The 230,686-nt window shown below is 47.5% G+C and carries 197 protein-coding genes and 4 pseudogenes (2 of these 201 cut by a window edge); 99 read left to right on the plus strand and 102 right to left on the minus strand.

What is annotated here, in order from left to right; translation table 11 throughout:
- A protein-coding gene (locus VP504_RS18765; protein ID WP_325894947.1) for a site-2 protease family protein crosses the window boundary here: on the plus strand, positions 1–486 show its end. The gene continues 597 nt to the left of window position 1, outside the view; the window shows 486 of its 1,083 coding nt (coding positions 598–1,083); the start codon falls outside the window, past its left edge; its stop codon occupies positions 484–486.
- A gap of 110 nt (positions 487–596) precedes the next feature.
- Positions 597–1,382 carry a class I SAM-dependent DNA methyltransferase gene (locus VP504_RS18770; RefSeq protein ID WP_325894948.1) on the plus strand — a complete coding sequence of 262 codons (786 nt, stop codon included), beginning with the start codon at positions 597–599 and terminating at the stop codon, positions 1,380–1,382.
- A gap of 96 nt (positions 1,383–1,478) precedes the next feature.
- Here the strand turns inward: VP504_RS18770 and VP504_RS18775 are convergent, their stop codons facing one another.
- The 3 genes from VP504_RS18775 to VP504_RS18785 form a co-directional block, all read right to left on the minus strand.
- Complete coding sequence (locus tag VP504_RS18775) at positions 1,479–1,859, minus strand: hypothetical protein (protein WP_325894949.1); 381 nt, start codon at positions 1,857–1,859, stop codon at positions 1,479–1,481.
- Positions 1,860–2,134: 275 nt separating this feature from the next.
- Complete coding sequence (locus VP504_RS18780) at positions 2,135–3,145, minus strand: succinylglutamate desuccinylase/aspartoacylase domain-containing protein (RefSeq protein WP_325894950.1); 1,011 nt, start codon at positions 3,143–3,145, stop codon at positions 2,135–2,137.
- 49 nt (positions 3,146–3,194) lie between these two features.
- Positions 3,195–4,664, minus strand: coding sequence for a glutamate--cysteine ligase (locus VP504_RS18785; protein WP_325894951.1), 1,470 nt, complete (start codon positions 4,662–4,664; stop codon positions 3,195–3,197).
- Positions 4,665–4,898: 234 nt separating this feature from the next.
- Here VP504_RS18785 and VP504_RS18790 point away from each other — a divergent pair, with 234 nt between their 5' ends.
- Positions 4,899–6,131: a DEAD/DEAH box helicase gene (locus VP504_RS18790; protein ID WP_325894952.1), complete on the plus strand. Its 1,233-nt coding sequence runs from the start codon at positions 4,899–4,901 to the stop codon at positions 6,129–6,131.
- A gap of 53 nt (positions 6,132–6,184) precedes the next feature.
- Here VP504_RS18790 and VP504_RS18795 read toward each other — a convergent pair.
- Positions 6,185–6,256: pseudogene (locus VP504_RS18795) on the minus strand (pentapeptide repeat-containing protein); the annotation flags it as partial.
- A 486-nt stretch (positions 6,257–6,742) separates the two neighbouring features.
- On the opposite strand from VP504_RS18795, the gene VP504_RS18800 reads away from it, so the two are divergent.
- The gene (locus VP504_RS18800) at positions 6,743–8,623 is read left to right on the plus strand and encodes a methyl-accepting chemotaxis protein (protein ID WP_325894953.1); all 1,881 of its coding nucleotides are present in this window, start codon (positions 6,743–6,745) and stop codon (positions 8,621–8,623) included.
- A 121-nt stretch (positions 8,624–8,744) separates the two neighbouring features.
- On the opposite strand, the gene arsB is transcribed toward VP504_RS18800, so the two are convergent.
- The 13 genes from arsB to VP504_RS18865 all read right to left on the minus strand — a co-directional run bounded on the left by arsB (position 8,745) and on the right by VP504_RS18865 (position 24,949).
- On the minus strand, positions 8,745–9,776 hold the full coding sequence (gene arsB, locus VP504_RS18805; RefSeq protein ID WP_325894954.1) for an ACR3 family arsenite efflux transporter: 1,032 nt from the start codon (positions 9,774–9,776) through the stop codon (positions 8,745–8,747).
- A gap of 79 nt (positions 9,777–9,855) precedes the next feature.
- Positions 9,856–10,203, minus strand: coding sequence for a metalloregulator ArsR/SmtB family transcription factor (locus VP504_RS18810; RefSeq protein WP_442788940.1), 348 nt, complete (start codon positions 10,201–10,203; stop codon positions 9,856–9,858).
- 116 nt (positions 10,204–10,319) lie between these two features.
- On the minus strand, positions 10,320–10,550 hold the full coding sequence (locus VP504_RS18815; protein WP_325894956.1) for a glutaredoxin family protein: 231 nt from the start codon (positions 10,548–10,550) through the stop codon (positions 10,320–10,322).
- A 116-nt stretch (positions 10,551–10,666) separates the two neighbouring features.
- Complete coding sequence (locus VP504_RS18820; protein WP_325894957.1) at positions 10,667–11,443, minus strand: electron transfer flavoprotein subunit beta; 777 nt, start codon at positions 11,441–11,443, stop codon at positions 10,667–10,669.
- On the minus strand, positions 11,430–12,629 hold the full coding sequence (locus tag VP504_RS18825) for an electron transfer flavoprotein subunit alpha/FixB family protein (RefSeq protein WP_325894958.1): 1,200 nt from the start codon (positions 12,627–12,629) through the stop codon (positions 11,430–11,432). Before VP504_RS18825 ends, VP504_RS18820 begins: the two co-directional genes overlap by 14 nt.
- Positions 12,630–14,546: a (Fe-S)-binding protein gene (locus VP504_RS18830; protein ID WP_325894959.1), complete on the minus strand. Its 1,917-nt coding sequence runs from the start codon at positions 14,544–14,546 to the stop codon at positions 12,630–12,632.
- 20 nt (positions 14,547–14,566) lie between these two features.
- Positions 14,567–16,627, minus strand: coding sequence for an NADH:flavin oxidoreductase (locus VP504_RS18835; RefSeq protein ID WP_325894960.1), 2,061 nt, complete (start codon positions 16,625–16,627; stop codon positions 14,567–14,569).
- A 133-nt stretch (positions 16,628–16,760) separates the two neighbouring features.
- Positions 16,761–17,294, minus strand: a complete 534-nt coding sequence (locus VP504_RS18840) for a DUF5943 domain-containing protein (protein WP_062707559.1) — start codon at positions 17,292–17,294, stop codon at positions 16,761–16,763.
- Positions 17,295–17,321: 27 nt separating this feature from the next.
- Positions 17,322–18,302 carry a dipeptidase gene (locus VP504_RS18845; protein ID WP_062707556.1) on the minus strand — a complete coding sequence of 327 codons (981 nt, stop codon included), beginning with the start codon at positions 18,300–18,302 and terminating at the stop codon, positions 17,322–17,324.
- Between the two features lie 208 nt (positions 18,303–18,510).
- Positions 18,511–20,301, minus strand: coding sequence for a methyl-accepting chemotaxis protein (locus VP504_RS18850; RefSeq protein WP_325894961.1), 1,791 nt, complete (start codon positions 20,299–20,301; stop codon positions 18,511–18,513).
- Between the two features lie 597 nt (positions 20,302–20,898).
- Positions 20,899–22,587 (minus strand): formate--tetrahydrofolate ligase, encoded by a 1,689-nt coding sequence (locus tag VP504_RS18855; RefSeq protein ID WP_442788941.1) that lies wholly within the window; start codon positions 22,585–22,587, stop codon positions 20,899–20,901.
- A gap of 88 nt (positions 22,588–22,675) precedes the next feature.
- Complete coding sequence (locus tag VP504_RS18860; protein WP_325894963.1) at positions 22,676–23,563, minus strand: methylenetetrahydrofolate reductase; 888 nt, start codon at positions 23,561–23,563, stop codon at positions 22,676–22,678.
- Between the two features lie 54 nt (positions 23,564–23,617).
- Complete coding sequence (locus VP504_RS18865; protein ID WP_325894964.1) at positions 23,618–24,949, minus strand: glycine cleavage T C-terminal barrel domain-containing protein; 1,332 nt, start codon at positions 24,947–24,949, stop codon at positions 23,618–23,620.
- Between the two features lie 240 nt (positions 24,950–25,189).
- On the opposite strand from VP504_RS18865, the gene VP504_RS18870 reads away from it, so the two are divergent.
- The 4 genes from VP504_RS18870 to VP504_RS18885 all read left to right on the plus strand — a co-directional run bounded on the left by VP504_RS18870 (position 25,190) and on the right by VP504_RS18885 (position 27,799).
- Positions 25,190–25,825: an SGNH/GDSL hydrolase family protein gene (locus VP504_RS18870; RefSeq protein WP_325894965.1), complete on the plus strand. Its 636-nt coding sequence runs from the start codon at positions 25,190–25,192 to the stop codon at positions 25,823–25,825.
- Between the two features lie 70 nt (positions 25,826–25,895).
- Positions 25,896–26,414 carry a lipocalin family protein gene (locus tag VP504_RS18875; RefSeq protein ID WP_325894966.1) on the plus strand — a complete coding sequence of 173 codons (519 nt, stop codon included), beginning with the start codon at positions 25,896–25,898 and terminating at the stop codon, positions 26,412–26,414.
- Positions 26,415–26,724: 310 nt separating this feature from the next.
- Positions 26,725–26,922 (plus strand): hypothetical protein, encoded by a 198-nt coding sequence (locus VP504_RS18880; protein WP_062707538.1) that lies wholly within the window; start codon positions 26,725–26,727, stop codon positions 26,920–26,922.
- Between the two features lie 148 nt (positions 26,923–27,070).
- On the plus strand, positions 27,071–27,799 hold the full coding sequence (locus VP504_RS18885) for a MipA/OmpV family protein (protein WP_325894967.1): 729 nt from the start codon (positions 27,071–27,073) through the stop codon (positions 27,797–27,799).
- Between the two features lie 45 nt (positions 27,800–27,844).
- Here the strand turns inward: VP504_RS18885 and VP504_RS18890 are convergent, their stop codons facing one another.
- Positions 27,845–28,231 (minus strand): DUF2306 domain-containing protein, encoded by a 387-nt coding sequence (locus VP504_RS18890; RefSeq protein WP_325894968.1) that lies wholly within the window; start codon positions 28,229–28,231, stop codon positions 27,845–27,847.
- A 133-nt stretch (positions 28,232–28,364) separates the two neighbouring features.
- Entirely contained in the window at positions 28,365–28,871 is a 507-nt protein-coding gene (locus VP504_RS18895) for a hypothetical protein (protein ID WP_325894969.1), read from the minus strand.
- 209 nt (positions 28,872–29,080) lie between these two features.
- Between VP504_RS18895 and VP504_RS18900 the strand changes: the two genes are divergently transcribed.
- The 3 genes from VP504_RS18900 (at position 29,081) to VP504_RS18910 (ending at position 32,015) form a co-directional block, all read left to right on the plus strand.
- Positions 29,081–29,716, plus strand: coding sequence for a DUF1826 domain-containing protein (locus VP504_RS18900; protein WP_325894970.1), 636 nt, complete (start codon positions 29,081–29,083; stop codon positions 29,714–29,716).
- A 177-nt stretch (positions 29,717–29,893) separates the two neighbouring features.
- Positions 29,894–30,766: a DMT family transporter gene (locus tag VP504_RS18905; protein ID WP_325894971.1), complete on the plus strand. Its 873-nt coding sequence runs from the start codon at positions 29,894–29,896 to the stop codon at positions 30,764–30,766.
- A 238-nt stretch (positions 30,767–31,004) separates the two neighbouring features.
- Complete coding sequence (locus tag VP504_RS18910) at positions 31,005–32,015, plus strand: succinylglutamate desuccinylase/aspartoacylase family protein (RefSeq protein WP_062707523.1); 1,011 nt, start codon at positions 31,005–31,007, stop codon at positions 32,013–32,015.
- A gap of 145 nt (positions 32,016–32,160) precedes the next feature.
- On the opposite strand, the gene VP504_RS18915 is transcribed toward VP504_RS18910, so the two are convergent.
- From VP504_RS18915 to VP504_RS18930, 4 genes are all read right to left on the minus strand, one after another.
- On the minus strand, positions 32,161–32,598 hold the full coding sequence (locus tag VP504_RS18915) for a DUF4399 domain-containing protein (RefSeq protein ID WP_325894972.1): 438 nt from the start codon (positions 32,596–32,598) through the stop codon (positions 32,161–32,163).
- 119 nt (positions 32,599–32,717) lie between these two features.
- On the minus strand, positions 32,718–34,838 hold the full coding sequence (locus tag VP504_RS18920) for a TRAP transporter permease (protein ID WP_325894973.1): 2,121 nt from the start codon (positions 34,836–34,838) through the stop codon (positions 32,718–32,720).
- Between the two features lie 108 nt (positions 34,839–34,946).
- On the minus strand, positions 34,947–35,951 hold the full coding sequence (locus VP504_RS18925) for a TAXI family TRAP transporter solute-binding subunit (RefSeq protein WP_062707514.1): 1,005 nt from the start codon (positions 35,949–35,951) through the stop codon (positions 34,947–34,949).
- Between the two features lie 451 nt (positions 35,952–36,402).
- Positions 36,403–37,767, minus strand: a complete 1,365-nt coding sequence (locus tag VP504_RS18930; RefSeq protein ID WP_062707508.1) for a sigma-54-dependent transcriptional regulator — start codon at positions 37,765–37,767, stop codon at positions 36,403–36,405.
- A 108-nt stretch (positions 37,768–37,875) separates the two neighbouring features.
- Here VP504_RS18930 and VP504_RS18935 point away from each other — a divergent pair, with 108 nt between their 5' ends.
- The 18 genes from VP504_RS18935 (at position 37,876) to VP504_RS19025 (ending at position 54,498) form a co-directional block, all read left to right on the plus strand.
- Positions 37,876–39,933, plus strand: coding sequence for a sensor histidine kinase (locus VP504_RS18935; protein WP_325894974.1), 2,058 nt, complete (start codon positions 37,876–37,878; stop codon positions 39,931–39,933).
- Between the two features lie 113 nt (positions 39,934–40,046).
- Positions 40,047–40,493, plus strand: coding sequence for a YeeE/YedE family protein (locus VP504_RS18945; RefSeq protein ID WP_325894975.1), 447 nt, complete (start codon positions 40,047–40,049; stop codon positions 40,491–40,493).
- Positions 40,494–41,137: 644 nt separating this feature from the next.
- Complete coding sequence (locus VP504_RS18950; protein ID WP_062707496.1) at positions 41,138–41,335, plus strand: Flp family type IVb pilin; 198 nt, start codon at positions 41,138–41,140, stop codon at positions 41,333–41,335.
- A gap of 37 nt (positions 41,336–41,372) precedes the next feature.
- Complete coding sequence (locus VP504_RS18955) at positions 41,373–41,795, plus strand: prepilin peptidase (protein WP_325894976.1); 423 nt, start codon at positions 41,373–41,375, stop codon at positions 41,793–41,795.
- Between the two features lie 3 nt (positions 41,796–41,798).
- Positions 41,799–42,572, plus strand: a complete 774-nt coding sequence (gene cpaB, locus VP504_RS18960) for a Flp pilus assembly protein CpaB (RefSeq protein ID WP_325894977.1) — start codon at positions 41,799–41,801, stop codon at positions 42,570–42,572.
- A gap of 98 nt (positions 42,573–42,670) precedes the next feature.
- Positions 42,671–43,942 carry a type II and III secretion system protein family protein gene (locus tag VP504_RS18965; RefSeq protein WP_422615195.1) on the plus strand — a complete coding sequence of 424 codons (1,272 nt, stop codon included), beginning with the start codon at positions 42,671–42,673 and terminating at the stop codon, positions 43,940–43,942.
- Positions 43,939–44,472 carry a hypothetical protein gene (locus VP504_RS18970; RefSeq protein WP_062707487.1) on the plus strand — a complete coding sequence of 178 codons (534 nt, stop codon included), beginning with the start codon at positions 43,939–43,941 and terminating at the stop codon, positions 44,470–44,472. Before VP504_RS18965 ends, VP504_RS18970 begins: the two co-directional genes overlap by 4 nt.
- Positions 44,473–44,483: 11 nt before the next feature.
- Entirely contained in the window at positions 44,484–45,746 is a 1,263-nt protein-coding gene (locus tag VP504_RS18975; RefSeq protein ID WP_062707482.1) for a type II secretion protein ATPase, read from the plus strand.
- Positions 45,747–45,752: 6 nt separating this feature from the next.
- Complete coding sequence (locus VP504_RS18980; protein WP_325894979.1) at positions 45,753–47,030, plus strand: CpaF family protein; 1,278 nt, start codon at positions 45,753–45,755, stop codon at positions 47,028–47,030.
- Complete coding sequence (locus VP504_RS18985; protein WP_062707476.1) at positions 47,027–47,953, plus strand: type II secretion system F family protein; 927 nt, start codon at positions 47,027–47,029, stop codon at positions 47,951–47,953. Before VP504_RS18980 ends, VP504_RS18985 begins: the two co-directional genes overlap by 4 nt.
- A complete protein-coding gene (locus VP504_RS18990; RefSeq protein WP_325894980.1) occupies positions 47,953–48,825 on the plus strand; it encodes a type II secretion system F family protein in 873 nt (290 codons plus the stop codon). The genes VP504_RS18985 and VP504_RS18990 overlap by 1 nt, the downstream gene beginning before the upstream one ends.
- Positions 48,825–50,168: a tetratricopeptide repeat protein gene (locus VP504_RS18995; protein WP_062707470.1), complete on the plus strand. Its 1,344-nt coding sequence runs from the start codon at positions 48,825–48,827 to the stop codon at positions 50,166–50,168. Before VP504_RS18990 ends, VP504_RS18995 begins: the two co-directional genes overlap by 1 nt.
- Before the next feature lie 28 nt (positions 50,169–50,196).
- Positions 50,197–50,655: a TadE/TadG family type IV pilus assembly protein gene (locus VP504_RS19000; RefSeq protein ID WP_232314390.1), complete on the plus strand. Its 459-nt coding sequence runs from the start codon at positions 50,197–50,199 to the stop codon at positions 50,653–50,655.
- Complete coding sequence (gene tadF, locus VP504_RS19005; RefSeq protein ID WP_325894981.1) at positions 50,636–51,190, plus strand: tight adherence pilus pseudopilin TadF; 555 nt, start codon at positions 50,636–50,638, stop codon at positions 51,188–51,190. Before VP504_RS19000 ends, tadF begins: the two co-directional genes overlap by 20 nt.
- Before the next feature lie 9 nt (positions 51,191–51,199).
- Entirely contained in the window at positions 51,200–52,552 is a 1,353-nt protein-coding gene (locus VP504_RS19010; protein WP_325894982.1) for a TadE/TadG family type IV pilus assembly protein, read from the plus strand.
- A gap of 10 nt (positions 52,553–52,562) precedes the next feature.
- Entirely contained in the window at positions 52,563–53,237 is a 675-nt protein-coding gene (locus VP504_RS19015; protein WP_325894983.1) for an OmpA family protein, read from the plus strand.
- Between the two features lie 79 nt (positions 53,238–53,316).
- Positions 53,317–53,562 (plus strand): Rho-binding antiterminator, encoded by a 246-nt coding sequence (locus VP504_RS19020; RefSeq protein WP_198159475.1) that lies wholly within the window; start codon positions 53,317–53,319, stop codon positions 53,560–53,562.
- Between the two features lie 105 nt (positions 53,563–53,667).
- Positions 53,668–54,498 (plus strand): MurR/RpiR family transcriptional regulator, encoded by an 831-nt coding sequence (locus tag VP504_RS19025; RefSeq protein ID WP_325894984.1) that lies wholly within the window; start codon positions 53,668–53,670, stop codon positions 54,496–54,498.
- 1 nt (position 54,499) lies between these two features.
- On the opposite strand, the gene VP504_RS19030 is transcribed toward VP504_RS19025, so the two are convergent.
- The 4 genes from VP504_RS19030 to VP504_RS19045 form a co-directional block, all read right to left on the minus strand.
- The gene (locus tag VP504_RS19030) at positions 54,500–55,276 is read right to left on the minus strand and encodes a sulfite exporter TauE/SafE family protein (protein WP_325894985.1); all 777 of its coding nucleotides are present in this window, start codon (positions 55,274–55,276) and stop codon (positions 54,500–54,502) included.
- Positions 55,277–55,549: 273 nt separating this feature from the next.
- Complete coding sequence (locus VP504_RS19035) at positions 55,550–59,176, minus strand: sarcosine oxidase subunit alpha family protein (RefSeq protein ID WP_325894986.1); 3,627 nt, start codon at positions 59,174–59,176, stop codon at positions 55,550–55,552.
- Entirely contained in the window at positions 59,173–59,469 is a 297-nt protein-coding gene (locus tag VP504_RS19040; protein WP_325894987.1) for a sarcosine oxidase subunit delta, read from the minus strand. The genes VP504_RS19035 and VP504_RS19040 overlap by 4 nt, the downstream gene beginning before the upstream one ends.
- 30 nt (positions 59,470–59,499) lie before the next feature.
- Positions 59,500–60,750 (minus strand): sarcosine oxidase subunit beta family protein, encoded by a 1,251-nt coding sequence (locus tag VP504_RS19045; protein WP_325894988.1) that lies wholly within the window; start codon positions 60,748–60,750, stop codon positions 59,500–59,502.
- A 266-nt stretch (positions 60,751–61,016) separates the two neighbouring features.
- On the opposite strand from VP504_RS19045, the gene fdhD reads away from it, so the two are divergent.
- The 7 genes from fdhD (at position 61,017) to VP504_RS19080 (ending at position 69,343) form a co-directional block, all read left to right on the plus strand.
- Positions 61,017–61,844, plus strand: a complete 828-nt coding sequence (gene fdhD / locus VP504_RS19050; protein WP_325894989.1) for a formate dehydrogenase accessory sulfurtransferase FdhD — start codon at positions 61,017–61,019, stop codon at positions 61,842–61,844.
- Positions 61,845–61,937: 93 nt separating this feature from the next.
- Complete coding sequence (locus VP504_RS19055; RefSeq protein ID WP_325894990.1) at positions 61,938–62,231, plus strand: hypothetical protein; 294 nt, start codon at positions 61,938–61,940, stop codon at positions 62,229–62,231.
- A 59-nt stretch (positions 62,232–62,290) separates the two neighbouring features.
- On the plus strand, positions 62,291–62,599 hold the full coding sequence (locus tag VP504_RS19060) for a VOC family protein (protein WP_325894991.1): 309 nt from the start codon (positions 62,291–62,293) through the stop codon (positions 62,597–62,599).
- Positions 62,600–62,831: 232 nt separating this feature from the next.
- Complete coding sequence (locus VP504_RS19065; protein WP_084387677.1) at positions 62,832–63,290, plus strand: GNAT family N-acetyltransferase; 459 nt, start codon at positions 62,832–62,834, stop codon at positions 63,288–63,290.
- Between the two features lie 34 nt (positions 63,291–63,324).
- On the plus strand, positions 63,325–63,951 hold the full coding sequence (locus VP504_RS19070; RefSeq protein ID WP_325894992.1) for a LysE family translocator: 627 nt from the start codon (positions 63,325–63,327) through the stop codon (positions 63,949–63,951).
- A gap of 1,331 nt (positions 63,952–65,282) precedes the next feature.
- Positions 65,283–67,637 (plus strand): FG-GAP repeat protein, encoded by a 2,355-nt coding sequence (locus VP504_RS19075; RefSeq protein WP_325894993.1) that lies wholly within the window; start codon positions 65,283–65,285, stop codon positions 67,635–67,637.
- Between the two features lie 582 nt (positions 67,638–68,219).
- A protein-coding gene (locus VP504_RS19080; protein WP_325895446.1) for an IS3 family transposase occupies positions 68,220–69,343 on the plus strand; the annotation gives its coding sequence in 2 pieces (ribosomal slippage) (positions 68,220–68,472 and positions 68,472–69,343; 1,125 coding nt in all).
- Between the two features lie 189 nt (positions 69,344–69,532).
- On the opposite strand, the gene VP504_RS19085 is transcribed toward VP504_RS19080, so the two are convergent.
- The gene (locus VP504_RS19085; protein WP_002538149.1) at positions 69,533–70,411 is read right to left on the minus strand and encodes a LysR family transcriptional regulator; all 879 of its coding nucleotides are present in this window, start codon (positions 70,409–70,411) and stop codon (positions 69,533–69,535) included.
- 62 nt (positions 70,412–70,473) lie between these two features.
- Here VP504_RS19085 and VP504_RS19090 point away from each other — a divergent pair, with 62 nt between their 5' ends.
- Positions 70,474–71,466, plus strand: a complete 993-nt coding sequence (locus VP504_RS19090) for a nitrilase family protein (RefSeq protein ID WP_129124377.1) — start codon at positions 70,474–70,476, stop codon at positions 71,464–71,466.
- Between the two features lie 287 nt (positions 71,467–71,753).
- Here the strand turns inward: VP504_RS19090 and VP504_RS19095 are convergent, their stop codons facing one another.
- The 7 genes from VP504_RS19095 to VP504_RS19125 all read right to left on the minus strand — a co-directional run bounded on the left by VP504_RS19095 (position 71,754) and on the right by VP504_RS19125 (position 76,294).
- Positions 71,754–72,167, minus strand: a complete 414-nt coding sequence (locus tag VP504_RS19095) for a GNAT family N-acetyltransferase (protein WP_002541868.1) — start codon at positions 72,165–72,167, stop codon at positions 71,754–71,756.
- Positions 72,168–72,206: 39 nt separating this feature from the next.
- Positions 72,207–72,740: a cysteine hydrolase family protein gene (locus VP504_RS19100; protein ID WP_281546258.1), complete on the minus strand. Its 534-nt coding sequence runs from the start codon at positions 72,738–72,740 to the stop codon at positions 72,207–72,209.
- Positions 72,741–72,903: 163 nt separating this feature from the next.
- Positions 72,904–73,314, minus strand: a complete 411-nt coding sequence (locus tag VP504_RS19105; RefSeq protein ID WP_325894994.1) for a VOC family protein — start codon at positions 73,312–73,314, stop codon at positions 72,904–72,906.
- 450 nt (positions 73,315–73,764) lie between these two features.
- Positions 73,765–74,529, minus strand: coding sequence for an alpha/beta fold hydrolase (locus VP504_RS19110; protein ID WP_325894995.1), 765 nt, complete (start codon positions 74,527–74,529; stop codon positions 73,765–73,767).
- Positions 74,530–74,663: 134 nt separating this feature from the next.
- The gene (locus VP504_RS19115) at positions 74,664–74,975 is read right to left on the minus strand and encodes an antibiotic biosynthesis monooxygenase family protein (protein ID WP_031850888.1); all 312 of its coding nucleotides are present in this window, start codon (positions 74,973–74,975) and stop codon (positions 74,664–74,666) included.
- Between the two features lie 124 nt (positions 74,976–75,099).
- Entirely contained in the window at positions 75,100–75,687 is a 588-nt protein-coding gene (locus VP504_RS19120) for a hypothetical protein (protein ID WP_325894996.1), read from the minus strand.
- A gap of 148 nt (positions 75,688–75,835) precedes the next feature.
- Positions 75,836–76,294 carry a GNAT family N-acetyltransferase gene (locus tag VP504_RS19125; protein ID WP_325894997.1) on the minus strand — a complete coding sequence of 153 codons (459 nt, stop codon included), beginning with the start codon at positions 76,292–76,294 and terminating at the stop codon, positions 75,836–75,838.
- A gap of 881 nt (positions 76,295–77,175) precedes the next feature.
- Here VP504_RS19125 and ltrA point away from each other — a divergent pair.
- A pseudogene (gene ltrA / locus VP504_RS19130) lies at positions 77,176–78,605 on the plus strand (group II intron reverse transcriptase/maturase).
- 221 nt (positions 78,606–78,826) lie between these two features.
- Here ltrA and VP504_RS19135 read toward each other — a convergent pair.
- Positions 78,827–79,482, minus strand: a pseudogene (locus VP504_RS19135) (QnrS family quinolone resistance pentapeptide repeat protein).
- Positions 79,483–79,511: 29 nt separating this feature from the next.
- Positions 79,512–80,318 (minus strand): sulfite exporter TauE/SafE family protein, encoded by an 807-nt coding sequence (locus VP504_RS19140; RefSeq protein ID WP_325894998.1) that lies wholly within the window; start codon positions 80,316–80,318, stop codon positions 79,512–79,514.
- 630 nt (positions 80,319–80,948) lie between these two features.
- Here VP504_RS19140 and VP504_RS19145 point away from each other — a divergent pair.
- Positions 80,949–81,248 (plus strand): helix-turn-helix domain-containing protein, encoded by a 300-nt coding sequence (locus VP504_RS19145; protein WP_325894999.1) that lies wholly within the window; start codon positions 80,949–80,951, stop codon positions 81,246–81,248.
- Positions 81,249–81,637: 389 nt separating this feature from the next.
- Positions 81,638–82,057 (plus strand): hypothetical protein, encoded by a 420-nt coding sequence (locus tag VP504_RS19150; RefSeq protein ID WP_325895000.1) that lies wholly within the window; start codon positions 81,638–81,640, stop codon positions 82,055–82,057.
- Between the two features lie 856 nt (positions 82,058–82,913).
- On the opposite strand, the gene VP504_RS19155 is transcribed toward VP504_RS19150, so the two are convergent.
- Positions 82,914–83,276, minus strand: coding sequence for a DinB/UmuC family translesion DNA polymerase (locus tag VP504_RS19155; RefSeq protein ID WP_325895001.1), 363 nt, complete (start codon positions 83,274–83,276; stop codon positions 82,914–82,916).
- A 479-nt stretch (positions 83,277–83,755) separates the two neighbouring features.
- Entirely contained in the window at positions 83,756–85,624 is a 1,869-nt protein-coding gene (locus VP504_RS19160) for a methyl-accepting chemotaxis protein (RefSeq protein ID WP_325895002.1), read from the minus strand.
- A 285-nt stretch (positions 85,625–85,909) separates the two neighbouring features.
- Here VP504_RS19160 and VP504_RS19165 point away from each other — a divergent pair, with 285 nt between their 5' ends.
- The gene (locus VP504_RS19165; protein WP_325895464.1) at positions 85,910–86,062 is read left to right on the plus strand and encodes a hypothetical protein; all 153 of its coding nucleotides are present in this window, start codon (positions 85,910–85,912) and stop codon (positions 86,060–86,062) included.
- Positions 86,013–87,053: an ISL3 family transposase gene (locus tag VP504_RS19170; protein WP_325895447.1), complete on the plus strand. Its 1,041-nt coding sequence runs from the start codon at positions 86,013–86,015 to the stop codon at positions 87,051–87,053. The genes VP504_RS19165 and VP504_RS19170 overlap by 50 nt, the downstream gene beginning before the upstream one ends.
- 24 nt (positions 87,054–87,077) lie before the next feature.
- On the opposite strand, the pseudogene VP504_RS19175 reads toward VP504_RS19170, so the two are convergent.
- Positions 87,078–87,836: pseudogene (locus tag VP504_RS19175) on the minus strand (IS5 family transposase); the annotation flags it as partial.
- A gap of 261 nt (positions 87,837–88,097) precedes the next feature.
- Between VP504_RS19175 and VP504_RS19180 the strand changes: the two are divergent.
- Both VP504_RS19180 and VP504_RS19185 read left to right on the plus strand, forming a co-directional pair.
- Positions 88,098–88,466: a winged helix-turn-helix transcriptional regulator gene (locus tag VP504_RS19180; protein ID WP_325895003.1), complete on the plus strand. Its 369-nt coding sequence runs from the start codon at positions 88,098–88,100 to the stop codon at positions 88,464–88,466.
- 298 nt (positions 88,467–88,764) lie between these two features.
- Positions 88,765–89,307 carry an outer membrane beta-barrel protein gene (locus VP504_RS19185; protein ID WP_325895004.1) on the plus strand — a complete coding sequence of 181 codons (543 nt, stop codon included), beginning with the start codon at positions 88,765–88,767 and terminating at the stop codon, positions 89,305–89,307.
- Between the two features lie 55 nt (positions 89,308–89,362).
- On the opposite strand, the gene cutA is transcribed toward VP504_RS19185, so the two are convergent.
- The gene (gene cutA, locus VP504_RS19190; RefSeq protein ID WP_325895005.1) at positions 89,363–89,692 is read right to left on the minus strand and encodes a divalent-cation tolerance protein CutA; all 330 of its coding nucleotides are present in this window, start codon (positions 89,690–89,692) and stop codon (positions 89,363–89,365) included.
- 194 nt (positions 89,693–89,886) lie between these two features.
- Between cutA and VP504_RS19195 the strand changes: the two genes are divergently transcribed.
- A complete protein-coding gene (locus VP504_RS19195; RefSeq protein ID WP_325895448.1) occupies positions 89,887–90,594 on the plus strand; it encodes a DUF1223 domain-containing protein in 708 nt (235 codons plus the stop codon).
- A 313-nt stretch (positions 90,595–90,907) separates the two neighbouring features.
- Here the strand turns inward: VP504_RS19195 and VP504_RS19200 are convergent, their stop codons facing one another.
- Both VP504_RS19200 and VP504_RS19205 read right to left on the minus strand, forming a co-directional pair.
- Positions 90,908–92,659 (minus strand): two-component system response regulator, encoded by a 1,752-nt coding sequence (locus VP504_RS19200; RefSeq protein WP_325895006.1) that lies wholly within the window; start codon positions 92,657–92,659, stop codon positions 90,908–90,910.
- Positions 92,649–95,342: a response regulator gene (locus VP504_RS19205; protein ID WP_325895007.1), complete on the minus strand. Its 2,694-nt coding sequence runs from the start codon at positions 95,340–95,342 to the stop codon at positions 92,649–92,651. Before VP504_RS19205 ends, VP504_RS19200 begins: the two co-directional genes overlap by 11 nt.
- 458 nt (positions 95,343–95,800) lie before the next feature.
- Here VP504_RS19205 and VP504_RS19210 point away from each other — a divergent pair, with 458 nt between their 5' ends.
- The 3 genes from VP504_RS19210 (at position 95,801) to VP504_RS19220 (ending at position 110,799) form a co-directional block, all read left to right on the plus strand.
- Positions 95,801–109,363 carry a VCBS domain-containing protein gene (locus tag VP504_RS19210; RefSeq protein WP_325895008.1) on the plus strand — a complete coding sequence of 4,521 codons (13,563 nt, stop codon included), beginning with the start codon at positions 95,801–95,803 and terminating at the stop codon, positions 109,361–109,363.
- 475 nt (positions 109,364–109,838) lie between these two features.
- The gene (locus VP504_RS19215) at positions 109,839–110,456 is read left to right on the plus strand and encodes a thioredoxin domain-containing protein (protein WP_325895009.1); all 618 of its coding nucleotides are present in this window, start codon (positions 109,839–109,841) and stop codon (positions 110,454–110,456) included.
- 40 nt (positions 110,457–110,496) lie between these two features.
- A complete protein-coding gene (locus VP504_RS19220) occupies positions 110,497–110,799 on the plus strand; it encodes an antibiotic biosynthesis monooxygenase family protein (RefSeq protein ID WP_325895010.1) in 303 nt (100 codons plus the stop codon).
- Between the two features lie 51 nt (positions 110,800–110,850).
- Here VP504_RS19220 and metC read toward each other — a convergent pair whose 3' ends face one another.
- Positions 110,851–112,038 (minus strand): cystathionine beta-lyase, encoded by a 1,188-nt coding sequence (metC, locus tag VP504_RS19225; protein ID WP_325895011.1) that lies wholly within the window; start codon positions 112,036–112,038, stop codon positions 110,851–110,853.
- Positions 112,039–112,123: 85 nt separating this feature from the next.
- On the opposite strand from metC, the gene VP504_RS19230 reads away from it, so the two are divergent.
- Positions 112,124–112,456 carry a response regulator gene (locus tag VP504_RS19230; RefSeq protein WP_325895012.1) on the plus strand — a complete coding sequence of 111 codons (333 nt, stop codon included), beginning with the start codon at positions 112,124–112,126 and terminating at the stop codon, positions 112,454–112,456.
- Positions 112,457–112,571: 115 nt separating this feature from the next.
- Here VP504_RS19230 and VP504_RS19235 read toward each other — a convergent pair whose 3' ends face one another.
- The 11 genes from VP504_RS19235 to mak all read right to left on the minus strand — a co-directional run bounded on the left by VP504_RS19235 (position 112,572) and on the right by mak (position 125,088).
- Positions 112,572–113,501 carry an aminoimidazole riboside kinase gene (locus tag VP504_RS19235; protein WP_325895013.1) on the minus strand — a complete coding sequence of 310 codons (930 nt, stop codon included), beginning with the start codon at positions 113,499–113,501 and terminating at the stop codon, positions 112,572–112,574.
- A gap of 165 nt (positions 113,502–113,666) precedes the next feature.
- Positions 113,667–114,167, minus strand: a complete 501-nt coding sequence (locus VP504_RS19240; RefSeq protein ID WP_325895014.1) for an NfeD family protein — start codon at positions 114,165–114,167, stop codon at positions 113,667–113,669.
- Between the two features lie 3 nt (positions 114,168–114,170).
- On the minus strand, positions 114,171–115,115 hold the full coding sequence (locus tag VP504_RS19245) for an SPFH domain-containing protein (RefSeq protein WP_325895015.1): 945 nt from the start codon (positions 115,113–115,115) through the stop codon (positions 114,171–114,173).
- A gap of 120 nt (positions 115,116–115,235) precedes the next feature.
- The gene (locus tag VP504_RS19250; RefSeq protein ID WP_325895016.1) at positions 115,236–116,189 is read right to left on the minus strand and encodes a hypothetical protein; all 954 of its coding nucleotides are present in this window, start codon (positions 116,187–116,189) and stop codon (positions 115,236–115,238) included.
- 75 nt (positions 116,190–116,264) lie between these two features.
- Positions 116,265–118,031, minus strand: a complete 1,767-nt coding sequence (locus VP504_RS19255; protein WP_325895017.1) for a chemotaxis protein CheA — start codon at positions 118,029–118,031, stop codon at positions 116,265–116,267.
- Positions 118,028–119,587: a chemotaxis protein CheB gene (locus VP504_RS19260; protein ID WP_325895018.1), complete on the minus strand. Its 1,560-nt coding sequence runs from the start codon at positions 119,585–119,587 to the stop codon at positions 118,028–118,030. The genes VP504_RS19255 and VP504_RS19260 overlap by 4 nt, the downstream gene beginning before the upstream one ends.
- Positions 119,580–120,491: a CheR family methyltransferase gene (locus VP504_RS19265; RefSeq protein WP_325895019.1), complete on the minus strand. Its 912-nt coding sequence runs from the start codon at positions 120,489–120,491 to the stop codon at positions 119,580–119,582. Before VP504_RS19265 ends, VP504_RS19260 begins: the two co-directional genes overlap by 8 nt.
- A 15-nt stretch (positions 120,492–120,506) precedes the next feature.
- On the minus strand, positions 120,507–122,624 hold the full coding sequence (locus tag VP504_RS19270) for a CHASE3 domain-containing protein (RefSeq protein WP_325895020.1): 2,118 nt from the start codon (positions 122,622–122,624) through the stop codon (positions 120,507–120,509).
- 15 nt (positions 122,625–122,639) lie between these two features.
- The gene (locus VP504_RS19275; RefSeq protein WP_084387675.1) at positions 122,640–123,221 is read right to left on the minus strand and encodes a chemotaxis protein CheW; all 582 of its coding nucleotides are present in this window, start codon (positions 123,219–123,221) and stop codon (positions 122,640–122,642) included.
- Positions 123,222–123,475: 254 nt separating this feature from the next.
- On the minus strand, positions 123,476–124,030 hold the full coding sequence (locus VP504_RS19280; protein ID WP_325895021.1) for a response regulator transcription factor: 555 nt from the start codon (positions 124,028–124,030) through the stop codon (positions 123,476–123,478).
- 158 nt (positions 124,031–124,188) lie between these two features.
- A complete protein-coding gene (gene mak / locus VP504_RS19285; protein ID WP_325895022.1) occupies positions 124,189–125,088 on the minus strand; it encodes a fructokinase in 900 nt (299 codons plus the stop codon).
- A 553-nt stretch (positions 125,089–125,641) separates the two neighbouring features.
- Here mak and cspE point away from each other — a divergent pair.
- The 7 genes from cspE to VP504_RS19320 all read left to right on the plus strand — a co-directional run bounded on the left by cspE (position 125,642) and on the right by VP504_RS19320 (position 133,597).
- Complete coding sequence (gene cspE, locus VP504_RS19290; RefSeq protein ID WP_062707344.1) at positions 125,642–125,848, plus strand: transcription antiterminator/RNA stability regulator CspE; 207 nt, start codon at positions 125,642–125,644, stop codon at positions 125,846–125,848.
- A 192-nt stretch (positions 125,849–126,040) separates the two neighbouring features.
- Positions 126,041–126,952, plus strand: coding sequence for an AraC family transcriptional regulator (locus VP504_RS19295; protein WP_325895023.1), 912 nt, complete (start codon positions 126,041–126,043; stop codon positions 126,950–126,952).
- Entirely contained in the window at positions 126,915–127,652 is a 738-nt protein-coding gene (locus tag VP504_RS19300; RefSeq protein ID WP_325895024.1) for an AzlC family ABC transporter permease, read from the plus strand. Before VP504_RS19295 ends, VP504_RS19300 begins: the two co-directional genes overlap by 38 nt.
- Positions 127,649–127,954 carry an AzlD domain-containing protein gene (locus tag VP504_RS19305; RefSeq protein ID WP_325895025.1) on the plus strand — a complete coding sequence of 102 codons (306 nt, stop codon included), beginning with the start codon at positions 127,649–127,651 and terminating at the stop codon, positions 127,952–127,954. The genes VP504_RS19300 and VP504_RS19305 overlap by 4 nt, the downstream gene beginning before the upstream one ends.
- Positions 127,955–128,070: 116 nt before the next feature.
- The gene (locus tag VP504_RS19310; RefSeq protein WP_325895026.1) at positions 128,071–129,108 is read left to right on the plus strand and encodes a response regulator; all 1,038 of its coding nucleotides are present in this window, start codon (positions 128,071–128,073) and stop codon (positions 129,106–129,108) included.
- 23 nt (positions 129,109–129,131) lie between these two features.
- On the plus strand, positions 129,132–133,031 hold the full coding sequence (locus tag VP504_RS19315) for a hybrid sensor histidine kinase/response regulator (protein ID WP_325895027.1): 3,900 nt from the start codon (positions 129,132–129,134) through the stop codon (positions 133,029–133,031).
- 224 nt (positions 133,032–133,255) lie between these two features.
- Complete coding sequence (locus tag VP504_RS19320; protein ID WP_325895028.1) at positions 133,256–133,597, plus strand: hypothetical protein; 342 nt, start codon at positions 133,256–133,258, stop codon at positions 133,595–133,597.
- A 247-nt stretch (positions 133,598–133,844) separates the two neighbouring features.
- On the opposite strand, the gene VP504_RS19325 is transcribed toward VP504_RS19320, so the two are convergent.
- Positions 133,845–134,090, minus strand: coding sequence for a DUF4156 domain-containing protein (locus tag VP504_RS19325; RefSeq protein ID WP_325895029.1), 246 nt, complete (start codon positions 134,088–134,090; stop codon positions 133,845–133,847).
- A gap of 249 nt (positions 134,091–134,339) precedes the next feature.
- On the opposite strand from VP504_RS19325, the gene imuA reads away from it, so the two are divergent.
- From imuA to VP504_RS19340, 3 genes are read left to right on the plus strand one after another with little or no spacing between them, the layout of a single operon-like run.
- Positions 134,340–135,047 carry a translesion DNA synthesis-associated protein ImuA gene (imuA, locus tag VP504_RS19330; protein ID WP_325895030.1) on the plus strand — a complete coding sequence of 236 codons (708 nt, stop codon included), beginning with the start codon at positions 134,340–134,342 and terminating at the stop codon, positions 135,045–135,047.
- Entirely contained in the window at positions 135,044–136,450 is a 1,407-nt protein-coding gene (locus VP504_RS19335) for a Y-family DNA polymerase (protein WP_325895031.1), read from the plus strand. Before imuA ends, VP504_RS19335 begins: the two co-directional genes overlap by 4 nt.
- A gap of 23 nt (positions 136,451–136,473) precedes the next feature.
- Positions 136,474–139,587, plus strand: a complete 3,114-nt coding sequence (locus VP504_RS19340; protein ID WP_325895032.1) for an error-prone DNA polymerase — start codon at positions 136,474–136,476, stop codon at positions 139,585–139,587.
- Between the two features lie 30 nt (positions 139,588–139,617).
- On the opposite strand, the gene VP504_RS19345 is transcribed toward VP504_RS19340, so the two are convergent.
- The 3 genes from VP504_RS19345 to VP504_RS19355 all read right to left on the minus strand — a co-directional run bounded on the left by VP504_RS19345 (position 139,618) and on the right by VP504_RS19355 (position 142,709).
- A complete protein-coding gene (locus VP504_RS19345) occupies positions 139,618–140,976 on the minus strand; it encodes a hypothetical protein (protein ID WP_325895033.1) in 1,359 nt (452 codons plus the stop codon).
- A 293-nt stretch (positions 140,977–141,269) separates the two neighbouring features.
- Entirely contained in the window at positions 141,270–141,761 is a 492-nt protein-coding gene (locus tag VP504_RS19350) for a SixA phosphatase family protein (RefSeq protein WP_084387673.1), read from the minus strand.
- A gap of 6 nt (positions 141,762–141,767) precedes the next feature.
- A complete protein-coding gene (locus VP504_RS19355; protein ID WP_325895034.1) occupies positions 141,768–142,709 on the minus strand; it encodes a chemotaxis protein CheV in 942 nt (313 codons plus the stop codon).
- Positions 142,710–143,105: 396 nt separating this feature from the next.
- Between VP504_RS19355 and VP504_RS19360 the strand changes: the two genes are divergently transcribed.
- Positions 143,106–144,029: a chemotaxis protein gene (locus VP504_RS19360; RefSeq protein WP_062707317.1), complete on the plus strand. Its 924-nt coding sequence runs from the start codon at positions 143,106–143,108 to the stop codon at positions 144,027–144,029.
- A 257-nt stretch (positions 144,030–144,286) separates the two neighbouring features.
- Positions 144,287–144,595: a DUF496 family protein gene (locus VP504_RS19365; RefSeq protein ID WP_002536784.1), complete on the plus strand. Its 309-nt coding sequence runs from the start codon at positions 144,287–144,289 to the stop codon at positions 144,593–144,595.
- 93 nt (positions 144,596–144,688) lie between these two features.
- Here the strand turns inward: VP504_RS19365 and VP504_RS19370 are convergent, their stop codons facing one another.
- The 6 genes from VP504_RS19370 to VP504_RS19395 all read right to left on the minus strand — a co-directional run bounded on the left by VP504_RS19370 (position 144,689) and on the right by VP504_RS19395 (position 152,132).
- Positions 144,689–145,369 (minus strand): 3-oxoacid CoA-transferase subunit B, encoded by a 681-nt coding sequence (locus VP504_RS19370; protein ID WP_325895035.1) that lies wholly within the window; start codon positions 145,367–145,369, stop codon positions 144,689–144,691.
- Positions 145,366–146,052 carry a CoA transferase subunit A gene (locus VP504_RS19375; RefSeq protein WP_325895036.1) on the minus strand — a complete coding sequence of 229 codons (687 nt, stop codon included), beginning with the start codon at positions 146,050–146,052 and terminating at the stop codon, positions 145,366–145,368. Before VP504_RS19375 ends, VP504_RS19370 begins: the two co-directional genes overlap by 4 nt.
- An 11-nt stretch (positions 146,053–146,063) precedes the next feature.
- Entirely contained in the window at positions 146,064–147,269 is a 1,206-nt protein-coding gene (locus VP504_RS19380; RefSeq protein WP_325895037.1) for an acetyl-CoA C-acetyltransferase, read from the minus strand.
- Positions 147,270–147,648: 379 nt separating this feature from the next.
- On the minus strand, positions 147,649–148,539 hold the full coding sequence (locus tag VP504_RS19385; protein WP_325895038.1) for a LysR family transcriptional regulator: 891 nt from the start codon (positions 148,537–148,539) through the stop codon (positions 147,649–147,651).
- 186 nt (positions 148,540–148,725) lie between these two features.
- The gene (locus VP504_RS19390) at positions 148,726–149,790 is read right to left on the minus strand and encodes a porin (protein WP_325895039.1); all 1,065 of its coding nucleotides are present in this window, start codon (positions 149,788–149,790) and stop codon (positions 148,726–148,728) included.
- A 458-nt stretch (positions 149,791–150,248) separates the two neighbouring features.
- Positions 150,249–152,132 (minus strand): sigma-54-dependent Fis family transcriptional regulator, encoded by a 1,884-nt coding sequence (locus VP504_RS19395; RefSeq protein WP_325895040.1) that lies wholly within the window; start codon positions 152,130–152,132, stop codon positions 150,249–150,251.
- A gap of 266 nt (positions 152,133–152,398) precedes the next feature.
- On the opposite strand from VP504_RS19395, the gene VP504_RS19400 reads away from it, so the two are divergent.
- The 6 genes from VP504_RS19400 to VP504_RS19425 are packed head-to-tail and all read left to right on the plus strand — an operon-like array spanning position 152,399 to position 158,346.
- Complete coding sequence (locus VP504_RS19400; protein WP_325895041.1) at positions 152,399–153,502, plus strand: ABC transporter ATP-binding protein; 1,104 nt, start codon at positions 152,399–152,401, stop codon at positions 153,500–153,502.
- 4 nt (positions 153,503–153,506) lie between these two features.
- A complete protein-coding gene (locus VP504_RS19405) occupies positions 153,507–154,643 on the plus strand; it encodes an ABC transporter ATP-binding protein (protein WP_325895042.1) in 1,137 nt (378 codons plus the stop codon).
- The gene (locus tag VP504_RS19410; RefSeq protein WP_062663419.1) at positions 154,633–155,502 is read left to right on the plus strand and encodes a carbohydrate ABC transporter permease; all 870 of its coding nucleotides are present in this window, start codon (positions 154,633–154,635) and stop codon (positions 155,500–155,502) included. The genes VP504_RS19405 and VP504_RS19410 overlap by 11 nt, the downstream gene beginning before the upstream one ends.
- A 3-nt stretch (positions 155,503–155,505) precedes the next feature.
- Positions 155,506–156,303, plus strand: coding sequence for a carbohydrate ABC transporter permease (locus VP504_RS19415; protein ID WP_325895043.1), 798 nt, complete (start codon positions 155,506–155,508; stop codon positions 156,301–156,303).
- 11 nt (positions 156,304–156,314) lie between these two features.
- Entirely contained in the window at positions 156,315–156,587 is a 273-nt protein-coding gene (locus VP504_RS19420; RefSeq protein ID WP_325895044.1) for a DUF2160 domain-containing protein, read from the plus strand.
- A 25-nt stretch (positions 156,588–156,612) separates the two neighbouring features.
- Positions 156,613–158,346 (plus strand): ABC transporter substrate-binding protein, encoded by a 1,734-nt coding sequence (locus VP504_RS19425; RefSeq protein ID WP_325895045.1) that lies wholly within the window; start codon positions 156,613–156,615, stop codon positions 158,344–158,346.
- 300 nt (positions 158,347–158,646) lie between these two features.
- Here the strand turns inward: VP504_RS19425 and VP504_RS19430 are convergent, their stop codons facing one another.
- Positions 158,647–160,968 carry a response regulator gene (locus tag VP504_RS19430; protein ID WP_325895046.1) on the minus strand — a complete coding sequence of 774 codons (2,322 nt, stop codon included), beginning with the start codon at positions 160,966–160,968 and terminating at the stop codon, positions 158,647–158,649.
- 82 nt (positions 160,969–161,050) lie between these two features.
- Here VP504_RS19430 and VP504_RS19435 point away from each other — a divergent pair, with 82 nt between their 5' ends.
- Both VP504_RS19435 and VP504_RS19440 read left to right on the plus strand, forming a co-directional pair.
- Positions 161,051–161,833 (plus strand): substrate-binding periplasmic protein, encoded by a 783-nt coding sequence (locus VP504_RS19435; RefSeq protein ID WP_325895047.1) that lies wholly within the window; start codon positions 161,051–161,053, stop codon positions 161,831–161,833.
- Positions 161,834–161,860: 27 nt separating this feature from the next.
- Positions 161,861–162,541, plus strand: coding sequence for a flagellar brake protein (locus VP504_RS19440; RefSeq protein WP_325895048.1), 681 nt, complete (start codon positions 161,861–161,863; stop codon positions 162,539–162,541).
- Between the two features lie 49 nt (positions 162,542–162,590).
- Here the strand turns inward: VP504_RS19440 and hppD are convergent, their stop codons facing one another.
- The 3 genes from hppD to VP504_RS19455 all read right to left on the minus strand — a co-directional run bounded on the left by hppD (position 162,591) and on the right by VP504_RS19455 (position 165,232).
- Positions 162,591–163,664, minus strand: coding sequence for a 4-hydroxyphenylpyruvate dioxygenase (gene hppD, locus VP504_RS19445; protein ID WP_325895049.1), 1,074 nt, complete (start codon positions 163,662–163,664; stop codon positions 162,591–162,593).
- A gap of 191 nt (positions 163,665–163,855) precedes the next feature.
- On the minus strand, positions 163,856–164,203 hold the full coding sequence (locus VP504_RS19450; RefSeq protein ID WP_325895050.1) for a DUF2750 domain-containing protein: 348 nt from the start codon (positions 164,201–164,203) through the stop codon (positions 163,856–163,858).
- A 129-nt stretch (positions 164,204–164,332) separates the two neighbouring features.
- A complete protein-coding gene (locus tag VP504_RS19455) occupies positions 164,333–165,232 on the minus strand; it encodes an AraC family transcriptional regulator (protein ID WP_325895051.1) in 900 nt (299 codons plus the stop codon).
- 175 nt (positions 165,233–165,407) lie between these two features.
- Between VP504_RS19455 and VP504_RS19460 the strand changes: the two genes are divergently transcribed.
- Entirely contained in the window at positions 165,408–166,307 is a 900-nt protein-coding gene (locus VP504_RS19460) for a DMT family transporter (protein WP_325895052.1), read from the plus strand.
- A 310-nt stretch (positions 166,308–166,617) separates the two neighbouring features.
- Here the strand turns inward: VP504_RS19460 and rhtB are convergent, their stop codons facing one another.
- Together rhtB and VP504_RS19470 are read right to left on the minus strand one after the other, a co-directional pair.
- The gene (gene rhtB / locus VP504_RS19465; RefSeq protein ID WP_325895053.1) at positions 166,618–167,241 is read right to left on the minus strand and encodes a homoserine/homoserine lactone efflux protein; all 624 of its coding nucleotides are present in this window, start codon (positions 167,239–167,241) and stop codon (positions 166,618–166,620) included.
- A 44-nt stretch (positions 167,242–167,285) separates the two neighbouring features.
- A complete protein-coding gene (locus VP504_RS19470; RefSeq protein ID WP_325895054.1) occupies positions 167,286–167,720 on the minus strand; it encodes a VOC family protein in 435 nt (144 codons plus the stop codon).
- A 149-nt stretch (positions 167,721–167,869) separates the two neighbouring features.
- On the opposite strand from VP504_RS19470, the gene VP504_RS19475 reads away from it, so the two are divergent.
- Positions 167,870–168,781 (plus strand): LysR substrate-binding domain-containing protein, encoded by a 912-nt coding sequence (locus tag VP504_RS19475; RefSeq protein WP_325895055.1) that lies wholly within the window; start codon positions 167,870–167,872, stop codon positions 168,779–168,781.
- Positions 168,782–169,105: 324 nt separating this feature from the next.
- Here the strand turns inward: VP504_RS19475 and VP504_RS19480 are convergent, their stop codons facing one another.
- The 4 genes from VP504_RS19480 to VP504_RS19495 form a co-directional block, all read right to left on the minus strand.
- Positions 169,106–169,468 (minus strand): hypothetical protein, encoded by a 363-nt coding sequence (locus VP504_RS19480; protein WP_325895056.1) that lies wholly within the window; start codon positions 169,466–169,468, stop codon positions 169,106–169,108.
- A gap of 172 nt (positions 169,469–169,640) precedes the next feature.
- Complete coding sequence (locus VP504_RS19485; RefSeq protein WP_442788942.1) at positions 169,641–170,846, minus strand: ABC transporter substrate-binding protein; 1,206 nt, start codon at positions 170,844–170,846, stop codon at positions 169,641–169,643.
- A 61-nt stretch (positions 170,847–170,907) separates the two neighbouring features.
- Complete coding sequence (locus VP504_RS19490) at positions 170,908–171,759, minus strand: carbohydrate ABC transporter permease (RefSeq protein ID WP_325895058.1); 852 nt, start codon at positions 171,757–171,759, stop codon at positions 170,908–170,910.
- 1 nt (position 171,760) lies between these two features.
- On the minus strand, positions 171,761–172,663 hold the full coding sequence (locus VP504_RS19495) for a carbohydrate ABC transporter permease (protein WP_325895059.1): 903 nt from the start codon (positions 172,661–172,663) through the stop codon (positions 171,761–171,763).
- Positions 172,664–172,886: 223 nt separating this feature from the next.
- Between VP504_RS19495 and VP504_RS19500 the strand changes: the two genes are divergently transcribed.
- From VP504_RS19500 to VP504_RS19530, 7 genes are all read left to right on the plus strand, one after another.
- Positions 172,887–174,020 carry an ABC transporter ATP-binding protein gene (locus tag VP504_RS19500; RefSeq protein ID WP_325895060.1) on the plus strand — a complete coding sequence of 378 codons (1,134 nt, stop codon included), beginning with the start codon at positions 172,887–172,889 and terminating at the stop codon, positions 174,018–174,020.
- A gap of 42 nt (positions 174,021–174,062) precedes the next feature.
- Entirely contained in the window at positions 174,063–175,073 is a 1,011-nt protein-coding gene (locus VP504_RS19505) for a substrate-binding domain-containing protein (protein WP_325895061.1), read from the plus strand.
- A gap of 55 nt (positions 175,074–175,128) precedes the next feature.
- Positions 175,129–177,273 carry an alpha-galactosidase gene (locus VP504_RS19510; RefSeq protein WP_325895062.1) on the plus strand — a complete coding sequence of 715 codons (2,145 nt, stop codon included), beginning with the start codon at positions 175,129–175,131 and terminating at the stop codon, positions 177,271–177,273.
- 48 nt (positions 177,274–177,321) lie between these two features.
- Entirely contained in the window at positions 177,322–180,414 is a 3,093-nt protein-coding gene (locus VP504_RS19515; protein ID WP_325895063.1) for a beta-galactosidase, read from the plus strand.
- A gap of 42 nt (positions 180,415–180,456) precedes the next feature.
- Positions 180,457–181,158, plus strand: a complete 702-nt coding sequence (locus VP504_RS19520; RefSeq protein ID WP_325895449.1) for an SDR family oxidoreductase — start codon at positions 180,457–180,459, stop codon at positions 181,156–181,158.
- A gap of 230 nt (positions 181,159–181,388) precedes the next feature.
- Complete coding sequence (locus VP504_RS19525; protein WP_062707257.1) at positions 181,389–181,652, plus strand: glutathione S-transferase N-terminal domain-containing protein; 264 nt, start codon at positions 181,389–181,391, stop codon at positions 181,650–181,652.
- A 179-nt stretch (positions 181,653–181,831) separates the two neighbouring features.
- Entirely contained in the window at positions 181,832–182,191 is a 360-nt protein-coding gene (locus VP504_RS19530) for a diacylglycerol kinase (RefSeq protein ID WP_062707255.1), read from the plus strand.
- Positions 182,192–182,334: 143 nt separating this feature from the next.
- Here the strand turns inward: VP504_RS19530 and VP504_RS19535 are convergent, their stop codons facing one another.
- Positions 182,335–182,976 carry a DUF3047 domain-containing protein gene (locus tag VP504_RS19535; RefSeq protein ID WP_062707253.1) on the minus strand — a complete coding sequence of 214 codons (642 nt, stop codon included), beginning with the start codon at positions 182,974–182,976 and terminating at the stop codon, positions 182,335–182,337.
- A 287-nt stretch (positions 182,977–183,263) separates the two neighbouring features.
- Between VP504_RS19535 and VP504_RS19540 the strand changes: the two genes are divergently transcribed.
- The 3 genes from VP504_RS19540 (at position 183,264) to VP504_RS19550 (ending at position 187,029) form a co-directional block, all read left to right on the plus strand.
- Positions 183,264–184,106, plus strand: coding sequence for a substrate-binding periplasmic protein (locus VP504_RS19540; RefSeq protein WP_325895064.1), 843 nt, complete (start codon positions 183,264–183,266; stop codon positions 184,104–184,106).
- The gene (locus tag VP504_RS19545) at positions 184,103–186,175 is read left to right on the plus strand and encodes an EAL domain-containing protein (RefSeq protein ID WP_325895065.1); all 2,073 of its coding nucleotides are present in this window, start codon (positions 184,103–184,105) and stop codon (positions 186,173–186,175) included. Before VP504_RS19540 ends, VP504_RS19545 begins: the two co-directional genes overlap by 4 nt.
- A 401-nt stretch (positions 186,176–186,576) precedes the next feature.
- Positions 186,577–187,029, plus strand: coding sequence for a hypothetical protein (locus tag VP504_RS19550; protein WP_325895066.1), 453 nt, complete (start codon positions 186,577–186,579; stop codon positions 187,027–187,029).
- Positions 187,030–187,303: 274 nt separating this feature from the next.
- Here VP504_RS19550 and VP504_RS19555 read toward each other — a convergent pair whose 3' ends face one another.
- A complete protein-coding gene (locus VP504_RS19555) occupies positions 187,304–187,993 on the minus strand; it encodes a hypothetical protein (RefSeq protein ID WP_325895067.1) in 690 nt (229 codons plus the stop codon).
- A gap of 340 nt (positions 187,994–188,333) precedes the next feature.
- Here VP504_RS19555 and VP504_RS19560 point away from each other — a divergent pair, with 340 nt between their 5' ends.
- Both VP504_RS19560 and VP504_RS19565 read left to right on the plus strand, forming a co-directional pair.
- Positions 188,334–189,041 (plus strand): DUF445 domain-containing protein, encoded by a 708-nt coding sequence (locus tag VP504_RS19560; RefSeq protein ID WP_325895068.1) that lies wholly within the window; start codon positions 188,334–188,336, stop codon positions 189,039–189,041.
- Between the two features lie 213 nt (positions 189,042–189,254).
- Positions 189,255–189,770 (plus strand): outer membrane beta-barrel protein, encoded by a 516-nt coding sequence (locus VP504_RS19565; protein WP_325895069.1) that lies wholly within the window; start codon positions 189,255–189,257, stop codon positions 189,768–189,770.
- 78 nt (positions 189,771–189,848) lie between these two features.
- Here the strand turns inward: VP504_RS19565 and VP504_RS19570 are convergent, their stop codons facing one another.
- The 6 genes from VP504_RS19570 to VP504_RS19595 form a co-directional block, all read right to left on the minus strand.
- Complete coding sequence (locus tag VP504_RS19570; protein WP_325895070.1) at positions 189,849–191,600, minus strand: lysophospholipid acyltransferase family protein; 1,752 nt, start codon at positions 191,598–191,600, stop codon at positions 189,849–189,851.
- Between the two features lie 33 nt (positions 191,601–191,633).
- Positions 191,634–192,059: a YHS domain-containing (seleno)protein gene (locus VP504_RS19575; protein WP_062707238.1), complete on the minus strand. Its 426-nt coding sequence runs from the start codon at positions 192,057–192,059 to the stop codon at positions 191,634–191,636.
- A gap of 345 nt (positions 192,060–192,404) precedes the next feature.
- Complete coding sequence (locus tag VP504_RS19580; RefSeq protein WP_325895071.1) at positions 192,405–193,160, minus strand: NRDE family protein; 756 nt, start codon at positions 193,158–193,160, stop codon at positions 192,405–192,407.
- Positions 193,161–193,700 carry a DinB family protein gene (locus VP504_RS19585; protein ID WP_325895072.1) on the minus strand — a complete coding sequence of 180 codons (540 nt, stop codon included), beginning with the start codon at positions 193,698–193,700 and terminating at the stop codon, positions 193,161–193,163.
- Positions 193,701–193,743: 43 nt separating this feature from the next.
- Positions 193,744–194,820, minus strand: a complete 1,077-nt coding sequence (locus VP504_RS19590) for a D-alanine--D-alanine ligase (RefSeq protein WP_325895450.1) — start codon at positions 194,818–194,820, stop codon at positions 193,744–193,746.
- Positions 194,821–194,867: 47 nt separating this feature from the next.
- The gene (locus VP504_RS19595) at positions 194,868–195,446 is read right to left on the minus strand and encodes a DedA family protein (protein WP_325895073.1); all 579 of its coding nucleotides are present in this window, start codon (positions 195,444–195,446) and stop codon (positions 194,868–194,870) included.
- 234 nt (positions 195,447–195,680) lie between these two features.
- Between VP504_RS19595 and VP504_RS19600 the strand changes: the two genes are divergently transcribed.
- The 4 genes from VP504_RS19600 to mltC all read left to right on the plus strand — a co-directional run bounded on the left by VP504_RS19600 (position 195,681) and on the right by mltC (position 202,194).
- Positions 195,681–196,043: a nucleotide pyrophosphohydrolase gene (locus VP504_RS19600; protein WP_062707232.1), complete on the plus strand. Its 363-nt coding sequence runs from the start codon at positions 195,681–195,683 to the stop codon at positions 196,041–196,043.
- Between the two features lie 180 nt (positions 196,044–196,223).
- The gene (locus VP504_RS19605) at positions 196,224–199,619 is read left to right on the plus strand and encodes an EAL domain-containing protein (RefSeq protein ID WP_325895074.1); all 3,396 of its coding nucleotides are present in this window, start codon (positions 196,224–196,226) and stop codon (positions 199,617–199,619) included.
- Between the two features lie 104 nt (positions 199,620–199,723).
- Entirely contained in the window at positions 199,724–200,908 is a 1,185-nt protein-coding gene (lhgO, locus tag VP504_RS19610; protein WP_325895075.1) for an L-2-hydroxyglutarate oxidase, read from the plus strand.
- A gap of 170 nt (positions 200,909–201,078) precedes the next feature.
- Positions 201,079–202,194 carry a membrane-bound lytic murein transglycosylase MltC gene (mltC, locus tag VP504_RS19615; RefSeq protein ID WP_325895076.1) on the plus strand — a complete coding sequence of 372 codons (1,116 nt, stop codon included), beginning with the start codon at positions 201,079–201,081 and terminating at the stop codon, positions 202,192–202,194.
- A 41-nt stretch (positions 202,195–202,235) separates the two neighbouring features.
- Here mltC and VP504_RS19620 read toward each other — a convergent pair whose 3' ends face one another.
- From VP504_RS19620 to VP504_RS19640, 5 genes are all read right to left on the minus strand, one after another.
- Positions 202,236–202,586, minus strand: a complete 351-nt coding sequence (locus VP504_RS19620) for a rhodanese-like domain-containing protein (protein ID WP_325895077.1) — start codon at positions 202,584–202,586, stop codon at positions 202,236–202,238.
- A gap of 21 nt (positions 202,587–202,607) precedes the next feature.
- Complete coding sequence (locus tag VP504_RS19625) at positions 202,608–203,111, minus strand: peptide-methionine (S)-S-oxide reductase (RefSeq protein ID WP_325895078.1); 504 nt, start codon at positions 203,109–203,111, stop codon at positions 202,608–202,610.
- 18 nt (positions 203,112–203,129) lie between these two features.
- On the minus strand, positions 203,130–203,444 hold the full coding sequence (locus VP504_RS19630; RefSeq protein WP_325895079.1) for an antibiotic biosynthesis monooxygenase family protein: 315 nt from the start codon (positions 203,442–203,444) through the stop codon (positions 203,130–203,132).
- A gap of 408 nt (positions 203,445–203,852) precedes the next feature.
- Positions 203,853–206,351 carry an EAL domain-containing protein gene (locus VP504_RS19635; RefSeq protein WP_325895451.1) on the minus strand — a complete coding sequence of 833 codons (2,499 nt, stop codon included), beginning with the start codon at positions 206,349–206,351 and terminating at the stop codon, positions 203,853–203,855.
- On the minus strand, positions 206,351–207,430 hold the full coding sequence (locus tag VP504_RS19640; protein ID WP_325895080.1) for a substrate-binding domain-containing protein: 1,080 nt from the start codon (positions 207,428–207,430) through the stop codon (positions 206,351–206,353). The genes VP504_RS19635 and VP504_RS19640 overlap by 1 nt, the downstream gene beginning before the upstream one ends.
- 175 nt (positions 207,431–207,605) lie before the next feature.
- On the opposite strand from VP504_RS19640, the gene VP504_RS19645 reads away from it, so the two are divergent.
- Complete coding sequence (locus VP504_RS19645) at positions 207,606–208,643, plus strand: substrate-binding domain-containing protein (RefSeq protein WP_325895452.1); 1,038 nt, start codon at positions 207,606–207,608, stop codon at positions 208,641–208,643.
- A 311-nt stretch (positions 208,644–208,954) separates the two neighbouring features.
- Here the strand turns inward: VP504_RS19645 and VP504_RS19650 are convergent, their stop codons facing one another.
- The 5 genes from VP504_RS19650 to VP504_RS19670 all read right to left on the minus strand — a co-directional run bounded on the left by VP504_RS19650 (position 208,955) and on the right by VP504_RS19670 (position 211,755).
- The gene (locus VP504_RS19650; protein ID WP_325895081.1) at positions 208,955–209,407 is read right to left on the minus strand and encodes a sensor histidine kinase; all 453 of its coding nucleotides are present in this window, start codon (positions 209,405–209,407) and stop codon (positions 208,955–208,957) included.
- The gene (locus VP504_RS19655) at positions 209,392–210,156 is read right to left on the minus strand and encodes a histidine kinase dimerization/phospho-acceptor domain-containing protein (RefSeq protein ID WP_325895082.1); all 765 of its coding nucleotides are present in this window, start codon (positions 210,154–210,156) and stop codon (positions 209,392–209,394) included. The genes VP504_RS19650 and VP504_RS19655 overlap by 16 nt, the downstream gene beginning before the upstream one ends.
- On the minus strand, positions 210,153–210,845 hold the full coding sequence (locus tag VP504_RS19660; RefSeq protein WP_325895083.1) for a response regulator transcription factor: 693 nt from the start codon (positions 210,843–210,845) through the stop codon (positions 210,153–210,155). Before VP504_RS19660 ends, VP504_RS19655 begins: the two co-directional genes overlap by 4 nt.
- A 32-nt stretch (positions 210,846–210,877) precedes the next feature.
- Positions 210,878–211,141 (minus strand): hypothetical protein, encoded by a 264-nt coding sequence (locus VP504_RS19665; RefSeq protein WP_325895084.1) that lies wholly within the window; start codon positions 211,139–211,141, stop codon positions 210,878–210,880.
- Between the two features lie 68 nt (positions 211,142–211,209).
- A complete protein-coding gene (locus tag VP504_RS19670; RefSeq protein WP_325895085.1) occupies positions 211,210–211,755 on the minus strand; it encodes a PepSY domain-containing protein in 546 nt (181 codons plus the stop codon).
- A 209-nt stretch (positions 211,756–211,964) separates the two neighbouring features.
- Here VP504_RS19670 and VP504_RS19675 point away from each other — a divergent pair, with 209 nt between their 5' ends.
- Positions 211,965–212,471 (plus strand): GNAT family N-acetyltransferase, encoded by a 507-nt coding sequence (locus VP504_RS19675; RefSeq protein ID WP_325895086.1) that lies wholly within the window; start codon positions 211,965–211,967, stop codon positions 212,469–212,471.
- Positions 212,472–212,519: 48 nt separating this feature from the next.
- Here the strand turns inward: VP504_RS19675 and VP504_RS19680 are convergent, their stop codons facing one another.
- Positions 212,520–214,727, minus strand: coding sequence for an esterase-like activity of phytase family protein (locus tag VP504_RS19680; RefSeq protein ID WP_325895087.1), 2,208 nt, complete (start codon positions 214,725–214,727; stop codon positions 212,520–212,522).
- A 251-nt stretch (positions 214,728–214,978) separates the two neighbouring features.
- Here VP504_RS19680 and VP504_RS19685 point away from each other — a divergent pair, with 251 nt between their 5' ends.
- Positions 214,979–215,455, plus strand: coding sequence for a DUF3291 domain-containing protein (locus tag VP504_RS19685; protein WP_325895088.1), 477 nt, complete (start codon positions 214,979–214,981; stop codon positions 215,453–215,455).
- Between the two features lie 167 nt (positions 215,456–215,622).
- Complete coding sequence (locus VP504_RS19690) at positions 215,623–215,976, plus strand: VOC family protein (protein ID WP_325895089.1); 354 nt, start codon at positions 215,623–215,625, stop codon at positions 215,974–215,976.
- Positions 215,977–216,060: 84 nt separating this feature from the next.
- Here the strand turns inward: VP504_RS19690 and VP504_RS19695 are convergent, their stop codons facing one another.
- The 5 genes from VP504_RS19695 to VP504_RS19715 are packed head-to-tail and all read right to left on the minus strand — an operon-like array spanning position 216,061 to position 220,438.
- A complete protein-coding gene (locus tag VP504_RS19695; RefSeq protein ID WP_325895090.1) occupies positions 216,061–216,690 on the minus strand; it encodes a bifunctional 4-hydroxy-2-oxoglutarate aldolase/2-dehydro-3-deoxy-phosphogluconate aldolase in 630 nt (209 codons plus the stop codon).
- 31 nt (positions 216,691–216,721) lie between these two features.
- Positions 216,722–217,669 carry a sugar kinase gene (locus VP504_RS19700; protein ID WP_325895091.1) on the minus strand — a complete coding sequence of 316 codons (948 nt, stop codon included), beginning with the start codon at positions 217,667–217,669 and terminating at the stop codon, positions 216,722–216,724.
- A gap of 20 nt (positions 217,670–217,689) precedes the next feature.
- Positions 217,690–218,082 carry a RidA family protein gene (locus VP504_RS19705; RefSeq protein ID WP_325895092.1) on the minus strand — a complete coding sequence of 131 codons (393 nt, stop codon included), beginning with the start codon at positions 218,080–218,082 and terminating at the stop codon, positions 217,690–217,692.
- The gene (locus VP504_RS19710; protein ID WP_325895093.1) at positions 218,079–219,554 is read right to left on the minus strand and encodes an N-acyl-D-amino-acid deacylase family protein; all 1,476 of its coding nucleotides are present in this window, start codon (positions 219,552–219,554) and stop codon (positions 218,079–218,081) included. Before VP504_RS19710 ends, VP504_RS19705 begins: the two co-directional genes overlap by 4 nt.
- A gap of 20 nt (positions 219,555–219,574) precedes the next feature.
- Positions 219,575–220,438 (minus strand): MurR/RpiR family transcriptional regulator, encoded by an 864-nt coding sequence (locus VP504_RS19715; RefSeq protein ID WP_325895094.1) that lies wholly within the window; start codon positions 220,436–220,438, stop codon positions 219,575–219,577.
- A gap of 165 nt (positions 220,439–220,603) precedes the next feature.
- On the opposite strand from VP504_RS19715, the gene VP504_RS19720 reads away from it, so the two are divergent.
- From VP504_RS19720 to VP504_RS19750, 7 genes are all read left to right on the plus strand, one after another.
- A complete protein-coding gene (locus VP504_RS19720; protein WP_325895095.1) occupies positions 220,604–221,881 on the plus strand; it encodes an alanine racemase in 1,278 nt (425 codons plus the stop codon).
- A 450-nt stretch (positions 221,882–222,331) separates the two neighbouring features.
- The gene (locus VP504_RS19725; RefSeq protein WP_325895096.1) at positions 222,332–222,874 is read left to right on the plus strand and encodes a TRAP transporter small permease; all 543 of its coding nucleotides are present in this window, start codon (positions 222,332–222,334) and stop codon (positions 222,872–222,874) included.
- Positions 222,874–224,148: a TRAP transporter large permease gene (locus tag VP504_RS19730; protein WP_325895097.1), complete on the plus strand. Its 1,275-nt coding sequence runs from the start codon at positions 222,874–222,876 to the stop codon at positions 224,146–224,148. The genes VP504_RS19725 and VP504_RS19730 overlap by 1 nt, the downstream gene beginning before the upstream one ends.
- A gap of 71 nt (positions 224,149–224,219) precedes the next feature.
- A complete protein-coding gene (locus VP504_RS19735; protein WP_325895098.1) occupies positions 224,220–225,479 on the plus strand; it encodes a TRAP transporter substrate-binding protein in 1,260 nt (419 codons plus the stop codon).
- Positions 225,427–226,665: a DEAD/DEAH box helicase gene (locus VP504_RS19740; RefSeq protein WP_325895099.1), complete on the plus strand. Its 1,239-nt coding sequence runs from the start codon at positions 225,427–225,429 to the stop codon at positions 226,663–226,665. The genes VP504_RS19735 and VP504_RS19740 overlap by 53 nt, the downstream gene beginning before the upstream one ends.
- Positions 226,666–226,869: 204 nt before the next feature.
- Positions 226,870–227,130 carry a hypothetical protein gene (locus VP504_RS19745; RefSeq protein WP_325895100.1) on the plus strand — a complete coding sequence of 87 codons (261 nt, stop codon included), beginning with the start codon at positions 226,870–226,872 and terminating at the stop codon, positions 227,128–227,130.
- 39 nt (positions 227,131–227,169) lie between these two features.
- On the plus strand, positions 227,170–227,625 hold the full coding sequence (locus tag VP504_RS19750) for a GNAT family N-acetyltransferase (protein ID WP_325895101.1): 456 nt from the start codon (positions 227,170–227,172) through the stop codon (positions 227,623–227,625).
- Between the two features lie 40 nt (positions 227,626–227,665).
- On the opposite strand, the gene VP504_RS19755 is transcribed toward VP504_RS19750, so the two are convergent.
- The 3 genes from VP504_RS19755 to pdxR all read right to left on the minus strand — a co-directional run bounded on the left by VP504_RS19755 (position 227,666) and on the right by pdxR (position 230,464).
- Positions 227,666–228,145 carry a DUF1456 family protein gene (locus VP504_RS19755; RefSeq protein ID WP_325895102.1) on the minus strand — a complete coding sequence of 160 codons (480 nt, stop codon included), beginning with the start codon at positions 228,143–228,145 and terminating at the stop codon, positions 227,666–227,668.
- 195 nt (positions 228,146–228,340) lie between these two features.
- Entirely contained in the window at positions 228,341–228,589 is a 249-nt protein-coding gene (locus VP504_RS19760) for a DUF3297 family protein (protein ID WP_002536576.1), read from the minus strand.
- A 435-nt stretch (positions 228,590–229,024) separates the two neighbouring features.
- Positions 229,025–230,464, minus strand: coding sequence for a MocR-like pyridoxine biosynthesis transcription factor PdxR (gene pdxR, locus VP504_RS19765; protein WP_325895103.1), 1,440 nt, complete (start codon positions 230,462–230,464; stop codon positions 229,025–229,027).
- Between the two features lie 148 nt (positions 230,465–230,612).
- On the opposite strand from pdxR, the gene VP504_RS19770 reads away from it, so the two are divergent.
- Positions 230,613–230,686 carry the 5' end (the start) of an aldolase gene (locus VP504_RS19770; protein WP_062707178.1) on the plus strand. Its footprint extends 703 nt past the window's final position, so 74 of the gene's 777 nt are visible here — the first part of the coding sequence; it begins with the start codon at positions 230,613–230,615; its stop codon lies off the right edge, out of view.

The raw sequence follows: 230,686 nt of genomic DNA on the forward strand, positions 1-230,686 counted from the left end.
GTGGTGATTTCCATCATGGGGCCAACCTTCGGCCTGTTTATGTCTTTGGCGGCGCTCGTGGCTTACTGGGTAACAGGGAATGTGTTCTTTGCAGGTCTCGCAACCTTTAATGCGCTATTAAACTTGTTCAATCTGCTACCGATTTTACCCCTCGATGGCGGACACATCCTCAAAAGCATCAGCTTTTCGATGAACAGCGTTGTAGGCTTGGTAGCCTGTATTGCTGGTGCAGCGGTGGGTGTATATGTCAGTTATGCATTCGGATTGGCCCTGCTTGGCTTCCTGCTGCTGATTGGTAGTGCTGAAATTATCTTCGAATGGAAATACCGTCATCACTCACATCTGTTGCCGCTGAGCCGCTATGGTCAAATCTTCAGTACCGTGTGGTATTTCTCAACGGTTGCGGCTTTGGTCGGCGTGATTATCTACTTCGCCACCAAAGGTGATGAGATGTTGGCACTGCCGCTGTTGATTCTGCAGAGCTAACTGAAAATACTTCTCTTAGAACGCCAGCCACCGCTGGCGTTTTTTCTTTCCAGCTTCAGCACAAACTCATGAAATGATTTGTATCGCACTAAAATGAAAACCGATGTACGATGCGCCACCTTTTTCATTTCGGTGTGTTTTACGTGATTACTCCATCATCAAATGCGCTGTATACAGATCTCTCGGGTTATTACGATCTGATGTGCGCAGACATTAACTATCAGTCTCAAAGTGACTGTGTGCGCAGGCTTCATCAACTGTTTGGTAACCAAGGGAAACGTCATCTGGATCTGGCGTGTGGTACAGGCCCACACATTCGCTATTTTATCGATACCGGCTTCTCAAGCGATGGCCTTGATCTGAACCAGCCTATGCTGGATCAAGCGAAACTGCGCTGTCCGGAAGCACAATTCTCGCTGCAGAATATGTGTGAGTTTGTGGTGGATGCGCCGTATGACCTCATCACCTGTTTTCTTTATTCGATCCACTACAGTGGCAATATCGAAAAACTCAGCGCTTGTATTCGCAGTGCTCACGCAGCACTTAAGCCTGGTGGTGTGTTCTGTTTTAATGCCGTTGAGAAGAACCTGATCAACAACAACTCTTTCGTGCGCCATATTGTTCAGCACGAAGGCAGTGAGTTTGCTTTCAAATCCGGATGGTTTTATTCCGGTGAAGGAGACAAACAAGCACTGAAACTGAGCATCGAAAAGACTACTGACAAGGTGACGGAGGAATGGCATGACGACCACCCGATGGTTGCCGTGAGCTTCAACGAGCTAAAAAAACTGCTTGAGCCATACTTCGAAGTCACTGTGTTTGAGCACGACTACGAAAAGCTGGAGATGTGGAATACCACTTCTGGCAACGCCATTTTCGTGTGCGTAAAACGATAAGCTGAAAAGAGAAGGTCGGATTCAGTCCGGCCATTTTTGTTTAGATAAGGTTGGCGTTGATAGTGGCGAAAGCCAACGTTTCTGAGTTGGTGGCGTTTACTGAGCCCCTTTGTAATGAGCCACTATCTCTGCATTACCGATTGTATGTTCAGACTTGGTACCAAGAAAAAACACTCCATTTGCATAATCTACATTGTATTTGTCCGAGATCAGCCGGTCGAAAAGCATTACCCAGAACATTGAAAGCTTAATTGCCTTCCCAGCCCGATGAGAACGAAAGAGTCCAGTGAAAAAACCTTCAAAGGCCCACAAAAGTTGTGTACCCGCCCACGAGCTCACGCCTGATTTAACCAAGCTAAACTGACGGAACAACAATCTGTGACCACTTTCAGTGAAGCGCGTGAAGTCGTAAGGCCCCTCATGGACATGCTGCAAAAATGGTGTTTCAGCGTATACCAACCCTTCCGGCCTCAGCATATAGAATGTGTATCCAAACAACCTGAAGGTTCAGGATTCAGCGAGATTGAATGGCGTTGTGATCGGGTCCTTTGCAGGTTTAGTCATCTTCATCAAAAAGGAACAACAAAGAGCGCGTCATCATTCCACTCGCTCGAAGGGAGGCCTTCATGTGCTCACTTCTTCGTTAAACCCCACGAAAGTGGAGCAACTTTTCCTCATGGAATTCACCTCGAGTTGGACGCATTGATGACCTCTGAGTACAAGCATATTCAGGTTGCTTGGGTATGGCTGTTTTAATCAACCACCATATAAAACAGACAGTCAGAGAGGGCAATGTGGTGTTTGGTGGTAATCATGAAAAGCTTGGAAGCATGCTTTAAGCGAAGCTCGCCATCGTGCTCATAGAAAAGCGCATAAATAGGGTGACCACCTCCTCCGTCATTGGTGATCATCGCATCCAGCCCTTTCTCTCCCAACCAGCCAATCATGCTATCCGCAGCCATCCAACCAAAGTTGTGGCGATCAATATCCAGGGGCAGTGTCAGATCAGCGTCATCAACTTTTCGGTCGTGATAGCAAAGCTCCAACCCTTTTTTCAACTGCACACGCACTGGATGGTAGAGCAAATCTAAAGGCCGGAAATCAGCGTGGTTGACGAAAATATTCTCTGCTGTCAGGAAGTGATGAAGCCCATTTTGGGCCACCTCATGTGCGGCATGATCAGCAGCCCCACCACATTCAACGGTAACAATGGGTGATTGGTCGGTGGTTTGCTCCATCAATGCCCCCAACCGCACGCTGGTACAAAGCATTCGCTCAGTAAACAACGAAGCAATTTGCTGGTGTTTTTCATCGTCAACGATAGAAACAGAAAATGAGGGGCTGGTCCCCGAGGTATTGTGGAGATCGACAACTGCCTCAGGTTTTAAGTCAGTAATCCGCGCCATAATTTCAGCGGCGACACCATAGCTGTCATCCTCACCCGTCTTGCCAAAGCAACGGTTCATATCGGGCTTATCATCAAAATGGCGCGTAGTGAATGGCTTGTCATAACGCGCCGCTTTGACATTAGCGAGGCAAAAGTGCGTGGTTACAGCACACTCCGGAGGATTCTGGACGAAATGCCAAAATGCTTTGACACCAGACGGTTCATTGCCGTGGAGCAAAGTCACCACCACACGATGTCGGTTGGAATCCTGGCCAGGTACCGTCAGCCAACTGGCACCAGGCAGCGTGTCTAACCAAGTAACCAATCCGCGCCTTAAGTCCTCATCGTTAGGCCAGCTAACATCATGCAGCATCATGACTTTTTTACACTCCTTGTGAAATTATTAGGGTCTGTTGACCTTTGCATCATAAAACCGGCCAATGTGAAACAGGCTCTCCTGATAAATATTGTCTTTGATACAAGGCGAACATCTTATTCAAGGCAACTTCCCGACCGTATTTCCTCTCAAGCTCCACCAAGGTCGACAGTTGCCAACTGGCGCCGTTCTGACGTTTCGCCAGCCGATGTTCAATCACCACCATCAACATGTCAGCTTCCAGTCTGGAAATGCCCAGTGCAACCAAGGAATCCGCAACCCGAGGCAATAGCTTGTCCAGCACGTCAACCAGCGGATACTCCTGTAAAGTGCCATTTTCTGACTCCCAAAGGATATTCGCGTTCACGCCATATTGGGCAGCCCGGTAGAAATTATACTTGGCGAACTCAAAGGGCAGCCTATCCATCAGTCTGTCTAGATCACTTTGGAGCGCATGTGCCAAACCAATGCAAAGTGCCGCATTCGCCACCATGTCAATCGTCGTAGGCCCTGCTGGCAGGCTTCTAAGCTCAACACGCAGGTGGCCACCGTCTGCGTCGTCATAGACGGCACGGTTCCAACTCCAAATAGTGCTCTGGTGAAGACGCAGAGCATCAAGCCTTGGCCCACAGCCTTCCCTGCACTTGCTCTCGGGCATATCGGGCAAAAGCACGGGCTGAAGGCTGACACCTTGTCTGAACAGTTCCAATGCACTTTTACGCACGTACCCTTTCCCGAAAGAGACACGCGCAGGTGTGTGCCAATTCATGCCACAGAGGTTACGGCTATCGATAGATTGCTTGAACAAAGGCACCCGAGTTTCATGCCAGAGCTTTTTCTGCATGAATACAGGGGAATTAGCCGACATTGCTAGAGAAAAAATCGTGGCGATTTGTATCCCGTTATACCATTGTGCAAACTCGTTGGGCTTAACCCGATAGTGCACTTGAAAGGACGTATTTGCCCCTTCTAATGTCAAATCATCCGCATCAACTTCCAAGCTTTCTGCACCATGAATCCGGATATGGAACGGCCCACCCCGGGATTGGCAGAGAATATCGGTAAGGGCGTGGTAACGAGGAGAGTCCGTCATTGACGCCAATCCGAAGTCGCCATCTTTCAGTGTGGGCAATATTCCAATAGGCGTGACATCAATACCCTCTCCCTGCGCGATGGCCTGAAGCGATTGCAGTCGTTCGTCCATTTTTTGTTTGAGGGAGGTGAAAGGCGCGCCACTGAAATCGGTATAAGGACAATTATATTCAACGTTAAACCGATTGATTTCAGCCGTCATGAGGGGGTCTGCGGTTTTGTAGAGAATATCGAGGTTGCAGTGTGCGGGTCGGTGGTGTTTGTCGGTGAGATAAAGCTCCAGTTCGGCACCCAGAGTGCATTTTCCTATTCCCCAACCCGGCGTGTTCAATAACCCCTCGAGTTGATCCAGTTCTGACTTTAGCTGCTTGGCGAATTGCTCATGATCGCTGGCGCTAAACGAGGTTTTATTGATATTCTGTCCCACTACTTTATCCTCGCTTGACTTCAATGTTTAAAATAGAACAAAAACACTGCAGTTACAGGTAAATGGCGCCTTCCAACTACCCTATTCACGCCACTTTCGCATTCATGAGCTAGTTTGGAAGTCTTGGGGCAGCCTGATTTTTACATCAGTACGCCATGGCTATGCAGAGGATTTCCTTGAAATCAGACTATCTGATAAACTCGCGCACCTCCTTTTTGGTGGAACCTCTTACACATGTCGGAAAACGTTTTTTCACTTCTTCATCTCACGCTTCAGCAAACGCTGAACGAGCTTGGTTATAGCGACCCCACAGACATCCAGCAGCAAGCCATTCCAAAAGTGTTGGAAGGAAAAGACGTGATGGGCGCTGCCCAAACAGGTACAGGCAAAACCGCCGCCTTTACGCTGCCGCTGATCCACCAGCTTCAGGAGCGCGGTGTAAAAGGTTCTGCGCGTGTGCTCATCGTCACGCCAACTCGAGAGCTGGCACTTCAGGTGTATGATAAGGTCGCAGAATATGCTCAGCACACGTCGCTGAAATGTATCGCACTGTATGGCGGTGCGAACATTAACCCGCAGAAGAATCAGTTGGCGAAGAAGCCTGAAATCATTGTGGGCACCCCGGGCCGCCTACTGGACCACCTTCATATTGGCACCCTTCAGCTGAATAACCTGGATACGCTGGTTCTGGATGAAGCAGACCGCATGCTCGATATGGGCTTTATTTCAGACATCAAACGCCTGATGAAGAAGATGCCCAAAGAACGCCAGACGCTGTTTTTCTCCGCCACCTATCCAAAACAGGTGATGGATTTGGCATACCGCCTACTGAACGACCCAGTGCGAGTGGAAGTATCGACTGCGAACAGTACTGCTGAAACCGTCAACCAGCTGGTGCACCCCGTCGACAGGAAACGGAAGCGCGAACTGCTCTCTTACCTGATTGGCAGCCGTAACCTGCAACAAGTATTAGTTTTCGCCAAAACCCGCCAAAGTACCGAAGCACTGGCAAATGAGCTTAAACTCGACGGTCTGGCAGCAGAAGCTATTCATGGCGAGAAAACCCAAGGCGCACGTAATCGAGCATTAGAAGGATTTAAAAACGGCACTGTACGTGTGTTAGTGGCAACCGATGTTGCTGCGCGCGGTCTGGATATCCCATCACTGGATACTGTGTTCAACTACGAACTACCGCATCAACCGGAAGACTATATTCACCGAATCGGCCGTACCGGTCGTGCAGGGAAATCCGGTATGGCAATATCGCTCGTCAGTCGCGAAGAAGAAGGCATGCTGAACGCAATTGAAACCCTAATTGACCAACGCCTCCCTCAAGAGTGGTTAGTGGGTTTCGAACCAGATATAAACGCAGATAAAGAGCACCATGAAAAGCGCGGGGGCCGCGGTGGAGAGAAGCGTCGCCTTAAACGCCAGTTGTTGAAAAAAGCAGGGGCTAAAAAACGTTAAGAGCGAGCTATAAGTAAAAGAGAAAACAGCGGATTTAGCGCCGTTTTTTGTGTTCAGTCCACCAGTTCAATGCCGAGGCTTTCCAACAAGTTCAGCGCTTCGTAGCGAGAGAATTTGGCACCTTTGGCTGTTTATTTTGGGATTTAGCGTTAGCCCCCTAACGCTATGATATCTCGACGTAGTCGAATATGAATATCGTTCCCTCTACCACTGCCAAAGCACTCTAAAGATAATCCTAGAGGCTGTTGACCTTTGGTCGTTAAATTTTGTTCTAGCTATAAGCGTTTTAGGCGCGGCGAGGTGTGTGCAGCCTAGTCACTCTGCGCAAATACACCTCAACAAAGCATAAAATCCCCTCAAACTACTGCAAAAACCATCGCCAACGGTCTAGGGGCATAGAGTGCCTTACTGGCATCAAGGAAGAGTGCATTGTGATGGTACTACATACATAACCCATAGTAATGATTTCGTGTACCAATCCATACTATATCATTGTTGCCAAACAACATTTCACACCTTTTCACAAAAAAGTCCTGAGAAAAAATTATCATTTTCGAGAATAATTGAGACAGACGTCTATATTGTTAGAAGTACAATAAGGAGGTGATAAAATGCGTGTAGCTCAACGAATTGCTGTTATCGCATCTTCTGTAATCGTTTTGAGTTTTGCCAGTTTTTCGTGGTTTCAATACCATACCGTAAAAACAACAATTCTTAACAACAAAGAACAAGCCACTCAGGAGGCAACTGCAGCCCTAGGACAACAAATTACAAACTGGTTAAATGCAAAGCTATCTCTCATCGATATGATGGCCCGCTCTATAGATGCAGATTTCAGCCAGAACACTATCCAAAAAACGTTTGATAATTCTTTGCTCCAAGAAGAATTCATTCTTATTTTCGGCGGCCTAAAAACGGATGGGAAACCCATAACCAATGACGAGAAATGGGCCCCTGAAGGTTGGGACGCAAGAAAACGGCCTTGGTATCCGCTAGCCAAAGCACATGACAGAGCGATTCTCACCGATCCATATGCAGATGCTGCCACAAACGAAATCCTCATCTCTGCTGTAGCCAATTTAACCAATAAAGGAAGTTTTGAGGGGGCATTTGGTGGTGATTTGAGCCTTGAAACGGTATCTCAGTCGATCAACACACTGACATTTAATAATGCCGGTTATGCGTTTTTGATGGATGTGGATGGCAATATCATCAGCCACCCTGATTCTTCTTTAAATGGTGAAAACATCGAGAAGCTCTTCGACGGCGGACTTTTAGAGTTCAACCATCGACTAACACCAGCAAAGGTTGCAGGTGAAGCTGTTTTTACTGTCTTTTACCCCCTAGACAACATTTATGGAAAAAACTGGCTAATCGGCGCGGTATTGTCGGAATCAAAAGTGTTGGCGCAAGTGACTCAACTTGGATGGACGGCAATGGTTGCGACCTTGCTCAGTGCGCTACTCTGTTCTATTGCTCTCATACTTACACTAAGCAGGCAACTTAAACCATTGGCATTGCTTCGCTCCTCGTTAAGTGAAATTAACAATGGAGAGGGCGATCTCACTAAACGCATTCATGTAAACCGAAAGGACGAGTTTGGTCACTTATCTACCGAGTTCAACACCTTCTTGAGCTACTTACAGAAACTCGTAAAACAGATTAAAGATATCTCTGTCGAGGTAAAAAACAACACTGACTATACTTCTCGCTCTGCTGTTGATTCTTCTCGCCGGGCCCAGGAGCAACTGCATGAGCTCAACAAGCTCACTTCTGCCATGGAAAATATGTTAGAAATTGCAGGGTCTGTTTCTGATAATGCCAAACAAGCTTCAGATTCTGCGGAGGTAGCAGATAAAGCAGCACAACGCGGTTCAGAAGTCGTCTCTCATACCGTTGAATCAATTTCCGCACTAATGATAAACATGGACGAGGTTGTTAATAAGATTACTGATCTCGAAGAGTACAGCAATAATATTGCCTCCATACTCACTGTGATCACTGATATTGCCGAGCAAACCAACCTTCTCGCATTGAATGCTGCTATTGAAGCAGCCAGAGCAGGTGATACTGGACGTGGGTTCGCAGTTGTGGCAGATGAAGTCAGAGCGCTTGCGTCACGTACACAGCAGTCTACAGAAGAGATAAAAAGCAAAATTAGCCAGTTACAGACTGGAGTTGCAGGCGCTGAATCAATCATAACTAAGAGTCGGGGGTCCGCACAGGATGTTCAACAAGTCGCTAAAGAGGCCTCCAATGTTCTGCTAGAAATACGGGAAAATATCGGCCTAATCAATACTGTCACAACAGATATTGCCAATGCAGCTGCAATGCAGAACGGTACTGTACATGAGATTAATCAGAACACTGCAAATATTCGCAGTATCAGCCAGAGTGTTGCAGAGAAGGCTTCAGAGCAAGAACAAAAATGTAATCAAATGGTTGACCTCAATAAGCGACAAGACGACGAGCTGAATAACTTCCGTGTCTAAAGTCGGCCAAGGCAACTACCCAACCCAATAAACGCCCGCCCCGCGGGCATTTTTCAGCGAGATATTGGTCAAACTGCTTAGTGCACCAAAAATTCCTGCATCGCAGGGCTCTCTGATTCGGTCACTGGTGAGCTTCGGCGGACTCAAACCAATGCGTTGTTCTGTTAGCAAACCATACCAATGAAAGCATGACTGGTACCTCCACCAACACACCCACGACCGTCGCCAATGCGGCGCCGGAATGCAAACCAAACAACGAGATCGCAACGGCCACTGCCAATTCAAAGAAGTTAGAGGTACCAATCATACCAGCCGGAGCTGCCACGTTATGTGGGAGCTTGAGCCACTTCGCTGTGCCGTAAGCAATCGCGAAGATGCCGTAAGTTTGAATAAGCAAAGGTATCGCAATTAGCAAAATGGTTTGAGGTTGGCTCACGATGGTCTGCGCCTGAAAGCCAAACAGCAGCACAACAGTGCCAAGCAGACCCACAATCGACCATGGCTTCACTGCTGCGAGGAAGCTTTGCAATGTCTCTTCACCTTTTACCAGTAAGTGTTTGCGTGCCCAAGTCCCCGCTACGAGCGGAAGAACAACATACAAAGCAACAGATAGAATCAAGGTTTCCCAAGGCACTTGGATGTCTGTCACACCTAACAGGAATGCAGTAATCGGTGCGAATGCAAACACCATAATGATGTCATTCACTGACACCTGAACCAGGGTATAGTTGGCATCCCCTTTAATCAGTTGGCTCCAAACAAAAACCATGGCGGTGCAGGGAGCCACACCCAGAAGAATCATGCCTGCGATGTATTCGCTCGCACTTTGTGGATCAACCCAATCTGAAAAGATACCTTTGAAGAACAACCAGCCCAAAGCTGCCATAGTGAAGGGCTTCACCAACCAGTTGATCACTAACGTCAGCGCAAGGCCTTTTGGCTTTTTGCCTACGTCTTTAATGGCGGAGAAATCAACCTGTACCATCATCGGGAAGATCATCACCCAAATCAGTACTGCAACCACCAGGTTTACGTGTGCAAATTCTAGGTTAGCGACCACTTCAAAAGCAGAAGGAATAAGATTTCCAAGCAGTACACCCGCACCAATACACACTGCTACCCATACGGAAAGGTAGCGTTCAAACATGCCCATAACTCTATCCCGAATTATTTAATATATGAAAAATCATATGTATTGAATTTTTAAAAACCATCATCCTCACTCTCAGCACTTAACAACAGGTAGAAGCGCGCTCTGGGCGATCGCCCATCTTGCATAGGCGGGACATGCTTTCTTGCAGGAAGCCCGGATTTGAGTGGGTCGTCACGGCAAGTACCTCTTTCGCCCACGTCGGCAGCACACTGGAAATGCTGTAAAACACCCACTGACCCTGACGGCGATCTGTCAGGAGTTGGCATTTACGCAATTGAGCAAGATGACGGGATACTTTTGGTTGGCTTTCCTCGAGCGCTTCCATTAACTCACACACGCAAAGCTCCCCTTCCTGTTGCAGTAGCATTAGGGTTTTCAGACGGGTTTCATCAGCCATACATTTGTAAAATTTAACGGGAGAGATCATGCACATTAACCAAGTCATACTTAACCCTTGCATACTTTATATATGTTTTTTCATATGTAAAGTGATACTTAGTTTTCAGACTCACAGATAATTGGGCTTTCGCTTTCTATGAAAGCTCAATCACCTTTCAGCGCTTTTTCAACGGCTTTGGCATTGAAGCCATGCAAAACCATGTCACCAATCTTTATCACCGGCACGCCACGCGCACCCAGCGAGGCATGTTCTTTCCTGCCTCTTGGGGTTCCTACATCGCAAAGGCGGTAGGCGATTTTCTTGCTATCGAAAAACTGCTTGGCTGACTGGCAGTGAGCACAATTTTTACTGGTATATAAAACGATCCGTTTCAAGAAATAGCCTTTGTTCAATAGTGTTTTAAGGAGAGGTTATACCCAAACCACCCGAAAATGCCACATCCAGATGGTTTGAGTAAAAAGTTGAACAAAGGCAGGGGGGATACTCTGCTTTAGACGAGTCCTTTTTCCTTCAACAAACAAAGAATCGCTTCTGCCGCTTCCTGAGGGCTTGGGTTCATCATCACCTTTCCGCCCGAAGAAGCAGGAGCTGCGGTGGCGGCTTTAAAGCGATCACGACTGGACGCTTTGGCAGCGACGGTTTTGGTGCGCTTCGGACGTTTCTTCGCTGGCTGCCATTCCCAGCCCTGCTGCTCCAAATCCATTTTCACTTCGACTTCCAAAACATTCACTAAACCATTTCTCGCTTTGGTAAACGCGCTTTGTCTCGCAGGTGGCGCTGATGCGCTGGCAACCAGTACGGCGGGCAACTCCACCCTGAGTTTCCGGCGCTGGCCACCCGCTAAAGCCTGAAGCACTTCGACGTGGGAATCTGTTTTTTCTATCACATCGACCACTTCCGGCACTACAGTCGCACCTAACCCATCGGCAACCAAATAAGGCACCATACCAGATGATTCGCCGTGCTCTGCCCGCGCACCGCAGAAAACCAGTTGAGGCTTCTGAGATGCCACGAAATCCGACAGTGCCGCGCTGGTGTCTGCACCTGCTGGCTGCTTCAACACATTGACCTTAGAGACGCCCATGCCCAAATATTCCCGAATGGCGGGCGATTGTGCATCTCCGGCAAACACAACCATTGCTGATTCCGACTGAACTAGTGCCATTTCGAGCGCTTTGGCGTCGCGCTCTGCGCGTCTTGGCCGTCCGGAAAGCGGATGGTGGCCTGCTGAAACCAGCACCAGAATGTTTTGGTTATCCGACATCATCAAGATCTCCTTTACCACCAGCGGTTGCGTCAACCAATGCCTGCATCACCTCGCTGCTGTCAGCGATAATGCTGAGATCAGCGCGTTTAATCATGTCGCAGTTTGCATCAGTATTCAGGGCGATGACGGTTTCGCAGGTCGTCATACCCTGCAAGTGCTGTATCGCGCCAGAGATACCCACGGCGATGTAGACTTTGGCATTCACATAAGTGCCCGTTGCGCCCACTTGAGTCGCTCTCGGCATGTGTCCATTATCGACGGCGACGCGGCTCGCACCTTCTGTTGCACCCAATGCTTGCGCACATTCATGAAACAAAGCCCAGTTACGAATGCCGTTTCCTCCCGAGAGAATAAAGCGGGTTTCCGCCAAGGGAATGTCAGCCGGATCAACGGCAACACCGCCAAGGTCAGTGACTTTCGGTATCACCCTCCCTGTATCAGAGACACCCAGCGAAGACGCTTCAGTGATAAAGCCAGCGATGGGGTCAGCCACTTGTTCTTCCACCAGCAAGATGCGGGAAAGCTTCCGGTTGACGCTTTTCGATGCGTCACCACCGCCACAATTCAACGTCGCATCAGTAAACAACTTGCCGCGGGTGACTGGCCGGACAGCCAAATAGACCGCCAGTCTTCTCGCTAAATCACCGCCGACTAATGTGCCATCCGCAAATATCCAATGTTTGGGGGAAAGCTCTGTATCAATGGTTTGTAATATCGCGAGCCAGCTGTCAGGGGAATAGCCGGCTGCATCGAGGGTCAGCGCCCTGTCGGCACCTGCCGAAGCAAGATCATCCTCACGGCTGTGAAGGTTAATCATCACTACTGCTGTGCCATCATCTGCCAACGAATGCGCGAGTCCCAGCATATCTTTATCCAGTATCGTCAGCTTGGCACTGTCAGAATCCGAGAACACCACAATATAGTTGGAAGGGTTAACAATGGCTCTAAGTGGCAGGCTTTGCGCCTGCTGTTTTTTCGCCATACCCGCCGCCGCTATTGCAGCACCAGAACGGTCAATCCGCTTGATGCCTTCCGCCGACAGATAGCCCACCTTGTGGGGATTTTTACGGTTGGTGCCGCCAGACATAAGGAGATCATCGCCAACTGCTATCTCACCATGTAGAGGATGTAGACGATTTCGCAATATATGTTCTTTGCGGGGATCACGTCGTTTGATGTCGTCCATTTACTCCCCCATCGCTTTTGCTTGGCCGTTGTCCGCCTTTTCCGCGACTGCGTCGAGCAGCATGACCGCAATGTCCTTCACTTCCGGCCTTGGCATCACCACACCTTCCAACATTACTGCACACTGCGGGCAGGCGACCGCCACCATGTCTGCGCCCGTCTCGCGGGCATCATCCATTCGCATGTCCGCAATGCGATGTTCGCCCGGAATATCGGTAACTGGCGCACCACCACCACCGCCGCAACAACGCGAGCGGTAACCTGAGCGTTCCATTTCACTCACCGTCAGTCCCATGCTGCTCAGAAGGTAACGGGGTGCATCATAGCCACCGTTGTAACGTCCTAGATAACAAGGATCGTGATACGTTACCGATTGGGCTTTGGCCTGATTGAGTTTGATATCACCTTGCTCAACCAGCTTTGCGAGATACTCGGTATGGTGGAAGACATCATAGCTGCCACCGAAATCCGGATACTCGTTTTTCAATACATGGAAAGCATGGGGATCCGGCGTAACAATCGACCTGAATTGGTATTTGTTCAGGGTTTTTACATTGGCAATCGCTAAGCGCTGGAAGGTCGCTTCATCACCCAGACGGCGCGCCAGATCGCCGCTATCCAATTCTTCGTTGCCCAAAATGGCGAAATCAATATTGGCGTTACGCAGCAGAGCAACCACCGCACGGAGCGTACGTTGGTAAGCCAAATCAAAGGCACCATCCCCTGCCCACAGCAGCACATCCGTGGTACCTACCTCTGACAGATGATTGAGTTTGAGATCGACGGACCAGTTCGCTCGGCTGTTTGGCGACAGACCATTCGGGTTATCGGTTGCTATCAGATTTTCCAACACTTCAGCACCTTTTCCGACCGTTTCGCCTTTTGCAAGGGTCAGGTTGCGGCGCATGTCGACGATGGCATCGACATGTTCGATCATCATCGGACATTCTTCCACACAAGCCCGACAGGTAGTGCAAGACCAGACAGTTTCAGCATCCAGCAGACCTTCAAACAGTGGCTTGTCCGGCGCGCCGCAGCGAGCCTCATCAGATTTGCCAGGGTACTGAATACCCGCATAATTCCCGGTATCACCCCCTGCCATGCCGACCACCATATCCTGGATCAGTTTCTTCGGATTCAGTGGCTGACCTGCGGCAAAGGCTGGACAGACTTTTTCACAGCGCCCGCATTGTACGCAGGCATCAAACCCCAAAAGTTGGTTCCAGTAGAAGTCCGATGGCTTTTCGACGCCTAGGATTTGCTCATCAAGATTGATCGGCTTCAGTCCGGTTGAGCGTCCACCGCCAAAGCGTTCCTGACGTCGGTGAAAACCAAGATGCAAGGCACCCGCAAAGGCGTGCTTCATTGGGCCACCCCAGGTCATGCCAAACAGAAGTTCAGTCAAGCCCAATAAAATCCCGATGATCAATAGCGTCGCAACGATGATGGGGACATTCCCTATGCCAAACAACAACAGTAACGACATGATCAAGCCAGAGAAGGAGAAAATCAGCAGACTGTTAGGTAGTCTCTGCCAAGGCCCTTTGGAAAGGTTCGTAGGCGGGTTTTCACGACGTTTTTTCACTTTCACTGCACCAAACGCCATCGCAGCAAAAGTGGCGCTCATCAACGCAAAAGTCAGGGTGTTGTCCAACCCCATAACGAAAACCAGCACCATCAAAATGCCAGAGGCCACAAAGCCTCCCGCTGTGGCTACGTGCGTGTTAGCAAACGCCTTATCGCGTGCAACAACGTCGTGCAGATCAACCAAGTAGCGTCGGGGAATGGCAGCAAGGGCTTTCCCGATGGAAAAGTTGGCTGGCTTCCCTTGCTGCCAGAGACGGATCCGTTTCACTGCGCCAAAAACCGCCAGCGCAATCAAGATGACCAACAAGGGACCGATAAGCGATGTCCACATCACAACTACCCCGCAGCCAGTCAGAGGTCTTTAAACAGACGAAGTGAGTCGTAAATTGCAGCATGAATGTTACGCTGCGCGCTGCAATCCCCGATGCGGTAAAGTAGGTACCCATCTGATTTTTCGGCGAATGCAGGTTGTGATTCGAAGGCAAACAGAGTGTCGATATCTACCTGACCCCGGTTGCGAGAACCTTCTTTGAGCGCATAGTAGAGCGCTTCGTCTGGTCTGACGCCGTTTTCAATCACTATTTGATCTACCACGCGCTCCTCACGCACACCGGTATATTCGTTCTCGAAACGGGCAATCAGTTTGTCGCCTTCTTTATAAACTTCTTCCAGCACCAGATCCGGTGTCATCACTACATCTCGCTCATAGAGGCTGCGATAATAAGTGGGGAAACTGGTCCCACCGACAGCGACACCCGGCTTAATATCATCGGTCACAATTTCCACCAATGAGCCTTTCGCGGCGAGATAGTCCGCCACAGACATACCCGCAAATTCACAAATGGTGTCATACACCACCACGTTTTTGCCCGGCTCAACCGCTCCACTCAGAATGTCCCAACTGCTCACCACCAGACCGTCATCACCGCCCCATTTGGCTTCCTGATTGATAAACGGTTTACCGCCAACAGCCAGCACCACCACATCTGGCGATTCCGCCATAATCGTGGCTTCATCTGCCGCCGTGTCGAATACAAGGTTCACACCCAAACGACGCAGTTCCAGATCGAACCAGCGGGTAATACCGGCAATTTGTTCACGTTGTGGTGCTGCAGCAGCCAGCGTAATTTGCCCACCTAGCTCACTGTTTTTCTCAAACAGGGTGACCTGATGGCCGCGCTCTGCGCAGACACGCGCCGCTTCCATTCCTCCTGGGCCACCGCCAACCACCACTACTTTACGGATTGGTCCGTCTGTCTTGCTGATGATGTGTGGCACTTTGGCTTCGCGGGACGTCGCTGCGTTTTGGATACAGAGCACATCAATACCCTGATATTGACGGTCAATGCAGTAGTTGGCACCGACACACTGACGGATTTGATCAGTCTGTCCCAGCTTCACTTTGGTGATGAGATGAGGGTCAGCAATATGGGCGCGGGTCATGCCCACAAAGTCAATCAATCCGCTTTCCAAAGCACGCGCTGCCTGCACCGGATCCTTGATGTTTTGTGCATGCATTACCGGCACATTCACCACGCTGCGAATACCTGCGGCGAGATGAATAAACGGCTCTGGCGGATAAGTCATATTCGGGATGACGTTAGCCAAGGTATTGTGGGTGTCACAACCTGAGCCGACCACGCTGAAGAAATCAATCATTCCCAGCCCGTCATAGTAGGCCGCGATTTCTTTCATGTTCTCGTGGTCAAGGCCATCAGGATGAAATTCGTCTCCCGTCATGCGAATACCGACCGCGAAATCAGGCCCTACTTCCGCACGCACCGCTTTCAGCACTTCAACACCAAAGCGCATACGGTTTTCGAAGCTACCACCCCATTCATCAGTACGTCGGTTAACACGCGGACTCCAGAACTGGTCGACAAGGTGTTGGTGAGCAAATGAGAGTTCAACACCATCCAAGCCACCTTCTTTTGCACGGCGGGTTGCCTGAGCGAAATCATCGATGATGCGCCAAATCTCTTCTGTTTCGATGGTTTTACAAGTTGCACGGTGAACCGGCTCGCGGATACCACTCGGGCTCATCAAGGTCGGCCAGTGCCCCCCATCCCAACGGGAACGGCGTCCCATGTGGGTGAGCTGAATCATGATGTGTGCGCCATGCTTGTGCATAGCATCTGCAAGGTTCTGGAAGTGCGGAATAATTTCATCTGTGCTGACATTCACAGAGCTCCACCAATGCTGGGGACTATCAATGGAGACGGGACTTGAGCCACCGCAGACACAGAGGCCAATACCACCCTTGGCTTTCTCTTCATAGTACTTGATATAGCGCTCAGTCGGCATGCCATTTTCCGTCGCATACACCTCGGCATGTGCCGTACTGATCACCCGGTTTCTGATCGTTAGCTTGTTGATCGCAAGCGGCTGAAAAATTGCGTCGAACTGAGACATTGCACTTCCTTATTTTATTTTGGGGTCCTGAGTCTTAGCGATTTCAGAAGCCTAGATTCATATTTTGCTTCAAGCTCTTTGCTCTCCCTAGGGCCTTCTTTTCCTAGGCTCCAGAACCTGCTCTTACCTGCTGTTAACCAATCGGCTTCACTTCAAATATTCCAAAATCGCAGCCTTCTTCGGACCCGCTTTGCAATTGCACTGCGTGGGTTTTAAACGGAAAGCCTACGCTCTCTGTCACCTGATCCATGGCACCGGCAAACCAGCCCGTGAACATATAATCCACCTTGCGATTGACCTTGCCGTAGTAATACACGAATGCGGAGTTTTCGAGGCGCACACGGGCAACGCCTTGGGAAACATCCAGATGCTCGATAAAAAACTGTCCCCATCCGCGCTGAGAAAGGCGCTTCATATAGTGGTCAAACACTTCTGCCCCTGAGATCCCGTGGGTTTCCCCTTCCTGTTCGCACCAGAAATATGCGGATTTGTAGCCCGCTTTGTAGAGCAATTCCGCGTATTGATCCTCGCCAATAGCGTCTTCTACTGCCGCATGGTTATTAATAAAAAAATGTCTTGGCACATAGAGCATGGGTAAGCCATCTGTGCTCCATACACCTGTTTCGTCGTCGACCTGAATTGGAATTTCTGGCGAATGATGACCCATCAATGCTTCCTCTCTATCTCTTTTAGGCTATTCGCCCCAAACGTCTTTAAGAACTTTCACCCAGTTACCGCCCATGATTTTCTGCACCTTCTCCGGCGACCAACCGCTGTCCAGCAGGGCTGCTGTGAGGTTAGGGAACTCTCCCACCGTACGGATGCCTTTCGGGTTGATGATTTCGCCAAATTTAGTCAGCCTTCTTGCATAGCCTTTGTCATGAGTGATCCACTCGAAGAATTCCTGATCGTGGCCCTGAGTGAAATCAGTGCCGATCCCAACGCAATCTTCACCGACCAGGTTAACGATGTAGTCGATCGCTTCTACGTAATCTTCAATGGTGGAATTGATGCCATTTTTCAGGAAAGGCGCAAACATAGTGACGCCTATAAAGCCGCCGTGGTCAGCAATAAACTTCAGCTCTTCATCAGATTTATTGCGTGGATGATCTTTCAAGCCAAGTGGTAAGCAGTGTGAGTAGCAAACTGGCTTTTTCGATTCCAGAATGACTTCTTCCGAGGTTTTAGGCCCAACGTGGGAAAGATCGCACATGATGCCGACACGGTTCATTTCCGCGACGACTTCGCGGCCATAACCTGACAAGCCACCATCTCGCTCATAGCAACCCGTGCCAACCAGATTCTGGGTGTTATAAGCCATCTGCGCGATGCCTACTCCTAACTTCTTGAAGATCTCTATGTAACCGAGTTGGTCTTCAAACGCGTGAACATTCTGAAAGCCCAACATGATGCCCGTTTTACCTTCACGCTTAGCGGCGAGAATGTCTTCGGTGGTCTGAACCGGGCGAATGAGGTCGCTGTTTTCACGTAGCAGTTGGTTGAACTCGACAATGTTGTCGACAGTGCTTTGAAAGTCCTCCCAAACAGAAACTGTGCAATTGGCGGCCGTCAGCCCACCTTTTGCCATATCTTCAAACAATTCCCGGTTCCATTTGGCAATAATCAGGCCATCAATAATGATGGAATCTCGATGCAGCGCTAGAGCGTCCGACATGTGCACGTCCTTTGTTGGTTTTTCCTCTTTAATCTTTAGTTCAAGTTAACCAACAACCCCATTATTCAGCGATGCGATTGCGACGGGTTATATTTGGAATGCGGCAATATATGGCAATATGTGACGGGGTTTTTGCCCTTATTTTCAGATAGAAAAAACAAAAAAAGCGCCTATTAATTTCAGGCGCTTAGGTTTTCTTTAGCCGCTTTTAGCTGGCAGATAATTGATCGTTCTCTTTACCACTCACTTTAAAAAATGCGACTTCGCTTTTGAGCTCTTCAACCAACTTGACCATCTCGTTGTTCGATTCAATGGCGTTGTTCACTCCCGACAGATTTTCCTCAACCATCATTTTAATGTCTTCAATACTCTTGGATATTTCCTGATTCACAATTGACTGCTCCTCAGAAGCTGTTGCAACCGAAGAGTTAATATCAGAGAGCTGAGTCACTTTGGTTGAGATATCACTAAATGCGCTCTCAATTTCCTTAGAAATCGATGATAGCTCACCGGCCAACTGTAAGTTGCTATTCATTGAATCGACGGCTTTCTGCGCACCACTTTGTAACGTGGTGATGATCGTCTGGATGTTCCCTGTCGATTCTTGCGTTTTTACTGCCAATGCACGGACTTCATCCGCGACAACTGCAAATCCACGACCTTGTTGACCCGCCCTAGCTGCTTCAATAGCAGCATTGAGTGCGAGCAAATTGGTTTGGTCGGAGATATTGCCAATGACATCGACCACAGAGCTGATATTGTCAGAAAGTACTTTCAACTCTTCGAAGATATTCGCCGACTCCTGAATAGACTTGGTGACTTCTTCCACGATGACTGTTGATTTGTGCAATGTCTCCAAGCTGACTGCTGACAAGGCCAGTGTTGAGGAGGTTTCAACCTCTGCGGCTTGAGCATTTGCCGCAATCTCATTCGCCGTTGCTGCCATTTCAGCAATCGCCGTCGCGACCTGATCAATATGCACAAGCTCTGTCTCAGAACGACGGGCATTATTCAGTGCGACATCTGAAATATGGGCCTGGTGCTCAGAGAGGGTATCCATAATCGTATGTGTGGTATTGATGACGTCATTTACCCGAGATTGCATATTGCCCAACGAGGTAGAAACCTGATCAATTTCATTACCGGTCTCTGCGATTTCCACGTGGGAGAAATCGCCTTCAGACATGCTCCCAATCGTCGTTACCACATTTGGGATCTGCGCTAACTCGCGACGAACAACAATATAAAGCGTCAAGGTGAGCAACAAGCCAATCGTAATCAAAAGCACCATTAAAGCGGTTCTGATCATGGAAGCATTTTCCATTGTCTGTTTTTGCTCGGTAAAGACATACCCCGTAAAACCATGTCCCAGGCTTTCTCTCGATAGGCTATAAACACCTAACGTAGGACTGGTGATGATCCTTGGCTCATCTCCGATATCACGATAGTTCGGACGAACATCGAACAGGTTTTTGTTTAGCCACTCAAGAGAGCTTCTGTCTACAGCAACCACAATTCCTTCCTCGGTGGTGATTGCGTACTCAAGGCCAAGTTTTTCTGGTAAAACAACGTTTAGGTTGACGTTTAGAGCAATGACGCCAACGCGCTCACCCTTGTAATTCAGTGGTGCGCTTACCGTTACGACATAATTACCTCGGTTCGACTTGTATGGCTCACTGATATGAGCTTTTTTGTCGTTGTGTATGATAGAGATAAAATAGTCCCGACCCGCTTGCCTCGCGTTGAATGCACGATTCCAGCCATTTGAAGAAAACGAAAAGACATCGCCCTCTAAAGTTGCAAGAATCACGTTATCGATTGCTGGGTTAACTTCGACGATTTTACCCATTTCTGCCAATACGGAACGTTCATCAAAAGGCTGATTGATATCAAGGTTAAAAGCAGTCCCTAAAGATTGAACCTGAACCAACAACCCTTTAATGGCAGAATCGAAGCTTGCCTTGAGAACAACTGTGCTCACTTCGTCTTCATGATCCATATTCTGTTTTTTAAAACCCTCCAAGAAGTGATTTGAAATGAGGAGCGTCAGGCACAGAACTGCGACGATGACGACTCCAAATATGAGGCTGATTTTCTTTACCATTGCTACTTATGCTCTTATGTGATTTTCTTCTCATATTTTCATGTAACAAAAGAAACTCAAAAGTTATAATTTTTATTCAACCGTTCGAATAATTTCATAAATTCAGTCAGCAAATAACACCGTTCGCTGAAGTACCCATCGAGTACGTATTAACACATCAGATACATTCACATCATTAATGAGTCTTAGTTTCAGACACTGATGTGTACATTGAAATGTACACTTCTCGCAGTACCTCATTCGCTCAATTTTCTTTGGCTAAAGGCTAATACGCATGCTTTCTCAGCAAAGCCGTAAGCATTACAGCGCTCCCGTTTGGGTGTAGTCATCTCCGCCAAAAAGAACAACAAAGAGCAAGGCGTCAATCCGCTGCCAGAGAGAACAAACCAATACGAGCATCTTTAGATACACGCGTCAGGGAAAGAGAAAAACCTGAAGGGGGAAGTAAAAACGCTACCCAAGGTAGCGCTTTTGAGACGATACATTGGAAAGCTAGAACAGCCCTACAATCTCGCCGTCATCATCGAGGGAAATACTGAGCGCAGCGGGTTTACGCGGCAGTCCTGGCATGGTCATCACATCACCACAAATAGCCACGACAAAACCAGCCCCTGCCATCAGGCGAAGTTCTCGTACAGGCAAGATGTGTCCTGATGGTGCACCAAGTTCAGAGGGCTCCGCGGTGAAGCTGTATGGTGTTTTCGCGATACAAACCGGCAGATGACCGTATCCCAGTTGTTTAATCTCATCAAGCTGCTTCGACGCTGCGATATTGAACTGCACATCTTCCGCCGCATACAGCGAAGTGGCAACTTTGCGGATTTTCTCGTCGATAGGGAGATCATCCTCGTAAAGGAACTGCACATCTGGCGCTTCACCATCAAGCATGGTTTTAACCGCTTCAGCGACGGCTTTGGCCCCCACACCACCTTCCGCCCAATGCTGTGCTTCTTCTACACACGCCCCCAAACTCAGGCAAACTTCTTTGATGACAGCAAGCTCTTTCGCATCATCATTCGGGAAACGGTTGATCGCTACTACAGGCGTTAGGCCAAACTTTTGCATGTTTTTGATGTGGCGTTTGAGGTTAGCCGAGCCACGCTTCACCGCTTCAACGTCTACTGCGTCAAGATTGTCTTTCGCGATACCACCCTGCATTTTCAGTGCGCGCACCGTACACACCAGTACGGCCGCATCCGGTTTTAAGCCAGAGATACGACATTTGATGTCGATGAACTTCTCTGCGCCCAAATCCGCACCAAAGCCTGCTTCCGTCACTACCACATCGGTCAGCCCCATGGCGGTGCGGGTCGCCATCACTGAGTTACAGCCATGGGCAATATTGGCGAATGGACCACCATGGATAAGCGCTGGGTTGTGTTCCAAGGTCTGGATCAGGTTCGGCTGAATAGCATCTTTCAGAAGCACTGTCATCGCGCCTTCTGCGCCTAGGTCACGCGCGGTCACTGGCTTGTTGTCACGATCACGGCCAATGATGATGTTACCCAGACGGCGTTGAAGATCTTTTCTGTCTTCCGCCAGACAAAGGATTGCCATGATTTCAGATGCCACTGTGATGTCAAAGCCTGACTCACGCGGCTGACCATGGGCAGGGCCACCCAACCCCACCAAGGTGTGGCGAAGGGCTCGGTCATTCATATCCATCACACGGCGCCAGGAAACCTTGCGAGTATCTAAATTAAGTTCATTGCCCCAGTGAATATGATTGTCAATCAATGCAGCCAACAGGTTATGGGCAGAGGTGATCGCATGGAAATCACCATTGAAGTGAAGATTCAGATCTTCCATGGGAATTGCCTGAGCACGGCCTCCACCCGCTGCACCACCTTTTACTCCAAAACAAGGACCCAGTGATGGCTCACGAAGGCAAACACTGGCACTCACACCAATCGCATTCAATGCATCGGTCAAACCAATACTGGTGGTCGTTTTTCCTTCTCCTGCCGGGGTTGGGGTAATTGCTGTGACCAGCACGAGTTTGCCCACTTTCGAGGTAGTGTCAATCTGCGCCAAATCCAGTTTTGCTTTGTAATGTCCATATGGGATAAGTGCGTGAGCAGCAACGCCAAGTTTTCGCTGAGCCACTTCAAAAATCGGCCAAGGTCTGACCGCGCGTGCAATTTCAATGTCCGGTGCGCCGGGTGGAGGTAAGGCTGTCATATTTTCAGTCACTAATACGGTATTATTTTGATTATTCATTAGATCACCCCAAATTTCACTATTTCAGGGTCATACCCAGATAATTCGATTATCTGGCCTTCTTAACTAACCATTCGCTGGATTGTTTCAGCCCGCCAAATGGAAACAAATGGATCCCCTTTAATACGGATTCCGGTCTTTCCGATTGAAACTCTGCCATCGCTTTCAGTAGCGAATCCGGTGTCCATGGCCTCAGCAATCTTGCGGCATTCAGGTTTCTTGTCAGCGCCTTTGCAGACGTAGCCACGCCACATTGCGCGGCATAAGACAGCAAATTATTCAATCGTGTAGGGCCAGCAAGCCCCAGATAAACCGGTATTCCCTCCAGTATGGTTTGATGATCTTCCAGCCACTGCTCCAAAACCGTCTGTTCAAACGAAAATTGCGTCACCACCCAAAGAGACAGCCCATGTTGGAGGGCGTAATCCCGTTTACGTGTCAGTGCGTCCACAAGTACTGCCTCACTCACAATTGGGTGCCCTTCTGGATGTCCTGCCACACCGATTCCGTCAATACCAAATTCTTGGAAAAGACCAAGTTCCATCAATTGTAAGGTGTCAGTAAAAGGACCTTTGGGATCATCAATGTCACCGGCAATCAGTAAAATTTGGGTGACACCTAGCGCTTGCAGAGCCAGCAACCAAAGCCTCAGGGTTTGCTCATTTGGCACTGCACGGGCGGGTAGGTGTGGAACAGGTTCGATCCCCCATTTTTTTAGTATTTCGCAAGCCACAAAAGCGTCTTCAAACTTCGCAGAAGGCAGAAAGGGGACATACACGCGCATTCCATCCGCCAGCCAGTCTGGCTTCTCGTCACCCAGCGAAGCAATTTGCTTGGGTGTCGCTTCCAGAGACGCATTCTTTATAAGCTCTGCTGCAGCAAAAGCAGGATCGTGGAGCACAGGCTTCCGATCTACGCTGCCTGATTCAAAATTCATTGTGATGAAAATCCTGCTGGAGGGGGCGGCACTTTCCGTGCCGCCAACAGCCGGTCAGTCTACAGAATCGCTGCCGCGCGCTTTGGCAACTTCGCGGGAGTTAGGATTTACAGATGGACGGAAAGGTATCTCAACGACCTCAGCGTCGACAATCTCACCCCCATATTCCTCCGGCAAAGCCACCTTGTATTTAGTGCCGACATCACGCCCATCCCAAGGCACATGACAAAGCGCGATATTGGTTTCCAACTCAGGGCTATACCAAGGCGACGTCACATAACCGACTGCATCACCACCGTCTTCTCCGTAGACAAGCCAGAAGTCATTGGCATAGTCGATAACAGGTTTACCACCAAACACGATACCAACCATACCGAGTGGATAAGGGGATGCGCCAGCTTCGATTTGATCACGTGCTTTTTCCAGCGCTGCTTTCCCAATGTAATCGCCCTCTTTATCGCGAGGAACCTGATAAGCAAGATTACACTGGAATGGCGACACTTCCTGATCAATGTCCTGTCCCCAGGACAAAATACCCGCCGCGATACGCCGATGGTGCGCAGGAGCAATCACCATCAAATTATGTTTTTCGCCGGCTTCCAACACGCCATACCACACTTTTTCAGCATCTACGGTCGCGTTTTTGCAGTAGATTTCGTATCCCTTCTCTCCAGTAAAGCCAGTCTGCGAGATAATGACATCAGCCCCGTTCAGCCTGCCTTCCATCAAACCATAGAAAGGAATATCACTCACTGCTGGCCCAAAGAGATCGGACATTAGCGCTTCGGATTTCGGCCCCTGAATTTGCACCGGACAGACATCAATTTCCGCAATGGTCACATCAAAACCTTTGCCGATATTCACGCCACGCATCCAAAATTCCAGATCACTGTCTGAGATAGAGAACCAGAATTCATCCTCTGCTACACGCAAAAGCACAGGATCATTCAAAATCCCGCCTTCCTCATTACACAAGATGACGTACTTACCACGCATTGGCTTAATGAGACTCGCGGAACGGGTAATGACAAAGTCGACAAACTTTTCGGCATCAGGCCCTTTCACCTGAATCTGCCTCTCAACCGCAACGTTCCACATGGTGACATGATTGACCAGTGCTTCGTATTCCACCATCGCACCGCCTTCATCCATGCGCTGATAACCTCGCGGGTGGTAGACGCGGTTATATACCGTTGCTCGCCAGCAACCGGATTCAAAGGAAAGATGCCAATAAGGGGATTTTCTCACTCGGGTAGAAATGAGCATTTCGACGGGGGTGGGTCCTGATTGCCGCAAGTTAATGGGGACGCGGCGATTGGATTGATCGACAGATGTATTGTGCCGGGCAGCAGCGGCTCTTATCTGCAGAGGCGTTTTTTCTTTCATAGTATGGCCCTCTTTGTTGTCAGGGCCTTGTTATCGGTTTCGGCATTCTTATCCCTGTTTGAGAGCGCTTGTCCTTCGCTTTACCGCAACGATAACTTACCCCTTAACGCTACCATGAGCCGTTTTAAACAATTTAAATATTCCACACGCGACGCCGGAAAAAGTAAAAGCGTCAAATTACACCAGACGAAAAACGCCTGACGGAGTAAAATATCGAGATAACAACAAAAGGACGCATCTATGCAACGGATTTTATGTTTCGGTGATTCAAACACTTGGGGTTACAACCCTTCAAATGGTTCACGTTGGGGAGAGGCTATTCGCTGGACATCGCGACTCAAGAACTTGTTGAATAATGACAGTACTACAGGTGCAATAGAGAGATTTGAGGTACTCGAGGAAGGACTGAACGGCCGCACTACAGTTTGGAACGACCCAATCAAACCTTATCGTGATGGCAGCGCTGCTCTGCCAATGATATTGCTCTCTCACCGCCCGTTGAATTGGGTTGTCATTATGCTTGGCACTAATGACTTGAAATCACAATTCCCCTCAGAACCGGCTTGGATAGCAGAAGGTATCCGCAAGCTGATTGGTCAGGTCAAAGAGTGCGATAATGCCGGGCAACCAACACCACGCATTCTTATTGTTTCACCTGCCCCAATGCATGATGCCAATAACTGGGCTTCAGGCTTTCACAATGGCCGACAGAAATCACTGGATCTTGCTACTTACTTCCGAGCAGTAGCAGAAGAAGAAGGCTGCGACTTTTTTGAAGCAGCGACAGTCTGTGAAGCTTCACCCATTGATGGCCTTCATCTCGATGAAGCAGGTCATGCGGCTTTGGCTGATGCTCTCACCAAAATTTTTCGCTAAATAAAATGACCTACAAGGCTTTTGGCACCGTACCTAAATCCAATTAACAATAAAAAGAAGACTTTTGCTTATGTTTAAAGCGCTCTTGATTGCGGCCTCCCTTCTTGGCCTTACTGCCTGCCAATCTATTCCAGAAGGCGTAAAGCCTGTAACCGGATTTGACGAACAACGCTACCTAGGAAAATGGTACGAAATCGCAAGACTTGACCACTCTTTCGAACGCGGCCTTTCTTCCGTTTCAGCGGAGTATACGCTGCGAGAAGATGGTGGCATCAACGTTATCAACCGCGGTTACAACGGGGAAGATAAAGAGTGGAGTGAAGCTTTAGGCCGCGCATACTTCGTTGGTGACCGTGATGTCGCCCACCTTAAGGTATCCTTTTTTGGCCCCTTCTATTCGTCGTATGTAGTCTTCAAGTTGGGAGAAAACTACGACTACGCTTTTGTGTCTGGTTTCAATACCAACTATCTCTGGTTGCTGGCGAGAACACCTAAAGTTTCAGAAGAAGTGATTCAACAATTTGTTGAAGCCGCCAACTCCCGAGGATTCGATACTGGCGAGCTGATTTACCCGATTCATAGTGAGTGAACAGCACGATTTATCGATATCGCTCGCAAAAGTGTGGTATGCCAAAAACCAAACCATGTACCTTTTTTGACTGGCCCTCCTATATAGGAACCTCGATAGACAGCCTCTTAAAGTAACGTTAAGCGTCTAATTTCATTACAATTGAGTGGCTAGTCTAATATTCTGGTTAATTTCCGTCACGCCCCTGCCGCTCATGAATCCAAGCACTACACTTCGACTTACTGAAACAATCCGTTTGAAAACCGGATTGTTTCCCTATTTCGCTTTCTGATTTAATAAGCCCGCTCTAATAACAAAAAAGTCAACAAACATGCCTATTACAACTGATACACCAGCGATGCGTGATGCACTCGCTAGACTTAATAACGACGTCCTTAACTCGATGGACAACGAAGGCAACTGCACAGTAAAGGTGAGCGATCTTTCTACTCTGCTGGCTGCCTATAAAATTGAACTTAACAAAGCCCGCTCGCTGAAAAAATCCCTGTCTGAAATGTCAGAGGCATAGACTTTCAGGTTAGCTTTTCAAACAAATCTAATCACATCGAAAGACTGATATAAGGCAATCGGCAAGGCTAACTTCTTTTTATACCTAAACAACCTGAAATAAATCGCCATCATTACGGTTCTTCTTTTTCATAGAAAGGAGAGCTGTAATGAGAAAATACGTCATATCTATCATGTCCCCCTTTTTGCTGTCTGTCGCTACAGCACCAGCTTTAGCGCAGGATAAATACAAGGATTTTGGTTTTGTCGGTGCCGGACTGACTGTTGGGGAATCGGTCTTTTCAAATCAAAGCACAAAGGCTGGGGCTGAACCATACCTGTTTTACAATAGTGAGCATGGCTTTATTGATGGCAGTCTTTTCACTTACAACCCTATCCCGTTTATTGGCCTTTCCGGTAACCTTCGCTTTGCTGAAGTTTCTGAGGACTTTAATGACATTCCTTCAGGGATAAACAATCGAGATAGCAATGGCGAACTCGGTATCACATTAGGTACTGTTGGCGCGCGACTCACTTATCTTCACGATGTCACCAACGAGCACAATGGCTATGAAATCCAACTTCATTTCGGCCGCGCGTTTGATACCCCTATCACTGATTTTGTTTTGTCACCTTATGTGGAAATAGATTATCGCGATAAGAAACTTTCCCGACACCTGTATTCCGTCTCAGCCCAAGAGTCTTCGGCTTCAGGCTTGGCTGAATTTAACGCTGACGAAAGCTGGGTTTACAAAGGCGGCGTGATAGCCCTTTATGATTTTTCTGAAAACTGGCTAGCCATTTCTGCAGTTGCACTTGAGCACCATGATATAGACAGCCCCCTTGTACAAAATGATTTGGGTTGGGAGTTCAGCCTTGGGGCTGTCTATAAATTCTGATAATAGAAAAGGCTGCCAAGCAGCCTTTTTTGTCACTCGACGAGACTAAGCAAACAGCCAAGTATGCAGTAATCTTCCCGGCGTAAACGCCAATGTACCCGCGACCAATAGCGCCAAAACATACAAGATCACCATGCCTTGCTGATGTTTTTTCACATTACCCTTTCTAATTGCAATGAAGGACTCAGGCACGGTGTAGAGGGTGACAATACTGAGGATATGAATATAGCCAAAGTGATAGAACACCTGAGGCCCCACCTGCGACGGAATAAACAAGGTAGAGATGGCCGTTGTCATCATCAACAGCATATATATCTTTCCGAGCCGTTTATGCAGCGGGCTACCTTTTCTGCGGGCAAGTAAATAGGTTCCGAGCAAAAATGACAGTACTGCCGTTACCAGATGAAAATAAATCAGCCCCAAACTTTCCATGTTCTCTTGCTCCCCTTCAGATCCTCTCTCCAGAAACACGCAGATAGCGAGCTACTTTCAAGCTTTCGGCGAAGGTATCAAAAGCCAGAGTTGGCTTCAGAAACAAGAGATTGCTTAGCGAGTGACCTCTCAATCAATATTCATTCAGCAACTCAGTCATTTGGGCGACACACTTTAGTGCCTCCTTCTCCGGCATTCCCTTAAACATCTGAATACTTCCATATAGAGGGCCATAATCAAACACAACCGAGCCACCAAGCATATGCAGCCTCAATTGTTCTGAAAAAGGGCCTTGAGGGTCAAAAAAAGACGGCTTTGACATGCTTGGGTACACACGCAAGTTATGTATGTGTCCAAGTGGGTACTTTCTCTTTTTGTAGGTCACACCAAGCAGATGATGAGAATGCTCCAGTGTAGACGAGTTAATTTCTACCAACTCATGGCTGAACAGATAACCAAAGAACAAAAAGAATACGATGAAAACGAATAGTGATGCTAAAAACAGCGTCAGTTCAAATTCGTGATTCATCAAGAAAATCACGAAGAATGCCAGTGGTGGCAAAAAGAACAATTTCAATGCGAGCGGCAAGCGGTTGTTAAAATCCCATGCTCGGATCTCTGTCGAAGATTCAGTCGTCATGCTTACCTATCCTTGGCATCATAGTAAATATCTTTTTAATCAATGATCTAGTTTGAACCAGAGGCCTGCCCCTAGATGCTTCATTTTCAAGAACGAATTTCAGTTCGAAGAGAATCAAAACAACTTCTATCTGCAATACTCCATGTGGTCGCATACATTGAAATGTTATGTTATAACATTTCAATTACGAGACAATTTGGAGACTGTCCATGATAGCGGAAATCGAAACAGTCACCCGGCCAGTGACGGTTCAGAATACCCACCCAGAATGCCTAACCGAAATATTTCGGGAAGACGTGAATCTTACCGTCTGGCAGCGCGAGCTTTCGCAAGATTGCAGAGAGTTTGCCGATCAATTCGCTGCTCGGGTAGGAAAATACAATCGCTTTGTCACACTCGAAAATTCGCTGTCTATCTGGGAACTTCTGCCTAAATGGGCGTTAGAACTTAAAGGCATAGAAAGCTGGTTAGCGGATGTGGAAAATGTGATCGAAATGTATCGATGCCTTTTCGAGCCAGATGCCTTAGGCGTTCGCCTGCAGGTGTTGGATACAACCATGTGCCCGCGTTTCCATATCGATCGTGTCCCAGCCAGATTGCTGGTCACATACTCAGGTCGTGGTACGGAATGGATTGATGAGAATGACGTTGAGCGCTCTAGCTCACCGGGGCAATTACTAGAGCAATCTATCGCCCCTTCTGTTGTCAAACAAATCCCTACCGGTGCCGTAGCGATTTTGAAAGGTGAAGCCTGGGTCGGCAATGAAGGCCGCGGTATTGTCCATCGCTCTCCCGCTCCCGGAAGTGCCCCAAGATTACTGCTTAGTCTGGATTGGTTGTCTTAACCTCTCGTTCCAACGCATAAAGCTCACATCTGTGGGCTTTTTCGTCGTTCATACACTGACCCACTTACTCGTATGAATTCATAGCCTTTTGGACGCAGTCATTTTCCTTGTTTTCACACATTGATTGCGTTTTAATCACTCCTAGAATTACTCTCATCGCGCAAGGATCGCCGCCTCATGCTCAAAAGCGCTATTCCCTTTATCTTCGTCCTGCTTTGGAGCACAGGCTTTATCGGTGCCAAATTTGGCCTTCCGTATGCGGATGCTGCCACTTTCCTATTTATACGCATGGTTTTGAATGTCTTGGTGTTTGTCGTGATTCTGGGCGTAATGAAACCAGTCATGCCAAAGGGCAAACTTCTATTCCACGTTTTAGTATCAGGACTTTTAATTCACGGCCTCTATCTCGGTGGAGTCTTCGCGGCCATTGGATTTGGAATGCCAGCAGGCTTGTCATCACTGCTGGTCGGCTTCCAACCTATTCTCACCGCATTGCTGGTCATAAAGTTCTCCAATGAGAAGCTAAGTTCAAGCCAATGGCTAGGTTTAGTCGCAGGAATCGCCGGGATTGCATTAGTCGTGAAAGGAAAAATGACATGGGGAGCGGATGCTGAGCCTTTCTATGCCTATCTCTTTGTTATCTCTGCGCTTGCGGGGATAACACTTGGCACTCTCTATCAAAAGCGCTATTGCAAAGGGGTTGATCTCGTCTCTTGCGCGATTTGGCAGTACATAGCAGCAGGTGCTTTCTTTCTGCCTTTCGCATCGTTATACGAAGGCTTTGATGTCACTTGGTCAATCACATTCACCTTGGCGATGGCTTGGCTTGTGCTGGCACTTTCCGTCACCGCTGTCTTGCTCTATCTCTATATGGTTCGACATGGCGAAGCGTCGAAGGTCACCTCTTTAATCTATCTTGTTCCGCCAGTCACAGCTATTCAAGGCTGGCTCTTCTTTGATGAAGCTTTTTCTACCGCCACCATTGTTGGCTTCGCTGTTTGTGCTCTCGCCGTCTTTTTGGTCATAAGAGCGCCTAAATTACTGCATTGATAGCTATATTCTATCACCAGCGCATAATGGCTATGGAACATGCAGGGGAATTGGGCGAAGTTTGTCTGGCGTTTTATGCTTTTACTTTTTGTCATCGCAAGTATCACAGTTGCGAGTACAAATCTTACTACCTTCAAGTAAGCTGAAGCATTGACGACATGAATAAAGGCGGGATGATAATCTCGCCTTTTTTGAGTTTTAACGACCCATAAAATTCTTAAAAATAAGAAATGACGTAATGACGAAGTGTATTGAAGGAAACAAAATCGACGGTTTGTCAGTGATCTCATCACTAGACGTGAGCCAGCTGGATGAAGGAGAACACAAGTTTTGGTTCCGCACGGCAACCGATGCCTTGGCACAGTGGCAACATCTTCCGGTCTGGGTTTTCAAAGGCTCTGAACCGGGCAAAAACATCGTCATCACCGCAGGTGTTCACGGTGATGAATACAATGGTGTACTGTCGGCACAGGCCATTGCGCGTGGTCTTCGTGGAAAAGTGCTGAAAGGTTGTGTGACTATTATTCCTACCATCAACCTAAGTGGTATGCTGCACCGCAGCCGAGATTTCTTATCCTCTGACCCAGATGTATCCTGTGGCAACCTGAACCGCCATTTCCCGGGGAATGCACACGGCAACGAACCACAACGTTACCTTGATCCCATTTGGCGTAACCTCCTTCATCCAAATGCTGATTTGGCGATTGACCTTCACACACAAACATCAGGGAGCTGTTATCCGCTTTATGTATTCGCTGATTTCCGCCTGGATGATTCTGTGAACATGGCGCGCCGAATGAATCCAGACGCTATTCTGGACGATCCAGGCGAGCCGGGAATTTTGGAAACCGTTTGGAATCAGAGCGGTATCCCAAGCATCACGGTTGAAGCTGGTGTAGGTCGTTACACCGATATGGAAATGGTGAAACGCACTGTTCGTGGTGTATTCAATATATTCACATTACACGGTTTGATTGATGACGAATTTGCAGAGGTTAAGCCTGCAATTGAAAGCGCCAAGGTCACCAGCATTCGCGCTGTTCAGGGTGGCTTCATTATCCCTCAAGTTGAGTTGATGCAGACAGTTGAAAAAGATCAGCTTCTGGCCATTCAATACGACAGTTTCGGTGAAGTAGAACATCGGTATCACGCGCCGGAAGGGGGTGTGGTACTCAGCCACAATGTAGAATCTATGCGTGCAGCGGGCTCGCTGGTAATTCGCCTGATTCATCCGGGTACAACACCCTAATTTCCCGATTTGACTCACAAAACAGTAACAACGCGCTGCTTAGGCGCGTTTGTTATCCTCGCCGTATTTCAGGCTTCTTGCTTTTACAACCCTAAAAATCAAATAATCACAATAGGTTAAATAAAAACGATAGCTTCAATGCTATTTATCTAACCAAAATTGTGATTTTCTGGGAGATAACAGGTTTTACATGCGGTATATGCAGGTAGTCACCAAGGAGTAACTGCAGCGTATGCTTACCCGTAGGCAGCGTTAATTGGGTCTCAGTTTGCCCACCACCAAAATGCAGGATGTTGTTCGTTGCCGGTAAGGGTAGCGAAAAATCTACCAGCGAGTCGATGTCGATCAATAAATGGTGATGCCCTGAATTAGGGGTTTTCTCACCCGCTTTCGCCAAACGCATACCTTCCAATCCGAACTTAACGGTAAACGTGTGAGGAACAACATCACCATCTTGTGGGGTGAGAAAAAAGACGCGCGCGCCCGGCAGCGAAGAGGTTGCGGCATTCGCCAATGTACCAAAAAGCGGGAGCGTAGGTAGAATCGACATAATGCATAAGACTAAAAACAGATGATTTTTCATGCTTACCCTAAATGCGAACCTAAAGTAATCATGAACAAAAGCGACTAACAAATAGTGTCAGGATTTGGGAAAGCGGATAAAAACATCTGGTCTGGGCGCTGAGCCCAGACCAGATGACATCAATGGGAAAGCTCAGCGGTTTGAATCGTGACTTTGCGACCGCTGAAGATAAAGAGCGCAAGGAATGAAACAACACCTAACAGCCTCATCCAAAGCGGTAAACCTGGCCACACCATTACACCCGCAGCAGCAACCAACACCAATCGCAATAAGGGGTTTAACACGCCTTCCAGATACCCTTCCAGCGCGCCAATCAAGGCATAAGTACCGAAAATGGCAAAGACACCCACCATCAACACTTCAGTGAAATCCCAACTTACCAGCGAGCTGTAGGCAATCAGAAGTGGTACGATATAAAGTCCCTTGGCGATCTTCCATGCAGTCAGACCCGTTCGCATCGGTGGCGTGCGCGCGATAGTCGCAGCAGCGAAAGCTGTCAGACAGACAGGCGGAGTCACGTTACTGTCTTGCGACAGCCAGAATATAATCAGATGCGCAGAGAGCAATGCCAGCCCGACCGCTTCAACGCCTAGTGCCTGCTCCATCAGCGTTTCTTTGAAATCCGGTGGCACCAGCGTCAGCAGTTCTTTGGCTTGTTCTGCGGACATCGCCGCGCTCAGCGATTCAAAGGTTTCCGGCCCCGCCAACATAAAGATGGCTTTCGCTTGTTCTGGAAGCTCGCCAGCGACAATCAGATCAATCAACTGGTTTTCAGCCAGCAAAGTATAAAGGGCCGGTGCTGACAAAGTACCGAGCACGATATAAGCCGCCGTTACTGGCAAACCCATCCCCAGAATCAGCGACGCCAACGCAATCAGCAGCAGCATCACCAGTAGGTTACCGCCCGCCCAGCCATCAATCATCAGCGAGAAAGTATTACCAATGCCTGTCGTGCTGATAACGTTAACGACCAAGCCAATACCAACCAGCAGAATGGCCGTCGGCGCCATGTTCTTGGCCCCTAACGCCAACGCTTCGATCACAGCACTGGGTCCCATCTTGTTATCTTTCGAGAGCCAACTGGCTGCAATCACTGAAAGAATGGAAATGCCCGCAGCATAAGTCGGGGTGAACCCTTGGATCAGCAAAAACACCAGCACTGCAAGCGGAATAAGGTTGTGCCAGCCTGAAATAAGCACACCCAGAACCGACTCTTCGTCTTCCGATACTTTCTGAACATTACTGCGCTTGGCTTCAATGCGAACAAAAAAGGCAACGGAAAGGAAGTAGATCAGCGCTGGCATGAAGGAAACAGCGATGATGTCCACGTAAGGGATTTGGGTATAAGACGCCATGATGAATGCGCCAGCGCCCATGACTGGTGGCATCAACTGCCCGCCTGTGGATGCGGCCGCTTCCACTCCCGCAGCAAACCGCGCTGGAAAGCCCGCTTTTTTCATTAATGGGATCGTGATGACACCCGTCGAGACAGTATTTGCTACGCTCGATCCCGATACCGAACCCATCAAGCCCGAACCCAATACCGCAATAAAACCTGGCCCGCCAATGATTTTCCCTGCCGCCGCTTTTGATAACCGAACGATAAAGTCACCCACACCGGATCGCACCAGAAACGCACCGAACAGGATGAACATGAATACATAGCTCCAGCTGATGCGAGAGATAGGACCGAACATGCCTTCGGATGAGAAGAAACTTCGGTACAACACCGTTTCCAGACTCAGCCCAGGGAAGTGAAAAACACCCGGCATCCATTGACCCCAGAGCACCACATAACTAAGGCAAACAGCGATTAGCATAGGGATAAACCACCCCATGGTGCGGCGGACCAATTCCATCGCGATTAAAATGGCAATTGTTGCGAATACCCAATCACTCGTCACAAACTTTACGCCACGCTCATACAAGGCATCTTCCGCATAAGGGATATAGAGCAGGCAAGCAACCGCCGCGACAGCAATCCATAGATCTATTACCAACGCGATCTTGTTATGTTTCAGATGATGCGCTGCAGGAAACCAAAGCGCGCAGATCACTGCAAATCCGGCAAAGTGGGTAGCCGAAACCCAAAGCTCCGACCAAGTTGATAAGGTGTTAAACCAGATGTGAACACAGGATAGTATTACCGCCAGAGCGGTAATGGTCAGGTTCACCCAGGGGATATCGATGCGATTAGGCAGCTCGAATTTTTCGAGCTCTTTGTTTACAGCATCCGTCATGATTGACTCCAGCGCTCCTTTCGAGGAGCGTTACTACTCTGTTGCTAGACAGCCCTGATACAGGGCTGTCTGTCGTTTCCAATCTCCCAGCTCAGGGAGTAAAAAGGCTTATTGCGTTTTCAACTCTGCGGGGATTTCGATACCCACTTCTTCGTAATAACGCACGGCACCTGGGTGCAGCGGCACCGGAAGGCCAGCAATCGCTTTTTCAATCGCCATGGCTTTGGTGGCTTTATGAATGCCCTGCAAGAATGGCAGGTTTTCATAGATAGCTTTGGTCAACTGATACACGTCGTCACCCGACACATCGTCGCGCACTGCAAGAAAGTTAGGCTGAGCCACAGTAGTAATTGGCTTATCCAAACCAGGGTAGGTGTTGGCGGGAATTTCGTAAGCCGTCCAGAGATTATAAGTGTTGTTGACTTGCTTGATTTGCTCGTCGGTAAAGGAAAGGATCTTCAAATCATCACCCATTGCTGCAAATGCCTGAGTGACCGCGCCCACTGGCACACCAGCAGGGGTATTCATCCCTTCAATAGTGCCGTTTTGCAACGCATTGGCACTGGCACCGTACCCCATAAACGCTAGATGGAAGTTGTCCGGAGAGATAGAAAGCTCGCTCATTATGTGGCGGCCTGAATTCTCTGTACCTGAGTTCTTTTTACCAATCGAGAACTTCTTACCGTCCAGTTTCGATAAATCCGCCACTGTGCCGGTTTCTGCCAAGTCAGAACGCACAATAAAATGCTCAACGTTTTGCCAAAGCATCGAAACGGCGCGGATATCATCTTGCTTCACGCCCTTGTATGGACCCGAACCTTGCCACGCCCACGCGCCATAAAGTCCTTGTAAAATCGCGAACTGGGCTTCGTTCTCGTTCAGCAACTTAACGTTTTCGCCAGAGCCGGCAGAGCTAATCGCGGAAAGGGAGAACTGATACTTAGGACCCAGCTTTACCTTACTCAGCGTTGCTAGCGCAACACCTACTGGATAGTAAGTGCCGCCAGTTGAAGCCGTCGCGAGAATATAGCTTCTCTCTTCGGCACCAGCATTCATGCTTGCGCCCATTGAAGCCACAACAGCCATCGCTGCCAGCATCTTTTTCAGTTTCATACTTCACTCCTGTTTACTGCGTTCCATGTTAATAACTTGTTATTTGGATTCAGTAAGAGCAAAGTGAATGCCAGATTTTATCTATATGATTTTTAATTATTTTTTGGAAAAAAGAGAGAGGAATGAGCAAAATCCTGCTGATTGGAGGGAAAAACCATCGGCAATATCTTGCTCATTGGAGAAGTCATGTACTAGCAAGGGGTTATGGAGGTTTTCAGATAGCGATAAGCAAAAATGTGCCGATGCATATCACCCGTTCGTTCAGTCCCTAGGGGCTGTTGATCTTTGGTGGTTAAATTTTGTTCTAGCCCTAAGCGTTTTAGGCGCGGCGAGGTGTGTGCAGCCTAGTTATTCTAAGCAAATACACCTCAACAAAGCATAAAACGCTTGGGGCAGAACCCTTCGGGCAGCGTTTGTGGGAAATTTCTGCTGCAAAAATCATCACCAAAGATCAACAGCCCCTAGAGTCCGTAAAATCTGCGCGGTTCAAGCCGAACTTTTGCATTTTCTGGTTCAGTGTTCGACGGGGTAAATCTAGTTCCTGCATCACATCATTGATCCGTCCTTGATGCCGGGTCAGTGCTTCTTCCAACACCTTTCTTTCAAAGTTGTGCAGTTGCACCGCCAGAGGTACGCCAGCGGCGTTGGGTTCACTGGAAGCCACAGGCCGATTGGAAAGAATCTCCAGTACTGACATGGTGTTGTCGAGCGCAAAACGCATGGCGACATTACGAAGTTCGCGCACATTTCCTGGCCAGCCATAGGACATCATGGCTTTCTTATCTGCATCACTTACTTGTCTCGCATTCGGATTGGATTCCTTGGCGAAGTGTTCAAACAGCGTGAGGATGTCTTCTCCGCGTTCACGAAGCGGCGGGATATAGATTTGCGCTACGTTCAGGCGGTAATAAAGATCTTGGCGGAACTCAGGATGATCGCGCAGATCTTCTTTGGCAGCTGCCACGACACGAAGATCGATGTTGATTTGCTTGTTGCCGCCCACCCGCTCGACAGTGTTTTCCTGCAGGCTCCGCAGCACTTTAACCTGCATGGCGGCAGGCATACTTTCTATTTCGTCGAGAAACAAGGTGCCTTTATCGGCATATTCCAGCTTACCAATGCGCTTCTTCGCAGCCCCTGTGAAAGCTCCCGCTTCATGGCCAAAAAGCTCGCTTTCAAACAGGTTTTCTGGAATGGCACCGCAATTGATGGGCACGAACTGATGGGATTTCCTGCCACTACCCTTGTGCAAACTGTTGGCGACCAACTCTTTACCACATCCGGTTTCGCCATAAATGATCACATTGGTGTCGATGAGTGCGATTCGTGCGACTTGCTCTCGCAGTCGCTTCATCACTTCGCTCTGACCGACCAGCACTTTTTCAAGCCCCGAGAGACTCGCAAGGTATTCACCACGAAGCTGGGTAGAGGTTTGCGCGCGAAATTGCTCAACCGCTTGAGAAACACGACTTGATAGCCTGTCCGGCTGGAAAGGCTTTTCAATAAAATCAAACGCGCCGAGGTGCAAGGCTTTCACGGCCATATCTACATCACCATGACCGGTAATAATAAGAACCGGCGCACTCACACCACTGTCGATAAGTTTTTCGAGTAGCGTGATCCCATCAATATCCGGTAACCTGACATCACTGATAATTGCATCAAATGCCTGATGCTGAATCGCATCGAATGCATCATCCCCCAAGCCAAACTCAACCACATCAAAACCTGCCAATTGTAGCCATTGAGATGTCGCCTGCCTGACGATTTCATCGTCTTCAATCAGGGCAATCCTTGCACTCTGCGTTGTTTCCATATCCCTCAACTCTCTGCCCGCGCCATGCTCCAACCGTAGGAAAAGCGCTTATAGTGTTAATATACTCAACGTTCTACAAGAAACGAAACCAGCAAATGGAATCTTGCTATGCGCCGTAAATGGAGTCTAATCGGTATTTCACTGATCTTGGTATCAGTGTTTTTCTTAGGTGGCAGGGAAACCGCACGCCAATGGCTAACCGTGCAGGCACAAAATTCCGCCCAACAGGATTTGCTCAACGCGATCGCTGAAATTCGCCACGCCTTGCTGCGCTTCTATCACCTACCTTACTTGCTGAACAACAACCCAGATGTGGTTGCACTGACTTTGGGCGATAGATCAATCACAGCAGAAGTAGAGGGTGTACTTAGTCAACTGGACAAAGCCGCCAACACCAAGGGTTGGTACATCCTTTCAGATCAAGGAAAAGTACTGGCTTCAAGTGTGAATGGAGACTACATCACCAATCAGGATTTGGATGCGATTGTGCACGATGTCCACGCCCTAGGTGAAGGCACCTCGATGGTACGAAAAACTAAGGGAGTGAGTCCATTTTATTATCTTTCGTCACCGATTTTCAGCGGACTGAACATCGTGGGCATCGTTGTGGTGCAACTCGATTTACGCCTGCTGACCGACCAGTGGCTGGCAAGCTCAGACATCATGTTACTGCAAAACCCGGAAGGGCAATTCTTCCTTTCCAGTAGCGATAAGTTCTCTGCCGATGCGTTAAACGATGGCGAAATCGACATCAAAACCAAGGTCTCTAGCCTCTGGCAAGGTGACATTATCCGTGTCTGGCAACTCGGCCGCACGCACTATTTTGCCCAGACCATTCAACTGGACGACCTGAAATGGAAGCTGAGTTACCTCACACCTATCAGCGCTGTAGAAACAAACGCAGCTGCAGCAGGCTGGAGCGTCGCTATGCTGCTTTTGTTATTGTTCATGCTAGGCGTGATAAGCTATCAGCGTCGACAGAAAAACCTTAGCCAGCGACGTATTCAAGCCTTGATTGAAGAATCAGAGCACAAGCTTAATCAGATGATCAACAAGACCCAGGTCGGGCTCTTGTTGCTTGATGAAAAGGGGCGGGTCGTTGATATCAATGCTATGGCCATCAGCATGTTTGGTTTTGACAGTGAGTCCACTTCAGACATCAAGATCTCACAACTCATTGAGGGCAGGCACTCCCCCATCGTGTCTCTGTTTGATCAATACAAAAATGTGATTGAGGATATCAACATCAATGCTCAGGAAAGCCTCGCAGTGAGGAAGGATGGGAGCACCTTTCCCGCTCTGGTTTCCCTTACCGCTTTCCCGTTCCATGGTCGTCATTTCTATCTTGTTACTCTACTGGATATTACTAAGCGGAAAAAGGCAGAAGAAGCCCTGTTTGAAGCCAACACACTTTTAGCGCAGCGGGTGGAGGAGAGAACGAAAGAACTCCATGAAGCGCAAGCTCAGTTGATTGAATCCAGCAAAATGGCAGCGATGGGTAGAATGTCGAGCGCCATTGCCCATGAGTTGAACCAACCACTCACCGGACTTCGCACTCTCGTTACAACCAACGGGGTGTTATTCGATCGAGGTGAAGGAGATAAAATCCTCTCGAACAACCTGCTGATTGATAAGCTCATTGAACGCATGGTCGACATGACCACGCAGCTTAAAACCTTCGCCTACAGCAAACCGGATAAACTTGATGCCATTGCGCTCCCAGCCGTGTTGGAGGAAGTCCTTCGCATCTACCAACAGCCTCTGGAGCGAGTGAACGTGAGGATTCGTTTGCCGGAAAACACGCCATGTATTCTGGCAGAAGAGCAACGCCTCAGACAGGTGTTGGGCAACCTGATTTCCAACGCCTGTGATGCCATGGCAAATACCCTCCAGCCTCACCTCATCATCTCAGTTATCCCAGAGGTGCCATCAATCACCGTCACCGTGTCAGACAATGGTATCGGTGTCGAAGAAGAAGCCATGGAAACCTTGTTTGAACCTTTCACCACCAGCAAAAAAATAGGTAAGGGCTTAGGTTTGGGTCTTTCGATTTGTGCAAACAATATGCGGGACATGGAGGGAAGTATTGCCGCCAGGAAGAACAAAGATGGTGGCATGGATTTTGACCTCATCTTCCAGCTGGGAAAAGATAAACGAGATGAATAAACCAACTTCCTAATAGGTCGCCTCTCCAGGCGTTCTATTGTGCCCACACTTACTTTCATGGCAGTTGCGTCTGTCACTGTATTTGCCCGTCTGCATCTGTAAGGAAGGTCATTATGCTAATTAAACGTGTTTCGTTGTTTTCTGGCTTTCTTTTTGGGTTAGGGATGATGATTTCCGGTATGGTCAATCCTGCTAGAGTTATCGGGTTTTTAGACGTGTTTGGGCAATGGGATTCGAGTTTGGCTTTTGTTATGGGTGGTTCGGCATTAGTGTTTACGCCTGGTTACTTCCTGTTCCTTCGCCATCAATCCAAACCAGTATTGGCAACTGAATTTTCCATCTGTAATAAACAGCAAATTGATAAAAAGCTGGTTAGAGGTTCTCTCCTTTTTGGTATTGGTTGGGGAATGGCGGGCATCTGCCCTAGGCCCGCTGTCACTGCACTTGGTTCTGGATCGGGGAAGATTCTCCTTTTTGTCGCCAGTATGGCCCTAGGCATATATCTGGTTAACATTGACTCTGACAAGAAAACCAAGTTGTCCTATCAAGTTCAGGGATAACATTAAAATCCTTTAAAATCGCTGGGTGGTATTTACTTTCAGCAGGCGTTGTTCCATTTCCACCCCCGCTCAAAAATTGATCAGAATCAATAAGCTAAGTCTTTTTATCCACTTTTCTGCTCAAAAAATATTCATAATTCATACCTAATACAATTCTAATTTAATAAAAAACATGTCTATATTAAAAGTCATTATGTATAAGCGACACTACATTTAAATATGTTTCTTCTCACATATCTATCAAACTAATTGCAATACAGAAATAATATTTAACATTTCTCTGACGAAAATATTCGTGACTAAAGTCAAACAAAGTAAAAATTTATAACTACTCTCATATGATTTAATTATTAGACAAGAAAACTTGTTTCATATTTATTTTTGAGATTTTAATCATCTTTTAACTTCATTTATATTCAACATTATAACTATTCAACAGAGATACAACCCTACCCACATGTCTCATTATTGATTTTCTGGATCATTATTGACATGATAAGTTTATGGACCTAGGTAGATTAATTTTTATATCAGATATATCTTATCTATCGGCTTTGGTTATTTTAGTGAAGTTTTTACGTTTCCATTTACCACTAAAAATAATGAAAGTTAGAATTCACATACTATATAAATGGAGTTGTCTCATGTTTCTTTCAAAGATCGCAAAACGCTTCGGGCGTGACGAACGAGGTGTAACCTCAATTGAGTATGCTGTAATCGGTGTAGCTATCTCTGCACTCGTTGTTGCTGTTTTTTCCAACAGTGGGACCTTGAAAACGACGTTAGACAAAGCTCTGACGAACATAGCAGCTAACATAGAAAGTGCCAACAAGACCAATTAATTAGCTAACAATTATAGCAACTTAATCTAGTATCGCCGTGTTGGATTTAATCTTGGTAGCCAGCTCCACCTGTATCGTGTTCACTGACGTATTGTGGAGAAAGATAAGTAACCTCACAGTTGTGTGCATACTTATAACATGTGTTTTGCTTGTCCTGACTGATAGTAATTACTCATTCAATATCTCTCAATCTTTGATGGTATTGGTAACAGGGCTGGCTTTATTTTACTTTGGCGTTCTAGCTGCTGGTGATACTAAGTTGTTGTCGACATATATGCTTATCATTGACACAGAGTATTTTATATTTTGTATTGTGATGATTAGCTTCTTGGGGTTCATTACAGCAATAATCACTTGGTCAATCTATAAATTAAGGAAGGTTACCGATCCCACTGTGCCTTATGGAGTACCCATAGTGATGTCTTCTTTACTCTGTATTTATCTAAGCAAACTGAGTTAAAGCATGAGCCAACGTCTTTTTTTCATTATCGCTATGTTGTCGATCAGTATTGGTGTGCTTGGCTTAAGTGGTGTATTTCAGACCCAACCATCTACAGCATCACCTGTCTCTCACATCTCCTATCAAGTTGCCCAACTCAAAGAGCCGCTCAAAAAGGGGCAGATACTAGAGAGTGGAAATTTTCGTTATTTTCGGATTAATGAGGAAACTGCCTTAGAAAAGGGGGTTTCTTACAACACGAATATCTCTATCAATCCCGGCATGATTGCTAAACGCAACATTTCGACAAAGGAATATTTATCCCAAAATGATTTTATCAATCCAGACGATCCCGGTTATGTCGATGCTGTGATCAAAGCTGGCATGACTCCCTATTCACTGACCATTGAAAAAAAGAAATTCATTGGTTCAGGTATCTCTGTTGGAGACAAGGTAGACGTTATGATCTTGACGTCTGATGATCAAAATATTGGTGAGTCATCAAGGAATAAGTTTATTGAATCATTCAGGACACTTTCAGTTTCGCCTCTACTACAGAATGTGCGGATCTTAGCTATCGATGAGGAAAATGATGAACTATTGCCTCTGACCATAGAGTTAGACCGCGCGCAAGTCGCCAAAATGGTTATTGCTCGTCGTATCGGCATCCTAGAAGTCATCAAATCAACTGACAATTATTTAAAACCTTCACTTGGATTAAGTGCAGATACGCACGATGTCTTACCCAATTTTAAATCGGTCACAGAAATTCGCGGTCAACAAAAGGCCTTTAATTAGAGTGCAGGGATATGCTACACCTTCAGATTCTATTTGTTACTCTTTCGATCCTGCTTATCAGCACGCTTTATGACAGTAAAGTACAAGCTGCAACCATTATGAACTTGGGTGTGGGCGACGCAAGATCGCTTCAATTTGAGCAAGTTATCGGCACCGTATTCATCGCTGACCCAGAAACCGCAGATTATCAAGTGATCGATAATCACAAATTGGTGGTGTTTGGAAGAAAAATTGGGCAGACCTCATTAATTGTTTTTGGTGAAAATAGTAACACACTTTCAAATAGCAAAGTTGTTGTGAATAAAAGCCTTACCAAAGTAGAGCAGATCCTAAATTTGCACTATCCGAATATCAATATCTCTGTACAAAATTTGGGTGATCAAGTTGTTCTCTCCGGATTTGTTCCGACACAAAAAGAGAAAAATGACATTTACGCCATGGTTGGTGAGTTGCTCAAAAAGGATTTCACTGAAAAACGCCTGGAATGGAAAACAACAGACAACGAAAGTTACGACATTGACTTTATGGCGCGCCGTACTTACGAAGGTTTGCTAAATAATCTGGAAGTTAGCGTTTCCAAACAAGTCAACGTCAAACTCACTATTGCCGAAGTCAACAGCTCTCTTGTTAACGAACTAGGTATCAAATGGGGAACGATTCTAAGCGACGGTTTTGCCGGTAACGGGCAATTCTTCAGAGGAATTTCAGGACTAGGCGGAAGTGCGACCAATGTCGCAGCGTACATTTCTGCTATCAACGACGACACCGTTGGACAGGTACTTTCAGAGCCCAACATATCAGTGATTTCAGGCGAAACAGCAAGCTTTTTGGTGGGTGGTGAAATCCCTATTACCTATCGTGTAGATGATGGATACCGGATCCAATATAAGGAGTTCGGTATCGGCTTAGATCTCGCTGCAGAAGTCTTACGAGACGACAAAATAAAGCTATCCATTGTTCCCCAAGTTAGCTCCGTGGATTCTCAGTTTGGTGATGAACTACTCGATATTCCTTCATTCAAGGTAAGGCGTGCCAGAACCACTCTGGAGTTGGGTGACGGAGATAGCTTTGTATTGGCGGGGCTTCTGAGCACCGAGGATCAAGAAGCCCTCTCCAAAATCCCCTTTATCGGTGATGTACCTATCCTAGGCGCTTTTTTTCGCAATACGACAACGCAGCGCAGGAAAACTGAGTTAGTTATTGTCGCGACTGTTTCACTCGTTGAACCTATATCTTCTGGTAGCGTTCGCATCCCTTCGATGCAAAGAACGTCTACGCTATCCCGGTTTTTCGGCGTGAACCTCAACGCTTCACCGGAAGTTGCCCAATGGCAAGAGGAAATACTATCAACCGGAGGATTCAAAAAATGATCTCTTTAAGATTGTCTCTGATCACCAGCTTCACGGTTCTGGCTTTAGCCGCTTGTTCAACGAATTCACCGACAGTTGATGGTAGCCACTTGTCAGTCGCGCCAGTGAGTTACCAATACAGTATTTCCGTAAAAAAAGATGGCATTATGCGAGCGCGTGAAGAAATCGACGCTTATCTGCTCCTTAACCGCAAAGCCCTCTTGGTGTATGGCGCCAAGATATCTTGGAAAGGTAAACAGGGGCAAAAACTAGCCCAAAAAAGCTATCTTTGGCTAATTCGCCAAGGTTTATCGCCAGAAAAAGTTTCTCTACAAACGTCTTCAGGGCTAGAAATGGATAGCATCACAATATCTAGCCTGATATACCAAGTTCAAGCGCCATCATGCGACTACGTTATTATCTCAGGTGACAACCGAGGAAATGATGGTTGCACTGTCGAGACTATGCGTTGGGAGTCAATGGTTTATCCGGAGAGAAAGATATCGGGTCAATCTCAAATTTCCGGCGTATTGCCGCAGAATCCAATGTAAAGGGGTCGTCAATGTTAGATTTCGGCGATCTATTAAAGAAAGAACCAAAAGAAGCGCGAGGCTCATCAACATCCAAGAATGCTTTGGATACGATACAGTTTTATCGTTCAAATGAGTTACGTGTCTTAATTGAGGAGACTTTCCGTTTCGACGGATATGAGCCTCCACTTGCCCAACCTTACAAGTTCAAAGATGTCGCAGTTCAAGTTGAAGAAAATAAAGCCCAACTCGCCGTCATTGACCTACTGGGCTGTCCCGACACATTAAAAGAGTGCCGCCAACTGTCGGCGCGCCTGCCAACATCACTTTCAATTATCATCATTGGTAATGTTGACTCTATTTCAGTTGTGAGAGAACTCAAGTCTCTCGGTTTCTATTACCTTCTTTGGCCAGTAGACAAAGCCGATCTGGCGGAGTTCGTTCAGTCTGTTGTCTCTAGGCACATAGAAACATCATCCCTAAAAAACCGTCGTCGTGCTAAGCGAGTGGGGATTGTGGGAACAAGAGGTGGTGTTGGCGCGTCATTACTTACCGCTGAGCTCAGTTGGGTACTAACGAACGACAAACAAACTTCCTGCATGGTGGTCGACCACAACTACCTTTCAGGAAACCTCGATCTTCTCCTTGGCTTAAAAAATCCAGACAAGCGACGACTAACAGATACCGAAATAGGTACAGAATTAGACCACACTTCGGCCAAAAGCCTCGTTACTCGGATCTCCAACCGTTTGGATTACCTAGCTTTAGGGCTGAACAATCAAAGTTCATCGCACCTCTTCGAAACGAACGGTTTAGTCGTCTCTTATCTAACATCCGAAACCAATTTCATCTTGGATGATCTCTCTTCATCCGTGAGTTTCGACGTGCAGCCACATACTCTTCATCAAATGCTTGATGTAGCCATCATTGTGATGGAACCAACCATTTCCTGTTTACGCGAAACTTCCGCCATGTTGAATAAACTCGCCAAGCAAATTCAAGAAGCAGACAGACCAAAGATTTTCCGTACTCTTATAGTGTTAAACCAACATAGAGCGCCAAGATTTACCAGCGTGACGCAGGCTGAAATAGAAAAATATCTCAACAGACCTGTTGATATTGTGTTGCCATATGAAACAAAACTTGAGGAGTTTTTGGTGAGTGGCACGAATGCTGGTAGCACTAAATCCAAGTTTGCTGGGGAAGTTCGCCGTTTGTGCTCGCTTATTATTGGCGAAGATTTGGCACCCAAGCGAAAGTCACTTTTCTCTTTTTCTCGTTTTAGAGGTAAATAACTCTATATGCAGGGAACAAGAGACTTATATCGTTCTCTCCGCGAGAGAATATTTGATGCCATTGATGCGGAAGCCATTGCCTCATTAAAGCGTGAAGAGCTGCAGCAACAGTTAATTGAAGCCATCAACCTATTGGCCGATCAAGACAACATCCCTATCAACAATGCGTTGCGAAGCGACTTCGTCCGAATGATGTACGATGAGCTTCGTGGTTTAGGGCCCATTCAGCCCTTGATCGAAGACGATACGATCTCAGACATCATGATAAATGGGCCATCTAACGTTTTCATTGAACGGAATGGCTTGGTGGAGAAATCTCCCATCACTTTCATTGACAGCCAACAACTTATCAATGTTGCTAAGCGGATCGCTGGGCGCGTGGGTCGTCGGGTAGATGAGTCCGTGCCAATGTGTGATGCGCGTTTGGAAGATGGCAGCAGGGTAAACATCGTACTCCCTCCAATCGCCATTGACGGTGCTTCCGTTTCCATCCGTAAATTTAAGAAGCAAAGCATCATGTTTGCAGATTTAGTTGAGTTTGGAGCCATGACTCCTGAACTTGCTAAATTGATGGTCATTGCTTCGCGATGCCGCGCAAACATCGTGATATCAGGAGGCACAGGCTCTGGTAAAACCACCATGATGAATGCTCTGTCTCACTATATTTCTGAAAAAGAGCGAGTCGTCACCATTGAGGACGCGGCAGAACTGAGATTGCAGCAACCCCATGTAGTCCGTCTTGAAACCCGCACAGCAGGCATAGAGGGTACCGGTGAAGTCAATCAACGCCAGCTGGTGATTAACGCTCTGCGTATGCGTCCAGACAGAATCATTATTGGTGAGTGTCGTGGTTCCGAAGCGTTTGAAATGCTCCAAGCAATGAATACCGGCCATGATGGTTCAATGACAACACTTCATGCCAACAACCCCCGCGATGCCATATCTCGTATCGAGAGTATGGTAATGATGGCAACGTCTTCACTGCCTTTGGAAGCGATTAGGCGAACAATAGTCAGTGCTATCGATGTCATCATCCAAATCAGTCGCCTTCATGATGGTAGCCGCAAGGTGCTGAGTATTAGTGAGGTCGTTGGCATGGAGGGCAACAACGTTGTCATGGAGGAGATCTTTCGTTTCGAACACCGCGGAATTAGTGAAAACGGGAAAGTACTTGGTGATTTTATCACCTCAGGCTTGCTTCAACGTTCGGTACTTTATGAAAAGGCCCGTTACTTCGGTTTAGATAAAGAACTGAGCAGTATCTTCAGCGGGAGACATTCATGATTGCTAACGCCATCTATTGTTTGCTCTTGGCATTTGGGCTTTACCTACTCCACAAACAAACCCGTCTCAAATCTCGCCGAGAAACTCTGTTAAGAGACAATAACCAGTTACCGGAAACCCAATTTTTAGAAAACCGCGCAGTCGACATGGATGCACTGACGCAGACCACCTATCCGCAAAGAGTGAAACGTGCCTTTGACAATGTGTTGGCTGATATTGGCCAGTTTGCATTTCTAAAAATCATCGTTTTCTATGCTGTTGTATCGATGCTTGGGGTATACGTATTGGGGACTTTGTTCCATTTTACGATGCTCACTAGCTTAGTCATTACTATCCCTCTCTCAACAGCACTGGGGCTAACGTACCTCAATAACCGTGCTCAAAAAGCTTTTGAGGATAGTTTTCCTGACGCTCTGAACATGATTGCCAGCTCAGTATCCGCTGGTGAGAGCCTACTACATGCCATCGTTTTTGTTGGTGGCAACCTTGACACCATTGTCGGTAAAGAATTCAAGCGTATGGGAGAGCGCTTAAACATGGGAGAGTCTACTGATGCCGTCTTCCGTAAAGCGTGTTTGCGGTTTCCCACACCATCGTTTCAATTCTTCGTTATCGCAATGCGCGTCAACGTCAATCGCGGCGGCCAATTACGAGAGGTTATATCCCGGTTGAATCGCGTTCTGTTTGACGCACGTTCTATCGAAATGAAAAAGCGGGCGATGACCGCAGAGGCGCGTATGTCAGCATATATTGTTTGCGCTATACCGTTCATTTTCCTTTTTTTCATTATGCGCATACTCAGCCCCGAAAACTATGATTTCGTGATGAATCATGAGGATGGTCGGCCACTACTCTATTACACCCTGATCAGCGAAGCGATTGGTATGGCAATTATCACTGGCCTAATGCGGAGCGTGAAGTAATGACGGGCATTCATATCGTTTTCTATACACTACTGATTTCCGTTGGTGCATCAATTATTCTGACTGGAATCTACGTTTCTTTTTACCGCCGTCATCGCCTCCGTCAAGTATTGGACATGGATGATGCCCCAGTAAAAAAATCAGCGTTGTCAGTCGCAGCTAGCCTCATTGCTAGCTACTTCGCTGGGACAAACAAGGCAATTGAAGAAAAGTTTATTGGCGCGGGATTCTATGACATTGCCCTGGCTCCCTATTACTTCCTTATAAAATATACCGTCTGCGGTGTAGGTACACTGATTATCCTTTTTTCGGGTGATACCTCTTTTAGCGAGGCAGCCACGTCAAAAGTTATTTCCTTGAGCATACTTGTTATCGCAGTCGTTATTGTGCCAGACCTTTACTTAGACATGCGCCGCAGAGCGTTATCAGCAAAGTTAACCAGAAAGCTGCCATACCTTCTTGATTTGATGGGCGTCTGTGTCCAAACGGGAATGACTATAGAGACAACGCTATTTTATCTCACTTCCGAAATGACAGCGTTTGATAGGGATATGGCATATATGCTCAAACGTCTTCGGGACAGGGCGCAAACAGTGGGTCTTGAGAAGGCGTTGAGAGAGTTATACGAAAGAGTACCCGCACCGGAAATGCGCAGCTTCGTCATGACACTCTCTCAAAGTATGCAGCACGGAACTTCGATATACGGAGTTCTTTCAACATTGGCGAAAGATATCCGTGAAATTCAACTGCTATCTCTGGAAGAGAAAGCAGGCAAGCTCGCGTCAAAAATGTCAGTCCCTCTGATTATTTTCATCATGATGCCAATTGTAATTCTTATTACCACACCTGGAATTATGAGGATGTTAGGTTAATGAAAGCCTCTGCTTATGTTTTTGCAGCCACCCTTATCGTAGGCTGTACCTCTTCTTCGCCTTCACAGTACGTGAAAGAAAATGGGGAAGATATTCTGATTAATTCTGGAAATTATTCAGCGCTTATAAAGCGGTATGAGAATCAGCTGCAAGATGACCCATCGGCCACCACCCGATTTAAGCTTGCTTCAGCACATTACAAGTTGGGAGATACAGAAGCCGCCACATTCCAGCTATCCCAAATATCACCAAGGGAGCTAGACAGCGCAGAACTTGCTCTTCTTCGTGCAAATGTTTTTCTTGATCAAGGTAAGCTGACGTTGGCCGAACAGCATGCGAATACAGCCATCCGTAAGAAAAAAGGGTTAGGCGAAGCACACAATCTCAAGGGACTAATTCTTGCAGAACAAGGAAAGTTCGCTGATGCAACCTTTGCTTTTGAAACGGCAAGAAAAAATCATTACAACGATGCGGCAATAAAAAATAACTTAGCGATGATGGCAATTTTGAAAGGTGACTACAATGAAGCCATCAGCATTCTAAGTCCGCTTGTCCAAGCCGGCCGAGCAGATGACAAAGCTAAAGCCAACCTTCTTCTTGCTTACGCAAAAGCGGGGAAGACACGTGCGTTCAGTCAATTGCTCGCAAACAGTCAAAATGACACTAATCTTGCCGAGAAGTTTACAGGGCTTCGAAACACAACCTTAAACATTAGTGCACTAACATATATTGATGAATCCACTCCCGCGTCAGTGGCATATCAAACCAAACCACCTCAGCCGATTCAAACGCAAAAATTAAAGACAGAGGCTACCGCCAATATAGGAAAAGCTACAGATAAGCTTGAGGCCCCTCTCCTAACTGCGAATACCACGGCACACACCAGTAAAACTTCAAATGACCAAATGGCTAAGCTCCGAGCAAAGCTTGAAGAAGCAAATGCCAAGAATGCTCAACGCGCGCTTAAAGAGAAAAAACGAGCAGAGTTGCTGGCAGAAACCAAGAGAAAGCGTCAACTCGCTAAATCGCGTCGTTTGGTAACTCATGTCGAATATAAATCAACCGCCGAAGGCGAAGAGTATATTGCGACGTCTGATTTCCCAATGGGAAAAATCAATACAGAGTATTTAGAGAAACGCAGAAAATGGGTGTTTGACATTGAAGGCGCAAAAGACTTCACCACAAAACGGCGCCGATACTATAAAGAAGGTCCCGCCAAAAAATTGGTCCTAGGAGAGCATGAAAACTTTGTGCGTATCGTGCTAGAGATGAGGGACGACAAACAGGGGAACCCTGAAGTTTGGGTAGAGGGAAACAAACTGTTCATTCGATGGAAAGCTTAGAGATACGGAAATGCAAAATAAAAATAGTATGAACAGGCAACGTGGCGTCGTTGCTATCGAGTTCGTTCTGGGATTCATGGCCCTATTTTTTGTTCTGATTTTTTGGGTTGAGGTATGCGTTTTGGGCTTTATGTCATCGGCAATCGACTATGCCATTGCTGAATCATCTCGCAATGCCAGAACATCGGCTAACAGTGACTATAAAGACGTATTCATGCGTACGCTGAATGACAATGATAGTGCATGGGTTAAATTCCTTGACCGCAATAAATTCAATATCTCAGTCAGATATTACGAATCGTATAACCAGGCAACTAATCCTAGCAGTGAGGGTAGTGAAGAGCGAGAGGACAATCCAATTGCGCTCTATAGAGTAAGTTACGATTACTCATCCATATTTAACTGGGAAGGTGGTATACAGAACTTTACTTTAGCCCGCGAAGTCTTTGGTATTCAGGAGTTTGAGCGTGACCAGTTTAGCCAATAAACAACGCGGGGTATTCACCATAGAACTGGTCTTGGTTTTGATTGGTTTTAGTCTGATCTTAGTATTCACCATGGATGTGGTCGCTAAGCAATCCATTAAAGGAAAACTGGATAGGCTGTCCTATTCGCTAGCAAGCCTTATCAAAGAGCGCACCCAACTCTTTGACGGTGACGAAACGATCACCTACGACGAAGCCACAAAAGGCATGGATCTGGTTTCAAAGTCTCTCAAAGATACTATCAGCGATTTCGAAGCCTCACGATTAGGACTTTATATCGAGCAGCAGCAATTCGATGACAATAAGCAGCCAATCAGCCCAGTTGTTAATGTTCACCGCTTTAGTCTCGGTCAATATGCATGTCAGCCGGACACGGCGCTATCCGACATGACAGATATGTCTCCCATCACTCAGTTCGACAACAAACTTACGCTTTACCAAGTCACCATTTGCTATCGCTCAAAGAACTGGTATGGCGACATCGTCGGTGAAAAGTTCGAACGTGTCCGTTCCAATTCAATGTCATTTGGTCGCTAGGGAATAAAAATGAAATTCAGTTCACCAAAAAAGCAAAAAGGCATAGCCACTATTATTTTTGTGATTATGTACCCTTTATTCTTTAGTATTTTTGTTTTTTCTGTTGAATCAACGCGCTACTTGCAAACCCATGCAAGGCTTGGTGATGCGGTCGAAATGGCTTCGTTAGCTGTTGCCGCAAATGCATCCAAAGTCGAGAGCGAAAACAAAGAGCTTGCACAAAAAGTCACGAACGTTTTTGTTCCTGATGGCAAAATCGAACAATCAGATATTGCTATCGTCCGGAAAAGTTGTGATGAGATTTATGGTAACGATTGCGGTAAGCCAGGTGTCTATGACGAGGAAGGGCTAATATTTACAGAATACAAAGTCGTAATTAATGCCGATTTTGACTCTTGGTTTCCGCAAGATGACTATAACCTTGGCTATGACGAAGTCCAGGAAATGGGCAGCAAGGCAGTAGCCCGAAAATATCAAGGTTATACTATCGACGTTGCTTTTGTTGCAGATTTTTCTGGCTCAATGCTAGATGACTGGAGTGGAGATGATGACAACGGCGAGTTTGCCAATATCAATACAAAATATGAAGGTGTTATCGAGGTTATTAAACGCGTAACAGAAAGGTTGGAGTCTTATAACGACTCAACCGAGCAAGAAATTAATGGTGAACTCTTGGCGAATAAAGCCGCGTTCGTTGGATACAATCAGTACCCGCACAATGGTTCTAATTTCTACAGTGACGTTAAGTATTACAATAACTCGACATCCAAGTCTTGGCGTTGGTGGCAAAATATCCCAAACATCGACTATGGTTCGACGGTTGCTAATCCATTGGGGGGCACCCAAACTCTCATCACCGGAAGGAATTCATATGACAGTTCCATCTTCAGCACGTTAGCCCTCACCGATGATTTTTCGACTTTCCGTGCAACCATAGATCAATTCTATCCCAGTTCCGGTACAGCATCATATGAAGGTATTCTTAGTGCCGCAAAAATTGTTAACAATGGTGAAAATGTACGGAAATTGATCATCGTCCTTTCAGATGGAGCGGATTGGCATCCTGACTATGCCAATGACAGGCGTTACCCAGCCTACGCAGCACTTAGACTTTATAATGCCGGCCTTTGCGACAACATTATTAGTCGACTAGAGCAAAGACAGATTAATGGCCGCAACGTTGAAGCACGTATATTTGTTATTGGTTTTGGCTATGACATCGACAGAAACCCGGGCCTTCAAACCTGTGCCGGTGCTGAGAATATTCAGTCTGCAAATTCATATCAGGATATTTATGATACGGTTCTTGAGCTTATCAGTGAAGAAGTTGGCCACCTTTACTACCGCCATTACGATAAATAACGGAGTATTTATGAAAGCCACCTTCACCCTCCCTGCGCTCATAATCGTATTGAGCACTGTGGCGATGCCAACTCTCGCATCTAACGTATCCGCAACAGCCTTTGAGGACATATGTGCTGACAAGCAGACAGAAGTACGATTCAAAATCGATGTTGGCCAATCAACCGACGTGTTCTTCCATAAGGCGCATTACCTTCAACTTGAACGCCAAGACAATTCTTTTCCAACGACTCCCATCTTCATTGGTGCTTTAATGAACGCTGGTCTTAATAAAGAATGTGCGGAACTTTTGTTACGAGAAACACCAAGTGTTGAGCAGGGGACAAGCGGCCTGATTGCTAAAGTACACTTTGGGTTTGATAAGTCTTCACTGACACCAACAGGAAAGAAGATCCTGGCAGGTATAGTGGATTCCATCAAAACCTCATCAACACCACTTTCCATCACAGGCCATACAGACAGCGTAGGTTCGCACGCATATAACCTGACTCTGGGGCTAAAACGTGCTGAGTCTGTGGAAAGATATTTGGTTGATGCTGGTAGTGACAAGAAGCTCTTGAAAACAGTCTCAGCAGGTGAAACCAAGCCAGTGAAAAGCAACAAAAATGCGGCAGGTAGAACCGAAAACCGACGTGTAGAACTGGTGGCCTTGCCCTTATCTGATACCGAGAAAGCAACAAAGTAAAATTTGCGCAATGATCGGTAGCGAGTTTTCACTCTTTGGGTAAGACTGTTAATAAAGGACTCTGCGAAAGGAAATTGAGATGATCAAATGCGACGTCCATGACTATGTTGAAATCGCCTGTATGTTTCACTACCCCGTAAGATTAGAGTTTCACACAGGTGATCATAAAGAAGGCATTGCAAAAGATACCGCCAGAAATATAGAGAAAGAAGAGTGCATCGTATTAGATGTAGAGGGGGAAGACGTATTGGTTGTGCTTGATACCGTGGCCTCTATGAAAGCACTGGTAGATAATCCACATTTTAGTGAAGTCACGTTCAGCTAGTACCTCCCTGAGTTATACCCCATTAGGAAATGGAATAAAAATTCCATTTCCTATTTATCAACGAAACATTACACTTGCCATAGATGTGCACAATCAGGAAATGCTATGGCAACTGCAACTCACCTCGCTGAATTACAACAACAAATTCGTCATCGTTACCACGACCTGAGTAAACGACTTCAACAAGTCGCGCATTATGTATTGGATAATCCAAACAGTATTGCCTTTGATACTGTCGCTGTGATTGCTACACACGCCAATGTTCCCCCTTCTACACTCATCCGCTTTGCTAATGCTTTTGAATTCAGTGGCTTTAACGAAATGAAGCAACTGTTCCGCAAAAACCTCGTTGAGGAAACCAGCAGTTATACTGAGCGTGCCCGCCTTCTGCAAAACGCCCAAGGTGAAGAAAGAGAACTGGAAACGCCGTCTGACATTCTCCAACAATTTAGTCACGCCAATACCGTCGCGCTTCAAGAGCTTTCAAACGCCATTGCACCAGAGCAGTTGAACGCAGCCGTGGAACTATTGGAAAGTGCTGAGACGATTTATATCGTGGCAATGAGGCGTGCTTTCAGTATCGCCTCATACTTAGGTTATGCACTTCGTCATCTCGAACGCCGAGTTGTGATTGTCGACGGATTCGGCGCTATGTCGTCGGAACAGTTGGCACTGGTGGGTAATAAAGATGTCGTGATAGGTGCCAGCTTCTCCCCTTACTCTCCGGAAACGGTTGAGCTATGCGAATTTGCAGCCACGAAAAAAGCCAAACAAATCATTTTTACCGACAGTCAGGTAAGCCCGTTGGCAGCAAACAGTGACGTCTGCTTTGTGATCAAAGAAGCGGAAGTGGAGTCGTTTCGTTCTCAAACTGCAACACTCTGTCTGGCACAGAGCCTGGCGGTATCACTGGCATTTACGCTCAGTCGGAAATAATTCAAAGAAGCCCGTTAATCCCATCCACAGAAAGTTTCAAACCTGATAGAAAAAGGAACAGATAGCAGAGCTGGTAAATGCGCGCTTGGCTAACACGATACAGAAGCTTCACACCTAATACGACGCCCAAAGGCGCCAATGGCATCAGGATTAGAGCCGTTGATAGATTATTGGCGTCGAATTCGCCCAAGGCCGCATAAGGGATCAATTTGACTACATTCAAAATAGCAAAAAACACCGCCATGGTTGCCACCAGCGAGACTTTCTCAAGCCGCAACGGCAGCAGGTAAATGCTAACCGGACCACCACCTGCGTGAATTGTAGTGCTGGAAAAGCCACTAACGCCACCCCACATCGTCGCTGCAAGCGCATTGTTGCTTCTTCTGGCAGGGTTCGCTATTCCTAACAAGCTCAATAAATACTGACCACAAAACCATAACGACAATATGCCAATCGTGAGCTTCAACCCTGACTGAGAAACGGCCTGCATATACAATCCCGCTAGAACAACGCCCGCTAATGCTCCGGGCAGCATTTGCTTGATCACGGAATAGTCCGCATTGCGGTAGTGATACCCAACGGCAAACACGTCCATCACAAGAAGAATAGGTAGCAAGATAGCAGCAGCTTGAGTGGGCGCTATCGTCAAGGCCATCAAAGGCACTGCAATAATGCCCAGTGCGCCACCTAACCCGCCTTTGCCAATACCATAAATCAGCACAGCAGGAATAGCCATCAGGTAAAACAAAGGGTCAGTGATAAAGTCCAAGTGCGCCATCTCGTTGTTGTTTAATACCCAAAAACCTGAAGATGCATGATTCAGCGAGTTTGACTGGCGTTGTGATCGCGGGGTTCCTTTGTAGGTGTAGTCACCTCCATCAAAAAGGAACAACAAAGAGCACGACGTCAGTCAACTCGCCCGAAGGGAGGCCCTCAATGCGAGCAACTTCAGGTTGCTTGGGTATATAGACAATATCACTAATGCAGATGGGTAATGCGTCGCGCGGCTAAGAAAAACAAAGCCCGCAAGAAGCGGGCAATGAGTATTGAGTTAGCAGTCCAGCGCCAATCCGTATTCGTCGGCAGATTGCTGTATCCAAAGCGCGATGTAGTCAGCAAAACTCCGGCGTACAATCAAGTCATAACAGTTTTCACTATGGTGACGCATAAATACCTGCCCTTTCGCGAAAGATGTGCCCACACACTTACCCATGGTGAAGTGGCTACTATTCACATCGTAAGAAACAGACTTCTTCAACACGTCTTTGGCGTGTGAGCCAGCCAGCGTCAGTAATGTCTGCCCGCCAGTCACATCGGTGATTTGGAAATGCCCTGTCAACGCTTCCCGAAGCTTCTGCTCAATGGTGCCTGCATCCTGAACAAAGCTGAGGACCAGCCACTCATCTGGCGATTGCCACCAAACCTGTAGCGAATCATTCACTGATGAGGTACAGGGCGAAACAGGTAGCGTCAGCCCCAACACACTTTCCACGGCGGCAGAGAACTCTGCAGTGGGCTCACCACGTAACACAAGGTGGCTAACACCAACTCGCTCGTGTAAATGCACGCCCGGTGAAGATGGGTTCGACTTACCAAGATGATGCACAGGTGTACGCTTAATCGGCTCATAGTTTTCTGACAGTGCCAATACGTCATCTTCATGCGCATTTAATGGCTTTTCATTCTTGGTGTCGTAAAACACTGAGCTGCAAATTTCCGCCTTGAGTGTTTTACCATTGGCCAATGGGAAGTAAACATATTCCCCCATACGGTTGAGGCCATCTTTGATTAGGCCAAATGCAATGGAACGCCCCAATACCGCACTGTAGTAGGATGAGGACACGTGCCCAACCATGGTCATAGGAACTGGTTGGTCAGGGTTATCCACTGCCTGCGCCCCTTCTGGGATTACCTTGTGCGATTCCACGCATTTAAGACCCACCAGCTGTTTTCTGTCGGTACGGGAGGTGTCCTCCCGCGACCATGAACGACGTCCCAAGAAGCTGTAGGTTTTCTGTTTACCCGTTATCCAGCCCATATTGAGATCCTGCGGTGTCACCGATCCATCGGTATCCTGCCCGACAATGATAAAGCCTTTCTCCGCACGAAGAATGTGCATGGTTTCGGTGCCGTAAGGAGTGATGTTGTAGGCTTCCCCGGCTTTCATCACCTGCTCCCACACATAGAGGCCATAGTTGGCATTCACGTTAATTTCGAACGACAGTTCACCGGTGAAACTGATGCGGAAAACACGAGCATCCACGCCTGCCACTTTCATCGGCTTCCAGCTCATAAATGGCATGGCCTCTTCTGAGACATCTTCATTCCCAACCAACTGACGCAACACGTTGCGGCAGTTAGGACCAGAAATCGTCATGGTCGCCCATTGATCAGTCACACTGGTGAAATAAACTTCCAGCTCTGGCCATTCGGTCTGGTGCCACACTTCCAGCCATTGCAGCACGCCTGCTGCGCCGCCCGATGTGGTGGTCATGATGAAGTGAGAATCAGATATACATGACGTCACACCATCATCGAACACCATGCCGTCTTCGTGACACATTAGCCCATAGCGGCAGCGTCCCGGCGCCAGCTTGTCCCAACCGTTGGTATAGATACGGTTCAGAAATTCACGCACGTCTTTACCCTGAATGTCGATTTTTCCGAGTGTTGATGCATCCAGAATGCCGACACTTTCGCGGGTAGCCTTACACTCACGCGCCAAAGCTTCATCCATGGTTTCCCCGTTTCTTGGGTAGTACCAAGGGCGTTTCCATTGACCTACGTTTTCGAACAATGCCCCTTCTTTGACATGCCACTCGTGCATCGCGGTGTAACGCGCAGGATCAAATAGCTTACCCACATGCTGTCCAGCCAGTGCGCCAAAGGTCACAGGCGTATACATAGGACGAAAAATTGTGGTTCCGGTTTCCGCAATGGATTTGCCCATCGCATTGGCGGCAATCGCCATTCCATTGATGTTGCCCGTTTTACCCTGATCGGTACCAAAACCCATCGCGGTGTAACGTTTAATGTGCTCTATGGATTCGTAACCTTCCCGAACTGCCAGCTCAATACCTGCAGCTGTGACATCGTTCTGGAAATCAACGAACTGTTTTGGTGCTCGACTGACAGGTAAGCGATGGGGGACCAAATACATCGCCATAGTTGCATCAGCTTGCAGCGTATCGACAACCGGGACTGACATATCAGCCAGTTCAACCCCCAAAGCATCCGAAATAACCTTAGCTTTGGCTGCCCCGTCCTGAATCACTTCAAGTAACGCACTCTGTCCATTGACCGACCCTGCGTAATCCATCCCTTCAACGGTATTTGAAGGCACAAAGCCAGCAATATCATCGCGCCAAGTTGGACGACCGCCCGTGTGACAACTGAGATGCAGCGCAGGGCTCCATCCGCCGCTGGTCGCCACTGTGTCGCAGCTAAGCACCTTGATTGCGCCATTGACGCTCTTTCCATCACGGTCGATTGGCGCAATTTCAGCTCCAGTAATATGGCTGCCACCTTGGAGGTTAGTGATGGCATGGCCATACAATACAGGAATACCTAAAGCTTTGGCTTCTTTCACGCGGTCGCCATCTGAAAACGAGCGCGTATCGACAATAGCCACCACTGTCTTACCGCTGTTGTGCCACTCAATCGCAGTATCATAGGCTTCGTCATTGGTGGTCATAACTACCAGCTCATCACCGGGTACAACCGCATATCGACGAAGGTAAATCTGAACGGCCGATGCCAACATACTGCCTGGCAAATCGTTGTTACCAAACACTAAAGGACGCTCAATCGCCCCTGTTGCCAGCAGGACATGTTCTGCACGGATATGATGGATGCGCTGGCGAACTCCGCTGACTCCATCGCCCAAATGATCGGTAAGCCTTTCCACAACACCCACGAAATTGTGGTCGTAGTAGCCAAACGCCGTGCTTCTTGGCAATAACATGAAGTTATGATCAGCATTGAGAAATGCCAGAGTCTCTGCGACCCAATCGGTCGCGGGATTACCGTTTAACTTCTCACGGCAATGCAGCAGGCTACCGCCAAATTCGGACTGTTCATCCACCAGAATTACACGCTGACCCAAACCCAGCAACTGTCTTGCTGCAGCCAGACCTGCAGCACCTCCGCCAACAATGAGTACTTCACAATGCTGATGCATGTGATCGTATTTGTCCGGATCGTTCGCACGTGGAATTTCTCCCAGACCCGCAGCCTTACGAATATGCTTTTCGTATGTCGGCCAAAGAGATTCGGGGTACATAAAAGTCTTGTAGTAAAAACCGGCAGGCATCATTGCACCGCCAATTTTCCCGACCACCGACAGGAAGTCCTTATCAAGACTTGGCCAGGCATTCGCCACGCGAGCAGTTAAGCCATCATACAGTTCGGTCTGTGTCGCGCGCTGATTTGGCAAAGAGGTCGCTTCATTAGAACCAAGCTGCAAAATCGCATTAGGCTCTTCCGCACCAGCGCCCAAAATGCCGCGTGGGCGGTGATATTTGAAGCTGCGTCCTACGACTTTTACACCATTGGCCAAAAGGGCAGAAGCTAACGTGTCTCCTTTATGTCCTTGATACGCCTTACCTTCAAAAGTAAAGGTGAGAGACGAGCTACGGTCGATACGTCCGCCTTCGTTTAAACGATTTACCTGACTCATTCACCTGCCTCCTCACTTTCTTCGGGAGCGGACTCACCGATTTTGTATACTGCTTCAATTTTGTAAGTCACTGTGTTGCGTTGCACGTTGAAGAACTTGCGACAGCCTGCGGCGTGATACCACATTTCACGATGGCTGCCTTTGATGTTCTTACGGTGGAACAGGTAATGTCCCCACTCTTTATCGCTTAAGGCTTCCGGCTCCAGCGGGCGCACGATATGTGCCTCACCGCCATAGCTGAATTCGTCTTCTTCTCTGTATTCGTCACAGTAGGGGCAATAAATCCGTAGCATTTGCGTTCCTTTCCCTATGGTCTGTTGACCCTAATGCGCAACACCGGCAGCGCCGTGTTCGTCAATCAAATGACCCGTTAAAAAACGGTTGAGGTTAAATGGTGCCGCGATGGGGTGCGGCGAATCATTCGCGATGGTGTGTGCAAACACGTGGCCTGAGCCCGGCGTGGCTTTAAAGCCACCGGTGCCCCAACCGCAGTTGAAGTAGAGCCCTTGAATGTCAGTTTTACTGATGATGGGACAAGCATCCGGGCAAGTATCGACAATCCCACCCCAGTGGCGGTTCATACGTACCCGGCTGAGGAATGGGAACATCTCAACGATCGCAGAAATAGTGTGTTCGATAACAGGGAAGGATCCACGTTGCCCAAACCCGTTATAGCTGTCGATACCTGCACCAATCACCAAGTCACCCTTGTCCGACTGACTAATGTATCCATGAACAGCATTAGACATGATGACGGTGTCGATACATGGCTTCACAGGCTCAGAAACCATCGCCTGCAAGGGGTGAGATTCCAGCGGCATCGTCATTCCCGCCATGCGCGCCAACTCACCAGAGTTACCCGCGACGACACAGCCAACCTTTTCTCCACCAATAAAGCCACGTGAAGTTTCGACACCTTTCACCTTACCTTCTTCAATGCGCAGACCTGTCACCTCTGTTTGCTGGATTAAATCCACGCCCAACTGGTCAGCAGCGCGGGCATATCCCCATGCAACGGCGTCATGTCGAGCAACCCCGGCACGCGGCTGCCAACTGGCGCCCAGCACCGGGTAACGCGCATTATTGGAGCAATCGAGAAGCGGGACTAGCGCTTGAACACCTCTGGTATCCAGTACTTCACTGTCGATACCATTTAATCGGTTAGCGCTGACACGACGTTCAATGTCACGCATGTCTTGGAGGTTATGACCCAAGTTCAACACACCGCGCTGACTGAACATCAAGTTGAAGTTAAGCTCCTGTGAAAGGCCTTCCCAAAGTTTGAGTGAGTGCTCGTAAAGATGAGCAGCTTCATCCCAAAGGTAATTCGAACGCACAATCGTCGTATTACGCGCCGTATTACCGCCACCGAGCCAGCCTTTTTCAATCACCGCGACATTCTTAACCCCACACTCCTTCGCGAGATAATAGGCCGTCGCAAGGCCATGGCCGCCACCACCAACAATAATCACATCGTAAAGCGGTTTTGGCGTTGGGTTTCGCCATGCGCGCTGCCAGTTTTCATGGAAAGTGAGCGCATGTTTGAACAGCCCGAATCCTGAGTAATCTGTCATTCCATTGTCCTGAATTCCGAAAAATCTAACGCCGTCACCGAATTTGTCACGGCACTGAAAAGTGTAGTCTTTTCATTGCTATCAGGCGGAAAAACGCCACCGTATTTTAGGCATGGTAAAGGGGTGATCTCGGCAAGAAATGTGCAAATGCGCCCGCCCGAAATGCGTTTGCGACAAGTAGTGATATCACCTTTTCACTCATAGGTTCTGCGCGGTAAACTGGATGGCGCTATGATTCGTGAGAAACCCACTATTCGGGGCAGAGAATGACCAATAGAAAAATAAAAGACAACGACGCGCATCCGGATGCGCCACTTCCTCCGCACTCTTTGCATCACTACATCGATGACGCAAGTCAGGTCACATCGTTTGCTACCTTACCGACAGAAACTCCGCTTGCTATTGGTTACAACGGTGTCAGTCATGCTGTGATGATGGTAACACCACAGGATATTGAGGACTTCATCTACGGTTTTTCCTTCACTGAACGGATAATACGTACCGGCAGCGAAATCCACGACATCAACATTCAGCATAGAAGTGATGCGCTGATAGCCGATGTTCAGCTTGCCAACCGTGCGCAAGCGAGGCTTTCCCTGACCAAACGGCACTTAGCTGGCCGCACTGGCTGCGGTATTTGCGGTACCGAGTCCCTCGACCATGCCATTCCCAAGCTCGAACCTTTACCTTACGTCGAAACCTTGAGTAACGACAGCGTGTTGAAATTACGGGAATCACTCCGACACTGGCAATCGCTAGGACATATCAGCGGTGCGATTCATGCGGCGATGTTGTTGGATGAAAAAGGTGACATTTTGCTGTGTCGCGAAGATATTGGCCGCCATAATGCATTGGATAAAACTCTGGGAACCGCACTTCGCAGTAAAGCACTGACACCGAATCTAGCTTTGCTGGTCACCAGCCGCTGCAGTATTGAGTTAGTTCAGAAAGCGGTTTTATCCGGTGTAGGTACACTCATCACGCTCGGCACACCAACCTCACTGGCGGTAAACACTGCGATTCAAGCCAACCTAAATCTCGTGCACCTCCCGCGACAGGATGCTCCTCGGTTTTACAACCGCGCTTCCCGCTAAGTGCCTCGCAGATTCAAACCTCGTAATGCAAAAACTTGATAGTTCGCTTTATTCTTCTGCATCAGAGCCTTAGATAAGAATGCTGGAACGAATATGGAACTCGACAGACGCTTTTATAGGTGGGGAGAAGAACGCCGATATGGAAAGTTTTCCCACATCATCCGTACGGCGCTTTTTTTTAGCATCGTTCTGCTATCAGCGCGCCTAACCACACTTTTTATCTACGAACCTGTATCCACCATTGATGTCTTCTTTATCCACTTCCCATCCCAATTGCTGATGATCATATTGGTATCAGTACTCCTTGGTACACTTGGATGGTACATAAAAGAAGCACGATACAAATCAAAAGCAAGACGCCGCGGTTTGCCCATCACATCGCTGTAATCCGCGCAAAAAGTCCACATTTCAAGGCAAGCGTCTCATCATCGCGTCCGAGAGGAAACATGCTTAACATTCTAGGCATAGTTCATCTCGTTCTCAGAACTGAAAAACGCGATACGATATTCACACTTTATACTCTCGCACTCGGCTGTTACTTGGAGCGGGAAACATTCCCTGAAACAGGATTAACCCAGTGGTTCGCAGGAAGCGCGTTGATTGACGTTGTCGACATTCATAGTCATCTGGGAAGGCAAGGATGCGGTGCTCCAACAGAGACAGAGAACAATCTGGATCACCAGTGCCTACTGATCTTTCCAATCAATGAAAACAGGATCTTTGCTCATTTCGACCAACACGTCATTGAGCAATGATGGTTTTGTGTACCGTCATGGTTCAAAAGGTCAAAAGCATTCCATCTACCTTACCGGACCTCATAGTCATACGGTCGAATTTCGTTGCACGAAGATCGGTCAACCTAATTGGCTTGACTCGGGTTTTCGTTGTGTGAACACCAAACACAGAGTCACGTTCGGCAAATAGGAAATTTATGCTTCTTTCGATGATGTTTACGAAAACCACCCACCAGCAAAGGGTGTCTAACTGATGCCTTCTAACATGACTTTTAGCGAGGTGACTCCACAGCACATTCCAGCTTCACTACTTCTAGAAGCAGACCCTTCAGCATCCAGTATTGCTTCCTACATACTCGACTCCTGGTGCGTAGTTGCTAGTTTTGGTGACAAGGTTGTGGCCGCATGTGTTGTGAAGCCCATCGGCGACAAGCGCGCTGAGTTGTTTAACATTGCCGTTTCCCCAGAATTTCAGGGTAAAGGCTGTGGAACACAACTGCTTCGTTACATGATCCAGTTTGTTCGTGCGAAAGACATGAAGAGATTAGAACTAGGTACGGGGACATTTGGCTATCAGTTAACTTTCTATCAGCGTATGGGGTTTCGGGTGTTTGATGTTGTCACAGGCCATTTTTTGGACAACTATGATGAACCCATTTGGGAGAATGGGGTGCAACATAAAGATATGCTGAGGCTTTATCTGGATCTGTAAAACCTACTCAATCAAACTTATGGGAGTGTTTTTAGTGCTGCTAGAGACTTTTTTGCTTTATCTCTTTGTCTCATTTTTCTATGTGACCAGTCCGGGTCCAGCTATTTTGTTGGCCATCCGCAATGGTCTCACCGGCAAAATGTCAGTGGTTGCTACGTCAAGCTTCGCCAACATCGTCGGATTGTTCATTCTGTCGGTGGTGTCTATGCTTGGCCTTGGCGCACTCTTGATGACATCTTCCTTCGTCTTTACAGTATTTAAAGCCATTGGTGCTATTTATCTGATTTACCTTGGCATCAAGATTTTCCGCTCAAGTCGAATAGGCAATTCAAAGGTAGAAGAGAGTGACAAACCGAACAAGCGCTATCGCCATTACTTCGGTGAAAGCTTGCTATTGGCGATAACCAACCCCAAAGCCATCGTCTTTTTTGCGTCCTTTTTTCCGCAGTTTCTGGATACCAGTGCACGTGTCGCACCGCAGTTTTTCATTATGACGCTAACCTTTATGGCGCTCTCTTTTGGTTCTTTGATCTTTTATGGCGGAGCCGCAAAGTTGATGAAGCAGACTCTGGCAAAGCTTCAGTTTATTCGCTGGTTTAACAGGGTTACAGGAACATTGTTTGTCGGACTGGGTATCAAACTGGCGTTGACCCAGCGGTAAGTTTATATCTTGAATTAATGTTCTTTGCATAAACTCTAGCAATATAAGTAGCTTGCAATTATTTCAATGGGTTGTGATAAGTATGTTGCTCTTAGTAACCCCGTACAACCCTTCGTAAACTGCCCCAATTCATGCCCCTTTTAGAAAAAGTGTCCCATTTCGTGCCCCATTTTTAGAGGTGGAGCTGGAAGGTAGTCGGAGATAATAAAAAGGCCTGCAGTTTCACAACTACAGGCCCTTAGGTCAGATTCAGCAAAGCTTGATTTCCTATCCCATGAGTTACTCTTTGATGTTCGGGCCTTCATTCACCTTCAGCATAGCCACTAACTTCAATATGGTCTGTCGAACCTATATCTTCGTGTCATCTGAAAGCTCCGTCCCTTCCACTAACATCAAGTCTAGTAACGCACTCAGTTCAATGATTAATTCGTCTACATCCGCTCTGGGTAGCTCTATTTTTTACACCAACCTTATCCCCAGCCATGACCTTCGTTCCATTTTTTGAATTTTTACGTTAACACTAGACAACGCGACAATGGCACATCAATAGCTGCTACTGCTCTTCAATTAGACTTACTCAACCTTTTAAATTATCGGACAATAGCCCCAACTTTTATTCATAGAGTTCAATAAGAAGTTCAATGTCAGTTAATGCATACAAAAGGTGATAATTAACAGTATGTTAATGTTAGACACTGATTAAAATGCCCAGTCTTTCATTCAAATCAAATAAAGGAACCGTTAATACACTTGTCAAAGTATTCTCAAATAAGATAACTCACTTATTTTTATCAATAATTTTTTGCGTATCAACACAGCCACACTTTCAATTAATTCCGATAAAACAGGATACACACTGAGCGTAAAAGCCGTGGCATAAGTCATACTCAATGCCCTTTCGTTACTCTGTGTACCTCTGGAAGTTCTCAGCAGCTGGCAGCTTCAGCACGCTTCTGCCCCAAAGCCAGTGTCACTGAGTCCGTCATGGCGCGGAAAAAAGAAAAACAAAACAAAACAAAACAAAACAAAACAAAACAAAACCAATTATGTTGAAGTGCGCCGCATTCTTTAAAGGAGTGGTGTGTCTCAACTGTGAAACTTTCTTTCTGTATTTCACCAGATTTCTCTCAGTAACTGTCTGCTTTAACAATTAATCTGATTTCCACAGTGTCTCAGTCTTATTTGTGAATCAATATTCTCATCGTTGAATTCCCCTCAATCTCTTCTAGCTTATTTTTCGATACGAAATTATACGCGCACCCGATTTGTGGGTGTGCTGATGGACTTAACACGCTTCACAACCATTAGACGTAATTTATCGAGGACATAGGATGTATTTCTTCAAGAAAGCGATATGGGTGGTGCCGGTATTCTCGCTCGGACTCACCGCTTGTGGGGGGGATGACGCAAATACGACAGCCTCCGTACCGGGGGACGCGAATAGTCTCCCTTTACCGGGCGCACCGGTTTTAGCACAACCGACGGTGGGGGCGCTCACAGGTGATGCTTATCCTGTCACCTTCAGTTGGAGTAGCGCCACGAATGCGGCGGGCTATTTCCTGTGTAGAAAAGATGCATCACAAGACGATAACTGTGCAATGGTGGGCGAAACGACGGCCCTTACATCGCTGACTCTGCCTCTGAGTTTGGACACGCCGGCTGACTATTTTGTATTGGCCAAAAACAGTTCGGGCTCAACGGCGTCTACTGAGATAGCCGTATCGCTTCCCAAACCAGAGATGCCGGTTTTAGCGAGGCCACAGGTGGGTGCGTTCAACGATAGTTCTCGTTTTTACCCTGTCACCTTTAACTGGGATAGCGCCAAGTATGCGACGCACTATACCTTGTGCAGAGAAGACGGATCAGAAGACGATAACTGTCAATTTCTATTAGAAACCGAAGCTAACAATACCTCGCTTACTGCCAATCTAAATTTGGACGAACTGGCTAATTATTTTGTATTGGCCTCTAACGGTACAGGCAAAACAGCGTCTGGTAAGCAAGCCCTCTCTCCCGCTCCTGGGCAACTGAATTTAGCGGCCCCGAATGTGGGTGCGCTCTCAAATGGCTATCATCCTGTCACCTTTACCTGGGATAGCGCCGAGCATGCAACGGGATATACCTTGTGCAGAAAAAATGATGCACTCGATGATGACTGTGAAAAGCTGGGCGAAACGATTGACACAACATCGCTTACTCTGAGTTTGGGCCCACTGAAAAATCATTTGGCTGAATTTTTTGTGCTAGCCGAAAACAGCACGGACAAAACACCGTCTGGTTACGAATCCTTAACATCATCAGACCTGACAACATTGATAACCTACATCAAGGCCTCGGATACCTCGACGAGTGACTATTTTGGCAACTCGGTATCGGTGTCAGGGGATGGCAACACCCTCGCGGTGGGGAGTATTGGAGAAGATTCCAATGCCGATCTCACTAACGCTACCGGGGAAAATAATTCCGGCGCGGTGTATGTGTACCGCTTTGCCAGTGGCCGTTGGTCGGAGGAGGCCATCATCAAGGCCTCGAATGCCGGGGCAAATGACTATTTTGGCCACTCGGTATCTTTGTCATCGAATGGCAACACCCTCGCGGTGGGGGCTTATGCGGAAGATTCCAATGCCGATCGCTCTAGCGCTACCGGGGCTGGTGATTCCGGCGCGGTGTATGTGTACCGCTTTGCCAGTGGCCGTTGGTCGGAGGAGGCCTTCATCAAGGCCTCGAATGCCGGGGCAAGTGACCAATTTGGCTACTCGGTATCGGTGTCAGGGGATGGCAACACCCTCGCGGTGGGGGCTCGCTATGAAGATTCCAATGCCGATGGCTCTAGCGCTACCGGGGCTGATAATTCCGGCGCGGTGTATGTGTACCGCTTTGACAGTAACAATTGGTCGGAGGAGGCCTTCATCAAGGCCTCGAATGCCGGGGCAACTGACTATTTTGGCGGGGCGGTATCTTTGTCATCGAATGGCAACACCCTCGCGGTGGGGGCTTATGGGGAAGATTCCAATGCCGATGGCTCTAACGATACCGGGGCTAGTGATTCCGGCGCGGTGTATGTATACCTCTCTGACGGTAGCAATTGGTCGGAGGAGGCCTTCATCAAGGCCTCGAATACCGGGGCAAGTGACCAATTTGGCTGGGCGGTATCTTTGTCATCGAATGGCAACACCCTCGCGGTGGGGGCTTATTCGGAAGATTCCAATGCCGATGGCTCTAACGATACCGGGGAAAGTAATTCCGGCGCGGTGTATGTGTACCGCTTTGCCAGTGGCCGTTGGTCGGACGAGGCCTTCATCAAGGCCTCGAATGCCGGGGCAAGTGACCAATTTGGCACGTCGGTATCACTGTCATCGAATGGCAACACCCTCGCGGTGGGGGCTACAAAGGAAAAGTCCAATGACACCGGCATTAACGGTAACGAGACCGATAATAGTGTAAGTAGTAGAGGCGCTGCGTATGTGTACCGCTTTGACTTTAACAAATGGTCGCAGGAGGCCTACATCAAGCCCAAGTATAATACCCTTACAGGTGACAATTTATTTGGCCACTCGGTATCGGTGGCAGGGAATGGCAACACCCTCGCGGTGGGGGCTATCTATGAAGATTCCGGTGCCACTGGCATTAACGGTGACGGAAAAATTGGCGGTGGAGGTGATACCGGCGCGGTGCACATCTACTAGCCCATACCAATAGTCACAATGGACGCGCCCAAACACGGTGTTGCACCAGACCGAGAGGTGAAATCCGTGAATCGGGCGCGTCCATATCTATCCCAATGGCTCGGTTTCTTTTTGTGGGCTCAGCCGCCAATGCGCTAAAACAACAAAGTGAAAAGCGAGTGTCACTTTGCGTAAATAGCGCTAAGAATTGGTCGATGGAGAGCACAAAAGCTAAGTCGGAATTGGCCAAAAACTGTTTAGAAAAGGGATTCGCGACGCTACCAACTCACCGCCTCATTCAAGTACCGCAATTTGTCGTTCACCTGAATGCCCCGCTGATTCTTACCCACATAGCGCTGGCGCGACTTCACCGACCGTCTCAGGTCTGTTTGTTTGATGGATATACAAGGATTTTTGCGATTAAACCTCCCAATATTTTTCTGGGTTTCCAACATCAAAGCGGTATCGGATTGCTGGAGTGCCAGCCAATAACTCGTCATCAAGTCCCTACAGCGATCAACGATAGAAGTGGCCCCCAAATTTCGGACACGACTTTAGGTGATTGATCTGTTCTGATAGTCCCCAGAAAGACTGGAGCAGATGATGACAAGAAAACGTAGAAACCACTCACCCGAATTTAGAGCGAAGGTAGCGCTTGCCGCCGCTAAAGGTGATAAAACGGTTGCCGAGTTAGCGCAACAGTACAACCTGCACGCTAACCAAATCTCAACATGGAAGAAAGAGCTGCTGGATAATGCGGCCATGATTTTTGCTTCTGAAAGTCAGTTGGGCCAGGATAGCTCCGAAGAGGTGGATAAACTCCACGCCAAGATCGGTCAGTTGACCATGGAAAATGATTTTTTGGCGAAAGTGCTCGGTCGTTAGACCGGGCCCAGCGAAAAAACTCGCTGGTTAAATCGACCCCATTGCCGATAAAACGCCAGTGTGAGCTTCTCAATATTGCTCGCTCTACGGCTTACTATCACCCCATCGGACTCTCTGATGAGGAAATGGAATTGCGCCGTATGATTGATGAAATTCATCTGCAATATCCGTTCATGGGCAGTCGGCGTATTCGAACTGAGCTGGCTAAAAAGGCGCGTCACGTTAATCGCAAGCGTATCGTACGTATCATGCGCGAAATGGGCATAGGGGTGATTTATCCCAAACCCAAAACAACACTGGCGAACAAAGCACACAAGGTTTATCCCTACCTGCTGCGTGATATCGATGTTGCTTATCCAAACCAAACTTGGGCGATTGACATCACCTATATCCCCATGGCGAAGGGGTTCCTGTACCTGGTGGCCATTATCGACTGGTATAGCCGCAAAGTACTGGCTTGGCACTTGTCGAATACGATGGATACAAGCTTTTGCGTTGAGGCTCTCGAAGACGCACTGCAACACTACGGGCCGCCCGATATCTTCAATTCAGATCAAGGCAGCCAGTTTACTAGCACTGAGTTTACTCAGAGATTCATTGACCATGGTGTACGGATAAGCATGGATGGGAAAGGACGCTGGGTCGACAACGTGTTCATCGAGCGATTATGGCGTAGCTTAAGATATGAGGAGGTTTACTTAAAAGCCTATACCACACCCCGAGAAGCTGAGCTTGAAATCGGCAACTACATGGTGTTCTATAACGAAGAGCGCAACCATCAGGGACTCAATGACCTCACTCCTGATGAAGCCTACTTCGGTAGGCAAAGATACGCAGCATGAGCTGGATCAAACACTTTAGAAATTAGCTTGTGTGTCCAACCAATGGGGTCCACTTCTGACGCTGTAAATTGGAATTGGACAAAAATGGCTTAGAGTTGGAACTCTAAGCCATACAGATCAGATAAACTGGGGTAGGGGAAAATCTAGGTTACTACAGCCTACGAGTTCGGTGGCCATTCACCTATAGAATCAACTACGTTCAATTTGCATCTTCTCAACAAATTGAATGAAATTATCTTTTGCAAAGCTCTCTAACTGCTTATTCCAAATTAGGCCGACATCCCATGAGCTACTTTCCCCGGGCAGTTCCCAAAAAACGACGTGCTCATTCGCAATATGCTTTACACTTGCTGGAACAATAGTGAAGCCCAAATTTGCTGATACTAGTGCCAACAATGTTTGAATATCATCGGCCTCCTGAACTACATTAAGTTTTTTCTCATGCTCCTCTAATAGCATGTTAATTTGTTGGCTTAGCCCCTTACCTCGCTCAGGGTTAAGCTGTAAATAATCGATTGAATCTAACGAAGACCATAATTTGTTTTTGTCTATGATTTGGCTTCTATGTATCGCAAGCACTAATTGATCTGTACAGAGCTTCACGCCCGTCAGCGGAGCTACAGCTGGTAGTCGACTAAAGCTAAGATGAAGATCCCCCAGAAGTAGGAACTCTGACTGCTTTTGAGATGGTATATCGTTAAGTGTAATGTGGATCTCTGGGTAGTGTTTTTTAAACTTAGCTATGTAATCTGGTGCAAGGTGGTAGGAAGATATACCAAAACCTATATTAAGAGTTCCTGCAATTCCCTTGGCGACTCGTTGAGTTAGAGATTTATAAGATTCAAAACTCGATACAATTCGTTGCGCTTCAGGTAAAAGAGCTACGCCTGCCGCAGTAAGACTGGCTCCTTGTCTTCCTCTCTCAAATAAAACTACTCCACAAAAAGCTTCAAGGCGCTGAATCTTCTTAGTTAAAGCTGACTGAGTGATGTGTAAGTGCTCTGAAGCTACTCGATAGTTACCATCTAACGCTAACTGGCAGAATGCGCGTAAATCGATAAAATCCATTCCATAAGGTCATTAAATATAGGAATTTTATTCATTATACGGAATCAAACGACCTTTTTAAAATGGTTGATATTCACCAAGTAAAGGGAACAATTATGAAAGATATCCGTGTTGCGACTGTCCAATTTAACCACCATGCGAACGATAAAAACTACAACTTATCGGTCATTCAAAGTTACGTAGAAAAGGCGGCTAAACAAGGGGTAAAAATCATCGCATTCCCTGAAATGTGTGTGACTGGTTATTGGCATGTTTCGAAACTTAAAAAATCAGAGATCAATGATTTGTCCGAGTTCATCCCACAAGGGGAAACATCTCAACGCTTGCTAAAAATGTCTGAACAATACCAACTCAGCATAGGAGCAGGTTTAATTGAAAAGGACAAGGACGGAAATTTCTATAATTCTTACATAATGGCCATGCCTGATGGCCAGATAGCCAAACACAGAAAGCTGCATACGTTTGTCAGCGAACACATGAGAAGTGGTAATGAATACACTGTATTTGATACGCCACATGGATGCCGCGTAGGGATCCTGATTTGCTGGGATAATAATTTAGTCGAGAATGTTCGAATAACAGCATTAAAAGGGGCTGATATCCTAGTCGCGCCTCATCAAACAGGCGGCACGAACTCTCGCAGCCCCAATGCGATGGGGTTGATTGATCCCGAGCTTTGGCATAATCGTAAACAGAATCCAGATTCGATTCGTTCTGAAATGCAAGGTTCTAAAGGAAGAAAATGGTTAATGCGTTGGCTACCCGCGCGTGCCCATGATAATGGCATGTTCCTGATCTTTAGTAACGGTGTTGGGGTTGATATGGATGAAGTTAGAACGGGGAATGCGATGGTGCTCAATCCCTACGGCGAAATTATCGCTGAAACTGGCTGCGTCGATAATGATATGGTTATTGCTGATCTCAATGCGAAAGATCTAAATATGTGTACAGGCAGACGCTGGATCAGAGGTCGTAGACCTAATTTATACGCTCCCTTAACGATGGAAGGGAATGAATTGACGCCTTATCAGGCAAGATTCTCGACACTAAAATAGATGACGTAACTTATTGAGTGGTCGCCAACGAATAATACGTTGGCGACCATTAATATATTGTTTCATAAAGAGCCCCTAACAAACTTTGGGGCAAAAACGTGCTAGAGCAGATCGGCCTAGCACGAACATGGACAGAAACGGGTTGGAACTAAAGCTCTATAGCGTCTACTTCGGATAACTTCAGATTAGGAAAAACAAAGTAGACTGCTTTGTTGTTCGAGAGCATTGGCTGCTGACGCAGCCAAAAGAATGCTATTGCCTATTAACCGGAGAAGGGCTCATATGTGTTATAAGCGACTTTTTCTAAGCCTCTTATACATTCCATAAGCTTCTGGCGCTGTGTAATTAAAGCCTAACTTTTCGTAGAACTCTGGTTTGTCGGCTATTAGTGATACGTAAGAGCCGTCATTTGCCGCTTTTTCGAGATAAGACTCTATTTTCTCCATAATCGTCTTACCTAAACCCAAACCCTGATGGTTTGGATTGACTGCTATATCTACTATCTGGAAAAAGCATGCCCCATCACCGATAACTCTCCCCATGCCTACCAAACCATTAGAATCTCTAACACATACTGTATAAAGCGAGTTACTTAAACCTACATGTGCCGCTTCAAGTGATTTAGCAGACAGGCCAGCATCCAATCTTAGTTGACAATATTCTTCCGAACTTGGAGTTTGCTCCAGTACTTCATAATTCAAAACTGAAATTTCCTTGTAGCTTATAACAACTTATTAGCCCTATGCCCAAAGGTTGTGTGCCTCTACCGCTTCGATTTTGACACCGAAACTCGAAATATTAGGCAACGTAGCATTATGGTGCTCTCGAATTTGAGCCCCACTGGCGTGTTCCTTATCATGAGTTGTATGAGCATCCGAAACCAAAGTTACGGGATAGCCTAAACCTGCTGCTCTGCGAATGGTGGTATCAACGCAAAACTCTGAGGCGTAGCCGCACACAATTAAGCTATCTACATCGAGTTCATTCAAAACACTTTGAAGATTAGTATTTAAGAACGAGTCTGGTGTTGTTTTGCGAACAATATAGTCACCAGTTTGTGTAATTAAGCTCGACTGCAATGCCCAACCTTCACTTTCGTATTCAATAACAGATTTAGGTTGCTCGTGCTGGATAAAGATAACTGGAACAGACTTAGCTCGCGCGAATTTCGTAACCTCATTAATTTTGGTGAGTACGATTTGTGATTCAAATGGTTGAGGTTCCGGGTCGAACAGAATCGACTGAACATCAATAACTAATACCGCAGATTTCATTATTTTCCTCTGATAGGGCTAACGCCCGGTTAAGTGGTGAGTGACGCACCACCGAACTAAAATTAAACACCGCAATCACATAAGCCAATATTGACGCCAAAAGTGCCGAGCGTTACGAATCCACTTGAACCGTTTGTTAGGCAACGCAGCTGATAAGTGCACATCACTTACAACGATACATACCACAGATTTTATGTCCGTCTAGGTCCAAGAAGTAGCACAGATGTTTTTTACCCGTAGAGTTATCACGTAAGCCCGGAGGACCTTCAATGCTAGTAGCACCGTTGGCTATGGCAACTGAATGGAACTCTTTTACTTGTTCTGGCGATTCACATGCAAACCCAATAGTTGAACCATTAGCTGAGCTTACTGGTTCACCGTTTATCGGCTCAGTGAGGCAAAACGTAGACCCATTATGGAAATAGAAAAATCGTTTCTGCCCCGTATCATTCACGTTGTCCACTGACTCTGTGACTCCAATTACGGTTAGTACGGAATCATAGAAACTTTTCGACCTTTCAATATCATCAGTCCCGATCATAATATGACTAAACATCTCAATTTCCTTATTCATGTTTAATAACAGATTACTTGTTGAGGATCAGTGAATGAAACCTACGCAAGACTTAGTAGCCTAACGCCTGCCAGCACAGGCAAAAAATGGCGAAGCGGTTTTTTGTCCTGTGGCTGCATTTGTTAGCCCTTGCTCCATGTCTCTCGCGGCTTGCCGCCAGCACCTTTTGAAAAAGTTACCGCATTTCGCTTTACCGCAAACCATGTTTAAGTCACCAAGAAACAACAACCTGAATGCGAATTCAAATGCGTAATTAGAATTTCAGACACGTAACGCAAACAAAGATTGTTCACTGATTTCGGTACAAACCTTCGGGTATGAAAAGAGGGATTTAGCGACTAAACCTTGAGACTCAAAAGTCTAAAATTGATGGTGTATAACGCTAGTTTAACCTTCGTTTATTGGAGCATAGGGAAAATAGGCGTCAGATTGTAAATTTTGTTAGCAATTTCAAGAATCTAATATTAGTTTTTCAAGCGTGCTTGCAAAAAAGATAGGGCACTCCAGCATTGGATAATGTCCTGATTCACTGCACTCAATAATTTCTAAATCGTTGTACCAATCTGAAAAAAGCTCTTGAATAGTCCGTTTTTGAAATGCCGGTATGTCGTATTTACCGACGATTACGCGAACTGGTATTTTAAGCCCTTTAACCTTGTCACTGAAATCTGTTTCTAAGAACATTTCCATGTATCCAGCACGAGCTTCTGGAGCAGAAGCGTTATTTGCTAGCTTTAATTTAGTATCTAACCAAGTGGCATTATATCTTTCACCTGTTCTTAGATTGATCGCATTACGTATTTTCCCATCGTCAAAGACACTGGCTCGTAAGATATTTGCATCTTCTAAATTAATCTGGATTCCTGATGCAGGGACGGGGGTAATTAGGAGCATTTTTTTTAATAACTCAGGATTATCAACAGCAATTTTTTGAGCTACCATCGCTGACATGGAGTGTCCAACAATATAAACGCTATGAATACCAAGCTCACTGACTAACCGTTGAACATCTTCTGACGCCTCTTGGCAAGTGTATTGACCTGACAAATCCTTTGATAGCCCATAGCCTCTTAAATCAACAAAAATCCATTTGAATTGCTTAGTATTGATATAAGGCAAAATTGGATCATAGTTGGAATGATCGCCTAACCATTCATGCAGCACAACTACATGTTTCGCACCTGTACCTATTGTTAAAAATCTGAGAGTAGTCATATTTTGTTTTTAATTGCTAACGCCCTGTTAAGGTGTGAGCAACGCAATACCGAAGCTCCCGCATACCACCTAAAACACTAAACGCAACGCATAGCAAAAATGCCAAGCGTTGCGAATCACTCTTAAACAGATTGTTATAACCACATGTTCTCACGGACTTCATAGTGGCTAACATGACGATCTGGATTCAATTTGTACTTTTCGTCCTCTGGATACAATTTGGCGACACTGATGTCTTCACCAGAAAATGCTTTGATACATTCAAGATCTTCCCAATAAGTCAACAACGTGATTTCAGCAATATTGCCTAAATCTCGATTTAGAATTTGAGCACCGAGGAAACCTTTTGTACTGGATGTATCTTTGATTCCTGTCTCATACAGGTATGCAATAAACCCTTCTTCATACTCTTTAGGGCAAGTAGCTTTCCATTCCCTTGCTATCATAAATACTCCATTTTATGCCGTGGTTATAACGCCCGGTTCACCGCGCAAATTTTGTTGGCGGCTTTTTTGGAACAAAAAAGGTGACAAAAAAATTGTCCGGTGGAGCCGTTTGTTATAGCCAATTTCAGGCTACCGCCTTATTTATTTGCTTAACGATATTATCGCGGGCATTTTGCTTTTTAAAGATTGTTGGAATATGCAACAGAAAGCTTGCCCACTTAAACTTTTCGGTTTTTCTTTCATTGGATGCAATGTAATCACGGAGGTCCACTGCGGACTCGCGATTAAAGGCCCAAAGCACTTCACCTTTGTAGCTGAATGAATAATAAGCATCCTGAGGCCATTGAAGAATATATGGTTTTCTTGTTTGGCAATGGCTACAAGAAAATGCTCCAAGATCGAGGCCATGATTTCTGGTTAAGTACTTAGAGTGAGACCAATTTTCGGGGGAATAACCGTCAGGTAAGTCAGTGATAGCGTTAATCGAGCCACCATGCAAGTTAGCGAAATAGATAGCGCCGTGCCATTTATGCCCACAACCATCTTTAAAAATTGAGTATTCAAAGATGTCACTTTGCTTGAAAAATGGGACATCTTTTTTCAGTGAAATTTTGACGACATCAGCAAACTCGAAGATACAATGACCACCACAAGCAGGGCATTTAATCTCTACTTTGTGAGGCATGGGATTCCAATCGTATGTGCCGGTCATCTCAGTTCCTTAAAGCTATAACGCCTTGCTAACAAGCGACAACGCGATGCCACTTAACTTAAATATTGTGCCATAAACACGGAGCTAAAATTGCGACTGAAGTCGCCAAGCGTTAGGAGTCTTTGTTAAGCAATTTGTTATGTGTGGGCTAGTTTAGGTACTTTTGCCAATGTAGCTGACCTTTCAAAACCACTCTGTAGTCTTCGTAGTTGCGCGAGCTGTAGAGTTTTTTAGCAGCAACATTATCATCACCGACCTCTAGGGTTATTTTGAGAAACCCATTGTCACGACAGTATTTTTCAATCCCATCAAGCAGAGTCTTGCCGACCCCTTTACCTTGAAATTTGTCCGAGATCATAAAGTCGTGAATATTCATTACTTTTTGTGCTCGATAAGTTGAGAAAGATTCGAAACAGACCCCAAAACCAGAGGGCTCTTGGTCTACAAAACTCACAAATCCATGGAAGTAAGGTAGCAAAAACAACTGGTTAATTACGTTCAAATCTAACGTTAGAGAAGATCCCGATAAATACTCTTTGAACAAAGACTCAAAAATATCTTTGTCTTCGAAACTTTCTACATCGATGCGTTTTACTATGATTTTCATATTCAGTTCCACTAAAGCACATAACAACTTATTAGCAGGCATAAAGCCCGTTTAGTCCAAAACCGAGATGCCCGATTAGTCCGCGTACACTTAAGTCACTTTACCATATAGCTTAGTAGAATCAGTGGATTAACTTATTGGCTTGTGGTCCAAAAATGAGAAATCGGGCGTCCCGAATTTAAAGCGTTCACATTTTTACTATATACATATCCCTGTATTTTTATACATAGGGAGTGCATTAGAAAAATTTGGCCATTGTACGTCGATTCAAGTGCTGGATTGTTCGAAATGCTAACTCACTTTGGGGCGTGCGACGTGAAGTCGTATGAAGCGCTGTTCACCGCTTAACGAGTGAACCATCTGTATCACCAGATGAACCTAGGAGCCTGAATAAAGTAGCGGCTCTGACAATGTAACGAAGAGTGGTCATAGACCAATCGGGATAGGAACCGCGAGGGGATGATCCTCCTGATAACCACAAATTGGGTGAGTGCTAGGTAGTCAGTATGATGAATGTAAGTGAATCCGCGCAAGGTGCGTTATGTGATGAAACAGCGGAAGTGGTTAACACGCTGTAGCCAAAAGGCACGAGAGTCGGAAAGAGATTGCCCCATGCTCTTTCGTGATCATTGCACTCTCCGCACCATAGCGGGCATCTAACCTGACATTGCGCGACATACGGAACACGGTAAGCCTGTATCACCCCCTCTGGGAAAGCCTACATAGCCGATAGTGATGCAGGTAGAGGAGGTCGGAAAAAGCCAAGGCTGCGTTGTAATGATGCAGATACAGGCCCATGCCTGAGCACGAAAGTGCGCCCACTTCCGACTGGTCTCCCGTTGCGAGAGAATTCGAAGAACTTTATTCAAGGAGAAACGCAAATGATGATTTCAAAAGAGATTAGTGCCTCTCCTGACAGTGCTCAATGGCAGTCAATCGACTGGAAATACGTTGAGGCGCAAGTGTTAAAGCTTCAGATGCGTATCGCAAAGGCAACAAGGGAAGGTAAGCACGGCAAGGTGAAAGCCCTGCAATGGTTACTGACCCACTCTCGTTCAGCAAAACGCCTGGAATAGACGGTATCATCTGGAACAAAGATGCTCGCCGTATGAAAGCCGTCAATCAGTTGAGCAGAAAGGCATACACAGCTAAACCGCTCAAGCGTATCTACATCCCCAAAAAGAACGGTAAGTTTCGACCGCTGGGCATTCCGTGCATGATAGACAGAGCGCAGCAAGCACTCCACCTACTTGCACTGGAGCCCGTGTCAGAAACACTTGCCGACCCCAACAGCTATGGATTTAGACCAAACCGCAGCACGACTGACGCTGTCGATCAGTGCTTCAAGTGTCTGGCGCTAAAGAGATCTGCCCAATGGGTGCTCGAAGGCGATATCAAAGCCTGTTTTGACAAAATCGGTCATCAGTGGCTTCTTGATAACATCGCCGTAGACAAGCGGATGTTGGAACAATGGCTAAAGTCTGGCTTTATGGATAAAGGGCTGTTTTATCGTACCGACGAGGGCACACCGCAAGGCGGGATCATCTCTCCCACCCTGATGTTAATGACGCTCGCAGGTCTTGAGCAGCGCATCAAATCCACTGCCCTTAAAAGGGGGGCTAGAGCCAACTTTATTGGGTACGCCGACGATTTTGTCGTCACTTGCGCTTCAAAGGAAGTGCTGGAGAACGATATAAAACCGTTGATTGCTGACTTCTTGGCGGCAAGGGGCCTAACGCTATCCGAAGAGAAAACGCACATTACTCACATCAACGATGGCTTTGACTTCTTGGGTTTTAACCATCGGAAGTACAAAGGAAAACTGCTCATTAAACCGAGCAAATCCAATACGCTGTTGTTCTTAAGTAATCTGCGCGAACTCATCAAAACGCACGTAACTCTACCTGTGAATGATCTTATCAAACTGATAAATCCGAAGCTCAGGGGGTGGTCGAATTACTATCGGCACTGCGTCGCGAAACAGGTGTTCGGATATCTAGGCTGTAAACTATTCCAAGCGCTATGGCACTGGGCAAAAAGGCGTCATCCAACTAAATCTAAAACGTGGATCGCGCTTAAATACTTCATCAATCGGAAAGGCCAGTGGCAATTTCACGGTTGGCAGAAGATCTCAGGTATGGATTGCCAGTTCAATCTCTTCCAAATAGCCAAAGTGCCTATCGAGAGACATGTAAAAATCCGAAGTGCAGCAACACCTTTTGACCCTGAACGCCAAGAATATTTGGCAAAGAGAAAGTCCAAAAGGCTAGTTCGCAACACTTGGAACGATCCTGCTCTGGCTGCGTTATAAGTTGCTGGGTATCAAACGATGCCTTTGTGGAGGCTTGAGCCGTATGTAGTGAAAGTTGCACGTACGGTTCTTAGGGAGACGGCACTTGGCAACAAGTGTCGTCCACCCGACAGAAGTGAGCTAGAGGCATTGCTCTAGCTCGGATGATTTAGATTAGAAAATGTATTGGTGCCGTATATATTCTATCTTGTATGCTGCCTTTAGCCGGTATTGATAAGCATCTAATCGGGAAAAACAACAATACCCAGCGTTTCGAGAAGCTGTTCTTGCTGCCAAGCTGCAATTTTGATACCTGATGTATCGACTTTGCGGGGATCTAAACCATCGAGTTTGGCGTGGCATAAATTGGCCCCCTGTAGGCTAAATTGCCCCCAGACATCTTCGGAAAAAACACCTCAACTTAAGTCTGACTCTTTCAGTGATGCACCAGCTAGGTGAGTTTCTATCCAGCGATTTTCAAACAGCTCACATTTTTCTAAACAAACCCGCTCCATATTGGCATAGGAAAGGTTACATCCAGTAATAAAGGCTGAGCAAAAGTGCATACGATTACTCACTTGATTGGCAAAGTTTGCTCGGGAAAGTTGGCACCTTTTAAATCGCACTCACGTAACTCAATACCGTAGCAATTGGCATTACTGAAGTTTGCCATCGCAAGTTGGCATTGTTGGAAACTTGCATCGCGAAGATCTGCGACATCAAAGTGGCAGCCTTCGATATCACCCTGTTCAATGAACTTGCAGTTGACGAATGTCGTATCGCGCAAGTCAGCACGTCGAAAGTCGTAGCGAATAAATGTACAAGCAGTGAACGTGAGAGCACTTAAGTCTTTATGTGAAAAGTTGTGGCACCGATATGTATGATTGTAGGTTTCCATGAGTACTCCTTGCTGGACTGGGTGCAAGGCTATCCAATCACCTGAAAGAACATTTTTGCACTGAGCAAGACGCAAAGGATACCGATGAATTTCTTGAGTGTTTCACTTGGGAAATAGTAGGCCAAACGGACACCCACACGCGTGGTTAGATAGCTACTGATTGAAAAAGTAATCAGCGCTGGCAGATAAATGTATCCCAAAACCATGTTGCTCATATCTGTATTGTGCAAGCCGTTTATGAGATAACCAAAGGTGCCAGACAGTGCAATAGGAAAACCGATAGCGGCAGAAGTACCAATTGCCCGCTTTATCTCAACGTTTTGTTGGACAAGGTAAGGGATGGTCAACCCAGCACCGCTTATTGAAACAAGCGCAGAAACCGATCCAATTGAGAAGCCAGTAAAAATATTCCCCAACGGGCCTTGCGGATTCTCGTTATAGTGATACTCCTTCTGCCTGAACATTTTGAAAGCCACATAAAGCATGAATAAGCTGAAGAATCCCGCCAGATAAACCCCATTTAGATACGATGCGATGAAAGTGGCCAAAAATGTTCCGACAAGTACAGCGACCGACATTCTTATTGCCATTTTTGTATCCACGTTTCCTTTTCTCAAATGGGCTTTCATGCTGCCAAAGGTGGTGAAAATCATCGCAGCCATTGATGTACCCAGTGCTAGGTGGACCACATCATTATGCCCAATTCCTTGTTTTGTGAATAGAAAGGTAAAAATGGGTACGGCCATGCCTCCACCACCAACACCGACAAGCCCGGCAAGTAACCCAATGCCGAGGCCTGCTGCTATGTAGTAGGAAATAAACAGGTACTCGTTCATAAGAACTCCATTTCAGACATTCGGTTGGCTTTCTGAAATACTAAGTGAACGTAAACGTGTTGTGATAATGTTATTTGGACATTAAATAATGAAAAATGGCCATCTATGAAACGACGGTTACAGAGTGATAATTGTGACTATAGCGATTGGAGGGAGGGTGCCGAACTCATTGCCCGACAATGGTTACATGAACGTGAAGACAAGATCTCTCGCTCTCAGCGACCCTATGCAAGCCATAAGCATTATCGGGGGCAGCTAATTTGTATCGATGAAGGACTGATACAAGTTAACACCGAAGAGGGGACTTGGTTATTGCCTCCTCACCGTGCAGGATGGATACCACCGGAAGCAATGCACAGTGTCTACTTTCATGGTTCTGTGAAAGGTTGGTCACTGTTATTTTTACCTTCTGCCTGTCATCAACTCCCAAAATCCCCATGCGTTATCGGTATGAATGATGTGATTAAAGTACTTGCGAACCGGATACTAGGTTGGAGTAAAACCACGGAGGTCTCGCCAGACCAATCACACATTCTCTGCGTTATTCTTAATGAGATTTGCCGCGCTCCCCTTGAAGATCTTTATTTTCCGATACCAAGAGAACCAAGGTTACAAAGGATAGCCCATGCAATGCTAGATAATATTGGTAGTACAAAGTCTGTCGAGCACTGGGCCAGTATCGGTGCCACGTCTTCGAGAACACTGAGAAGATTGGTACGAACCGAGCTAAATATGAGTTTTAACATGTGGCGGCAACAGATACAGTTGATCCACGCAATGGAAATGCTGGCTCGTGGGAAATCCGTCGGAGACGTTTCATTTGCTTTGGGTTACGCGACACCGAGCAACTTTATTGCCATGTTTCGCAAAGTATACGGCGAGCCCCCTGCACGTTATTTTTCCAAACGTCCTGCAAAATATAATACCTAAGCCAACTGAGTTCGAGCATCTTTAGCTAGATTAGGTATGCTTGGTTATGAATTCGTCTTAGAAGGCTGAGGGAAAAAGAAAACCAAATTAGTTATGTCGTTTGCGTTAACTCTGTTGTGCTTCAGTGCGAGTGCCGTTGAACAGAAATACCATTCTTCGCTGACGGTAAAGTCGGTATTCAGCAGTGACAGAAACAAGCCTGTCGATGTGTATTACTGGTATCCCACGACCAAAGAAAAAACAATTTTATGTTTGGTAGAGGCAACATTTTTAAGGCGGTCGAAACTCGGTTAGATGCCCCTCTAGCTGGTGAGAAATTTTCTATCGTTCTCTTGTCTCAGGGCGGAACACGGTCAGCGTTTTCACACAGTGGATGGATAGCATCAAGCTTGGCACAACAAGGTTATATCGTTGTTGTGCCAAAACCTCCTGAACCCAACGAAATCACGGCATATAAAGTAGTCAATGAAATTACACTCAGAGCCAGTGCTCTGAAGCTTGGGCTGAACACACTAAAATCGGTTGAAGCACTATTCGGCGGGACGGATATGGGTGAGGTTTTCGGTGTCGGCTTTTTTCTGGGCGGCACATCGATGCTGATGCTATCCGGCGCCCAAATAAGCTCAGAGAAATACCTGGCATCATGCGACAGCACCAAAAATATAGACTGCCGTTGGTTACGCAATAACAACATAGACGTTGCTACTATACCGGATGAAAAATTCCGCCCACTTCAGACTGAAAACAAACTGAGATCAGTTGTTGTTATCAGCCCAGAGCTAACTGCACCTTTGCTGACGATACGCTGACCGCGATAGACAATCCGATTACGTTGATTAAGCTGACTGCCAATCAACACCCTGCACTGGTGCCTGCCCAATCAATGATTGAGCTTCCTTCAGTAACGCTTGAAGACATTCCAGGCGCGAACCAGTTTAGTGCATTTCTGAGTGTACTGAGAGTGGTTTCAGCATCCTTGCCTTAGAAGGAGAAGAAGCACTTTGTCAGGAACTGGGGCAGGTTTCCCGAGCGGAAAATCATCAGGAAATTTTTGATGCGATTTTGACTGCTCTGACTCGGTAGGAAACAAGGACCGAAAGAGCGAAAGAAGGACAGTCACTTTTAGCTATCATCTATTTCGGATTAGGAATTGTAGGGTGAATTAGCAAACTTACATTTGAGTAAATTGGATTTTCTAAGCCAGAATGGGGCAAAAGCCACTTACGCTACCGCCCTTCGCTTATCGGCAAGCAACACGCCATCACTGTCTAAAACTTTTGACGGGAAAGTACCACAAAGTGCATAAAAGCAGATTTGATTTCGATCGCATCAGGAGTCGAGTGAGGAGATTTTGTTCAAAGAAATGGGGTAGTTGCAGAATGAGAGGAGTTAGACTAATTCTGAAAAGTAGGGAAACCTCTTTCACTCTTTCACTCTTTCACTCTTTCACTCTTTCACTCTTTCACCAAATATGGACTAAAGCCTTATCTGGCAAGGGCTACGTGTGTGGTCATTTTCATATCAACTAATGCTATAATATACGCACTTTGAGCATAAGAGATAACCATGGCAACCCCCCCCCCCCCTAAGAGCCGCATTGACTGGCTCATCTTCTTCCGCCGCGCAAAGAGCGTCGATACATTGGATTTGATGCTAGATGGCGCACTAAAGAAACTGGCGACGACCGCTGAAAAGGCCGATGCAATACTTGGTCATGAGGCAAGACTGGATGAGCTGGAAGGTCCATGTAGATAGGTTTGAGAGCCCAAACACGTTGCGTTGGTCGGAGAAAGGCATGAAGGTGAACATGTCGAGTTGCGCGTATTCCTGCGATGAAAGGTCGAGCAATCCCACCCCGATCTTGTAGTACTTCACCCCGTATTTGAACTCTCTTTGCGCCACTTCACTTGCAATTTGAGTCATGACTAACGTGTCGTCACATGGGAAGTTAAAGCGGTGTACATAGCGAAAGGCTGAGCCTGCATCTGTTTTGTCATACGATGATGAACAGGCAAACAGCATCATCATTTTGGTGCGGCATATTTCGGAGGATTCCGATCAGTTATTTCCCCGCGATTATCCGATCACTTTTAGCCTAACTCCGAAATCGGTGATCGGAATAGCGAAAACCGCGATCGGCAAGTCCGAAATCCTAACTTTTTCTCTTTTAAATCAATAGCTCGCTATTCTTTAGTTCTTAAACAAGAAGGTAAGGAAGCGACTATGGCAAAAAAAGAGAACTCCAAGGAACAAAATCAAAGAGGTATTACGCCTCAAATTTGACTGAGGCCTGTCGCATCGCAACATCGCGCTTTGCCTCAATCTTGGCCACCGTCTCTGAACTGGTTGTCCGCTTTAAACAAAGCCAACTGGGCTTATGTTTCCATCCAATGGGGTCCACTTCTGTTTACATCATCAAATATCTTTTGTCCCGAACTTCAAATGACAGCTTCACGCCGTTGGCCGATTGGAATGCTCCATCCTTGAATATAGTGCCAATTGTTAGGTTACACTCTAAAATTACTGATTAACTCTCTTAACTTATCAGCGTCAGAAGATAACTCCTTACATCCTAACAATGCCTGCCCTGCTGCTTGGTCAGTATTTCTAGCTACTCTGGCTATTTCTTCAATATGAGGGGTAATTTCATTAACAACTTGAGATTGCTGAGTTGTTGCATGAGCGATTTTTTCAACTGATGATGCCACTCCAACAACTCCTTTTGATATACCTAAATACAGTTCCTCTGAATTTTCAGCCTCAAGGTTACACTCAGTAGCCAAACTCTTACTGCTATCTATTCCACCTACAACCTTAGTTGTTTGCTGTTGTAACTTATCTATAATCGTACGGATTTCCTCTGTTGATGTCTGGCTACGTGAAGCTAGTGTTCTAACTTCGTCAGCTACTACTGCAAAACCACGCCCTTGCTCACCTGCTCGTGCAGCCTCTATTGCAGCATTCAAAGCCAACAAGTTAGTCTGTTCAGATATACCACTAATCACATCGAGCACTTTGTTTATCTCTAACACATCCTTTTCTAGGCTTACTACATATTCATTAGTTTCCAATAAACCATTCACCATAACAGATATACTGTTTGATGTGTTAACAGCGGATTTCTCTCCAGTTTCAACCGAAGAAGAAACAATAGTGACCTCTTTTGCTGCTGACTCTGAAGTTTGAGCAATATCATGAGCACTAGCTCCCAACTCATTGACGGCTGTAGACACTTGTTCAATTTTAGCCGTTTGCTGAATAATTTCTTGCTCCATAATTTCCATCATACTAACGATCTTTTGGCTAGCTTGGGATATGGAACTTTCTGTCTGAATAATTTCTTTTACTAACTGATTTAAATAATCGACAAACTGATTATATCCTTTTGCTATCTGAGCAATCTCATCATCACGAGTGTCATCTAACCTTTTTGTTAAGTCACCACCACCTTGACCAATGGACTCAAGGAGAGATGTGACCATATTAAAAGGAGCAAACAGTAAACGGACACCGAATAAACATAACAAAGTAGTCAAAATCAAAAAAACGCACCCTGTTATGCTCATAGCAGAGCTAAGATTATTTAACCCCTCCAATACCTCACTTTTAGATTGATACAGCACTAATGACCAACCAGAGTCTTCTAAAGACTTAACCCCAACTATATGGCGAACACCACCAACATCCATTTCAACAACATTTCCGCTGGAGACTTCATGTAGTGCTGAAAAATCAAGTTCAGAAGCTAATTTCCCTACATTATTTTTATCAGGATGAAGTGTTATTTTGCCCTGTGAGTCAATCGCAAAAGCACCGCCACTATTTCCTAAACGATATCTACCTAGCTCATCAGACAGTTGATTCAAAGCCAGTCCAAGGCCAGCTATACCAATTTTCTGCCCACTATCTTTTACAACATAATTAATAAACAAGGTTGGTATGCCGGTCTTTGAATCAGGATCGATAGACAGCGCGTAATCATCATTAGAGTTAATTAGTCCATGAAACCAGACATCCGAGTCGGTAATCTTTCTAAGAAACCCATCCTGGTTGTAATATCGAGCTGTTTCCGATGAGATGTAGAATGTAGAGAGCGCATTAAACTCTAGATTAGTGTTGTTTAACGTTTTAATTACGTCGTCATCAACCATTGAGGCAAAGGGATACATCGACAATGTTTTTGATGCTACTTGAGGTACTGACAAGTAATGAGAAAACTTATTTGATAAACTATCCAACAATGCAGGAAACTCTCCCTTAACCTTTTGTTCAATTAGTAGGTTTTTACTTATACTGTACGATATATAACTTAAGCTAGACAACACAACTATTAGCAAAGTAACAACAGCTATCAATGTTTTTTTCTTTAAATTCATAACCAATAACCCAGCAACTACCAATAGGCACTACAACACTTTAAATATAACTAAAGAAGCGCATAAAACAAATGTTATCGGCTTTTTTCTCACTTTTCCGGATATAAGCCAAAGTAAAGGCGACAGTCAATTTAAGAAAAGCCCAAACTATCAGTTTCATCCCTGCGTGGAGGTGGCCTCAGACCTGTTCATTCATGGCTCTTCACCGTTAGTGGTGGAAAGTCTTTCTTTCCAAACTATCGAATCAGCCCGAAAATAGAATGAAATTCAGCTGCTCGATTGAAAATGAAAGATACTGCACTTTATGAAGCCATGCTGGGGCTTGGCTCACCATGGAGCGTTTCGTCGGTTCAGCTTGATGAACCGTCTCACAGAATCATTGTCACGGTTGCATACGCCAAAGACACTGTTCAATGCCCAATTTGCCAGAAAACATGATTCACGTAAGCGGGTTTGGCGCCACCTAGATACATGCCAATTTGAAACCTACATCGAAGCCAAAATTCCTCGCTGTGACTGTCCAAAGCATGGGGTGCAAACGCTCCTAGTTCCCTGGACATCTTCGGGAAGTCGATATACTGAGTTGTTTGAAGCGAAAATCATTGAAGCACTTCAAACCACGTCACTACTTGCTGTAGCCAAGCTGTTTCGACTCAGTTGGGGAGCTATCGACCGGATAATGGGTAGAGCTGTTAGTAGAGGGCTTTCTCGACGGCAATTGGACAACGTTGAGCACCTGTTGGTTGATGAAACAGCGTTCTGCCGAGGCCACGACTATGTCACTGTGTTGTCGAACCGAGCGGGACAAATTATCGCTGTTTCCGATGGAAAAACCGCAGAAAGCCTTGCCGCCTGTTACGCAGTGTTACCGATGAAGGCCAAATTACAAACCCGCTCTGTGTCTATGGATATGAGCCGTGCTTTTATCAATGCAACAGAAGCCTATTTTGGTCACAGAGCCAAGCAGATCATATCTATTGACCACTTTCATATCGCTAAACTCCTGACCAAAGCAATGGATGATGTGCGTAAGCAAGACGTGGGATCTCTTCCTTCATCAATGAAACGAGAGTGTCACCGAACTCGTTATGGTTGGCTGAAACGAAACGATCGCCTCAATAAACAGCTAAGAGTTCGCATCTGTGAATTATCAAAGATAATGGTAAATACGGGATTAAGTTGGGTGTTCAAGGAGCAAGCCAGACTCATTTGGAAAGGAAACCGAGTACGAGGTGCCAAAAGCCAATGGCTAGAGTGGTTAGCTCTGATAAAAGCCAGCCGCATAAAGCCGATTATAAATGCTGCCAACACAGTGAAGGATCATCTACCGAGAATACTCAATGCAATGAGAATGCGCGTATCCAATGGGCTTGCTGAGGCAATAAATGCACAGATTCAATATATAAAGTTGCGTGCTAGGGGCTGTTGATCTTTGATGTTCATTTTTTAACCAACAATATATTGGTAACCACATAAGCATGAATGCCAGCGATACCATGCTGGCATAATTCCTTTCCAACTTATCATATCTACTTGAAATAGCACGATAATGCTTAATTCTGGCAAAGGCATTCTCGACTAAATGCCGATACTTATTTAAGCACCAATCCATCGTATCTTTGCTGATGTCTTGCCCGCAATTACGCTTAGCGATGACGGTTCTCCCTCCTTTGCGTCGCACAAAGTCACGAAAGGCCTTACTGTCATAACCTTTATCGCAGATGATGGTGTTTATTTTGTCCAGTTGTTCGACAAGGCTTTCTGCATGAACAATGTCATTTCGTTGCCCTTCGGATAAGTCAAAGCAGATGGGTAAACCGCCGCTGTCTACAGCCAGGTGAATCTTGGTTGTATTGCCGCCTCGACTCTTACCGATTTGCTCTGTAGCGCAACTCGCCGCTCCCGTACTGTACTGATGTGTTCTAACTATTGAACCATCAAGAAAGACCCATTCAAAGTCAGCCATCTTCGATAAATGATTGAAAAGATGATTTAAAAGCACTTTCTTTGACCAAAGATTGAACCGTCTATAGACGGTGCTCCATTCCCCAAACTCGGACGGTAAGTCCCGCCAAGGAATACCCGTCCTCATGCGATAAAGTATTCCTTCAAAGGTCATTCTGTGTTCAGGCTTATCATAGATGCGCCCTGTACTTTTCATTGCTTTTAGTAGCAGTTCCCATCTTGAGTCAGTTAAGATTGTTCTTGGTATGCTTTGGGGTTGTTGTTTGATAAGGCCAGTATGCGCGAAGTCTCATCAAGGCCAGAAGCAACGCTTCACAAACAGGCCGGATATATGAAAGCAAACCTGTCCCTTCAATCAAACCTGTCGTCTTGCAAACTAGGAGGAGACCATATATGGGTATAATATGTATTGAGTGGTTAATTATGGTAACCTTGACCTTATTTTTAACCAGTTTACTTTTTGTAACTTAGATCTACCGTAGGGTTATTGAGAACGAGGCATTCCAAGTTGACAGCTAAAGTTGAAACCGATAGTTGTGGCAGAAAATCAGCAACAAATGCTTGTACCGAACCATGTGCAATTGAACGAGCGATGCGATTGATTGGTGGAAAATGGAAAGGCTCCATTATTTACCACCTTAAAGATGGACCTGTTCGTTTTAACGATCTCGCCCGCCAGTTGGGCGGTGCCAGCAAAAAGATGATCGATCAGCGTTTGAAAGAATTAGAAAGTGAAGGCATGGTTTTGCGCCAAGTGATAAGTGACCGGCCGATCGCCGTCAGCTATGAACTCACTGAGTTTGGGCAATCTGCATTAAAAATTCTTGATGACCTAAGAAATTGGTCAGAAACACACCAAATCGAATTAAAGAAATAGCAACCATCAGGTAACTAGGCAAAGTTTGAATATTAATTAATACACGCCTTACCTTTTAAAACTCATGAAATGCATCCATGTGGATATATGAGAAAACAAATCTCTCTTTTTATTAAATAAGATACAAATCCCTTATTTTCCTCTCATGTAACTTTGCGAAGAAATAGTTTTTCATACCCAAACAACCTAAGGCGATCGCACTCAGAGGTGATCACAATGCCTGTCATACTCACTGGATTCGGTGTCTTCCGGTTGTTTGAGTACATTTGCTCACATTGGTTAGGAAAAGGAATTAATAATGAAATGGGGAACCGCATTGCTATTTTCCGCACTGACTTCAGTTGCAACACAAGCTTATGAACAGGATTTCTATATTGCGGGAAGCCTCGCAGCACATGAATTAGCTGATAAAACAGGTCAAAAGGTTGCTGTACATATTGGGGCTAAAAATATCGCAGACAATAATTTTTTCCTTGGCGGGGAATTAGAGTTTGCGCTATTGAAAAATGATAATTTTCAAGATACCTACGATGGCTACAAAGAAGATTATTCGTATTCTGCAAATATTCCTGTAGGTAAACGCTTTCCCATCAGTTCAGGAAGTTCTGTTGATGTTTATGGTCTTGCGGGCTATTCATCGCTGAGAATTTACAAAGGCAGTGACGATATGACGGCGGATGGTTTCCGTTGGGGGGCCGGTGTTGATGGTAACTTTTCTGACCTGATGATAGGTCTGCGCTACACTCAAGGTAAGCTGAACGGCAGTCGGGATGGCGCCTCAGAATTTGATGATACTGAAAAAAACCTCAGCCTAATGCTTGGATACAGAATCCAACTCTAAGCGCTGTCCTGACACCATTGAAAATGCCTCTGTTGGTGACTCGATTGAGGTATTTTTATTGTCCGCAACTTTCCGAAATCCATCCTAGATAAGCATCCAATCCTATTTCTATTGGAAGTTGGATAACCTCTGGCACGTCATAATCATGTAATCGGCAGATCTCGGCTTCAACTTCTTTATAAAGTGATTTTTTGGTTTTGATCATCACCTGCTTTTCCGCATCCGATATGATTTTTCCCTGCCAGTGATAGTAGCTCTGAATAGGTAACACCTGAATGCAAGCGGCCAGTTTCTTTTCCAGTAGAGACTCAATGATTCGCTTTCCGATGCTGTCATCAGCAAAGGTCGTCATCACAACCACATAAGATTCAGGAGAGGAGTTCATATTTAGCCTCGGTCACTTTTTTAGAATGAGAATCCAGCACACTGTTTTCGGAGCTTCACCTTCCGAACATTGCTTAAATTTAACCCAAACCACCGCCTCATAACCACTCACGCACCAAGATTCAGCATGACGATTTGAAAGCGATCCATATGTTTTCAGGTCTTGCCTTAGACAGGCCATAAAAAGGATACATGATGCGAAGCTTGTTAACTTTTACTTTTGTCGCCGCCGCACTTTCACCTTCCGCCTTATCAGCACAGAGCTGGGAAAACAGTGGCACTCCAGCAACAGTGGTTGAACTATACACCTCGGAAGGATGTAGCAGTTGCCCTCCAGCAGAAGCCGCGCTCAACAAATTGAAAGGTAAGGATGAACTTTGGACAACCGTTATTCCTATGGCCTTTCATGTGGACTATTGGAACTACATTGGTTGGGCAGACAAATACGCCAAGCCGCAATTCAGCAAGAGGCAGCGCCACAAGGTATCTCAAAGTCGGGCCAGTGGTGTATACACCCCGGGTTGGTTTATTAATGATCAGGAATGGCGGGGTTTCTTCGACAGACAACCGATCCCTTATGCCAATGGACCAGCGGCACCGAAGCTAGAGGCCTCCTTAGAGGGCAAGACCTTACGCGTGAATTACGAGAGTAGTGAACGCTTACAGGCACAGTATGCTCTGCTTGCTATGGATATTACTACCCAGGTCAAACGTGGCGAAAACCGAGGAAAAACTCTGAAACATGATTTTGTGGTCGTCGATTTCGAAACGAAAACTGGACAACGAAATTGGCAATTTGCTCTGGATAGGAACACAGCAGCTTCCCCTTCAGCCATTGCGGTATGGTTAACACCCCTGGGGGGTGGCGATCCCCTACAAACCGTTGCTGGGTGGCTGGAATAGCTATATCCAAGTAACGTGAAGATATAGGGTTCAGGGAGATTGACTGGCGTTGTTATCGCGGCGTTCTTTTGCAGGTCTAGTCTTCTTCATCAAAAAGGAACAACAAAGAGCGCGGCATCAATCAACTCGTTCGAAGGGAGACCCTCTATGCGCCCACTTCTTTTTTAAATTTCAAGGAAATAGGACCACTATTCATCACGAAATTCGCCTCGAATTGAACACATTGATTACTGCTGAATCCGAGCATCTTCAGATTGTTTGGGTATATACACAAAAGGGAGCCGTAACTCCGTTGATAAATCCCACGAATTGCTCAGGTCACCCTGGCGTTTTTCGCATTTTCCTCGCTTGTTGTGGATTCATTTTCAGAATCACCCAGCAGGGCTTTCAGGCTTTTGATATCCAATGGGCGACTAAGGTAGAAACCTTGGGCCAAATCACACCCCTTCGATTTCAACATTTCCAATTGTTCTTCGGTTTCCACACCTTCTGCAACAGTTTTCATTTTCAATCCCTGCGCCATGGAAATCACTGCGGTAGCGAGGGCTTCGTTAAGTTCCACATCCGTAATACCGTCAACGAACTCCCGATCGATTTTCAGCGCGTCAAAGGGGAATTGCAGCAAATAACTGAGGGATGAATAACCGGTACCAAAGTCGTCCATGGAGAGTGCTGTCCCCAAATCATGTAACCTATTCAACATCTCCCTCACATTGGGTTGATTACTGAGGAGCAACCCTTCCGTCACTTCCAGTTCGAGACGCTCGGGTTCAAAACTGTGTTTATCCATGATCTTCATAAAATCTTCGATAAAATGTGGCTGACGGACTTGCTGCGGCGAAATATTCACTGCGAGATGCAGTAAATCACCACCGCAATTTTGAAGCTTGGCAAAATCTCCCATTGCGGTATCCAGTGCGAATTTGCCTATTTCATATATTAGATTCGACTGCTCTGCGATGGGGATAAACTCGGCAGGAGAAACGATGCCCAGCTCTTCATTAGTCCAACGCAGCAAGGCTTCCGCACCGGAAATGCGATTGGTTTTAAGATCATACAATGGCTGATAGACCACTGAAAATTCGCCCCGTGACAGAGCCCATACCAGATGGTATTCCAGCCGTAAACGGCGGTGAGCATTGTCGTTCATCTCACTTGTAAATAATCGGTAGCTGTCTTTGCCACCTTCTTTAGCTTGATGTTTCGCTACGTCTGCATTACCAAAAAGACGTTTGAAATCGTCAGAATCCAATGGGCAGAGTGAAATACCGATACTTACCGTCAAATGCACTTCACCACCACCTGCGATTTCCACCGGTTTGTTGATGGCTTTGCGAAGTTTGCTGGCAATCTGGCAGGCATTTTCGGTCTGGTGCAATCCAGGAAGTACAATCAGGAACTCATCACCGCTGACTCGCCCAACCGTATCTATCTCGCGGACCGTTTTGACGATGCGGCGGGACAGTTCTATCAGCACCTGATCACCGACATCATGACTCAGGGTGTCATTAATGATTTTAAAATTATCGAGATCCACCAACATCACGCCCGTCATCAAACCACGACGCAAATCGTGGGCAATCGCGTAACGCAGTCGATCCAATGTCAGGTTACGGTTGGCCAGCCCTGTCAACGAATCGTAGAGTGCGCGTTGCATGATTAACTCTTCATTGCGACGAATGCGTAACTGGTTGTATATTCGAAGCTTTACTTCAGCCGGAGATACCGGTTTGGAGATATAATCGGCACAACCAATTCTCAGCCCCATCTCACGGCCTTCGTCTTCTGAATGTTCAGTGATAAGAATGACTGGTACGTCTTTTGTCTCCGGCTCTGTTTTAAAATACTGGCAGAGCTTAAAGCCATCAATGTCTGGCAACTCGATGTCCATCAAGATCAATTTTGGCGATTCTGATTTTGCCAGTACTTTGGCCGTTGCCCCGGTGGTTGAAAAAATCACCCTATATTCTTCACCCAATATGGCGTTAAGAATACGGATACTGTTTGGCGACGAATCAACGATGAGGACTGTGTCTTTATCCGGAGCAGTATGATTAGCGTTCATGCGAAGCTCCTTTTACTTCAGCCGGTGAGATATCCAGCTTGCTCTCCTTCAAATAGGCGTTGAATGCCGCCAGAGCTTTGACATAATCAAGTTCGATCAACTTGTCTCCCACAGGTTTCAGCTTTGGCGCTAAATCGCAGTAGTCAACCATCAGTTGATAGTAAGTATCAATAGCAATCAAATCCTGCGACATCATTTGGCTCCTGAACACTTTTAAGCGAGCCAGTTTGGCCTGATCCACGTTCGACTCTTTTTTCTTTATCGTCTCACCACCGGCACTTTCCGCATTCAGCAATTCAGTTGATATCGAAGCTTGGTTTTGCTGTAGCAGGATCTCCCCAATTTCTTTAATCGCATTATCCATGTCCCGCTTAAAGTGATCGAGCGGAGGCTGATGGTCTTCCAAAGCCAACAAAGTATTTTGGAGCTGCTTGGCTGAACGCCGAAGTCCAACGATTGACAAATTCCCTGCACTGCCTGCGATGTTGTGGGCATTTTCAGAAGCTTCTGTCAGCTGTCCAGCGTCAATCTGCTGGTAAATCTTGTTTTCCTGCGCACGCGCCTGATGTACAAAGTCACTAAGTAGTTTGAAATAGAGGGACTCATTGCCCATCACGCGCTTGATACCGTCTTCCACATCGACGTATTCGTGGTCCTCCGTCGGAGAGTCTGTATCTCCTTCGCAATAAGACTGTGAGGTGACGGCTAGCCCTAAGCACACCGCCAGTTTTTGTAGCAGGTTATCGGCATCAAGTGGCTTAGGAATGTGTTCATTCATACCAGCGTCTGAACAACGTTGGCGGTCACGCTCCATGGTATGGGCGGTCAATGCAAAAATAGGCAAGCTTTCTTTGTCAGAGGTTTCCCGAATGATCCGGGTGGCTTCCAAACCATTCATTTCAGGCATTTCAAGATCCATCAGAATGGCGTCGTAAAGCTCCGGAGCAGGGCAAACTTTAACTATCGCTTCGCGACCCGACGCTGCTAGCTCTACCTGAAAGTCATTACTCATCAATACTTCACGGGCAATTTGCTGGTTGATTGGCATGTCATCGACCACCAGTATGCGTCGACCTCCTCCGTTTACTGTAACAGCGGAACCATGTTGTTTATTGCCCATTACCCGACGGTGTGTTTTGGGTAGGTTCTGTCCCATTACTCCCATAATGGTATCAAACATTACCGATGCTGAAATCGGTTTGTGAAGGTAGCCATCAATCTTGCCCTGCCCTCGTTCTTTGTCGATCATCCTTTTTTCATAGGCACTGATCACAATCACTAACGGGTGCTTCTCCGGTTCCAGATCGTTTTTGATTTTCTCCAGAAGATGGAAGCCTTTCTTCCCTGGCATGTGCCAATCAAGCAGCACCAGATCAAAAGGCTCCATTTCCAAATCTAAGTGCCCTTCCACAATTGCAGTGAAAGCACTGTCAACATCGCTGGCGGAATCCACTTTAAAACCCAGCGATTCAACAATCGCCTTGTGCACCGCTATTGAAGACGGATTATCATCAACCACCAAGACACGAAGCTCTCGCAAATCAACGGGAACAGAAAAACTTTTGTCTGATGTGGCTTTCGCCAGTTGCAACTCCACATTGAAGTAGACACCAGGCTCACCGTCATCATAGTCATAATGTACCTGCCCCCCCATTTGCTCGATCAGATAAGACGCGATAAGCAGGTTAATCGATTCATCGACTTCGGATTTCGACATCACCAACCGTTCAGTAAGCTCTTCCAAGTCATCGAATGACTCGTCGCCATCCGTCACCTTTTGGTTTATGGCGAATTCGAGTACAGCGCAGTGATCTTTCATTTGCCCAGATCTGATGCTGAGGATCAATGGGCTACCTTCGCCTACTACCATGGCTTCATCAATGATATTCAAAAGCACACGGCGTAATCTATCTGGATCACCCACCAAAGAGCGCGGTACATCCAGCGGCACATTGAACAACAACTCCACTTCTCGGCTTTCTGCCTCGCTAAGCAGGTATTCCCTTAGACTTTCCAATAATTGGTCAAGGTCAAAGGGTGTATTTTCGAGGGTAAGGTAATGCGATGATAACTCCTGAAAATCTCGCAAGTTATCACAGATTACTCCAGTTCGCTTCAGTGAGCGGGTCAGGCTATTAAGGTAAAGTGCTTGTTTGTTGCTGAGGGAAGTTTGGTTAAGCATTTGGGCACAACTCAGAGCCGCCGCCATCATGGGATATAGCGCTATATTTGACTCAGAAAGCACATTGAAGCTTCTACTCAATGCGCTGGATACATTTTTTCTCGCCCCTGCGGTTAAATGGGTACCCATCTTCAAGAACAGCTCTTCAGGCGTGATAGGGTAAACCACATAGTCAGCGCCGCCACTGCGGTAGGCCAGTTGTTTTTGCTCGGAAGAGAATTGAGTGCTCGTCATCACAATCTGCGTATCACGGCAGGAGGGGAGTTGCTTGATCTTCGCAATCTCTGCTGTCAGGGAGCCTCCACCTTCAAATGGAAAATCCATGTTGATAACGAGAATGTTAACCGGATGCTGCTGGAGAATAGTCATCAACTTTGCGGGGGTCGCCACGGAGCGCAACCAATAACCACTTTCACTCAAAACTTGCTGATAGAAATCAATGTGGGAAAGATCTTCGTCGACGAGCACAATCAGCGGCTCATGCTTTACCAAACCTGTCATTCGGCCTTCCTTTGAGACTTTTCAAGACGCATTTTGTCTTAGGCTGAGATCGCCAATCGATGTTACGAAGTGGCCTGTTTCTGTCGGCCTTTTCAAGCAAGAAATACCGCAACTAGTAGCTTTTTTTATCACCGAATATCATTGACGAAACACTACTTTGTTTTATAAAGCTAGTGGCTTTTTGCTGTGACTGCCAAATCCACATATCACTTATTTACAAGTTTCTCAGTTGCATATACACGCACTTCCTAAAGGAAAACATCTTGTCCTATCAGATAGCTATCAATATCAATGAATGGATCAGGTCAATCTCACTTATGAAACACATTGAAAAGAAAAAGTAATTATCTTCATTCACCTCTCTTATCACCCTAGATATTTATGTACTACTTTTAACATTCTGCTCATAAGGCAAACACTTAGAACAAAAATGAGTCATCATTTGTCGGGAGAAAGTTATGGCTATGAACTTGGTCCTCAGTCAGGTCGTAGGACAGGCATTTGTGGTGAAACCAGATGGAGAAATGGTTCCTGCTGCAGAAAATACAGTAGTACAAACCGGCGATGTGTTGTCTGTACCAAACGGAAAAAATGCCTGGCTGGTGACTAAAGATGGCGAGCAGGTTGATTTGTTGGATGAGGCATTGCTTGTTAGCGAAGAGGGCTTTGAAGACCTAGACCTGCCTTCAGACGTTGCTGAAATCATTACAGCCATAGAAGAAGGTGATGACCCAACCCAAAAAGAAGGTACTGAGACAGCGGCCGGTGAAGCGGCCTCGGGCTCTGCACTGACGGCGGCCTCCGTTATCGAATATAACGCTTCCAAGGGCGGTGCCGCGGCCGGTTTAAGTACCATTGTGACCTTCGACAGCACTGGGCTTTTATCGTCACGTTTATCTCAAGAGCAGGCTGATACCCTCATAAGTACTCGCTATGCGCAGTTTCTTGAAAATCCCGCACAAGATTCAGATGGTGACGGAGAAGGTAGCCAATACAGGCCGCCCTCTTTCGAAGGCATTAATATCTCAGTGCAAGAAGATGGTGAAATTACCCTTAGTCGAGATGACATTCTTAGCGCCGTTTCAGGTGGTGACTCTTCGAGTATCCGTGTGTCCAGCATTCAGGCTAATACACCTGGTGCTACCGTCACCGAAAATGCAGATGGCTCTTTTACCCTAACCCCGCCTCCTGATTTCAGTGGCACTGTCAATTTCGCGATAGAAATAACAGATGGCCAGAATTCTGTTACAGGTAATGTAACTATCAGTGTATCTGAGGTTGAGGACGACCCAGAAATATCCGTCACACCAGTAGAACTGACAGAAGATGAGAATGTTTCTGAAGGCAGTGTGATTGCTTCTATCGATGCTAGCGATGCTGATGGTGATGAACTAACCATTACGATCTCCAACGACCCCAATGGTTATTTCGCGGTTGAAAACGGTAAAGTCGTGCTCACAGCAACCGGGGCTGCTGCCATAGATGATGACACGCTGAATCTACAAGAAATCAGCGTTACCGTCAGTGCTTCAGACGGCAAAACAACAGTAGAAGAAACGGTTACGCTGCCCATTACTCGTACAGATGACGACGCCACCGTTCAAGGCGATACCACCGCCACCGTGACTGACAATAATGGCACTACCCCAGCATCAACATCTGGCACCCTGAATATCGTTGACCCGGACTCTAACAATGAAACCACTCTGGATAATGGAACCTACAAAGGTGAATACGGTACCCTCGTGGTTGAAAATGGTTCCTGGGTCTACACCGTAGAAAAAGAGTTGGTTACTCCTTTGGGAGATGGTGACAAAGTTACTGATGTCATCTCCATCACTGCCTCTGACGGCAGCACCCACGAAATCATACTGAACATTGAAGGTACCAACGATCCGGCACTGATTTCCGGTGATGTGACTGCTACTGTGGTCGGCAACAATGGAACAATGACCGCAACAGGATCGCTAACGTCATCTGATGTCGATGGCACAGATAATAAATTTATCGCTGAAACCATCACCACACTGCGCGGTGAAGTGTCCATAGATGAAAATGGCAACTGGACATACACCACCACCGACCCAACCGGCGCAATTCAACGCCTGTCAGAGGGTGAGACGTTAACGGAAGTTGTCACGGTTCGCTCGGAAGATGGCACGGCGCAACAGATCGTCCTGACTATCGAGGGCGTGAATGATCGCCCGGTGTTCTCAGCTATTACCGAACGAGATGTTTACGAGAGTAACGAGGTTGTCAGCGTCTCAGGCTCCATCAATGTGGTCGATCCTGACGAAGGACAAAGCTACATGGATGCGGGGACGTACGTTGGCGAACTCGGCTCTTTCACAATGGACGGTAATGGTAATTGGACTTACTCCTCCGATCCGTCGCAAAACGCCGTACTGGATTCCCTGAAAGAAGGCGAGCAGCGCGTCGATACCATCACAGTGCGCTCTCAAGACGGCACAGAAACCGAAATAAAAGTCACCATTATCGGCACCAATGACCCTGCTCAGATTACTGGCGATATCATCGGCACAATTGTCGAAGCTGACGGCACCATGTCGACGTCCGGACAATTGATCAGTACCGATATTGATGGTAATAACAACACCTTCACCGCGCAGACCATTGAAGGGCTTTGGGGCGAAATTACCATCGAAGCAAACGGCAGTTGGATCTACTCCACTACTGACGAAACAGGCGCAATCAACCTTTTAGGTGAAGGTAATCAACTCACTGATACTCTCTCGGTGCGTGCAGAAGATGGCACAGTACAAACCATCACAATCACCATTGATGGCACTAACGATACAGCTGTTTTCAGCGGCAAAACCAGTGCGACTGTTGATGAAACCGATGGCCAAATTTCTACCAGCGGACGCGCAATAGTTTCTGATGCAGATTACGGTGAGCATTTCTTCCAGGAAGGTACTTATAGCGGAACTTACGGTGATATCACCATAGACAAAGTAGGTAATTGGACGTACATCTCTTCACCGGAAAACACAGCAACCTTTGATACGCTGGACGCAGGTGACACGATACCTGAGTCCATCACCGTTTACTCGTTGGATGGCACACCACTCAAGATCGACATCACCATTCAAGGCACCGATGATCTACCTGTTGTCGGAGGCCAAACAGGGGGTTCATTAACCGACACCACGAGCGGTACAGTGCAGACTGTCTCGGGATCACTGTCAATTATCGACGTAGATGCCGACGACACACCAATTTTCGAAGATACACGTATTGAGGGCGAATTCGGTGTGCTTGAAATGGTCGACGGAAAGTGGACCTACACCCTTGATAAAGCAGACGCTTCAACACTGAACGCCGGTGAAACCGACACTGATGTTATCACCCTGACTGCTAACGACGGCACCGAGCAGAGAATTGTTATTACGTTAACAGGTACCGACGATGAGCCTTTACTGACGGGTAATACTGTCGGTTCCATCAGTGACAACGGCTCGCCGACCACTTCTGGCTTCATTGATGTTTTCGACCCGGATTCTGATAATTCGCCAACGCTCCCAGATGCAGAGGTCAATGGTCAGTACGGCTCGCTTACACTGGTGGATGGCAAATGGATCTACGAGCTGACACCTGATTCAGTCGCTGCATTACCTGATGGTGAAACCACCATTGACGTGGTGACAGTTGAAGCTTCTGACGGTTCAAAGCATGAAATCACTATTACGATTACCGGTACCGATCAGGAGCCAGTGCTTACTGGCAATACCACAGGCATAATCACTGAAGGCAGTGCTGCGTTGACTGTCTCTGGCTCAGTTGAATTGGTTGATGTAGACACAGGCGAAAACCCAACCCTGCCAAACGGTACAACAGCTGGTCAATACGGCTCGTTAAACTTGGTAGATGGAGAATGGACTTACACTCTTGATCCTGATCTTGCTCAGTATCTGGATGAAGGCGAGTCAACTTCCGACACCATCAGTATCACAGCTTCTGATGGTACAGTGCATGACATTGTTATCACTATTACGGGTAGCGAGGATTCCGCTGTACTAAGTGGCGATACCACGGGTGGTGTCACCGATGAAACAGGCTCATTGACGGCGAGCGGTTCATTAACTGTCAGCGACCCAGATAGCAGTGATACCCCAGCCCTGCCAGATATCAACCAACAGGGGCAATATGGCTCCTTCACTATGGTAGATGGCAACTGGACATATACCTTGGATCCTGAACTGGCCGCTGAAATAGACGAAGGGGTAACGGTCACCGATACCATCACCATTACCGATTCCATGGGCGGGAAACATGAACTGGCGATTAGTGTTACCGGTACCGATAACTCAGCACAGTTAACCGGTGACACATCGGCCAATTTGGTGGAAGGGTCCGACATCACTGCAACTGGCTCCATCGAAGTGCTCGATTCAGATAGTGGCGATACACCCGTTATCGCCAACACAAACGTTGACGGTCAGTACGGTTCTCTATCACTGGTAGATGGTGATTGGACCTACACTCTCGATCCGTCCGTTGCTCAGGGGTTAAATTCCGGCCAAACAGCCACTGATACCATTACACTCACTGACAGTGAAAACAATGAACATCAGATAGTTATCACCATTGAAGGTACAGCAGATGCAGCCGTGGTTTCAGGTAAATTCACGGGTTCCGTTTCTACGGAGACAGGCCCTGTCGTCGAAATCACTAACCTATTTGTGTTTGGTGAAGATGTTGATGGTGATTCCTCTGATTTTAATGCCAACAGCCAACCAGGCGGACTGAACTTCAGCTCGACAGGTTTCAGTGCCAACATCACAGACAGCGATGGCAGACTAAATAACGACGGTTCCCAGTCCATCGAATTGAATGGCGAATCATATCCAGTTTCTGTTAATGCGACAGTCCAATACACCGATGCTGATGGCAATGTTTTCACCATGGCAGTACTGACAGTTTCGGTAACCCAAACAGGAGAATATTTTGGCAGTAAGGCCGAACCAACGACCATGCTGGTTCAAATTGATGGCCCTAATATCACATCCGGCACTGATTTAACTCTGGTTGATGGTTCTTACAACGAAGTAAGCAGCATCAATTACCTTGATGTGTCCGATGCCGTGACAGCAACTGGTCAAATCAGCATTTCAGATGCCGACACTAACGACACACCGGAATTTGCCAATACTACTATTGAAGGGCAATACGGAACCTTTGAATTGGTCGACGGTAACTGGACTTACACCTTGGATCCGTCCAAAGCAGAAGCATTGGGATCAGACGACGTTGCGACCGAAACCTTTACTCTCACTGCATCCGACAACACCCAACAGAGCATCACTATCGAAGTGACCGGTACTGACGATGCTGCGGTCATCACGGGTGACATGACAGCATCCATTACCGACCAGGACACATCTACTTCCGGGTCCATTAACATTACGGATCCAGATGGTGGTCAGGCATCGATAGGTAACACCACGATGGAAGGTAACTACGGCACCTTCGAATTGGTGGATGGCGAATGGACGTACACCGTCGATCCGGACAAAGCCCAAACTCTGCCAGAGGGTCAGGCCGCGGAAGAAACCTTTACCCTCACCGCTTCTGACGGCTCAACCCACGAGATTGTGGTAACGGTGACCGGCACCAATGACGCCGCTGTCGTCACCGGGGACACCACCGGACAGGTCACTGATCAGGATACCTCGACTTCAGGCTCCATCACGGTGACTGACCCTGACAGTGGCGAAACCGCCACCATCGGTAACACCACGATGGAAGGTAACTACGGTACGTTCGAACTGGTGGATGGCGAATGGACGTACACCGTCGATCCGGACAAAGCCCAAACTCTGCCAGAGGGTCAGGCCGCGGAAGAAACCTTCACCCTCACCGCTTCTGACGGCTCAACCCACGAGATTGTGGTGACGGTAACCGGCACCAATGATGCCGCTGTCGTCACCGGGGACACCACCGGACAGGTCACTGACCAGGATACCTCAACAACCGGGACTATCACGGTCACTGACCCGGATTCCGGCGAAACCGCCACCATCGGTAACACCACCATGGAAGGCAACTACGGTACCTTCGAATTGGTCGATGGCGAATGGACGTACACCGTCGATCCGGACAAAGCCCAAACTCTGCCAGAGGGTCAGGCCGCGGAAGAAACCTTTACCCTCACCGCTTCTGACGGCTCAACCCACGAGATTGTGGTGACCGTGACCGGCACCAATGACGCCGCTGTCGTCACCGGGGACACCACCGGACAGGTCACTGACCAGGATACCTCAACAACCGGGACTATCACGGTCACTGACCCGGATTCCGGCGAAACCGCCACCATCGGTAACACCACCATGGAAGGCAACTACGGTACCTTCGAATTGGTCGATGGCGAATGGACTTACACGGTTGATCCGGACAAAGCCCAAACTCTGCCAGAGGGTCAGGCCGCGGAAGAAACCTTTACCCTGACCGCGTCTGACGGCTCAACCCACGAGATTGTGGTGACGGTGACCGGCACCAATGACGCCGCTGTCGTCACCGGGGACACCACCGGACAGGTCACCGATCAGGATACCTCAACAACCGGGACTATCACGGTCACTGACCCCGACTCCGGCGAAACCGCCACCATCGGTAACACCACCATGGAAGGCAACTACGGTACCTTCGAATTGGTGGATGGCGAGTGGACTTACACGGTTGATCCGGACAAAGCCCAAACTCTGCCAGAGGGTCAGGCCGCGGAAGAAACCTTTACCCTCACCGCTTCTGACGGCTCAACCCACGAGATTGTGGTGACGGTGACCGGCACCAATGACGCCGCTGTCGTCACCGGGGACACCACCGGACAGGTCACTGACCAGGATACCTCAACAACCGGGACTATCACGGTCACTGACCCGGATTCCGGCGAAACCGCCACCATCGGTAACACCACGATGGAAGGCAACTACGGTACCTTCGAATTGGTCGATGGCGAATGGACGTACACCGTCGATCCGGACAAAGCCCAAACTCTGCCAGAGGGTCAGGCCGCGGAAGAAACCTTTACCCTCACCGCTTCTGACGGCTCAACCCACGAGATTGTGGTGACGGTGACCGGCACCAATGACGCCGCTGTCGTCACCGGGGACACCACCGGACAGGTCACCGATCAGGATACCTCAACAACCGGGACTATCACGGTCACTGACCCGGATTCCGGCGAATCCGCCACCATCGGTAACACCACGATGGAAGGCAACTACGGTACCTTCGAATTGGTCGATGGCGAATGGACTTACACGGTTGATCCGGACAAAGCCCAAACTCTGCCAGAGGGTCAGGCCGCGGAAGAAACCTTTACCCTCACCGCTTCTGACGGCTCAACCCACGAGATTGTGGTGACGGTAACCGGCACCAATGATGCCGCTGTCGTCACCGGGGACACCACCGGACAGGTCACTGATCAGGATACCTCGACTTCAGGCTCCATCACGGTGACTGACCCTGACAGTGGCGAAACCGCCACCATCGGTAACACCACGATGGAAGGTAACTACGGTACCTTCGAACTGGTGGATGGCGAATGGACGTACACCGTCGATCCGGACAAAGCCCAAACTCTGCCAGAGGGTCAGGCCGCGGAAGAAACCTTTACCCTCACCGCTTCTGACGGCTCAACCCACGAGATTGTGGTGACGGTGACCGGCACCAATGACGCCGCTGTCGTCACCGGGGACACCACCGGACAGGTCACTGACCAGGATACCTCAACAACCGGGACTATCACGGTCACTGACCCGGATTCCGGCGAAACCGCCACCATCGGTAACACCACGATGGAAGGCAACTACGGTACCTTCGAATTGGTGGATGGCGAGTGGACTTACACGGTTGATCCGGACAAAGCCCAAACTCTGCCAGAGGGTCAGGCCGCGGAAGAAACCTTTACCCTCACCGCTTCTGACGGCTCAACCCACGAGATTGTGGTGACGGTAACCGGCACCAATGATGCCGCTGTCGTCACCGGGGACACCACCGGACAGGTCACTGACCAGGATACCTCAACAACCGGGACTATCACGGTCACTGACCCGGATTCCGGCGAAACCGCCACCATCGGTAACACCACCATGGAAGGCAACTACGGTACCTTCGAATTGGTCGATGGCGAATGGACGTACACCGTCGATCCGGACAAAGCCCAAACTCTGCCAGAGGGTCAGGCCGCGGAAGAAACCTTTACCCTCACCGCTTCTGACGGCTCAACCCACGAGATTGTGGTGACGGTAACCGGCACCAATGACGCCGCTGTCGTCACCGGGGACACCACCGGACAGGTCACTGATCAGGATACCTCGACTTCAGGCTCCATCACGGTGACTGACCCGGATTCCGGCGAAACCGCCACCATCAGTAACACCACCATGGAAGGTAACTACGGTACCTTCGAATTGGTCGATGGCGAGTGGACGTACACCGTCGATCCGGACAAAGCCCAAACTCTGCCAGAGGGTCAGGCCGCGGAAGAAACCTTCACCCTCACTGCCTCTGACGGCTCAACCCATGAGATTGTGGTGACGGTAACCGGCACCAATGATGCCGCTGTCGTCACCGGGGACACCACCGGACAGGTCACCGACCAGGATACCTCGACCTCAGGCTCCATCACGGTGACTGACCCGGATTCCGGCGAATCCGCCACCATCGGTAACACCACGATGGAAGGCAACTACGGTACCTTCGAATTGGTCGATGGTAACTGGACGTACACCGTCGATCCGGACAAAGCCCAAACTCTGCCAGAGGGTCAGGCCGCGGAAGAAACCTTTACCCTGACCGCGTCTGATAATTCGACGCATGAGGTTGTCGTGACGGTTACGGGTACCAACCAGTCTGCGGTTGTGACGGGCGACACCACAGCAACCATCAGTGATGTTGATACCTCTGCGACGGGATCTATCACCGTCACTGACCCCGACTCCGGCGAAACCGCCACCATCGGTAACACCACCATGGAAGGCAACTACGGTACGTTCGAACTGGTGGATGGCGAATGGACTTACACGGTTGATCCGGACAAAGCCCAAACTCTGCCGGACGGTCAGGCCGCGGAAGAAACCTTTACCCTGACCGCGTCTGATAATTCGACGCATGAGGTTGTCGTGACGGTTACGGGTACCAACCAGTCTGCGGTTGTGACGGGCGACACCACAGCAACCATCAGTGATGTTGATACCTCTGCGACGGGATCTATCACCGTCACTGACCCCGACTCCGGCGAAACCGCCACCATCGGTAACACCACCATGGAAGGTAACTACGGTACCTTCGAATTGGTCGATGGCGAATGGACTTACACGGTTGATCCGGACAAAGCCCAAACTCTGCCAGAGGGTCAGGCCGCGGAAGAAACCTTTACCCTCACCGCTTCTGACGGCTCAACCCACGAGATTGTGGTGACGGTAACCGGCACCAATGATGCCGCTGTCGTCACCGGGGACACCACCGGACAGGTCACTGACCAGGATACCTCAACAACCGGGACTATCACGGTCACTGACCCGGATTCCGGCGAAACCGCCACCATCGGTAACACCACCATGGAAGGCAACTACGGTACCTTCGAATTGGTCGATGGCGAATGGACGTACACCGTCGATCCGGACAAAGCCCAAACTCTGCCAGAGGGTCAGGCCGCGGAAGAAACCTTTACCCTCACCGCTTCTGACGGCTCAACCCACGAGATTGTGGTGACCGTGACCGGCACCAATGACGCCGCTGTCGTCACCGGGGACACCACCGGACAGGTCACTGACCAGGATACCTCGACTTCAGGCTCCATCACGTTGACTGACCCGGATTCCGGCGAAACCGCCACCATCAGTAACACCACCATGGAAGGCAACTACGGTACCTTCGAATTGGTGGATGGTAACTGGACTTACACGGTTGATCCGGACAAAGCCCAAACTCTGCCAGAGGGTCAGGCCGCGGAAGAAACCTTTACCCTCACCGCTTCTGACGGCTCAACCCACGAGATTGTGGTGACCGTGACCGGCACCAATGACGCCGCTGTCGTCACCGGGGACACCACCGGACAGGTCACTGATCAGGATACCTCGACTTCAGGCTCCATCACGGTGACTGACCCTGACAGTGGCGAAACCGCCACCATCGGTAACACCACGATGGAAGGTAACTACGGTACGTTCGAACTGGTGGATGGCGAATGGACGTACACCGTCGATCCGGACAAAGCCCAAACTCTGCCAGAGGGTCAGGCCGCGGAAGAAACCTTCACCCTCACTGCCTCTGACGGCTCAACCCATGAGATTGTGGTGACGGTAACCGGCACCAATGATGCCGCTGTCGTCACTGGGGACACCACCGGACAGGTCACCGACCAGGATACCTCGACCTCAGGCTCCATCACGGTGACTGACCCGGATTCCGGCGAAACCGCCACCATCAGTAACACCACCATGGAAGGTAACTACGGTACGTTCGAACTGGTGGATGGCGAATGGACGTACACCGTCGATCCGGACAAAGCCCAAACTCTGCCAGAGGGTCAGGCCGCGGAAGAAACCTTCACCCTCACTGCCTCTGACGGCTCAACCCATGAGATTGTGGTAACGGTAACCGGCACCAATGATGCCGCTGTCGTCACCGGGGACACCACCGGACAGGTCACTGACCAGGATACCTCGACCTCAGGCTCCATCACGGTCACTGACCCGGATTCCGGCGAAACCGCCACCATCGGTAACACCACCATGGAAGGCAACTACGGTACCTTCGAATTGGTCGATGGCGAATGGACTTACACGGTTGATCCGGACAAAGCCCAAACTCTGCCAGAGGGTCAGGCCGCGGAAGAAACCTTTACCCTCACCGCTTCTGACGGCTCAACCCACGAGATTGTGGTGACGGTAACCGGCACCAATGATGCCGCTGTCGTCACCGGGGACACCACCGGACAGGTCACTGACCAGGATACCTCAACAACCGGGACTATCACGGTCACTGACCCGGATTCCGGCGAAACCGCCACCATCGGTAACACCACCATGGAAGGCAACTACGGTACCTTCGAATTGGTGGATGGCGAGTGGACTTACACGGTTGATCCGGACAAAGCCCAAACTCTGCCAGAGGGTCAGGCCGCGGAAGAAACCTTCACCCTCACTGCCTCTGACGGCTCAACCCATGAGATTGTGGTGACGGTAACGGGGACGGATGACTCCTCATTTATCTCTGGAACAACGACGGGGAACGTGACTGAGGGCGATTCAGGTGACGTTATTACCACTACCGGTAAACTCACAGTTAGCGACATAGACAGTGACAACGTCACAATTCCAGATAGTAACCAGTCAGGTACGTATGGTTCATTCTCGCTTGTAGGCGGTGATTGGACTTATACACTCGATAATAGCAAGGCAGATAGCCTTAACGAAGGGCAGAACGTAACAGATACCTTTACTGTGACGGCTTCAGACGGTTCCAAACAGGAGATTGTGGTGAGCATCACCGGTAACGATGATGCTGCCACGTTGACAGGAGACACCATAGCCACCATATCTGACACTTCTCCGACATCGGAAAACGTCACCATTAACCGTGGATCCGATGGTACCTGGGATGTTGGCGAAGGTGACAATCTCTATCTGAACATGAACAACATTTCATCCAGTGCCGGTTACAGCAGCAGCGTCGGTTACTACGTGCTGGATGGCGGTGGTAACGTATTACGTTCAGCCATCATCTTTGATAACGCGCATTCGGTTAACAACTCAAGCGTGAATATCAACACGTCTGGCGGTGAAAAAGTAGGGCTGTTCCTCATCCCTAATGGTGACAACATAGGTTTTAATGTTGGCAATGTAAACCTGAGCTTTGGAAGTGGTGGTGTTACCGCTTATCAGGGCAGCGCTTCAAGTACGACTTTCGTCTCTGAATCATCGAAAAATGGAAGTGGATTCGACTATGAGTCTAATTCCGGTACCTATTCAGCCTGGGAAGACATTGTTGGCGGTGGGGACCGCGATTACAACGACGTCACCTTTTATGTTACCGCTACCCAACAACATACCCAGCCAATTTCCGCCAGTGGTTCAATTTCGGTATCCGATGTCGACAGTGGCGATAGCCCAACCTTGCCAAACACGACAGTGCAGGGCGAGTTCGGTACCTTGGTGCTGACCAACGGTAACTGGACCTACACTTTCGATGAAAGTAAAGCAAAGCAAATCGATGAAGAAACATTGGAAACCATCGTCATCACCGACTCCGAAGGCGGGAAACATGAGGTGGTCATTGCCATTCAAGGTACTGATGACGCGCCAATCGTTACTGGCGTATTCAGTGGTGCCGTTACAGAGGGTGACTTCGGAGACACAGTAACGGTCAGCGGTACTATCGCTATTAGTGACCCGGACGCCGATGACACCCCAGAGTTCCAAAACACCACCGTTCAGGGTGACTACGGTACACTCACACTGTCTAATGGAGTCTGGACGTATGAGCTCGACGACACGAAAGCAGAAGTGCTCTCAAGTTCAGACTATGTCACTGACACCATCACATTGACCGCCACTGACGGCACAGTGCAAAACATCAATGTTTCCATCACAGGTACCAACGATGATCCATTTGTCGTCGGCACCAACACAGCCGCTATCGTGGCGCCAGACTCTGTGACCAGTGAGTATGTAGACATTCGAAATGCGTTTGTCCTGAATGAAGGTTATACCTTCTCTGGTGGCGACATGCAGTACTATGGGAACGAGTCGACATTCCAGTTCAATGACTCCGGTTCGACGATACGTTTTTATGACAACGACACCACAGTGGACGGTGACAACTACATAAATGAGTATGTACAAGACTCAACCCAGAAAGTAGAAATCAACGGGGTGCAGTACACTGCCACTTACGACTATCAAATCGATTATCAAGATTCAGCGGGGAATATTTACTCCTTCGCTATCTTTGATGTTGACCTTGATGGTGATGGCAGCTTCATCTATGACGCCAACGAGTGGGGCCGTGTTATCGTGCAGATCGACGGACCACAGATCGCGCCCGGGATCACCATGGATTTTCTGCGTTACACGCCTAATCAGCCATCTTCGATGTCGTATTCTGACTTTACCGATTTTTCTGGCGCCAAACTCGAAGCAAAAGGTGTTCTCTCTGTCGTTGATTTAGATACCAATGATGCACAAGCTGAATTTACTGACACCACAGTGAACGGACAGTACGGCTCATTGGTTTTAACCGACGGGGCTTGGACATACACGCTTGACCCGCACTCAACGCCAGCTTTGGGTGAAAACGATACTTTAGCTGAGGTTATCACCCTCACCGCCACAAATGGCATGCAAACACAGGTAAATGTCACCATTGGTGGCTCAGAGACTGCGGTGACCAACGCGTCGCTGAGCGGTGTTAGCAACGATCTGGATGATGTTATATCACTTGATGACGTAACCTTCTCTGGCGGATACGGCAACGATAGAATTGCGGGTAGCAGTGACGCCGATGTGTTGCTTGGTAACGCTGGGAATGACGTCATTTACGGTAATGCCGGCAATGACATTATCGACGGCGGTCTTGGTGACGACCTGCTCTTTGGTGGTCAGGGCAATGACCTTCTGGCCGGAGGCGCAGGTTCGGATACCTTCGCTTTCTTGCGCGGTGACCAAGGCACAACCAACGAGCCAGCAGTAGACCACATTGCTGATTTCGATGCCCAGCAGGATGCGATTAACCTCTCCGATCTTTTTAACAATGAAACAGCCGATTCGCTCGGTGAGTATCTATCGTTCAGTAACGACGGCGAAGGGCATGCCATGCTCAATATATCCTCTCAAGGCGACGGTAATGTTGACCAACAGGTTGTGTTTGACAACATGAGCGTGGAGGACATGGCCGACGCCTACAGTATTGATATCTCGGGAATGACATCCGAGCAAATCAGTTCGTCCGTCATTGATGCGATGGTGATGCAAAGCAAAATGATCATAGACTGATAATAAGAAGCCCAAGAGCCTAGCGCTCATTGCCAGCCGCCCTCCGGCTGGCATTTTTTTGCTTTGAATTTCATAGCATGATTTACACCCCAGTAACCCTGGAGGTGCTCGTATTCAGGCCATCTGGGTATATACTCGAACAACCTGAAGATGCTCGCATTCAGAGGTCATCAATGCGTTCAATTCGAGGCAAATTTCGCGAGGAATAGTCGTTCTATTTCCGTGGAATTTAACGATGAAGTGGGCGCATTCAGGGCCTCTCTTCGGGCGACTTGACTGACGCCGTGCTCTTTGTTGTTCCTTTTTGATGGAGGTAACTTTTTGATGGAGGTAACTACACCTGCAAAGGAACGCCGCGATCATAACGCCAGTAAAACTTGCTGAATCCTGCATCTTCAGGTCGTTTGGGTTTATACTCGTTCATCTAAATTCCATCCCTGCGAACCTCAACTCGCTACAAATAGTGATTTAGTTTATGAACCTGAAACGTTTCTTTTTCTCTTTACTCGCTGCACTTGCTCTAACCGCATGTAGCGACGAAGCTCCCCAAAACGACAAATACCGCACACTAAAAGCACCGGTCACCGTGGAAAATCTTCCAGTTGTTACCGAAGTATTCAGCCTTTCATGCGGACACTGCCGTTCCATGGAAGCGGCCATCCCAGCCATTGAGGCGTCGGCCGGTGTAAAAATCGGCAAAGCACACGTAACCTTCAACGAAAGCGCGACGTTTGCAGCAATGATCTACTACTCCGCGATGAGTCAGGTCGAAGGCACGCCACCAAAAGGACTGACTGAAGATCTATTTAAGTTTGTTCAGGAAGAGCAGTCTGAAGACGCCGAAAAGAACAAAGCAATCCTGAGCACCCTGTTCTCTAAATACAATCTCGTCAGTCCTTTTGATATGACGGAAGCCCAGCAAGAAGCGTTATTTGCTGATATGGAGCGGGCTGACCATATAACCGTTGAGTCAGAAATCACATCAGTCCCAACTTTCGTGGTCAACGGAAAATATGTGGTGAATACCAGCGCACATCAAAGTGCTGAAGAACTGGCTGACACACTGAAAATGCTGATGGCAAAAGAACAGTAACCTTCAAACTCATGTGTTGTAGGAAATTCAAGGAGTGAATATGATTCTGGAAGTTGCCATATTAAATGTTCTTCCCGGCCAGAAAGCGGAATTCGAAACCGCGTTCGCCAAAGCACAGACCATCATCTCAGCGCAGAAGGGTTACATAAGCCATGAAGTCCGCAGATGTCTGGAGCAGGAAAACCGTTACATACTGCTGGTGAACTGGGAAACGCTGGAAGATCATACCGAGGGTTTCCGGCAATCCGAAGGGTATTTGAAATGGAAAACGCTGCTACACCACTTCTACGACCCTTTCCCGACCGTTGAGCACTATGAATCTGTGCCCAAACTGAAAGGCTGAAAACACAAACGGCGCATGATGCGCCGTTTATTATTTCAAATTGAAGCCAATTTACTTCAAGCGTTCGAAGCCTGCGTCTAAATCCGCGATCAGATCTTCCAAATCTTCCAGACCAATATGCAGACGCACCAATGTTCCGTTGAAATCCACAGGACCCACAGGACGAATAGCATTTAAATCTTCCGGCTGGTTCGCCAGTACCAGAGACTCGTAACCACCCCATGAATACGCCATGCTGAAGTGAGTGAAGTTATCCAGATAATTTGCGATCTGCTCGTCAGTGAGTTTCTCTTTCAGCACAAAAGAAAACAAACCACAGCTACCAGTGAAATCACGTTGGTAATTGCAGTGACCAACACTTTCTGGCAACGCTGGATGGTTCACCCGTGCGACTTCTTCACGCGTACACAGCCACTCGGCGATCGCAATGCTGTTTTCTTGGTGCTGCTTCAGGCGAACGCCTAACGTTCTTAGACCGCGGGCTGCCATATATGCCGTGTCCGCATCAACCATCTGTCCCATCAGATAAGAGCGCTCACGAAGACGCTCCCAGGTTCGCTCGTTTGCCACTGCAGTGCCAATCATGGCATCAGAATGTCCGACGATATACTTGGTACCGGCCTGGATAGAAATATCAATATCGTGTTCCAACGCTTTGAACAGTATGCCTGCAGCCCAAGTGTTATCAACCATGATCACCACGTCAGGATTCACTTTACGCACCGCTTTAACAATGGCTGGAATGTCCGGCACTTCCATGGTGATAGAACTTGGCGATTCGAGAAAAATAACGGAGGTTTCTGGTTTCACCAACTCACCGACTTCGGCGCCATCCATCGGATCGTAGTAAGTGGTGGAAACACCCATATCAGCAAGAATGGTGTTACAAAACGCTTGGGTTGGCTCATACGCACCACCTGTCATTAAGACATGGTCGCCAGTTTTTACGAAAGAAAGAATACTGTTGGCAATCGCAGCAGCGCCACATGGGTAAAGCACACAACCTGCACCACCTTCGAGTTCAGTCATCGCATCCTGAAAAGCAAAATGTGTCAGCGTGCCACGACGACCATAAAACAGTTCACGCTCACCTCGGTGTTTCGTCGCGACTTTTTTCTGTTCAACAGAATCAAAAACAATGGATGATGCGCGCTGAATCACGCTGTTGACGCTGCCTTTGCAGTAAGCGGATTTACGACCCGCAGATACCAACGTGGTATTCAGTTTCCCTGATGACATTAACGCTCCCTATTCAACCGCAAAAATATCCAAACACAACCCCAGGGTCCATTGACCTTAGGTATTAAACCCAAACAACCTGAAGATGCAGGATTCAGCGAGCATCTGCAGTTATTTGGGCATAGATAACATCAAAATTCGAACTGCCAAGATTACCTCAGTTCCTATTGAATTGCAGCGGTTGCATCCCAGGATATTCCTGACTGGTGTGGCAGACAATGTCACTTACCTTAGTAGTGGGGCTGAAGCACTGGCATATTACAAGAAGAATCTATTCCAGATACTGGTTACAGATGTATCCATACCTAACATTGAAGGGTATGAGCTGACAGCCCAACTTCGCCAGTTTGAAAAGGAACACGACGTACCGCCGCTTTTTATTATCGGACTGTCAGCTCATGCTGGGAACAGATTTTGAACGTGCACTGAATGCGGGTATGGATAGTTACCTAGCCAAACCCTTAAAGCGCCCAGATCTGATTGACGCTTTAAATCAAGCTGCTACTTCCAGAGTCGAAGCTACAAAAACTTGATTAACTATCGATGAAAGCATTGAGGCTTGCCAGATCTGGCAGTGCCGTCATCGCCCCTTTTTGTGTGGTCGCCAAGGCCCCACAGGCATTTGCCCAGACTACTGCTCCTTTTGCCTTTTCAGTATGTTTCCAGCTATCACCGGAAAGGCGAGAGAAATATCCTAGTAAGCCACCCACAAATGCATCTCCAGCACCAGTGGTGTCTACCGGGCTCACCACTTTACCTGTAATAAGCGACTGAATACCGTCCATCACAAGCCAAGCACCTTCTTTACCTTGGGTGATCAAAATCATCGGTATGCCAAGTGCTTTTACTTCTTGCAGGGCTTCTTCGAGTTCATTTTTCTGGGTTAGAAATAATAATTCATCATCTGAAAATTTCACGACATCTGCCATTGCAACGGCTCGCATCACAACAGGAATAATCTCAGATTGCTCTTGCCAGACTTCATCGCGAAGGTTGGGGTCAAAACTGACAAATCCACCAGCGGCCTTGATGCGCTCCATCGCTTCAAACGTAGTGGCACGCGTCGGTTCATTAGCTAATGCGATGGAGCAAGTGTGTAACCAGTCGCCTGAGGCGAAGCAAGGAATATCTTCTGGCTGCATAAACTGATCAGCACTGGGTTTGACCATAAAGGTGAAACTACGCTCGCCGCTGTCATCCAGATCGACCACCACAGTTGAAGTGCGTTTTTCTTCATCCAGAACCAGATGTTGGATGTCTACCGTTTCATTTTTCAGCGTTTTCGCCAGAAATCGACCAAACGGATCGTTTCCTACACGGCCAAAGAATCCCACTTCACCATCCAGCCTTGCCACCGCTACTGCCACATTCGCAGGTGCACCACCTGGGCATTTCAGGTAAGTCATCTCTGTATCAGGGATCAAGTCTACAACCGCATCCCCCGTTAACCACACTTTGCTCATCAACTCTCTTCCCTGTCAAAATCCACTACGGTCAGCATAGGCCGCGAGTTTTGACTATACCCAAGCAACACAACGCAAGTTGCTTTGTTTGTTAGACTTTCCCTCCCCACAACAAAAAAGGAAGCCTCACGGCTTCCTATCGATTAAATCAAATCGTCAATGTCATCAGGACCCACTCTCCAGAGCTTCCACTGGTTCAACCATAAACTTACCAACATCGACAGCAATAACTCTCACGGAGCCGCCAGCAGGGACGATTTCATTGCGGTGTATTGACCCCAAAACCAGCTTCCAACTTACGCCTGAATATTTTACCGTCACGGGATGATCTGCATCCAACGGTTCCTCAAGCTCGAACACAAGTCCGATAAAATCGCTGTGAATATTGTACTCAGGGCGAGGGCTTTTTTGAGAACGTTTGAGTGGACGCCACAGAATGGCTGTCAGCACACCTGCGCCAATACCCGAACCGGCGATGACCGACGTTAGAGTCTCTGGAAAAATGCCGACCCATACCAAGCTACCAGTGATAATCGCAGAGACGCCAAGCGCAAGTAGGACAATAGTGGAAAGCCCTAACAGCCAGACTTCAATGATTAGCAGAACCAAACCGATAATTATCGTCGATTCAGCCAGATTGGTTTGTAGGTACGACATTAAATCCATCTCTTACTTCCCAGTATTCAGCTTGTTAATAATGCTCATTGATTCAGCCACCAGCGATGCAGCACTGGATTGGCTATCAGGCAGCAAGACTACTGAAGATTCCTTCGCAATTGCCTTCTTCGCTTCAATCGCTTTGTCTGCAAGGTCAAGCTGAATGGCTTTCTGGCCTTCTTGAGTAGCGGCAGTGCGGCCAACCACTTCCAGCGCTTCCGCCTGTGCTTGTGCAACGGCAAGAATCGCCTGGGCCTCACCTTCCGCTTTCAAGATTTGCTCAGACTTTTCTGCTTCCGCGGCCAGTACACGTGCCTGCTTTTGACCTTCAGCCACATTAATGTCAGCTTGACGAGCACCTTCTGATTCCAGAATAGCAGCACGCTTTTCACGTTCTGCTTTCATTTGACGTTCCATCGCGTCCAATACTGAACGAGGTGGATCGATATCTTTAATTTCGTAACGCAGTACCTGCACGCCCCAAGGCTGTGCCGCTTCGTTGATAGCCGACACGATAGCCGTATTGAGGCTTTCACGTTCTTCGAAGGTTTTGTCAAGTTCCATACGGCCAATTTCAGAACGCATGGAAGTTTGTGCCAGTTGGGTGACAGAGAAGATATAGTCATCCACGCCGTAGCAGGCTTTCACAGGGTCGAGCACCTTGATATACAACACGCCATCTACAACCAATGAGATGTTGTCGCGAGTGATCGCTGATTGCGAAGGGACATCAAACGCTTGCTCTTTCAGTGTTCTTACATACGCCACACGGTCAATAAACGGTACCAGCACATTCAGGCCCGCTTCCATGGTTTTGTTGTATTTACCGAAGCGCTCGATCACATAGGCTGTATTCTGTGGAACGAATTTGACTGCTGATCGCAGCGCGATAACCACCAAAACCGCAAGAATGACCCAAGTATTGATGAGTGAAGGTAAGATCTCCAGAAAGTCCATTTTTACCACCCCAACTGTTTGAAATTTCACCCATCATATCGAATAGGGTAAGACAACTGTGCATCAATATATGGAAATTGGGACGGGGAGAGAAATTTATTGAGTCAACACGTCCTTGGCTCAGAACATATCTCTAACTTCTTCAATATCTACTTTGTAGCCCCGGCCTTGAAGCTCTTTGTTTAGCTTATGGATATCCACCAACACTTTGAGATATTTCGTTTTCTTATCCTCTTTTTCCCAGAAGCCCTGCTCCGATTCAACCACAACCAGCTCATTCCTTAACTGGCTCAATACATCCAGCACATTGAGGTTTACCGCTGCCAAGGCTGAGAAGTCTGAACTCTCAAGCTTGTGCAGGAAGCACTTATAGAACGCCAGCAAATCCTCTGATTCGTGGATCAGATTTTCGGTTAGTACTGCACCAATCCCTCTCGCCGTTCCTTTGAGCGAGTGATACTCTGTAAAAAACTTGTCCAACAACTCTTCGGGCGAATCCTCGCTTTTGTCGCTCCCCAGTTTTTCAATCGCAAGAATCATCAATTCCAGTGCTATCTCTTTTTCCTCGGAGAACAGGTCAAGATATTCAGACGTATTTCCCTCTGACGCCGTTGAAAAGTCAGGCTCATAGTTGACTTCTGGCATACCTTTGCCAGCAGAATCTTCAGATAGATCCAAAATGACGTTTTCGGAAAAGAGCGCAAAGTCATTGTTGTTTTCAGAACGGTAAGCGTGATAGTGCTTGATAACAGATAATAGAACGGGTGGGTCGATGAGCTCTCGTTCAACTAAAAGTTGTCCCAGCGTCCCCCTGCGCTGTTCAACCTCTTTATTGATGATGTCGATAAACTCGCTTTTCCAGATACTTAGTTGTAGACAAGCGGTTCTAAAATCCAAGTTTTCATCACTCTGAAGTGTAACAATCGCCAGAAGTTGCTCAGGAGAAATAACACCTTTCTCGTACAGGATTTCCACGCTATGCGGCGTTTTCCTCACCAGCTCAACCATTGCATCAGCAAGATCTGAGGCTGAAATCAATCCCTCTTCCAGCAAAAAGCTTCCGAGAGTCTTCATCTGTCACCCCAATCATGAAATTGTATCCGTCTTAAGTATAAGATTAGCATCTGCAATTCGGGCGACAGGTCCCGATTATTCGTAACGCACAAAACGCAGCACTCTCTTCAGATTGATCACCAACGCCAAATCACCATTTCCCAGCAAAGTTGCGCCAGAGAATATGTTTCCATGGTTCATGCTTTTATCTAATGGCTTAATAACGATATCCAGAAATGCCCTGACCTCATCAACTACCAACCCCCAGTATTGTCCCCTATCTTTGAAGGTCACTACGCTTAACGACTTCCCTTGTTCATACAGAGACTGAAAACTCTCCCCGTTTACCAGTTCACCAAGGTAGTCTCTAGCTTCAATCAAGGGCGTGACTTTGCCTTTTCTCAGCATGGTTGCAGAGCCGCTTTCAAACCGAATGGAGATTTCGTCGTCAATACGGCTGACGCCTACAATGCCTGAGATTTCTGAGGAAGGAATGGCATAATTAAGACCACCAACCTGGAACAGGGCGACTCTCAGCGTTGCCATTGTGAGCGGGAACATCAGCGAAATCTCAGTACCCACACCGATTTTCGAATAGATATCGACCGTGCCTTTTATCTCTTCCACCTTTCGCTTCACGGCATCCATTCCCACTCCACGGCCTGACACTGAACTCACTTGCTCCGAGGTAGAAAGCCCAGAATAGAAAATCAACTCCATGATTTCCTTATCCGACATTCTCGCCGCCTGCTCTGACGAAATCACACCGGTATTAATGGCTTTGTTCAACACTTTTTCGGTATCAATGCCCTTGCCATCGTCTTCAATGTTAATCACCACTTTCCCCGACTCGTTATAAGCATGAATCAGCAGACGACCAATCAAAGGTTTTCCCACCCCATTGCGCTCATCTGGCATTTCAAAGCCGTGGTCTATTGCATTTCTGACAAGGTGTGTCAGTGGCTCATTGATGGCATCCAGGACATTATTATCGAGTTCGATATTTTCACCAATGATGTCGACATCGACTTTTTTGCCCAACTCATTAGAAAGATCCCGCACCATTCTTCGATACTTGCTCAGCAAGTTGCCCATTGGGCGCATTCGGGTTTTCAGCAAGTCGCCCAGCATATTGTCGGAAATAGTCATCAGCTTGTTAGAAAGCTCAGTTAAGCGCTGATTCTCTTCCTGTTCAGCGAGATCAACCATCATATTGCGGATCTGAACCAGCTCTTCAGTGTGGCTCATGAGCTTTTCAAGCAATTGCGATTTCACACGTGTGGTCTGCTCAAAGTTCGACTGAACCGAAGAGGTTTGTGGCGTTTTAGTTTTAGACAAGAACTTTCGGCCAGACACCAATTTAGGTGAGTTTTCCTGGCCTTCATGTTCCACCAATGAACACAGGTACGCCAGCTCATCAGCTACATCACCATCGAAAGCAAAAGTGTCTTCACAAAAACGAATATCAAACGACTCTCTGTTGAGAAAACAGGTCGCCATACCTGCCAGAAAGGCTTCTTTGTGGTCACTGTATTCCTCGTTAGGCTGATCATTGATAAATGAGCGTAAGTCTTCTTGCACCTCTTCTATTGCACGCATCAATAACTCACGGCTTTGCTCGTCAGGTTCACTGCTTCCAGCAGCCAGATAATCAGTAAAGGCTTGAATATTAATTAACAAATCATCGACAGCACGATAAGAAGTCATGTCCTTTTCTTGATGATCTTCGTGGAAGGTGAGGAGGTCTCCGATTTCTTCATTCACCTTGGAAAGTGAAGACTTTTCCCCAAGTAAGGCTTGAATGTGACCGGCTTTCTCTGCCAGGGATTTTAAATGGGTGGTTTTGGATGTCTCCCTTTTCATCCTTCATCCCCATTTATTAGCAAACTCTTTGGTAAGTTTTTTGACTCTGTTTTTTGGAACGACTTCACCGCAAACTCAATCACATCTGCAATGCCAGATAAAGACACTGTTCTGCATACGGCCTCCAGCTCTTCAGCTGCCCGAGGCATACCATAAACAGTACAGCTCTCTTTATCCTGTGTAATGGTGAATGCCCCGTTGCGCTTGAGGCTAAGCAATCCTTTTGCGCCATCACGCCCCATGCCCGTCATTAAGACTGCTACCTTGTTAAGCTTCTTGAGCTTGAGAGCGGACTGAAACAGGTAATCAACTGATGGACGAAATCCATTCACCAAGGGATCCTCAGTGACCCTCACCACGACACGCTCATCCGGCAGTTGCATTAATCTGATATGCTTCCCCCCGGGCGCGACATACACATGCGAGCCTTCAAGAAGCACACCGTCTTTCGCTTCACATACGTTTAGTTCAGATGACTTGTTAAGCTTCTCCGCCAGTGAGTGAGAATAATCAGGGGGAATATGTTGGACAATGCAAACCGGCGGAAACGGCGAAGGCAAGTGCTTGACCACACAATCCAGCGCATCAATACCGCCTGTTGATGCGCCAAGAAGCACCACTGTATCAAAGGGGTCTGGGGCTTCATGTGCCTCCGCTAAACTGCCTCCCGCATTGAGGTTTTCAATCGAAGCTTTTGCTGCCAGTGCTGAGGCTAATACCTGATTCAACGTTGTAGGTGTCGTCACAAAATTATATCGGCCAACTACCTGATTGAGCTTGCGGTATTCTATGCCACTAAGCGAACGTGCGGCGCGAGAAACTAAAATGGTTGGAATGGTTTTATTACTCTTCGCACCTCCCAGCCAATCATTGCCACTGATATGATAGGGGTCCATCACTACCACATCAGGTGCGAGCTTTGCGGCTCGATCAAACAACACTTTTGCATCAGCAAAGTGTTCTACCCTGACATCATCGCTGCCACAAACTCTATCCGTCCACGAAGTGTCAAGGTGAGATCTCCCCAATGTCGTGTAGATCCTTCTTACACCCGAGGTCTTTGGGTGGCAATTTAGGGGGGGCGTATCATGCTCGGACACAAAGCGAAAATCTACGTCGCCAGTGAAGGGGTTAAAGCGGACTTGACGGCCTTCAACACCGCCTATTGATACCCCAAGGACTGGCAAACCGTAAAGCGCCAGAAGTTCAAAGGCGATGGAAATGTTCCTGACGCCAATTTGCTGCGACTGCAGGAAGTCACCGCCCTGCAACTGTGCACCACCAAGTACCCGAGCCGTTAGATTTTCCAGTCGAGAAGAGGTTTGCTTAAAACGACGCAGTAAGTTAGGAATTGCAAAACTGCCAAAGTCATTGGCATCACTACTTTGTGAGAAGTTATTCTGTGCGCTAGGCAGTCTATAATGGCACATACCTCCACTTTGATTTTCCCTGTCACAGATACAAACGGTGACACAAGTCCCTACCAGCGTCTGCATCCATGCATTTTTGCGAAAGAAAAAGCACAGATCGCCGGAACTCACCTGAATATCAGCCATCGCTCTTTCCTCTGTGAGTAACCTTTCTATATACCGAGGTACCCACTTGCTCGAGTCCAAGATCCAAATTGTTCAGCGTTTCTGTCAGCCCAACGAAAATCATCCCTCCATGTTGTAGTTGGCTCAACATAGAGCGAACCACTTTTTCTGCCGTGGAGGGTGGGAAATAAAACAGTACATTACGCAGAAAGATGTAATGAAACTGGATGCCAAATTTGTCAGAAAAATGAACAAGATTGTATTGTCGAAACTTAATTTGCTGGCGAAGTATATCCGCAACATGAAAAGTGTCATCCTGAGGGTCATCAGAGAACTTGGTATACCGGTGCCGAAACTGAATAGGAATCTCACTCAAACGCTCTTTTTCGTATCTGGCGCTCTCGCATATCGCGAGCCTCTGGGTATCAATATCGGTCGCGAGAATTTTAGCTTCAAACCCCGGGTTATCGTGTTGGAGTTCATCACATACCATGGCAATGGAATAAGGCTCTTCACCACTTGCACACGCGGCGGACCAGATGAAAATCGTGTCTGAACGGTGTCGGTCAATGATATCCTTTCTCATCAACTCAAAATGACAGGCTCCGCGAAAGAACTCGGTTTTATTGGTGGTGATGGCATTAGTAAATTCTGTTAACTCCCGTCCACTCATGTCGCTTTTCAGATAATCGGCATATTGTTTAAATGAGTGAATTTTCAGCGCGTAAAGGCGTTTTTTCAGCCTGCTTTCCAGCATGGTTCGTTTGTCGGAAGAAATACGGATACCCGCGTGGTGATAGATCAGATGGGTAAAGTGTCGAAATTCCCCAGAAGACAGCCGCACCATTGAGGTATCAAAGTTTTCGCTGCCTTCCGCAGCAGCATCAGCTTGGCTAGTGAAAAGACGATCGACTTTTTGCGCCACGACCCATCACCCCGTTCAAAGCCGGTTCCAGGCGCTGTTGTTGTCCCCTTCCATCGTTACTTCATCACTTTGTGCATTCGCTTTCTGCACATGATTATTTCGTTGAAAGTCATGTTCATTGTTCTCCTCCCAATTCAGAGGCTTCTCTACTTTATTTTCTTCCTTGGCTTCCGCTTCATGACCACACAGAAAGGTGCTCATGTGCAAGACCAGCTTATTGAGATCTTCAGCCTGTCTGGTCAACTCTGAACTGGAGTTAGAAGCCTGATCAGCAATGGATGCCGCGTGCTGTGTCGCTCTGTTGATAGACTCAACCGCATTGCTGATTTCTTGTATGCCCCTTGCTTGCTCATTCGAAGCTTCAAAAATGTTGGTCGCACCTTCCACCATCGACTGCGCCTGCTGGCGGGTTTCTGACACAATGCCTCCCCCATTTTCTACCCGTATGGTGTTTTCCTTCGCGATTGTTTCGGCTTCGTTGATACTTTGCTTCACAATGGCAGAAATGTCTGTTGCTGCTTTCCCGCTCATTTGAGCCAAATTCCCAACTTCCTGCGCCACAACAGCAAATCCTCTGCCATGCTCTCCCGCCCTTTCCGCTTCGACTGAGGCATTGAATGAAAGCAGTTTGGTTTGGAATACAATCTCGTCGATGATTTCGGTCTTTGCCCCAATTTCCGCAATGATCTTAACCAGCTCTGTAATTTTATGATTTGATTCAGAAATCTGGCACATAGCTTCGTCCAAGTCTGTCATTCTATCCCCAACTTCTTTGGACAGATCCCGGGAGTGTTCGGCGGATTGAACGTTATTTTGGACCATGCTGGAGATCTCTTCCGCACTCGCAGATGTTTCCTCCACTGAGCTGGCTTGTCGATTAGAAATTTGGGAAAGGTTCTGAGAAACATCCTCAATGTTGGCGGCGATCATTGCTACTCTGGACGCCCCCGTATTCATGCGTCGCACCACTTCATTGAATGAAACGCGTAAATCCCCCAATTCCTTCGAACTGAACACCGTCAGCCCTTTAAAAATATCTTGGAATGGGCGCATGATGGCCACACTCAAGAAGTTAGCAACAAGCACTGATGCAATAACGGCTAACACCATGCCAGCGGTAATGGTGATGTAGGTACTGCTGACACTTTCGTGTGCAGCCTTTGTTCGCGCTGCCATCAGGGTGTCTTCCCGCTCGATAAAAGTCCTCATTTGGCTTCTAAATTTATCGAAGTGCTGCTTCCCGCGTTCCTGAGCCACCAGATCAGAAATATCATCCATGGTTTTGGCATCACCTATCTCACGTCTTAACGTAATATAGTTTTCAGCCACATTCCCACGCCAGTCACCCAAAACATCTTCTATGTTTTCCAGCACTGACACTTGAATGGGGTTGTCCCTGACTTCCAGCTTAAGCCCTGTAAGTAATCGGCTTATTTGGTTGCTCCCTTGAGCATAAGGTTCCAAAAAAGCCTCTTGCCCTGTTAGTAAGAAGCCTCTCATCCCTGTCTCCATATCCAATACTGCGATTTTAATCAGCAGAGCTTTTTGGGCTATGTCGCTAAAGCCCTCTCTATCTTCGTAGGATTGGGAAGCGGGGAAGTTATCGTTCGATATCGAGCGTTGTTGGGCAATAAAGGTATCTAGCAAACCTCTCGCTTTGTCGATGTACGCTTTTCCTTTGGCTTCTCCCACAGTCACGCTCATGTCGTTCATGGTTTTAGCATTACCTATAGAGCGTCTCAGCGAAATCATGTCCTCGGTAACATTGCGTTGCCAGTCTGCAATCGTAACTTCAACGTCTTGAAGTAAAGAAACCTGTCGGGGGTTGTCGCTGACTTTTTGTTTCAGGTCCTCAACGATGCTCTCAAACTCTCGCTTTCCCTCATCATAAGGCTCAAGGAACTGTTCTTTGCCTGCCAACAGATAACCCCTCATCCCGGTTTCCATATTGATGGCGGCAGCAATCAAATTCTGCGCTTTGTTGATAACTTCGTGGGTATGCTCCACCCACCTTTCAGTAGCGCTCAGATTTTTCATGCTATTGAGACTTAGCAACCCAAGCGCAATGAGAAACAAAAGCACTACACCATTACCCAGAAAAATTTTTGCTCGTAAAGACAGTTTTTCAAGCATGGCTAACATCCTCGGCTAAATATCAAAATTCGTGTTGCCAGTTGTCGGCTGCACAGAAACGTGCGTGCTAATCAAATCTAATTCCTCTGGCTCAAGCACGTTGAGAATGTCCAGCAATAACACCAGACTGCTATCCTCGGCCTTCGCCACGCCATAGATGTACTCTCGCTTTATACTGCTGGATATTTGAATTTTGGTTTCGATTTGCTCATCCGTGAAGCCTATGACCTCATTCACGTCATCCACGATGGTGCCGACAGTCAGTGAATTGACGTCGCTGATAATGATGGAGGTCTTCTTGGGCTCATAGGCTTTTTCTTCGAACCCGAGTTTCAGCCTGAGGTCGATAACGGAAATGATTTTCCCACGAAGGTTGATAAGGCCTTTAAAAAAGCTCGGCATATGAGGGATGGGCGTCACCTTCACCATACCAATCACCTCTTTCACGGAAGACAGAGGAATTCCATACTGCTCTTCAGCCAGAGAAAAGATGAGTTTCTTCTGCTTTAACCTCGTTCCGCGATGATGACCGACTTGTCTATCTCCCGAATTCAGGACAGCGCTTTTTTCCAAGTATCGCTCAGCTGCATTATCCATGGCTAGCCCTTCAAGCTACAGGCTTACAAAACAACGGATTAGACAAACCCGCCCATAGAGCAACCTCATGTTTCAATTTTGAGAAAGTATTGAGGCTTTGATTTAACAGTAGGCCAGCTTGTCCCAATGTCAAAGCTATCAATAAGCATCTGTAATCTTGGCAATAGGCCAATAACAACATGAAATAGTAGGGAAATTAGAAGGAAGGTTGATGTGATTATCTACCCGAACGAGCAGATAATCACACATCTGACTTACACGATACCGATATTAATAAAGGATTCTGTCTTGTTCAGTTCATCAAACAACCCATGCATTTTTCTTTTTGTAATAGGTTTGCGCATGTAGCCCGAGGCACCGTAATACTCTACAACCTGTACAGGATCTAATCTCAACTTTTCACAACCAATCAGAATAGAGTTAATTTTGCCTTCCACCACTTCATCGTCAATGACGCGGTGCGCAATCTTATCGAGCAACGCCAGCTTTTCTTCCGTGTCAGCATCCACTTTTATCTTTTCTGCCCGAGAGATTGAGACAAAGCTTTCATTGGAAATGACCACGATATTTTTGATATTACAGTTTGCCTTCAAATAGACTAGCGCTGACAAACCATCCATGTTAGGCATCCTCAAGTCAGTCAAAACCAAATCGACAGAAGGATTTCGCTCTACCAAAGAAATAAGCTCTCTACCATCTTTGGCCTGCCCAAGGATTTCTAATGGCCCAAAGTCTTCATTCAATGCATTCAAAGACTCCAAAATGCTGTCGCGCATGTCTGCCATATCGTCTGCAAAAATGATCTTCATACGTCCCCTTACAATGCCATCAAACACTAAAAGTATTAGAAATGAGAATCACTTTGTAACTATAGAGGCATTCGTTGAGGTTGGCGTGAAGAAGAAAAATTGAGGAAAAGAAGAAAGCTGGGGTATGGTGGAAGATACCACCATACCACAATGAATCATTACCAGAGCCAGGCTGCCCCGCGTACGCCGCTCGAATCGCCATATTTAGCTTTCACAATTGGTGTGTCACACTCGCCACCCATGACCCATCTTTTCATCAATGCTGGAACATTTTTGTAAATACGTTCAACATTGGACATCCCGCCGCCAAGTACAATCACATCGGGGTCTAGAGTATTAACAACCGATGCCAATGCGCGGGCTAAACGGTCTTCATAGCGTTGGATGCAAGCTTCAGCGTCTTTATCGCCTCTCTCTACACGGTCCATGATATCTGGCCCTCGCAGTGTTTCACCATGCGTCAACTCGAAATCTTTCCAGAAGCCAGTGCCGGAAATAAATACCTCAAGACAACTTGGTCTGCCACAATAGCAGTGAATGTGCTCGGCATGGTGGCGATCCTGTTCGATCTGCCAAGGCAGTGGGTTGTGGCCCCATTCGCCCGAAACACCATTACCACCTGCATGGACTTTACCGCCAATCGAGATCCCTCCACCACAACCCGTGCCAATGATCACCCCAAATACTAGGTGCTTGCCTGCCCCTGAACCGTCGACGGCTTCAGAGACCGCGAAGCAGTTTGCATCATTTGCAATACGAACTTCACGGCCAAGTAAGGTGCTAAGGTCTTTATCAAGTGGCTGACCATTGAGCCAGACTGAATTGGCATTCTTTACTTTCCCTGTCACCGGAGAAAGTGTACCTGGGATCCCCATACCGACGGTGCATTTTTCGCCAACGGCGGTCTCCGCACGATCTACTAGCCCTTTTATCGCGTCCAACGTCCCCTGATAGTCATGCTGTGGCGTGGGAACACGCTCAACAAAAAGCTGTTCACCGTCATTGTTTAAAACAACGGCTTCAATTTTTGTGCCGCCCAGATCAATCCCAATTTTCACTAATAATCCTCCCGAACTTTCGATTCTTTAGTGATGATTTTATTTTTTTCCATTAATTCAAACAGTGACAGGATCGAAACATCACAACTGGATGCCTCAGTAGGATAGGTGGTTTTTAATCGCTATTTTGAAAGCAGTGTGACAATTTTGCTTCAACTTGCTATCTAACGTTATGATTCTTAGAACAAATACACTTCCCCTTTCGAAAATCGAGAGATGTCTCACTTTCTTTTCTCAGAATTCCGACTATTTTTACGTTGTGCTTATTTTCGCCAACTTTCAGCGTAATTTGCGAAGAAGTAGTGGACCTAATGCACAAGGTGACGCAGAAGAGCCATAAATTAACTATACAATTGGCACCTCTGTGGTACTATCGTTCGGCCTGGTTAATAGAGCTCTTTATGCTGCAATTGAAAACTTCGTTACACCCTACCTTCGCAAAAGTAAGTTGTCCTGAAGATGTTCGCTACATTTGCCACCATAAGTGATTCGTTAATAGGTCTTAATGCGCGTGTGCGCAATGATACAAATAGAAATACATTCAGGAGACAACATGTCTAAATCTACCGGTACCGTGAAGTGGTTTAACGAAGAAAAAGGTTTTGGTTTCATTCAGCAAGAAAATGGCCCAGACGTTTTCGTTCACTTCCGTGCTATCACTGGCGAAGGTTTCAAAACTCTGGCTGAAGGCCAAAAAGTGGCGTTTGAGATCGAGCAAGGTCAAAAAGGCCCACAAGCTGCAAACGTAGAAAAAATCTAATTTTTTCTTCTCGCAGAGAATTTGAAAGGACGCCCCATGGCGTCCTTTTTCTTTTCCCAATTCCACTTATCCGTTCTTTTTGCATCGCACCCACCATCACTATCGCAATTTTGTACAAATTTTTATCGTCGTCCTTGGGTATACTCGTAAGACTTAGAACGCCAGCCCCTTATGGGTAGAGCAAGGAGTGTAATGGAACACGCGAAATTTGATTCTTCACCTCTGTTAGGCGGCTTGGAAGTATTGGAAGCCTCTTACGAAAAACAATCTTTTTCCCGCCATACCCATGAGGGCTATACCGTCGGTGTCATTCGCAAAGGCGCACAGCGTTTCTGGCGAACCGGTGGTTATCATATCGCGCCAGCCAGTAGCATTATTCTTGTCAACGCAGATCAGGTACATGATGGGCATTCCGCTACCGAAGGAGGCTGGACTTACGAAGCTATGTATCCCACCGAGGCGCAATTCGAGGCCATTTCTAAAGATCTTGGGCTAGCATCCAAAGTGCCATATTTCCCTTTTGCGGTTGAAGAAGACCCCAAGCTGTCCAATCAACTTTTAATGCTCTTCTCTCTGCTGCGCAGCAATGAAGATCCGCTGCTTACTGAAACCTTCACCCATCATGTCCTGCTTTCATTGACGTGTCGGTTTAACAAGCGCCCCCAATTGCCAGAGGACATCATCAAGATTGGTCCCAAAATGGATTTAGTACGGGAATATCTACATCAAAACGCAACGGAAACAGTCAGTTTGGACACCTTAAGTCAGCTTTCTGGGGTCAGCCCATATCATTTGGTTAGACAGTTCAAAGCCCGTTATGGTTTGCCACCTCACGCCTACCAGATACAGCAACGTGTCCGTCGCGCGCAACATATGATGAAAAATGGGTTCGGCCTTGCCGACTGCGCAATCTCGTGTGGCTTCCACGACCAAAGCCATTTCCACCGACATTTTCGCCGTGCCATTGGCGTAACACCGAAGCAATACCAGAAAGCAATTTTGTGCAATTCTTCGATACGTGTGGCTGATAAAACTGAAAGCATTCTCCCGCATTCGAAGGATAAGCATGAACAAAGACAACCCCTCATTACTCATGAAGAATAAAGTTTGGCTCAATGCCTGCGCTGACATGTTGCCGCTCAGCGTGGCAGTGATCCCTTGGGGCGTGCTTTGCGGCTCGCTAGGAGTCCAAATGGGCCTAACACCTTTACAGGCGCAAGCTATGTCACTTTTTGTGTTTGCAGGAGCAGCACAACTTTCAGGTGTGACCATGATGGGCGTGGGTGTGCCAGTAAGCACACTGTTTGGTACCACTTTTGTCATCAGTGCCCGTCATCTGCTCTATTCTGTGAACTTTCGTCAGTACATTCGACAATTACCCCTTAAGTGGAGAATCACTCTTGGCTTTCTGCTGACTGATGAGATGTATGCACTCTGTGCTGCCAATATTGAGAGAACGGGAGAATTCGACAAGCACTACGCCCTGTTCAGTGGTGCATTTTTCTACTTCTGCTGGAACCTTGCCACTCTCTTGGGTGTGCTTGGCGGCACGCAGTTTGAGAACATTGAAGAACTAGGACTGGAATTTGCCATCGCCGCGACATTCCTCGCCTTAGTCATACCGACAATTAAAGACATTCCGGTCCTAGTCTGTGTGTTGGTCTCATTCGCAGTAATGACAATATTGACACTAGCAGGCTATGACAATGCACTGATTGCTGCCGCTATCACTGGTATGATCGCTGGGTTTGTGTATGAAAGTGTTATGCCTATACACACCAAGAGGGAGGGGAAGAGAAAATGAATACTTGGCTTATTATTATCGGCATGGCAGGCATTACTTTTTCGGTGCGTTACTTCTTTCTCGCTCAGAGCATCCCATTTCGCGTAACCCCAGCGATGCAACGTATCCTGAAATACTCGGCACCAGCAGTGCTAACGGCATTAACCGTACCTATCCTACTTTTTCCTCAAGGAAGCATCGACATATCATTGCACAATCCATTCCTGTTGGCAGGTGGATTTGTATGCGCACTTAGTCTGTTGCGCCTTAGCACCCTGAAAACGGTCATAATTTCAATGATTTTTTTCTGGTTAATCCGCTAACGGGATCTGTATCAGAATTAGTAATCTCAATTATAAAACTAGCGTCTCTTTAATTGAAAAAACAGCCCTCTAGGCTATTTTTATTAGGGGAGACTGTACTTAAGTTGGGGTAGCTAATGCTTGAAAAGTGCTTAGTTGTTGATGACCATGAAATGATCCGTGAGACCATCGCCATTATGGCAAAGTCTCAAGGGTTTAATGAGTGCATCACAGCTACTGACGGCGCTGATGCCATGTCTAAGCTATACCATGAGCGCCCCTCGTTCATCATTACTGATTTGCAGATGGAACCCATTGATGGACTAGAAATGCTTCGACTTATCAGGAGTGGCCGCTATGGGCTGCCTCATGACATCCCAATCATTATCCTCACAGCTAATGCCGCAGAGACTGTTATTGCCCAGTGTATCGCTTTCGATGTGGACGCTTTCCTCGTGAAGCCAGTAAATAAGCAATCGCTTCAAGATAGAATCAGCCAGCTCTCCCAACAAGCCAAACCAAAGAAGGGTATCGAACACTACTTTGCTATGTACGAGCAAGATCCCGCTAAATCAACAGCATTCAAGGTGAACGGTACCGTTGCATTTACTGACGACGTTTTAAAAGAAGTTGATTCAGTAATTCATGAGCATAAAGAATCAGGCACAGCAGAGCCTATTCTCGCAAATACCACAGAAAATGTAACACCAAGTTCTACAGAACATTCTTCTCCACCGCCGGTTGCTCCCGCAACAGAAGAAGGGCAACCAGAGTCAGACAACCGTAAGAAATTTATTAAGTGGCAGGACCGCTTCACTGTCGGTCATCCAGAACTAGACCAGAGCAACAAAGAGTTGCTCAGTATCATCAACGACACCTATGACCTTGTTGTTACTCATCATGAAGGCAATGAGTTTGATGACATTGCAAAGCGCTTTCAGCATTACGTTGAGGACCATATTGAGTTAGAAGAGGATCTGCTCACTGATGCCAACTACCCAAGACTGAAAATGCACAAAGACATGCATGCGCGCCTTGTTAAACAGGCAGAGTTTGTGATGCTTAAGTGCCAAGCGGATCCCGGCTTTTATAAGACCGATTTTTTCCGTCTGTTGCGTTTTTGGTGGGTGAAACATGTGGTACAGGAAGACACTAAATACAAATCCCTATTTTAATATGCTCACATGACGAGGACTAAATGGCTAACAACTTCCGCCTAGCTAGCCAGGAATCTCGCTATACACTGGCCCAACTCTTCCTTAGCGGCGGTGCAGTCGTCATTATTCTGCTGCTATCTTTCCTTTGGTTTTATCGCTCCATCTATCAGGACACGCAGGAAAAACTTTCTTACTTTCTTACAACAGAAATCAGCAATCTCAGTTCATCAGTTGATGACTGGTATCACCACCGTGAACGCGAGTTGGGGATTATTGCCACCGATAATCAACTGATTCAGGCGCTGGATATTAGCGGCGCATTCAACGGAGAAGCCCTAACCAATGCCGGCGAAGTAACAAAAATCTTAGATTTATATCGAGAATCCTTTTCACTCGACGAAGTCACTCTATTTTCCCCGAAGGGAGAAATTCTTCTTGAGCTTGCTTACGAGTTTTCAGATGTAGCCGTCAACATCTATCCAAACATCATTCCTATGGTCAAGCGACAAACTCTGTTTATTAGCCCTCCTCACCTGTCTGATGATGAAAAGCCATTAACGGAAATCATTATGGCTCTCGCCTTTTTTAACGGTTCCAGTCATACAGATCCCGTTGTTTTGGTGGCAACCCGAAAAAGTTCGGACTTCGACAAATTGTTTTTCAGTCAGGAAACTATCCCTTCTCGTATTGCTTTCGCCATCAATGATAGTGGTCAAATCATCGCTCCAACTAAGAATCGCCTTCTGCTGCCAGACACAATTGAAACAGTCAATAGGATAGGGAAAACACCATCAGACTTACTTTATCGCTCAGATAAATCCATCAGGCTCAACGCAGAAGGCTTTCAAGGCCACCTCCCTGATCCTTCGATTGGCGTCTGGCAATGGTACGAAGAACTCCCTATTGGGCTTGTCATTGAGTTTGATGCAAACAGCGCACTTAGTGCCGTTTCATATACCCAAAACTACCTCTCAGTGACATTTTTTGTTGTTACCGGCGCATTTATACTGTTTCTTATGAAACACGCCAACTCACTACTGCGTATTGGGTTCACCAAACAGTACCTTGAATCTATTTTAAAGAACTATGCTGACGGCGTGATTGTCCTCGACAACCGCGGTAATGTTATGACGGTGAATCACCGTGCTTCCACACTCGTCGATTTGCCGAACGTGCCAGAAAAAGGCACGCCATTGAATACCCTCAGTACTGACATCAACCAACAACTCATTCGAACCATTGAACAGGTATACCAAAACTCGCTCGTCAGCGAGGAAGCTAGCAAAATATTTCACGGTGGAGATAATGATTCCCTTTTCCTCCACCTTGTAGGGAATAAGCAGCGCATTGGTGACCGGGATTACGTGGTCATGAACGTTCGGGACATTACCCAGCGCACACGAATGGAAGCCAAACTTAGTCGAAGTAATGCACTGTATTCTGTTTTTAACTCTGTGCAGGACATGTACATGACCACGGGGAACTCCGAGCGGTCATTCAAAAAAGCGTTGGTTGTATTGGCAACTTTTACCGACAGTAACCTGGTAGCAATGTTGTCTATAAAAGGCGGCGTTCAGAAGCTACTTTTCAAGCACCAAGTCAATAACCTCAAGCAAGAATTTAAGGAGCTACCGCTTCCACTGCTACCGTTTGCCGAGTCCGCTATCCGCCTCAAACGTACAGCGTATTCTTCACCCCACCAAGGTGTACTCAACGATGATTGCGACTTTTTTGAGCACTATGCATTCCTACCGTTGATCACGATGGGAGAAGAAGTCGGTATCATTGTGTTAGCCGGTCGTGATGACCCTTACACTGGTGAGATCGTGGATTGGATTGCTCCCGTCGTGAAAAGCATCTGTAGCATGCTCTATTCCGACCGCCAGACGCAACTTAACAGGGAAGTAAATGAAGCCTTGGTGCGCGCGAAAGACGATGCCGAACAGGCCAACGAGGCCAAATCTAATTTCCTGGCCATGATGAGCCATGAGATTCGTACGCCAATTAATGGCATCATGGGTATGTCGGAAGTACTCTCACACACCCGGCTATCCAACGAACAGCGGCAATACAATGACACCATTGCGGTATCGGCAAGTGCATTGCTAGATATTATTAATGATGTGCTAGATCTTTCGAAGATTGAAGCAGGTAAAATGACCGTTCGACAGGAAATCTTCTGTATTCATGAACTCATTGAAAATGTTACTAATATCGTTGCACCCCGAGTGAAAGACAACGTCAGTTTTACCACATTTACCGACCCCAATTTACCCTGCTCAATCATGTCGGATTTTTCCAAGTTAAGGCAGATACTGGTTAATCTGGCTGGTAATGCTGCTAAGTTCACCAATAGTGGTTATGTGGATGTCTCTATCACCCAGCTCCGTCGGAATGGTTCTGACTGTGAACTGGAGATAAAGGTAGCCGATACTGGCATTGGGATCGAGCCAGCGCAACTGGACAAGGTTTTCGAAAACTTCTCACAGATTGATAACTCCAGTAGGCGTCGCTATCAGGGAACAGGGCTTGGCCTACCTATCTGTCGTAAATTTGCTGATCTTCTCGGGGGTGACATTCAAGCTAAAAGTGCCATTGGTCACGGCTCCACCTTTAGCGCTCGCTTTACTGTCAAAGTCCCTGATACATCGCGAGAGCAAATGCCTTCACACACATCATTACTTCAAGGAATGAAGACGCTGCTTATCTCCCGCAGCGTTACTCAGGTAAGTAACCTGTATAAATATTTCACCCTCTTAGGGCTTTGCGTCACAATCGCCCGCGATGAAAATGCTGCATCTGCTGCACTTCAGTCTAACCAATTCGATGTGACCTTGCTTGATCACACTATTTCTCTTGAAAAGCTCAAAGCCTCTATGCTCCTACAAGGTAATTCACATACGGTGCTTTACCTCGCTGATATCCGTGGTGTGTTGATACAGAATACAGAAGTCATTTCAGCGTCAATCAGCGCACCTTTTAATATTGAGTCTATTTACGAGATACTTTCGACAGTCATCAAGCTGGATGCCAAAGGACTCAGCCGTAAACAGATTTTCCGCCAGATGACCCACAATGAGGAATCTTCTCGCAATGTCGGTAACAGCCTTTATGTTAAAGGTCTATCAGTACTGATTGCGGAAGACCACCCAGTCAATCAAGAGCTCATCAATACTGTTCTCACTAAACTCGGCTGCAAGACCACACTTGCTGACAACGGATCTATTGCCTTCGAGCGATTTATGTCTAATCGCTACGACATGATTTTTATGGACTGCCAAATGCCTGTAATGGACGGATTCGAAACCACACGGAAAATCCGCCAGTTAGAAATTGAGAACAATTTGCCCGAAGTACCGATTATCGCTATGACTGCCAATGCCATGAGTGGTGATCGTGAGAAGTGCCTCAATGCCGGAATGACGGAGTACATCGCCAAACCCTTTAAACAGCACGACCTGATTGTTCTGATGAACAGCTTTCTAACAGAGCCTGAACCCTGCTCTGAAAGCTCTTCATCTACAACGGTTTCTCCTTCGCTTGCAACAACTGCAGCATCAAGTGCTGTCAAAACCCAAACGCAACAAGCAGAAGTGGAAAGCGAAACGCTTGAGCCTTTCGACCTTTCAACACTGAAAGAGAACACAGGTGACGACCCTGAGCTCATTGGTATGTTGATAGACCGCTACCTCTCCGCGCAGGAAAGTGACATCAAAGAGCTAGTTAAGGCTTGGGAAAGCGAGCGCTATGTGGATGTAAAGAAAATTGCCCACAAAATGAAAGGGGCGGCGTTGATGGTTGGAGCGGTTGATTTTTCTACTGATTGTAAAGCGTTGGAACAATACAATTTTGACGGCGGCAACCGACCCGAAGAGCTTTACGAAAAGCTTCAACGAAGCTCAATACAACTGTGTGAAAGGATGTCCGCCAGCAAACCCTGAGATCAGGCTCCTATTAGTTTTCAGACGTAGTAGAACATTTGCAATTGTGCAAGTGTAATATAGTCACTATTTGCATTCTTTTTATTAAGATTGCAAACCGAACTCCACTATCTAAAGCCCTTACTGGTCAACGTGGCTGGTTTTACTAAACTATTCAATAAATAAGAAAAAAGCCGCCTAACAGGCGGAAATCAATAATTATTATATATTAAAGAGATTACGCTATGCAGACCCTGATTCCTTTCCCTGCTGAAGGGGGTTCAACACGTGAGCCTCAGAACAGCCCCATGACTGATATGATTCGCGAAGAACTGAATCAACTCAGCTCCAATGATTACATGGTCAACTGCATTTTGGAGCGTATGAAACCGTTCATTGCCACGCTCGATTGCGACCTAAGCTTGGACATGGAAATCACTGCTGAGAACGAAGCTGGTGTGATGCAGGTGATACCGTCGATTCAGGATCTTCAAAGCCGTTTCGATGGCATCATTTCAGAAATTATTTCTGAGCGAATCTTGCATGAAATCCATCTTTTTCACATCGAGCGGGCCACTAAACTCTAAACGATGACAACAGAATGATGAAAGCGGCTAGCAAGCCGCTTTTTGGTTTCTCTGTCGCTTACACCGAATATTATCTATCTCTTGTAGCGTTTTTCAAATAAACCAATCACAACGTCCGATGATTTCCAACGGGAACCTCAATATTCTCTGGCGAAGATCACCCTATCTCTCATGAAATAAAACGGTGGCTTCCGCATTTAGAAACCACCGCTGCATTCAGTGTATTGCTTATCTTTGTCATGCTGCTTTACGGATGACAAAGATACACTTTTGCCAAAAAAGTTACTGACTTAGAGAAGGGTTTCGGTGCATAAAGAAGGACAGTATCAGCATTCAATACCATCGCTTTATTTCTCAGTTCATTAACTGCACCTTGCGTCAGAACGCCATCGTCAATCAACCAGTAGTCATACCAATATTCCTGTGAGCCAACAACCACACCTCTATCTTCACAGTGCAGCATTTCCAACGCGTCACCCCACAATACCGTCATTTTTCACTGCTTGGCTCCGGCGTTGTCACACAACCAGCCAACAGTATTGCCCCAAGAGGTGTTGCCCATTTATCCATCTTATCTTCAGAGAGTTGGATTTTGAGGCCTATGAGTCTATCGGCGATATAGGTACTTAACGAGCCGCTTTTCTGTTCACCTATGACGGAATAATATGCATCAAAACACACTTGCTCTGATGAAGATCTCCCTCTAGAATAATACTGTATATATATACAGTATTATTTACTTATGCTCGATAATATTCTCGCCCTGCATTCAGGGATCTGGACGGCCAACCGTCTCTATCAACCTAAAGCACACTGCCGTCCTAGCGGCCACACGGTGATTGATGAAAAGCTGGATGGCGGCTGGCCAGAATCCGGTGTGGTTGAACTACAATTGCCCTATTTCGGCATTGGTGAACTACGCCTGATCCTGCCCGCTGTTGTCAGTGCCCTGAAAGACAGTGAGCTCACCGTCTTTGCTACTCCGCCAGGAGAACTGAACCCGATAGCCTTGTGTCAGGCTGGATTTGATCTGGAAAAAGTGATCATTCTAGATGCCTCCATCACATCCAGCCTTTGGTGTGTAGAGCAGGCACTGAAAAGTGGCTGTTGTCGCTCTGCAGTACTCTGGGGAGATGCCCTTTCCGTGACGCAAGCCAGACGCTTGCAACTCGCTGCGACCGAAAATGACTGCCTGTTGTTTATGATTACTCAACAAAAGAGTGTTCAAGGCTTACCGGTCAGTTGCCGCCTGTCAGTTATCCCCGATGAAGTGGGGCTGAAAGTGACGGTCGTTAAGCGCCGTGGCCTTCCCGTTGAACCCTTTCATGTGTCATTGGAACCTGTTTTTCATTCTTTCTCGCTGGCTGAAAAAGCCAAAAAGCCTGAAGTTATTACACTTGAATCGCTCCAATTGGCAGATACCTCCAATGTGGTGCCACTCTTTCGATGATCCTCTGGTTATATCTGCACTTTCCAACCTTACAGCTTGACACCCTTGTCCGTGACAACAGGGTGGAGGCGCCACTGATTGTGCTTTCCCGCGCCACTGGCAGTGTATATCAAGCTAACGCACAAGCGCGGGAGCATGGCATTGTAGCAGGCAATGACCTCGGCACTGCCAGCGCTCTGTGTCATGGTCTGGATGTAGCAGATTATGACGAGCAGGCAGAGGCTGATCGCCTACTGCAACTGGCTTCCCTTTTGTATCAGGTCAACGCGGATATCGTCCCCTATGCGCCGGATGGGCTTCTGCTGAAAGTCACTCCTATGCTCAAGCTTTACGGCTCACTCGACAGGTATTGGCAGTCGCTACTACCTGTACTCAGTGGTGAGCAAGTGCAATATCATTTCTCGCTCAGCCCTTATCCAGAAGCGGCTCGCTGGCTGGCCCGTGCAAAAGCGGACTGCGGCTACCTGACACCGGAAGCGACCGAGCAAGCGCTCGCCGTGCTTTCAGTACGTGAGCTGGGGTTCACTGCTAAGCACGTTGTTCAGCTGGAACGTATGGGGATACGACATGCCCAACAATTACTGGCGTTGCCTGTGGATTCACTCGGTCAACGTTTTGGCAAACCGCTGACTGCGCATTTACGCTCTCTGACCCAGAAAAGTCTCGCATTACCTGCGAGCTTTACACCGCCTGAGCACTTCTATCAGTCACTTGAGCTTTTGCATGAAATCGCAAATAGCCAGACGCTTTGCTTTCCGCTTCAGCGCATGCTCAAGGAAATGGAAAAGTTCATGCATGTCAGAGAAGCCGTCACACCCGCTATTACCATTGCGCTGACACAGCGCGAGCATGACGACAAGGTATTGGAGATCACTGCGGCAGCACCCGAGTCTGCCTCCAGTCGATGGATGTCATTGCTCCAGCTTCATCTGGAAAAGATCAAGCTGGATGCGCCTGTCACCCACCTTCGGCTGGAAGCCAATACCCTTTTACCAAGGCAGTCCCCCACCCAGGATTTGTTCGCCGGGAAACGTGGACAGCTCACACCGGGAGAACTCATCAGCCTGATGCAGGCGAAAGCGGGGAAACATGGGGTTTACAGCCTGTCATTGGAAAGTGACCACCGCCCAGAGCGCGCCTTCAAACGTCAATTGCCACTGCAGAAAAGTACGCAAATGTTACCTCCTTTCCTGCCAACACGCCCTGCGTTACTTCATGCATCGCCACGCCCTTTGCTATCTCGTCCTGACACCCTCACAGGCCCTGAACGCGTCAGTGGCGGTTGGTGGGATGAATCGCCCATACAGCGCGACTACTTTGTTGCCCGTAATAAACGGGGGCAACTTTGCTGGGTATTTCGAACCGCACAGGGAGAGTGGTTCGAGCATGGCCTTTTTTGTTGATCCGCAGTTTGAGATCGCTTCCTATGACAACACCTTCTGATAATCGCCCACTCACATTTTCAGAGCTCCACTGTAAAACCAATTACAGCTTCTTAACTGGTGCTTCCCACCCAGAAGAACTGGTCGCTCGTGCCGCAACATTAGGTTATCACGCACTCGCTATAACCGATGAATGCTCACTTTCTGGCGTAGTGCGTGCTCACACCGTAAACCGAGACCAGAACCTAGGCCTCAAGCTTATTATTGGTTCAGAAATCACCTTTCAGGACGAAAAGCTGGTACTGCTTTGCCCAAACCGGCAAGCCTATGGTGAGCTCGCACGCCTTATTACCCAAGCCAGAATGCGCAGTAAAAAAGGGCACTATCAGGTATTCAGTGATGATTTCAGCCACATCACACAGTGTCTTTGCATCTGGTTGCCGACACTCAAACATGAAGAAAAAACCAAGCCTTCGGATTTTCAGAACTGGCTGAAGAGTACTTTTGAAGAAAGACTCTGGATCGGTGTTGAACGGCTGTTATTGCCCAATGAATCTACCTATCTGACTATGGTCGAATCACTGTCAAAGGAGCTCAACCTGCCGATTGTCTGCACCAACGATGTATTAATGCATCACACTCGTCGCCAGCCGTTGTTAGATGTGATTACTGCCATTCGACTCGGCAGGCCCTTACAGCAATGCGGCTTTGAGTTACCCAGAAATGGCGAGCAGGCACTCAAACCCGTTGAGAAACTGGAAAAGCTCTACCCAGAAAGCTGGCGAAGAGAGACCCAGTGTATTGCCGCCAAATGTACTTTCTGCCTCAGTGAGCTTCGCTATGAATACCCCGCAGAACTGGTTCCAGATGGATTTACCGCCAGCAGTTACTTGCGCCACTTGGTGGAAGAAGGCATTGGAAAACGTTTCCCGAATGGTATTAAGCCAGAGATCCGCACCACCATTGATAAAGAGCTGGGGCTGATTGCCGAACAGCAGTACGAGTATTTTTTCCTCACCATTTACGACATTGTGCAGTATGCAAAATCACAGGGCATTCTGTATCAAGGCCGTGGGTCAGCAGCTAACTCTGTGGTGTGTTATTGCCTTGAAATCACCGCGGTGAACCCGGAGAAAATCAAGGTCCTGTTCGAACGTTTTATCTCTAAAGAACGTAATGAGCCCCCAGATATTGATGTCGACTTCGAGCACGAACGACGGGAAGAAGTGTTTCGCTACATCTATCAGAAATATGGTCGTCAGCGCGCAGCGATTGCCGCCACTGTGATCACCTACCGTTTTAAAAGTGCGTTCCGCGATGTCGGCAAAGCGCTAGGGCTCAATGAAACCCAACTCGATTACTACATCAAAAACCTTAACCACCGCGACAAAGGGCTGGATAAAGGCGAACAGCTTGAAGCGCTGGGGTTGGACACCCACTCACACCTTGGACACTGGCTGATGGAGCTGGTTGAAGAAATCCGCGGCTTTCCACGTCACCTTAGCCAACATGTCGGCGGTTTTATTATCTCCGCAGGCCCTTTGTATGAACTGGTGCCAGTAGAAAATGCCGCGATGGCGGATCGCAGCGTGATCCAGTGGGACAAAGATGATTTGGAATCCCTTGGACTGCTGAAAGTCGATATCCTTGCACTGGGGATGTTGAGCGCAATCCGCAAAGCTTTTGCCATCATCGAAAGCCAGCATCAGCGCAGATTGTCGATCAGTGATATCGTTGCTATGGGTGATGATCCTATTGTCTATCAACAGCTCCAGAAGGCAGACTCTGTCGGCGTGTTTCAGGTTGAGTCCCGCGCCCAGATGAGCATGTTGCCAAGACTTCGCCCAAGCTGTTATTACGATCTGGTGATTCAGATTGCCATAGTCCGCCCTGGTCCGATTCAAGGCGACATGGTACACCCCTACCTCAAACGACGTTGGGGAGAAGAACAGATCACCTACCCATCAAAAGAGGTGGAATCCGTTTTAGAACGAACCAAGGGTGTGCCCATTTTTCAGGAGCAGGTGATCCAACTTGCTATGGTCGCCGCCGGATTCAGTGGCGGTGAAGCCGACCAACTTCGCCGAGCAATGGCAGCCTGGAAGCGCAGTGGAAAGCTCGCCCCTTTCCGTGAAAAGCTGATCAATGGCATGCAAGAACGCGGTTACGACATTGAGTTTGCTGAGCAAATTTTCCGCCAGATTCAGGGGTTCGGTGAATACGGCTTCCCTGAATCTCACAGTGCTTCCTTCGCGGTATTGGCTTACACCTCATCATGGTTAAAACACTACTATCCGGTCGCCTTTTACTGCTCACTACTCAATAGTCAGCCTATGGGCTTCTATAGCCCTTCACAGCTATTGCAGGATGCCTCCCGCCATCAGGTTCAAATTCTTCCTGTCTGCGTCAATCGAAGCCAGTGGGATCATCAGCAGGTCACAGTACAAGATCAACCCGCGCTGCAACTTGGCTTTCGTATCGTCAAAGGATTATCTGAACTCGGCACAGAAAAGCTGCTTCAGTGTCGTCCACGTAGTGGATTCCAGCATCTGAACGACATTAGAAAATGTGGTTTGAGCAGAGGCGATCTTGAAGCGCTCGCCAGTGCCAACGCCACTAAAGTACTGGCGGATAATCGCTTTTCTGCTCGCTGGCAAATGATGGATGACAGCCATGTTTTGCCACTGTTATCCAGCACTCAGCCAGACAGTTCGGACGCCAACGCGATTGCAGCGCCTTCTGCGGTAGAAGATTTAATTGAGGATTATGCAGCTACAGGCCTGACGCTCGGCAAGCACCCTATCGCACTGTTAGATGAAAGCGGCAAATTGGGCAAGCACCGGTTGGCCAATGAACTCAATACCATCCGCTCAGGCTCAGCGATAACAGTTGCCGGTGTGGTGACTGGCAGACAGCGCCCCGGGACAGCCAGCGGCGTAACTTTTGTGACGTTGGAAGACCACACTGGAAATATCAACATAGTGGTATGGCTTGCCACTGCGCGCGCACAGAACACACCGTTTGTTTCGGCAAAGATATTAAAAGTGAAAGGGATTCTGGAACGGGAAGGCGGTGTGGTACACGTGGTGGCAGGAAGATTAATCGACATGACTCACACCCTCGATCAGCTACTCATCCATTCACGGGATTTTCACTGATCGAAAAGCTTAGGTCTGTTGACCCTGTATTCACGAAAATACTTCCTCTACATCAACCACTTTGGAACGATTCACCGTGATTTTCCAGCGCTGGATGGTGAAGCTGCCGTCCTGATTCTTCTGCTTGGAAACCAAATTAAATTGATGACGTTTATCGATAGATTCACGTGTCACCTGACCATCACTCAGCGCATAGTAACGCTCTTTACCACGCGCCATCAGGCGAGAAAAGGGACGAAAATCAATTCGCCACACTTCACGGGTCATGTCGTAGCCGCTAAGAAACTTGGTGGTGGACATCTGGGTCACCATCTTTATTTTGACCACGGACTCTTCGCGCTGACGCAGCTTACCTTTTCGCATCTTGCGAACATCATCAGGGATTTTGTCGAACGGAATGTAGTCCAACCACTCCAACTGACTGCCGATACGCTGACCCGAGGTTGGGTCAGTGAACATTTTCCGCCACTTCGGACGTCCTTTGCGAATGAAGCGCCAAAGCACATCACGCAGGTCATCCTTGAAGATCTCTCGCATGGCATACAAACCCGCCATTGCGAGCGCAAATGACAAGGTAATTTCGCCAAGGAAACTACGCATACGAATAATGGCAACCGTCACGAAAATCATCACCAAACCAGCAGCAGCACCTTTGGCAAGTTTATTCAGGTTTTGCCCCAGCACCACATCCTTCTGGCGAATAGTGACTGGGTATTCAATCAAACGACGGGCAAGGCGCATCTTATTCACCATACGCGTCGCATCGGTTTGTGCTTTCGACGAATTGTAGTTTTGCTCAATACGATAAGCCGCTTCAGATTCACAGAATGCCAGAAGCTGCTCTTTAATCGGTTTAAATGCCGCACTCCTTGGCATATGAGCGATCAGCGACAGGAATCGCTGCTCGGTCAGCCAAGAAAGGTAGTTGTCGACATTGTTGTAATACTTGATGAGGCTTTCATCTTTTGGCACATAACGACGGAGACGACGAAGGATCTCAACCGCCATGTCAGTGATCACTTCCAGTTGTTCAACCGCCTCTTCCTCTTCGACATCAGCCAAGGTGTCAAAGAAACGGTGCGTCGTTTTTTCCAGTGAAAGCGCATATTGATAGGCATACAAACTCAAGCTGACGCGGTATTTGTCGGAAGGCAGTTTATCCCGGCTAGCGAGTCGTGAATGTACAAGTGGTAAGTGGTGTTGCGACGTAAAGTAGGTACGGGTGTTTGACAGTACCTTATAGTAAAACTCATCTTCGCTGAGTATGCTCTTGGAGAAACTCAGCTCTCCAGGAACAAATAGGTAGAATTCGACGTCCTGTCTTTTTATCTCTTCATTGATCAGCGCAATCCGTGCGGTTAACCCCTCATATTTTTCTACAGAGATCAATTATGTACTCCAAAACATTCTCTATTTACGGGTCTTTCCGCGAAGGAGGAAGGACGCATAGTTTATACCGAAACATTCTCTGTGCGCATGTCCCTAACAGACTTAATTGCGCAGAACAGATGGAAAAACCCAGCAATCAATGATTGTGCATTTTTTAACCATCAAGAGAGGATCAATTCGTAACTTCGATGGCTAGGGCTTGCCTGAGGGTTAAACCCTAAGAGTTAACTGGTTTATCCACAGAAAAAGTGAATAAGTCGCAGTAGTCAGATCGTCTTGCTTACTATTACCGTCTAAAAATTCAATCGTTTAGGATAATCAAGGAACAGAACGTGCTTGTCTGCTACCGACCAGTTTGACCAACTGTCGCTGTGAAGCGTAATCACCGCTATACCGCAAGTTGGAAGGTTATCTATTTCAAAAGGGATATGGGATAGAAACTCGTTGAATGCTGGATTATGTCCAACCAGCATGACGCTGTCTTTTTCATCATCAAACCGCTCTACAACCCTTACCAAGGTTTCCCAATCCTCGGTGTAAACATCATTTTTAATGATCACAGGTGGTGAATGAGGCAGTTGCTCAGCCATCAGCAACGCGGTCGTTTTTGCTCGGAGTGCACTGCTGGAGACTATCGCTTTAGGTCTGTTAGTCCAAGCCGCAAGTCGTGCACCCATTTCAGGGGCATTTCGACGACCACGCGGATTTAGTGGCCTGTCATGATCGTCGAGGGAAGGATCATCCCAACTGGACTTTGCATGGCGGGTCAAGAAAAGTAACTTCACCCGCGCCTACTTGCTGAGCGCTTCGCGCATGCGGGTTTGCACCACATCCACCAAGAGATCAGGTTGAAACTTAGAAACAAAACGATTGCAGCCAACCTTTTCCACCATGGCTTCATTGAAGCTGCCGCTCAGAGATGTGTTCAACGCAATGTATAGGTCGTGCATACGGCTATCAGCACGCACTTCCGATGTCAGCTTGTAGCCGTCCATCTCCGGCATTTCGGCGTCCGTGATCATCAGCAAGATTTCATTACGTGGGTCCTTTCCTTCGTCACACCAGGATTTGAGAAGATTAAGCGCTTGTTGGCCATTTTTCTTCTCAATGCATTCAATGCCTAGTTGACCCAATGTTTCGGTAACCTGCTTACGCGCGGTAGAAGAGTCGTCCACCACCAGTACTTTCTGACCCACAAGATGATTAGAGAGATCATCATCCAACACACCATCTGATATACCAATGTCATAGGAAATGATTTCCGCCAACACTTTTTCGACATCAATAATCTCAACCAACTTTTGCTCGTTTTCATGGTCAAGCTTGGTAATCGCTGTGAGATAATTAGAGCGCCCCGTGCTTGGCGGCTCCATGATTTCATCCCAACCCATGTTTTTGATATATACCACCTTGCCCACCAAAAACGCCTGTACCGAACGGTTGTACTCAGTCACAATGAGATTGCTTTCTTCATCCTTGCTGAGAGGACGTAACCCTATAGATTGTCGCATATCAATAACAGGGATAGAGCGTCCACGAATGGTGGCAACACCACTGATTTTGGGGTGAGAACCTGGCATTTGGTTAAGGTGCGGAACTTGCAACACTTCCCTGACTTTAAAAACGTTAATCGCAAAAAGCTGTCTTGTTCCTAGCTGGAATATCAACAGTTCTAAGCGGTTTTCGCCAACCAGATTGGTACGGGAGTCTACTGAATCTAAAATACTTGTCATGGGTTACTAACCACTCTCAGATCACATCACTGTGATTTCTCATTGTCTTATCGCTGATTGCCAGTAAAACACATAGTGAGAAGCTACTCACTCCGTCATTACTTTTTAGCGCGTTACTTCTTAATAATAGAAAAACTCCTTGAATAAAGCGAAATTACACCGACTCTAATTTCATTTATATCAATAGGCTGTAAATACTTTTTCACACAGTAGGTTAGCAACATTATGATCATACTGGAAATTTGCGAAAATATACTGAACTAGTTTCATAAAATGGTAAATCATAGGTGTGATGATCGCGTTGAAACGCTACAATCAAGATAGATAATGTGGTGTTGCTGGAAGGCAACTTATCACTGTTCTCGATTTATCATTCTGGCTAATAACAGGCGCTATATGAAAAGCAAAGCCAATGAATCGCAGGGAATGTTGTTGTTCCGACTCTCTGCCACACAGATTTTTGCCATTGGCACTCTCAAGGTCAGAGAGATCGTTCCTTTCTGCCCATTAACTGCACTTCCTGGCTCTCATCAAACCGTAGTAGGCACTGCCAACATGCGCGGGATCACGACACCTGTTATCGACATGGCAAAAGCCATCGGTTATCAACCTATCGACAAAAGTGAGTATAAGAACTGCTTTATCATCATTACCGACTGTCAACGTCGTGTGGTGGGTTTTTTGGTACGCGGCATAGAGAAAATCAGTGAATGTGACTGGCACAATATTACCCCACCACCTGAGACGCTGGGTACGCGCGCTTTTCTCACCGGTGTTATGAATGTCGAAAACAAGTTGGTCCAACTACTTGATGTAGAGCTGGTGATGTCCAAGATCTTCCCTGTACCAGAAGACAAGCTGCACCCCATTCTCGCCGACGTAGATCGCGAGAAGCTAAAGCCGATGCATATTCTGCTGGTTGATGACAGTAGTCTTGCTAGACGTCAGCTTTCAGAAGCTCTCGACAGTATCAATATTCCTTATGTGGTCAGCACTAACGGGATTGATGCCCTCGAGAAGCTAAAAATCTCAGCCAGAGATGGTCGACCGTTTGACATCGTGGTGAGTGATATCGAAATGCCGGGAATTGATGGGTACGAACTGGCATTTGAGATCCGAAGCAATGAGCCGCTCTCAGAAGCTTATCTGATCCTTCATACCTCACTTTCCAGTGAAATCAGTGTAGACCGAGCCCACCAAGTGGGGGCTCATGAAGCCCTGACTAAATTTGATGCGAACGAGTTGGTGAATGCCATGCTTCGCGGTGCAAACCTCAAACTGGAAGGTGAAAATGTCCGCCTTGAAGGGGCAGTGGAGTAATTTACTTTCACTTTCGTCAAAGGCACGCTTCCACGCGTGCCTTTCTCTTTCCTATCAACATGCTATATGGTTGATTTGTGCACCATTCGTGTGCCGCGAATATTCTGAGCTCACGAGGTTATAGCACATATTTTCCCGCCCAAGCTGTCACTAAAAGTTCTCGCAAAATACTGAGCTTTCCTTGATCAAAAGACTGTTTCTGACGGTCACCTTGTGGTTTAATTTCATCAGGATCACACAAAGAAGGTTACAGACCTATGAACAATGTATTCGAGATCGTTAAGTTCTCTCGTCGCAAGAATAAACTGAAGCGGGAAATTCAGGATAACGAGAAGAAAATCCGCGACAACCAGAAGCGCGTGACTTTGCTTGAGAACCTGCTTGATTACATTCAGCCAGAAATGACTCACGATGAAATCGTAGAGATCGTTAAAAACATGAAAGCTGACTACGAAGATCGTGTTGATGACCACATCATCAAGAGTGCCGAGATTTCAAAAGAGCGCCGCGAGATCAGCCGTCAAATCAAAGAGCTGACCCGTCTGGACAAAGAAGGCAAAAAATAAGGTTTCTTTCTGTGATAGCGCAGTCGCCTAACCGCGAGAATAACCAGACCACCCTCTCGGTGGTCTTTTTGTTTTTAGCCATACCAAACTAAATTAGCTTGTAGGTAATTGCATCGATCGTAAATTCGGTGACACCGACAGTTGTGCCTCTGTTGCAGCCTGCACCTCTTCAATGGAAAACTCTGGTGCAAGCTCAGTCAGAACCATGCCGCTCTCATTGATTTCAAACACCCCCATTTCCGTCACAATCAAATTCACCTGATTGGCAGCAGTCAGAGGCAAAGAGCACTGTTTCAGCAGTTTCGGCTGACCTTTCACCGTGTGCTCCATGGCGACAATCACCTTCTTCGCACCGACGACCAAATCCATCGCGCCGCCCATGCCGGGTACCATTTTCCCTGGGATAATCCAGTTGGCGAGATTCCCGCGCTCATCCACTTGCAGCGCCCCCAGCACCGTGGCATCAACATGACCACCACGGATAATGGCAAATGAGTCTGCACTGTTGAAGTAACAGGCACCGTCGACAGCGGTAATATGCTGGCCGCCCGCATTCACCAGATCCGCATCTTTGGTGGCTTCACAAGCCAGTTGATCGATACCGAGTAAACCGTTCTCGGCTTGAAGCAGCAACTGGACGTCTTTGTCGACGTGGTTTGCCACCAGCGTTGGCAGGCCAATACCAAGGTTCACGATATCGCCGTCTTTCATCTCGCGGGCAACGCGCCATGCAATGCGGTGGCGGACGGTGTCTTTATCCAGTTGCGCTGTCATTGATTGTCCTCCACTGAACTCTGACCGACATAGCCGTGATCAACCAAGATGTGATCAACAAAAATACTTGGCGTATGAACCGCTTCTGGCTCTATATCGCCAAGCTCAACAAGCTGCTCTGGCTCAACAATTACCGTCTCTGCTGCAGTCGCCATTAACGGGTTAAAGTTCTGGGTCGTTTTGCTGTAAAAGACGTTCCCACGACGATCGACTTTCGAACCCCGGATCAGTGCCAAATCCGCTTTCAGCGGCGTTTCCAACAGGTAGGCTTTACCATCGACTTCAATCACCCGTTTGTTCTCCGCCACAATGGTGCCAAGCCCAGTAGGTGTAAGCACGCCGCCCAAACCCGCACCGCCACTTCGAATACGTTCTGCCAGCGTACCTTGGGGAACAAGCTCGACTTCAAGCGTGCCGTCGTTCATTTGCTTGCCCGTTTCAGAGTTGGTGCCGATGTGAGAGGCATACAGCTTCTTCACCCGCTTCTCAGCAATAAGGCGGCTTGAACCTCGACCGGGAGAGCCGGTATCTGTGGTGATCAAGGTGATGCCTTTGATGTCTTTTTTGATCAGAAGATCAATCAGGCTCTCGGGAGCGCCTGTTGCCATAAAGCCTCCAATCATAATGGTCATGCCATCGTGCAAAAGGCTTTCTATCTGCTGAGCGGTCGCGGCTTTTTTCATGCTCTATCACCTCAGCAACGTTTCAGGATTAACGCGGTGCCCATACCGCCACCGATACACAAGGAGGCAAGACCATAGTCTTTCTCAGTACGTTGCAGTTGGTAAACCAGCGTCGTCACGATCCGGTTGCCAGACGCGCCAATGGGATGACCAAGCGCTATCGCCCCGCCGCTGAGGTTGCTGCGCTCAAGCAACCAGTTTTCATCAACATGGTGTGCTTCTGCCAACCCCTGAATCACGCCCAAAGCTTGCGCAGCAAACGCTTCGTTCAGTTCGAACACGTCAATGTCCTCGATGGTCATTTGGGCTTTTTTCAAGGTATTGGCAACCGCTGATACCGGTCCCAGACCCATGATTTCAGGCGCAAGGGCACCTTGGCCATATTCCACCAGCTCTGCCAGAGGCGTGAGATTGTGTTGCTTCACCGCACTTTCTGATGCCAGCAGGATGGCCGAAGCACCATCGTTGATACCGGACGCGTTACCAGCAGTGACACTGCCTTGTTTATCGAACGCGGGACGAAGTGCCTGCAAGCCTTCTAAGGTGGCATTGGCTTTTGGGTATTCGTCGTCTTTCACTTCAAACTGGCGTTTGCGCTCAGTGACAGTGACTGGGGAAATTTCTGCCGCAAAGTGGCCTTTTTCGATGGCGTTAACCGCTTTCTTTTGGCTATTTAGGGCGAATTCATCCTGCGCTTCACGGCTGATATTGCATTGGGTCGCGACGTTTTCAGCCGTCACGCCCATGTGATATTGATGGAAGGCATCGGTCAAACCGTCTTTGATGATGCTGTCTTCCTGCATTTGATGACCCATACGAACACCACGGCGGATTTTCCCTGACGTGACGTAAGCGGCGTTGGACATGCTTTCCATACCACAGGTCAGCACGAGTTCTGCGTCGCCAGCGCGGATATGACTGGCACCGTCCATAATGGCTTTCATACCGCTGCCACAAATCATGTTGAGGGTATAAGCAGGAACCGTATCTGGAACGCCCGCCTTGATAGCGGCTTGTCGACCCGGCCCCATGCCAACGCCACCTGTAAGCACGTTACCGACGATCACTTCGTCAATGTGCTCAGGTTCAATACCCGCTTGCTCGACCACCGCTTTCATCGCGTGCGCGCCGAGATCAACGCCTGATAGTGACGCCAGAGAACCGTTAAAGCTCCCGATTGGCGTGCGCTTTGCCGCCACAATAAAGATGCGTTCCATACCGCCCATACTCCCATGTCCACTGTTTGGTTTTCAGTGTATGGGAGAGGCAAAAGTGGCGATATAGACAGAAATTCAAAGTGGCTTTGCGAAAATGCAAAGCAAAGGAATATACCCAGACAACCTGAGGATGCATGATTCAGCGAGATTGACTGGCGTTGTGATCGCGGCGTTCCTTTGCAGGTGTAGTCATCTCCATCAAAAACGAATAACAATGAGCACGGCGTCAGTCAACTCGCCCGAAGGGAGGCCATCAATGCGCCCACTTCTTCGTTAAACTCCACGGAAATAGAATGACTATTCCTCGCGAAATTTGCCTCGAATTGAACGCATTGATGACCTCTGAATGCGCGCAGCTTCAGGTCGTTTGGGTATAATATCAGCAGGGGTTTTCCAGCAGAAAGTCCTTGAACTTGCTGGCAACAGGAGAAGCAACCCCAGAGGGGTGATAATAGAGATTAAGACTCCAGGTACTGGTTTCAAAGTCTTGCATCAGCGGGACAAGCGCGCCATTTTCAATCGCAGGTTCAGTCACAAACTGCGGCAGATAAGCCACGCCAGCCCCTTGAGTCACACCACGAAGCAATAGGTCACTGTCGTTCACTTCAATGGTTTTCGGCACTTTGATGACGATGGTTTCCACACCTTTTTGGAAAATCCATTCGTTACTGCCAGTGAGTGTCGTCGCCACCAGACAGGCATGATCCTGCAAATCTTCCGGTTGCGTGGGTAAGCCCTGCTTTTCGGTGTAGTTGGGAGAAGCGACGACCACAAAGGGGGAGGCCAACAGTTCCCGCTTAACCAACATAAGGTCCTTTTCTCTATAACCCTGAAACCGCGCGTTAGCACTGATCATCAAATCGCTGGTACTGGCGTGGTCGATCGCCCAAGGCGTAACATTGATATTGAACGTCACTTTCGGGTTGAGTCTGGAATATTCGGTGATTTTATCCATCAGGTAATGGTTGGCATAAACCGGCGTGCAGGCGATATTGATGTGGCCTTTCTCATGATCCTGAAAGCCTTCCAGCTTACGGCTGATACGTTCGGCTCGGTCGACAATCGGCGAGAACTCTTCATAAAGCGTCTGGCCAGCCGGGGTGGCTTCTAAAAGGCGGTTGGAGCGATGGCAAAGTGTAGTGCCAAAATGCTGCTCTAGCTCCTGAAGCCAGCGACTGCCTGCCGACACTGAAACGTTAAACTGGCGGGCTGCAGAGGAAATTGACCCAGTGCGGATCACATAGATAAAGAACGCCATTTTATCGAGCATGGAATCTCTCCGAAGCTGAGCAAGAACATGTGCTAAATCTCTTTGTAAAATATTCGGTTAACTTTTGCACGTGCGCCAACGGCAGTTTTTGGATTTGTTCTCGACACAACAAGCAGATACAACAAAGCCCAGCATCCTGCTGGGCTTTAAAGACAGTGTGAAGTCTAAGCGTGATTTACTGGGTAATTACCAGTATACGCGTGCACCGATTGCGTACTTCGCTTCACTATCAACAGAGCTTGGCGCTACGCTAAAACCATCGTTCTTGTTGTTGCTGTAACCTGCAGTTACACCATCTGAGTAACCCATCTCAGCCCACAGGCGGAAGTATGAATTGAACTTGTGGACAGCACCTACGTATACATTGGTGTAGTCGTCTTTCGCAGATGCTGACACTTGATCTGCACTCAGCTCAACTTCTGAGTATTCGTAGCCACCGTATACAGCAGACTTGTCAGACAAACCGTAGTTCAGTGCCAGAGTGTAACCTTCACGATCCAGATCTACTGCAAGTGCACTGCTCTCGATGCTGCTGTTTGCGTACTGAACACCAACAGTCAGGTCACCAAAAGAACGCTCTGCCCAAAGGGTGTAGTAAAGGTCATCTACAGTGCCTGAGCTAACTTTCAGTGTGGTGCTGTCGTTGACTTTGTAGTCAAAAGCGCCGTGCTCTTGCTCAGCAGAAGAAACACCTGCGGTGAATGAGAAGCCCGCGATATCTTTGCTGATGAACAGTTCCGCAACTTCTGCTGCTGCACCATCTTCTGGTAGGCCGTAGCTCGCATCGAAGGTTGCAAAGTCAGTTTCTAGGATGTAACGGATCGCGCTGTCGTGCTTACCACCTGAAACGGCACCTTCTACGATGTGAGAACCACCGAACCAGTAGGAGTTATCTACACCCCACAGATCATCAGCTGTCAGGTACTGTTTACCCAGAATCACTTTGCCGAAATCACCGGTAAAGCCGAAGTAACCCAGACGGTTAGCCATTGCATCTTTGTCATAGCTGATGCTGTACTCCAGTCTTGCGAATACGTCTACGTCGTCAGTCACAGAGTAAAGCGCGTTAACACCTGCACGTGAGCTACCGTCATTCAGAGTCAAATCTTTATCTGGAGATTTTGCCAGAGTTGCGCGAAGTTGACCGTATACTTCTACTGAACCCGCTTCGCCGCTGTATGCTTCAAATGCGTTTACATTGCCTGCTAAAAGTACCGCTGGGATTGCTACTGCTAAAAGTGTCTTTTTCATAGAATACGTTCCTGTATTTCTTATAAATTCCATTTGCAAAAATGCTGCGAGATGAAAATTAACACTCCAGAAACACAGGGTAAAACGTCACAAAAATTAACAAATTAGATGCTTGACAGATGTTTTGACTAACATAAAGCCAACAAGCCAACATTCATAAAATTGACATATAACCGCATAAAAAATCGTATTTTTGATTTATTAGAAGCAGTTTTGAAACTATAAATGCAAAAAGTGAGGTACGACCAGAAAGGTCAAAGTCTCACACGGACGTTCAAAAAACACACAAACAGATGAGTATTTATAAAACCGTGATTTGCGACACACTTCTCGTGCCGATAAATCCAATATTGGGCATTACAGGGATTTTTACGGGTTACATGCGAAAAAAACGTGCAACAGGACGCTAACAATGCAGACATATCCATAAGAAAAAGTAGTCAAATACAGCAAGTTAGCTACTTAATCCCAAGCTCACGTAGACGTTTATAGATGGTGTTGCGGCTTACACCGGAAAGTTCCGCAATACGGGTAATGTTTCCCTCTGTTGCAGAATAAAGTTCTGGCAGGCTCTCTCGCCAACTTACGACTAGTGACGGAGTCATTTCAATTTGTTCGTGAGGAGTCGCCTCTGGTTTTTCAGATGGCATTTCTAGATCGAGGAAGAAATCATCGGGTAGATGATGAAGATGGATCATACTGCCACCTGACAATGCCAACGCAACACGCAAAGTGTTCACCAACTGGCGAATATTGCCCGGCCAGGGATGCTGCTCAAACAAGCTAAGCACCTCATTACTGATAAGAGGAGAATCCCCTTCCGTCAGTTCATCAAGTAGATGAATAACTAGCGCGTTGATGTCCGATCTTTCTGAGAGGGAAGGAAGAAACAGGGTTAGCCCGTTAATACGGTAATACAAGTCATCGCGGAATTGCTTCTTCGATACCGCTTCCCTTAACGGTTGGTGAGTCGCACTGATCACGCGGAAATCAACAGGGTAACTTTCCGTACTTCCGAGCGGGGTTACTGCTTTTTCCTGCAGTACACGCAGCAATCTTGCCTGCACATGAAGCGGCATATCGCCAATTTCATCTAACAGTAAGGTGCCGCCATCAGCTTGCCTGATATAACCCATACTGCCTTTGTTATTGGCACCGGTAAACGCCCCTTTCACATAACCAAAAAGCTCTGACTCCACCAGCTCAGTGGGAATGGCGGCGCAGTTCACCGCCACAAACTTCTTATCCGCCCGGTCTGAAGATGCATGCACCGCTTTGGCAAATACTTCCTTACCCGCACCGGTCTCGCCCTGAATCACCAGGGGAATATCACTGTTGGCGACGCTGGCTGCCCGCTTAATTGCTTTCTGCATTTTCATGTCGCCAAGATCCAAGTCTGAAAGTTGGCGTTCACCTGGGGCTATTTTTGTTGGCTTCGACTCTGATTTTATTTTGACTGAAGACAAAGGCGATTGCGGTGCACGGACCATGTTAGTGAGGGGGCGTTTAAGCGTACCAAACAAGCGATAGTTAGAGATGCCAAGGAAAGAGAGGGTTTGGTTCTCTGGATGCGCCGATAACTTTAACGTGGTTATCCCCGTGACCATCTCGATGTTTAACCCTTTCAGCACGTGACCAACTAACAAATCTGCCCGCCGGTTAGCGGCGACAATCTCACCTGAGTCGCTGAAAACCAGTAATCCCGCCCACTGACTGGTGTGGTTATCCTCGCTGTTATTGAACACCAAGGTGTAATAGTGCTGGCGATACGTCGCCATGATGAGCTGGTTCTCAACCGATTGCGTCATCACTTTCACCATCCCATTCACATGAGAGGTAGGCAGATACGCATCAGAGGAAATGTTCAGCACACCGACAAGTTCACGTTCACTGTTAAAGATAGGAGCGGCAGACGCTGTCATATAGCGGTTGGCAATCAGATAGTGCTCATCACGGCCGACAACCACGGATTCACCCGTTTGCAACGCGGTTCCGACTGCATTGGTCCCATTAAACCGCTCAAGCCAACTCGTCCCCTGCTCAAAAAGATGCCCTTCCATTTGATTAATAAAGCCAGGACGCCCCCAGCGGCTGAGTAAGTTTCCACTGCTGTCAGCCAGTAAAACCAAACTGTTACTGTTTACTAGAATATTTTCATAGTAAGGCAGCACCTGCTCTTGTGTCGTCACAATGAGGTCTTTGGATTTTCCTTGTGCATCCTCCCAATCACCTTTGTTCAAACGAATGATTGCTGGCGCGCTCTTTGGGTTAAGCCCAAATGAGCGACACCGTTTCCATGATGCCTGTATAACCTCATCGTGAGACTGAGCCAGATCGCTCATTTGACCACCTATCCATGCGCGTTCGAACAAACCAAAGAGTGTCAAGCATTGTTCACATTTTGTTAACAGTCAACAAATATGTTCACACTTATTACACAGTGACGCTGTTCACACTTATTTTTAATTCTTTAAATTTAGATACTTAACATTAATTTAACTTTTGGCACGAATCTAGCGTATGACATTCGGATTCGAAAATTAATGCGCGTTCGCGCAGTTGACGATGTCGCCTGTACAGCACGTCGTTATTTAAACAGGGAGTTTACATGTCACTCGAATTGGAGAGCGTCACAAGGATCAGCAACCACGAAACGTGGTTGGATGATATTAACCTGAGGATAGAGCCCGGTTCTTTCAATGTCCTTCTCGGCAGAACACTGGCGGGAAAGACGAGCTTAATGCGCCTCATGGCAGGGTTGGATAAACCTACCAGCGGCCGCGTGCTCTTTAACGGACAGGATGTCACTGGCGTACCCGTAAGGGAACGCAATGTCTCAATGGTTTATCAACAATTTATCAATTACCCCAACCTCACCGTCTTTGAAAACATCGCCTCACCGTTGCGGTTAGAAAAACAGCCTGAAGCAATCATCAAGCAAAAAGTGCAAGAAACGGCGGAGATGCTTCACATTGAGCAATTTCTCGACCGCTTACCACTTGAATTATCTGGCGGTCAGCAACAGCGTACCGCCATGGCAAGGGCGCTGGTGAAAAACGCTGACTTGATCTTATTTGATGAACCCCTGGTCAACCTCGACTACAAACTGCGTGAAGAACTTCGCCAAGAAATGCGCGAACTGTTTGCTGAGCGCAACACCATCGCGGTTTACGCCACGACAGAGCCTAACGAAGCCCTTGCTCTCGGCGGCAATGTGGTTTTGATGCACGAAGGCAAGGTGATTCAGTCTGGGCCAACAGCAGCGGTTTACCATAACCCGTCTTCAGTCACCAGTGCTGAACTGTTTGGTGAGCCTCCCATTAATCTGATCCGTGGCCGTGTCGGCGGCGGAAACGTTTCTTTCGACGAACACATTCACTTTCCACTCAACACTGATCTTGGTGAGTTAACTGATGGGGAATATCAGTTTGGCATCCGCCCTAACCACCTCAGTTTGGTGCCGAACAATGATGATGATTTAGAACTAACTGTTGATGTCGAACTTGCAGAAATCAGCGGCAGTGAGACTTTCCTGCACGTAAAGAACCGCGACATCAACATGGTGCTCCACTTACCGGGGGTTCACGACTACGACGTTGATCAGAAGATCAGTATTTATGTGCCTACCCACAAACTTTATGTCTTCGATGAGTCACAGAAGCTTATTCAGTCTGCGCGTCGCGTTCAGTCAACGCCAGGCATAGGGGGGTAATAATATGGCAGAAATTATTCTTAATTCTCTGGCGCATTCCTACAAGGCTTCACCCCAAAGCCGCGAGGATTATGCCATTCGGAAAATGACTCATACCTGGCGTAATGGCGGAGCCTATGCCTTGTTAGGACCTTCTGGTTGCGGCAAAAGTACCATGTTGAACATTATCTCCGGCCTGCTGACACCATCAGAAGGTGAAGTCATGTTCGATAACCAAGATGTCAGCCAACTTGCACCGCAAGAGCGCAACATCGCGCAGGTTTTCCAGTTCCCTGTGGTGTACGACACCATGACGGTATACGACAACCTCGCCTTTCCACTTCGCAACATGAAAACACCGGAAGCCAAGGTGCGTTCACGTGTCAGTGAAGTGGCTGAGCTATTGGAACTCAACAGCGTGCTGGATAAACGCGCCAGCAACCTCAACGCAGATGAAAAACAGAAAGTCTCTATGGGTCGCGGTCTGGTACGTGAAGATGTCTCCGCTATTCTGTTTGATGAACCACTCACCGTTATCGACCCTCACCTGAAATGGAAACTACGTCGCAAGCTGCGCCAGATCCATGAACAGTTCAACATTACCATGATTTACGTGACCCACGATCAGCTCGAAGCCGCTACCTTCGCAGAAGAGATAGCAGTGATGTATGACGGAGCAATTGTACAGTTTGGTTCTCCACGTGAGTTATTCGAACGGCCCAATCACACCTTCGTGGGCTTCTTCATTGGCAGTCCAGGCATGAACCTCTTACCTGTTCAGCGCACCGCTGACGGCAATGTGTCTTTTGAAGACATGCCCATCACCTTAACGGACGCTCAGCGCCAAATGCTGGAAAACACCAGCAGCAGCAACATCAAGGTCGGGATCCGCCCTGAATTTGTGCACGTTTGGCAAGAAAAACGCCGGGATTCCTGGGAAGTCCCAATTCAACACATTGAAGATTTGGGTACCTACAAAATCGTCACCGCGATGTTCGGCACGCTGCCTATCAAGCTGCGTATTGCTGAAGAAGCGCCAATTCCTCAAGGGCATGCTCACATCAGCTTCCCAGCCCAATGGCTCAAGCTCTACATCGATGAATATCTGACCGGAGAGCCGGAAGAAAGCGAAAGCGCGACAGGAGGTCAGGATGCAAACTAAGACGGAAAATAACCGCGCCTGGCTACTGGTACTCCCAGTATTCCTGCTGGTCGCCTTCTCCGCCATCATCCCGTTGATGACGGTGGTCAACTATTCGATTCAGGATATTTTCGATCAGAACACCCGCTATTTTGTGGGCACAGAATGGTACAGAGAGATCCTGAACGACCCACGTTTACATGACTCTCTGGTTCGTCAGTTCATCTATTCTTTCTGTGTACTGGCGATTGAAATCCCGCTGGGTATCGCGGTTGCGCTGTGCATGCCTGCACGCGGTTTCAAAGCCTCGTTGGTATTGATCGTTCTTGCCATTCCACTTCTTATCCCCTGGAACGTTGTCGGCACCATCTGGCAAATATTCGGGCGGGCAGATATCGGCTTACTCGGCTGGTTTCTCAACAATATCGGGGTGGAATACAACTATGCCTCCGATCCGGTCGATGCATGGATTACCGTGCTGGTCATGGATGTCTGGCACTGGACATCTCTGGTTGCCCTACTTTGTTACTCGGGTCTTCGTGCCATTCCGGATGTTTACTATCAAGCTGCAAAAATTGACCGCGCGTCGAACTGGGCCGTGTTCCGCTACATCCAGCTTCCCAAACTCAAGAGTGTACTGCTCCTCGGTGTCCTGCTGCGGTTTATGGATAGCTTTATGATCTATACCGAGCCGTTCGTGCTGACAGGCGGTGGTCCGGGTAACGCAACCACTTTCCTTTCACAGGCGTTAACGAAGATGGCAGTCGGTCAGTTTGATATCGGCCCTGCAGCCGCCTTCTCGATTATCTACTTTCTCATCATCTTACTGGTGTCCTGGGTGTTCTATACCGCTATGACCAACATGGACAAAAGGAGCTAAGCCATGAATAGAAAAACCTTTGGCCTGCTCGCCTATATTGTATTTCTGATGACGCCAATTTACTGGCTTCTGATGATGTCATTCAAAACCAACGAAGAGATCTTAGGTGGCCTGACGTTCTGGCCGAAGAGCTTTACGCTGGAGAACTACATTGTCATTTTCTCAGACCCAAGTTGGTACTCAGGTTATCTGAACTCACTCACTTACGTGACTATCAACACCCTGTTGTCACTGGCGGTTGCACTGCCTGCGGCTTATGCGTTCTCGCGCTACAAGTTCGTGGGCGACAAGCACCTCTTTTTCTGGCTGTTGACCAACAGGATGGCACCACCTGCCGTGTTCTTGCTGCCCTTCTTCCAGCTTTACAGCTCAGTAGGGTTATTCGATACGCACATTGCGGTCGCCCTCGCCCACTGTCTTTTCAACGTGCCACTCGCGGTATGGATTCTGGAAGGCTTTATGAGTGGTGTACCGAAGGAAATCGATGAAACCGCCTATATCGATGGATACAGCTTTCCGCGCTTCTTTGGGCGGATCTTTATCCCGATGATCCGTTCAGGGATCGGCGTTACCGCGTTCTTCTGCTTTATGTTCAGCTGGGTTGAACTGCTGCTGGCGCGGACACTGACTTCTGTGAACGCTAAACCCATTGTGGCAACCATGACCCGAACCGTCAGTGCATCTGGTATCGACTGGGGTGTGCTCGCTGCAGCGGGTGTGTTGACGATTGTTCCCGGCCTGTTGGTGATTTGGTTCGTGCGTAACCACGTTGCCAAAGGCTTCGCACTCGGACGTGTATAAGGAGAAATGACATGAATTGGATGGCCTGGACACTCCCGAGCGCCCTATTTTTTATCACCATCGCCTGCATGTTGGTGGCGATGACCGTATTCGAAGTACTCCGTCCCTGTGTGGAAAGGAAGGGATTCCTGCCTATCCGCACAACCCGGGGTGATCGACTCTTTATAGGGCTGCTTGGCAGTGCCTATATCCACCTTTTCTTCATCGGTATGACGGATCTGCCTATCTGGTATCCCTTCGGGGTCGCCATTGTATGGCTTATCTCAGTTTTACGTTGGGGTTAGGACAAAACGACAAAGGAGCGAAACTATGAAGCAATTGCCTGCTGTAAACAAATGGACACCACTTGGGTTCATGATCAGCTTGCTACTGGCACCGGCGGTCATCGCCGATCAGTACAGCGACGCAGCAAAGAAGTGGGTTGGCGATGAGTTTACCCCTTCCACGCTTAGCCAAGAGGAACAGCTCAAGGAAATGGCCTGGTTTACAGACGCTGCCAAACCTTTCCGTGGCATGGAAATCAAGGTTGTCTCAGAAACCATTACCACCCATGAGTATGAGTCCAAAGTACTGGCGAAAGCCTTCGAAGAAATCACCGGTATCAAGGTCACCCATGACCTGATCCAGGAAGGTGATGTGGTGGAAAAACTGCAAACAGAGATGCAGTCCAACCGCAGTATCTATGATGCCTACATCAATGACTCTGATTTGATTGGTACCCACTTCCGCTACGGCAAGGTATTCCCAATCAGCGATTACATGGTCGGTGAAGGGAAAGACGTGACCCTGCCTACCCTGGATTTGGACGACTTCATTGGTATCAGTTTCACCACCGGCCCCGACGGCAAAATCTACCAACTGCCGGATCAGCAGTTCGCTAACCTCTACTGGTTCCGCGCTGATTGGTTCGCCCGTGATGATCTGAAAGCTAAGTTTAAAGACATTTACGGCTATGAGCTTGGTGTGCCAGTGAACTGGTCTGCCTACGAAGATATCGCTCAATTTTTCTCTGTTCACGTGAAAGAGATCGATGGCGAGCGCGTATACGGCCACATGGATTACGGTAAGAAAGACCCGTCTCTGGGTTGGCGCTTCACTGATGCATGGTTCTCAATGGCAGGTGCCGGTGACAAAGGTATTCCAAACGGTACGCCAGTTGATGAATGGGGTATCCGTGTTGAAGGATGTTCACCTGTCGGTTCCAGCGTTGAGCGTGGCGGCGCCACTAACGGCCCAGCAGCTGTTTATGCCACCACCAAATACGTTGATTGGTTAAGTGATTACGCGCCACCAGAAGCACAGGGCATGACGTTCTCGGAGGCAGGTCCGGTTCCAGCGCAGGGTTCTATCGCTCAGCAAATCTTCTGGTACACCGCCTTTACTGCCGACATGACCAAACCGGGTCTCGCTGTAGTGAACGAAGATGGTACGCCAAAATGGCGCATGGCACCTTCACCTCGCGGTCCTTACTGGGAAGATGGCATGAAGCTCGGTTATCAGGATGCCGGTTCATGGACTCTGATGAAATCGACCGATCCCAAACGCCGTATGGCGGCATGGCTATACGCGCAGTTTACTGTCGCGAAATCCGTGTCTCTTAAGAAAACTCTCGTGGGTCTGACGCCTATCCGTGAGTCTGATATCAACTCTCAGGCAATGACAGATGCAGCGCCGAAACTGGGGGGTTTGGTGGAATTCTACCGCAGCCCAGCGCGCGTACAGTGGACGCCAACCGGTACCAACGTGCCTGACTATCCAAAACTTGCTCAACTGTGGTGGCAATTTATTGCTGAAGCAGCAAACGGCGAGAAAACACCTCAGGAAGCACTGGACGGTTTGGCGAAAGCACAAGACCGCGTACTTCAACGCCTTGAACGTGCAAAAGTACAAGGCGATTGTGGTCCTAAGCTGAACAAACCACGTGACGCTGAATACTGGTTGAACCTACCTGGCGCTCCAAAAGCCAAGTTGGGTATCGAGAAGCCGAAAGGTCAGACCATCAACTATGATGAGCTGCTCCAGCAGTGGCGTTCAGCAATGTAACACGCTGTGTAAGCAGCAATATAAAGAGCAACGACGACGAGATGTTTTGTCTTGTTGAAGATGTAATACCAATCACAGTAGGTAGGTGATCAGAGATAGCATAGTAAAAATGCTCGAGAACAAGGCGAAAAATTTCGATAAGTAGTTCTTCTACAATCAAATTTTTCAACGCAGTTATCGAGTATTTTAACAAGCTAGGATGAGCGGATATTTACTACGATTGGTATAATGTAACGAGTCCAAGTAAGCAAAACGCCTGCGTTAGCAGGCGTTTTTATTTGGCTTCAAAGGTTCTAAACGTTAGAGCGTTTTAGCTTCCCCATGCTGTGAGCCAGGCATGTGTGCCTTAATCATTCGCTCCAACTCTGCCCTACTCACTGGCTTGGCAATGTAATCGTCCATGCCGCTTTTAAGGCATACATCCCTATCTTGTGCTGTTGCATTTGCCGTCAGGGCAACAATCGGCGTGTGCGGCGCATACTCATGCTCACGGAGAAGCCTGGAAGCCTGATAGCCATCCATCACTGGCATCTGGCAATCCATAAAAATCAGGTCAAACATGTCTTCTTTGCAATAATCAATCGCCACCTGACCATTCTCAGCAACCACAACCTCTACACCAAGCTTTGCTAGCATCGCCTGTGTCACTCGCTGATTTACCAAGGTGTCTTCCACCACCAACACGCGTCCTGAATAGGTGGGCGCTTCTGCTACTTTGACTTCCCGTGACTCTTGGTCGGCTTTATGGCTAGCCATGGAAATCACACCAAGGTTGGCTTGCTGACCACGCAGCATACGGCTCAGGTGACTGCGCAGATCGTTAAATTTGTAAGGCCTGGAGAGGTAGCCTTCAATATTCAAGTCCTTTAACTTTATATTGTCTTGCACCTCAGGCGCTGCAGTGATCATCATCAGGCTTGGACAGCGCTTACCAAAGCGCTTTCGTAATTGAGAAGCAATGGAAAAGCCATCTGAGTTTGGCATCAACTTATCGAGAATAACAATTTTGAACGGCTTGGCAGTATCGATTCGCTCTTCAATCATCCCTTCCGCATCTTCCGGATGAACGCAGCAGGAGACCTGACAACCAAGGTTACCCAGTTGCGCACTCGTTATCCTCATATTCAGGCGACTGTCATCCACTAACAACATAGCGGCATCTGAGAATAGCAAGGCATCGGCAGGTGTTGCTTCAGGCATTTGAGCGCGCTCGAAGGTGATGGTAAAGTAAAAACGACTCCCTTGACCTTCCTGACTTTCCACAAAAATGTGTCCCCCCATGAGCTCAACGATTTGGCTGGAAATAGCCAGACCAAGCCCGGTTCCGCCAAAATTACGGCTCATGCTGCCATCAGCTTGCTCAAACTTCTCAAAAACGGTGTTGAGCTTATCGCGGGGAATCCCAATGCCCGTATCTGTGACTTCAAAGCGCACCGAAATGTTGTCACCCGCTTCCGCGACTTGGTGAATATCCACAGTCACACTGCCGTGCTGAGTAAATTTCACAGCATTACCAACAAGGTTAATCATGACTTGACGCAATCGCGGTGCATCGCCCATCAGTAACGGTGTGAGGTCTTTGTCGAGATGGCAGGCGAATGTTAGTCCTTTCTCTTTTGTACGTAAGCGGAAGAGGTGCTCAATGTCTTTGCATAGCTCGCACAAATTTAACTCCACCACATCCAGCTCGAGCTTTCCTGCTTCAATTTTAGAGAAATCAAGAATATCGTTGATGATATCGAGCAAAGAGAGGGAAGAGGTTTCCAACATTTCGATAAACTCTCGCTGCTCTTCATCCAATCGCGTACCCTTCAGCAAAGAAGCCATACCAATGATACCGTTCATCGGCGTTCGAATTTCATGGCTCATATTGGCAAGAAATTCACTCTTCTTCTGGTTGGCGGTTTCTGCTTGTACCTTAGCGCTTTTAAGTTCTGCGCTGTACTCTCGCATTTTTTCGATAGTGTGATTGTATTGGGTGTAGAGCGTGACCAGCTCCTCGCCCATTTTCTGGCTGGGTGGTTCAATCGGTTTAGGTAGATTATCCGTGCCAAATTTGGTGACGCCGTGAGAAATCCATACCAGCGGCCGCACAACATCCACATAAACAATAAAGAAAACCAAACCACCAAGGACAAGGGTTGCGCCACCCAAGAAAAGCAACAGCGTGACAAACCGTTCAGTGAGTGCACTGTAAATGCCCTCCAGACTCACTTCTATTTTTAAGAAACCAAGATGATAGGTTTTTCCGAATTGCTCGTGCACCAATGGCCATTGATACGCAAACTTTGGCTCTGATGGGAGGACACCATGTTCAGATAAAGTACGATCTTCATCGAAGACACGGATGTAGCTGATGTCGGGGTCGCGGAAGATCCCAAGTGTGGTCACCTCCAATTGCACCATGTCTTCTTGCCATACACTATTCGTAATACTGGCCAGATCGGTCTTTTGTATTAACAAAGCATTTCTACGCATTTGTTCAGTACGTGACTGATAATCCAAGTACAGAGCAAAAGCCGCGACAAGGAATGCAAGAAGACTACAAACAAGAAGCACACGACCGACTAACCGTGCTGCCATGCTTGAAGGCTGATGAATATTCTCTTTTTGATTCAACATAGTCTAGGCTTATTAATGTCTTAAATTCAGATCAACCACATGTAAGAATAGCCACGATTTGTAAACATGGATGGTCAAAACTATGTCTGGAAAGCAATCCATTCGCCGTATTGTTAATCGCGTCATCTTCTACCCGATGTTACTTTTCCTTTTGTCTGCAACTGCTTTCTCTGCGACGTTGGACTACTACGTTATCCAAGATCAGGCTGAACCGCTGCAAATTCAGGACAAGGGTACTAACCATCGTGGCATAGTCACGGACGTACTTAAACACGCTTTTTATGGTACTGATCACCAGCTTGTTATTCATACTTACCCATTCAATCGCTATCTTGCTGAATTAAATAAGAATAAAGACAAAAACTGGGTAACATATGGCAGTCCTGCGTGGGGCGACATGCAAGCGGTCAATCTATCAAAGTATCCAATTCTTGAGGTAGAGCACAGTATTCTTAGCCGAACTGATTCTGATTTCGTTTACCAAACCCCAGAAGATCTGAACGGGAAAATCGCTGTGCTGCTGTTTGGGTTTGACTATCCCGGCCTTGAAGAACAAATCAAAAAAGGAACCGTCAGTGAAGTGCGCGTAAAGAACTATGACTCCGCATTTCGCGTCGTTAACCGTCTTAAAAGTGTCGGTGGATTCGTCGAAATGGATCTTCGGCTTAAGTATCACCTTAAACGTCTCGGATACACCCAGAACGAATACACCCTGTATGAGGTCAATAACCTCATTCCAAAATACAACATTTATCTCGCCTACTCACCGGGCATCAATCCGGAGCTTCAAGAGTTTATGGATAAACGATTACAGGAAATGCGCGATAACGGGGAGTTGGCAAGCATCATTGGCGAATATTTATGATCTTCTTAATGGGCAGAGAATACGTTTATGCAGGTAGTAAGAAAAGACTCTCCTGACAGTTTTTACCGGCTGTTATCAGTAGGGGCTAGACTGAACATTGAGCTTTCAGACGACCCACAAAAAACTCAGGTAACGTCAAGGATTGTCGGTTATCGCAAAGAACAATTTTTGCTGATTGATTGCCCATACGGTCAGGACCCCATTATTGAACGTTTCTACATACCCAATAACGAACTCATCATCCGCGCGGTCACATACAGTGAGTTTCGCGATGTGATCGCATTTCGCTCCTTGGTCATGGGGGTTATCAAGAAACCTATTCGCATGCTAATTGTCTCCCTACCTGAAAGCATTGCTTATCGACAAATCCGACAGGAACCTCGCATAGATACAAACCTCACGGTGCGTGTAAAGGCAGACGAAGGTTTATTCAAAGGACGCCTTGTCGATTACTCTGTTTCAGGTTGTTGCCTTTCAGCTTCCGGTGACGAACACCTTTTTTTCGAAGACGAAACGCTGAAAATCCAGATTGAATATGGCAGCGATTTAAAAGGTACCATTACTGGCAAAGTTATCACCGTCAACAACGAAAAAGAGCCTCCTTCCGCAGGCATACGCTTTGATGAAAGCAGTTCGACTTTGCGCAAAGAGTTTTTCTATCAATTGTTATTCGATATTCGGGTGAACGACAGGTCGCTAGATATATAAAGAAAAAACAGGCCGATTGACCTGTTTTCATCTTCAGAGGTTAACGAGCTTATCCGGCATCCAGCACCCCACGGCGAATTTGGTCAAGTTCAATTGATTCAAACAACGCCTGAAAGTTACCTTCACCAAAGCCTTGATTACCTTTGCGTTGGATGATTTCAAAGAAAACAGGGCCAATCACGGTATCTGTGAATATCTGCAGCAAGATGCCTGTTTCCGCATTACCATCAATCAAAACCCTCAGGTCGCGGAGTTGGTCAACGCTTTCTTCATGGCCTCCCACACGCGAGTTCACGTTCTCGTAGTACGTGTCTGGTGTATCCATAAAGCGCATACCACGGCTTCTCAGTGACTCCACGGTTTTGTAGATGTCATCAGTGCTTAGCGCGATGTGCTGGATACCTTCGCCATTGTACTCTTTGAGGTATTCAGCGATTTGAGATTTGTCATCACTAGACTCATTGATGGGGATGCGAATTTTACCGCAAGGTGCGGTTAGCGCACGGGATTTCAATCCGGTGTGTTTACCCTCGATATCAAAAAATCGAATTTCCTTGAAGTTGGCGATACGGTCGTAAAAGTCAGCCCATACATCCATATTGCCTTTTTCAACATTGTGGGTGAGATGGTCAATCACCTGCAGGCCCGCATCCGACGCGTCAAGGCGCTCACGCCAGTCTGAGTAGTAATCAAAATCGATGTCGTAGATTTCGTTGTCACCATAACGGTCAACGAGGTACAAGTAGGAATCACCGATGCCATGAATAGCTGGAATGTTTAGCTCCATGGGCCCAACACGTGCATCACAGGCTTTAGCGCCTTGCTTTACAGCGTAATCGACCGCATGACAAGCATCCTGCACCCGAAAAGCCATGGCATTCACACTGGCACCATGAACCTTGGCAAAGCCTTGCGCTTGCGAATCAATTTCGCCATTTACAATGAAATTGATGTCCCCTTGGCGATAAAGCCACACATCTTTGTGTTTATGTTTAGCGATTTCCGCGAATCCCATCAGCGAAAACAGATTCTTCAGATCAGCAATGCCCTTCTCATTCGGCGCGGTATATTCAACAAATTCGAAGCCGTCAGTCCCCATCGGGTTGATTGTTGTCTGTGCCATCGTTAATCCTCCTAACCTGCGATCCCTTGCGAGTGGTCGAAAAAATACAAATAACTGTTAAAACCTTGTTAATTTACTTAAATAGGAATAGCAGTTGTTAAGGGTGGAAAGCAACGCAAGAGTGCGCACTAAAGGTGGGTTAGGTGTAAAGAAGATTTTGTACACCCAGGTTGACAGAATTTTTTAACTCTCTATTTTAAAAGAAATTTACTAGCCAGTTCGACAGGTTCAACTTCTTCTCCGCTGAGATTAATACCCCAATCAGGACCCAGCATCACCGCATCATTCGCCAGACCTATCAGCCACTCATCGACAAATTCTTCGAGTGGAATAGCAACCGGAGCAAAATCTGACCACTCGTCAACACAGTGTATTTCTGCGGCTTCACGCGTAGACCAAAACGGCATGACATCCGTGTCTTTGTAGATGGCCGAATCGCAGATCACCCATCCATCTTTACAGTGTAAACCCCATATAGACCCAGTTTCGCGGGAAGCGCGAACGAAAGACTCAACAGGCGTGATGTTTTCGGTCGTCATGCAGGCTCTCCTGTGCATCGCAATAAATGACCTTGGGAAATCAGTTTTCCCAACTTCTCAATCTATGCGCCAAGAGAGCAAAGGCATGTATTAAAAGTGAGGATCATGCAGAAGCGCTTTCACCCCCCATTAACGTCGGTTTTGCGCCTTACGAAATGCAGCGGGTGTCACACCTACACGCTGTTTAAATTGCTGAGAAAAGTGCTGCTGAGAGGAGAAACCACAGGCAATAGCGATCTCAGCCAGCGGCAGGATATTTTCCTGAAGCAAGTCTTTGGCACGGGCAATGCGACGTGATAACACATACTGGTATGGCGTGAGGTCGAAGCTGACTTTAAACATACGGGCAAAGTGAAATTCACTGAGCTGCGTCCGAGTGGCTAAATCCGCCAACGTGAAAGATTGCGTTAGGTGACTTTCGATGTATTCCATGACCAATCGCTGGTTCTGAGGAGACAGCCCACCCTGCGATTGCGGCAACTGCAAAGGCAACTGGCAATACCGACGCACCAGATGAAGCAGCAGCATTTGCTGAGCATGGGACATCATCAGTTTGTCAGTATCGCTTTCCCAATCCAGTTGCAGCATGGTCTGACGTACCAGTTGATTCACGAAAGGATCGTCAACGAAGGTGCACTCATTGAGCTCAATATGTCGCCCTTCTTTGTCGAACACCTGCTCTGCAAAATTCTGTAGATGTTTTTGCTCGAAGTAAAAATGGAAGAAACTAAATGGATCGGCAAATGACCATTGTGAACGATGGTCAGTCGGCATCAGGCAAAGCTTGTCTTCCCCACCAAACATATCGCCACTGGACAAGCAGCGCTTGGTGTTCTGGCCTCCGCTTAGATAGAAACTCAATGTATGATGACCCGGCTTTTCATAGCTGGCACTACCGTGGCTGTTACTCCACACGGCGGCCCCCAAGCCATTATCCTGCCAGATTTCATTGTGCAGCCGCGCCGTGTTGTCCTTCAACACATTGTAAACGCGCTGTCTTTTAAGGTAATGAGACGAATCCTTATCCATTGATATATCGCTCCTTTCTCGTTTCAATATATCGTTCCTTCCTCTGATTGAACATGTTTCGAAGGAAAAAAGCGCAAGAACCTATAAAAACCGCAAGATGCTGAAAGCCTGAAAAATTGCCCGAAGATAGATTGACGAAAAAACAACGATAGTTGGCGCGAGAAAAGGGGGAGTCATGAACGCATCGCTTTACATTGTCACGGTTTTAATCTGGGGAACCACCTGGTTGGCCATCACCTTCCAGATTGGAGACACCCCAGTTGTTGTCTCTGTGGGATGGCGGTTTGCTATCGCATCCGCTGCGCTTCTGGCTTGGCTTGCCCTTCGCGGGAAGCTGCCCCGACTTTCCAAAGAAAACCACAAAATGGCAGTATTACTTGCACTTTGCCTGTTCTCCAACAACTTTCTCTGCTTCTACTTCGCTACGCAATACATTCCAAGTGGCCTAAACGCGGTAGTCTTTTCCCTCGCCCCGATCCTGAACGCTCTTAACCTCTGGTGGGTTGAGAAAAAACGGCCAGATGCTTCTTTCATTCAGGGCGCGCTAATGGGCTTTTCCGGCGTATTGATGCTGTTTGGTGCGCAGTTCATCCACGCCGCTATGGATCTCACCATTCTGCTTGGACTTGGCGTCACCTTTGTCGGCACTTACTTCTTTTCCATGGGTAATCTGGTTTCTGCACGCGCACAACAAAAAGGCATGCCACTGCTGCCAACTACTGGCTGGGCCATGGGTTATGGCGCGCTGTATCTGTTCGCCATCGCATTGCTGATGGGGCATTCACTCTCCTTCACCACTGCGCCGCTGTATGTATCAGCGTTGGTGTATCTCGCCATCATCGGCTCTGTGGTCGGTTTCAATACTTACCTTGCACTGGTTGGGCGGATTGGCGCGGCTAAAGCGGCTTACTGCACCGTACTCTTCCCACTGGTTGCCTTGTCTCTGTCTACCATTTTTGAAGGCTATGAATGGACATGGCAATCGGTTCTCGGCGTTCTGTTGGTTGTTGGCGGGAACCTGAGAGTGTTTGGCTTACCAGAGCCTGTAAAACGCTGGTACCACGCACATCGCTAGGAGCTGTTGACCTCGAGGGATTTTAATCGGCCGCAAGCTGGATAATCCAAACCATGCTAATTAATACCGGCCAAAGCCAGGATGGGATACCAAGTGAAAATTTATGATTGTTTTCTGACTTTTCGTTTCGCATCGTATTGTCCTCTTATTTCTTTAAGCACATTAAAGCGAACAAAGTGGGCAATACTAACTCTGTGAAATAGCAATTTAACGAAGAAAAATGACCAAAAAATGGCAGCACTTTTCTCGCCACAAGAGCCCTATCAAGATGAAATGGCTCTTACAGAAAAACATCAAAACAAGGGAGAACTTACTCTCTGCTCGCAGAAGCCAGAACAGTGCCAGCCCCGATAAATAGACCACCAAAAACCTTATTCATCATCCTCATACGCTGCTCGTTACCAACCCAATGCGCTAAGTTCGAAGCTAGCAATGCGTAACCGGTCATCACTAAGGTATCTACCATCAGCATAGTGATTCCAAGTATCAACATTTGGTTGAGATACCCAGCATTAGGGGAAATGAATTGTGGTAACAGCGCAACCAGAAAAACAATTCCCTTTGGGTTGGTAACGTTCACAATCACGGATTGAAAAAACAACGCTCTGGCATCCATCCTATTGTTACTTTCAGCCATCATATCAGAGACGTTATTTTCCCTGAATTTCTGGATACCCAAGAAAATGAGATAAGCTACACCTAGCCACTTGATGACAGAAAATACGGTTTCTGACTGACTCAGGAGTGTACCTAATCCCACCCCCACCAATACAATATTGATAGCATTGCCAACTTGTAGTCCTGCAGTAGATAACAAGCTGTGTCGAAACCCATATTTCATCGTTGTTGCCATCGTATTGACCGCCCCAGCACCCGGTGATATTGCCAACACCAGACAAGCGACAACGAAGGTCATCCATATTTCAACATTCATCTTTACTACCCTATTTCCTTACTGCCTAAATGTTTCGCAACAGATTAAGTCTCAAACAACTGCTTTTTAATATCTTTGAATGCTTTGAATTCCAGTGCATTGCCAGACGGGTCGTAGAAAAACATGGTCGCTTGCTCACCAGGTTGCCCTTTGAACCGGACATAAGGCTCTATAACAAATTCGACACCACAACCCCTTAACTTGTGCGCTAAACTCTCCCAGTCAGACATCTCTAACACCACACCGATGTGAGGCACAGGCACGGAATGGCTGTCTACTGAGTTATGATGCAACTTAACGGAACCTGTTGTACCAATGTTGGCATCGTAGTGAATTACCAGTTGATGGCCATATAGATTAAAATCAACCCAGCATTCACTGCTCCGCCCTTCTTCGCAATTCAGCACATCTTTGTAAAAAGCTCGCGACTCTTCAAGATGACGCACCGGGATTGCAACATGAAATGGGGTAAGTGCCATAAGCTCTCCTTTGCCTTAACGTCCTAGGGGCTGTTGATCTTTGGTGACGGTTTACCATTAGACGTTCGAAAAATAATCTTAACTTCACATTATCTAATCAATTAGGTAGTTTAAAGCGATGATTTCTTAGCACTTGAATAGAAAATCTAATGATAAAACCAAGAAGGTTGACACCCTCTCTCAATGCCCTGAGAGCGTTTGAGGCATCTGCAAGGTATGAAAGCTTTGTAAAAGCAGCAGAAGAATTGGCCGTAACACCCGGGGCAATAAGCCAGCAAGTCAGCGCTTTAGAAGAAAAGTTGGGACTGGCTTTATTTGATCGCGTGAAGCAGAGGTTATACTTAACACAGGCAGGGAAAACGTACCTTTCTCCACTGAGAGAGTCATTTGATCGCATGGAGTCTGCAACACAGGATCTGCTAACTTATGGAGGGACAGGAGGCAAAATAAAACTGGGTGTATTGCCGACTATCGCCACCTATTGGCTCATTCCTAAATTACCCGCGTTTTCAGCACAGTTTCCAAACATTGAATTACAAATGGAGACCCTTGAACTCAACTTTGTTTCGCCAGAACGCGCACCTAATCTCGAAGGTGGATTGATTGACGTAGGTATTTTTTACGGTGATGGATACTGGAAAAACCTACATGCAGAAAAGTTGCTGGAAGAAAACATTATTGCAGTCGCCACGCCTGAATCCATTGATAATTGTAAAGGAAACAATCCATTTCACATCCTCCCTCTACTAAGACACTCTACGCGCCCACAAACCTGGGAACTGTGGTCTGATTTTATCCAAGACTTTTCTCTCGCCCCCAAAGGCCCCTCATTCGAACACTTTTACATGCTGAAAGCAGCAGTGCTGTCATCAATGGGTATAGCGCTACTTCCAGATATATTTGTTCAGCAAGAAATACAGTCTGGCGCACTGATCCAATTGAATAAGAGCGCGATGAAATCAAACCACGCGTACTATATCGTCTATCAGGAGAAAGGTCGGGAGGACATGAATATTGATGTTTTCTGCAAATGGCTACTAGGGGCTGTTGACCTTTGGTGATGTTTTTTGCAGCAGTTTGTGGGGATTTTATGCAAGGCAGAGGCTTCGATGTGTAGCTAGCCTACATGAGAAGACGATAACGCAGCAGAAATTCCCCACAAACGCTGCCCGAAGGGTTCGACTGCGCGTCCCGTACTCTAAGCGTTTTATGCTTTGTTGAGGTGTATTTGCTTAGAATGACTAGGCGGCAAACACCTCGCCGCGCCTAAAACGCTTATAGCGAGAACAAAATTTAACCACCAACGGTCAACAGCCCCTAGCACAGAGCGTTAAACAATAAGATAGGATTGCTGGAAGTCTTAACGGTTTGAACAGCAAAGCCCATCAAATCTTAATGTTGTAGCTTGTGGTTCCATCATTCGGTGTGATGGTCTTTTCGACCTGTTTTAGGAGTTGTTGCTGACCTTGGGTGTACGCTGAAAACTTGGCCATTTTGGCTTCCTGTTCAGCCACGCGGTCAATAAGGCCACGGTAATCTCCGCGCTGCGGCGATTCTTCTAGCGCTTTGTCCGTTTTCATTTTCTCTTCGCGCTCTTTTCGGAGCATTTCCGCTCGCTCTGCGGGAGTCAACGACTGATCAGTTTTCACGCCTTCATTACGCGCGCCATACTGCGCCTCATCTTTCTCACGCTGACGCGCGCTGAGGTACATGTTGTTCGAGTAACTGGCGTTGATCAGATTTGGCATTGCCCTTTCCTGTCAGCAATTCATTTTACATATCGGGATCTTAAATTTAGTACAGGGCGTTAGAGTACGGCATATATTTTCCTCTTTTACATGCCTAAACCAGCTGTACAAAAAAGAAGCAAGCGTTATGCCAATAACGCTTGCTTCTGATTCTAAAGGTTTGATATATCAGTTATTGCTTGAAAGTACGCTTACGCGTTTTTTCCAGCTTCTCAAGAATTTTGTCGATTCGGTCTGGGTGAACCATATATTGTTGGAAGCCCTTCATGCCTTCTTTCGCCATAGCAGGATCGGTATCACGGTCGTAGAACTGCGCAGTCCCCGCCGCTTCACCCAACATCACCACACCTGCGTTCAAGTATTCATCATCTTTAGGGGTCGCTTTGTTATTGGTTGGGATTTGCAGTAGCGCTTCATTGATCATGGTCTGGATTTCAGGTTGCGCCACAAACGCCAGGAACTTACGCGCATCTTCTTTATTCTTCGCTTTTGAAGGAATATGTAGCGTATCCATTGGCGCGTCTTCTGCCATTGGCACATCTGGATTAATCACAGGGAACTGAAAGAAACCCATGTTTGGACGCACTTCATCGGTAAAGTTCGCTGCCAGGAAGTTGCCCATAAGGTACATGGCTGCCTCACCGTTGTAGAGGAAGGGTTGCGCTTCTTGCCAGGAATAGGAAGCATGGTTGTCAAGGTAGTAGCCAGGCTCAACCAGATCATTCCATTTCTCAAACACCGCTTTCACGCGTGGGTCCGTGTAAGGCACCTTGCCGTCCATAAGGTCAATGTGGAAATCGAGACCATTCACACGCATGTTGAGGTAGTCAAACCAGCCTGCTGCTGTCCAAAGGTATTTGGTTCCGATAGTAAATGGTGTCACGCCGTTGTCTTTCAATTTCTTCGCAGCAGCGACTAAATCTTCCCAAGTCTTAGGCACTGCAATACCATACTTATCGAACAGGTCTTTACGGTAATAGATACCCCATTGGTAATAGGTGTAAGGCACACCATACTGCTTGCCGTCTACTGACATAGCGGGCATCGCGCTCGAGAATTCAGTGTTCATATTGTTGGCTTTCCACAGATCACTGACATCTTCAAACAAACCACGATCGACGAAAGTTTTCATACGGTTTCCCGCATACCAGAATACGACGTCTGGCGGTGAAGTCACCAACCAGTTACGAATAGTAGTCTTGTATGCTTCGTGGTCATAAAGGTTATATTTCACCTCAATGTCCGGATAAGCCTCTTCAAACTTTTCAATCACCTCTGCCCACGCTTTCTTTGGTGCGGGGTCTGAGGCATCAGAGTTTATCACCAGCGTCCCTGCGGTTACTGAACCGCTGAGCGCTAGCATCAGACCACTGATCATCCCCAAGCTTTTCTTAGCAAGCGTTCTCATATCCTTCATCCTTACTTTCGTTAAACCAGGCTTAGCCTTTGGTAGCACCCAGCGTTAACCCGGCAATAAAGTGACGTTGCATCGTAAAAAACAGCGCAACAGGAGGGAGTGCAGCGATCACTGCGCCTGCTGACATGTACTGCCAGGATGCAAGCCATTGTCCTTGCAATGCGTTCAGGCCTGCTGTGACAGGACGAACCTCATCGCTTTGAACCAGCACCAGAGCCCAGAAAAAGTCGTTCCAAATAAAGGTAAAGACTAAAACAGACAAAGCTGCCAGTGCGGGTCTCACCAACGGGAGAACCACGAACCAGAAAATACGCCACTCGCTGACCCCTTCCACACGGGCTGCTTCGATCAGGGCATCCGGAATGCCGACAATAAAGTTGCGCATAAAGAGGGTACAGAACCCGGCCTGAAACGCGATATGGAAGAAAATGAGTGCCCAATGAGAATCATAGAGACCAAAGCTGATGGTGAGGTCGCGAACTGGAATCATCAATATCTGAAACGGGACAAAATTGCCGCCGATAAACAGAGCAAACAGCCAAACATTGGCTCGGAACTTATACTTTGCCAACGCAAAGCCTGCGAGGGTCGATAGCACCACGGCTCCAGCCACAGCCGGAATGCAAATTAGCAAACTGTTAAGCAGGTAACGCCCCATCGGAGTGGCCGTAAACACCTGAGTGTAGTTTTCAACAAGCTGCAGTTCATCCGGCATACCCCAGTAGTTACCGGCATTGATATCCGCAATGGAGCGGACTGATGTCATCAAAACCGCTACAAGCGGTATCAGCCAAAGGCAAACAGCGATGTAGAGTGAAATGCGATAGGTGGCGTTAGCAACTGTGCCACGCTGTTCAATGGGTCTTGGAAACATATCAGCGCTCTCCTTTCAGCATCCGCCACAGGAACCAGGCGATATAGATATCCATAATCAGGAAGAGCACCACGGCGACCGCGGCGCCATAACCCATGCGGTAATTGAAAATTGACTCTTCATACATGAGGTAAGCAAGCACCGTTGAGCTACCCCACGGGCCGCCAGCTGTCATGGTCGCTACCAAGTCGAACGACCTCAGAGCACCGATAACCGTCACAACCACAGCAATGAAAGTGGCAGGTTTGAGTTGTGGTACCACCACATACCAGAGCATTCGCCAACCTTTTGCGCCGTCAAGGCGAGCGGCTTCAAGCTGTTCAGGGTCAAGGTTGTTAAGCCCCGTCAAATACAGAATCATGCAATAAGCCACCTGAGGCCAGAGACCCGCAGCAATGATCCCGTAGGTCACCAGATCTTCATCGGCAAGAATGGAGATAGGATCAAACCCTAACGCCACAACAATTTGAGTCAGCAGACCAAATGAAGGGTCATAAAACCAGGCAAATACCAAGCCCACCACCACTTGGGAAATCACAAACGGGAAGAAGAACAACGCCTTAATAAGACGGATACCTGCCACTTGCTGATTTAGGAAAAGAGCAATCAGTAAACCAATAGGAGGGGCAAGCATGAAAAGGACCATCCAGAGAAAGTTATTCACCAAAGAGGTATAAAACGCATCGGAATCAAAAAGCTCGATATAGTTTTCCCAGCCCACCCAGGTCTTTTCACCCAGACCGTCCCACTCAAAAAAGCTGAGCCAGACGCTTTGACCAATGGGGTACAGTACATACACCGCAAACACGAAAATAGCGGGAGTCAGGAAGAGCCAGGGGGCAATAGCCAACTGGCTTCGCTGTGCAGCAGAAGGTCTTGATGCTGAAGAAAAGTTCCCTGTCATGTTACGTCCTGTATTTCGTACTTAGAGATTTTCCATGGGAATATCTGACGCGCTTTTTGTTATCAAAATGTAATTACTATAAATTCTCAGGTTAAAACTAGTTCACAAAACAGATAATGTAAACGTTTCCATTTATCGAAAAACCGCCTATTTTTATAAAAGGGTGACCGAAACGACGAAATTTAACCGCCCTAAAAGGAATTGATTGCATAGGGACTGCAGTATGGCCGACATCACACTGAGAAATGTTGTTAAACGTTTCGGCAAAATCGAAACAATTCACGGTATCGATCTCGATATCAATGGGGGAGAGTTCGTGGTGTTTGTTGGTCCTTCCGGTTGCGGAAAGTCAACGTTACTACGTCTTATAGCAGGGCTCGAAACCATCTCTGAGGGCACCATTTCTATCAACGGCACAGAAGTCAATGATGTTGACCCTGCCGATCGCGGTGTCGCCATGGTGTTCCAGTCTTATGCGCTTTATCCGCACATGACAGTCCGGGAAAACATGGGCTTTGGTCTAAAAATGAACGGGGTAGACAAAGCGGAGATCGACAAACACGTCAACCGCGCAGCGAAAACCTTACAACTCGAAGCCCTGTTGGATCGCAAGCCAAAAGCTCTTTCTGGTGGACAGCGACAACGTGTCGCCATTGGCCGGGCAATTGTAAGGGATCCCAAGGTCTTTTTGTTTGATGAGCCGCTCTCCAATCTTGATGCAGAACTTCGTGTCGAAATGCGCCTGCAGATCGCCAAACTGCATCAGGAGCTCAAAAACACCATGATTTACGTGACCCACGATCAGGTTGAAGCAATGACACTGGCTGACATAATCGTGGTGCTCCGTGCGGGAAATGTTGAACAAGTAGGCTCGCCTTTGGCGCTATATCACAATCCCGCCAATCTGTTCGTGGCAGGTTTCATTGGTTCACCGAAAATGAACTTTGTGCCCGGGCGCGTTTCAGCCAGCAATGGTAATGAAGTCGCTGTTACCATGCCTGATGAACAAATACTCACCATCAAAGTTGCTCGACAGGTTAACGAAGGTGAGCAAGTGACGGTCGGTATCCGGCCTGAACACATTCAGATCGGCGAAGGCCCGGGCTTTAATTTCCAATTTCACAGTGAAGTGGTGGAACGCCTTGGCAACAGTACGTACCTGTTCGGCCAATATTGCGGCGAGGACGGATTTAAGGTTCACATTCCCGGCGACAACGCCGTGAAAGCATTCCAGACCGTCTCCTTGCACTGTTCACCGGACGACATTCACCTGTTCGACAGTAACGAACTGGCGTTAACCCATCGTCCGGAAGGCACGGAAGATCCTGCACCACTCACTGCCAACGCGCAGGAGTAATGATAATGCCGTTTTTAGGCAAAACGAAGGAAGCTTCACATCATGGCAACGATTAAAGACGTCGCACGTCATGCAGGCGTGTCGGTTGCCACAGTGTCCCGGGTAATAAACGGCTCGCAGCTGACCAAGCCGGATACTGCCGACTTAGTAAAACGCACTATGCGCGAGCTGGGTTACCGCCCAAATGCCGCAGCCCGAACTTTAGTGAGCAAGCGAAGCCTCGCCATAGGCGTGGTTGTGGCAGATGTCTCTGATCCCTTCTTTGGCTCACTGGTCAAATACGTCGACAACGTGGCCCATAAGCAAGGCCATCACCTTTTGATTGGTAACGGCTACCATGAAGCAGCAAGAGAAAAACAGGCGATTGAATCGCTGATCCAGAACCAGGTCACTGCACTTATCGTGCACAGCAAAGCACTCGATAACGACACTCTCCGTGCTTATGCACAAGAGCATGGGGCAATGGTATTTATCAACCGATTAATCCCTGGGCTGGAAGATCGCTGCATCTATCTAGACAACTATCACGGTGCATTTCTGGCGACGGAACATCTCATCGAGCAAGGTCACCGCTATGTGGCGTACATCGGCTCAAGCCACGCTATCGAAGATACCGAACAGCGACAGCAAGGCTATGAAGATGCCCTGAATACCTGCCGCGTCACCGATGAAACCCATCCGGTCATGATGGCATTCGATACACCAGAAGAGACCGGCGGAGAGCGTGCTATGGCAGCCCTGATGGAAGAGAACGATAGTCTCAGCGCCGTTTTTTGCTACAACGATGTCATGGCTGCTGGTGCCATCACTGCGCTGACAGATCTAGGTTATCGTGTGCCGGAAGATGTCTCGGTGGTCGGCTTCGATGACAGCCTTATCGCACGTTATCTCCATCCAAAACTCACATCGGTGCGCTATCCGATTGAAGAAATGGCCGAGCTTGCTGCAGAGCAAGCCATTGCGCTATCAACCAAACAGCCAATGCGCAATGAAAAAGGCAGCTACGCACCTACACTGATTAAAAGAAACTCTGTCACTAAATCAAGCGAGTAACTTCAAAAACAAGGAATTTTTATGGCGTTTAACGCCACATGAGGGGAATGGATTCATGGCGAAAGTGCCTGTGCAGAGAAACCATGTTGCATCTGAACGTTACGTGCATCTTCAATCATCGCAAACTAGCCTAATCCTGATGATGCAACCTGTCCCAGCCATTGTTTACTGGGGCAAGAAAATCAATGCAGATATGCCACTTAATGGCGCTCTTTTCGATCTTCCTGTCCCACAGGCAAGGTTGGACGACGCTATGCCACTGGCGTTGCTCCCAGAGCAGGGACGTGGCGATTTCGGAAGCCCTGGCGTTGAAGGACACCGCAACAGCAAAGACTGGGCGCCGGTCTTTGAGGTCATTTCCGTTACCACGACGCATAGCAGTGCCACGATCACCATGAGCGATCCCCGCGCAGGACTTGAAGTGAGATCAACGCTGGTACTGGATGAAGATAGCGATGTGCTGACACTGAACCACAAACTCACCAACACAGGCTCTACGGATTATTCACTCCACCGACTCGCTCTCACGCTGCCAGTTAACGATGATTTTCTTGATTTAATCAGCTTTCACGGACGTTGGTCCCATGAATTCCAGCAGCAACGCCTTTCATTCAAGCACGGTGGATTGATGCAGGAAAACCGCCGGGGGAGGACTTCTCACGAGTCTTTCCCTGGATTGATTGCCTTACAAAAAGACACCAATGAATTACAAGGGGATCTTATTGGGGTGCACTTGGGCTGGAGCGGCAATCATCGTATTCAGGCACAGGTGAAAAGCGACGGAAGAAGGTATCTACAAACTGAAGCTCTTCTGGCACCAGGCGAGATTTCTATTGCGCCGGGCGAAAGCTTCTCTACACCTAACCTGTATGCGGTATTCAGTACTCAAGGACTGAACGGCATGATGCAGCGATTCCACCATTTCGTGCGCAATCAGGTGGTCAACTTCCCGCAAACCGCAATGCGCCCTGTGCATTTCAACACCTGGGAAGGGATCTATTTTGACCACAAGCCGCAACGCATCATGGAGATGGCAACCGTAGTCGCAAGACTTGGCGTAGAGCGTTTTATTCTCGATGACGGCTGGTTCTCTGACCGAAACGACGATACCCGCGCTTTGGGTGATTGGCAGGTAGACAAGTGCAAGTATCCGGAAGGTTTAAAGCCTGTTATCGACCATATCAACCAGCTTGGTATGGAGTTTGGCCTTTGGGTGGAACCGGAAATGATCAGCAAAAACTCAGCGCTTTTCCGCGCCCATCCAGACTGGATGCTTGGTATGGATGAGCTGGGTTATCAACAACCGGCTGGCCGGAATCAGTTTGTGCTCGACTTGCAAAACCCTGATGCCTTCGACTACTTGCTGTCGTCCCTCAACAACCTGATGACCGAATATAACATTGGTTATCTTAAGTGGGACATGAACCGCGAGCTGGTGCAACCTGCCCATCAGGGCAATGCGGCTTATCACGGACAAACACTCGCGTTTTACCGATTGATTGATGCGCTTCGGGAGAAGCATCCGTATGTGGAAATAGAATCCTGTGCCTCTGGCGGCGGCCGTGTTGATTTTGAAGTGCTGAAACGTACCCATAGATTCTGGACATCCGACTGCAATGACGCACTGGAACGCCAAACTATTCAACGCGGCATGCAGTTATATTTCCCGCCGGAAGTGATGGGCAGCCACATTGGCCCTAGTCTCAGCCACACCACAAGGCGCAATAATGATATGTCTCTTCGCGGTATTACCGCACTCTTCGGACACATGGGTGCAGAGCTTGATCCCCAAGGATTGGTAGACTCCGAGCTACGTGCATTCACCAAATACATTGCACTGCATAAGCAATACCGTCCGCTCCTTCACAGCGGTCAATCCTTCATTCTTCCATCAGTCGATCCTGGCACCCATATATACGGGGTGATGGATGAAAGTGTGGTGTTACTCGCTGTCGTACAGTTGGCCATGCCGGAACATGCGCTCGGCCAGAGACTGCGGTTACCTATCCTCAGCGAGACAAAACACTACCGCATTGAAGTGATCGATGCCCCTGCTGCTTTTAGCAAGACAATGAAGCATCTCCCTGTCTGGATTGAAAAAATTCAGGTCGTTAGCGGTGACCAGCTCAGTCAAATTGGACTAAGCTTGCCAGTAATGGATCCTGAAAGTGCCATGCTGTTGTCCTTTACCGTTGAATAGTAAACGTTCCATGGCCCGCATTGAATAAACGAGTGTGAGAAGCACAACATGACCCGATTTGCAGAGTTGATCCGCCGTCGTCAATGGGAAAATCCGGCCGTCACCCAGTTAAACCGACTCCCGGCACATTGCCCCATGGCATCTTATCCCAGTGTCGAAGCCGCACTGGACGACCAATACAACGCCATCCCCGTCTCCCGATGCCGTATTTCTCTTAATGGTGACTGGCAGTTCTCATTGTATGATGCACCTGAATATGTGCCTTCAGAAACCACAAAACGCAAGTTCGACGACACAAGTTGGCGTAAGATCCCCGTGCCCTCCAACTGGCAACTCGAAGACACAACTGACATCCCGATTTACACCAATGTGCAGTACCCCTTTGAGGTCAACCCACCCAAAGTGCCAGAGAAAAACCCAACTGCCGTTTATCGCACTACGTTCCAATTACCGGAAGGCTGGCTGGACGAACAAACCCTGATCTGTTTTGACGGTGTCAGCTCGGCGTTTTACCTCTTCTGTAATGGCCATTTTGTCGGGTACAGCCAAGACAGCCGTCTGCCAGCGGAGTTCGACCTCAGTCATTTTGTCACACTGGGCGAAAACCAGATCACCGCAGTCGTACTTCGCTGGAGCGATGGCAGCTACCTCGAAGATCAGGATATGTGGTGGCTGAGCGGTATTTTCCGTGACGTTACCCTGCGCAAAAAGCCTACAAACCAAATCGCAGATTTCAATGTTCAGACATTACTCGACCCAACTCACCACGTCGGCACGCTGAATATCACTACCAAGCTTCATGGCAAGTACAATAAAGTCGCTATTCAGCTTTTCGATGAAGGTACAGACCTCAGTGGACTGGTGATAGCAGAATCCGGTCAACGCGTGATTGACGAACGCGGTGCATGGGGCGATCGCTGCGAACATTCGCTGATTGTTTCCTGCCCGAGGCTTTGGAGCGATGAAGATCCGCACCTTTACCGATTAGTCGTCATGCTGCTGGATGAGAATGACGACCCCGTTGATATCGAAGCCTGCAACGTAGGCTTTCGGCAGGTAGGCATCAGTGATGGTGTTCTGAAAATCAATGACCTTCCAGCGCTTATCCGCGGCGTTAACCGTCACGAATTTCACCCTGAAAAAGGGTATGTACAGACAATCGAAGACATCGAAGAAGATCTCAAACTCATCAAGCAATTCAACTTCAATGCCGTACGAACCTCGCATTATCCCAATCATCCTGCTTTCTACAACCTGTGCGATAAGCTTGGGCTTTATGTGGTCGACGAAGCCAATATCGAAACCCATGGCATGGTGCCAATGTGCCAACTGTCTGACAATGCAGAATGGCTGAGTGCATACACTGAACGGGTCACCCGAATGGTCGAGCGCGATAAAAACCATCCTTGCGTCATCATCTGGTCGCTTGGCAACGAGTCCGGTATTGGAAACAACCATCATGCCATGTACCAGTGGGTAAAACAGCGTGACCCAAGCCGCCCGGTGCAGTACGAAGGTGGCGGGGCTGATACCGCGGCCACGGACATCATCTGCCCCATGTATGCCCGCGTCGAGCAGGACCAAACTGACCTTGGCCTACCCAAGTGGGCATTGCCAAAATGGATTGGCCTGCCAAACGAAAACCGTCCTCTGATCCTTTGTGAATACGCCCACGCAATGGGCAATAGTCTCGGCAGTTTTGATAAATACTGGGAAGCATTCCGTCGCTACCCCCGTCTTCAAGGCGGCTTCATTTGGGATTGGGCCGATCAGGGCATATCCCGGAAAGATGATCAAGTTACTCAATGGTGCTATGGCGGTGACTTTGGCGATACACCGAACGATCGCCAGTTCTGTATCAACGGTCTCATGTTCCCCGACAGAACGCCCCATCCCGCTGCTTTCGAAGCCAAGTACCACCAGCAGCGCTTCAGCTGTGAGCTGGAAGGTACCTATCCGCTGATGGTGCTACTTAGCAATGAATACCAGTTCCATGCTCCAGAGAACCTTTCGCTTCGATGGTCAATTCAGGGCAATGGCACACAGGTTGCCAGTGGCGAAGCAGCCCTTCACCTGCTGGCAGGGAAGGATGCTCATATTGAACTCGCCAAGTCCTTGCCATACCCCAAACACAATCAAGAGTACTTCCTGAACCTTGAAATCGTGCTTTCAGCCGATGAACCTTGGGCACCGGAAGGTTCAGTCATTGGATGGGAGCAATTGGTCCTGCCGGTTTACCGCGCGTTGCAATCCCCCGAACAGGCTCCCGACAGATTACCGGATGTGATTGATGAACCCGATCACTGGACGGTAAAAGGTGACCACTTTGAGCTCAACTTTGACAAACAAAGCGGCCATTTGGTGCGTTGGATGATCGACGGCGAAGAGCAACTCCTCGATGCACCGAAGGACAACTTTATCCGCCCACCTATCGACAATGATATTGGTGCGAGTGAAGCCGACCAGCCAGATCCTAATGCCTGGCTTGGTAAGTGGCAGCAATCTGGCCTGTTTGATTTGCGCCACGAGAACCTATTCAACAGGGTGGATGTACTTTCTGACACCGTACAAGTCCGCTCTCACCATGGTTATTATATTGGCGGTGCCATGGTCATCAGTACTCTTTGGCGCTACGAGGTCGACCTTTCCGGCACCATAGCGCTAACCATCGATGTGCAGGTCGCTCAGGATATGCCATCACTTCCGCGTATCGGTCTGGAGTTGGCCTTACCGCTTACTGACTCTGTAGCCTGGTTCGGCCGGGGACCGTTTGAGAACTACCCAGATCGAAAGACGGGCGCCATGGTCAGCCGTTACCTTTCGAACATCGACGACATGCACACTCCGTATATCTTCCCATCTGAAAATGGGCTACGCTGTGATGTTCGCCAGTTAGATATCGACAACCTACGCATCGAGGGCATGTTCCACTTTTCGGTCAGTCGCTACAGTCAGGAAAATCTGGCGGAAGCCAAGCATCAGGAAGAACTGGTTCAGGACGATCATATTTACCTGCGCATTGATGGCTATCACATGGGCGTGGGTGGTGATGACTCATGGAGTCCTAGCGTGCATCCAGAATTCCTGCTCGACGCTGCGCATTATCGCTACGCACTGACGCTCTCTATGAAAAGGGATTAAGTTTGTTAACATGGCCATCAAGCTTAGAAACAGGGAATCATGATGGCCAACGCTTCCAAAAACATGCTCATCACGGGCGCTAACCGTGGCATTGGACTCGCACTCACCCAAATCTATCTCAACGCTGGCTGGCAGGTTGATGCCTGTTGCCGGCAACCATTCGGAGCTGTCACGTTAAACGATCTTGCCGCCAAATATGATTCACTGCGGATTCACGCGTTGGATGTGACTGATCACGCCGCCATTGACGCGCTCTCGCAATTACTCTCCGACAAGCACTACGATATTATTCTCAACAATGCCGGATATTATGGCCCAAAAGGTTATGGTTTTGGTCATGTGGATATGGATGAATGGCGCAAGGCACTGGAAGTCAACACGATTGCGCCACTCAAAATCGCAGAAGCATTTTATTCCCAACTTTTAGCAGCCAAAGGCACCTTCGCGGCAATCTCATCCAAAGTGGGTAGCATGGCGGAAAACACATCAGGTGGCGGATATATCTACCGCTCATCTAAAGCGGCACTTAATTCTGTCGTGAAAAGTCTGTCGAATGATTTATCACCACAGGGCATCATCGCTGTGGCCTTACATCCGGGTTGGGTGCAAACCGAAATGGGCGGGCCAAATGCGTTGATATCAACGGAGGTATCTGCGCACGGACTTTATTCGGTCTTGGAGGGCCTTGAAGCAAAAGACAGTGGGCGTTTTCTGAATTACCAAGGGGAAGAAATCCCATGGTGATTAGGCTTATACCCAAACGACCTGAAGATGCATAATTCAGCGAGTTTGGCTGGTATTGTGATCACGACCTCCCTTTGCAGGTGAATTCACCTCCATCAAACGCACGAAGGGAGGGCCTCAATGCTGGCATCTTCAGGTTGTTTGGGTATATTACATTAGCGTTGAATAAAATAATCAAAAAGACAGGTCTTGTAACGAGCAACACAATTCGTAATCAAAAAGGAAGATGTATGCCTGATTTAAATGCTCATAGCCTTTACCACAAAGCCTACTGCCCATTCTGCCTCAAAGTCCGCGCGGCATTGAAGATGATGAATCTTGATGTGGCGTTGGTCGATGCGGGTGCTGATCGAGAAGCTTACCAAGAGCTGGTGAGTAAAGGCGGCCGAGGAATGGTGCCTTGTCTGCGTATTGAGCATGAAAATGGTGCGGTTGAGTGGATGTATGAGTCAGATGACATCATCGAGTACTTTGAAGAGAACTTCGCCAATTAACCATTGGGGCCAGCCAATGTAAAAAGCCGTAATTGCGGCTTTTTTTGTCAGTCTAATTAATAAGCCCATTGCGCCTCACTAACACGCTTTGAACAATGCTATATCAGCTTAAATTATGGCTATTTGGTCGGTTCGCGAGCAAAATAGCGCACTATTAGAGAATTCTGAGATTTCGACATATGAAACCTAATAAGACTGGCCTGAAGCGCGTTCTGTATGCTACCGGGTATTCTTTTCAGGGACTTCGCGCTGCATGGAACAATGAAGCGGCATTTCGACAGGAATTGGTGCTGTTAATTGTGATGACCACCCTTTCGTTCTTTCTCCCTGTGACGAAAGTTGAACAGCTTTTAATGGTGGCATCTTTGTTTATCGTGGTGATTGTTGAGTTGATCAATTCCGCCATTGAAGCCGTCGTCGATCGCATTGGCCCTGAGCGTCATGAACTAAGTGGCCGTGCCAAAGATATTGGCTCTGCCGCTGTCTTTATTTCACTGCTTCTGGTTGTGATCACCTGGGGTTCATTTTTACTGTTCTGACCGATTTAAAAAAAGCAAACTCCTGTCGCCTTTTTGTATTCTGATAAACCCCAGCTTCTAGGGTCTATTGACCTTTGGTGATGATTTTTGCAGCAGTTTGTGGGGTTTTTATGCAAGGCAGAGTCGTCTTTAACCTATTGTTTTTAAAGTTTTTCTAAAAAGGTTAGCGGCGTAATATAGGCAGAGGTTTGAGATTGAGAATTGTCGCTATCAGATGTCACTGCAACGATTGAGAGCCTTTTATAGTCCTTCCCGTAAAGGCGTTTGAAATCTTCCCGGACATTTCGGGTCACCGTTACCCATTGATTTTTCTGGTCACCCGACGTGGCGGCCAGCATCTTGAAACGTTTTGGCGCGAAAGGATTTGGCCAGAAGCTGTTCTGCGGTTGGTTTGGCGTCCATACATATACAACAGTTTTGCTGCTCATCATGGTCATACCTGGCACCACAGTTACGGATATTCTCCAGACAAAATCATCCTGCGCTTTAAGCTTCTCATTGTCTGTTGTCGGAAAGGTGTCCACTTTCCATTGCCAGCTCAACCAAGGCGTTTCTGTCAGATCAATCTCCTTTTCCATGATCAGCGCAGAAGCGGCATCCTGGCTTTGCCCATGCAATACCTGTTTATCGATTGATTCGTCATCAATCAGACGATAGATCGTTTCGTTTTTAAATACTTTTGCCCGCCATTCAGAAAGATCACGAAAATCAAGCATCTCCTTCGCTTCTATCGAGAAATGAAGAACAAATAGCGAGGGCAGCAGTGTGTAAGTCCATCTATGCAAAAACTCATTCCCTCGTAAGCAAAACCAATAAGAACTGACTTCCGATTTTTCTATTTCAACATAACGACATTTTCTCCAAAGCGATGGCTTCTCCTTAAGAATACGCAATACAAACTTAAAACGAGACGTAAAAAAAGTCATCTGAAGTACAAGATATGAGACAAAATTCCCTCTTGTGATTACTTAATATACTCAGAGAAGAACATGTACCTGATGCACTCATATGAAATGAAAGGTTGCTTGATGGAAGCAACTCTAATAAATAAGGCATTGATTTAAGGTAATTTATGCGGAAAATTAGTTTTTTCTTAGGCTTGTTTTTACAACCAGCTTTCGCCTCTACTGAACAACCATTACGTGTGGTCTCCGAGACCCTGCCTCCGTTTCAGGTTATTCATAATAACGGTCAGTTTGGGGGTCGTGCGGTCGAAATGGTTCAGGCGATTTTGGATGAGGCGGACTTTGATTCCCCCATTGATGTTATGCCTTGGGCCAGAGCATATAAAACAGCGCAGAAAGAAAAAAACGTCGCAATATTCTCCATCGCATTCTCTAAAAAACGCAAAGATTTGTTCCATTGGATTGGTGCGTTGTATGCGCTTGAGCGTTCCTCATTAATCGGCCTGAAAAGCCGCACAGAGCTCGCAAAAAACTCCCTCGACGAAGCAAAACAGTTCCGTACCTGCTCAGAGTTGGAAACTTATTCCTATCAATATCTAGTTAACAAAGGGTTTGTTCCGGGCAAAAGCTTACTCACGCTTCGGGGCACACTTTCCGCTATCCAAACTAAGTCTGGCGGTATTGCTCGGCCAGCCAAACACTTGTTACTCCTACAAAACCGCAATTGCGATTATGTTACTGGCCTTTGGTCTGTTTACGCTTTCAGCGAAAACTACAATGATGAGCTGAAAGCCTACTTCTACCTAGGTGACACACAACAGCCTCTGATCTTGAATCTTGCCATCAGTCTTAGCTCAGATCAAAAGGTGATTGATCGCTTGAGCTCGGCCTACACTACTTTGTTGGAAAACGGAACACTTCATCAAATTTGTTCAAGAGACGACCCCGAAAAAACCTATGAGCTTTCCTGCGCTCCAATTATCCCACCAAGTCGAGCCGAGGATTTATGATTTCCAAGTTATTCGGTACCGAGGCACCACTACTAAGACGGTTTGTTGCGTCTGTCATGCTGTTGAGCATCATCGGCGGCCTGGTGATCAGTATTGTGATTGCAACTGCCAAGCTCAATCACCTCAACACCGAAAAAGAGCAGGCTGCCCGCCTTCAATTGGAAAACATTCTCGATAGCGCAGCTTATGCAGCATTCAACCTCGATTCTGCGCAAGGCCTTTCACTGTTAAAAGGGTTTGAAGGTGACCACCTGTTTCAAGCCGTCATCATTTTCGATAACTACGAGGACGTGGTGGCATCCATTGAGCAGCCAAGCGAAGAGGAACATTTAACGGGATGGATGCACTACCTTCTTCCTGTTCATGAGAACTTTACCCTCTCATACCCATTAAGCTTCAAAATTTACAGAGACAGCCAGTTTGTTGACCAACATGTTGGTAACTTGATTGGAAAAGTGAGCTTCCATACCTCCGAGAGCGAGTTTTATGATCTGGTGTCGACGATCTGCCTCTCGACCATGGTCGAGGTGCTATTGATCGCCATTATCCTATCCATTTTTTTCCACAACCAAATTGGGCGACCTCTTACCAAAATCATCCATTCCATCGAAAAAAATGCCAAACTGGAGCGGCAGAAAAACGCCCGTCCACTTGAAATCAATGGTCATGAAAACGATGAGTTCGGTTTACTTGTAAATGCTTACAACAATTCTGTGCAACAGGCTGTCAACTACATGCGTGAGTTGGAATGTGCCAAAGCAGAACTGAAAGCCTTGTCGGAAATCGACCCACTGACCAATGTTTCCAATCGGCGCGCTCTGCTTGCTGAGCTCAATACCCTATGTAACAACGAACACCCTTTCGCGCTTGTCTCACTTGATATTGATTACTTTGGCGGCTACAACGATGCTAACGGCCACCAGGCGGGAGACATCCTCTTAGTTCGCTTTGCTAATGTACTGAAGCAGCACCTTCCACAAGCCTCTATCAGCCGAACAGGCGGTGATGAATTTGTCTGCATTATTCCGTCCCTGTGCCATCATCAGAGCGTTGAAGATATGCTGATGCCTTTGCTGAATATTGCTGCCAAAGAAGATGCAGTCAGCACACCTTGGCTCTCCACTTCGATCGGCGTGGCTTTTTTCCCGGAAAACGGACACACCCCCAGGCAGTTGCTACACGCCACAGATATAGCGCTCTATATTGCTAAAGAAGCCGGACGCCGTTGTATCCGCTTTTACGACAAAGATGCCGATATCGCTCGCAGCAACCGAGAGGCCGTGCGCAAAGCACTGCAGCGTATTATTGAGACTAAAGAGTTCACACTCTACTATCAGCCCAAAGTCAGCATGAAAACAGGGTTGGTCACAGGCTGTGAAGCATTGCTGCGGCTTAACCATAATGAAAGGCAACAGAGTGTGGCTCACGTAGATATTGTCGAGGAGGCAGAACGTACAGGGCTAATTGTCGCTCTAGGCCGTGAGATCATGCGCAGGGCATTTCTCGATATCAGCCAGGTCATGGAGCGCTTACCTGATGATTTCCGATTCAGTGTGAATGTTTCACCACAACAGCTCACATCTGAAGGTTTTATTGCTGAACTACTTTCTTGCTCGGAAGACAATGATGTACCGCTACAGAGTCTGGACATTGAAATTACCGAGTCATCCCAGATGATTAACACTGACTCTACGTACAAGGTACGTAACTGGCTCAAAAACGCAGGAGTAACTGTTTCACTGGATGACTTTGGCACTGGCTTTGCCTCTCTCGAATACCTGCTCACCTATGGCTTTGACCAAATTAAGATTGACCGTCAGTTCACCCAGGTACTGCCGGGAGATGACGATGCAAAAGCTATCTTCAATGTCGTCAAATACCTTGCTGACAAGCTCGACATGGCAGTTATCGCCGAAGGTGTAGAAACACTCGATCAGGAAACCTATCTCCTAAACCAAGGCTTTGAGTTAGCTCAGGGCTATTTCTATGCCAAGCCTCTCGCCATTGAAGACTTCATGCGGTTTGTCGCCAGTCGCCAGGCCAAACACAGCTCCTGCTTAGATTCGTAGTTTTTCTATTTATTTACACTCCCTCCTACTTGCAGGTTCTCTGCTCACTTATATCTTATCTTTTATTATATAAATCAATATTTTGGATACTAAATGTGCGAGTCACAAAAGCGCGACACACTAGAATCACAACAATTGACCATTAAATAAACCGACAGTAGTGTTTCATTTGTTTTACATCCGTTAAACATTATGTGAATTTTTACTTTTAAAATTTTGCTTCTTGAATAAAGCTTAAGTCAGAAAAAACGTCTTAGACAAATATTGTGATTGAACTTGCACCTGTAATAAGTACAACAAGCAGGTTATTGAACATTAGGGGAATGGCTCTTTTTCTTGAGTCAAATATAAATTTGATCAAGCAGGGTGTTTACACTCACTAACAAAATGGGAGATATCCCATGAAAAAAGTAAAATGCTTAGCCGTAACATTTTCGAGTTTTTTATTAACAGCTTGTATAGTTAATAATAACCATGATCTCGAATCTGATTTGAATTCAGCATTAAGACAAGGTGGATATTATTATTCCCACTTTGGTATAGATAGAAAGCTAACACGAGAAAAAGTCACGATTGAGGACAAAGAGGCGAGGATTGCCTCAGTATCTCGAGTTACCGTAACAAGAACCCCTGACGGTTCAGTTACTAAGGCATTGAAGCAAAGGGGAAGAGGTAATTATAGGATTGATTGTCAGACAGGCGAACACTTTTGCTTTCTGGTGATAGGTACGTTGATCAACGGACAGAAAGTCGATCAAAGATATCACATTAATAGATCAGGATTACTCGTTAGGGAAAACGGAATATCCAAGCGCTTTATTCATAATGATAGCGAAAGTATTGAACAGCTCTAAGTTTTTATTTTTGGCTAATGTAGCGAGCCTTTAGGTTGGTAATAAATTGATGCACCCAATACATTACCGCCTCTCACTTACTGGCATCATCAGGCAGCGTTGATGGTATCTAGTAAAAAACATGGAAGTTCCTTGTAGTTGGTGTAATTTAATTCAGTGCAAATACTTGCATTTGGACAGGCAATGCTCACTTAGTTGACTCCATACTGCCTGTCCTTTTTTCTTTTCTATCTTTTAATATCCCAACCAACAAATATGTTGTATCCAAATGAGCTTAGATGGGGAAAAATGTCATTGAAGCCACACCATGAACAACTTGGTTAATGTGACGATTGGTACTGTCAGATACCATTTTGGCCATCATATCCTGAATGACAATCATTTTAGCCAGCACTCGTTCGTAGCTGTAATTAGGCGTGCCATCAAGCGCGATGCCATTGCTCAGCAGCATTAACTCATCATTAGTGTCTTTACGTGTATTGAGCATCCAGGCCACCGTTTCCAGATTTCGGGCGCTGTTATAGAGCTTTTGCTGATCTATGTCATCCAGAAGGTAAAATTCCAACTGGTTGTTATAGCTCGCACTTATCATGCCCGTAATACCGACCATCAAGGCAAAGACCCTGTCGCCTTCAAACTCCTCAGAAAATGCCAGATACAACGCCTCAACGCCGTCTAAACCACCAAGCTCTGTATAACCTCCTTCAGGTCGCTGTACCGTCATGAACGAATCCAAACGGTCTGAGACTGTCATCTCTGGCGCTTTAGCCAGTTCGCGAGGGTTGCGCTTGTATAGTTTAAGGGCGAGATCGCGGATTGCATGACGAATTTCCACAATGTGGATATCCGTAATTAGGTCCATGTCAGATTTGGCGAGGTTTTTAAGTTCAAAGGGACGGTTATTCGCACTGCAAGCCATTAATGACAAAGCCAACAGCGCCACAATCCCAGCTCGAGGCAGCATTTTAACTCTATATCTTATCCATCTAAGCAATGAGTTTAGGTGAGCTCCATCCTTTGGGAAAATGTTCGTGCTCAACTCTGAGTTATGTCTCTAACTTCGCGGGATTATTTACGCATTTTAAACTTCCGTATGGGTTCAGTTCCGTTTCCAGCCAAAGACCTGAAATAAGCTCGATGTTACGTCCACGGATATTTGCAAAATACATTGAACCAAGTTTTTGCCGAGATTCAAGGAAAGCAGTCTTTCTCCTCGCTGATTTGATGTATCAGCCATATTGTTCGTTGTCTTCGCTTTGTCTAAAATCATCGCCATATCCAAGTACACAAATTGAGCAAAAACAATGAACAAAAGCTTTTTGACTAATCTTATCGCTGCAGCAGTTTTCGCAGCGGGTTACTATTTTGAAGAGCCTCTGGCACTTTATGGTGGTTTATTTGCACTGTCAGGCTCGCTGACCAACTTACTAGCTGTACATATGCTGTTTGAGAAAGTGCCTGGGCTATATGGCTCGGGCGTTATTCAGGCTCGTTTTGAGGCATTCAAGCTCGGCATCAAATCACTGATGATGGATCAGTTTTTTACTAAAGAGAATGTCGACCGTTTCCTGAACAAAGAAATGACGGGTGGTACCGCCATGAATCTGGAGCCTGTGATTGAGCAAATCGACTTTAACCCAACGTTTGACGGTCTGGTGGAAGTGATCAACAACAGTCCATTTGGCGGTATGCTCGCAATGATGGGTGGCTCGGAAGCACTCACCCCACTGCGCCAGCCCTTCGTTGAGAAAATGAAAACCGCTGTGGTAGAAATTACCCAACAAGAGAACTTTCGCGAAACGCTGAAAGGCCAGATTGAACAACCGGAAATGATGGGCGATATCACGGCCAACATCGAGTCTGTTATCGAACAACGCTTGGATGAGCTTACACCGGAAATGGTGAAAGAAATCGTTCAAAAGATGATCCGTGAACACCTCGGCTGGCTGGTGGTCTGGGGTGGCGTTTTCGGTGGTGTGATTGGGGTGATCTCTGCACTCGTCGCCGCCTGACCATCCGCTCTCAACAAGTCACTACGGCATCTTAGGGTGCCGTTTTTATCACTTTGGACGCAGATTGTTTGGGTACAGCTCACAAATATCTGATCTTGATGTTAAAAGCGGTTCAGCCACCCCACTTTCCAGCCGATTCACTCCTAAACTGAATTTCATACGTTTTGTCACAAGCTTGTTACTAGTGATTGCTTTTCTATACGGAGTAACCCCATGGCTAAATCCAAGAAACTGATAACGCTGACCGCTCTAAGCACAGCCCTTTTTGCCGCTTCTGCTTCGGCGCTGATACTGCCTATTTCAGTCGGTGCGGACGCGGGTATCACCGATGTGAAATACAAAGGTCGCAGTGCCACTGGTTACTTCTGGGCAATTAACGGTAAGCTGAACATTAATGATAACACCAGTATCTATACTGGCTATGGCGAAACCACTGCAGATATTCCAGATGAAAACGGCGTGGATCAGGGCTTCACCTCCACGTCGATTCCACTGGCACTTCAAGTGAATGTTCCAATCATTTTGGGTGATATTTATGTGCGCGGCGGAGGTAACTACTACGACAATACCTATGCTCTTGAAAAAGAGGACGGATGGGGTCTGCTGGGTGCTGTGGGTATTAACCTGTCTCCTGGCATTGGCCCTGGTCTAGCAGTAGAGCTGACTTATCGTGATGCCGGTAATGCTGAAACCAGCTCAATTAGTGTGGGGGCCAGCCTTAGTTTCTAAAGCTGTCAAATAACCATAGAATAAAGCGCCGGATGTCGGCGCTTTTTTAATGGGTAATGAATTGAATTTATACCCAACCTATCTGTATATATTTTGGTGGTAATCGAGGTAGGTTTTCGCCTGCTCTTTACCCATATACCGACCCAACGTTTTCACTGGCACATTACGCAAATCCACCATGATCAAGCCATCCAGTGCATTGTTGAATGCGGGATCCACGTTAAAGCACACCAACTTGCCATTCAGTCCAAGGTACTGCCTCAGTAATACGGGCACTCCCAATCCCTGACTCATACGGCCAATCACTCTGGACAACAACTGCAAATCACCGAGCCCAGCCAGCATGGAGGTATGCCAAGGCACAGGCGCTGAGGTTTCCAGCGGCGTGGTAGGTTTAACCAGTTGCGCGATATTCTTGTCATAGTGATGCACGCTCAGGCTTTCAGCCAGCAAACGACGCGCCGCGAGCGGGTAATCGTTGCTGATGCTGACTGGCCCAAATAAGGTCGTCATATCAGAAAATCTACTCACATAAGCCGCTATGCCTTTCCAAAGCAACAATAACGCCGACAGGCTTCGCTGATACTTTTCATCAATCACCGAACGGCCCATCTCAAGTGAATTCCCCATGCTTTCAACAAAGCGCTCATCATATTGGAACAAGCTTCGGGAATAGAGCCCATCCAGCCCTTTATCAGCGACAATTTCCTGCACTTTCCCTAAACGATATGCGCCCACCATCTGTTTCGCTTCCCGATCCCAGATGAACAGGTGCAGGTAATAATCATCATATTCATCGATATCACAAGCCATGCCTGTACCTTCACCGACAGACCGGAAGTTCACTTCGCGTATTCTGCCAATTTCCTGAAGGATGACCGGAATGCTCTCGCTTTTAGTACAGTACACATCAAACTCATTCGACGTAAGAAGCTTGGCTTCCGGAGGCAATGTTGCCAATTCCTGCTCGATTGCATCGACAGATTGTGACGCAATGATAGGCTCACCTGCCTGTTCCAACTCGACAGCTTTTACCGCATTTTCATGGTTCAGGAGGTAAGTATTAAGCCTCAGATAATTCACCAAAGCATCATCGCTATCAAAAGAGCGGCACTCTTTCCAAGCGATCGGCTCGCCAATAGAGAGTGGGATGGAATCACCGCGTTTATTGAGCAGTTCACGAGCCAGCATTACTGTACGTAACAGTGGATGAATACGCCCGGCCCGATAGAATTTACGACTGTTCTGGCCACCAATATAAATCGGTAACGCCGTCGCCTTGTGCTTTTTCACCAAGGCGGCAACCGAACGGCTCCAGACCTTGTCTTTAAGCTGCCCATCTTCATCGAAGGTAGAGACTTCTCCTGCTGGGAAGATCAGTAGCATGCCGCCTTCGCTAACATGTTGGTGGGCTTCACGTAACGCTCTCAAGTTTGCCTTACGCGCACTTTCCCCTTCAAACACATCGACGCCGATAAAAATATCGCTAAGTTCAGGGATACGTTTCAGGTAGTAATTCGCCAGTACTTTCACATCAGGCCGCACCTGACGCAGTAGCTTGGCAAGAATCACGCCTTCTACACCACCAAGCGGATGGTTAGCGACAACGACTGTGCTGCCGCTGACTGGAATGTTGTCCACGTCTTCAGTTGAGACCGTGTAGTCAATGCCGAGCACATCTAGAGTGTAAGAGAGAAAATGATCGGTATCGAGCCCTTCAGGCCGACGTCGGTAGTGCTTGTCTAAAGCCCGGAGACCTGTGACGGATTCCACTGCTTTTTCAATCACACCAAACGGCGTTTTTCTCGGGATCTGAAAGGGACTGATCATTGATGACTCTCCTTTTTCAGTTAGCAGGTCGGTCTAGCGCTTCGCCCAGTTTTTATCACCAAGTTCAATAAAGCCCGGGATATTTTTTTCCCAAGTTTTCTGAACAGAATCGTCATAATTCAGGTACAGCTTATTATCGACGATCGTCCAGAATTCAGGGTTGCCAGGTGCTAAATCATCTTTCTCAGCAATTGCCCATGCACAGTAGCCACCGTATTGCGGCGCATATTTCTCAGGGTCAGCAAGGAATTTGTCGAGGTTTTCCTGACTTGAAAACAACCAGTCAGCCCCCTGATATTCAGTTTTGAAGTCTGATTTACCTTTGACTGGCGTGCCATCGAAAAAAGACACAGTGTCATAACCACTGACCGCTTTGCTGCTGAAAAAGCCAGTGTAAACATCAGCGGCGAAAGTTAGAGGTGAGAACAACAAAGTAAACAGTAATAGTACGCGAGACATCTTTCACTCCCTTCCATTTATTCAGATTCAGTTGCTAAATAAGAACCTAGGGTCTGTTGACCTTTGGTGATGATTTTTGCAGCAGTTTGTGGGGGTTTTCTGCAAGGCAGAGGCTTCGATGTGTAGCTAGTCTACATGAGAAGCTGATAACGCAGCAGAAATTCCCCACAAACGCTGCCCGAAGGGTTCGACTGCGCGTCCCGTACTCTAAGCGTTTTATGCTTTGTTGAGGTGTATTTGCTTAGAATGCTAGGCGGCACACACCTCGCCGCGCCTAAAACGCTTATAGCGAGAACAAAATTTAACCACCAAAGATCAACAGACCCTAGTATCGAAGTAAAAATTTCACCTTTTTTCGCTGGCAACCAAACGCATGTTTGGTACTTTTCGAACTAAAGTTTTTGTCACCGCTGGACCGTTTTGGCAAGGCGACCCATCGACATAAACCATTTCCATTGCACCCGGTGCAGCACTGAGGTGCGTGAAGCTCACGGTATTGGCATCTTCACGGTGCATACAGACAGATTTGTAGCCTGCTTCTGGCACATGGCTCCTGTGAAACGCCCACGCCTTCTCGATGGTTTGCGGTTCCGTCATGATGCTTTTGAACGCCTCTCGCCTTGCAATCATCACTTCTTGGAAAGCTACTGACGAGGAAATCATTGGTTCAACACTCGGACGTTGAGTAAGTACATGACCATCCCACTGAAAGGCGATCACATGGCCATGATGCGCATTTAAATCCGGTGCGAAAACCAACAGCGTGAAAGGCGCATAAGAGCCCATATGAAGTTCATTGAGCGCACTGACCACCTCGGCCACTGAAGACGAAGGTGCTAGCATCTTCACAAGCAACCCACGACTTATCAGCGGCAATTCAGGGATATCGCCCTGATAGTAATTCAGTAGGCAAAGTGAGAGTCCATGCTCGTTAGTTGCAATCCAGGTACCGCCACCGTCAGGATCGACGGGCATCAGAAAAACTGTACCTTTGTCCTGAAACTGCTCAGGTGAACGCGCGATCGCCCGGCCTTTCTGCTCATCACGGTTAAAGAACACATCGTATCCGTTATCATTCAGCAACCAGCTGACAGTACACATTCACTTTTCTCCACGGAAATGACTAAGAGTGGCTGGCGCAAGACCAAAGGTTTCTGCCACACCGATATTCTGCGCACTGAGGCTGACGCGGATCAACGCGAAATGATGCACAGCATGGCTGGAAACAAATACCAGCTCTCGACCTACAGTAGATGCAGATTTTGCGGCAGCCAGACGGTTTAGGCTCACTTCATGGCGCACACAGAGAGCGGTATCCATGTCAGCGTAACCCAGACTTTCCAGCCACTCACAAAGGTGTCTCCACTCTGCAATCGCTATCTCCCGGCTTGTTTCTACAGGATGAGAACGACGGCGAACGTCATAATCGATGTCCTGCGCGGAAGCCGCATGCATAACATCCAGAATATGGCGCATGTGTTGGCCGATTGAACTCTGCAAATAAGGTGCTGCAACAAAGTTATATTGGTCATCAGAAAGCTGATATAAAAGCTCAAGCGCCTGCGCCGCCACGTCCAAACACCCCTCTACCTCTACTGCAAATGGTTCATTCAGTGGTGGCTTGGAATCTCTCGCTAACATGGTATTCCCTCAAATAAACAGATTTTTACTACAACTTGTTGTTTTAATCGGTGGACGGATAATCACGAACCAAGGCCTTTTCGCGGCGCCATGCCCGGTAAAGCGCTAACAGCGATGGAACTTTGTGCCCGGCGTTTCGCTGCAGATTGCCAATCTCGAACAGCATACGATACTGATCCAGTAAGGTACTGAATGCGCTTCCGATGCTTGCGCCGCGGTCCCAGATGTGTGCCGCTTCACTGCTGGCACCATTAACTTCCAGCAACACAAAATCCTCGCCACGCATCAGGCTGTTGATATCCCGGAATTTGAGATCAATCCGCCCAAAGTAAAAACCGGGAAAGTCATCAAAAATTTCATCCAAGCGCTCGACTAACGCATCACTGATATAGTCACATCCATCACGGAAAATCGCGCCACGCGAATGACTACCGGCAAAGGCGAGTCGGAAGGTTTCTCCTTTACCCAACACTAAATCCAGTTTGTCTTCATGACGTGTTCGGTATAAATGGGCGAGCTTTCCAGCTCGGGAGTCTTGATCAATCAATTGGGCGAGAGTGCTTTCTCCGTCGCCAACTACAAATGGATTGTATTTAAGGGCCAGGGAAATAATCTGCCCTTTTTTCTGGTCGGGATAACGCACATAAAACACACCCGCTTCAGCGTTATAAGGGGCTTTTTCCTGAAGCATCAAACGGGCACCGTCAGGAAACAGGCGAAGGTATTCTTCCAACTCACCTTTATTTTCCACCAGACGTACACCTGCGCCACGACAGCCCAAATCCGGTTTAGCAACAATAGGAAAGCCCAACCCGGCTTTTTGTAACGCAGTCATTGCCTGATGAGCCTGGGTTTCGGGTGGTATCGCGTTTTTTTCCCACATGATGTAAGGCAACACCCAAGGTTTGGCTATTTCGCCCGCCAAAGACAGAATGGCGTCTTTAGATTCGCCAACCATGCCGCTCAGTTCAATGCCAGGATTTGCCACCAGCGGCAGCCCGAAGCTTTTGTATTTCAGGCCATTCCAAACCCATTGAATGGCGACGGGTGTGTAAAACACCCAACTCGGCCAGAATTCAAAAAACGACACAGGTTTGCCGCTCATATCCAAAGGTGGCATGCCATGGTTAACTGGCAAGGCGGGAGAAGTTTTCTCTTCCACCAATTTTAATCTGTGCAAACCGCTTTCTCCTTTAACTTGCTCCCTGCAACGCGATTCACTGCAATGAGCAAGAGCACCACAACCGGGATGAGCCCCCAACTGAGATGACGATTAATCCATTCAATTTCGCCCAGTTGATAAACCAACACGAAAACCAACGCCGTCCAGAGCGCAGTAGCGACCAGCACAGCAGACAAAAACGGCTTCAGCCCAACGCGGAAAAAGCCACTCAGGCAAAAGCCCACAAACCTAAGACCCGGCACAAAGCGGATAAGGAACAAATTTCCAAATGCATGGGCTCGTAATTTCCGGCGTATCATCCTCACGCTCGGTTTGGTCAATAAGATTCCCCTCAGTTTCCTCCATCGACGCGACCACAAACCAAGTGCATAGAGGCCTATATCCCCCGTTGCAATGCCGACAAAAATTGCCGCCAATGCTATAGGCACGGACATGACGCCCTGTGACGCAGCAACACTGGCCGTCACAATGGCTAAATCTTCGAGCAAATAGGACAACAGAATTACTGCGAAGAAGAGAGTCACTGGGGAATACGTCAGTAATGTAGCAGTGATATCGTTCAAGATAGGCGCCTTATTGGGTATGCACCCTAGCTATGTAGTTCTATTTACAGAATAGACAGGATTGATGGGCATTTACTTTCACAAAGAGGCGTAATTCTTATTTTTCATAAAACGGAACAAACAGAGAGATAATTTAGCCACCAAGCATCAATACCTCACATCAGTTTTCCCATGCCACAATCCGTGACAAACTAACCAATTGAACCGCTAAATCTATCAAGGAAAATACCTCTCATGACGGATAAACCTCAAAGCGCCTTTCTTCGATTACAGTCTGACATGGCTGAATTTGCCCGCGAACGCGATTGGGAACAATTTCACAATCCTAAAAATCTGGTGATGGCATTGAGCGGTGAAGTGGGCGAATTGTCTGAACTGTTCCAATGGCTCACACCTGATCAAGCCGATAACTTTCCTCCAGAGAAACGCCAGGCACTGGAACATGAACTAGCAGATATACAACTGTACTTAATCCGCATAGCCGACCGTTGTGGGGTGGATTTAGAAAAAGCCTGTAACGAAAAAATCGAGCACAACCGCAAAAAATACCCACCAGAGAAGTGTTTTGGCCGCGCGGTAAAATACAACGAGCTTTAAGAAAAATGACGTGTCACAGAACGCTGACATCGTCGCTTTCTATCTTGGCTTTTTTCGGCACAAAAATGAGACATCATCTAGACTTTTGAGACAGAACTTTCCCCTCTCTGCATGGCTTCGCTGTCATCGTTCGCCGATAGGGAAAGTGTATTTGTTTGACTCAAAGTAACGGATAAATCAATGACCCCAACGGCAGCGCCGACCGAATCCAAGGACATATTTCCTGAAAACGCCGTTGTACTCCGGGTCACACTTCTTTTTTTGGGATGCTTTTTTCTCGCCTTGTTTGCTATTTATTTTCTTAGGCAACCTGGGAGTGCCGCGTTTATCTGGTACACCAATGCCTTTGCTATCGGCACGATTGCCCTTGCGCCTTCATGCCAACGCCTCGCATTAATTGGCTCTGCCTTTGTCGCCATCCTAGTTTCTAACCTGCTATTTGGCGATGAAGTAGTACAGAGCTTGCAACTCGCCGCCGCTAACAGCACAACGATTGCCCTTGGTAGTATTTCACTCGCCTATATCAGTCGAAATGCAGAACCTTTTCTTTCCATGAAAGCACTGACTTTTTTTGTTTTCTGTACGGTTTTAATCAGCCCAATGGCCGGCGCTATTTTGGGGGGCTGGGTACTCAACCGAGAACTCTCCATTCCATTTGAAGCTGTCGCACCAGCCTGGTATCTGGGTGATGTGGTTGGCATTCTTGCCATCACCCCTCTAATTTATACGGTGCTACAAAACAACAAAGAGTTACCATCCAGCATCTACAAACCAACCACACTGGTAACGATATTTCTTATTGCCGCTTTATCCGGCTGGTTGCTGGCACAAGTCACATTCCCTTTCATTGCTATCGCCATCGCATTAACCATTGCAGGTGCCGTTTTAGATAGACTCTCAGCATTTTTTACCGCTTTCGTAGTATCAATAACCCTGGACTTACTACTGGTTAATCCCAGTGAAAACCTAACGATATCATCCGGACCCAACGGTACAATGGGCCTACTCTTACCTATCAGCGGCGCAATGTTGCTGGGTACTATTCTTGCAGTAAAATCAGCGCGCCTGCTTCAGATTCAGAAGATGAGCGATGAGCGTGCAGAGTTGTTTTCAAACGCCATGCAATCCTCTGTGATTGGCACTGTGATGGTACAGCCTGATGGCAGAATGAGTAACGCTAACCAAAGTTTCATCGACCTCGTTGGCTACACCGCCGAAGAGCTTGAAAAAAAAACCTTCCGTCAGCTTGTGTTCCATCGCGATAAAGACGCAGCAAACGAGCAGCTTCAATTGCTTACACTCAGCGAGATAGATAATTTCCAAGCTGAAGTTCGCCTTACCAAAAAAAGCAAACAGGTGGTTTGGACCCGTATTGGTGTCTCTATTGTCAGGGATAAATGGACAGGGAATACCCTTCAGTTTATTTATCAGGTTCAGAATATTGATAAAGATCGTCGCTTCGATGAAGAGCGGAAATTGTGGTCTAAAAAGTTTGAATTTGCGCTTGGCATCAACCGGACTGCGGTTTATGAAATGGAATGCCACACCAAATTTATACATCTTTCCGAAAATGCCAGTCAGGCCATTGGTATCAAAGCAAGCAATGTGAAACGTCTTTATGAGTGGATGTCGCGAATACACCCAGATGACCTTCGCGCATATCAACATACTGTGACATCTAAAGGTGGTCAATTTGGCATCATCGAATACCGATTACTTGATGAAAATGAACGTTATCGCTGGGTAAGGGATCATTGCCAGCCGATAGAACAAGACAGCCTAGGCGTTACCACCAAGGTCATTGGTACCCTCACAGATATTGATAATGAACGTGAGCTGTCGTTGCAAAAATCCTTGGCTGCCAAACAAGCCGAACTGATCAACCAAGTGTGCGATTTTGGTCTTTGGGAGTACAACCCGGAGACTGAAGAGATTTACTGGAACAGTGAAATGTACGCCTTGTATGGGCTGTTGGAAAGCGAAGGCGTTTCCAAATCCCGATGGCGTGACAAAGTCTCTCCTGCAGACAAACACCAGCTTGATGCCATGTTTGATGCCATGTTTGATGCTGCGCGAATGCATAGCGGGCAGCAGCTCGACCTCAATATACAGGTTCAAAACAGACACGGTCAGATGGTTTGCCATCACCTTCTCGCCAGATTAATCCACTCGGAAACGGCCTCAAGACTGGTCGGGCTCTGTCAGGAAACCATCTCCATGGGGGAACGAGTTGCAGTGCCAGAAGAAAAATCGTCGATGGATATGCTCACAAAACTGCCAAATCGGAGTGCTTTTGAACACAATCTGCAAGGTCACATTGAAAGCCTCAATGACTCATCGGGTAAACACACGCTGGCAGTGATCGAAATCAGCGGACTGGATGCCCTGGCAGACGCGTTTGGCAACTCGATCAGGGATCAGTTAACCAAGTCTGCTGGCTCAGTGATCAAATCCTATGGAATAAAGGCCGTTGCCAGGCTCAGCGACAACCAATTTGCTCTCCTACTACTCAACAAATCGTTAGAAGACGCCCAGCAATCGCTCGGCGAATTGTCAGAAAAAATCTGTTCATTAAAATACCAACAAGGTGACACTTCTTATCCGTTAGATTGCTCGATTGGTTTAACCGCCGCCGAGGATTTGCAAAGTACGCCATCTCAATTAATTTATCAGGCGCAGCTTGCCCTTGAGTCACTGACTGAAAGCTGCAAACCTGCCATTTCAGTGTTCAACTCATCATTGTTGAATGATCGCATTTCAATCCGCCGGGACTTGCTGTTGCAACGTATTGATACTGCTATCTCAACCAATTCTTTTAGCCTGCTCAGTATGCCCTTGGTGCCAAACAGTCAAGAACTGCCGACCTGGTATGAAGTACTCGTCCGCCTCATTACAGAAGAAGGAGATTTGCTGCTTCCCGCTGATTTCTTGCCCGCCGCCGAACCAACCGGCCGATTAATCAGTATCGAACGTTGGGTGTTTAATGAAGTCCTCATGGAGCAAGCAGAAGCGCTGGCAGAAACTGGATTGCATGTCGCCATTAATATCTCAACGGGAGCCTTCTACAGTGAAAGCTTTATGAGCTACTGTCTCGAGACAATCAATGACAGTGTTCTCCCCGCCAGCCAAATATGTATTGAAGTAAAAGAGAGCACTTTGCTTATCAATACCGTTCGCTCCCAAGATATCGTTTCATCCCTTCGCAAACTGGGCTGTGAAGTATCTATCGACAACTTTGGCTCCAAACTCAATTCTTTCGGTTATCTGCGCGAATTCAATATCAGCCAAGTAAAGATCGATGGAAGCATCGTCTCTATGATGAAATCCAGCAATGTCGACAAACACATTATTGACTCCATCAAGCAGGTCGCAGATACCCTGAAAGTTAAAACCTCCGCACACAAGTTAAATAGCGAGGAAGACTTGGACCTTGTACGCGAAGCTGGACTGGATTACACCCAAGGTTATGTGTATGGCAAGCCAGTTCCCCTTGGGCGCTTGATTTCCTCTTATAAAGCAGGGATTGAAAGTCCCTACGAGAGACGCACAGCTAATAAAAGAAAGTCAGCAGGTTAGCAACACTTAGCTTGTATCACAGAGTCACCCCGAATACCTTTCCATCACTGACGAATTAGCATTCAATCAAGCTTCTTACCGATGGCTTTATCAGGGATTGATACATGGTGAATTGCGACTATTTGATTATTGGTGCGGGAATCGTTGGGCTCAGCGTGGCTAATGAACTGCAGCAGCGCGAACCGAATGCCAAAGTCGTGGTGGTTGAGAAAGAATCGCAACCCGCCAGCCACCAAACCGGACGCAACAGCGGCGTGATACACGCCGGGGTTTATTACACACCGGGCAGTATGAAGGCGCGCTTTTGCAAAGAAGGTAATCAGGCCATCAAAGCCTTCTGCACCGAGCACCATATCCCTTTCGAAGAGTGCGGTAAGCTTTTGGTTGCCACCAGCGACATTGAACTGGAACGCATGGAAGCATTAAAAATTCGCGCCGCTGACAACGAATTGGAATTTGATGTGCTAAACGCGGACCAGCTTCGAGAAAAAGAACCAAATATCAACGGGCTTGGTGCTATCTTTGTACCCTCAACAGGTATCGTGAGCTATCGTCAGATCTGTGAAAAACTCGGAAGTATGATCAAGGAAAGAGGCGGAGATGTGTTCTACGATCATCCCGTTGAATACATTCAGGAATCCAAAGATGGTGTGACTATAGTAGCGGGTGTGCAAACCTTCCATACCGGAAAACTGATCGCCTGCGCTGGCATCATGTCAGACCGTATTGTGCGCATGCTAGGTGAAACCCCTAATTTCCAGATGGTGCCATTTCGCGGCGATTACTACCAACTGGCGACCGAACACAATGCCATTATCAGCAGCCTGATCTATCCAATCCCTGACCCCGCCTTGCCCTTCCTCGGTGTTCACCTGACCAAAATGATTGACGGTTCGGTCACTGTAGGCCCAAATGCGGTGCTCAGTCTTGCCCGTGAAGGTTACTCGCGCTTCGCTTTTTCACCCACAGATGTGATAGAAATGCTGCAATATGCTGGGTTCTACAAGGTGATTCGACGCAACTTCAAATCGGCGATGAAAGAGCTCAGAAATGGATTCTGGAAGCCGGGATACCTGAAAGAAGTGCAGAAGTATTGCCCATCCCTGACCAATCAGGATTTGCTTTCCTATCCATCGGGTATTCGCGCTCAGGCGGTCTACCAAAACGGCGATTTGGTTGACGATTTCCTGTTCCATAAGACCAAGCACGCCCTGGTGGTTTGTAACGCCCCCTCACCCGCTGCGACATCTTGCTTCCCTATCGCAAAACATATCGTGGAGCGGCTTTAACGTTGCACCCGATCATCCTGCTCAAATAATGCGCTAACACCTTGTGTGTTAGCGCAAAATTTCAGTTTTTAGCCGCGCCCTCACCGACAAATTTCTTTTCTTTTTTTAAGGTCAGGCATAGCATCGTCGCCTCTATTCACTAAGAACAAAAACAACAATCAGAAGTGACGATGAAAAAAGCCATTCTTCTGCTGTCAGTAACCCTGCTTGCTGGCTGCTCGGCAGCACCCGAAATCCCAGACTGCAACTGCGATAACACACCGCCACCCATAACCAGCCAGCCTGTGTCTGATGCCAACAAAAAGGCAATCAGCGCCCTGTTCGCTTACATTGCCAAAGAAGCGAAAAAGCAATGGGGCGACGATGAGTATGTTGAGTCCAGCAAACACCGCTATGTGAAGTATCTGGACGGTTACCAGACCCGTGCACACATCGATTTTGAAGAAGGTAAGATCTACGTTTCGACCGTTGCCCAGCACCAGCCGAAGGAAAAGCTGCAAAAAGCCATCGTTCAAACGGTATTAATGCCTGCTGATCCAAAGCATGTTGAGCAGTTTACAGACAAAGATATCAAGCTCACTGGAAAGCCTTTCTTCCTCGGTCAGATTGTCGATCAGGAAGGTAAGTCGATTGAATGGGAATGGCGCGCAAACCGCTTTGCGAATCACCTCATCGACAACAAACTGCAAAGCAAAACCATCAAGCGTGGCAAAGCCTATTATGTTCAGATTGATATGGTGAAAGATCATCTGGAGCAGCGCGAATACCAATACGCACATTATGTTCGTGACGCGTCAAAGCGTTATGACATTCCAGAGGATCTGATTTACGCAGTGATCAAAACCGAGAGCAGCTTCAACCCTTATGCAGTCAGCCATGCGGGCGCATACGGCTTGATGCAGGTAATCCCTAAAACAGCGGGTGCGGATGTGTTTAATCTGGTGAAGAAAAAGCCGGGAATGCCGACCAAAGAGTACCTGTTCGATCCGTTGAACAACATCGACACAGGTACGGCCTATCTGCACATTCTGAAAACCCGCTACCTGAGAGATGTGAAGAACGCATCATCCAAGCACTTCAGTATGATTTCGGCCTACAACGGCGGCACGGGCGGTGTTCTGGCAACCTTCCATAACGATCGCAAACAGGCGGTGGTAGAGCTAAACCGTAAGTCTCCGCGGCAAGTCTACGATGCACTGACGACCCGACACCCGAAAGACGAGGCAAGACGCTACCTGCAGAAGGTACTCTACTTCCAGAAAGACTTTAATGAAGGGAAAATTTAAGCGGTTACCAGAAACGGGTTTAACTGGAAACGCGAAGTCATTTACTTCGCGTTTTTCATTTCTTCAAAACCACCTGCATTGTGAAGATTGGTGAAGCCTTTGCTCAACAAGTATTGATAGGCTGCACCTGAGCGAACACCACTTCGGCAATACAACACCAGCGGTGTATCTTTATCTAAGTTCTGGATGTGTTTATCCAACTCCGTCACCGGGTAATTCAGCGCGCCGCCCAAGTGGCCATCATCAAATTCGTCCGGAGTACGGACATCCACCACCATCGCGCCCTGCTCAATCATTTCCCAACCATACTCTGCGCGCTCGGTTGCCGAAGCCACAGGCGCCACCAGCAAGGCGCTGCAAAGTGTCAGGGTTAATGCGATTGCTCTGTTCATTCCTTCATCCTTGGCTTTAATCTATTTCTTCTTGTATTTATGTAATAAATCCAGAGGGATATGGCAATAGTCATCAGGAAAACGGGTCAGCCTGTCTTGATGCTCATCATCACTCGGCACGTAGTTACTCAGGGGCAAGACTTCCACTGCAATCTTTTCCGCATCTTCTCTGGCCGCAATGAATTCACTGGCAATGGTCAAATGCTCAGGATGATTGCTGTATATGCCTGTGCGGTATTTCTCGCCGACATCTTCGCCTTGCTTGTTCACACTGTGCGGATCGATGATTTCAAAGAAATATCCCATCAGCGTCGTTACAGAGACCATATCAGGGTTAAATTGTGTTCGTACACATTCGGCATAACCATCATAAGGTGTGACCGTTGAATCGCTGGTGCCGTTTGCCCGCCCAGCTTCTGTGGATATCACACCCGGCAAATGGCGCATAAACTCCTGTACGCCCCACAGGCAACCACCTGCAAAGTAAATCTCTTCCGCCAGTTTTTCTGACGAAGCTTTTTTCATTGTTAATGAGTATCTTGTTTATTGGTTTAAACGACTTTCAACTACTTCATAGTGAGACACGTGAAAGTCAGGTTTCAGTTCGTACTTTTCATCTTCCGGGTACAAACGGGCAATGCCGATATCTTCACCCGCAAAGGCCTTAATGCACTCCAAATCTTTCCAGTAGCTGATTAAAGTAATTTCTGATTTTCCGTCAATGTCACGCTTAAAGATCTGCGCTCCCTGAAAGCCTTCAGTCTCAGACGTTTCCTTCACACCTGTTTCATAAAGATATGAAATAAACCCCTCTTCATGGTACCTTGGGCAGCGTACTTTCCATTCCCTTGCAATCATCTTAAACGCCTTGCAATCCTTGGATTTAGAAGACCTTAACACGGAAAAATACCTGTTAGTGAAATTTCACCGCTGGTCCTGATAAATCCTCTTCTTAGTCATGCCGCCATCCACTACGATAATCGACCATTCACAAAATCTCTGTCCGGATGGGTCAGGCTTTTGGATTGCCCACACTGGCGGACGGGTGCTGGCTATGGTCAATGTCGCGAAGAGCGTCATCATCAACCCTCATGTGATAACCAACTTCTTGTGTTGGCAGGTGCAATATCCAGTTTTGCCCCCTTGTACCTTGCTTGGGATATCCACCGATCAGCGTGGAACCAGTATCACCGTTTCCACCTCACCAACGAAAAACAGCCCTGAAAAGGGCTGTTTTTGTCAATAATTCTGACCACATACTAAATCTTACTTCACTTTTTTAAGCCTGATTCCTTCACTTTGGGCTACCTTATCTGGGGCTTTACCGAGGTAATCCACCCAATCATCAACCGGCAAAGGTCTAGCAAAATAGTAACCTTGCGCTAAAGTGCACTCTAGCTGACGCAAAGTATCAACGTGGGGCTGGGTTTCTACGCCTTCTGCGACCACAGATAAATCCAGCACTTTTGCCAATTTGAGAATCGCCTTTGTAATTTCATAATCAGACGATGAAGAGTTAACGTCTTTGATAAAGCTGCGATCCAACTTGATGTAATCTGCCGACAGATTTTTTAGGACAGAGAGAGAAGAGTACCCTGTACCGAAATCATCAATTGCAATCTTGTAGCCTTTGGCATGAAGTGTTTCGATGGTCCTGACGCAGGTTTCAAAGTCCTGCATCATGTCCCGTTCCGTAATTTCCAGAATCAGTTGGCTCGGAGCACAATCTGTTTTATCGAGGATTGTTTGCAGTTGTTCGGCCAGATCCGTCATATAGAACATCCTCGCTGAGAAGTTGACGGAGATAAGAATATTGGAAGTATCAACCCCTTCACTTTTCCACTCGCTAATCAACCTAGCGACTTTGCCAAACACCCATTTATCAATATCGACCACCAAGTCTGTTTTTTCTGCAACTTCCAAAAAAGCTGAAGGAGGAAGCAGACCAAGCTTGGGATGTTGCCATCTCACTAAAGCTTCCGCACCGAGAATACTGCCTGATGTCAAATTTACTTTGGGTTGGAAGAAAACGGTCAGTTCATTTCTACGTATCGCATGATGCAGTCCACGACTTGTTTCAATGATATCATTCACTTCAGTTGTCATTTCGTCCGTATAAATACGGTAACTGTCACGGCCATTGCGTTTGGCATAGTACATTGCCGTATCCGCATTTCGGATCAGAGTTTCACCATCACAGCCATGATCAGGAAACTCACAGATCCCGATACTGGCTGAAACAAAGACGGTACTTTTATCGATGTAATAAGGCTTCTTAATTGCCTTATTGATTCGTTGAGCAACGAATTTCCCTTGCTCCAAGTTGGTTTCAGGCATCAGTATCATAAACTCATCCCCTCCCATACGGGCCACAAAGCCCGAAGTTCCGATCAATCTGGTGAGTTTCTCCGCAACATTCACCAGTAAATTATCCCCAGCCGCATGGCCTAAAGAGTCATTAATCGTTTTGAACTCATCAATATCCAGATAGAGAAGCAGGAATTTGGTGCCATTTTGCTTGGAGTGAGTAATTTGATTTGTGAGCTCTTTGGTAGCCAACAATCGGTTCGCAAGGTGGGTCAGTGGGTCGTGATGCGCAAGGAAATCGAAATTCTTCTTCTCTTCTGTGATGGCTTGATATGCTTCAGATAGCCGAGCCGCCATGTTGTTGTAAGCACTTTCAATGTGTCCCCATTCATCGGTTCGCCCTAGGTTAATAGGCCGCTTGGTCCCGCTTGAGACTAGGCGGTCAAATCCATCCTTAAGATCATCCAAAGGCTTTTGAATATGTCTGCTCACAACGTGATTGATCAGTAAAACAGAGAACAAAAACGCTAAAAGGCTAATGATGATGGCATTAAAACGGGATTCAGTGATCACATCTTCAAGCTGCGAAGTGAGTTGTAATGTTTGCTCTTGAACTCTGTCTTCTGTACTTTCCACAAGCTGTAACAGCCCTGCCTGAGCCTGAACAAGTGCATCCATCACGCCCCAACGCTGATCCAGATTCGCCCTAATTTTCCTCATCGTTGCATGGTATTGATTCAAAGTTCTCCTGATCTTAATTTTTTGCGCTTTGACCTCAGGGGTGGATATATCAAGGTTTTCCAAGTGTAACTGTAGAATATCTAGTTCTTTTTCCGCCTCAATGAGCAAGACTTTCTCGGTCTCAGGCGTTATGCGGCTATGGATATCACCCAGCATTTTCCCCACGGTCAGAAATGACTCCCGAAGCATGGCGATAATATCTAACTCATTGTTGTAGATAACCACCTTATCCTCACTGAGGTGCTCCAACTTGCTTGCTGCGACTGCAAACTCCAGCAAATTAAGCTGTTTGGCTAACTTAGCATCAATAGCTTTAGATTGTTTTAGGATTCGATTTAACGCTAATGAACTTCCGAGAAATCGATGAAAATTATCTATAAATGCATCAATCTTTTGCGAAAACTCCTGATTGGCAGAGAGATCTCTCAACCTTTGGAGTTGAAAATCGATGTTAAACGCCTCTTCCGAAAGTAGCGTTTCACTGTACAGGAACGTCTGCTCCAACAGCTTCACACGTGAAGTCAACGCAAAAACGCGACGACTGATTTCAGAGTTCACAATCAGCTCAGACACGTGACGTGAGGTTTCTGTTTTCAACGTTGATTCGATGTAGAAAAGCGAACGAATAACGATCAAAACAGCAAAGCTCACCATTAAAAGTGAGATCAAGCTAGAAATGATCAGTCTTTGAGTAATGCTGGTATTGTTCAAATTCATCATGGCTTCCATATCTTAAGATAGGCTTCGCGATAGCCATTCTTCGGATCATAGACACCACGTTCTTGCCTGCCAATCAATTGGCTGACGTTTTCAGGAGTCACCATGTGTACCTTGGCAGAATATCCACTTGGGGGAAGTTGGTTGAAAGCCCGGTTCAGTTCATCAGTGATCTGCCACCCATGCAGGTAGAGTGGTTCAGGTACCGTTGCCAATTGAAAACCACCATTATTGATACGTTTGTAGGCTGCACGGCTTCCGTCACCGGCAGAGATGTTTTGAGGTATCTGAATTTGTTGTTCAACGTTTGTCTCAAGAGAAGGGATAACGTAGTCAATGTAGAGGTCATTGATGGCGAGGATGTGGGTAATATCTCCACCGTATTTATTCCACAGACTTTCAAACGTCACTGGCATCTGTTCAGCAATTTTATCCAATGGCAGAGCGTTAACCTCTAAAACCTCACAGGATTCACAGCGCCTGATGGTGTCAGCCATGGCGTTCGCTTTGATGGTTGCAATTTTGTAGTTGGGGTCTGAAAAAATCAGTGTTTTGGCTCGCCCTCCGGAATTGACGATTGCGAGCATTGCCGCAATCTCAGCAACAGCAAGCGGATCAGTGGTGACATTCATGAAAAGGCCAAGCTCACTGTTGCCGCCGGCTAATTCAGTCGCATGCCAACCGATCACCACTATCCCTTGGCTTTTGGCCACCTTTAGGACCTCTTTATGTTTCTGAGCGTCAATACCACCAAGGATAATCGCGTCTGGTTTGAAGCTGATCGCTTTTCTTATTGCCGCCCCCTGCCGAACCTCAGAACCAAATCCATCGATAAACCTAAGGTCCCAATCAAGGTTTGAAATTGCCTCAGACACCCCTTTTCCAACACCATAGACCCCACCATTTCTCAAGTCAGATGCGACGTAAATGATGTTTTTATTGCTGACAACACTCGGACCTGTCCTGGGACCATCCCAGACATCGTCTTCAGATATCGCCCTATTCACCTTTTCCTTTGCGTAGTCGACGAAATATGTTGTCGCCGTTTCCGCAGAGCACGTCGTGACAAAGAAAAACATGATTAAAGTCTTGAATCGGGAAAAAATATAATTACTCAAGGAATGAAACCAGTCCAGTTTATAATTCTCATGTATCATTAATAATTATGTTAATAGAGTTTTTGCAGTTGGTAAACCATAAGGGTGGAAAATGAAAAGAAGTATCAAGGCTTGCCTAGTTTGTGCTTTGTTTGCAATGTCTTTTTCAGTTTTTACTAAAGAAAACGTAAATAACATTAATAATGAAAAGCTTAAGACCTTTCAGCAAACAGTGAGCGAACCTCCTGTGCCATTATTTATTGAAACCTTAAACAAACCTATACGTATTGCAATTATTTATCCTAGTGCAGATATCTCTGATTTTTGGATAAAAAACTTTAAAGCGATGACCAAACGGCTTCTAGCACTCAAAGTGCCCTACGAGGTACACGAATTCACTTCGAAGCAGATAGAACACTCACTACAAACACAGTACACAAAGCAGGTGCTCAGCGCAGAACAACCCTACGATTTTGTTATTTTTGGCCCTTCTGAACTCGATTTGCAGGCTGATAACATTCAGAAATTATCGGCGTCACACCAGTTCAAGACCTTCATTTGGGCATTCCATACGCCAAACGATGAATGGACAGCTCAACCAGATGCTTGGTTCGACTTTTCCAGTGCCATGGGTGCCGATGTACTTTGTGAGCATGCGATTAAATACCTGGGTAAAGAGGTTGAGTTTGCAGCAAACCGTGGAATTCCTGGCATCACAGACACTCAACGCTCTCAAGGCTTTATTGACTGTGTTGAACAGGAAGGGGATTGGCTGAACATTTATGAGCATTTCGGTCAATATCAGAAACTCGGCGGTGCTGACGGGGTTCGGTTGATACTGAACAACTTTCCTGAAGTGGCGATGATACATAACGCCAATACTGCCATGACGATGGGGGCTGTCGAAGCGCTTGGTGAAGCAGGGCGATTGTCTGACATTTATGTGACCGGTTGGGGGGGAACAGCTAAAGAAATCGAAAAAATTCGGGCTGGCGAGCTGGATGCTACCCCAATGCGGATGAGTGACGATTTAGGCGTAGCTACAGCTGAAGCTATTAAATATCACTTGCAGAATAGAGCCTCTGAAGTGCCTTTGATTTATCTTGGGCGTATCACCGTGGTTCACAACCAAATGGAAGAAAGGGAACTAAACCGGTTAACCAGAGAAGCGTTTCGCTACTCAGGCATTGAGTAGAAAATATGTAAAGAACCAGCATTTAAATTCTCAGGCGTGAGAATTTAAATGCTGGTTAAATAATAAATCCGCAATCACAACCCTCCCGGAAATAACAAATTAAATGTCCAATTCAATCATGAAAAAACAAAGGGGTTAATATGAAATAATTTTTATATTAACTCTCTTTGGGACAACAAAACACTTTCTGCTTCATCATATCTAAAAATATAAGTAAGGGCCTCAAGATGTTACGAGATTAAATCCGTTATACCCAAGTAACCTGAAGATGTTTGGGTATGAATTTTTAAAATACCTTTGAAAACATAATTCTAACGGACGGGGATGGACACCCTGACACTTAATCCCGGTAAAGCATCAAACAAGTCAATGTTGCCATAATGAAGGCCTGCGACCGCCTTTGCCAGTGACAAGCCAAGACCTAGCCCACCATCTGTGCGGCTTTTGTCCACGCGGTAGAGTCGCTCAAATACACGCTCTTTATCTTCATCCGCAATACCTGGGCCATTATCGCTCACTTCGAGCCACACCTTGCCACCTTCCGGTTTTTCGCCGCAGCGCAGGTATATATGGCTACCTGGTGGGCAGTATCGCAGTGCATTCTCAATCAGGTTCGCAACTTGTTGGATAAGCAGTTCACGGTCGCCATTAATCATCAACGGCGAATCTGGTTTCTCCACCACCAGCGTCATCAGTGCATCTTCCGCTACATCGACGTAAATCTCTGCCACTGTCTCTATGACATTGTTCAGGTCGAGTGCCATAAAGCGGCTTCGGCGTGCGCCGGACTCTGGGATATTCGTAGCAATGCATCGAAGATAGACGCCAAACGCTGTGAATCTTCCAGCGCTTTATCAAGCTCTTCGATAAATGCATCCTCGAGGTTTGGCTCAACCCGCTCCGCGTCCTCCCTCAATGTCAGCAGGTTGTGGCGCAAGCGGGTGATAGGCGTTTTCAACTCGTGGGCAATATTAGCTGAAATGTCGCTCATCGCCGCCACTGAACCTTCAAGTCTTGAGAGCATATCGTCAACAGAAACTGAAATGCGCGCCAAATCACTGGTGGTGTACTTAACTTGCGTGCGCGAGGAGAGATCGCCCTCAGCCGCTGCATTAAGCACCTTTTCGATCCGGTTGATGCGTTTTTGGCTGATGCGGCTCATCGCAATGACCAAGGCGACGGTGAAAATCGATACCAGCACACCGGCCAACACAAAACCGGACGCCAGCACAGCGAGAATTTCGTCGTCTTCAATCGGGTCATCATCCACTTCTTTGTGATGGCCCGTGGCAAGCTGCTGAGACTCTTTTACTATCTCGCGGTTTTGGTCTTTCAGTTCATGCTCGACATAAAAGAAGGTCACCGTCGCCATCAGTACCAGACTAATGATCGACACGCTGCCAAACATCAAACCTTGCTGGATCGCAGAGCTCTTCATCCAGGCAGGGAGAACAGCCAGTAACTTTCGCTTGGAAAAGTGGCGATGGAAAAAGTCAGTCACTCTGGCTTTCATTTCGCTTCGCCTTTTTGTTCAAGCTTATAGCCCACACCACGGACAGTCTGAATCAGCGTGTCACCGAATGGCTTTTCGAGCTTGTTGCGAAGACGGCTGATGTGAGTTTCCACCACGCTGGTTTGCGGATCGAAATGAATATCCCACACGTGTTCAAGCAGCATGGTGCGGGTGATCACTCTCCCAGGATGGCGGAGGAACAGCTCCAGAATACGGAACTCTTTCGGCTGTAAATCCAACGGCTGCCCCTGACGGGTGGCGGAATGCTCAAACAGGTTCAGCACCACGTCGCCATAATTGATTTCAGGGCTGGCTTCGGTGGACTTCAACACAGAACGGCGGGAAAGCGCGGTGACGCGAGCCAACAGCTCAGAAAACGCGAAAGGCTTGGTGAGGTAATCATCACCACCCGCTTCCAAACCCTCTACGCGATCGTCTACACCGCCTAGGGCGGTCAGAAAAAGAATCGGCGTGCCAACCTGAGCCGCACGCAGCGCTTTTACCAAAGAGAGGCCATCCAACCCCGGCAACATTCGATCGACAATCGCCACGTCGTAGCTTTCTGCCATACAAAGCGTGAGCGCATGCTTACCATTGTCGGTGACTTCAACCTGATGGCCTGCTTCACGCAGGCCTTTTTCTACAAAACTACTGAGGCTGGTATCGTCCTCGACCAACAACACGCGCATAGGGGCTCTCTCTGTTCGGATAACATTGCGGCTTACACAGCCGCAATCGGTTCTTCGTCGTTTCTCTTATCTGTCGGGTTGGCGATGTCGTTATACATCTGGCGTTGTTGCCATTTTGCCATAATGATGGCGGCAACCCCTGCCATCAAACTGATTCCCAGTGTAACCAGTCCCAGCATAAATAGTAGTGAGAAACTCACAACACCCAGAATTGCCATAGGTGCCTCTTGAACAACACGTTTCACCATCTCTTTTGCGCGTTGCCACATTGATGTGTTTTTGTTTTCGTCGTTCATATGTACCTCCAAATGGGGGCGACACCGCCCCACAGAAATATTCGAATGGTCTACTTTTCAGCGTGGGTTTACTTCGCTGCTACCGCATTGATGCGGGTTTCAACGCGTTTGCCATTTGCATCCAGAAGCTCTACTTCATAAGAAGGCTGGCCGCGGTGGTCATCTTGCTCAATGCTCCACGCTTTACCGCCTACCTGGGTTTCTGCCTGCATCAGCGCTTGTTCCAGTGACAGGTAAGTCCCGTCTTTGATGCCAGACAACCAGATTGCGTCTTCGACATCATCGTCATCGTGGTGGTCGTCATGGTCGCGACGGGTTTTCGTCAGGATCACTTCTCCTGTCGTCGCGTTCACCACGGTTTTGATTTCTTCGCCGGTCTCGCTTGCCAGCTCAATCTCATACACAGCCTGACCCATTTCCACATCGCGTTCCGCTTCAAGTACCACGCCACCTGTTGCGTTTTTGGCGATTTCAACCGCCTGAACCAGGCTGACTGCATCTTCATTCAGTGACTTTGGTGCGTCACCCGCGTTTGCAGTGCCTACCGCCATCATGGCGCTCAGACCCAATACAGCAGAAATAGCAGCAGGCTTAAAAATCATTGTCTTTTTCATGGTGTCATCCTCGTTATTGGTATTCGCGGACAAGGACGTTTCCCTGTCGACGTAGATACTTTAAGTGAGAGGGCTTTCGCCAACTTTTCGCGAACTATACATTTTTGTAAGGTTTGGATTGTCCAGATGTCTTAAATGAGCGCAGAATAGAAACTTAGTTGCACTTCATTCAAAATTTACAATGTAAACAATGAGGTTAGCTCTCTGACATGGAGACTGTTTCCCTATTACCACTCAGCCTGTCTGATTGCCCGGCATTATTGGATTTCGAACGCCGTAACAAAACCTGGTTTGAGCAATTCATTCCGCCAAGGCCCTCGGGCTATTTCAATCTGGCTGGGCTCACCGATGCCACTCGTGAACTGGTAGAAAACCAAAGCACTGAAACCCATCTGATGTATGTGATTTACGATGGCGACAAAATCGTTGCCAGAGCTAATATTCATACCATTTACGACGACCATGTTGAGATTGGCTATCGCGTCTGTCAGGAATATTTGGGCAAAGGTATCGCCAAGCGCGCATTACTGGCATTGGTGGAAGTGTGTCGTGAGCAACTTGATGTGGGCTATGTAGTGGGAAAAGTGACTTCGGGTAACCAAGCCTCTATCAAAGTGCTTGAGAACGCCGGGTTTGCTTACCAAAGCAAAGCGTTAAACGCGACGTTGATTCAGGGACAGCACCTCGATTTGTTGAGCTACCAGTTAATCCTTTAAAACAAACCGCCGGAATTGCGCCGGCGGTTTGTTTTTTGGGTCGTTGGATTACGGACGCAAGGTCGCAAAATCCAGCGCCTTTCCATCTTTGGATAGCGGGAAGAAGAAGGTCTCACCGCTGCTGTCATCCACACCGTCATTGTCGGTGACAGCAAACGCTTTACCGTCTTTAGTAATCGCAAAGCCTTCAATCTTGTCCGTCACGAAGCCACCCGGCGCTTTGAGATCCGGAATGAAGTCGTATACCACTTCTTTGCGAACCAATGGCAACTCCCCGCCCAGTGCCACTGGCTTTGCATCAGACAGCAGAACACGGGTCAGTTGCTTCACTTTCGCCACGTCACCAATTTGGTTATCACGCTCAATGATGTAAAGCGCACCTTCATGTTCCGTGATTTCAGACAGACCTACCCAGCCTTTTGAAGCAGGTTCAGTCGGGTAGCGCACCGCTTTCCACTCTCCGGATTTGGTGTTGTATTGCACCAGTTTCACCGTGTTTTCAGGGTCGTCTTTCCAGCTACGTTGAATGGCAATCCAGAGGTCGTCGCCCACGCGGGTGATACCTTCTGAACCGTAACGCTTTTCCACGGCCAGCAATTTAGCTGGAAATTCGACGGTTTCCACGATGTTGCCATTCGCATCAGTGCGATACAGGGCGTGTGGGATCTCTTTGTCAGTGCGCCCTTCAGACGCTAACCAGAAACCGCCTTTGCCATCTGTGGTAATCCCTTCCAAGTCCAATTTCTTCGCTGGTTTGCCGTCTTTCATCACAGGAGTACGCTTTGTGATTTTGGCTGGCATGGAAGAAGCGTCGACCACAAAGATAGAAGGTTGGGCTTTGTAAAAGCTGTCGTTCACGGCATACAAGGTGTTTTCGTTGTTTGGATCCGCAACCAGACCTGACAACGCCCCCCATCCGATGGGCTTACCATCAACCATCACAGATTCAATTTGTGGGTAAGAGGGTTCTTCATTGCCAATCTGGTAAAGCATGACATGGGCACGCACGCCACCATCTTCAATCAGATCTTTCTCGTTGGCCGTCGCCAGCAGACCACGCTGTGGGATCGCAACGGCAGATTCAGGTGCAATGCCAGATGGTAGTAATTGAACAAACTCTGGTGCTTTACCTGTATCGCGGTAAACGCCGACGACTGAACCTCGCTCAGACAACACAAAAATGTATTGCTGGCCATTGAAAGTACCGACTTCCAAACCTTCCGGCTCTGCGCCTTTGTTACCAGAGCGTTTTTCCGGGTAGTGACCCGCCATCGCGATGCGGTATTCCAGATCCAGACCCGACTCAAACAGCACGTCGCCTTGCTTGTTAAAAATGGTGAAGCCGCGCGAGCCGCCTTCGTAGTCACCTTCATTGGCAATGACAAAGCGCTCGTCATCCAGCCATTTCACCGCATCCGGTTCGCGCTTACGGTTCTTCTGGGTGCCATCAAAGGTCAGGGCACGTTCTTCATCCAAGTCGACGTTATCCAAATCAACTGCGCCGGCAGGGAAGTGCGCAAGTACTTCGCCTTTTTTACCATCAACAATCACCAAGTGGTTGTTCTCTTGCAGGGTGACCACGATTTCGCCAAGGCTGTTGATATCTACAAATTCTGGTTCTGGATCTTCGGGTGCGATGTCGGCTAAGCCTGTCATCGCCACTTTTTTCTGAGCCTCACAAGCAAGCTTGCCATCTCTAACAGGTACCAGCGCAAGGTGACCGGCTGGGAATTGTGGAAGCACACCATCATTTAGGTCTTCATCTCGCTCATTTTCAATCGCCACAGCGACGAAGCTGCCATCTTTTGCCACGGCAACAGAGTCCGGCTGGCCACCAAGTTCGCATTTTTCTATACGAACACCTGTAGTCAGATTTCGCTGTTCAAGATAGCCAGACGGCTGAGTGTAACTTTCTGAGGTATTCACGCCGGTGACAAAAGTATCACCCAGAACGTCAATCGAGGTTGGCTCACCATTCAATGAAACAAAGCCTTTCCCTGTTGGTTTTTTCGGGTTGGTGATATCCAGCATCCCCACGCCTTTCAACGGGCTATCGGTGTAAACCAATGTGTTGGCGTCTTCACTGACAGCAATGATTTCCGCAGAGGTTTCGTGACTTTTTTCTACGCCCGGTGGGATGTTGTTTGCCGTCGATACCGCGCTAATACGCTGGAATGAAGATTGCTCTGCGGCATGCAAACCCGCGCTGACTGACAGTGCCAACACAGAAACGAGTAGGTTGCGCTGCTTACGCATGGGGAAACTCCTTTATAAACCTATCACCAAATTCTGGGACGCTACCTTTACGACTTTAGGTTTCACTTCAATGACGCTCGCATGGCAGTTAGGTGATAGAGGTGAAATTTTGTTCAATACCCGCATTTCCATGTCTGGTAACTTCCACATGACTGAGAGAGTGAGACGCACTCCTCGCATCGTCTTAGGGTGACTTTACCCCTCTGACGATTCGTGGGAGGTTGATGAACAGACAAATTAGGGAGAATGGAATGCACCTAGCCGAGCTAAATATTTCGTTTGCAAAAGCCAATATCGACGACCCACTTTTGAAGGACTTTGTCGATAACATTCCCTCAGTCAATGCGACTGCGGAATCGTTTCGTGGGTATGTGTGGCGCTTCAAAGACTCCTACAGCAAGGTGCTCAGCTACCGCCTGTTTGGTAACCCTAATACCCTGATTAACCTCTCTGTTTGGGAATCAGCCGATGCACTCAAACAGTTTATGTTCAAAACCCATCACGTGGACATCATGAAGCGCCGCAATGAATGGTTTGAAAAACCAAGCTCACACAACTTTGTGATGTGGTGGATTCCTGAAGGACACATCCCTTCTCTGGAAGAAGCAAAAGATAGGCTGGAACATTTACGCGAACACGGTGAGTCAGAATACGCCTTCACTTTTCGTCAATTCTTCGAACCTTCAGATTCAGGTGCAACAAAGGAAACAACTCAAAGCCGAATGTAACCCACTTCACCGCATGGCATTTTGATTACGTTTTAAGACAGTTTGTTTTCAGGAAGTGGCTTTTGATCTCAAAGCGATCAACGTCCTTCATTTAGGATAACTTCAATCATCTTGAATGGCTGCGCGGCCGGACATAGTCGCGTTCCTGACGACCTTGGAGTGCGCCAATGAACCAACACGGTAAACTGAACTACGTTGAATTTCCCGCCTGCGACCTGTTAGCCACCAAATCCTTTTTCTCTGAAGCTTTCGGCTGGACCTTCACCGATTACGGCCCTGATTACACCGCCTTTTCTGACCAGGGATTGGATGGCGGCTTCTTCCGCGCGGAGATGTGTTGTGAGACTTCAAGCGGCGGCGCACTTTTGGTGTTTTACAGCGAGTCGTTGGAGCAGACAGAAATCAATGTAAAGCAAACTGGCGGCAAGATCGTAAAGCCGATTTTCGAATTCCCGGGTGGTAGGCGTTTTCATTTTACTGAGCCAAGCGGCAACGAGTTTGCCGTCTGGTCAGATAAATAACGGTTGGAGAAATCAAACGGAAAATGCCAGCCACCCAAGTCAACAGATGAGTGTAGCTGGCATTTTTGAGCGTCACATAGCGGCTTACTCAACCAAAGCAACAGCTTCACTGATTAGCTTACCGAGTCCATCCCAATCGCCCTCTTTCATCAGCGACCCCGGCACCATCCAGGTCCCACCGCAACAAACCACACGATCAATACTTAGATAATCTTTGACGTTTTTTGGGCTGATCCCACCTGTTGGCATCATCTGAATATCACGGTAAGGCGCTAACAGTGCTTTCACCATCGCAACACCACCTGAGGCTTCGGCAGGGAAAAACTTCACAAAGTTCATTCCCAACTCCAGTGCCTGTTCGATTTGGCTTGGGTTGTTGACCCCTGATACCATAGGAAGACCAATCTCCTTGCAGTGTTTCACCGTGTTCGGGTTTAAGCCCGGTGCGACCGCAAACATGGCCCCCGCGGCCAGTGCATCATCCGCCTGTTTTGCGGTAAGCACAGTGCCCGCGCCCACCAGCAAATCTGACTGGCTTTCACGCATAATTTTGATGGCTTCAGCTGCCGCGTCAGTACGGAAGGTGACTTCCGCAACCGGAAGGCCATTTTCTACCAGTGCTTTTGCTAAAGGCGCAGCATGTTTGATGTCATCAATTTGAATAACCGGTACGACTTTATATTTCGCCAGTTCATTAAAGATTGTTGTGCTCACAGGTGGGCTCCTGAAAATGTCCTGTTCATGTTCATTCGAATACTGATGTATCTGGCATGGCGGATTTTTCTATCACCGCGCCGGGATACTGAATCACTGTAGAGGCTAATTTGTGTGCCAGCGCGGCCCGCGTCGGGATTGGCCATTGCTTGATATATCCCGCCAGATAGCCAGCAGCAAATGAGTCTCCCGCCGCACAGGTATCAACCACACGCTCGACGCTTTCACCCGCAATGGAAAACTGCTGGGGTTCTGCGCTCTGCAAACCCGTCACGACTGAGCAGGGTTCTGCCCCACGCTTGATCACCACTTCCTGGCAACCAAAAGCTTGGCAACGGGTTTCTATGTCCCGATCCCCCCAAACCGCCTCGTCATCATCTTCAGTGATCAGCGCTAGATCGGTCACACTCAAGCACTCGCCATACCACTCCTGAACTTCTCCTTCCTGCCAAAGCTGAGGACGATAGTTGTTATCAAACACTATGGTTGTGCCCTGACGCCAGGCTTCGCGGATGAGTGACAGCAGCTTATTTCGACCCTCACTGGGCAGAATAGCAACGCTAATACCGCTGAAGTACAGTAAATCCAGCCCTTCACCTTTGATGATTTTCTCAAGCGGAGAGATATCATTGAAATAGCGTTTAGCAGCACTGTCACTGCGCCAATAGTGAAACGTACGTTCACCGTGAGGGTCGGTTTCCACGAGATATAATCCCGGCATTTTTCCAGATAGACGTGAAACCAGCCCGGTCGCGATACCTTCACTCTGCCAGTTTTCCAGCATCTCATCGCTAATGGCGTCGTCACCGAGTGCAGTAGCGAAGCTGACTGTCACTTCACCCTTTGATAACAAGCGGCTCAGGTAGAGCGCAGTATTCAGTGTATCGCCGCCGTAGGATCGCGAAAGTGGCTCTCCACTGAGCTCCACCATACATTCACCCACCAGTGCAACGTGATAACTTTGCTTGTTCATTTCCATTGACTCGGCACGGTATCAGATCAGGCGCGATCTGCTCGGTAGCAGGTCACATCGACTTCGACTTTCACATCCACCACCAGATCACACACCATACAGATACGGGCTGGGGGATGTTCACCAAAGAACTCTCTAAAGACTTTATTGAAAGACTGGAAATAGCGCGAGTCTGTCAGTACCACTTTCACGTGCACCACATCAGCCAAGGAATAACCTGCCTCTTCCATGATGTCGACACAGTTCTGAATGGCCAAACGGGATTGGTCAACAATACCGCCTTCCACCACTTCACCATCAATCATCGGGGTTTGGCCAGAGACATAAAGAAAACCACCCGCTTCAGTCGCGCGGGAGAAAGGCAGGTGTTGCCCACCTGTACCCGTGCCGCCTTCTGCGCCATATCTTTTAATTGTCATGAATTTATCTCCATTATTTGGTTGTTAGCGGGTTCGGTAAATTTACGCCGCAGAAAACGGCCATGTCGTCCCTGAACCCCTTTTGATAGTTGGTAACTGATTTTTCCGTTGACCCAGACAGTCTGAATGCCTTTTGCGACCTGCTTAGGCTGATGAAAATTGGCGGTATCACTGATTTCATCCGGGTTGAATAACACGAGATCAGCAAAGTAACCCACTTTGATTTCGCCGCGTTTGGTGAGGTTAAAGCGCCCTGCCGACAAACCTGTCATTTTGTGAATAGCCGTAGTGAGCGGGAAGAGGTTTCTCTCTCGGCAGTAGTAACCCAGTACCCGTGGAAAGGCGCCCCATAATCGGGGATGTGGATGAGGGTCATTCGGTAACCCGTCCGAGCCAATCATGGTGAGCGGATATTGAAGAACGCGCTCCACATCCTGAGCATCCATGTTGTGGTATACCGCGCCCGCAGGCTGAAGTTTCTTCGCAGTTTCCAGAAGGCTCAGATTCAGGTCACTTGCGATAGAGGAGAGCATTTGTCCAGCCAATTCAGGAAGAGGATCAGACCATGTGACAAAGATGGGATATTCGTCAGTCACCTGATTCAAGTCCAGTGTTGAGGAACTGGCAGAATACGGATAACAATCACAGCCAACTTCCTGCTGTTGACGAACCTGTTCTATTTTCCCCAACACTTCGGTGGTGCGTCCCCAGTTGCCGGCTCCTGCACATTTAAGATGAGAAATCACTACTGGCACTTTGGCCGACATACCTACACGAAAGGCTTCATCCATTGCCCCCAGAATACCTTCAAACTCAGTACGCAGATGGGTCGTATAGATAGCATTGACCTGCGTAAGCTCTTGGGTCAGCGCCAGTACTTCGCTTTCTTCACAGCTATAGGCACTTGCGTAGGCAAGGCCGGTACTTAACCCCAACGCTCCTTCATGTAGCGCTTGCCTGAGCGCTTTTCTCATCGCTTCAATTTCGTCCGGTGTGGCAGTACGGTAAAGATCATCCATCACGTTGTTCCGCAACGTGGTATGCCCCACTAACGCTGCCACATTTACGGCAGGTTGTGCGAGATTCACAGCCTCGACATAGCTGGCAAACGTTGGATACTTAAAGTCTTTTTGTTCCCCAAGCAGATTCATCGGATCGGGCGGTGCCGTTTTCAGTACCGCCGGAGAAGCACTGATCCCACAGTTGCCGACAATCGTCGTCGTCACACCCTGGGAGATCTTGGGCACACACTCAGGCATACGGATCACATTGGTGTCATCATGCGTATGCACATCAATAAAGCCAGGGCTGAGTACCAGACCATGAGCGTTGAAGACCTTGCCGGTATTGGACGTATCAAGCTGGCCTATCGCTACAATTTCATCACCAGTCAGCGCAACGTCAGCCACAAAAGGCGGCTGATTCTGGCCATCAATGATCGTTGCACCCTTAATTACGTTGTCATATCTCATAGTGGCCTCAGTGTTTGGCCTTAGTCTCCCAAAGGTTGCCTGTCTCCGCCGCCCCGGTAAGAATCTAATGCCAGTTTTAGTCTTCTAAGCTTGTCACGCGAACGTCGTTTGTGGGTGACGGCCAATTGCATGGAAATCACGTCCACCAACGCCAGCATCGCGTAACGGGAAGCCGAAGGTTTATAAATAAAATCCGTTTCCTGAGTCGTAATCGGCAACACCAAGTCGCCTATCTCTGCCAGTGGTGAATCCGCCTGGGTGATAGCTATAACCTTCAGGTCATATTTTTTAGCTAACTGCGCTGCATCTAGAATGCCGGGCGTGTATCCCGTCGTTGACATGATCACCATGACATCACTGCTTTCTGCCGTGGCTGCCACCATGCGCGTCAGTAAACCATCGTGATAGGCCGTAATGGCGTAACCCAAGCGAAACAGCCTGTGCTGCAACTCCTGGGAAATCATGGTGGAGCCTCCCCCCATGCCAACGCTGATGATCTGTCTGGCTCCGTGTAACCAGCTCACCGCCTTCTCGATGTCTTTTTCGTCCAGCAGTTTGCGGTTAGCATCCATCGACTGTTTCACGGACTCATAAATACCCTGAATCCCAGTCTGCTCGATGGGATCGATGATGAACCTTTGACCAACCGCGAGGGACTGAGCCAGCTTCATCTTCAAATCACGCACGTTTTTGCACCCAACAGCCTTGGCAAAACGAGTAATGGTGGCTTCACTAACCTGTGCTTCTTCAGCCAGTTCGGTGATGCTTGCGCTCGCCGCACCCGCCAGATTATCCATGACGCACTTAGCCACTTTTTTTTCAGCATCTCGCAAAGCGTCAAAGCGTTGTGATATCTGCGAAAGGATGTCTACTTCCATCGTCATTCCGATTACCTCGAGCAATATCGTAGCGATTGGCACGTATCGATAAAGTGATTACACGCACAATAACATCGCATTTGTTTGATAGTATCCAACACAGATAAAATTATATATCATCCAAACCCCAGGCACCACAATATCTCAACGGCATGTTAAGAGGATGAGGTCATGTCAGAAATAAAGAAGAATTTTGATAGTTATTATCACACATTAGATACACTTCCCTTTGAAAAAGGGGCAAAAGGCGTTCCATTTAGACCTACCTCTGGGGGAAAATACTCCCTCTTAACCGACATTCCTTTACCCGCCGCTGTGGTTTCCGAAATAGCCATCACGCACAACGCTAACTGGATGCAACGTTTTGCAAATCAAAGCGAGGTATTGCTTGCCCCTCATGGTAAAACCACCATGTCTCTCCAGTTGTTTAAGGCCCAAATCGCTCAAGGAGCTTGGGGGCTGACACTTGCGACTCCCGCTCAGGCACTGGTGGCCGCGGAAGCGGGAGCCAAGCGAATTATTTTGGCTAATCAGATCGTTGGATTAGCAAACATCAACGCAGTGTTAAATATCATCGAACACTATCGCATTGAGGTGTTTCCCTGTATCGACAGCCAATACCTGGCTGAGCAGTGGCAGGCGGCAGCAAGAGCCAGAAGTCTGGAGGTGCCGCTGTTGGTGGAGCTGGGCGTTGATGGGGGCCGTTGCGGGTGTCGCACCCACGATCAAGTACAAACGCTGGCACAATACATCGCCCGCTCTTCCCACCTTCAATTTGCGGGTATTGAGTTTTATGAAGGCGTGATTCACGCAGAACATGAAAGCGATGATGTAGAACCTGCAGTCAGGGAGTTTGTATCTGGGGCGGTGGCACTAGCAGAATCCCTCATTCCCCTTTCTGCGCTTGATAAGCCTATTGTGACTGGCGCAGGGTCGGCATGGTATGACGTGGTGGCAGAAGCATTTACCGGGAAGACAAGGCTGACGACCATTATTCGTCCTGGCTGTTACCTCATCCATGATGATGGTATCTACCTGGAAGCCCAAAACGCCGTCATGGAAAGGGCTCAACGGGATAGCAGTGCAGCCTGTCGTCTAGATGGGGATTTGATTTCCGCACTGACCCTATATGCCCACGTCATTTCAGTACCAGAGAAAGACAAAGCCATTATCGGGCTGGGTAAGCGCGACGTCGCCTTTGATGCCGGTCTGCCTAAAGCAATAAGGCTATATCGGAATGGTCAACCACTGCCTCTCCCTGAGCTCACCTCAACAGATATTATGGATCAACACCTCTTCCTTGAAGTCATGCAGAAAGACACGCTGCAAGTTGGGGACATATTGGTATTTTCGACCTCGCATCCTTGTTTGACCTTCGACAAATGGCGATATATTGGCGTGGAAACGGAGCCTGACACGATAACTAAGTGGATAACCACTCACTTCTGATCCGTAACTTGCCCATTCACCAACGGTCAATGGACTCTGCACAATATGCGGAGTCTAATTATGCAGACCCAGGCAGCATCTGGTTGATTATCTCTCCCAATAAATTATCTGCGACAAAACCCATACGAAGATCACATTCTCGCAGGAAACTCCCACGAATTCGGACATGTTATTTTTCTTTGCTGACAACCCGTTTTTTCTCTTTAGCGCTTTAATTTCCGACACTTCGACGATGTTACTATTCTAGCTGACAAAACTTCACAAAAGCCCTGTAACATGAATAAACCCAATAAAAACAGATAACTAACACCCACCACCTCCATATCGTGTTAGAAAGTATCACACATTAATGTTTTTGCGATACACATCACGGCCAAAAACACATTCCAGCATTAAGGTTCTGTTCACTTAGCAATCAAAAATGCCTTCTTTCATGAATAAGGATGCATCATGAAAACTCCTGAATCGCTATTTCGAACTATTACAGTCATCAAAGGCGGCTTATACAAAATCAACCAGTTTATGGTCGCCGTTCTCATGATCATACTAATTCTGGATGTGTGGCTCGGTGTGCTTGATCGTTACTGGTTGAAACTCCAGCTTGGGTGGGTGGAAGAGCTAGCGCGTTACATTATGATTTGGGCCATTTTGATGGCAGTCCCCTGTTGCACTGCCAACCGCGAACACATGGGGCTGACTTTTATTGCCGACCGACTTCCTGACAGGTTGAATCTTATCCTTCAGGTCGTCTTAAGTGCGCTAACCGCCTCCTTTTTTGCTTATATCTCCTATCTCGGTATTACCTTTGCGGAAAAAGGCGCGAGCCAGCTTTCAACGGTATTCGGTATGCCCATGGCCTATGCGTATGCCGCTGTCCCCGTCACATTTGGGCTTGCTGCACTTCAAGCACTTCTGGTGTTTTTAGAAGACCTCTTCGCTGCCTTATCAGCCGAATACCAAACTCCTTCTCTACCGCAGCAAGAGGATATCTGATGGTCGCTTCACTGTTTTTTTTCCTGATGTTTCTGGGCGCGCCGATTGCCATCGCTCTGGGCGTTGCAGGCCTTGTGGGTATGTATGAGATTGGTGGTTCACATTTCACCTCACTGGCTCCCAGCAAGATTTTCAACGGATTAAATATTTTCCCTTTTCTCGCCATGCCATTTTTTATTCTGGCGGGAGAGATCATGAACCACACCGGCATCACCAGTCGTCTGGTGTTTTTGGCTCAGGCATTGGTAGGGCACTTTAGAGGTGGGTTGGCTCACTCCAACATGTTGGCATCGGTCTTTTTCTCCGGGATAACAGGCTCAGCCACAGCAGACGCTGCCGCCTTCGGCCGCACATTGGTTCCTGCGATGGAAAAGGAAGGCTATACCAAAGATTACGCCTGTGCCGTTACTGCAGCGGGTTCCATCATTGGTCCCACCATTCCACCATCCGGCATTATGGTCGTCTATGGTTCACTGATGGGCGTGTCGATTGGCGGCCTATTTGTAACCGGCATCCTCCCTGGGCTCTTAGTGTGTTTCGTCTGTATGGCGATCATTGCTTCCATGGGCAAGCGAAAAGGCTTACCAAAAAATCAGCAACGCGCCTCACTGAAGCAGGTACTGGTGCTGTTTCGTCAATCGGCCCTCGCTTTGTTGATGCCTGTGATAATTCTGGGTGGCATTGTTTTCGGTATCGTAACGCCAACAGAAGCCGCATCTGTCGCCGTGGCTTATGCGTTAATCATCGGTGCCTTTGTCTATCGCAACCTCTCCTGGAATGCCTTCTACCAAATGATAGTGCGAACCGCCCAAATCTCTGGGGTGATTTACCTCATCATTGGCTCGGCTTCCATTTTGGGGTGGTGGCTGAGCTTCAACCAAATTCCACAGATGATTGCGGATTTCTTCATCTCTCTCTCTGACAACCCAAATATCATTCTGGCACTGATTATCCTGTTGCTGCTGACGGTCGGCATGCTGATGGATATCAATGTCATGCTGGTTATTCTTGCGCCGATTCTGGTTCCACTAACCATGGAAATCGGTCTGGACCCACTTCACGCGGGCATCATTTTTGTCCTCGCGCTCAACGTCTCTTTAATGACACCGCCGATTGGCGCCTGTCTGTTTGTCCTGTCCTCAGTAACAGGGGCAAAGATTGAAGGGATTTCCAAAGAGTTAATGCCGTTTCTCATCGGCCAACTGCTCTTACTGTTCTTTATCGCTTATTCACCCGACGTGGTGCTGTACATACCTAGATTGCTTGGCTACTAGTCCTCGCAACCATTCAATGGGTTTTCGTTTCTACGAATACTCATGGAAGCAAACATAACAATGGAGTGATCATGAAACACATCAACAAATCTCTTGTCGCCGCAGCACTTGCTGCCAGCTTGTTGTCCGCACCATTTGCCATGGCAGAAAAGGTGCTCCGTATCGGTCATGACAACAAAGCCGACATCATGGAAAACCCGGCACACGCATTCACTGGCGTATTCAAAAACATTGTGGAAACCGCGACCAATGGTGAAATAAAAGTGCAGGTATTCCCAAGCAATCAGCTAGGTTCGGCTAAAGAACACATCCAGATGGTGCGTGATGGTCAACTACAAGGCACGTTAGCGCCGGTAGGGCCACTGGCAGGGTACTACCCTCGCATTGGTGTACTTGATGTTCCTTTTGCTTTCAAAAGCAACGCAGCGACGTATGAAGTGTTTGATGGTAAATTCGGCCAAACACTGGCGAGAGATATCGAAGGTGAGCTGAAGGATGTAAAAGTACTCGGCTTCCCTGACACAGGCGGTTTCTTCTCAATCACCAACTCCAAGCGCCCTCTTGAATCACAGAAGGATTTTAAAGGGCTACGTATCCGCACAATGACCTTACCAACTCACCAGAAGATCATTCAGTCTTTGGGCGCAGAAGCCTACCCATTGGCTTGGGGTGAAGTGTATTCGTCACTGCAAACTGGCGTGATTGACGGTCAAATGAACCCAATACCGACAGTGTCATTTGCCAAATTCAATGAAGTACAGGGTTACCTGACGCTCACCAACCACCTCTTTGCCCCATACACCTTTATGATCAACAAAGATTTCTATGACGGACTCACACCAGAGCAACAGGCCATTGTGTCTGATGCGGTAGAAATTGCCCTGAGCTCAAACCGCGGACTCGCGAGACTGATTGAAGCATCCAATGACCGCGGTTTGGATGGGCTGAAAGCGAAGATGAAAGTGAACGCCCTAAGCGATGGTCAACGTCAGGCTATGCGCAATGCAACCCAACCAGGCCTGATTGAATACATTAAAGAAACCCATGGCGAAAAAGGTACTGAATTACTTGAGCTGTTCCTCGCCGAAGTTGATAAAGCCAACCAGAGCGTCTATCTGCAAGCAATAGCATTACCACAAAGCAGGCATTTCCACTTCTTCCGATGCCTGCTTTTTTCTTTTCCCAATTTCTGCGCCACAAAATCAAACCGCTTTTCGTACAATTTTCATAGACTGGCTGGTAGACTTCGCCACCTTTTCCATCACATTGTGACCGCCCATGACTTTTTCATCCTTGAACCTTTCCGCCGCTTTGATGGCTGCACTGCCTGAAGCGCTTTCATCCCCAACCCTGATTCAGGAAAAAGCTATTCCAGTTACACTGAAAGGCAGCGATGTGATTGCCCTTGCACAAACAGGCAGCGGAAAAACACTGGCATTCGGTCTGCCGATGCTCGACTGCATCAGCCCAGACCAGAAAGACATTCAGTCACTGGTGCTGGTCCCAACACGTGAACTGGCCGCTCAGGTCACCAAAGCGATTGATGAAATTGCCACGACGATGGGCATCAGAACCGCGATGCTGTGCGGCGGCGTCGCGCCAGAAAACCAAATCGCTGAGCTGGCAAAAAAACCGCAGTTGGTGGTTGCGACCCCAGGCCGCTTACTCGATTTCATCAACAAGGAAGAAGTATCACTTCACGCTTTAAAACTCTGGGCGCTTGATGAAGCCGATCGCTTGCTGGAAATGGGGTTCTGGCCTGATGTTCAGCGCCTGATTTCTGCGCTGCCAGCGAAGCGACAAACTCTCCTGTTTTCAGCCACTATGCCGCAAGCACTGGAGTCTGCCGCCGCGTCTATGCTCTTTAACCCTGTACGAATCGAAGCACACCAGAAAAACACTGTGGTGGAAGAGATTGAAGAACGCCTTTATCTCGTCAACAAAGGCAGTAAAGCGCAGGCGTTGATTTCGCTGATCAAACACCATGGCTGGGAGCAGGTATTGGTGTTTGTCGGTGAACGCGGTAATGCCGATGCTCTGGTGAAGAAACTCACCAAAGCTCGAATGTCAGTGGCGGCGCTTCATGGCGATAAAGATCAAACGGCGCGCGAACAAACTCTGGCCGCTTTTAAAGCCAAGAAAGTGACCGTTCTCGTTTCCACTGACCTTCTTTCCCGCGGTATTCATATCGATGCGCTGCCCGTGGTCATCAATGCTGATTTACCATCGAACGCACCTGTCTATGTTCACCGAGTTGGCCGCACAGCCCGTGCTGGCGAAAATGGTTTGGCGCTCTCTTTGGTTTGTCATGGCGAAACCGATTCGCTGAACGCCATCCGCAAGTTAACGGGAAAACCATTGGAACTGCTTTCACTTGAAGGATTCCCAGTGACTGACAAACCTGCAACAGAAGGTGCCAACAGCGAGCGCAAACGTCCGCCTCGCGACAAGAAAGCCAACCGTCGAAGTAACAGCAAACGCTCCATCAAACAATTCAAACCGAAAACGCGGAGCTAGTTTTGCTTCCACGTCTATCCCCTAGCAGATAGTTCGGTCTTAAACAGAAAGCACTCACTTAGTCGCATTTTGGTACGCCATCTCACAGAACACCGATAAAGCGGTGCTATAAAACTGCTTAGCCTTTTAGCGTGAAAGATTTCTTTGGACCATTTTGACCCTCTCGTTTAACCAAAGGAATGATCAATAAACTCCTATCAATTCATGAAAAAAGACACAGTAGTCATTCATCTCGAATTAGGCACGGAAACTTTCGTTAACGAGCAAAGCCAGTTGCTGGAACAAGGTTTTGAATTATCTGGACAGCCGTTGAAAGCTGAGTCATTGCAGGAGGCATATCAACTCCACAAACAGGCTTATGGTGCTGATGATAATGAGTATCCGCTGATAGGCTCTCTCGCTGATGTTACCCAAGCTTTAGCGTTAAACGCGATTCTTGGCGGCTTGCCCCCAACTTTGCCATAACGTGGCACCTCGGCATTAAATGGAAACTTGATAAAACACATGATAGTTCGCGAATATTCGGAAAATGATTGGTCTCGTCTTTGCGAGATTCATGATTTAGCTCGATTAGATGAGCTTCGAGGGGCTTCACTTGAAGACGCTTTCATACCACTGGAAATAGCGGCACAAAACGAAGACCTTTTTGATTATCACCTTCTGGTCGCAGAGGATAATGATCAGGTCGTCGGGTTTATCGCACATGATGATGAAGAGATCGCGTGGTTGTACGTTGATCCAACAGCCTATCGTCGTGGTGTCGGCAAAGCATTGGTCAATGCCGTCATTGGCTCACCTGCACGTACTTTCTCTATTGAAGTGTTAAAAGGGAATATTACTGCGCTAAATTTCTACCAGTCTGTTGGGTTTATTGAAACAGGTATCGCTAGCGGCCGCATGCCAGGCAATGAAAAGTTCCATGTCACTGTCCATACATTGGATAACGCGAAAGCCACCTAAAAACAAAGCCCGGATAACCGGGCTTTGTTTTAAATAGTAATCAGTCTTGGTATTCAGCCTGATCTTCAGGGCGTAGTTTTAGCTGCACACCCATCAGAAAGTTACGCAGGATCTGATCTTTACACTGACGGTAGTGTTTATTATCCGGCTTGCGGAAAAACGCACTCAGCTCATGTTTGCTCAAGCGGAAGTTCGCCAGTTCAAGAATTTCCAGAATATCTCCCGCTTTCAGGTTCAACGCGATACGCAGTTTCTGGAACACCATGTTGTTGCTCAGATGGGCATCAGGCTGAGGTTGTTCGCCGTCGCGTTTACCGCGTTTCAGGTTGATCAAACCGTTCAGAAAAGAAGAAAGCTCAAGGCTGTTCATTTGCACGAATGCTCCTTCATCTCTTTTCATCCAAGCCGCCACTTGTTCAAGCGTCACGGTTACATCAGCCAGCGCGAAAATCTCTACGACTTCTTTGTCTTTAAAGTCGAAGGTATAGCGAATACGGCGCAAGATATCATTATTGGTCAAAGCAGATCCTAGTCTTAGGTAGTCCGGCATAATCAACACGATTTACCGGAGAGGCGGGGGAGTCTATCAGAGTTCCAGGCTTGCACCTAAGGGAATCATCCCGCGCACAAACGCTGTTTTACAGGCAAAAAAAGAGAGCCTAAGTGACCTTGGGCTCTCGTTCTTTTGAATCAGTGTCTTGCGACGTTTGATAGCTTAGATGTAGTAAGCTTCAACAGTGCCTTTCAGGGTGATCAGCAGTGGCTGGCCACGACGATCCAGTGCTTTAGGTGAAGGAATTTTGATCCAACCTTCGCTGATGCAGTACTCCTCAACATCAGTACGCTCTTTACCGTTGAAGCGAATGCCGATGTCGTGCTGGAAGCATTCCTCGACAAAGTGTGGGCTACGTGGGTTACCAGAAAGATGGTCTGGCAGCGCTGGCTTTGAAGTTGTGTCGTTCATTGTATTGACCTGATGTCATTTGAAAGTGCGCCATTGTAGAACATAGCTAACTCAGCGCTCAAGCAACACATCAGTTAGCTTTTATCTGATTCGCTAAAAGCATTGAGGCCGGCGCGCGTAAACGAATGTATGCCTAGGGTCTGTTGACCTTTGGTGGTTAAATTTTGTTCTCGCTATAAGCGTTTTAGGCGCGGCGAGGTGTGTGCCGCCTAGTTATTCTAAGCAAATACACCTCAACAAAGCATAAAACGCTTAGAGTACGGGACGCGCAGTCGAACCCTTCGGGCAGCGTTTGTGGGGAATTTCTGCTGCGTTATCAGCTTCTCATGTAGGCGAGCTACACATCGAAGCCTCTGCCTTGCATAAAGCCCCCACAAACTGCTGCAAAAATCATCACCAAAGATCAACAGACCCTAGCAACAAACGACGCCTTCTTCACTTAAATTGTTTAGCAAACTGCTCCAAAGAAAACGTGATTTCATGCTCTGTCAGTGCGCCAAACCCAAATCGTAAATGCGTGGGGTATGTTGCATCAACATCTGAAAAGAGTTTACTGCCTGACAAAACGGGGAAATTTGATGAAAAGCCTCCCGACTTACCGTCACCAACGGTTTTGGGCAGTTGGGAAATGTCTATCCAAAGTGCCAATCCACCCGGCGGTACCCGAAACAAAACGTTATCGCCGAAAATACGTTTCAATTCATTCGCAGCATGATCACGTCGAGCTTGATATATCCTACGGACTTTACGTATATGCTTTTTCACATCACCAGACTGCATTAGATCGGCGACTGCCAGTTCAGTTACCGTGCTGCCCTGCCTGTCAATAAGGGTAATCTCTTCAGCAACACGATGGATGAATGTTGGGGAAGACACCATGTAACCAAGCCTTAGTCCTGGGGCAAACACTTTAGATAACGACCCGATATGGATAACATTTTCGCTATTGGGAAGACTGGCTAGCGGTGGAATGGGGCGACTCTCATAGTGAAACTCATGATCATAATCGTCTTCCAATACGGCAAATCCATGCAGCTTAGACAACTGAAGGAGCTTAAGACGCCTGTCCATTGATAGACTGACTGTCGTCGGGTACTGATGATGTGGTGTGGTATAGACAGCCCCGACTGGATAACGCGATAAAATCTTTTCCAGGTGTTCGACATCAAGACCACGTTCATCTTGTTGACATCTAACAACGTCAAATCCGTTTGATTCAAATGCTGCCACTGCCGGTGAGTAAGAAAGGGACTCAACCACCAATACACCTTTTGCAGGATCCAGTACCTTGGATGAGAGATAAATAGCCATTTGGCTGCCACGAACAACACATATCTGGTCTGTCGTGACATTCATAAATCTATCCATATTGAGCATACGCTGGAGCGATTGGCGTAACGCGTCAGTCCCCCTTGGATCGCCATAGCCCAAATAGGACTGTCGGCTCGTTTGAACAATCGCTCGGCGAAAAGCACGCGACAGCAGTTCAAAGGGTATCAGTCTGGTATCAGGCACTCCGTCATTGATAGACGCAGAACCCATAACATGATGGGATGAAAGCAGCTTCGCTTCAAAAGAATCCCCCTTAGGAAAAGACCCTTGCGCGCGACTGACTAACTCTTGGTTCTCACAGGACAAGGACAACTCGGGTAACATGTCAGCCACATAGGTTCCACGACGTGGTTTGGAGATCAACCAACCTTGTGACTCCAACTCTTCATAGACTTGTTGAACGGTTTTGCGGTTAACCCCCAATTGCAGTGCTAACGTCCTAGAGCCGGGCATCATGTGGCCAGACGCTAGACGCCCCGAACGAATATCTTCCGAGATCTGATTACTCAGGCTTGTATGAATAGACTCCCCACCTTTGCGCATGAGCCAAATCTTCGTCTGCCAAGGACGTAACAAACACACCTCCATCTGGACCAGTAAAGAAAGAGAAACTGGCTGTTAATCAGGGTCCAGAGAACCACTATTGTGAGAGTGAAATTTGGGAGATGCAATAGTCATAGGAGGAAAGATCATGAGGACCGATGCATTCAGTAAACAAGCCTTAATGGAAATGGCAAAGACCAACATGAAGGCACATATTCCTGA

Source organism: Grimontia sp. NTOU-MAR1 (assembly GCF_035758505.1).
Taxonomy (GTDB): Bacteria; Pseudomonadota; Gammaproteobacteria; order Enterobacterales; family Vibrionaceae; genus Enterovibrio; species Enterovibrio marinus.

Bases quoted from the DNA above. Each gene is read 5' to 3' on its own strand.
- VP504_RS19340 (WP_325895032.1), top strand. From the start codon at position 136,474: ATGACAACACCTTCTGATAATCGCCCACTCACATTTTCAGAGCTCCAC.
- VP504_RS19405 (WP_325895042.1), top strand. From the start codon at position 153,507: ATGGCAGAAATTATTCTTAATTCTCTGGCGCATTCCTACAAGGCTTCA.
- VP504_RS18980 (WP_325894979.1), top strand. From the start codon at position 45,753: ATGCAGGGAACAAGAGACTTATATCGTTCTCTCCGCGAGAGAATATTT.
- VP504_RS19395 (WP_325895040.1), bottom strand. From the start codon at position 152,132: ATGAGCGATCTGGCTCAGTCTCACGATGAGGTTATACAGGCATCATGG.
- VP504_RS19200 (WP_325895006.1), bottom strand. From the start codon at position 92,659: ATGAACGCTAATCATACTGCTCCGGATAAAGACACAGTCCTCATCGTT.
- VP504_RS19260 (WP_325895018.1), bottom strand. From the start codon at position 119,587: ATGGCTGATATTCAGGTGAGTTCCGGCGATCTGTGCTTTTTCTTTCGC.
- VP504_RS19250 (WP_325895016.1), bottom strand. From the start codon at position 116,189: ATGAAGACTCTCGGAAGCTTTTTGCTGGAAGAGGGATTGATTTCAGCC.
- VP504_RS19090 (WP_129124377.1), top strand. From the start codon at position 70,474: ATGGTTGATATTCACCAAGTAAAGGGAACAATTATGAAAGATATCCGT.
- VP504_RS19305 (WP_325895025.1), top strand. From the start codon at position 127,649: ATGAATACTTGGCTTATTATTATCGGCATGGCAGGCATTACTTTTTCG.
- VP504_RS19745 (WP_325895100.1), top strand. From the start codon at position 226,870: ATGAAAAAAGACACAGTAGTCATTCATCTCGAATTAGGCACGGAAACT.
- VP504_RS19420 (WP_325895044.1), top strand. From the start codon at position 156,315: ATGAATTGGATGGCCTGGACACTCCCGAGCGCCCTATTTTTTATCACC.
- cutA (WP_325895005.1), bottom strand. From the start codon at position 89,692: ATGAACTCCTCTCCTGAATCTTATGTGGTTGTGATGACGACCTTTGCT.
- VP504_RS19460 (WP_325895052.1), top strand. From the start codon at position 165,408: ATGAACGCATCGCTTTACATTGTCACGGTTTTAATCTGGGGAACCACC.
- VP504_RS19240 (WP_325895014.1), bottom strand. From the start codon at position 114,167: ATGGATTTAATGTCGTACCTACAAACCAATCTGGCTGAATCGACGATA.
- VP504_RS19020 (WP_198159475.1), top strand. From the start codon at position 53,317: ATGATCAAATGCGACGTCCATGACTATGTTGAAATCGCCTGTATGTTT.
- VP504_RS19000 (WP_232314390.1), top strand. From the start codon at position 50,197: ATGAACAGGCAACGTGGCGTCGTTGCTATCGAGTTCGTTCTGGGATTC.
- VP504_RS18780 (WP_325894950.1), bottom strand. From the start codon at position 3,145: ATGATGCTGCATGATGTTAGCTGGCCTAACGATGAGGACTTAAGGCGC.
- imuA (WP_325895030.1), top strand. From the start codon at position 134,340: ATGCTCGATAATATTCTCGCCCTGCATTCAGGGATCTGGACGGCCAAC.
- VP504_RS19655 (WP_325895082.1), bottom strand. From the start codon at position 210,156: ATGAAAGCCAGAGTGACTGACTTTTTCCATCGCCACTTTTCCAAGCGA.
- VP504_RS19585 (WP_325895072.1), bottom strand. From the start codon at position 193,700: ATGTTAGCGAGAGATTCCAAGCCACCACTGAATGAACCATTTGCAGTA.
- VP504_RS18905 (WP_325894971.1), top strand. From the start codon at position 29,894: ATGCTCAAAAGCGCTATTCCCTTTATCTTCGTCCTGCTTTGGAGCACA.
- VP504_RS19205 (WP_325895007.1), bottom strand. From the start codon at position 95,342: ATGACAGGTTTGGTAAAGCATGAGCCGCTGATTGTGCTCGTCGACGAA.
- VP504_RS19355 (WP_325895034.1), bottom strand. From the start codon at position 142,709: ATGACAAGTATTTTAGATTCAGTAGACTCCCGTACCAATCTGGTTGGC.
- VP504_RS18885 (WP_325894967.1), top strand. From the start codon at position 27,071: ATGAGAAAATACGTCATATCTATCATGTCCCCCTTTTTGCTGTCTGTC.
- VP504_RS19310 (WP_325895026.1), top strand. From the start codon at position 128,071: ATGCTTGAAAAGTGCTTAGTTGTTGATGACCATGAAATGATCCGTGAG.
- VP504_RS18845 (WP_062707556.1), bottom strand. From the start codon at position 18,302: ATGTCGGACGCTCTAGCGCTGCATCGAGATTCCATCATTATTGATGGC.
- VP504_RS19255 (WP_325895017.1), bottom strand. From the start codon at position 118,031: ATGAAAAGGGAGACATCCAAAACCACCCATTTAAAATCCCTGGCAGAG.
- VP504_RS18865 (WP_325894964.1), bottom strand. From the start codon at position 24,949: ATGAAAGAAAAAACGCCTCTGCAGATAAGAGCCGCTGCTGCCCGGCAC.
- VP504_RS19085 (WP_002538149.1), bottom strand. From the start codon at position 70,411: ATGGATTTTATCGATTTACGCGCATTCTGCCAGTTAGCGTTAGATGGT.
- VP504_RS18855 (WP_442788941.1), bottom strand. From the start codon at position 22,587: ATGACAGCCTTACCTCCACCCGGCGCACCGGACATTGAAATTGCACGC.
- VP504_RS18930 (WP_062707508.1), bottom strand. From the start codon at position 37,767: ATGGAAACAACGCAGAGTGCAAGGATTGCCCTGATTGAAGACGATGAA.
- VP504_RS18850 (WP_325894961.1), bottom strand. From the start codon at position 20,301: ATGGATCATGAAGACGAAGTGAGCACAGTTGTTCTCAAGGCAAGCTTC.
- VP504_RS19065 (WP_084387677.1), top strand. From the start codon at position 62,832: ATGCCTTCTAACATGACTTTTAGCGAGGTGACTCCACAGCACATTCCA.
- VP504_RS19390 (WP_325895039.1), bottom strand. From the start codon at position 149,790: ATGAAAAAGACACTTTTAGCAGTAGCAATCCCAGCGGTACTTTTAGCA.
- VP504_RS19415 (WP_325895043.1), top strand. From the start codon at position 155,506: ATGAATAGAAAAACCTTTGGCCTGCTCGCCTATATTGTATTTCTGATG.
- VP504_RS19510 (WP_325895062.1), top strand. From the start codon at position 175,129: ATGGCGAAAGTGCCTGTGCAGAGAAACCATGTTGCATCTGAACGTTAC.
- VP504_RS19165 (WP_325895464.1), top strand. From the start codon at position 85,910: ATGAAAGATACTGCACTTTATGAAGCCATGCTGGGGCTTGGCTCACCA.
- VP504_RS19025 (WP_325894984.1), top strand. From the start codon at position 53,668: ATGGCAACTGCAACTCACCTCGCTGAATTACAACAACAAATTCGTCAT.
- VP504_RS19520 (WP_325895449.1), top strand. From the start codon at position 180,457: ATGGCCAACGCTTCCAAAAACATGCTCATCACGGGCGCTAACCGTGGC.
- cspE (WP_062707344.1), top strand. From the start codon at position 125,642: ATGTCTAAATCTACCGGTACCGTGAAGTGGTTTAACGAAGAAAAAGGT.
- VP504_RS19015 (WP_325894983.1), top strand. From the start codon at position 52,563: ATGAAAGCCACCTTCACCCTCCCTGCGCTCATAATCGTATTGAGCACT.
- VP504_RS19515 (WP_325895063.1), top strand. From the start codon at position 177,322: ATGACCCGATTTGCAGAGTTGATCCGCCGTCGTCAATGGGAAAATCCG.
- VP504_RS19670 (WP_325895085.1), bottom strand. From the start codon at position 211,755: ATGAAAAAGACAATGATTTTTAAGCCTGCTGCTATTTCTGCTGTATTG.
- rhtB (WP_325895053.1), bottom strand. From the start codon at position 167,241: ATGAATGTTGAAATATGGATGACCTTCGTTGTCGCTTGTCTGGTGTTG.
- VP504_RS18965 (WP_422615195.1), top strand. From the start codon at position 42,671: ATGAACTTGGGTGTGGGCGACGCAAGATCGCTTCAATTTGAGCAAGTT.
- VP504_RS19470 (WP_325895054.1), bottom strand. From the start codon at position 167,720: ATGGCACTTACCCCATTTCATGTTGCAATCCCGGTGCGTCATCTTGAA.
- VP504_RS19735 (WP_325895098.1), top strand. From the start codon at position 224,220: ATGAAACACATCAACAAATCTCTTGTCGCCGCAGCACTTGCTGCCAGC.
- VP504_RS19630 (WP_325895079.1), bottom strand. From the start codon at position 203,444: ATGATTGCAAGGGAATGGAAAGTACGCTGCCCAAGGTACCATGAAGAG.
- VP504_RS19490 (WP_325895058.1), bottom strand. From the start codon at position 171,759: ATGTTTCCAAGACCCATTGAACAGCGTGGCACAGTTGCTAACGCCACC.
- VP504_RS19075 (WP_325894993.1), top strand. From the start codon at position 65,283: ATGTATTTCTTCAAGAAAGCGATATGGGTGGTGCCGGTATTCTCGCTC.
- VP504_RS18915 (WP_325894972.1), bottom strand. From the start codon at position 32,598: ATGAAAAATCATCTGTTTTTAGTCTTATGCATTATGTCGATTCTACCT.
- VP504_RS19185 (WP_325895004.1), top strand. From the start codon at position 88,765: ATGAAATGGGGAACCGCATTGCTATTTTCCGCACTGACTTCAGTTGCA.
- VP504_RS19750 (WP_325895101.1), top strand. From the start codon at position 227,170: ATGATAGTTCGCGAATATTCGGAAAATGATTGGTCTCGTCTTTGCGAG.
- VP504_RS19705 (WP_325895092.1), bottom strand. From the start codon at position 218,082: ATGACAATTAAAAGATATGGCGCAGAAGGCGGCACGGGTACAGGTGGG.
- VP504_RS19590 (WP_325895450.1), bottom strand. From the start codon at position 194,820: ATGCCACCTTTGGATATGAGCGGCAAACCTGTGTCGTTTTTTGAATTC.
- VP504_RS19475 (WP_325895055.1), top strand. From the start codon at position 167,870: ATGATAAAACCAAGAAGGTTGACACCCTCTCTCAATGCCCTGAGAGCG.
- VP504_RS19600 (WP_062707232.1), top strand. From the start codon at position 195,681: ATGACGGATAAACCTCAAAGCGCCTTTCTTCGATTACAGTCTGACATG.
- VP504_RS19315 (WP_325895027.1), top strand. From the start codon at position 129,132: ATGGCTAACAACTTCCGCCTAGCTAGCCAGGAATCTCGCTATACACTG.
- VP504_RS19210 (WP_325895008.1), top strand. From the start codon at position 95,801: ATGGCTATGAACTTGGTCCTCAGTCAGGTCGTAGGACAGGCATTTGTG.
- arsB (WP_325894954.1), bottom strand. From the start codon at position 9,776: ATGGGCATGTTTGAACGCTACCTTTCCGTATGGGTAGCAGTGTGTATT.
- VP504_RS19230 (WP_325895012.1), top strand. From the start codon at position 112,124: ATGCAGGATTCAGCGAGCATCTGCAGTTATTTGGGCATAGATAACATC.
- VP504_RS19220 (WP_325895010.1), top strand. From the start codon at position 110,497: ATGATTCTGGAAGTTGCCATATTAAATGTTCTTCCCGGCCAGAAAGCG.
- VP504_RS19145 (WP_325894999.1), top strand. From the start codon at position 80,949: ATGCTAGATAATATTGGTAGTACAAAGTCTGTCGAGCACTGGGCCAGT.
- VP504_RS18770 (WP_325894948.1), top strand. From the start codon at position 597: ATGCGCCACCTTTTTCATTTCGGTGTGTTTTACGTGATTACTCCATCA.
- VP504_RS19320 (WP_325895028.1), top strand. From the start codon at position 133,256: ATGCAGACCCTGATTCCTTTCCCTGCTGAAGGGGGTTCAACACGTGAG.
- VP504_RS19730 (WP_325895097.1), top strand. From the start codon at position 222,874: ATGGTCGCTTCACTGTTTTTTTTCCTGATGTTTCTGGGCGCGCCGATT.
- VP504_RS19605 (WP_325895074.1), top strand. From the start codon at position 196,224: ATGACCCCAACGGCAGCGCCGACCGAATCCAAGGACATATTTCCTGAA.
- VP504_RS18985 (WP_062707476.1), top strand. From the start codon at position 47,027: ATGATTGCTAACGCCATCTATTGTTTGCTCTTGGCATTTGGGCTTTAC.
- VP504_RS19620 (WP_325895077.1), bottom strand. From the start codon at position 202,586: ATGAACAGAGCAATCGCATTAACCCTGACACTTTGCAGCGCCTTGCTG.
- VP504_RS19485 (WP_442788942.1), bottom strand. From the start codon at position 170,846: ATGATCAGTGGTCTGATGCTAGCGCTCAGCGGTTCAGTAACCGCAGGG.
- VP504_RS19550 (WP_325895066.1), top strand. From the start codon at position 186,577: ATGAAAAAAGTAAAATGCTTAGCCGTAACATTTTCGAGTTTTTTATTA.
- VP504_RS19685 (WP_325895088.1), top strand. From the start codon at position 214,979: ATGCACCTAGCCGAGCTAAATATTTCGTTTGCAAAAGCCAATATCGAC.
- hppD (WP_325895049.1), bottom strand. From the start codon at position 163,664: ATGGCACAGACAACAATCAACCCGATGGGGACTGACGGCTTCGAATTT.
- VP504_RS18890 (WP_325894968.1), bottom strand. From the start codon at position 28,231: ATGGAAAGTTTGGGGCTGATTTATTTTCATCTGGTAACGGCAGTACTG.
- VP504_RS19725 (WP_325895096.1), top strand. From the start codon at position 222,332: ATGAAAACTCCTGAATCGCTATTTCGAACTATTACAGTCATCAAAGGC.
- VP504_RS19455 (WP_325895051.1), bottom strand. From the start codon at position 165,232: ATGGATAAGGATTCGTCTCATTACCTTAAAAGACAGCGCGTTTACAAT.
- VP504_RS19650 (WP_325895081.1), bottom strand. From the start codon at position 209,407: ATGGCACTCGACCTGAACAATGTCATAGAGACAGTGGCAGAGATTTAC.
- fdhD (WP_325894989.1), top strand. From the start codon at position 61,017: ATGACCAATAGAAAAATAAAAGACAACGACGCGCATCCGGATGCGCCA.
- VP504_RS19335 (WP_325895031.1), top strand. From the start codon at position 135,044: ATGATCCTCTGGTTATATCTGCACTTTCCAACCTTACAGCTTGACACC.
- VP504_RS18875 (WP_325894966.1), top strand. From the start codon at position 25,896: ATGTTTAAAGCGCTCTTGATTGCGGCCTCCCTTCTTGGCCTTACTGCC.
- pdxR (WP_325895103.1), bottom strand. From the start codon at position 230,464: ATGCGCAAAGGTGGGGAGTCTATTCATACAAGCCTGAGTAATCAGATC.
- VP504_RS19235 (WP_325895013.1), bottom strand. From the start codon at position 113,501: ATGAGCAAAGTGTGGTTAACGGGGGATGCGGTTGTAGACTTGATCCCT.
- VP504_RS19105 (WP_325894994.1), bottom strand. From the start codon at position 73,314: ATGAATAAGGAAATTGAGATGTTTAGTCATATTATGATCGGGACTGAT.
- VP504_RS19160 (WP_325895002.1), bottom strand. From the start codon at position 85,624: ATGAATTTAAAGAAAAAAACATTGATAGCTGTTGTTACTTTGCTAATA.
- VP504_RS19545 (WP_325895065.1), top strand. From the start codon at position 184,103: ATGATTTCCAAGTTATTCGGTACCGAGGCACCACTACTAAGACGGTTT.
- VP504_RS19640 (WP_325895080.1), bottom strand. From the start codon at position 207,430: ATGTTTTTCTTTGTCACGACGTGCTCTGCGGAAACGGCGACAACATAT.
- VP504_RS19100 (WP_281546258.1), bottom strand. From the start codon at position 72,740: ATGAAATCTGCGGTATTAGTTATTGATGTTCAGTCGATTCTGTTCGAC.
- VP504_RS19715 (WP_325895094.1), bottom strand. From the start codon at position 220,438: ATGACGATGGAAGTAGACATCCTTTCGCAGATATCACAACGCTTTGAC.
- VP504_RS18895 (WP_325894969.1), bottom strand. From the start codon at position 28,871: ATGACGACTGAATCTTCGACAGAGATCCGAGCATGGGATTTTAACAAC.
- VP504_RS19245 (WP_325895015.1), bottom strand. From the start codon at position 115,115: ATGGACTTTCTGGAGATCTTACCTTCACTCATCAATACTTGGGTCATT.
- VP504_RS19625 (WP_325895078.1), bottom strand. From the start codon at position 203,111: ATGAAAAAAGCTTCGTCAGAAAAACTGGCGGAAGAGATTTACTTTGCA.
- VP504_RS19215 (WP_325895009.1), top strand. From the start codon at position 109,839: ATGAACCTGAAACGTTTCTTTTTCTCTTTACTCGCTGCACTTGCTCTA.
- VP504_RS19280 (WP_325895021.1), bottom strand. From the start codon at position 124,030: ATGAAGATCATTTTTGCAGACGATATGGCAGACATGCGCGACAGCATT.
- VP504_RS19565 (WP_325895069.1), top strand. From the start codon at position 189,255: ATGGCTAAATCCAAGAAACTGATAACGCTGACCGCTCTAAGCACAGCC.
- VP504_RS19270 (WP_325895020.1), bottom strand. From the start codon at position 122,624: ATGCTTGAAAAACTGTCTTTACGAGCAAAAATTTTTCTGGGTAATGGT.
- VP504_RS19690 (WP_325895089.1), top strand. From the start codon at position 215,623: ATGAACCAACACGGTAAACTGAACTACGTTGAATTTCCCGCCTGCGAC.
- VP504_RS18860 (WP_325894963.1), bottom strand. From the start codon at position 23,563: ATGAATTTTGAATCAGGCAGCGTAGATCGGAAGCCTGTGCTCCACGAT.
- VP504_RS19495 (WP_325895059.1), bottom strand. From the start codon at position 172,663: ATGACAGGGAACTTTTCTTCAGCATCAAGACCTTCTGCTGCACAGCGA.
- VP504_RS19575 (WP_062707238.1), bottom strand. From the start codon at position 192,059: ATGTCTCGCGTACTATTACTGTTTACTTTGTTGTTCTCACCTCTAACT.
- VP504_RS19435 (WP_325895047.1), top strand. From the start codon at position 161,051: ATGTCTGGAAAGCAATCCATTCGCCGTATTGTTAATCGCGTCATCTTC.
- VP504_RS19125 (WP_325894997.1), bottom strand. From the start codon at position 76,294: ATGAAAATCATAGTAAAACGCATCGATGTAGAAAGTTTCGAAGACAAA.
- VP504_RS19040 (WP_325894987.1), bottom strand. From the start codon at position 59,469: ATGCTACGGATTTATTGCCCCTACTGTGACGAATACAGAGAAGAAGAC.
- VP504_RS19055 (WP_325894990.1), top strand. From the start codon at position 61,938: ATGGAACTCGACAGACGCTTTTATAGGTGGGGAGAAGAACGCCGATAT.
- VP504_RS18925 (WP_062707514.1), bottom strand. From the start codon at position 35,951: ATGAAACTGAAAAAGATGCTGGCAGCGATGGCTGTTGTGGCTTCAATG.
- VP504_RS19195 (WP_325895448.1), top strand. From the start codon at position 89,887: ATGCGAAGCTTGTTAACTTTTACTTTTGTCGCCGCCGCACTTTCACCT.
- VP504_RS19635 (WP_325895451.1), bottom strand. From the start codon at position 206,351: ATGAATTTGAACAATACCAGCATTACTCAAAGACTGATCATTTCTAGC.
- cpaB (WP_325894977.1), top strand. From the start codon at position 41,799: ATGAGCCAACGTCTTTTTTTCATTATCGCTATGTTGTCGATCAGTATT.
- VP504_RS19665 (WP_325895084.1), bottom strand. From the start codon at position 211,141: ATGAACGACGAAAACAAAAACACATCAATGTGGCAACGCGCAAAAGAG.
- VP504_RS18935 (WP_325894974.1), top strand. From the start codon at position 37,876: ATGCGCCGTAAATGGAGTCTAATCGGTATTTCACTGATCTTGGTATCA.
- VP504_RS18775 (WP_325894949.1), bottom strand. From the start codon at position 1,859: ATGCTGAGGCCGGAAGGGTTGGTATACGCTGAAACACCATTTTTGCAG.
- VP504_RS18910 (WP_062707523.1), top strand. From the start codon at position 31,005: ATGACGAAGTGTATTGAAGGAAACAAAATCGACGGTTTGTCAGTGATC.
- VP504_RS18995 (WP_062707470.1), top strand. From the start codon at position 48,825: ATGAAAGCCTCTGCTTATGTTTTTGCAGCCACCCTTATCGTAGGCTGT.
- VP504_RS19760 (WP_002536576.1), bottom strand. From the start codon at position 228,589: ATGAACGACACAACTTCAAAGCCAGCGCTGCCAGACCATCTTTCTGGT.
- VP504_RS19115 (WP_031850888.1), bottom strand. From the start codon at position 74,975: ATGATAGCAAGGGAATGGAAAGCTACTTGCCCTAAAGAGTATGAAGAA.
- VP504_RS19505 (WP_325895061.1), top strand. From the start codon at position 174,063: ATGGCAACGATTAAAGACGTCGCACGTCATGCAGGCGTGTCGGTTGCC.
- metC (WP_325895011.1), bottom strand. From the start codon at position 112,038: ATGTCATCAGGGAAACTGAATACCACGTTGGTATCTGCGGGTCGTAAA.
- VP504_RS19140 (WP_325894998.1), bottom strand. From the start codon at position 80,318: ATGAACGAGTACCTGTTTATTTCCTACTACATAGCAGCAGGCCTCGGC.
- VP504_RS19385 (WP_325895038.1), bottom strand. From the start codon at position 148,539: ATGCTCGATAAAATGGCGTTCTTTATCTATGTGATCCGCACTGGGTCA.
- lhgO (WP_325895075.1), top strand. From the start codon at position 199,724: ATGGTGAATTGCGACTATTTGATTATTGGTGCGGGAATCGTTGGGCTC.
- VP504_RS19360 (WP_062707317.1), top strand. From the start codon at position 143,106: ATGAAAAGCAAAGCCAATGAATCGCAGGGAATGTTGTTGTTCCGACTC.
- VP504_RS18825 (WP_325894958.1), bottom strand. From the start codon at position 12,629: ATGGACGACATCAAACGACGTGATCCCCGCAAAGAACATATATTGCGA.
- VP504_RS18830 (WP_325894959.1), bottom strand. From the start codon at position 14,546: ATGTGGACATCGCTTATCGGTCCCTTGTTGGTCATCTTGATTGCGCTG.
- VP504_RS18990 (WP_325894980.1), top strand. From the start codon at position 47,953: ATGACGGGCATTCATATCGTTTTCTATACACTACTGATTTCCGTTGGT.
- VP504_RS18880 (WP_062707538.1), top strand. From the start codon at position 26,725: ATGCCTATTACAACTGATACACCAGCGATGCGTGATGCACTCGCTAGA.
- mltC (WP_325895076.1), top strand. From the start codon at position 201,079: ATGAAAAAAGCCATTCTTCTGCTGTCAGTAACCCTGCTTGCTGGCTGC.
- VP504_RS18820 (WP_325894957.1), bottom strand. From the start codon at position 11,443: ATGATGTCGGATAACCAAAACATTCTGGTGCTGGTTTCAGCAGGCCAC.
- VP504_RS19430 (WP_325895046.1), bottom strand. From the start codon at position 160,968: ATGTTGAATCAAAAAGAGAATATTCATCAGCCTTCAAGCATGGCAGCA.
- VP504_RS19380 (WP_325895037.1), bottom strand. From the start codon at position 147,269: ATGGAACGCATCTTTATTGTGGCGGCAAAGCGCACGCCAATCGGGAGC.
- VP504_RS18800 (WP_325894953.1), top strand. From the start codon at position 6,743: ATGCGTGTAGCTCAACGAATTGCTGTTATCGCATCTTCTGTAATCGTT.
- VP504_RS18870 (WP_325894965.1), top strand. From the start codon at position 25,190: ATGCAACGGATTTTATGTTTCGGTGATTCAAACACTTGGGGTTACAAC.
- VP504_RS19555 (WP_325895067.1), bottom strand. From the start codon at position 187,993: ATGCTGCCTCGAGCTGGGATTGTGGCGCTGTTGGCTTTGTCATTAATG.
- VP504_RS19110 (WP_325894995.1), bottom strand. From the start codon at position 74,529: ATGACTACTCTCAGATTTTTAACAATAGGTACAGGTGCGAAACATGTA.
- VP504_RS18790 (WP_325894952.1), top strand. From the start codon at position 4,899: ATGTCGGAAAACGTTTTTTCACTTCTTCATCTCACGCTTCAGCAAACG.
- VP504_RS19580 (WP_325895071.1), bottom strand. From the start codon at position 193,160: ATGTGTACTGTCAGCTGGTTGCTGAATGATAACGGATACGATGTGTTC.
- VP504_RS19700 (WP_325895091.1), bottom strand. From the start codon at position 217,669: ATGGAAATGAACAAGCAAAGTTATCACGTTGCACTGGTGGGTGAATGT.
- VP504_RS19275 (WP_084387675.1), bottom strand. From the start codon at position 123,221: ATGGATAATGCAGCTGAGCGATACTTGGAAAAAAGCGCTGTCCTGAAT.
- VP504_RS19410 (WP_062663419.1), top strand. From the start codon at position 154,633: ATGCAAACTAAGACGGAAAATAACCGCGCCTGGCTACTGGTACTCCCA.
- VP504_RS19300 (WP_325895024.1), top strand. From the start codon at position 126,915: ATGAACAAAGACAACCCCTCATTACTCATGAAGAATAAAGTTTGGCTC.
- VP504_RS19120 (WP_325894996.1), bottom strand. From the start codon at position 75,687: ATGACCGGCACATACGATTGGAATCCCATGCCTCACAAAGTAGAGATT.
- VP504_RS19045 (WP_325894988.1), bottom strand. From the start codon at position 60,750: ATGACAGATTACTCAGGATTCGGGCTGTTCAAACATGCGCTCACTTTC.
- VP504_RS19375 (WP_325895036.1), bottom strand. From the start codon at position 146,052: ATGAAAAAAGCCGCGACCGCTCAGCAGATAGAAAGCCTTTTGCACGAT.
- VP504_RS18920 (WP_325894973.1), bottom strand. From the start codon at position 34,838: ATGACGGATGCTGTAAACAAAGAGCTCGAAAAATTCGAGCTGCCTAAT.
- VP504_RS19400 (WP_325895041.1), top strand. From the start codon at position 152,399: ATGTCACTCGAATTGGAGAGCGTCACAAGGATCAGCAACCACGAAACG.
- VP504_RS19525 (WP_062707257.1), top strand. From the start codon at position 181,389: ATGCCTGATTTAAATGCTCATAGCCTTTACCACAAAGCCTACTGCCCA.
- VP504_RS19645 (WP_325895452.1), top strand. From the start codon at position 207,606: ATGTCTTTTTCAGTTTTTACTAAAGAAAACGTAAATAACATTAATAAT.
- VP504_RS19425 (WP_325895045.1), top strand. From the start codon at position 156,613: ATGAAGCAATTGCCTGCTGTAAACAAATGGACACCACTTGGGTTCATG.
- VP504_RS18835 (WP_325894960.1), bottom strand. From the start codon at position 16,627: ATGTCTCAGTTCGACGCAATTTTTCAGCCGCTTGCGATCAACAAGCTA.
- VP504_RS19030 (WP_325894985.1), bottom strand. From the start codon at position 55,276: ATGGCGCACTTGGACTTTATCACTGACCCTTTGTTTTACCTGATGGCT.
- VP504_RS19570 (WP_325895070.1), bottom strand. From the start codon at position 191,600: ATGATCAGTCCCTTTCAGATCCCGAGAAAAACGCCGTTTGGTGTGATT.
- VP504_RS19720 (WP_325895095.1), top strand. From the start codon at position 220,604: ATGTCAGAAATAAAGAAGAATTTTGATAGTTATTATCACACATTAGAT.
- VP504_RS19010 (WP_325894982.1), top strand. From the start codon at position 51,200: ATGAAATTCAGTTCACCAAAAAAGCAAAAAGGCATAGCCACTATTATT.
- VP504_RS19560 (WP_325895068.1), top strand. From the start codon at position 188,334: ATGAACAAAAGCTTTTTGACTAATCTTATCGCTGCAGCAGTTTTCGCA.
- VP504_RS19540 (WP_325895064.1), top strand. From the start codon at position 183,264: ATGCGGAAAATTAGTTTTTTCTTAGGCTTGTTTTTACAACCAGCTTTC.
- VP504_RS19440 (WP_325895048.1), top strand. From the start codon at position 161,861: ATGCAGGTAGTAAGAAAAGACTCTCCTGACAGTTTTTACCGGCTGTTA.
- VP504_RS18945 (WP_325894975.1), top strand. From the start codon at position 40,047: ATGCTAATTAAACGTGTTTCGTTGTTTTCTGGCTTTCTTTTTGGGTTA.
- VP504_RS19680 (WP_325895087.1), bottom strand. From the start codon at position 214,727: ATGCGTAAGCAGCGCAACCTACTCGTTTCTGTGTTGGCACTGTCAGTC.
- VP504_RS19740 (WP_325895099.1), top strand. From the start codon at position 225,427: ATGACTTTTTCATCCTTGAACCTTTCCGCCGCTTTGATGGCTGCACTG.
- VP504_RS19365 (WP_002536784.1), top strand. From the start codon at position 144,287: ATGAACAATGTATTCGAGATCGTTAAGTTCTCTCGTCGCAAGAATAAA.
- VP504_RS19035 (WP_325894986.1), bottom strand. From the start codon at position 59,176: ATGAGTCAGGTAAATCGTTTAAACGAAGGCGGACGTATCGACCGTAGC.
- VP504_RS18950 (WP_062707496.1), top strand. From the start codon at position 41,138: ATGTTTCTTTCAAAGATCGCAAAACGCTTCGGGCGTGACGAACGAGGT.
- VP504_RS18900 (WP_325894970.1), top strand. From the start codon at position 29,081: ATGATAGCGGAAATCGAAACAGTCACCCGGCCAGTGACGGTTCAGAAT.
- VP504_RS19325 (WP_325895029.1), bottom strand. From the start codon at position 134,090: ATGACGGTATTGTGGGGTGACGCGTTGGAAATGCTGCACTGTGAAGAT.
- VP504_RS19370 (WP_325895035.1), bottom strand. From the start codon at position 145,369: ATGACAGCGCAACTGGATAAAGACACCGTCCGCCACCGCATTGCATGG.
- VP504_RS18975 (WP_062707482.1), top strand. From the start codon at position 44,484: ATGTTAGATTTCGGCGATCTATTAAAGAAAGAACCAAAAGAAGCGCGA.
- VP504_RS19450 (WP_325895050.1), bottom strand. From the start codon at position 164,203: ATGACGACCGAAAACATCACGCCTGTTGAGTCTTTCGTTCGCGCTTCC.
- VP504_RS19530 (WP_062707255.1), top strand. From the start codon at position 181,832: ATGAAACCTAATAAGACTGGCCTGAAGCGCGTTCTGTATGCTACCGGG.
- VP504_RS18840 (WP_062707559.1), bottom strand. From the start codon at position 17,294: ATGGGTCATCATTCGCCAGAAATTCCAATTCAGGTCGACGACGAAACA.
- VP504_RS18970 (WP_062707487.1), top strand. From the start codon at position 43,939: ATGATCTCTTTAAGATTGTCTCTGATCACCAGCTTCACGGTTCTGGCT.
- VP504_RS19675 (WP_325895086.1), top strand. From the start codon at position 211,965: ATGGAGACTGTTTCCCTATTACCACTCAGCCTGTCTGATTGCCCGGCA.
- VP504_RS19660 (WP_325895083.1), bottom strand. From the start codon at position 210,845: ATGCGCGTGTTGTTGGTCGAGGACGATACCAGCCTCAGTAGTTTTGTA.
- VP504_RS19060 (WP_325894991.1), top strand. From the start codon at position 62,291: ATGCTTAACATTCTAGGCATAGTTCATCTCGTTCTCAGAACTGAAAAA.
- VP504_RS19500 (WP_325895060.1), top strand. From the start codon at position 172,887: ATGGCCGACATCACACTGAGAAATGTTGTTAAACGTTTCGGCAAAATC.
- VP504_RS19480 (WP_325895056.1), bottom strand. From the start codon at position 169,468: ATGCCAAATCTGATCAACGCCAGTTACTCGAACAACATGTACCTCAGC.
- VP504_RS18810 (WP_442788940.1), bottom strand. From the start codon at position 10,203: ATGATCTCTCCCGTTAAATTTTACAAATGTATGGCTGATGAAACCCGT.
- VP504_RS19155 (WP_325895001.1), bottom strand. From the start codon at position 83,276: ATGATGATGCTGTTTGCCTGTTCATCATCGTATGACAAAACAGATGCA.
- VP504_RS19710 (WP_325895093.1), bottom strand. From the start codon at position 219,554: ATGAGATATGACAACGTAATTAAGGGTGCAACGATCATTGATGGCCAG.
- VP504_RS19295 (WP_325895023.1), top strand. From the start codon at position 126,041: ATGGAACACGCGAAATTTGATTCTTCACCTCTGTTAGGCGGCTTGGAA.